At 48.9% G+C, this 197,514-nt stretch carries 153 protein-coding genes and 1 pseudogene (1 of these 154 only partly in view); 66 read left to right on the forward strand and 88 right to left on the reverse strand.

Annotated elements, in window-relative coordinates; all coding sequences use genetic code 11:
• The 4 genes in view from galA to IEY24_RS11340 are tightly spaced (at most 30 nt apart) and all read left to right on the forward strand, a layout consistent with a single transcriptional unit that may run on beyond the window.
• Positions 1 to 1,476, forward strand: the 3' portion of a protein-coding gene (galA, locus tag IEY24_RS11325) for a beta-galactosidase GalA (RefSeq protein ID WP_188931734.1). It extends 975 nt beyond the left edge of the window; 1,476 of the gene's 2,451 nt are visible here — the last part of the coding sequence; the start codon falls outside the window, past its left edge; it ends in the stop codon at positions 1,474 to 1,476.
• The gene (locus tag IEY24_RS11330) at positions 1,469 to 3,868 is read left to right on the forward strand and encodes a PDZ domain-containing protein (RefSeq protein ID WP_229221916.1); all 2,400 of its coding nucleotides are present in this window, start codon (positions 1,469 to 1,471) and stop codon (positions 3,866 to 3,868) included. Before galA ends, IEY24_RS11330 begins: the two co-directional genes overlap by 8 nt.
• Positions 3,869 to 3,886: 18 nt before the next feature.
• The gene (locus IEY24_RS11335; protein ID WP_229221918.1) at positions 3,887 to 4,240 is read left to right on the forward strand and encodes an L-rhamnose mutarotase; all 354 of its coding nucleotides are present in this window, start codon (positions 3,887 to 3,889) and stop codon (positions 4,238 to 4,240) included.
• 30 nt (positions 4,241 to 4,270) lie between these two features.
• Complete coding sequence (locus tag IEY24_RS11340) at positions 4,271 to 6,394, forward strand: alpha-L-fucosidase (protein ID WP_229221920.1); 2,124 nt, start codon at positions 4,271 to 4,273, stop codon at positions 6,392 to 6,394.
• 287 nt (positions 6,395 to 6,681) lie between these two features.
• Here IEY24_RS11340 and IEY24_RS11345 read toward each other — a convergent pair whose 3' ends face one another.
• From IEY24_RS11345 to IEY24_RS11495, 31 genes are all read right to left on the reverse strand, one after another.
• Positions 6,682 to 7,185 (reverse strand): heme-binding protein, encoded by a 504-nt coding sequence (locus IEY24_RS11345; RefSeq protein WP_188931736.1) that lies wholly within the window; start codon positions 7,183 to 7,185, stop codon positions 6,682 to 6,684.
• Between the two features lie 92 nt (positions 7,186 to 7,277).
• Positions 7,278 to 8,084 carry a luciferase domain-containing protein gene (locus IEY24_RS11350; RefSeq protein ID WP_188931737.1) on the reverse strand — a complete coding sequence of 269 codons (807 nt, stop codon included), beginning with the start codon at positions 8,082 to 8,084 and terminating at the stop codon, positions 7,278 to 7,280.
• A 125-nt stretch (positions 8,085 to 8,209) separates the two neighbouring features.
• Complete coding sequence (locus tag IEY24_RS11355; protein ID WP_188931738.1) at positions 8,210 to 9,139, reverse strand: helix-turn-helix domain-containing protein; 930 nt, start codon at positions 9,137 to 9,139, stop codon at positions 8,210 to 8,212.
• Positions 9,140 to 9,338: 199 nt separating this feature from the next.
• Positions 9,339 to 10,040 carry a hypothetical protein gene (locus tag IEY24_RS11360; protein WP_188931739.1) on the reverse strand — a complete coding sequence of 234 codons (702 nt, stop codon included), beginning with the start codon at positions 10,038 to 10,040 and terminating at the stop codon, positions 9,339 to 9,341.
• Positions 10,016 to 10,822: an urease accessory protein UreD gene (locus IEY24_RS11365; RefSeq protein WP_188931740.1), complete on the reverse strand. Its 807-nt coding sequence runs from the start codon at positions 10,820 to 10,822 to the stop codon at positions 10,016 to 10,018. Before IEY24_RS11365 ends, IEY24_RS11360 begins: the two co-directional genes overlap by 25 nt.
• Positions 10,819 to 11,454, reverse strand: coding sequence for an urease accessory protein UreG (gene ureG / locus IEY24_RS11370; RefSeq protein ID WP_188931742.1), 636 nt, complete (start codon positions 11,452 to 11,454; stop codon positions 10,819 to 10,821). Before ureG ends, IEY24_RS11365 begins: the two co-directional genes overlap by 4 nt.
• A gap of 1 nt (position 11,455) precedes the next feature.
• Positions 11,456 to 12,142, reverse strand: a complete 687-nt coding sequence (locus tag IEY24_RS11375; RefSeq protein WP_188931744.1) for an urease accessory protein UreF — start codon at positions 12,140 to 12,142, stop codon at positions 11,456 to 11,458.
• Position 12,143: 1 nt separating this feature from the next.
• Positions 12,144 to 12,644 carry an urease accessory protein UreE gene (locus IEY24_RS11380; protein WP_188931746.1) on the reverse strand — a complete coding sequence of 167 codons (501 nt, stop codon included), beginning with the start codon at positions 12,642 to 12,644 and terminating at the stop codon, positions 12,144 to 12,146.
• Positions 12,645 to 12,679: 35 nt separating this feature from the next.
• Complete coding sequence (gene ureC / locus IEY24_RS11385) at positions 12,680 to 14,416, reverse strand: urease subunit alpha (RefSeq protein WP_188931748.1); 1,737 nt, start codon at positions 14,414 to 14,416, stop codon at positions 12,680 to 12,682.
• Positions 14,413 to 14,781 carry an urease subunit beta gene (ureB, locus tag IEY24_RS11390; RefSeq protein WP_188931750.1) on the reverse strand — a complete coding sequence of 123 codons (369 nt, stop codon included), beginning with the start codon at positions 14,779 to 14,781 and terminating at the stop codon, positions 14,413 to 14,415. Before ureB ends, ureC begins: the two co-directional genes overlap by 4 nt.
• 11 nt (positions 14,782 to 14,792) lie before the next feature.
• A complete protein-coding gene (gene ureA / locus IEY24_RS11395) occupies positions 14,793 to 15,095 on the reverse strand; it encodes an urease subunit gamma (protein WP_188931752.1) in 303 nt (100 codons plus the stop codon).
• 81 nt (positions 15,096 to 15,176) lie between these two features.
• Positions 15,177 to 15,842 carry a response regulator gene (locus tag IEY24_RS11400; protein ID WP_188931754.1) on the reverse strand — a complete coding sequence of 222 codons (666 nt, stop codon included), beginning with the start codon at positions 15,840 to 15,842 and terminating at the stop codon, positions 15,177 to 15,179.
• Between the two features lie 35 nt (positions 15,843 to 15,877).
• Positions 15,878 to 17,707: a sensor histidine kinase gene (locus IEY24_RS11405; protein WP_188931756.1), complete on the reverse strand. Its 1,830-nt coding sequence runs from the start codon at positions 17,705 to 17,707 to the stop codon at positions 15,878 to 15,880.
• 83 nt (positions 17,708 to 17,790) lie between these two features.
• Positions 17,791 to 18,501 (reverse strand): urea ABC transporter ATP-binding subunit UrtE, encoded by a 711-nt coding sequence (urtE, locus tag IEY24_RS11410; protein WP_188931758.1) that lies wholly within the window; start codon positions 18,499 to 18,501, stop codon positions 17,791 to 17,793.
• Between the two features lie 2 nt (positions 18,502 to 18,503).
• The gene (gene urtD / locus IEY24_RS11415; RefSeq protein ID WP_188931760.1) at positions 18,504 to 19,259 is read right to left on the reverse strand and encodes an urea ABC transporter ATP-binding protein UrtD; all 756 of its coding nucleotides are present in this window, start codon (positions 19,257 to 19,259) and stop codon (positions 18,504 to 18,506) included.
• A gap of 50 nt (positions 19,260 to 19,309) precedes the next feature.
• Entirely contained in the window at positions 19,310 to 20,416 is a 1,107-nt protein-coding gene (gene urtC, locus IEY24_RS11420) for an urea ABC transporter permease subunit UrtC (protein ID WP_188931761.1), read from the reverse strand.
• Positions 20,417 to 20,467: 51 nt separating this feature from the next.
• Complete coding sequence (gene urtB, locus IEY24_RS11425) at positions 20,468 to 22,105, reverse strand: urea ABC transporter permease subunit UrtB (protein ID WP_229221929.1); 1,638 nt, start codon at positions 22,103 to 22,105, stop codon at positions 20,468 to 20,470.
• Positions 22,106 to 22,153: 48 nt separating this feature from the next.
• Positions 22,154 to 23,458 (reverse strand): urea ABC transporter substrate-binding protein, encoded by a 1,305-nt coding sequence (urtA, locus tag IEY24_RS11430; protein WP_229221939.1) that lies wholly within the window; start codon positions 23,456 to 23,458, stop codon positions 22,154 to 22,156.
• A gap of 71 nt (positions 23,459 to 23,529) precedes the next feature.
• Positions 23,530 to 24,816, reverse strand: a complete 1,287-nt coding sequence (locus IEY24_RS11435; protein WP_188931763.1) for a hypothetical protein — start codon at positions 24,814 to 24,816, stop codon at positions 23,530 to 23,532.
• A 348-nt stretch (positions 24,817 to 25,164) separates the two neighbouring features.
• Positions 25,165 to 25,725, reverse strand: coding sequence for a sigma-70 family RNA polymerase sigma factor (locus IEY24_RS11440; protein WP_188931765.1), 561 nt, complete (start codon positions 25,723 to 25,725; stop codon positions 25,165 to 25,167).
• A gap of 103 nt (positions 25,726 to 25,828) precedes the next feature.
• Positions 25,829 to 28,801: a DPP IV N-terminal domain-containing protein gene (locus IEY24_RS11445; protein WP_229221949.1), complete on the reverse strand. Its 2,973-nt coding sequence runs from the start codon at positions 28,799 to 28,801 to the stop codon at positions 25,829 to 25,831.
• A 38-nt stretch (positions 28,802 to 28,839) separates the two neighbouring features.
• Positions 28,840 to 30,354, reverse strand: a complete 1,515-nt coding sequence (locus IEY24_RS11450; protein ID WP_188931767.1) for a M20/M25/M40 family metallo-hydrolase — start codon at positions 30,352 to 30,354, stop codon at positions 28,840 to 28,842.
• Between the two features lie 14 nt (positions 30,355 to 30,368).
• Positions 30,369 to 33,404, reverse strand: a complete 3,036-nt coding sequence (locus tag IEY24_RS11455; RefSeq protein WP_229221964.1) for an amidohydrolase family protein — start codon at positions 33,402 to 33,404, stop codon at positions 30,369 to 30,371.
• A gap of 39 nt (positions 33,405 to 33,443) precedes the next feature.
• On the reverse strand, positions 33,444 to 34,898 hold the full coding sequence (locus IEY24_RS11460; protein ID WP_188931769.1) for a SusD/RagB family nutrient-binding outer membrane lipoprotein: 1,455 nt from the start codon (positions 34,896 to 34,898) through the stop codon (positions 33,444 to 33,446).
• A gap of 46 nt (positions 34,899 to 34,944) precedes the next feature.
• Positions 34,945 to 38,556, reverse strand: a complete 3,612-nt coding sequence (locus IEY24_RS11465; protein WP_229221974.1) for a SusC/RagA family TonB-linked outer membrane protein — start codon at positions 38,554 to 38,556, stop codon at positions 34,945 to 34,947.
• Between the two features lie 209 nt (positions 38,557 to 38,765).
• Positions 38,766 to 39,764 (reverse strand): FecR family protein, encoded by a 999-nt coding sequence (locus tag IEY24_RS11470; RefSeq protein WP_188931771.1) that lies wholly within the window; start codon positions 39,762 to 39,764, stop codon positions 38,766 to 38,768.
• 312 nt (positions 39,765 to 40,076) lie between these two features.
• Positions 40,077 to 40,970, reverse strand: coding sequence for a helix-turn-helix domain-containing protein (locus tag IEY24_RS11475; RefSeq protein WP_188931773.1), 894 nt, complete (start codon positions 40,968 to 40,970; stop codon positions 40,077 to 40,079).
• A gap of 49 nt (positions 40,971 to 41,019) precedes the next feature.
• Entirely contained in the window at positions 41,020 to 41,838 is an 819-nt protein-coding gene (locus IEY24_RS11480; protein WP_188931780.1) for an SDR family NAD(P)-dependent oxidoreductase, read from the reverse strand.
• Positions 41,839 to 42,208: 370 nt separating this feature from the next.
• Complete coding sequence (locus tag IEY24_RS11485) at positions 42,209 to 44,305, reverse strand: copper-translocating P-type ATPase (RefSeq protein WP_188931782.1); 2,097 nt, start codon at positions 44,303 to 44,305, stop codon at positions 42,209 to 42,211.
• A 35-nt stretch (positions 44,306 to 44,340) separates the two neighbouring features.
• Complete coding sequence (locus tag IEY24_RS11490; protein WP_188931784.1) at positions 44,341 to 46,638, reverse strand: multicopper oxidase family protein; 2,298 nt, start codon at positions 46,636 to 46,638, stop codon at positions 44,341 to 44,343.
• Between the two features lie 84 nt (positions 46,639 to 46,722).
• Positions 46,723 to 47,586, reverse strand: a complete 864-nt coding sequence (locus IEY24_RS11495) for a DUF3347 domain-containing protein (RefSeq protein WP_188931786.1) — start codon at positions 47,584 to 47,586, stop codon at positions 46,723 to 46,725.
• A gap of 272 nt (positions 47,587 to 47,858) precedes the next feature.
• Between IEY24_RS11495 and IEY24_RS11500 the strand changes: the two genes are divergently transcribed.
• Positions 47,859 to 48,128: a hypothetical protein gene (locus IEY24_RS11500; RefSeq protein WP_188931788.1), complete on the forward strand. Its 270-nt coding sequence runs from the start codon at positions 47,859 to 47,861 to the stop codon at positions 48,126 to 48,128.
• 86 nt (positions 48,129 to 48,214) lie between these two features.
• Positions 48,215 to 49,303, forward strand: coding sequence for an exo-alpha-sialidase (locus IEY24_RS11505; protein ID WP_188931790.1), 1,089 nt, complete (start codon positions 48,215 to 48,217; stop codon positions 49,301 to 49,303).
• A 9-nt stretch (positions 49,304 to 49,312) separates the two neighbouring features.
• Here IEY24_RS11505 and IEY24_RS11510 read toward each other — a convergent pair whose 3' ends face one another.
• On the reverse strand, positions 49,313 to 51,280 hold the full coding sequence (locus tag IEY24_RS11510; protein WP_229221975.1) for a KUP/HAK/KT family potassium transporter: 1,968 nt from the start codon (positions 51,278 to 51,280) through the stop codon (positions 49,313 to 49,315).
• Positions 51,281 to 51,508: 228 nt separating this feature from the next.
• Between IEY24_RS11510 and IEY24_RS11515 the strand changes: the two genes are divergently transcribed.
• Positions 51,509 to 52,438: a pentapeptide repeat-containing protein gene (locus IEY24_RS11515; RefSeq protein WP_188931792.1), complete on the forward strand. Its 930-nt coding sequence runs from the start codon at positions 51,509 to 51,511 to the stop codon at positions 52,436 to 52,438.
• A gap of 12 nt (positions 52,439 to 52,450) precedes the next feature.
• On the forward strand, positions 52,451 to 52,996 hold the full coding sequence (locus IEY24_RS11520) for an ABC transporter ATP-binding protein (RefSeq protein WP_308420574.1): 546 nt from the start codon (positions 52,451 to 52,453) through the stop codon (positions 52,994 to 52,996).
• A 259-nt stretch (positions 52,997 to 53,255) separates the two neighbouring features.
• On the opposite strand, the gene IEY24_RS11525 is transcribed toward IEY24_RS11520, so the two are convergent.
• The gene (locus tag IEY24_RS11525; RefSeq protein ID WP_188931799.1) at positions 53,256 to 56,273 is read right to left on the reverse strand and encodes a DUF6923 family protein; all 3,018 of its coding nucleotides are present in this window, start codon (positions 56,271 to 56,273) and stop codon (positions 53,256 to 53,258) included.
• Between the two features lie 206 nt (positions 56,274 to 56,479).
• Positions 56,480 to 62,770: a T9SS type A sorting domain-containing protein gene (locus IEY24_RS11530; RefSeq protein ID WP_188931801.1), complete on the reverse strand. Its 6,291-nt coding sequence runs from the start codon at positions 62,768 to 62,770 to the stop codon at positions 56,480 to 56,482.
• A 575-nt stretch (positions 62,771 to 63,345) separates the two neighbouring features.
• Here IEY24_RS11530 and IEY24_RS11535 point away from each other — a divergent pair.
• Entirely contained in the window at positions 63,346 to 67,347 is a 4,002-nt protein-coding gene (locus IEY24_RS11535) for a hybrid sensor histidine kinase/response regulator transcription factor (RefSeq protein ID WP_188931803.1), read from the forward strand.
• Between the two features lie 111 nt (positions 67,348 to 67,458).
• On the opposite strand, the gene IEY24_RS11540 is transcribed toward IEY24_RS11535, so the two are convergent.
• Entirely contained in the window at positions 67,459 to 68,211 is a 753-nt protein-coding gene (locus IEY24_RS11540; RefSeq protein ID WP_188931805.1) for a response regulator transcription factor, read from the reverse strand.
• Positions 68,212 to 68,917: 706 nt separating this feature from the next.
• Here IEY24_RS11540 and IEY24_RS11545 point away from each other — a divergent pair.
• Both IEY24_RS11545 and IEY24_RS11550 read left to right on the forward strand, forming a co-directional pair.
• On the forward strand, positions 68,918 to 69,250 hold the full coding sequence (locus IEY24_RS11545; RefSeq protein WP_188931807.1) for a hypothetical protein: 333 nt from the start codon (positions 68,918 to 68,920) through the stop codon (positions 69,248 to 69,250).
• A 672-nt stretch (positions 69,251 to 69,922) separates the two neighbouring features.
• Positions 69,923 to 73,156 (forward strand): T9SS type A sorting domain-containing protein, encoded by a 3,234-nt coding sequence (locus tag IEY24_RS11550; protein WP_188931813.1) that lies wholly within the window; start codon positions 69,923 to 69,925, stop codon positions 73,154 to 73,156.
• Between the two features lie 451 nt (positions 73,157 to 73,607).
• Here the strand turns inward: IEY24_RS11550 and IEY24_RS11555 are convergent, their stop codons facing one another.
• Positions 73,608 to 74,321 (reverse strand): LytR/AlgR family response regulator transcription factor, encoded by a 714-nt coding sequence (locus IEY24_RS11555; protein WP_188931815.1) that lies wholly within the window; start codon positions 74,319 to 74,321, stop codon positions 73,608 to 73,610.
• Positions 74,322 to 74,323: 2 nt separating this feature from the next.
• Positions 74,324 to 75,349 carry a sensor histidine kinase gene (locus tag IEY24_RS11560; protein ID WP_188931816.1) on the reverse strand — a complete coding sequence of 342 codons (1,026 nt, stop codon included), beginning with the start codon at positions 75,347 to 75,349 and terminating at the stop codon, positions 74,324 to 74,326.
• Between the two features lie 244 nt (positions 75,350 to 75,593).
• On the opposite strand from IEY24_RS11560, the gene IEY24_RS11565 reads away from it, so the two are divergent.
• From IEY24_RS11565 to IEY24_RS11610, 10 genes are all read left to right on the forward strand, one after another.
• Entirely contained in the window at positions 75,594 to 75,971 is a 378-nt protein-coding gene (locus IEY24_RS11565; RefSeq protein WP_188931818.1) for a hypothetical protein, read from the forward strand.
• A 6-nt stretch (positions 75,972 to 75,977) separates the two neighbouring features.
• Positions 75,978 to 77,027: a serine hydrolase domain-containing protein gene (locus IEY24_RS11570; RefSeq protein ID WP_188931820.1), complete on the forward strand. Its 1,050-nt coding sequence runs from the start codon at positions 75,978 to 75,980 to the stop codon at positions 77,025 to 77,027.
• Between the two features lie 131 nt (positions 77,028 to 77,158).
• Positions 77,159 to 77,827, forward strand: a complete 669-nt coding sequence (locus IEY24_RS11575) for a response regulator transcription factor (protein ID WP_188931822.1) — start codon at positions 77,159 to 77,161, stop codon at positions 77,825 to 77,827.
• An 11-nt stretch (positions 77,828 to 77,838) separates the two neighbouring features.
• On the forward strand, positions 77,839 to 79,230 hold the full coding sequence (locus tag IEY24_RS11580) for a sensor histidine kinase (protein ID WP_188931824.1): 1,392 nt from the start codon (positions 77,839 to 77,841) through the stop codon (positions 79,228 to 79,230).
• Positions 79,231 to 79,313: 83 nt separating this feature from the next.
• Positions 79,314 to 79,754, forward strand: coding sequence for a Rieske 2Fe-2S domain-containing protein (locus IEY24_RS11585; protein ID WP_188931830.1), 441 nt, complete (start codon positions 79,314 to 79,316; stop codon positions 79,752 to 79,754).
• A 3-nt stretch (positions 79,755 to 79,757) separates the two neighbouring features.
• Positions 79,758 to 80,678 (forward strand): DUF5777 family beta-barrel protein, encoded by a 921-nt coding sequence (locus IEY24_RS11590; protein ID WP_188931832.1) that lies wholly within the window; start codon positions 79,758 to 79,760, stop codon positions 80,676 to 80,678.
• Positions 80,668 to 81,231 (forward strand): YceI family protein, encoded by a 564-nt coding sequence (locus IEY24_RS11595; protein WP_229221993.1) that lies wholly within the window; start codon positions 80,668 to 80,670, stop codon positions 81,229 to 81,231. Before IEY24_RS11590 ends, IEY24_RS11595 begins: the two co-directional genes overlap by 11 nt.
• Before the next feature lie 8 nt (positions 81,232 to 81,239).
• Positions 81,240 to 85,583, forward strand: coding sequence for a CusA/CzcA family heavy metal efflux RND transporter (locus IEY24_RS11600; RefSeq protein ID WP_188931834.1), 4,344 nt, complete (start codon positions 81,240 to 81,242; stop codon positions 85,581 to 85,583).
• Between the two features lie 2 nt (positions 85,584 to 85,585).
• Complete coding sequence (locus IEY24_RS11605) at positions 85,586 to 86,722, forward strand: efflux RND transporter periplasmic adaptor subunit (RefSeq protein ID WP_188931835.1); 1,137 nt, start codon at positions 85,586 to 85,588, stop codon at positions 86,720 to 86,722.
• A 178-nt stretch (positions 86,723 to 86,900) separates the two neighbouring features.
• A complete protein-coding gene (locus IEY24_RS11610) occupies positions 86,901 to 87,569 on the forward strand; it encodes a BON domain-containing protein (RefSeq protein ID WP_188931837.1) in 669 nt (222 codons plus the stop codon).
• 39 nt (positions 87,570 to 87,608) lie between these two features.
• Here the strand turns inward: IEY24_RS11610 and IEY24_RS11615 are convergent, their stop codons facing one another.
• Positions 87,609 to 88,184, reverse strand: a complete 576-nt coding sequence (locus IEY24_RS11615) for a DUF4136 domain-containing protein (RefSeq protein ID WP_188931839.1) — start codon at positions 88,182 to 88,184, stop codon at positions 87,609 to 87,611.
• Positions 88,185 to 88,347: 163 nt separating this feature from the next.
• On the opposite strand from IEY24_RS11615, the gene IEY24_RS11620 reads away from it, so the two are divergent.
• The 5 genes from IEY24_RS11620 (at position 88,348) to IEY24_RS11640 (ending at position 94,885) form a co-directional block, all read left to right on the forward strand.
• Positions 88,348 to 89,193, forward strand: coding sequence for a universal stress protein (locus tag IEY24_RS11620; protein WP_188931840.1), 846 nt, complete (start codon positions 88,348 to 88,350; stop codon positions 89,191 to 89,193).
• Positions 89,194 to 89,379: 186 nt separating this feature from the next.
• Positions 89,380 to 91,905: a cation-translocating P-type ATPase gene (locus IEY24_RS11625; RefSeq protein ID WP_188931841.1), complete on the forward strand. Its 2,526-nt coding sequence runs from the start codon at positions 89,380 to 89,382 to the stop codon at positions 91,903 to 91,905.
• A gap of 109 nt (positions 91,906 to 92,014) precedes the next feature.
• Entirely contained in the window at positions 92,015 to 92,545 is a 531-nt protein-coding gene (locus IEY24_RS11630) for a hypothetical protein (protein WP_188931842.1), read from the forward strand.
• A complete protein-coding gene (scpC, locus tag IEY24_RS11635; protein WP_188931849.1) occupies positions 92,523 to 94,034 on the forward strand; it encodes a succinyl-CoA:acetate CoA-transferase ScpC in 1,512 nt (503 codons plus the stop codon). Before IEY24_RS11630 ends, scpC begins: the two co-directional genes overlap by 23 nt.
• Before the next feature lie 11 nt (positions 94,035 to 94,045).
• Positions 94,046 to 94,885, forward strand: coding sequence for a universal stress protein (locus IEY24_RS11640; RefSeq protein ID WP_188931851.1), 840 nt, complete (start codon positions 94,046 to 94,048; stop codon positions 94,883 to 94,885).
• A 71-nt stretch (positions 94,886 to 94,956) separates the two neighbouring features.
• On the opposite strand, the gene IEY24_RS11645 is transcribed toward IEY24_RS11640, so the two are convergent.
• From IEY24_RS11645 to adhP, 6 genes are all read right to left on the reverse strand, one after another.
• Entirely contained in the window at positions 94,957 to 95,199 is a 243-nt protein-coding gene (locus IEY24_RS11645) for a hypothetical protein (protein ID WP_188931853.1), read from the reverse strand.
• A gap of 11 nt (positions 95,200 to 95,210) precedes the next feature.
• On the reverse strand, positions 95,211 to 96,032 hold the full coding sequence (locus IEY24_RS11650; protein WP_188931855.1) for a universal stress protein: 822 nt from the start codon (positions 96,030 to 96,032) through the stop codon (positions 95,211 to 95,213).
• A gap of 3 nt (positions 96,033 to 96,035) precedes the next feature.
• On the reverse strand, positions 96,036 to 96,272 hold the full coding sequence (locus IEY24_RS11655; RefSeq protein WP_188931857.1) for a BON domain-containing protein: 237 nt from the start codon (positions 96,270 to 96,272) through the stop codon (positions 96,036 to 96,038).
• 30 nt (positions 96,273 to 96,302) lie between these two features.
• Positions 96,303 to 97,148, reverse strand: a complete 846-nt coding sequence (locus IEY24_RS11660; RefSeq protein WP_188931859.1) for a universal stress protein — start codon at positions 97,146 to 97,148, stop codon at positions 96,303 to 96,305.
• 115 nt (positions 97,149 to 97,263) lie between these two features.
• Positions 97,264 to 99,780 (reverse strand): magnesium-translocating P-type ATPase, encoded by a 2,517-nt coding sequence (gene mgtA / locus IEY24_RS11665; RefSeq protein WP_188931861.1) that lies wholly within the window; start codon positions 99,778 to 99,780, stop codon positions 97,264 to 97,266.
• Positions 99,781 to 99,811: 31 nt separating this feature from the next.
• On the reverse strand, positions 99,812 to 100,837 hold the full coding sequence (gene adhP / locus IEY24_RS11670) for an alcohol dehydrogenase AdhP (protein WP_188931863.1): 1,026 nt from the start codon (positions 100,835 to 100,837) through the stop codon (positions 99,812 to 99,814).
• A gap of 231 nt (positions 100,838 to 101,068) precedes the next feature.
• Between adhP and IEY24_RS11675 the strand changes: the two genes are divergently transcribed.
• Complete coding sequence (locus IEY24_RS11675; RefSeq protein ID WP_188931865.1) at positions 101,069 to 101,911, forward strand: universal stress protein; 843 nt, start codon at positions 101,069 to 101,071, stop codon at positions 101,909 to 101,911.
• On the opposite strand, the gene IEY24_RS11680 is transcribed toward IEY24_RS11675, so the two are convergent.
• Genes IEY24_RS11680 through IEY24_RS11720 form a run of 9 tightly spaced genes read right to left on the reverse strand, consistent with a single transcriptional unit; the run spans position 101,905 to position 108,659 of the window.
• Entirely contained in the window at positions 101,905 to 102,591 is a 687-nt protein-coding gene (locus IEY24_RS11680; RefSeq protein WP_188931867.1) for an ABC transporter ATP-binding protein, read from the reverse strand. The genes IEY24_RS11675 and IEY24_RS11680 overlap by 7 nt on opposite strands.
• On the reverse strand, positions 102,588 to 103,850 hold the full coding sequence (locus IEY24_RS11685) for an ABC transporter permease (protein ID WP_188931869.1): 1,263 nt from the start codon (positions 103,848 to 103,850) through the stop codon (positions 102,588 to 102,590). Before IEY24_RS11685 ends, IEY24_RS11680 begins: the two co-directional genes overlap by 4 nt.
• Complete coding sequence (locus IEY24_RS11690) at positions 103,847 to 105,019, reverse strand: efflux RND transporter periplasmic adaptor subunit (protein ID WP_188931871.1); 1,173 nt, start codon at positions 105,017 to 105,019, stop codon at positions 103,847 to 103,849. Before IEY24_RS11690 ends, IEY24_RS11685 begins: the two co-directional genes overlap by 4 nt.
• The gene (locus IEY24_RS11695) at positions 104,970 to 105,719 is read right to left on the reverse strand and encodes an SDR family NAD(P)-dependent oxidoreductase (RefSeq protein WP_188931873.1); all 750 of its coding nucleotides are present in this window, start codon (positions 105,717 to 105,719) and stop codon (positions 104,970 to 104,972) included. Before IEY24_RS11695 ends, IEY24_RS11690 begins: the two co-directional genes overlap by 50 nt.
• 46 nt (positions 105,720 to 105,765) lie before the next feature.
• A complete protein-coding gene (locus tag IEY24_RS11700) occupies positions 105,766 to 106,641 on the reverse strand; it encodes a DUF6920 family protein (RefSeq protein WP_188931875.1) in 876 nt (291 codons plus the stop codon).
• 5 nt (positions 106,642 to 106,646) lie between these two features.
• Positions 106,647 to 106,799 carry a hypothetical protein gene (locus IEY24_RS11705; protein ID WP_188931877.1) on the reverse strand — a complete coding sequence of 51 codons (153 nt, stop codon included), beginning with the start codon at positions 106,797 to 106,799 and terminating at the stop codon, positions 106,647 to 106,649.
• 59 nt (positions 106,800 to 106,858) lie between these two features.
• On the reverse strand, positions 106,859 to 107,737 hold the full coding sequence (locus IEY24_RS11710) for a hypothetical protein (protein WP_188931880.1): 879 nt from the start codon (positions 107,735 to 107,737) through the stop codon (positions 106,859 to 106,861).
• Positions 107,738 to 107,777: 40 nt separating this feature from the next.
• Positions 107,778 to 108,284: a DinB family protein gene (locus IEY24_RS11715; RefSeq protein ID WP_229221995.1), complete on the reverse strand. Its 507-nt coding sequence runs from the start codon at positions 108,282 to 108,284 to the stop codon at positions 107,778 to 107,780.
• Positions 108,285 to 108,320: 36 nt separating this feature from the next.
• Positions 108,321 to 108,659 carry a hypothetical protein gene (locus IEY24_RS11720; RefSeq protein WP_188931886.1) on the reverse strand — a complete coding sequence of 113 codons (339 nt, stop codon included), beginning with the start codon at positions 108,657 to 108,659 and terminating at the stop codon, positions 108,321 to 108,323.
• A gap of 355 nt (positions 108,660 to 109,014) precedes the next feature.
• On the opposite strand from IEY24_RS11720, the gene IEY24_RS11725 reads away from it, so the two are divergent.
• A complete protein-coding gene (locus tag IEY24_RS11725; RefSeq protein WP_188931889.1) occupies positions 109,015 to 109,473 on the forward strand; it encodes a 5-fold beta-flower protein in 459 nt (152 codons plus the stop codon).
• A 1,055-nt stretch (positions 109,474 to 110,528) separates the two neighbouring features.
• Here the strand turns inward: IEY24_RS11725 and IEY24_RS11730 are convergent.
• From IEY24_RS11730 to IEY24_RS11750, 5 genes are all read right to left on the reverse strand, one after another.
• Complete coding sequence (locus IEY24_RS11730) at positions 110,529 to 110,729, reverse strand: alkylphosphonate utilization protein (protein WP_229222004.1); 201 nt, start codon at positions 110,727 to 110,729, stop codon at positions 110,529 to 110,531.
• Positions 110,726 to 110,893: a hypothetical protein gene (locus tag IEY24_RS11735; RefSeq protein ID WP_188931891.1), complete on the reverse strand. Its 168-nt coding sequence runs from the start codon at positions 110,891 to 110,893 to the stop codon at positions 110,726 to 110,728. The genes IEY24_RS11730 and IEY24_RS11735 overlap by 4 nt, the downstream gene beginning before the upstream one ends.
• Before the next feature lie 155 nt (positions 110,894 to 111,048).
• The gene (locus tag IEY24_RS11740; RefSeq protein WP_188931893.1) at positions 111,049 to 112,917 is read right to left on the reverse strand and encodes a proton-conducting transporter transmembrane domain-containing protein; all 1,869 of its coding nucleotides are present in this window, start codon (positions 112,915 to 112,917) and stop codon (positions 111,049 to 111,051) included.
• Positions 112,914 to 115,439 carry a YbcC family protein gene (locus tag IEY24_RS11745; RefSeq protein ID WP_188931894.1) on the reverse strand — a complete coding sequence of 842 codons (2,526 nt, stop codon included), beginning with the start codon at positions 115,437 to 115,439 and terminating at the stop codon, positions 112,914 to 112,916. Before IEY24_RS11745 ends, IEY24_RS11740 begins: the two co-directional genes overlap by 4 nt.
• 73 nt (positions 115,440 to 115,512) lie before the next feature.
• Positions 115,513 to 115,848 carry an ArsR/SmtB family transcription factor gene (locus tag IEY24_RS11750; protein ID WP_188931896.1) on the reverse strand — a complete coding sequence of 112 codons (336 nt, stop codon included), beginning with the start codon at positions 115,846 to 115,848 and terminating at the stop codon, positions 115,513 to 115,515.
• A gap of 481 nt (positions 115,849 to 116,329) precedes the next feature.
• Between IEY24_RS11750 and IEY24_RS11755 the strand changes: the two genes are divergently transcribed.
• A complete protein-coding gene (locus IEY24_RS11755; RefSeq protein ID WP_188931897.1) occupies positions 116,330 to 118,099 on the forward strand; it encodes a response regulator in 1,770 nt (589 codons plus the stop codon).
• 137 nt (positions 118,100 to 118,236) lie between these two features.
• On the opposite strand, the gene IEY24_RS11760 is transcribed toward IEY24_RS11755, so the two are convergent.
• Positions 118,237 to 119,253 carry a hypothetical protein gene (locus IEY24_RS11760; RefSeq protein WP_188931899.1) on the reverse strand — a complete coding sequence of 339 codons (1,017 nt, stop codon included), beginning with the start codon at positions 119,251 to 119,253 and terminating at the stop codon, positions 118,237 to 118,239.
• Positions 119,240 to 119,746: a P-loop nucleotide/nucleoside kinase family protein gene (locus IEY24_RS11765; RefSeq protein ID WP_188931901.1), complete on the reverse strand. Its 507-nt coding sequence runs from the start codon at positions 119,744 to 119,746 to the stop codon at positions 119,240 to 119,242. Before IEY24_RS11765 ends, IEY24_RS11760 begins: the two co-directional genes overlap by 14 nt.
• A 203-nt stretch (positions 119,747 to 119,949) precedes the next feature.
• Here IEY24_RS11765 and IEY24_RS11770 point away from each other — a divergent pair, with 203 nt between their 5' ends.
• The 3 genes from IEY24_RS11770 to IEY24_RS11780 all read left to right on the forward strand — a co-directional run bounded on the left by IEY24_RS11770 (position 119,950) and on the right by IEY24_RS11780 (position 122,803).
• The gene (locus IEY24_RS11770) at positions 119,950 to 121,101 is read left to right on the forward strand and encodes a S1C family serine protease (protein WP_229222021.1); all 1,152 of its coding nucleotides are present in this window, start codon (positions 119,950 to 119,952) and stop codon (positions 121,099 to 121,101) included.
• Positions 121,102 to 121,273: 172 nt separating this feature from the next.
• Positions 121,274 to 122,110, forward strand: coding sequence for a universal stress protein (locus IEY24_RS11775; protein ID WP_188931903.1), 837 nt, complete (start codon positions 121,274 to 121,276; stop codon positions 122,108 to 122,110).
• 42 nt (positions 122,111 to 122,152) lie between these two features.
• Positions 122,153 to 122,803: a hypothetical protein gene (locus IEY24_RS11780; protein ID WP_188931904.1), complete on the forward strand. Its 651-nt coding sequence runs from the start codon at positions 122,153 to 122,155 to the stop codon at positions 122,801 to 122,803.
• A gap of 75 nt (positions 122,804 to 122,878) precedes the next feature.
• Here IEY24_RS11780 and IEY24_RS33090 read toward each other — a convergent pair whose 3' ends face one another.
• Positions 122,879 to 123,181, reverse strand: coding sequence for a BON domain-containing protein (locus tag IEY24_RS33090; protein WP_188931905.1), 303 nt, complete (start codon positions 123,179 to 123,181; stop codon positions 122,879 to 122,881).
• Between the two features lie 62 nt (positions 123,182 to 123,243).
• Positions 123,244 to 124,263: a zinc-dependent alcohol dehydrogenase family protein gene (locus IEY24_RS11790; protein WP_229222023.1), complete on the reverse strand. Its 1,020-nt coding sequence runs from the start codon at positions 124,261 to 124,263 to the stop codon at positions 123,244 to 123,246.
• Positions 124,264 to 124,501: 238 nt separating this feature from the next.
• Between IEY24_RS11790 and IEY24_RS11795 the strand changes: the two genes are divergently transcribed.
• Positions 124,502 to 124,789 carry a YtxH domain-containing protein gene (locus IEY24_RS11795; protein ID WP_188931906.1) on the forward strand — a complete coding sequence of 96 codons (288 nt, stop codon included), beginning with the start codon at positions 124,502 to 124,504 and terminating at the stop codon, positions 124,787 to 124,789.
• A gap of 63 nt (positions 124,790 to 124,852) precedes the next feature.
• Here the strand turns inward: IEY24_RS11795 and IEY24_RS11800 are convergent, their stop codons facing one another.
• From IEY24_RS11800 to IEY24_RS11815, 4 genes are all read right to left on the reverse strand, one after another.
• Positions 124,853 to 125,065 (reverse strand): cation-transporting P-type ATPase, encoded by a 213-nt coding sequence (locus tag IEY24_RS11800; RefSeq protein ID WP_188931907.1) that lies wholly within the window; start codon positions 125,063 to 125,065, stop codon positions 124,853 to 124,855.
• Between the two features lie 76 nt (positions 125,066 to 125,141).
• The gene (locus IEY24_RS11805) at positions 125,142 to 126,851 is read right to left on the reverse strand and encodes an alpha-amylase family glycosyl hydrolase (protein WP_229222025.1); all 1,710 of its coding nucleotides are present in this window, start codon (positions 126,849 to 126,851) and stop codon (positions 125,142 to 125,144) included.
• Between the two features lie 145 nt (positions 126,852 to 126,996).
• The gene (locus IEY24_RS11810; protein WP_188931909.1) at positions 126,997 to 128,073 is read right to left on the reverse strand and encodes a response regulator; all 1,077 of its coding nucleotides are present in this window, start codon (positions 128,071 to 128,073) and stop codon (positions 126,997 to 126,999) included.
• A gap of 22 nt (positions 128,074 to 128,095) precedes the next feature.
• The gene (locus tag IEY24_RS11815; protein ID WP_188931911.1) at positions 128,096 to 128,542 is read right to left on the reverse strand and encodes a histidine kinase dimerization/phospho-acceptor domain-containing protein; all 447 of its coding nucleotides are present in this window, start codon (positions 128,540 to 128,542) and stop codon (positions 128,096 to 128,098) included.
• A 179-nt stretch (positions 128,543 to 128,721) separates the two neighbouring features.
• On the opposite strand from IEY24_RS11815, the gene IEY24_RS11820 reads away from it, so the two are divergent.
• Positions 128,722 to 128,970, forward strand: coding sequence for a hypothetical protein (locus IEY24_RS11820; RefSeq protein ID WP_188931913.1), 249 nt, complete (start codon positions 128,722 to 128,724; stop codon positions 128,968 to 128,970).
• Positions 128,971 to 129,085: 115 nt separating this feature from the next.
• Here IEY24_RS11820 and IEY24_RS11825 read toward each other — a convergent pair whose 3' ends face one another.
• The 4 genes from IEY24_RS11825 to IEY24_RS11840 form a co-directional block, all read right to left on the reverse strand.
• Positions 129,086 to 129,772, reverse strand: a complete 687-nt coding sequence (locus IEY24_RS11825; protein WP_188931915.1) for a hypothetical protein — start codon at positions 129,770 to 129,772, stop codon at positions 129,086 to 129,088.
• A 581-nt stretch (positions 129,773 to 130,353) separates the two neighbouring features.
• A complete protein-coding gene (locus IEY24_RS11830; protein WP_188931917.1) occupies positions 130,354 to 130,929 on the reverse strand; it encodes a Crp/Fnr family transcriptional regulator in 576 nt (191 codons plus the stop codon).
• A gap of 41 nt (positions 130,930 to 130,970) precedes the next feature.
• Positions 130,971 to 131,984: an NAD-dependent epimerase/dehydratase family protein gene (locus IEY24_RS11835; RefSeq protein WP_188931919.1), complete on the reverse strand. Its 1,014-nt coding sequence runs from the start codon at positions 131,982 to 131,984 to the stop codon at positions 130,971 to 130,973.
• 349 nt (positions 131,985 to 132,333) lie between these two features.
• Entirely contained in the window at positions 132,334 to 134,937 is a 2,604-nt protein-coding gene (locus IEY24_RS11840) for a hypothetical protein (protein ID WP_188931921.1), read from the reverse strand.
• Positions 134,938 to 135,519: 582 nt separating this feature from the next.
• On the opposite strand from IEY24_RS11840, the gene IEY24_RS11845 reads away from it, so the two are divergent.
• A complete protein-coding gene (locus IEY24_RS11845; RefSeq protein ID WP_188931923.1) occupies positions 135,520 to 137,139 on the forward strand; it encodes a hypothetical protein in 1,620 nt (539 codons plus the stop codon).
• Between the two features lie 56 nt (positions 137,140 to 137,195).
• Positions 137,196 to 139,808 carry a chitobiase/beta-hexosaminidase C-terminal domain-containing protein gene (locus tag IEY24_RS11850; RefSeq protein ID WP_188931925.1) on the forward strand — a complete coding sequence of 871 codons (2,613 nt, stop codon included), beginning with the start codon at positions 137,196 to 137,198 and terminating at the stop codon, positions 139,806 to 139,808.
• 702 nt (positions 139,809 to 140,510) lie between these two features.
• Here the strand turns inward: IEY24_RS11850 and IEY24_RS11855 are convergent.
• The 8 genes from IEY24_RS11855 to IEY24_RS11890 form a co-directional block, all read right to left on the reverse strand.
• Positions 140,511 to 140,774: a GlsB/YeaQ/YmgE family stress response membrane protein gene (locus IEY24_RS11855; RefSeq protein WP_188931927.1), complete on the reverse strand. Its 264-nt coding sequence runs from the start codon at positions 140,772 to 140,774 to the stop codon at positions 140,511 to 140,513.
• A 60-nt stretch (positions 140,775 to 140,834) separates the two neighbouring features.
• Positions 140,835 to 141,650 (reverse strand): mechanosensitive ion channel family protein, encoded by an 816-nt coding sequence (locus IEY24_RS11860; protein WP_188931935.1) that lies wholly within the window; start codon positions 141,648 to 141,650, stop codon positions 140,835 to 140,837.
• Positions 141,632 to 141,892 (reverse strand): hypothetical protein, encoded by a 261-nt coding sequence (locus IEY24_RS11865; protein ID WP_188931937.1) that lies wholly within the window; start codon positions 141,890 to 141,892, stop codon positions 141,632 to 141,634. Before IEY24_RS11865 ends, IEY24_RS11860 begins: the two co-directional genes overlap by 19 nt.
• Before the next feature lie 46 nt (positions 141,893 to 141,938).
• A complete protein-coding gene (locus IEY24_RS11870; protein WP_188931939.1) occupies positions 141,939 to 142,529 on the reverse strand; it encodes a DUF6624 domain-containing protein in 591 nt (196 codons plus the stop codon).
• A gap of 74 nt (positions 142,530 to 142,603) precedes the next feature.
• Complete coding sequence (gene lysM / locus IEY24_RS11875; protein ID WP_188931941.1) at positions 142,604 to 143,062, reverse strand: peptidoglycan-binding protein LysM; 459 nt, start codon at positions 143,060 to 143,062, stop codon at positions 142,604 to 142,606.
• 96 nt (positions 143,063 to 143,158) lie between these two features.
• Complete coding sequence (locus IEY24_RS11880) at positions 143,159 to 146,482, reverse strand: SdrD B-like domain-containing protein (protein WP_188931944.1); 3,324 nt, start codon at positions 146,480 to 146,482, stop codon at positions 143,159 to 143,161.
• A 164-nt stretch (positions 146,483 to 146,646) separates the two neighbouring features.
• Positions 146,647 to 150,048, reverse strand: a complete 3,402-nt coding sequence (locus IEY24_RS11885) for a T9SS type A sorting domain-containing protein (RefSeq protein WP_229222027.1) — start codon at positions 150,046 to 150,048, stop codon at positions 146,647 to 146,649.
• A 48-nt stretch (positions 150,049 to 150,096) separates the two neighbouring features.
• A complete protein-coding gene (locus IEY24_RS11890) occupies positions 150,097 to 150,762 on the reverse strand; it encodes a DNA-binding response regulator (protein ID WP_188931947.1) in 666 nt (221 codons plus the stop codon).
• 210 nt (positions 150,763 to 150,972) lie between these two features.
• Here IEY24_RS11890 and IEY24_RS11895 point away from each other — a divergent pair, with 210 nt between their 5' ends.
• From IEY24_RS11895 to IEY24_RS11910, 4 genes are all read left to right on the forward strand, one after another.
• On the forward strand, positions 150,973 to 151,617 hold the full coding sequence (locus IEY24_RS11895) for a LuxR C-terminal-related transcriptional regulator (RefSeq protein WP_188931949.1): 645 nt from the start codon (positions 150,973 to 150,975) through the stop codon (positions 151,615 to 151,617).
• The gene (locus tag IEY24_RS11900; RefSeq protein ID WP_188931951.1) at positions 151,592 to 153,517 is read left to right on the forward strand and encodes a sensor histidine kinase; all 1,926 of its coding nucleotides are present in this window, start codon (positions 151,592 to 151,594) and stop codon (positions 153,515 to 153,517) included. The genes IEY24_RS11895 and IEY24_RS11900 overlap by 26 nt, the downstream gene beginning before the upstream one ends.
• A gap of 494 nt (positions 153,518 to 154,011) precedes the next feature.
• The gene (locus tag IEY24_RS11905) at positions 154,012 to 154,683 is read left to right on the forward strand and encodes a hypothetical protein (protein WP_188931952.1); all 672 of its coding nucleotides are present in this window, start codon (positions 154,012 to 154,014) and stop codon (positions 154,681 to 154,683) included.
• 1,344 nt (positions 154,684 to 156,027) lie between these two features.
• Positions 156,028 to 156,978, forward strand: coding sequence for a hypothetical protein (locus IEY24_RS11910; RefSeq protein ID WP_188931954.1), 951 nt, complete (start codon positions 156,028 to 156,030; stop codon positions 156,976 to 156,978).
• Between the two features lie 317 nt (positions 156,979 to 157,295).
• Here the strand turns inward: IEY24_RS11910 and IEY24_RS11915 are convergent, their stop codons facing one another.
• Entirely contained in the window at positions 157,296 to 158,087 is a 792-nt protein-coding gene (locus tag IEY24_RS11915) for an NUDIX hydrolase (RefSeq protein ID WP_188931955.1), read from the reverse strand.
• Between the two features lie 31 nt (positions 158,088 to 158,118).
• Complete coding sequence (locus tag IEY24_RS11920; RefSeq protein WP_188931957.1) at positions 158,119 to 159,150, reverse strand: GntR family transcriptional regulator; 1,032 nt, start codon at positions 159,148 to 159,150, stop codon at positions 158,119 to 158,121.
• A gap of 262 nt (positions 159,151 to 159,412) precedes the next feature.
• Here IEY24_RS11920 and IEY24_RS11925 point away from each other — a divergent pair, with 262 nt between their 5' ends.
• From IEY24_RS11925 to IEY24_RS11940, 4 genes are read left to right on the forward strand one after another with little or no spacing between them, the layout of a single operon-like run.
• Complete coding sequence (locus IEY24_RS11925) at positions 159,413 to 162,298, forward strand: TonB-dependent receptor (protein ID WP_188931959.1); 2,886 nt, start codon at positions 159,413 to 159,415, stop codon at positions 162,296 to 162,298.
• Between the two features lie 53 nt (positions 162,299 to 162,351).
• The gene (locus IEY24_RS11930; protein ID WP_188931961.1) at positions 162,352 to 162,735 is read left to right on the forward strand and encodes a hypothetical protein; all 384 of its coding nucleotides are present in this window, start codon (positions 162,352 to 162,354) and stop codon (positions 162,733 to 162,735) included.
• A 5-nt stretch (positions 162,736 to 162,740) separates the two neighbouring features.
• Entirely contained in the window at positions 162,741 to 165,614 is a 2,874-nt protein-coding gene (locus IEY24_RS11935) for a glycosyl hydrolase (protein WP_188931963.1), read from the forward strand.
• A 10-nt stretch (positions 165,615 to 165,624) separates the two neighbouring features.
• A complete protein-coding gene (locus IEY24_RS11940) occupies positions 165,625 to 167,061 on the forward strand; it encodes a glycoside hydrolase family 5 protein (protein ID WP_188931965.1) in 1,437 nt (478 codons plus the stop codon).
• Between the two features lie 268 nt (positions 167,062 to 167,329).
• Here IEY24_RS11940 and IEY24_RS11945 read toward each other — a convergent pair whose 3' ends face one another.
• The gene (locus IEY24_RS11945; RefSeq protein WP_188931966.1) at positions 167,330 to 169,453 is read right to left on the reverse strand and encodes a hypothetical protein; all 2,124 of its coding nucleotides are present in this window, start codon (positions 169,451 to 169,453) and stop codon (positions 167,330 to 167,332) included.
• A 533-nt stretch (positions 169,454 to 169,986) separates the two neighbouring features.
• Between IEY24_RS11945 and IEY24_RS11950 the strand changes: the two genes are divergently transcribed.
• Both IEY24_RS11950 and IEY24_RS11955 read left to right on the forward strand, forming a co-directional pair.
• Positions 169,987 to 170,325: a PadR family transcriptional regulator gene (locus IEY24_RS11950; protein ID WP_188931968.1), complete on the forward strand. Its 339-nt coding sequence runs from the start codon at positions 169,987 to 169,989 to the stop codon at positions 170,323 to 170,325.
• Positions 170,322 to 172,928 carry an ABC transporter permease gene (locus tag IEY24_RS11955; protein WP_229222035.1) on the forward strand — a complete coding sequence of 869 codons (2,607 nt, stop codon included), beginning with the start codon at positions 170,322 to 170,324 and terminating at the stop codon, positions 172,926 to 172,928. The genes IEY24_RS11950 and IEY24_RS11955 overlap by 4 nt, the downstream gene beginning before the upstream one ends.
• A 346-nt stretch (positions 172,929 to 173,274) precedes the next feature.
• Here IEY24_RS11955 and IEY24_RS33095 read toward each other — a convergent pair.
• A pseudogene (locus tag IEY24_RS33095) lies at positions 173,275 to 173,556 on the reverse strand (Arm DNA-binding domain-containing protein); the annotation flags it as partial.
• Between the two features lie 796 nt (positions 173,557 to 174,352).
• Entirely contained in the window at positions 174,353 to 174,772 is a 420-nt protein-coding gene (locus IEY24_RS11965) for a hypothetical protein (protein WP_188931972.1), read from the reverse strand.
• Between the two features lie 1,022 nt (positions 174,773 to 175,794).
• Here IEY24_RS11965 and IEY24_RS11970 point away from each other — a divergent pair.
• Together IEY24_RS11970 and IEY24_RS11975 are read left to right on the forward strand one after the other, a co-directional pair.
• Positions 175,795 to 176,037 (forward strand): GlsB/YeaQ/YmgE family stress response membrane protein, encoded by a 243-nt coding sequence (locus IEY24_RS11970; protein WP_090387141.1) that lies wholly within the window; start codon positions 175,795 to 175,797, stop codon positions 176,035 to 176,037.
• A 210-nt stretch (positions 176,038 to 176,247) separates the two neighbouring features.
• The gene (locus tag IEY24_RS11975; RefSeq protein ID WP_188931974.1) at positions 176,248 to 176,586 is read left to right on the forward strand and encodes a hypothetical protein; all 339 of its coding nucleotides are present in this window, start codon (positions 176,248 to 176,250) and stop codon (positions 176,584 to 176,586) included.
• 30 nt (positions 176,587 to 176,616) lie between these two features.
• Here IEY24_RS11975 and IEY24_RS11980 read toward each other — a convergent pair whose 3' ends face one another.
• Positions 176,617 to 176,916, reverse strand: coding sequence for a hypothetical protein (locus IEY24_RS11980; RefSeq protein WP_188931976.1), 300 nt, complete (start codon positions 176,914 to 176,916; stop codon positions 176,617 to 176,619).
• A 67-nt stretch (positions 176,917 to 176,983) separates the two neighbouring features.
• Positions 176,984 to 177,271: a hypothetical protein gene (locus tag IEY24_RS11985; protein ID WP_188931978.1), complete on the reverse strand. Its 288-nt coding sequence runs from the start codon at positions 177,269 to 177,271 to the stop codon at positions 176,984 to 176,986.
• Between the two features lie 662 nt (positions 177,272 to 177,933).
• On the opposite strand from IEY24_RS11985, the gene IEY24_RS11990 reads away from it, so the two are divergent.
• From IEY24_RS11990 to IEY24_RS12035, 10 genes are all read left to right on the forward strand, one after another.
• Positions 177,934 to 178,353 (forward strand): hypothetical protein, encoded by a 420-nt coding sequence (locus IEY24_RS11990; protein ID WP_188931980.1) that lies wholly within the window; start codon positions 177,934 to 177,936, stop codon positions 178,351 to 178,353.
• 48 nt (positions 178,354 to 178,401) lie between these two features.
• Positions 178,402 to 179,088, forward strand: coding sequence for an aquaporin Z (gene aqpZ / locus IEY24_RS11995; protein ID WP_188931982.1), 687 nt, complete (start codon positions 178,402 to 178,404; stop codon positions 179,086 to 179,088).
• A gap of 45 nt (positions 179,089 to 179,133) precedes the next feature.
• The gene (locus tag IEY24_RS12000; RefSeq protein ID WP_188931983.1) at positions 179,134 to 179,445 is read left to right on the forward strand and encodes an OmpA family protein; all 312 of its coding nucleotides are present in this window, start codon (positions 179,134 to 179,136) and stop codon (positions 179,443 to 179,445) included.
• A 23-nt stretch (positions 179,446 to 179,468) separates the two neighbouring features.
• Positions 179,469 to 179,918: a helix-hairpin-helix domain-containing protein gene (locus IEY24_RS12005; RefSeq protein WP_188931984.1), complete on the forward strand. Its 450-nt coding sequence runs from the start codon at positions 179,469 to 179,471 to the stop codon at positions 179,916 to 179,918.
• Between the two features lie 73 nt (positions 179,919 to 179,991).
• On the forward strand, positions 179,992 to 180,516 hold the full coding sequence (locus IEY24_RS12010; RefSeq protein WP_188931985.1) for a hypothetical protein: 525 nt from the start codon (positions 179,992 to 179,994) through the stop codon (positions 180,514 to 180,516).
• Between the two features lie 99 nt (positions 180,517 to 180,615).
• Positions 180,616 to 182,001 carry a sensor histidine kinase gene (locus IEY24_RS12015; protein ID WP_229222037.1) on the forward strand — a complete coding sequence of 462 codons (1,386 nt, stop codon included), beginning with the start codon at positions 180,616 to 180,618 and terminating at the stop codon, positions 181,999 to 182,001.
• A 1,696-nt stretch (positions 182,002 to 183,697) separates the two neighbouring features.
• Entirely contained in the window at positions 183,698 to 184,279 is a 582-nt protein-coding gene (locus tag IEY24_RS12020) for a Crp/Fnr family transcriptional regulator (RefSeq protein WP_188931987.1), read from the forward strand.
• A 180-nt stretch (positions 184,280 to 184,459) separates the two neighbouring features.
• Positions 184,460 to 185,035: a DUF416 family protein gene (locus IEY24_RS12025; protein WP_188931988.1), complete on the forward strand. Its 576-nt coding sequence runs from the start codon at positions 184,460 to 184,462 to the stop codon at positions 185,033 to 185,035.
• A gap of 260 nt (positions 185,036 to 185,295) precedes the next feature.
• Positions 185,296 to 185,616 (forward strand): BON domain-containing protein, encoded by a 321-nt coding sequence (locus IEY24_RS12030; protein WP_308420575.1) that lies wholly within the window; start codon positions 185,296 to 185,298, stop codon positions 185,614 to 185,616.
• A gap of 316 nt (positions 185,617 to 185,932) precedes the next feature.
• The gene (locus tag IEY24_RS12035) at positions 185,933 to 186,094 is read left to right on the forward strand and encodes a hypothetical protein (protein WP_188931990.1); all 162 of its coding nucleotides are present in this window, start codon (positions 185,933 to 185,935) and stop codon (positions 186,092 to 186,094) included.
• Between the two features lie 82 nt (positions 186,095 to 186,176).
• Here IEY24_RS12035 and IEY24_RS12040 read toward each other — a convergent pair whose 3' ends face one another.
• Entirely contained in the window at positions 186,177 to 186,623 is a 447-nt protein-coding gene (locus tag IEY24_RS12040) for a hypothetical protein (RefSeq protein ID WP_188931992.1), read from the reverse strand.
• Between the two features lie 482 nt (positions 186,624 to 187,105).
• On the opposite strand from IEY24_RS12040, the gene IEY24_RS12045 reads away from it, so the two are divergent.
• The gene (locus tag IEY24_RS12045) at positions 187,106 to 187,531 is read left to right on the forward strand and encodes a response regulator (RefSeq protein WP_188931994.1); all 426 of its coding nucleotides are present in this window, start codon (positions 187,106 to 187,108) and stop codon (positions 187,529 to 187,531) included.
• A gap of 80 nt (positions 187,532 to 187,611) precedes the next feature.
• On the opposite strand, the gene IEY24_RS12050 is transcribed toward IEY24_RS12045, so the two are convergent.
• A complete protein-coding gene (locus tag IEY24_RS12050) occupies positions 187,612 to 187,845 on the reverse strand; it encodes a helix-turn-helix domain-containing protein (RefSeq protein WP_229222039.1) in 234 nt (77 codons plus the stop codon).
• Positions 187,846 to 188,355: 510 nt separating this feature from the next.
• Between IEY24_RS12050 and IEY24_RS12055 the strand changes: the two genes are divergently transcribed.
• Positions 188,356 to 189,045, forward strand: coding sequence for a response regulator transcription factor (locus tag IEY24_RS12055; RefSeq protein ID WP_188931995.1), 690 nt, complete (start codon positions 188,356 to 188,358; stop codon positions 189,043 to 189,045).
• A gap of 66 nt (positions 189,046 to 189,111) precedes the next feature.
• Positions 189,112 to 192,354, forward strand: a complete 3,243-nt coding sequence (locus tag IEY24_RS12060) for a ligand-binding sensor domain-containing protein (protein ID WP_188931996.1) — start codon at positions 189,112 to 189,114, stop codon at positions 192,352 to 192,354.
• On the opposite strand, the gene IEY24_RS12065 is transcribed toward IEY24_RS12060, so the two are convergent.
• Positions 192,336 to 192,983, reverse strand: coding sequence for a response regulator transcription factor (locus IEY24_RS12065; protein WP_188931997.1), 648 nt, complete (start codon positions 192,981 to 192,983; stop codon positions 192,336 to 192,338). The two genes, IEY24_RS12060 and IEY24_RS12065, sit on opposite strands and share 19 nt — an antisense overlap.
• 788 nt (positions 192,984 to 193,771) lie before the next feature.
• Between IEY24_RS12065 and IEY24_RS12070 the strand changes: the two genes are divergently transcribed.
• From IEY24_RS12070 to IEY24_RS12090, 5 genes are all read left to right on the forward strand, one after another.
• Positions 193,772 to 194,164 (forward strand): helix-turn-helix domain-containing protein, encoded by a 393-nt coding sequence (locus IEY24_RS12070; RefSeq protein ID WP_188931998.1) that lies wholly within the window; start codon positions 193,772 to 193,774, stop codon positions 194,162 to 194,164.
• A gap of 41 nt (positions 194,165 to 194,205) precedes the next feature.
• Positions 194,206 to 194,589 (forward strand): helix-turn-helix domain-containing protein, encoded by a 384-nt coding sequence (locus tag IEY24_RS12075; protein WP_188931999.1) that lies wholly within the window; start codon positions 194,206 to 194,208, stop codon positions 194,587 to 194,589.
• Between the two features lie 608 nt (positions 194,590 to 195,197).
• Entirely contained in the window at positions 195,198 to 195,848 is a 651-nt protein-coding gene (locus tag IEY24_RS12080) for a hypothetical protein (protein WP_188932000.1), read from the forward strand.
• 44 nt (positions 195,849 to 195,892) lie between these two features.
• Entirely contained in the window at positions 195,893 to 197,269 is a 1,377-nt protein-coding gene (locus IEY24_RS12085) for a hypothetical protein (RefSeq protein ID WP_188932002.1), read from the forward strand.
• Between the two features lie 33 nt (positions 197,270 to 197,302).
• The coding region (locus tag IEY24_RS12090) for a hypothetical protein (RefSeq protein WP_188932003.1) at positions 197,303 to 197,514 on the forward strand (212 nt) is incomplete at its 3' end.

Below are 197,514 nucleotides of genomic sequence, written 5' to 3' on the forward strand. Positions count from 1 at the left end.
ATTGTCGACAATTTTGAAACAACATTTGGCGTCAGGACCATCGCGATCACGACCAAGGGCTTCTTCCTTAATGGTAAACTGTATCCGATAAAGGGCACTGCCAACCACCAGGATTTTGCAGGTGTGGGTGTGGCTCTGCCCGACAAGATAAACCAGTATAAGATCAAACTGCTCAAAGAGATGGGCAGCAATGGCTACCGCTCGGCACACAACCCTCCTACTCCGGAAGTTCTTGATATTTGTGATCGGGAAGGCATGCTGGTCCTGGACGAAAACCGGCTGCTGACCAGCACACCTGAGGGACTCGATGAACTGAAAACACTCATGCTGCGCGACCGCAACCACCCTTCCGTATTTATGTGGTGTCTGGAAAATGAGGAATCACTGGAAGGCCAGGTGACAGGAACACGAATACTTGAAAAAATGGTTGAAACGGCGCATCAGCTGGATCCTACCCGCCCCGTCACTGCGGCTATGAACCATGGCTGGAATGAGGGCGGATACAGTGATGTGCTCGACGTGGTAGGCTATAACTATGGACAGCGCGGCATGCAATACGTGAAAGACCACGAAAAATACCCCAACCGAAAAATGTTCGTCACCGAATCGACCAGTTATGTATCTACCCGGGGGGAATATGAAGACAATCATGAAAAGGGCTATGTCTCAAACTTCGGAAAAGGCGTCGGCTGGGGGTTGCAGCCGGGCCAGGACTGGAAACACGTGGTCTTGTATCCTTATCTGAGCGGAACATTTGTGTGGACAGGCTTCGACTACCGCGGTGAGCCAACACCGTACAGATGGCCTTGTGTGAGCTCGCATTTCGGTATTATGGATCTATGCGGATTCCCCAAGGACGGATATTACGGATACAAAGCAGCGTGGACCGACCAGCCGCTCGTGCACGTATTCCCGCATTGGAACTGGCCAGGAAAGGAAGGCAAACTGATTAAATTCAGGGGATACAGCAACTGCGAGGAAGTTGAAATACTTGTCAATGGCAAAAGTGTCGGCAAAAAGAAGCTTTCAGCCTTTGAGTATTTTGAGTGGGACCTTATTTACATGCCCGGAAAATTAGAAGTAAGGGGCTATAAAAATGGAAAGCAGGTAGCCCGGCAAATAAGGGAAACGACCGGTACTGCTTCACGGTTGACGGCCAAAGCAGACACCTTGTCGCTGAAAGCAGACGGTTGCGATGTCGCGATTATCAATATTGAGATCAAAGATGCCAAAGGCCGGGTGGTCCCTACCGCCGACAACCTTATCAAATTCTCGATTGAAGGCAACGGCCGCATCATCGGCACCGGCAATGGAAATCCCAGCAGCCACGAACCGGACAAAGCCGACCGCCGGAAAGCCTTCAATGGCCTCTGCCAGGTGCTGGTACAGTCCGACAGACAGGCAGGAAAAATTAAACTCAAAGCAACATCGGAGACACTGGAAGGTACGGAAGTAACGCTGACAGTCCATGAATAGATTTCTTAAACTGGTTATGTACAAGAAAAGCAAATTATCATCCTTCCTGCTCTTATCGCTCGCTTTTTTATCGGCGCTGCCGGCGTTTGCCCAAACTACTATTTACGTGTCTCTTAATGGAGACGACGCTAATTCCGGTACACGTCGTAAACCTTTCGCAACCATTAAACATGCGGTGCTGGCAGCCCGGTCAGTTTCCGGCCCAGTTAGCATCAAGCTTTATGGCGGCACGTATTACCTGAGCGAACCGCTCGTTTTTACCTCTTCCGATTCCAGAAAAAAAGATCAGCCGCTTGTTATTTCTAATTTCGAAAATGAAAAAGCGGTCGTCAGCGGGGCTGCACCACTTCGGAATCTTGAATGGAAGCAAGGAGAACAAGGCATCTGGGAATCGAAAGTCAGTAAAAATCTGATTTTTGACCAGTTAATTGTAAACGGGACTTTGCAGCGAATGGCACGTTATCCTAATTACGATACTTCGGCCAGGTTTCTGGGCGGAACGGCTGCCGATGCGGTCAGCGCTAAAACTGCCAGCAAATGGAAATCGCCCAAAGGAGCCTATGTGCACGCTTTGCATCGCGCGGAATGGGGTGATATTCATTACACCGTTACAGGGAAGAGTTCTGACGGTGAGCTAGCCCTGGAAGGTGGGTGGCAAAACAACCGCCGGGGGCCAATGCATCCGCAGCACCGCTTTATTGAAAACATTTTTGAAGAGCTGGACCATGAAAACGAATGGTTTTATGACCGGGATGCGGAAAAACTATACTTCATCCCTCCCTCGAATATCGACATTAAAAAAGCAACTTTTGAAAGCCCGCAAATTGCCCATTTGATTAAGTTTCAAGGGAGCGAGCAGTCTCCGGTGGAAAACATCCACATCAAGAACTTAACACTGTCTGGCACTACCCGCACTTTCATGGAGAATAAGGAACCGCTCCTAAGAAGCGACTGGACGATCTATCGGGGCGGAGGTGTCGTATTTGATGGTGCGACCGGCTGCATTCTGCAAAATTGCACGCTCACCAATTTGGGCGGCAATGCAGTCTTCTTCAATAATTTTAATAGGGCCTGTACCGTTTCAGGATGCCTCATTTACAACATCGGCGCGAGCGGTGTCAGTTTTGTAGGTGATCCGGCGGCAGTCCGGTCTCCCAGTTTTGAATACAATGAATTTATCCCGCTCGCAGACATTGATCGTACGCCAGGCCCCAAATCCAACAATTTTCCGGCCGACTGCAATGTCTATGATAATCTGCTTTTCAACCTGGGATATGTCGAAAAGCAATCTGCGGGAATTGAACTATCGATGTGCCAGGCGATAAATGTCAGCCACAACACCATTTACGATGTGCCCCGCGCAGGCATTAACGTCAGCGAGGGAACATGGGGCGGCCACGTGATCGAACATAATGATGTATTTGACACCGTCAAGGAAAGCGGCGACCATGGTTCATTCAATTCATGGGGCAGGGACCGTTACTGGCACCCTGATAAAAAAACGCTCGACTCGATCGTTGCCACTAATTTTGATTTGGCCCTGCTCGACGTGGTCAAACCCATTACGCTGAGAAACAACCGCTTTCGCTGTGACCATGGCTGGGATATCGACTTGGACGACGGATCGAGCAATTATTTGATATATGAGAATTTGTGTCTGAATGGTGGAATAAAGCTGCGGGAGGGTGTCAAACGTACCGTGGAGAACAACATCATGATCAACAATTCCTTTCATCCGCACGTCTGGTTTGACAATAGCGGCGACGTTTTCCGCCACAATATCGTCACCATGGCTTACAAGCCCATCAATATCCGGGTTTGGGGAACCCAGGTCGACTTCAATGTCTTGCCTGATTCGCTCTCTCTTCGTGAAGCGCAAAGCCGCGGGACAGACAAGAATTCTGTTGCAGGTAATCCTTTATTTGTCAATCCTTCCGTGGGTGATTTCCGCGTCAAAGATGGCTCCATTGCGCTCGCCGCCGGTTTTAAGAACTTCGCGATGGATAGCTTTGGGGTAGTTTCACCGCATTTGAAAAGGCTTGCCAAAAAAGTCGTCATTTCCGAAGTCATCGAGCTTTCACAGACGGGAGAAAGCGAAACCGCTAGTTTTATGGGAGCGAAAGTCAAAAACCTCTCTACGCTCGGAGAGCGGTCGGCCACGGGCATGGACGCTATCCGCGGCGTGCTCGTGGTGAGTACTTCATCAGCATCAACCCATAGGAATGCACTGCTTGCCAACGATGTCATCCTGAAATTCGGCGGTTACAATACAAATACGGTGCGTGACTTGATGGAAGCACGCATAGCGATAATCGGAACTAAGGCAGAAATAGTTGTTTTCAGAAACCAGCAGGAAATGAAGATTACAGTTGAATTGGACGGTAAAAGATAAGTTTAAGGTATGCAGCCAATGAATGTTAGAAGCTTCAAGCGTTTTTGTAAAACGATGGAGTTGCGCGAGGATATCGCATTGATAGAGGCTTATAAGATGGCTCACAAAAAAGGAGCCGCATGGCCGGAAATTACCCAGGGCATGAAAGAAGTCGGCATATTGGATATGGAGATTTATTTATCGGGGACAAAGCTATTCATGATCATGGACTGCACCGAAGATTTTAATCATGAACAGGCGATGATTGAACTTGCCCGAAAACCCAGGCAGAATGAATGGGAGCAATATATGTCTGAATTTCAAGCCACCACCCTAGAGGCTTCGGCTGACCAGAAATGGCATTTGATGGAACAAATTTACAAAATGGAATAGGCAGGCTAATTATAAAATCAATTGGGAATAATGAAAACATATACATCAAAAAATACCCCGGTAAATAGCCGGCACAATATGCTGAGAGGCTTATCAATTGTGTTGCTAGTCACGCAATTGTTTGGGAATTGTCTCGGGCAACCTATCCCACCTAAGCCATTTGGCCCGGTGCCCAACAAAAACCAGATCAGGTGGCAGCAAATGGAGTACTATGCCTTTATACACTTGTCTACCAATACATTCACCGACCAGGAATGGGGATATGGCGAAGACGACCCCAAGATTTTCAACCCCGAGAAGCTGGATTGTCGCCAGTGGGCGCGCGTATGTAAGGCAGCGGGGATGAAAGGCATCATCCTGACGGCCAAACACCACTCCGGATTCTGTCTGTGGCCTTCCAAGTACACGGAGTATTCCGTAAAAAATTCCAGCTGGAAAGCAGGAAAAGGTGACATAGTTCGGGAATTAGCTGACGCCTGCAAAGAATATGGCCTTAAACTGGGAATTTATCTATCGCCCTGGGACCGCAACTACTCGGATTACGGCAAGCCGGAATACATTACCTATTTCCGAAACCAGCTCACCGAACTACTGACGAATTACGGTGAGGTTTTTGAGATATGGTTTGATGGTGCGAACGGGGGCTCAGGATATTACGGCGGCGCTAATGAAACACGCCGCATTGATGCCAAAACCTACTACGACTGGCCGAATACCTACAAATTGATCCGAAAATTGCAACCCAACATTGTCATTTGGAACGATGGCGGCGACCGGGCGGACCTGCGCTGGGTGGGAACCGAGGATGGACATGTGGGTGAAAAAAATTGGAGCCTGTTGAATGCTACCGGCGAAGTCACCAGGGATATGCTTCGACATGGTCTTGAAAACGGAGATTCATGGGTGCCGGGTGAAGTCAATACGTCTATCCGTCCGGGATGGTTTTATCATGAATATGAAGATAGCAAGGTTAAAACATTGCCCCGGTTGCTGGAGACTTATTACAGCTCTTTTGGCCGGAACGGAACGCTACTGCTCAACTTCCCGGTCGACAAAAGAGGTTTAATCCATGAAAACGACGAAAAGGCGGTTTTGGAACTAGCCGAAACTGTCAGGAAAACCTTTGCCATAGATCTGGCCACAAACAAAAAAGTCAGTGCATCGAACGTCCGCGGCAACGCCAAAGTATTTGGTCCCGATAAAGCGCTGGACGGCAAGAAAGATACCTACTGGGCCACCGATGATAAGCTCAGGTCTGCTTCACTGACTATTGATTTTGGAAAACCAACTACCTTTAACCGCTTTCTGGTGCAGGAATATATTCCTCTTGGGCAGCGGGTGAAATCCTTTCAGCTTGAAGCGAAGGTAGGAAGCGAATGGAAACAGCTGGCTACCCAAAGCACGATCGGATACAAACGAATACTCGTTTTCCCGACGGTTCAGGCAACGCAGCTCCGCTTTACCATTACAGATGCCAAGAGCTCTCCCATCATTTCCAACATCGGTGTTTACAATGCGCCCCAGGTACTCACTGCGCCGGCTATCACCAGAAATAAGGACGGTGCCGTCACCATCGAAGCGGCTGATAAAGAATCGGATATTTACTATACACTCGACGGGAGTGCGCCAGGCAAGCATTCAACAAGGTACACCGCACCGGTTCAAACTGATGGAAAGATCGAAGTCCGCACGATCGCCGTCGATTCGAAATCGGGAGCAGGTAGCCCGGAGGCGCGGGAGAAATTTGATATAACTCGCAAAACCTGGAAGCTTTTAAACTTGGCAGACGAAAAAGCCAATGCGGTGATCGACGGAAACCCCAACACGGCCTGGTACCAGCCACGGGATCAAAAAATGCCGGTAGATATCGTCATTGATTTAGGTGAGCAGCAGACATTGACCGGTTTCAAATATCTTCCGGGCCAGGGAAGAATCGACGGTATCATCTCCCATTTCCAGTTTTACGTTTCAACCGATCGTCAGACATGGAAACTGGCAACTGAGGGAGAATTCTCCAACATCAAAAACAACCCATTAATCCAGATCAAACAATTCGACGCGGTTAAAGCATGGTATATCAAGCTTCGCGCGCTCCAAAACACCCAGGGAAATGGCGAAGTGGGTTATGGTGAAATTGATGTGATTACGCAATAGCTGATCGCTGACACACGTGCGGATATGCTCCATTATTTCCAAAATACCAGATGACGGATCAAGGGATCCTTTCGAAATAACGGACTGAGTTTCAACTCTTATTGCCATCCTGATAATGTTAAGTGCGGTGTCAAGAATAATATCATCTGGACGCCGCGTTGGGGTAGTCACTTCCCTTTGTATTATTTCTAACAGGGCAGCTACCGATGATAGGAATGCTAAAAATCGATACCGAATTCCTTGATTTGTTTCCAAAACGATTTTGGGGATACACCATTCAAGATTATTTACCGCAGGCTGTCTAACGCCTTTTGCGCAAATGTCTCGTCATTGGCTGGCGATGACCCGCCTACACCGATACCGCCAACTATTTTCCCGTCTTTTATAATCGGAAGCCCGCCCTGCTGAACAGCAATAGCGAAGGAACCTGCTCCGGATGGTATTATTTTAGCATTAAGCGGCGTTCCCGCCGCCGCCGCATCAGCGGCCGCTTTGGTAGGCATACCAAAAAGTATGGCGGCACGTGCTTTTCCCTGAGAACTGGTCACAGCCATACTGATGGCGCCGTCCATTCTTTCAAAAAATACAAGGTCGCCGTTGGCGTCCACGATACTGATGGCGACATTGGCGTTGGCAGCCTTGGCGGCTGCGCTAGCGGCCTCGGTTAGTGATTTGGCAGTCGCCAAATCCATCAGCGCAGGCGCGCCGCCACGCGGCGGGCCTTGGGCGAAAGCGATACCCGCGGCACAAATGCCGATCAGACAGAAGAATGCAAATGCTAGCTTTTTCATATTCGGATTGTTCTTTTGATTATTGAAATATTTGTTAGTTTCCTTCACCTTCCTTGATATCGGTGTTTGTAATACGCTTGGTTTATGCCGGTCTAATTTTGTTTGGCCGGATAGCTGCTGTATTGGATGGCTGCATCCAGTATTTGACTTGTTATGGCAAGTTCCTGTTGGTCGCGGGGAGAATAAATCAACATATAAGTCCTGGCTACCATGCCCTCTCCATTAGCCAGGCCGTGTAATTCCCCCCATCCTTTTTCGATCACTTCTTTGGTATCGCTCGGGCTGAGAATCAGATGCATAGATCCGTCAAATGCATGGATATGACCGATTTCAGCATGGGAAAGACTAACAACGGTCTGGTTCCCTTTGGTAGGGTCGGCCAAAAAAATCCCCGGGCTATGCTTTTCCAGATAGGAATTTCGATACATCAGCTGCCCATGTGAACCTTGTACCGCGGCATCAAATAGCTCAGTCTGTTTCTTTCTGATCTGCCCGGTATTATGCTGGTCAGTTTGACGGTGGGGTACGGCGAATGGGGCTATGGAAGGTTTTGTTCCCGGACGTTTTGGCAACGGTTGCAACGAAGCCAGGTCCCCGTTTTTACCTATGTATGGACTGACCCTGTCCACATCCAGTGGATCCTTCATTGCCATGCCCATCTTTTTCACCGTCCGGTAACCTTCCAGGGTGTGCGGTAAGCCTCCAATGCCTAAGGCAACCCAGGCGCGATAATCCTGAAATTCCTGCGTGGTTAGACTCTTTTGAATCACGGAATCAATCGACGCCTGTGATTTGACCGTGTCACCAACCTGCCTGCCGGTAGTAGTGTCCGATTTCTGAGCAGAAACGAGCAGGTTGAGAAGCAGGCAGAGAACTGTGATAATTAGAATCGTTTTCATAGCCGCAACAACTGTTGATTGGTTTCAAATGTTGTTGCAAAGTAAGCGCTGCCTGAAGGGTTACTGCTAGTACTTTTTACAGGTATAATAGTACTTTTCACAACAGGCCATACGCTTTTGACCAGCTACAAAATAATCGACTTGCGAAACTCGGACGGGGTGGTTTGGGTATGCTTCTTAAAGAAGCGGTTGAAGTACGAAAGATTCTCAAAGCCAAGCCGGTAGGCAATTTCAGCAACCTGCAGTGAGGTATGGATCAGGTATGCTTTGGCTTCCAGTAAAAGTTTTTCCTGGATCATCGCCGATGCCGTTTGTCCTGTCACTTTTTTAACTGAAGAATTCAGATAATTCGGATTCATGTTCATCATTTCAGCAAGCGCTGAGACGGATGGCATTATGGTGTGCTTGCCGGCCTGGAGCTGGACAATGTAAGATTCAAGCTGTTTCCTGAACAAATTATACAGTAAGCGGTTTTCTTTTGTTTTGCCCGTCAATTTGCCGGTATTCGTCTCGTAAATTCTTTTTATTTTATGTAGATAGACGGGAAGGAGGTTTTTGAGCATTTCTGTTTTGTCGGGGCGGTTCGAACCTGTTTCTTCAATCATTTCATCTGAAAGCAGTTTAAGGTTTGAAGCCTGCTGATCGCTGATCGCAAGCGGCAAAGCGCCGTCGGCAGTAAAATAGGGATACAAGCTTTCATATCCGGGACGGACAGGATCCAATGGCAAAAAGTCCTTTGAAAAATACACCACATTACCATAGAGCTTTCCCGACCGGCTCCATGACTCCAGTTTTCCTGGATAGCTGAAAATGAGGGTATTGGCTGCAATCTCTGTTTTTTTATTTTCGTATAGATGAAAAAGGTTTTCGGAGGTTAAATGAATGATCCGATAAAAGTTGGTCCGGCAAAGAGGCATGCTCATCAGCCTCTTGTCTGGCTGATCCTGCAAGCGCATACACATGATTTCATTGTTAACAGGCTCTCCAAGTCCGTAAACCCGGAAAAAATCTGCGATCGAGTTTAATACAGGTATATGTTCAGCAGTTTCTGGCATAAGGCCAAATTACTGGATTTCTGTGTGCCGATATTATTGAATGATACATTTTTAAGAGATCCGGCCATGAAGCAGCGTTCACGAAGGATTATCAACCTAAATGCCACTCTAAGCCACTCAGGCACCGTACTACCATCAACCCGATATTCCCAGAGTTTTCCTTCAACTGGAGTGTTCCGTCGTTTCGTCGTAGTTCAGCTTACCAGTCCAGAAACACCATTCCGGCGCCGCAGATGGTAATCGTAAGACCACCCAGGGCGTGCATATACTTTTCAAGTGAGGACAAACGAAAAATTGAAATACCAAAGAATCCCAGCAAAACCATCAGGAGCATCATAGCCAGCGTGCAAACCGTGTAGACTGCAATCATCGTTACCATCGTTGCCCAGGAGCTTTTCGCTGCCGGGAAATAGAGGAGCGGGATCATCGGCTCACAAGGCCCCAGCAGGAATATGATAAACATCACCCATGGCGTGACCTTATGGCGGTCGCCCGGCACAACTGACTGATTATGATTGTGTTCATATACATACAGCTCCCCGTTATCGCTGGCATCGAAATGCTTGTGTGAATACCCGCGCCGTATCTTCCATAATCCCCATATCCCGTAAACAATCCCGAAACCGAGTAACATCCAGCCCGCAATGCCTCCCCTTACGCCTTCCAGCCATTCTATCCTGCTCAGCGACCAGCCCGCAGCCGCGCCGCCAAGGCCCAGCAGTACCGAACTCCAAACATGCGCGCAGCCGCAAAGTACCGTCCAGCCAATGGTCCTGGGAAGCGACCAGTTTCTGCTTCGGGACAATGCAATGAATGGAACATAATGGTCGGGGCCGCTGAGCGTGTGCAGACAAGCGATGCTAATCGCCGCAGCCATTAATACCTGAAACTCGGTTTGCATAATATATTGTCGTTTGTAATAATTTCCGATACCATTTTGAGTGCCTGCATCAGTCGTTCGGAATGGTTGCCCAGCATTCGCAACGCGAACCCGTTGACCGGCAACCCGGTAATACCGAAATCGATACCCGGGATCGCCGCCAGCGCTTCCGCCAAATGCGGGACCAGACCCGGAACATCCAGTTGCTGATCAATACAGAGCAGCCCTCCCTGGTGTGTAAAACCTTCCAAATGCCCGATCCCCCGCGGATCGACGCGTTGCGGTACCAGACGCAGATTTTCCTTTATAATGAGCTTGTCTTCCAGAAACACTTCGGTTACCGAGCGGTAGTTGGAAAATTGGAACATCTCCCCGTTCAGCTTCCGCCCGCAGGTTATGATTTCACCCCATATCAGCCTACTGTCTGCAGAGAGAAATATTTGGTTATCAGCCCGGAAATCGGCTCCCACTTGTGGTACGCAAGGATGTGGCAGGTATGTCAATGCAGCCCTGGGAGCCAAATCCACCCGCACCTGCTGATGTGCCGCCGATGCCATACTGAACAGTCGCTGGTACGATTGTGTGTGCCAGTGTAGGGCCGCGCCTTCTTCCAGCTGAATGCCGATCTGGTAACAGTCCCCGGCCAGCACACCCGGCGATGCGCTCATTTGCATTAAATGCAAGGTGGGCCGCCGCCTGTCTTCGGTAACATCCGCTATTTTGAACGGAGGTTGCCAAAAGCTCTTTTTCAGGTAGGTGCGTCCGTCGCGCAGGGCGGCCGTAATGTCCAGGGAAGCGATCATCGGACCAGCTCGGGCTCGTCAATCTCTTCCATCAATGCGTACCGGCGTATCCATCCGATCACCTGGTCGAGGCCTTGGAGCGACATCAGGTTGGTGAAAACAAAAGGCGCGCCATTCCGCATCCTGCGCGCGTCACGCTCCATCACGCCCAGGTCGGCGTGCACGTAAGGCGCGAGGTCTATCTTGTTGATCACCAGCAAATCGCTGCGGGTGATACCTGGCCCACCCTTCCGCGGGATCTTATCCCCTTCGGCCACGTCGATCACAAAAATACTCAGGTCGGCAAGATCGGGACTGAATGTGGCCGACAGGTTATCGCCACCGCTTTCGATGAAAATGATTTCCAGATCGGGAAAGCGCTCCGCCATTTCTTCGACAGCTTCCAGGTTCATGCTCGCGTCCTCGCGGATGGCCGTGTGCGGGCAACCACCGGTTTCGACGCCAATGATCCGCTCCGGTGGCAAAAGGCTGTTGACGGTCAGGAACGCGGCATCTTCGCGGGTGTAAATATCGTTGGTAATAACGCCCACGCTGTAAATCGAAGCCATTTGCCGTGTAAGCCGCTCGATGAGGGCTGTTTTACCGGACCCCACGGGACCAGCCACGCCGATTTTAATATAGTTACGAGTCATGTTAGGACATATAAAGTCTTGAATACAAAGTTTCATGCTGCATGCAGCGGATATCAAAGCCGGTGCAGCAAAGTCCGAGCAGGTCGCGGTCCGGATTCATGGTATTTTCGACCAGCTCCGCTATCAATGGTTGTAATGAAAATAAAAGCTCCTGCCCCTCCTGCTGTCCCAGCGGGATCATCTTGACGCTATTGGTAACCATTCCCACACTCGCATTGTAATAAAATCCTGCAAGCATGTCATCCTTAGGAATGTCCATCGCAGCGGCGCACATCCCGAAAGCCAGACAGTAATGCCCCGAAGCGGTCTTTTTGCGGATAGCTTGGGCATACTGGTCCAGTACAGGATTTTGCAAGACAGGTTGGAATACTTTTAACAACCGGATCCCCAGTTTAGCGCTCGCTTCGCGGATTTCCCTGGGCAGTTTGAGCGCCGTACATTCGGTATCCAGACAAATGCATTCGTCGATATCGCTATGGCAAACCGCCTCATAAGCCAGCGAAGCAAATGCCGCGTCGCCATACCGGATATTTTCAGTGAGCATTTGTCGGATGTAGTCGCCGGCGCTATCACGGCTGCACACCTTCCCCGACTGTACGTAGGTTTCCAGCCCGCCCGAATGCGCATACCCGCCGATCGGCAGCGTCGGATCGCTTAGTTGCAGCAGGCTGAGCATACGCATTTCCATATCAGGAATTGGTTAATTGCATGATTTTCGAAAACAAACTGCCGCTATTTCCCGAAGGATGTGGCGAAACGGTCGTTCTGAGCGGTTGGAGCAGCTTCCGATTTTCCCGCAGCACAGCATACCCCTGCGCTACCAGCAAGCGATAGAGCGGCGCCTCGAACGGCACCAGCAATGCATTGTCTTCGAAAAAAAGCGGCAGGTGTTTGTTCCCGATTTCGTAGCAAAGTGAAGCCGTTTCAAACAGGCTGCCCGGTTTTACCACAATGCAATCGCAAGGAAGAATGCGGGCAACGATCAGCCGCTCCCCATCGGCATGCAACACATCACCTTCCGTAATTTCCGGCGATTCGGCCAGAAATTTCAGGGATACCGCCACTCCCTCACTGCTTTTCTTATGCAGGATCCGCTTTCTGGTCTCGAACCATTCCAGGTCCAGCCAGTCGGGCTCAATGCCCATGCCCTCGTACGCTTCGATTCGCCCGGCTTTTTCCCTGATGATCATTTTACAAATGCGTTGATAGTCAATCGGATATTTTATCAAAAAAGAAAATAGCGCTGGGCTAACGGCACTACCGAAACCGGCTCGCAGGTGATATGCGCTCCGTCTACTTTCACTTCGTAGTTCTCAGGGTTCACATCGATGTGCGGGGTCGCGTCGTTGTGGATCAGGTCTTTTTTGGAAATGTTGCGGCAATTCCGGACGGGCCGCAGCAGCTTTTCCAAACCATATTGCCGCACAACACCCTCATCCAATGAACATTGCGAAACAAAACTGATGCAGGTACCCGTCAGCGCCTTGCCATAAGCCCCGAACATATGCCGGTATATAACAGGCTGCGGAGTGGGAATAGACGCATTCGGATCGCCCATTCTGCTGCCAATGATCATACCACCCTTGATGATCATTTCCGGTTTTACCCCGAAAAACGCAGGTTTCCATAGCACCAGATCGGCCAGTTTCCCCGGTTCGATAGAGCCGACATATTCGGAAATACCGTGGGTAATGGCCGGGTTAATTGTGTATTTGGCCACATATCTTTTTGCCCGGAAATTGTCATTGCCCGCCTGGCCGTCTTCCGGCAGGAAACCACGCTGCTTTTTCATCTTATCGGCCGTCTGCCAGGTGCGCGTGATCACCTCCGCCACCCGGCCCATGGCCTGCGAATCGGAGCTCATCATACTGAAAACGCCCATATCGTGCAGAATATCCTCGGCGGCGATCGTCTCGGGACGGATACGAGAGTCGGCAAATGAAACATCCTCGGGCACCGATTTGTCCAAATGGTGGCATACCATGAGCATATCGAGATGTTCATCGATGGTGTTGACGGTAAAAGGTCGGGTCGGATTGGTGGATGACGGAAGGATATTGGGATACATCGCCGCCTTGATAATGTCGGGCGCATGCCCTCCGCCGGCCCCCTCCGTGTGGTAAGTATGGATCACGCGCCCGCCGATGGCCTCCATGGTACTCTCCAGAAAACCGGCCTCATTGAGCGTGTCGGTGTGTATAGCCACTTGAATGTCCAAACGATCGGCGACCCGGAGCGATGCGTGGATCACTGCCGGCGTGGCGCCCCAGTCTTCGTGGATCTTCAACCCGATTGCCCCTGCCCTCACCTGCTCTTCAAGAGGCGCTTCGGTGGCGCAGTTTCCTTTACCGGTAAATCCAAGGTTCATCGGAAAAGCCTCTGCGGCTTCCAGCATTTTACGGATATTCCAGGCGCCGGGCGTAACAGTAGTTGCATTGGTGCCATCCGCCGGCCCGGTACCACCGCCGATCATGGTGGTAATCCCGCTGAACAATGCGTGGTCGATTTGCTGGGGACAGATAAAATGAATATGTGTATCAATGCCACCCGCGGTTGCGATCAGCCCCGCACCGCCGTGTACTTCTGTGGCAGCGCCGATGACCATTCCGGGCGTAATACCGTCGGTGGTATCGGGGTTGCCCGCCTTGCCGACAGCCACAATATGCCCGTCGCGGATACCGACGTCGGCCTTGACAATGCCCCAGTGATCGATGATCATCACGCTGGTAATGACCATATCCAGTACGCCTTCGTCGCGCACAGCCGTGCCCGACTGCGCCATGCCGTCGCGGATCGTTTTGCCCCCTCCAAATTTCGATTCTTCACCATACCCTTCCGGCCCGCCCACTGATAGATCCCGCTCGATCTCGATGATCAGGTCAGTATCGCCCAGGCGCACCCGGTCGCCCGTGGTAGGGCCGTACATATTGGCGTATTTAATGCGGTTAATGCGCAGACTCATGGCAGTTCATTTTTAAAACCCCTGTTTAATGCTTCGGCCAGCGCCGCATCCTCGCCCCCTTCCAGCGGGCCGTCTACCAGGTTATTGAAGCCAAAAACATGGCCGCTGCCTGCTAACGCTACCAACCATACGTCTTTTTCCTCACCCGGCTCGAAACGCACCGCTGTACCCGCCGGGATGTTCAGGCGCATGCCATATGTCCTCCCCCGCTCGAATGCGAGCTGCTTGTTGGCTTCAAAAAAATGAAAATGCGAGCCTACCTGAACCGGCCTGTCGCCTGTATTGACGACCGTGAGCTGCTCGGTGCGACGGCCGGGATTGGCCATAATGTCGCCTTCCGCGAGAAAGTATTCACCTGGTACCATATCGTGACTTTTTAACGTATCGGATTGTGGACCGTCACCAGCTTGGTGCCATCCGGAAAGGTAGCTTCGATCTGAATATCATGGATCATTTCAGGAATGCCTTCCATGACATCCTCACGGGCCAGAATCGTAGCGCCAAACTGCATGAGTTGCGCCACCGAATGCCCGTCACGTGCCGCTTCCTGCAACCGGCTGCTGATCAGCGCGATCGATTCGGGGTAGTTCAGTCTCAACCCGCGGGCCTTTCGCTTTTCGGCCAGCTCGCCGGCCAGAAACAACATGAGCTTTTCCTGTTCTCTGGGAGATAAATGCATAGCGCTCGGAATTACTTAGGTAGTATTACGTACGTAAATATAAGTACCTATTCCAAGCGCTGCAAGTTTTTGAAGTATTTTTTAAACCAATAAGGAAGCTGCCCGCGCATTTTCCATCGCTTCCTCGATCGTACTGACCTGAAACTTGCGAAGGATATTCAAACGGTGTGCTTCGATGGTGCGGATACTGATACCGAGCGTCTCGGCGATATCCTTGTTGCTCACTCCTTGATGGATCATGCGAATAATCTGCTGCTCCCGTTTGGAAAGCGCGATTTCGGCCGCACCCGCAACAGCCGACGCCTCACCGGTAGCATTGCGCTGCTCGTGGTATTTCCGCACTACCGTGTCGGTCACATCGCCAATGAAATAGAAATGCCCGCCATGAACCGAGCGGATTGCATGCAGGAAAATCTTGTTGCTCGTATCTTTCAAAATGTAGCCGCTCGCGCCCATATCGAGTGCAGTGCTTACGTAATCTGGGTTATCAAAGAGACTAAAAAACAGTAGTTTCGCATTGGAATTGGCCTTAATGACCGATTTGCCGGTATCCAATCCGCTGATACCCTGCATGCGGATGTCCATGATGATCACGTCCGCGGGGATGTGCGCAAGTGCCGCGATCGCCTCCTCGCCCGAAGAGGCCTCGCCGGACACTTCCATATCCGGCTCGTTGTTGATGAGCTGCTTGAGACCGTGTCTGAATATTTCATGGTCGTCGACTAAAAATACAGCGATTTTTTTCATGTGATCGGGTCGTTTGACTGTCGTGAGAAGTTAGTTTAAAGGTGCAGCGGAAGTTCAAGCTGGACGGTAGTCCCTTTTCCGGGCTCCGAACTGATATTGAGCGTCCCTCTCAGCAGATCGGCACGTTCCTTCATCCCCCGCAACCCATGCGCCTTCGGAAACTTTTCCCGCGAATAAATATATTGGTTCTCAAAATAAAATCCTTTCCCGTTATCCTGAATGATCATGTTCAGGAACTCGCTGTCGCTATCCACGTGGATTTCGACCATCGTCGCGCCCGAATGCTTGATCACGTTGTTCAGCGCTTCCTGCAAGATCCTGAAAACCCCGACTTCCAGTTCGCGCGGCAATGCTTCGGTCTTGATGTTCTCTTCGAGGTGAAAAGTGAGCTGACCTGATGCTTCCCGGCACATTTTGACCAGCTCCCTGATCGCCGAGCGCAACCCGAAATCTTCCAGTACGCTAGGCAAGAGGTCTGCGCAAATGCGTTTGGTTTCAAATATGATCGCCGCCAGCAACTCGTTGACGCGGTGAATTTCCGGGTCCTTATGCTCCATCCGGTCGTCGACCTGTTCCAGTTTCATACGCAGGCTTGTGAGCATTTGCCCGATCCCGTCATGGATTTCGGCGGCGACGCGCTCGCGTTCCTTTTCCTGCCCGGTGATGATAGACAGCGACCGGATATGCTGCTCGGTTTCCTGCCGCCGCATTTTCTCGTCGGTAAGCAACCAGAGTTCCTTTTCGGTGTTTTTGCGCTTAGTAATGTCGGTACAAACGACCAGATACTGATACAGCTCGCCCTGATTATTGATGATCGGCATCAATGTCACGTCCAGCCAGAAACCCGAACCGTCGGAGGCTGTGTCGAATACTTCTCCCTGCCATACTTCCGTACGCCGACGCGGGTCGCGGATATGGCTGTAAATAATGCTCTCGTTTCCGCCCTGATTATTGTAAAAAAGCGGTCGATCGCGTAATTCGGAGCCGCTGTATTTGGTCACATGGCAGTACTTGTCATTGGCATAAATGATCCTGCCGTCCTGGTCTGTTTTGACCAGATAGGTTGCCTTTTCCAATGCATAATTGGTTTCCCGAAGCTCCTTATGCGATTTTTCATTGGAAATGCTGCTTTCCTGCAATTGCTTCGCGAGTTGCTTTGAACGGTTTTCCGAATCGATAAGCCCGGTCATCGTCTGCCGGATGCGGATCGAAAGTGGAAAGAAGATCAGCGCGGCTTCCAGGAGAAGCGTAAACAGCACAACGCCGAGCAGAATGTATTCGATCTCCTTCAACGTACGTACCTTCTGCCGCCAGAAACGGTCGTAGTCGAATACGATCAGTTCCATGCCGAGCAGGTACGATTTTTCGTATTCCAGTATTTTTTTCACATAAGGTCCGATGTTCAGCGAGTCCCCGGCCTTTTGATTGTCCATGACAGCCACCATTTTATTGGAGGCGGCCAGTATCTCCTGGTAAGGATCTTTCACCATGTCGTACATCATGGCGATCTCCTTACGGTTATTAGGGGGAAGGTTTAAAAAGGAGTTACCGCTGATAAGCGATACATGCGCCTTCTGCCATTGTTTAAGGGTGTTCACAAATTCCTTCTGGTTGGATTCCACGTCCCTTCCCGACTCGATGAGCAATGCTGTTTTACTCAGCGTCTGGCTGTAAGTACGTAAGCGACCGGCATAGTTGATAATATGCGAATCGTCTCGCTGGGCGGTGAGATACCGCTGGATCAGGATTTGGCTGAGGATCGAAATCACCGCCACAATCAGCAATGCCGACACATAGAGCCAGGTGAAGTACAGAAATGTCTTCCGCTCCTGGGTTTCGTCCTGGACAACTTGTTTTCTTAACATGGGCTGAAACTGGAAAATCTCACGTACCTACGCGTAAAGATACGTAGGTACATGAGCATATGCATTATGTAAACCTGTAAAACTTAAAGCGAAATGTGGCTTTGCAGCTCTTCCATACTCATTTCCTCCGCATTACCCTCCGAAACCACCAAGCCCCGGCTCATGAAATAGTAGTAGTCCGTGACCGGGCTGGCGAAGTCGATCTTTTGTTCTACCAGCAATACCGAAATGCCTCTTTCCCGCGCCAAAGTCTTCAATATCTGCCCGATCTCCTGCGAAATGGAAGGCTGAATGCCTTCGGTCGGTTCATCCAGGAGCAGTAACGACGGCCTTCCCGTGAGCGCGCGGGCAATGGCCAGCTGTTGCTGCTGGCCACCGCTGAGGTTACCGCCCAGCCGGTTTCGGAAATCTTTCAAGATCGGGAATAAGGTGTAAATCTCTTCCTCGGGAATTTTAGCATTCCGGTCGGAAACCGCTTCAAGGCCGAGTTTGAGGTTTTCATAAACCGTCAGTTTGGGAATAATTTCCCTTCCCTGCGGCACATAGGCAATGCCCATTCTCGATTTTTTGAATGCGGGCAACTTCGTTACGGGCTCGCCATTGTATTCGATGGTCCCGTCTTTCGGCGGCACAATGCCCATGATGGTTTTCAGCAAAGTGGTCTTACCCACCCCATTGCGGCCCATTACCGTGGTCACGGTTCCCTTTTTCACTTCCAGCGACGTGCCCCAGAGGATCGTGCTTTGCCCATAGGCGGATGTCAGCGAACTAACTTTCAAGATCGGCGTCCCCATTCTCAGAAATTTTCAAGTTGAACATTAGCCCGGCCCAGGTAACTGTCGATCACCCGCTGGTCATTACGTACGTCGTCGAAAGTGCCTTCCATGAGCAGCTTCCCGCGCACGAGCACGGTTACCAGGTCCTGCGCGATCTGCTCCACAAATTTCATGTCGTGCTCGATCACGATAATCGCGTGCTGGCGGGCAAGTTGCAGGAGCAGTTCACCGGTTTTCTCCGTTTCCTCATCCGACATCCCGGCCGCCGGCTCGTCGATCAGCATCAGTTTCGGGTCCTGTAACACGACAATGGCGATTTCCAGCCACTGTTTCTGTCCATGCGAGAGCTCTCCCGCAATTTTTCCCAGGCATTTCTGCAAACCGACTTTTAATGCTACCTCGTGAATACGGTCGTGTATCTCCTTGCTGGGTTTGAAAAAAAGCGAAGCGAAAATGCCCTTATTCATCTTGAAAGCGAGCAGCATATTGTCATAGACCGTCAGACTGGGAAAGACAGAAGGTTTCTGAAATTTCCGCCCAATGCCCATGTCGGCGATATGCACTTCACTTTTGCCCAATACCGAATGGCCGTCGAAACTGACTTCGCCTGCATCCGCTTTGGTTTTGCCGCACAGAATATCCAGGAATGTCGATTTACCTGCGCCATTCGGACCAATAATGACGCGAAGTTCGCGATCCAGCAAATTGAAATGGCTCAAATTCAGCGCATGGACGCCCCCGAAGGAGACGGATAGGTTTTTCACTGTCAATAGCATGATAATGGCAGTTTTGTGATTTGAAATAACAGATAACCAGCCATGCAGCGTTACGGCTGCATTACTTCCCGGCCTGTGGGTTCGGCCGCCGGTTTACGCATTCTTCCCAGTTTGGCCACCACCGTTTCCAGCATACCCAATAGTCCCTTATCAAAATACAAAACCGTGATAATGAACAGGAAGCCGAGTATAAACAGCCAGGAATCTGGAAAAAGACTGGTGCAAATGCTGTACAGGAAATTGACGATCAGTGAACCTAAGATAGCCCCCTTTAATTTCCCCCTGCCGCCTATCGCCACCCACATCACCATTTCAACCGACGCCCGTACGTCCATTCTTCCGGGCGTAATAATGCCCGTCTGAGGTGCATAAAGCATGCCGGCAACGGCGGCGAGCAATGCGGCTACGATGAATATGGCCAGTTTATAATGCATGACGCGATAGGCGGTGTAACTCGTCCTCGACTCGCTGTCACGGATGGCTTGGAGTACTTTGCCAAACTTGGAGTCGACGAGCTTCGTGCTCAGCCAGAATGCGATACCCAGCGTGAGCAGCGAAAGCAGATAGAGTCCCAGCTTCACACCCGGTGTTGACAGACTGAGCCCAAGCAGCGTTTTGAAGTCGGTCAGGCCGTTGGTACCACCGAGCATAGTTTCGTTCCGCAGGAAAATAAGCCACATTGCTAACGCCAGTGCCTGGGTGATAATGGCCATATAAACGCCCCGGATACGGCTTCGGAAAATAAAATACCCGAAAACCAGTGCAAATGCAGCCGGAATGAGCAGCCCCAGCACCACTGCCAGGCCAAACGACTGGAAGGGCACCCAGAAAAACGGTAACGATTCAACCTGGTTCCAGGCCATAAAGTCGGGCATTGGAATGCCGTTGATTCCCAAGGCTGTTGCGCCCCTAAGTACTATGTGCATGGCTACGCTGTACCCGCCCAGACAGAAGAAAAAGGCCTGGCACATGGAAAGAATGCCCGTATAGCCCCAGATGAGGTCAACGCCCAGCGCGACGATCGCAAAACAGAAGTAGCGTCCCCAGAGCGAGATCGTGTTACCGGATACAAAACCCAGCACATTTCCCAGCGGCAAAATAATCAGGAACAATGCAATGCAGCATGCATACCACCCGAAATCCTTTTTATTTCCCATAATCGATTGAGATAAGATTGGTTTCCCTTCAAAATTGACAATACCTTTCCGTCAATCCTCGGCGATCCGCCCCTTGTCGGGGAAGAGCCCCCGAGGTTTGAATTGCAGGAAGATCACGATCAGTGCCAGAATGAGCACTTTTCCATAAACAGCTTCATAGAACGATTCCAGGACCTTGGTCAGGAAGCCGATGCCCAGTCCGGAAACAATGGCCCCGGCAATCTTCCCTACGCCGCCTGTCACCACCACCAGGAAGGAATCGACAATGTAGGTTTGGCCCATATCGGGCACCACATTACCAATCAGCGTCATGGCACATCCGGCAAGCCCCGCCAGTCCCGAACCCAAAAAGAATGTGATCGCATCCACACGGCGCGTCTCTACGCCCAGGCATGCGCTCATCGTGCGGTTCTGGGTGACCGCGCGAATGCGGATTCCCAGGCGGCTGCGGTAGAGCATCAGGTAGGTGAGCGAGACTACGACGATCGTTAATCCAATGATAAACAACCTGTTAAACGGCAATACCAAATGCGGCATCAGCTGCCAGCCACCAGCCAGGAATGCGGGAGCTTTCACTGCTGTCAGATCTCCGAAAATACTCCTCGCGGTTTGCACCATAATCAGACTGACGCCCCAGGTTGCCAGCAGGCTTTCCAGCGGTCTGGCGTACAAATGCCTGATCACCAACTTTTCCAGCACCAATCCAAACACCCCGGCCACCACAAACGAGGCCGGCAGCGATACCCAGAAATACAAATCGGATTTCACGCCCAGCGTTTCTATCAAAAGCGATTGCATGCAATAGGTCGTGTAAGCGCCTATCATCAGGAATTCGCCATGAGCCATGTTGATGATCCCTGCCAGCCCGTACACAATCGCCAGGCCAAGCGCGATGAGGATCAGAATACTACCCAGGCTAATGCCGCTGAACAGATTTTGTGCCTTCTCGATACGCCCTTGCAGGCTTTCAAGCGACTTTACCTTTTCGGCAGCATATGCCCGCGCCGACACCACATTGCCTTTTTCCGCATAATTTTTCAGGATCAGCCCCACATTTTCACCCCAGTTCTGGTCAAGGCTGTCGATGTATGCCTTTGCCTGATGTTCGGAAGCGGTTTCATTCAGTTTCAACTGAAAAAGCACCTCCCTGCCTGCCGTCAGCGCGCCGGGATCGGTTTCTTGCTTCAATGCTTTTTCAAGAAGCGCGATTTTCCCGGTATCCTTCGCGTCCACGAGCTGACCGTACGCCATGATCCGCTTTTGGGGATCATGGCTGGTCAAATTCAGATAGGGCAAAACAACGTTGAGTATAAGCCTTTCAGATCTGCTGATCTCCACTTTTTGCAGTTGCTCGGCCGGCAGCTTTGTGGCTGCCGGCTTGTTTTGCGGATAGAGGTAAAAGACTGTAAAAACCTCTTTTCCGCCGGAAGTTTCGCCCTCGCCCGTCGTGACTGGCTTGCCATCCAGCGTATAAAGCTTCTTGTCATTGATTGCCGCGAGCAGCGGGAAGGTCGCGGGGTCTTTCTGCGCCGCCAGATACCGCAGCGCCTGGCTCCGGGCCGTGTCGTTGGGCGGGTTCAGGACGGCGGCAACCCGAATCGAAATGCTGTCTGCCTGCTGTGCAATCGCCCCGCGGCCCATTCCTATGGACAAAAGGATCACCAGCCACACCTTTTGAATGCAGTTCATAACCAGGGAAGTTAAATGCGGTCGCGATGACCGCGTTGGGACAGATGCCTACTTACTTGCGACTGTATACGTTCCGCCGTGCGCCACGTGATCGCAGTCTTTATCGGGGGAAGTCAGTTTCGACCATGGTTCAGGATTAACCAGGCCTGTCGATTGCCAGATGATATCGAATTGTCCGTCGGGCTTGATCTCGCCGATCATTACCGGCTTGGCCAGGTGGTGATTTTTGGTATCCATTTTCACCAGACCATCAGGAGATTCGAATTCGAGGCCGTACAATGCAGGGCGCACTTTGGATACCTCGAACGAGCCCGCTTTTTCGGCTGCCTTCGCCCACAGGTATACGCCCGTATAAGCCCAGCAGATCGGATCGTCGGTTACCCTTTTGTCGCCGCCGGGGAGGTTATTTTTCTTGCAGAATGCGCGGAAATCTTCGACAAATTTCTTGTTTTCAGCCGATTCTTTGGACTGGAAGTAATTCCATGCCGCCAGGTGGCCCACCAAAAATTCGGTATCCGTTGCACGCAGCTCGTCTTCCGCTACCGAGAACGCCATAATCGGGCAGGTAGCAGCGGAAAGCCCCTGATTTGCAAACTCTTTGTAGAACGGCACATTCGAATCACCGTTGATGGTCGAAAGCACACAGGCCTTACCACCAGCCGCGAATTGCTTCACTTTGGAAACGATCGTCTGGTAATCCTGATGGTGAAACGGCGTGTATTCTTCCACGATATTCTCTTTGGGAACGCCTTTCGAAAGCAAAAACGCTTTCAGTATCTTGTTGGCCGTCCTTGGAAAAACATAATCGGTCCCCAGCAGGTAAAACTTCTTGTAAGCTCCTCCCTCTTCACTCATCATGTATTCGGCGGCGGGGATCAACTGCTGGTTGGGTGTTGCACCCGTATAGATCACACTCGTTGAGCACTCCTCGCCTTCGTACTGCACAGGATAAAACAGCAAGCCATTGTTTTCCTCAAAAACCGGCAGTACCGATTTGCGGGAAACGGATGTCCAGCAACCAAAAACCGCAGCCACCTTTTTATCCAGCAATAATTCCTTCGATTTTTCCGCAAAAAGGTCCCAATCCGATGCCGGGTCGACGATCACCGGTTCGATCTGCTTGCCGAGCACACCGCCTTTCGCATTGATTTCGTCGATGGCCATTTGCACGACATCTTTTAGCGAAACTTCGGAAATCGCCATCGTTCCGCTCAGCGAATGCAGGATGCCAACTTTCACGGTTTCTTTTTTGCCCCCTTCGTTTCCTCCCGAACCCGAGCCGCCGCAAGCCGCCAGTGCGAGCACCAGCACAACCATCCATACTACCTGGTAAGACATTTTAAATGTTTTCATCGGTAAATTTTAATAGTGATATGAGTGAAAATTAAGATCAACAGAAACCTTCCGGACTGTGCCGGAGTGGATCAAAATAGGAAAAACTGCACTTGCAACCAAACCTGGCCGTACGTCTTCGAGCTATATCCGCCGCCCGCGTCGGCCACATTATGCTTGCGCGCTACATAGGAGAGACGAAGATTCGTGGCGCTTCCATTAAAAAAGTAGTTCAACCCGCCGCCGTAAACGCTGCTCGATTTGGCCTTGTCAAAATTATCGATCAGTTCCGAGCCCACCTGTTCTTTGCTGGCGGATATATGCTGGTTTTCGTAACGCAGCCAGGGCTGAATACGCGATTTCTTGAAATAGTAACCCAGTTCGAGGAACTGCACCGTTTGTTTGGGAATCTGACGTGCAAAGGAATATTTCGAATTGACATTCGTGCCGCCCGTCATGTATTGAAATGCAGCATTCAGGGTTACCGAACCGGCGTCACCGGCTTTTTTATCAATGAAAAGGTCCGTACCGACATTGTAATAGGAACCCTGTGTATCGAAACCCGCACCCCAGGCGATGGTATTGCCCGCGCCGAGTTTGGTACCGGCATAGTAATAATCTTTTTCGGGATCGAGGAAATTGTAAGCAACGCGACCCACTATACGTAACGGCGCCTGACCATCGAGGTTCCTTCCCGTGAATAAACCCAACCGGTATTCCAATTTGTCTTTCAACAAAAACCCGCGCGCATTCACACCCAGGTCGCGACCGAAGTTACCTTGCAACGGGCTGTTGGCAAACAGGTTGTAAGGATATTGAAAATAGGTGAAATCGTTGGCCATTAGCCCGGCAGCGCCCTGTAAGCCATTCCGGTTGCTGGAAACGAGCTGCATCCCTGCAATGAGCTGAAATGCATTGGAAAAGGCATATTCATATTGGCAATCGAGCAGGATCGGCGCCACTTTTACATTTTTGGTGCTATCTCCCAGCTGGATACCTATGGGCGACGGAAGGTCTGTCTCCATAAAAAAGCTACCCTTCCGGGAAAGCTGCCCGCCAACCAGCACGCGAGCCCTGTACAGCGAAAACCCTTTGTTCCAGTCACTTGCCTTGCTGGTAACATTACCACCGAACCCCGATTGCTCCGCGGAAGCGAACATGTGCACGATCGCACCTACGTGAATGGACGGCTTGAAGTCGTCCTCTGCTTTTTCTGCCGCCAGCGCAGAATCCGTCGGCGCCAGGTAACCGGGAAGTTCACGCAGCACACGCACTTTCCGGGCTGCCTTTCGATCTCTCGCATCTTGACTGCCATCGGCCAGTGCGACGCCCTGGCAAAGCAGCAGCAGCAATCCTGCATGTAGGAAAAGTCTTTTCATGATGGTCGTTGATTTGTTTACGTAAGTAATACAGTTCAAAAATATAAACAAATTACGTACGTACAAATAATTACCCTGTTTTCATGAAAAGTTTATAATTATCCTTTAAATAAGATTATTAACCTCCATTTCAGCGCATTATAGATCACAACCAGATCCTATAATTAACTATTCACGGATACCACAATATACCTAAGTAATTTACGACAGCGACTTTCCCACCATGTTTGCGGCTCCTCGGACAGTTACCTATTCCATGCCCTACAGAACTACATCTATTCATCAACTCTTATTCAGTGTTCTATCGTCCACTTCACGCGCGCCGGGGAAAAGCTGTTCGCAAGCGATTTAACGCAGATAAATGACCAGTTCCTGCCGTAAGAATGCGATCGTACGGGATATGTGGGCTTCGACAGTTTTAACGGAAATCCCCATTTTATCGGCTATTTTGCCGTATGTGAGTCCTTTGTGCCGGTTAAGGAGGTAGGCTTGCTGTGTCTTTTGAGGAAGCTTGGCCAGCGCAGCATCATGCATTAGTTGTAGTTCGGCTTCGTCCAGGCTTTCACAGAGGGTATTATCCGGGACATCACATCTTTCCATTTCCCGGATGAAAACCAACACTCCTCTTTTCTTTCTGGAAAGCACGCGCATCGCATAATTGCGCGCCATTACAATAAAATAGGCCTTAAAGTTGGCGATCTGGTAACCTTGAAGCTGCGCCCTGGTTTCCCAGAGCATAACGAAAATATCCTGGACCCAATCCTTGATCAGCTCGGGGTCATCCGAATAGCGCATCAGGATTCGGGCCAGCGTCGAATAATATTTGTCAAACAGTATTTTGAATGCCTCTGTATCGTCCGCCGCGATCAGATCAACAAGCTGATCGTCGGAAAATGTTGATTTATTCATATTTTTTATCGTTGAAATAGCAATATTATCAAAATATTATTCCGTAAAAATCATATTGTTAAATATAATAAATTGTATTGCAATTACCCGACAGAATAATGTATCATTTCGCTTCTTTAAGGTCTTTAATATCCAGGTATTGCCCGTTTTTGATGACCGCCTTTACATTCAGAAGATCTTTGATCTGCGTCAACGGATCTCCGTCGATGATCACTATGTCAGCAAGCTTGCCGGGTTGGATCGCACCCAGGTCGTCACCAGCCCCTGCTTGTCGGGCCGACCATTGGGTAGCAGCACGTAAAGTTTCAAACGGTGAAAGCCCGGCAGCCACCCAACTTTGGAGTTCTGCATGGTAGCTTAGTCCCGACGGTATGATCGGAGAGTCGGTCCCCGGCGTAAGCCTGGCCCCTGACCGCATAAGCCGGACCATCGTTTTTTCGATATTTTGGTAGGTCTTGTTCGATCCCCTGGCTCTTGCGGCAGCAGATCGGAGCTCTTGTTTTTGCTTCTCAGCATAAAATGCCTGAAACTGCCAATGGTCGAAAAATAAACTGTCGCCCGATATCAATGCATTCATTCCCCCGTGAAGTGAAATAGTAGGCGTCATGTAGATGCCCGATTGTGCCGTCAGGGCCAGGACATCCTGGTAACTCTTGTTCTGCGCCGACAATTTGGGAGAATACCCCCGCCGGCTCGTTGCCCCGATGTGCTCCACCCCGTCGACGCCCAGGCCCGCGGCGGGATATATCTCGTGCGATGATACCGGCAAGCCGTGTGCGTGGGCAAATTCAGTGACCCTTTTTTGTAAAATATCGGGCAGCCCCACATAGGTTTTGATCATGTCGTACCCTAATGTGGCCGCACGGCCAAGTTCGAGTTCCAGTTGGGCTCCTGCTACGTTGCTGGTGTTACGGTTATAATAGATCCGGTTGCCTTCCATATGACCACCTGTGAAAAAACTCCTTGGCCCCAGGCGCTTGCCACTGGTCCAGGACTCTTTCCGCTCCAATGCGTCGTAGGGATCGGTTCCGGGTTCCCGTATGGAAGTAATCCCATATGCCAACCACAACCGGCCGCCTTTTTCGCCTAATTGGGCATTTTGATGGGTATGCATTTCAAAGAGGCCCGGGATCACAGTTTGTCTCGAAGCGTCGATAACCCTTTCCTTCCGTCCGGGCTGATGCGGCACAATTTCCCTGATACGGTTTTGCTCGATGACGATGTCGGCATTCTCTGTGTATTTATCCGATACACCATCGAAAATTTTTCCTGCGTGGATCACCAGCCGGCCTTCAGGCCGTTGCGGCTCCCAGTTAAATTCCATATTGAGCGGCTCTATGCGTCCATCGGCGACATCGACCCTTTTGAGCTTATCAGTGGCCAGGAAAACAATGCTTTTCGAATCACCCGTCCAGCTGGGATTTTCCGCCAACTCGTGCGTAAGCTGAACCGGCCACCCGAGGATATTCAGCCGGGCATCCACCCGGACGATCCAGAGTACATTATCCAGAATGTAGGCGATCGCCTTGCCGTCGGGGGAAATCACCGGGCCATTTTTGCCTCGCGTAGCCAGCGAACGCCCCGGGACCGGGGATGCGAAACGTGCCCCGGACCGATCGGATGGAATGACGAGAAATTTACTGATTCCCTCACGAAAACGGCTGGAATACGGATCCAGTGAAGAAACCACCAGGTATTTGCCGTCATTCGACCAGCTGGGCTGCGAAGCTTCAAACAATCCGTCATACAGGGTCGTCACTTTTTGCGTTTTAACGTCGATCACCGTGAGGCTGCTACGACTGTAAGCATTCGGATCGGCCTGATAGAACGCGATCTGGCTGCCGTCGGCCGACCAGCTTGGAAATTTCAGGTTATCCGCCGCATCCAGCAGGCACACCTCTTTTCCGGTTTTTATTTCCCTGATCCACAAATCCATATTACCATTTCTGTCACTGGTAAAGGCCAGCCACCGGTCATCGGGAGACCATACCGGGTCGATATCGATGAACACGTCGTTGGTGATCTGCACCGGCCGGGATTTACCCGTTTCCAAAACCCAGATATCTCCCAGTGCAGCAAACGCTACGAATTTGCCGCTGTTGGAAACCACCGGCCCGCGGATACCTTGTACGGGCGTTGAAACGGCTGTGTCAAAGTCGCGTTTTTTAGGTGCATACCTGTCCCTGGCAAGCGTTACTTCGGCTGTAAAGGCGATTGTTTCCGCCGTGCTCGTTCCAATCCTTCCGAGCTTAATCTGCCCGTCGGCCGTATACAAGTATTCGGTGGGCGAAAGCCAGGCTGTTCTGAACGGAAATACGTCTTCCACGTCCCGCGACAGGGTCTGCCAATCACCGCCTCCCATTTTTACCATTTCAAGCTGACTTATCCCTGCTGCAAAACTATTGAAGATGATATGCTGTCCGTCGGGATGCCATACCGGGGAGGCCAACTTCTCTTTGCTGTGCACAAACAACAGATGCTTGCCTTCCGAATCTCCCATATAGATGCCCGCAGCCGTAGCGCGCTCGGATACATAAGCAATGCTTTTGCCGTCTGTACTGAAAACAGGGGAATAGTCACTACCGGGATGATCGGTCAGTTGCACCAGACTGTCGCTTTTTAAAACAATTTTCCAGATATCGTAATTGCCGCTGCGGTCGGAAGAGAATGCGATGCTGGCCCCGTCCGGTGACCAGTACGGCTCACGGTCATGATAGATTCCGCTGGTGAGTTGCCTGAGCCCGCTGCCGTCCCTATTGACTTTCCAGATGTGAAAATAACCGTCCCGGTAGGACTGAAAGGCAATCTGGGTCCCGTCGGGTGACCAGGTTGGCTGCCGGCAATCGCCGAGCGCGTCGGTAATGGCTCTCGCTTTGCCGCCCGTTACGGGCAGTACCCATATCGTCCCCTGAAGGTCCATTGCGATCGTTTGCTTGTCGGGCGAAAGCGCAACGGCCATATTGGTCCCTTCGGTAAGGGTAACCTTCACTGAATCGGCAGGTGGCTGTGTGGAAGCGTTGGCTGCCGGTGTTAAATGCAAAATGCCCGCCAGCATGATACTTGTGCTGGCAGACATTAATTTGAAAACGATTGCGCGTGTTTGCCGGTGACGGGTCATTGATCGATAGGTGTCGTTAAAATTGAATAGCAGGTTTTGATACCGGACCTGAGATTACCCAGCCGGAGGTTTTCATTGGGGCTATGCTGGTTATTGTCCATATTCACCAGCGGTACAATCACCGCTGGCACACCAAGGGTCTGTATAAAAGGCACTACCGGCACCGAGCCGCCCATGATCCGTATGATGACGGGCTCGGTCTGAAAAGCCGTTGTCACACATTTTTTCAGCCAGTTCCCTATCGGCGAGTCTATTTCGGTTCGAAACGCCGGGGAGCCTCCTCCCCCGCCGTCCATAAAAACCAGTTTGGAGTACCGTAGCCTTTCTGCTTTGGTCGGGACATGGTCGACGACCTGGTACCCCAAACCCTCAAGATGCGTTTTTACAAGCCCGGTCATTCTTTTTCCGTCGGTTTCAGGCACGAGCCTGATGCCAAATTCGGCGATGGCCTGCTCCGGTATGATCGAGCCGCCCCCCTTCCCTACCACCGCCGCCTTCAGGCCCCGGACGTTCAGGGACGGATACTGCATCGATTCCTGATAGTTTTTCCCTACTTTTTCTTCTGCCGCGATTTGCAGCCTGTCGTTAATGTCGGCCGTCACGTCGGGTACTGTCGCCATTACCTTCGCCGCCTGGTCGTCGAACTTGATGCCGTCATAAAAGCCTTTGATTAAAACCCTGCCGTCTTCATCTTTCATCGAGGCGATTATCCTGGAAAGGCTAAATGTCGGATCGGGCGAGTAATTCCCGAAATGCCCGCTGTGCTGCTGGGTAATGGCGCCATAGGTCGTCAGTGAAAAGCCTGTACCGCCCCGGCAGCCGAAAGTCAGGGTGGGAAGGTTCGACGAATGCATAGGGCCGTCCATGACGATCAGATAGTCGGCCGCCAGCTCGGTCTTGTAATTTGCCAACGCGCCTTTGAGCCCGGGGGAACCTTTTTCTTCCTCACAATCCAGAACCACTTTAATATTGAATGGTGGTTGCTGCTTCTGAGTGGCTAGCATATCCAGGGCCTGCAAAAACATGATAATAGGACCTTTGTCGTCGGATGTCGACCGTCCGAAAAGCCGCCATTCGTCGTTGATTTTTCCGTTACGCAGCATTGACCAATCGATTTCACTGAACGTACCAGCCCGGTCTCTTTCCTTCAACACGGCTGAGTAGGCATTTTGTTGAAACCATTCTGGCTGCCGCACGGCCTGACCATCGAGGTGAAAGTAAAAAAGCACCGTTTTACGACTACCCTGGAAAGCTTTTTTTGCCAGAAAGAGGGGCATTTTATCCGTTTTAAGCACCGAGATTTCAAAACCTCTTTTCACAAAAGCGTTTCGGGCCCAATCCACATTTTTGTCGATATCCTCAGCCACCAGCGCATCATTGGGGATCGCCACAAAATCTTTCAGTTCCTCAATGGCCGGCAGCATCCGTTCGCTCACAAGCTGATCGTTTTGAGCGGTTACCCTGGAAAGGAAAATCAGGGAAGAAAGGACTGTGATGAGTAGGATTTTCATCGTCATTGGAGCGCTTAGTTGCTTGAATGAAAACCCGGCAGTACCGTTTTGCCTTGTTCGACCCTGGCTTTCAGAATATCCTCAATGCCAAAGATTTCGCCGTTCCGGATGACCGTTTGCACATTAAGAACATCTTTGATATTTTTAAGCGGGTCTCCGTCGACGATCACCATATCGGCGAGCTTTCCCCTCTCCAAAGTGCCCAGGTCCTTGGCGACACCCAGTGCCTCAGCTGAATACAGCGTGGCTGACCGAAGCGTCTGAAAGGGCGAGATACCGCCGTCGACCCAGCTCTGCAACTCGGCATGGTAGCTGATCCCCGGATGTATAATCGGGGAATCAGTGCCGGGCGTGACGTGCCCTCCGCGCTCTACCATGGTTTTGACCGTTTTCTGGATATTTGAAAATGTCGTTAAAAAGGCCGGATTGCCCTTAGTCCGCAGGCTCGTTTGCGCTTTCATCTGCTCGACGACAGCCGGCCCATAAAAGGCAGCAAATTGTTTATGATCAAAAAAGGCGGGGTCCTTGTCAACCAGCATAGGCAGCCCGCCTTGCAGGGAAGCGGTCGGTGTGATGTTCATTCCCGACCGGATAAGCAGCTCGGTAACATCCTGATACGAATTATTCAGGGCCGTCAGCTTGGGCGAATACCCTCTCCGGCTTGTCGCGCCCATGTGTTCTACGGCATCCACACCATAGCGCGTTGCCGGATAAATTTCGTGGGAAGACACCGGTACGCCAATCGAATGCGCGAAAGCCGTAATGCGCTGCTGCATCAGGTCGGGCATCCGGACGTAGGTTTTGATCATATCGAAATCGAGCCGCTTTGCTTTTTCCAATTCCAGTTCCAGCTGTGCACCGGGAACATTGCCCACGTTCATTCCGTAATAGATCCGGCTGCCATCCAGAATCCCGCCGGTATAAAAGTCGCGGGGCCCGAGCCTCCGCCCGCTGATCCAGGATTCCTTCCGTTCAATGACGTCATAAGGATCGCCACCCGGCTCCCGGATCGTAGTAATGCCATAGCTCAGCCATAACCTCCCCAGAGGTTCACCCGCACTGGCTGACTGGTGTGTATGCATTTCGACCAGACCGGGGATCACAGTTCGGGAAGATGCATCGATCAATTTCCCTGTCCGCCCTGGTTTATGTGGCTCTATGCTGATGATACGGTTGCCTTCGACAACTACATCCACATTGCTCTGGTAACCATCCGTCTTGCCGTCAAAGAGTTTTCCGGCGTGAATGATATAACGCCCCGTGGGCTGACGTGCTTTGTAGTTAAGTGTAACCGAAATCGTCTCGGTAATGCCGCTTATTACGGAAACCTTCTTGAGAACATCTGTCGCCATGTATACAATACTTTTCGAATCGCCCGTCCAGCTCGGATTTTCAGCCAGTTCGTTGGTCAGCCTGCGAGGGGCGGCAAGCAGGTCGCCATTTGCGCCTACTGCGACTGTCCAGAGCACACCGTCCATCGAAAATGCGAATTTGCTACCGTCGGGCGACCAGTACGGCCCGTTTTTTCCACGGGTGGAAAGTGTCCTCTCATTGATAGGCGTCACGTAGCGATAACTTTTATCGGTGGTCGAAATAAGCAGGAATTTGCTGACACCCTCCCGATAGCGGGTTGAGTAGGGAACCAGCGAAGATATGACGATGTATTTGCCGTCCGGTGACCAGCTGGGCTGAGAGCCATCGAAAACCGGTTCGAAAACAGTTGTGGATTTGCCTGAAACAATATCAATGACCCGGAGCGAAGAACGCCCGAAAACCGATGGGTCTTTTTGATAATAGGCAATTTGTTTTCCATCGGCCGACCAGGCAGGCAGGGTAAGTGGCCCGTCAGCGTCCAGCAGCAGGGTTTCCTTACCTGTGGCCATTTCCCGCACATATAGGTCCATGTCGCCCTTACGGTCGCTCAGGTACGCGAGCCGTTTGCCGTCCGCCGACCATGCCGCATCGATTTCAATGAATTCATCGTTGGTCAGCTGCGTCGGTACAGCGCTGCCTTTTTTAAGCAAGTACATATCCCCCAATGCGGTAAAAGCGACATTGTTGCCGTCCGGTGAGACTACCGGCCCCCGAATACCTTTAACGGGGTGGCTGTTTGCTGAGTTGAAATCATATTTTTTGGATGGATAGGGTTTTCTGCCCAATGTCATTTGAGCGGCAAATGGTATCGAAAGCTTTTGCTGCTCGCCGAGCTTTCCGCGATTGATCTTTCCCCCTGACGTATAAAGGTATTCGGTATCGGAAATCCAGCTGGCTTTGAAAGGGAATACATCTTCGCCGTTTGCGGAAAGGGTTACCCATTCGCCTCCGCCGATCATGGCCATATCCAGCACCGTTTTACCCTCGATAAAATTATGGAAAACGATTTTGGGCTGGCTCGGATGCCAGGCAGGAGCACCGAGTTTGCCGGTGGTGGTCAGAAACAGTTTCTCCCGGCCTGCACTATCCATCATGTAAATCCCCGGGGCTGCACTTCGTTCCGAGACGTAGCTGATCTGCGAGCCGTCCGGAGAGAATGCAGGAAAGTAATCGTTTCCCGGATCACTGGTAAGCTGGGTGAGCTTGCCACTTGCCGGTTCGAGTTGCCAGATGTCGTAGTTGCCGCTTCTGTCAGACGAAAAAAGCAGACGGGTGCCGTCCGGCGACCAGCAGGGTTCGCGGTCATCGAAGCTGCCCAATGTGTGCTGCACGGGAATCCCGCCGTTTTTCCCGACCGAATAAATGTGAAAGTTTCCGTCCCAGAATGCCTGGAAAGTAATCTGGGAACCATCCGGAGTCCATACCGGTTGTCGGCAATCACCGAATTCGTCGGTCAAAGCGCGAGCCGCTCCACCAGTAACAGGAATGGTAAAAATGGTACCCTGCAAATCCATCGCAATGGTTTTTTTATCGGGCGAAAGGGCAATGGCCAGGTTGGTCCCTTCCGTGAGGGTAACCTTCACCGAGTCAGCCGGCGATGCCGCGGCTTTGACCGTAAACAGCACTGCCTGCATTAAAAGCAGCAGCCATATTTTTTGATTCTGAAAAAACATCATTCGGTTATGGATCGGTTTGGCAGATTACAAAACAATTTATTAAAGATTTACCGGTGTTTTTACAAATACCCCGGGGACCGGGCGCGGGGCGCTGGTGTTGGAATTTACTTCCGCTTCGCTGTAAATCATCCGTTCGGGCAAAGCGACACCTGCATTCGGAGATAATTGCACGGCCACGGCTTCTTTCCTGGTCCGTCTCAGGTCATTAAAGCCTAAGATCTGCCCGTTAAAAGTCAGGTATCTTTCCATCAGGATTTCCCGCAATAATGCCTGCTCCGCCTGAATGCCGTCTTTGTTGAGCATGCCGCCCGGCGCGATATCGCTGGCCGTGTAGGGTTCGTACCGGTAAGTGTACGTTTTGTAGGTCGGATCAAGATCCCCGCCGGCATTCAGGTAGGCGCGGAAAGCATTGAGCTTTTCCAGTCCGGTTGCCGCCCCGCCGCTTCTCAACCCTGCCTCCGCCAATGTGAGCAGATTCTCGGAAAAGGTAACCAATGGATAGGGTGCCGATTGACCGAAGAGCCCTCTGGAAGTTGTCGAGCTGTTGGTATTGGGAGAAACCGGGATCTGCGTACCACTGGCGTTTACGGTGATGAAATGATGGTTATAGCGCGCCGTTTCGTCTGTTCTGGCATTGCCACGATAATCCGGGCTGGCTGGGTTCAATAGTTTCGGTGCCAGCGACAACGCCGCATTGATATCTCCCACCCGGTTTCTGGCGATGAAAGCGTACATCAGGTTTTCATTCACGTTCAGCGTACTTCCGTGCGTAACCACAAGCGAGCGCGCCGCGCCGGTGATCCCCTTGCCTGCTGCGGCATAGGCCAGCTGGTACTCCCTCGTTTCCATATAGAACCGCGATTTAAGCGTATAGGCAGCTTCCTTCCATTTGCCTGCATCTCCCTGAAAGAAAATGTCGGCAGCCCCGGGAGAACTGCCAATGCCCGATTCCAGATCGGCAATAGCTTCGTCGAGCAACGCCTGCAGTTTTTGATAGACTTCGACCTGTGGCTCAAAAGCCGGATTGGGAAACCGGGCGATGTCAGCAGCCTCCGAAAAGGGAACATCACCCCAGCAGGCCGCAGCAGTACCCAGCGCATGGGCACGGGTGACCTTTGCGATACCTTGCACAAGCCGGTTATTGGTAGTCTGGGACTTGGTAATCACCAGCTTGGTTTGCTCTACGACCCCCTGGTATACAAACTGCCAGACGTCATTGAAGGACGCGCCGGTGACGTTGTAGCTGTAAATATCCTTGTACTGACGATCGGTGCCGGTAAAGTAACCAGACCACATCGCCGCCACGCGCGCCAGATGGCCTTCCTGCACGGAAACGTTCCCCAACTGGGCACCGGTCAGGATCAAAGATGCCGAGGCATCGGTGGGATTGTTCAGGTCGGTATTCATATTGTCGACCAGTGATTCGCAGGAGATGAGCCCGGCTCCCAGGACCATGCCTGCAATTATTATCAGTTTCCTTCTCGTCGTTTTCATCGTGATTTGTAAATGCTGTGAAATGGATGCTACGGGTTGCGGAGTACTAGTAGTTTACTTTAATGGTAAACAGGTAGGAACGTGTGCCGGGGGTATTAAAGTAATCCATATTGCGGCCAGCAGGTCCTCCCGAGAGGTTAGTGTCCGGATCGATGCCTACCACTTTCGTCCATAAAAAGAGGTTACGGCCGGTTACCGAAAACTCCACCGATTGCAGCTTCGTTGCCCTCCTGAATGCCTCGGTATCTAACCGGTAGGAAAGTGAAAGCTGCCGCAAACGCGTCCAGCTTCCGTCTTCCACAAACTGCTGCTTCAACGACCCAAATCCGCTACCAAGGGTGGTGTACCAACTTTCGTCCAGCAGCACAGGGCCTGCCCCAAAGTCCTTCAGATTACCGCGGACCGTGGTTCCAGCGGGGATGGTCTTGCCTGCGTAATTTTTGGTGTCGGTGGCCAGCGTGACTTCATTGCCAGTGTCGCGATGCGTGCCGAAATTGTACATAACACCCCGGGTACCGCTGAAATAGTCGCCGCCCTGCGAGGTTTCAAAGAGCACATCCAGGCTGAATTTCTTGTAGGACAATGTAGTCCCAAAGCCGCCTATCCAGTCCGGGTTCGGATCGCCCACTACCCCGGTAACCGGGTCTGCCACGGGAAATCCATTGGCATCCAGCATCATCGACCCATCTTCCCTCAGCAGGTAGCGGCTGCTCCAGAATACGCCTGTGGGCTGTCCCACGACCGCGCGGGCATCCAAAAAATTTTCGATACCACCTACCAGGTACAGCGACTGCGTACCGGCCAGATCGAGCACCTTGCTGCGGTTCCGGGTAAAATTCCCGCGAACGGCCCAGTTGAAGCCTCCTTTGCGGATCACATCATAGCTCAGGTCCATTTCCAGGCCCTTGTTCTGGAGTATTGCGGCGTTGGTGTACTTGGTGGCGAAGCCCGTGCTGGGCGCCAGGGTTACCGGCACCAACACGTCGCGTATCTTATTATTGTAGTAGGTCAAGCCCAATTTCAAACGGTTGTCGAGCAGGCGCATATCCAAACCGACTTCGTACTCGGTCTTTCGCTCCGGTTTCAGATACTGGTCGCCCATAGAGCTGCCCTGAGTATAGGCGCCATTGCCGAATTGGGAGCCCACCAGGTTATCTCCCCAGGGGTTGGCAGTGTAAATGGTGGAAGAAAAGATCGTATTGGAACGGTATGGGAGCGGTTGCACACCCACCACACCGTAGGATGCGCGCAGCTTGGCGAAATTGATAGCCCCTACCCGGTCCATCCATTTCAGCCTGGTAAAAACCCAGGCTAAGTCCGCCGAAGGATAGTAGAATGTTTTGTCGGAAAGCGCACCGAAAGACGAAGCCGATTCTGCGGCGCCCGACAGGTTCAGAAACAATGCGTCATAAGCCGAAAAACTTGCGGTAGCGTACGCCCGGACCGTACGCACCTCCGTTTTCAGGTTAACGGGCGTACGGTTGAGCGCAGTGGCATTGGCAAAGTTTGCCGGTGCGTCGGCCACCAGAAAATTGGAGATCGTCACACCCATGTTATTGTATTTGCGGTTATTAATGTTGATGCCCGCCACGTAGGTGGAGCTGAAATTGGGGCCAAAATCTTTGGTGGCCCGAGCCAGAAGGTCCGCATTCACCTGGGTTTCTTTGGTGACCTGCTCTCTGTATTGCCCGGTTCCCGCACCGGTGATGTCATTGACCGGAAAATAGTTGATTTGTTCGTCGGAATACGTATCCAGCCCGGCGCGGGCAACAATATCCAGCCATGCAGCGGGCTTGATCCCCAATTCGGCGCTGTTCATAAAACGGTCGACATCGGTAGAATTCTGCTGTTCGTACAGCGCCCATAGCGCGTTGTTGTTGGCCGGATTGATGACGCTTCCCAGGTAGCTGCGGTACCCACGCTGCCGGCCGGTAACCGCCGACGCCGTCGGACTGGTATAGTAGCTCCCTTTGTAATCGGAGATATCGAAGTCTGCCGGGTTGCGTAAAAGGCCCACCATGGCCCCTGCCAGGTTGTTGCCCCGCTGGATCCTGTCCGAAAAGCTCTTGGTGTAGGCGGCCGTGGCGGACATCCGCACCACTTCATTGAATTTACGCTCCACATTCAGTCGCAGCGTGGTGCGGTTGTAGGTGCTGTTACCGCGTTGTACACCTTTCTGTCGGATGTCGCCAATGCTGAAAAAGTAGGTAGTTTTCTGGTCTCCGCCGCTCAGACTCAACGCATTGTCCATAAAATGACCGTCGCGAAAAACCTTGTCATAGTTGGAAGTATTAAAAACATCCTGTGAATTCTTTTTAATAATGGGATAATACCTCGTACCATCAACAGCCTCAAAAAAGGCCCCTGCCGCATTGACTTCATCCGCACCGCCGGCACGGTTGGCAATCTTATCCCCCCAGGCGTTGGCCCCATTGGGATTGTAGACACCTCCGGCTCCTTGCCCGAATTTGTCTTGGAAAGGGTGAAAGCGGTTGATCTGGTCGATCGAAAATGTGGAGCTGAAACCGATATTGAGCTTGTTACTGTCGGCCCCTTTTTTAGTAGTAATCAAAATTACCCCGTTTGCAGCGCGGGAGCCCCATAGGGCGGCCGCAGAGGCGCCTTTCAGTATCTGCATAGAGGCGATATCATTCGGATTGATGTCGTTCAGGCGCGACTGGGGCACTACGCCGCCCGAGGTGCCTCCCTCGGTGGTATTGCTGATCGGGATACCGTCCACCACGATCAGCGGTTGCGTATTGCCTGTGAGCGTGTTCTGGCCGCGTATCTGGATAAACGCCGCAGCACCCGGATCGCCGGCAGCCCTGGATACCTGTACCCCCGCCGCTTTCCCGGCCAGGCCGTTGATCACGCTGGTCTCTCCCGACCTTGCCAGCGCTTCTCCGGCGACCTTACTGCTGGTGGAACCCAACCGGTCGGCTGCCTCCTTAAACCCCGACGCGGTCACGACTACCTCCGAAAGGGCTTGCACGTTTTCAGCCAGGACTACATTCACAACGGACTGGTTGGCAATGGGTATTTCCTGTGTAACATATCCGATGTAGGAGAATACCAGCACCCCCTCCGTCGATGGTACTTCAATTCTGAACCCACCCTGCTCATCGGTAACGGTGCCTATGTTGGCTCCTTTTAAAAGCACGTTAACCCCGGGAATTCCGCTTCCTGTCGTCTTTTCAGTCACTTTGCCGCTGATACCGAATGCCTTGTTGTCGTAGTCCGGGCTGGCGTCGACTTTCAACAGGACATTCGGGGAATCACCGTTGCCCTTAACCTGGGCTTTGGGTGTATTTTCCTCCTTGTAGAGCAGGTAGAACCCCTCGCGTGGCTTTCGGTAATGTATTTTCGAGCCTTTCAGTACCGTTTCGAGCATGCTTTCAATCGTCGCATCCTTGTTGGGCGATACCAGCAGCTTTCTGTCTATCTGAATCTGGTCGATAAGCCCCGTTTGGTAGGCGATCGATACATTGAATTTTCCTTCAAGCGCCATAAGCCCGTCTTTCAACTGAATGTATTGCGGTTGATGAGGCTGATCGGCCTCGCGATTTTCGCTCAAGTATGAGACCAGTTGTCCCTGAGCGCTCGCCGGGTAGCCGATCAGCCCTAAAAACATGCATAGTGTCCTGGAAATGTTTTTCATAGTGGTCATCCGTAGTTTAAGTAACGAAACAGGTTATACGTAACTGCAATGCACGGCCAGGTAGCGCCTTGTCAACGGTCTTTTCAAACAGCTGACTTACGCCGACAGGCTCTGGGTTAATGATGACTGGGTAAATTGGGGTTTACAATAGAGACTGCACCCCGTTTTGCGGCTATGGAGCACAATGTCTTTCCCCGGAAGCTGGCCGGTTACCGGGCCAGGATCAGCTTACTATCTTTCTTGACGAAATGTAATTCAAACAAATTGGCGATGTCCCCGATAACGGTTTCGGCGTTTGTTGAGCCCAGTGGAATAGAGCCGGAAGCTCTTCTGGTCAACAGTTCCCGGTTTTCGACCAGTACCGTCACGCCATAATTTTCCTCGATTTTTTGCAGCATTTCTTGTAGCGAAGTACCCTCAAGCCGCCAGCGGCCCCGGGTCCAGGACGAATAGTTTTCGGGATTGACAACCTCCTTTCCGGTTATTTCCGAGCCGTTCTCACTGATCCGCACCATATCGCCTGGCGTCATGTAAACCTGTTTTTTTGTTCCTGCCAGGCTTAGCCGGATACTTCCGGATCTGAGCACGATGCAACTCCTGGTTTGCCGGTCGATCACGTTGAATTGCGTTCCCAGCACCTGGATGTTTTTGTCCGCAGACAAATGGACTGTAAAAGCCGAATGTGTCCGAAGATGTTTCACGTCAAAGAAAGCTTCTCCTTCCAGCCATACCTCGCGCGGGCGCCCATCCCAGGATGCCGGGTACCGCAAGCTGCTGTTACCATTCAGAACTACTTCGGAGCTGTCGGGAAGGATGATGTGACGGGTTTGTCCGTAAGCGGCTGCGATATGGACTGTTTCCGGTTGTTTCAGCCGGAACCAGGCAAGCGTACAGATCAATATAAGGCTCGCGGCGATGGCCAGATATCTTTTCAGAGTCCGTTGACTCTCATAGGAGGTGAAGGGCTTTTTGCGATTGGCACGGGTATTCGGAAGTCGCTGCCGTGCATCGGCCCAGACTTGCCCTTTGGACATCATCAGATCTCCGAAAATTTCCTGATCCTTTTCCTGCGCTTCCTTGCTGAGCCATTCCAACGCCCTGGCGGCATTGTCCGGATGCAACGCAAGCCATTGCTCTACCACCTTATCCTCTTCGGAGGTGGTCTTTCCGGAAAAGTAATGCATGACAAGTTGTTTGGAGACTTCCATGGCAACACCAGTTAAGGAAAACATCAACGATCTGACTGCTAACTGTACAGAGACAATTTTGAGCGCGACACCCTATGGTTAATTAAAAAAATAACCCGTTGCGGGTAGATCCTACCAGCCGACAGTACCGGTTCTCGTGTCACAATCGAGGCTACCTATGAGTTTTTAAAACCCGGCACCTATTTCCCAACGTTCAGGGTTGCCTCCCAAGGGAGTGGAAACGCCAACATCCCATATACCCGCATCCAAAATCTGGATCGGGTGCGGGTGGTGGCTAAATAGGCGTTTAATTTAACCCATTGAAGGCGTTAACTAATTCAAACTTTGCTGCCGAAAAACATGTGGTGTAAGCCCGACTGTCCGCTTAAACAAGCGAGAGAAATAGTTGGAATTTTCAAAACCCAGTGCGGAAGAAATTTCATTGATGTTCAGGGCCGTTCCTTTGAGCAAATTTTTAGCTTCTGCTATTAAATAAAGGTGAATTAGCTCCAATGCCGTTTTACCCGTCTGCTGTCTGAGCAGATCACTCAGGTATCTTGGTGACAAATTCAGCCTCTCAGCAAGTGCGGTCACGGTTGGAAGACCGGATTTATGAGCTTCTTCTGCTGCAAAATAGGCAGCCAGCATTTCATTGAACCTGGTGGCAATTGCTCCTGTAATCTCCGCCCGGTTAATAAATTGTCTTTTGTAAAAACGCTCTGCATATTTCAAGAGTGTATTCAAATGACTCAGAATAATGGTTTTACTATATGCATCTGTGTTATTGTGAAGCTCCTTATTCATGGTTTGCATCAGCGTCCAGATTGTCTCCTCCTCACTTGGCGAAAGGTGCAGTGCTTCATTAATATCATAATCGAAGTAATGATATTTTTTTATTTCATTGTGCAGCGCCGAGCCTGCTAGATAATCCTCATGAACAAGAATAAGAAAACAAGCTTCTTCTAAGCGTATATCTCTGAACGTAACTTTTTGGCGCGGCTTAATGAATGACATTGTTCCAAGGTCATGATCATACTTTGTTTTTCCGTAAAGCACACTTCCCGAAGTCAGTTTTTTAAAACCAATAATGTAAAAGTTTGCAATAAACTCAACGTCACCGGGCCAATGGTCATCTTTATTGGCATACAGAATACTGAACATAGGGTGCTCCGGTGGTTTCACTCCGGTAGCCTGGTTGAATGCGCTGATACTCTCGAAATGCTTCATTTTGGGGGCCGGTTAAGTAGCCCCTTTTAAAGGGCTACAATTTAAAGTTCTATTTACCGTGTGCTGCAATGGAAACATCCTGCCATTCTTCCCACGTTTTCATGCGTTCTGCATAAGTGTATTTAATCCACTGCAGACCAGCCTTGCCCAATATCAATCTCAGAGGTGGTTTTTTTGAATTAATAAGTTTGAGCATGGCTTCGGCGGTGGCTTCCGGCACTCCCCAATCTTCGAGATGGTTTGATTCATTCAGCGAAGCCCTCACCCCATCGTACAAACTTATTGGCTCGCTTTGTACACCGGACGAAGTGCTGAACTCTGTCAGATAACCGTTAGGCTCGACGATAGTTACCTTTATCCCAAAGCCGCTCACTTCACTTGCAAGGCTTTCACTGATCGCTTCGACCGCAAACTTGGATGCGCTGTAAATACCAAGCGTTGGAAACGCTACTAACCCTAATGCGCTTGAAACCTGAATAATATGTCCTGAATTTTGTTCACGCATGATGGGTATTACTGCCTGAGTCAGCCATAACAAGCCAAAAACATTGGTTTCAAACTGCTCTCTGATCTCCTGCTCATTCAACTCCTCAATTGCGCCAACATGTCCGTACCCGGCATTGTTTATCAGAACATCGATCTTTCCAAAATGGGCTTTTGCTGCTGTGATGGCTTCAAAGCCAGCTTTTTTATCAGCTACATCTAATTTTAAAACAAGCAAATGGGATGGATATTTTTCAGCCAGCGCCTGCAATGAATCCGTATTTCTCACTGCTACAATTACCTGATCACCTTCACTTAAAAATGCCTCTGCCCAAATGCGCCCCAATCCACGGGATGCTCCTGTAATAAAAATTGTTTTTGCCATTGCTTTCTACTATGTTAAATACAAGGCAAAATTCCGCATAAACTGACTGACTCATAGGATACAAAAGTCGGTAAAAAGGAGACGTTTTTACTAAATCCTTTTAATCCTAATTTTGCGAACGCCGGTAAAATAGCGGCGTCACATTGGTTCTACTCTTGAATAGCCGACTGAACAATTGCGGAAAATTCAAAGCCTAGCTGAAAACCGATCTAGCTTACAGTCAGCCAGGTTCCCTGTGCCTTCGCCTTCATTTCACTATTGCTTCCGGACGCGATTTGCCGGATTCGCATGTTGCAAATAATTCCATCATAGTCATCTGATTATCAAACAGATAATGCAAGAATTATACTTACAACGGGCAACTAACTTTCTATTTGGTACTCATGTGCGGTTTTACCCGCAAAAGCTTTGCGTTAATGGCAACCACAATGGTCGATGCGCTCATCAACACGGCGCCCATTGCCGGGCTCAACATGAAAGACGGATACAAGACTCCAGCGGCAAGGGGGATGGCTAGTAGGTTGTATCCTATTGCCCAAGCCAGGTTCTGCACCATTTTCCGATAAGTGGCCCTGCCAAATGTTATCATTTGAACAACATCCATGGGATCGCTATTGACCAGGATAATGTCTGCCGTTTCCGCCGCGACGTCGGTTCCGGAACCCACAGCAATTCCTACGTCCGCCTGGGCAAGTGCCGGCGCGTCATTTACCCCGTCACCAGTCATTGCCACGATTTCTCCTTTATTTTGTAACTCTTTAACTTTTTCCTGTTTCTCATGGGGTAGCACGTTAGCCAGGTAGCCATCCATCTTTAACTTTTGGCTGACAGACTGGGCAATTTTTTCATTGTCTCCCGTCAGGAGAAATGATTTGATATTCATCTTTTTCAATTCCAAAATGGCCTGCGCGGCACTTTCGCGGATGCTGTCCGCAAAAGTGATCACACCAACTACTTCTCCATTTATCATAATGAAATTCACCGTGTCGGTTGCTTGATCGACTTCTTCCGGAATAGTTGGCACAGGCATGTTTTCCCTCGTGAAATAGTTAGGTCCCGCAGCGACAACCTTTTTACTGTTCACCACACCACTCACTCCAATACCTTGTTTGTAATTGAAATCCGTCGATGCCCACAGCTCCAAGCCCCGGCGTTTCAGCTCCCTGATTACTCCGTGCGCAAGGTGGTGCTCAGAATTCTGCTGCAAAGCCGCAGCATACTGCAATATTTGACTGGAAGAGAACTCGTTAGAAGTCGGAATAATTTGCTGTATCTCATGAGAGCCCGTGGTAAGCGTGCCTGTTTTATCAAAAATGATGGTAGTCAGCTTCCGGGCGTTCTCAAATGCGGTACGGTTTCTTATCAAAAGACCATGTGTTGCCGAAAGGGTTGTAGATATCGCGATGACCAGCGGGATGGCGACTCCGAGGGCGTGCGGGCAAGACGTTACCATTACAGTTACCATCCTTTCCAGGGCAAATGCCAGATTTTGACCGCTCGTATACCATAGGATAAAAGTAACAACGCCGACCGTGATTGAAATCAATGTCAACCAGCCTGCTACTTTATCTGCCAGGTTCTGGGTGTTTGACTTGGCACTTTGCGCTGTCTTCACCATATTAATCACCTTATTCAGGTAGCTGTCATCCCCCGCCCCGGTGACGCGGACTTTCAAAATGCCATCACCATTGATCGCGCCGCCAATCACCTTATCATCCTTTTGCTTTTGGGCAGGGATGCTTTCTCCGGTAAGCATGCTTTCGTTCACATGGGAAGAACCCTCAATGACAGATCCATCAGCGGCAACCTTTTCCCCCGGTTTAACCAACAGAATGTCGCCTTTCCGAAGGTCTTTCAACGGAATATCGGTTACCTGCTTATCCCTTTCGACATGAACGATAGAAGGAAGAAGAGCAATCAGCGATTCCAACGCTTGCGAGGCCGCCATTTGTGATTTCATTTCAAGCCAGTGGCCAATGAGCATGATATCGATTAATGTCGCCAGCTCCCAAAAAAAGTCCATGCCTTCAAGCCCAATCACGACAGCCACACTGTAAACATATGCCGTAGTAATCGCCACCGCCACCAGCGTCATCATGCCCGGAGTCTTGCTTTTCAGCTCACCAACCAAGCCATTCAGAAAAGGCCAACCTCCATAGAAATAGACGATGCTGCTAAGCGCCAAAAGAAGATATTGGTCACCCGGGAACCGCAAATCGATACCAGCCCACTCCTGGATCATGTGGGATAGCAATAGAATAGGGACTGTAATGACAAGAGATATCCAAAACCTCTTCAAAAAGTCAGTCGTGTGATGGCCAGCGTGCTTGTCATGCCCACTATGCCCACCGTGGTCGCCACGACTACCTCCGTGCTGGGAATGATCCGCGCTGCCATGCGACTTCATTGGATCATCGTGTTCCGTTTTTTTGTCTGAGTGATGACTGTGGTGATGGTGATGTTCCATAATCAGATCATTTTATCATGTGCTTACACTTATTTTCAATAGTTCAGTGTCAGTCCGAGCCCGAATCCCATGTCACTGTCGTAATGAGCCGTAGCCCCAATATACCGGGTGAATATGTATTTGACTGCCGCCATGTACTCCCTGTCAGTGTTGACCATCAAGTTCATTCTCAATCGTCTGGAGAGCGGGATGTCCATCCGTTCCAACTGAAACCTCACGTTTCCATCTGTAAAAATCTCCGCCTGCGCTGTTACCAGCATGGGTAAGACGTAGTTGACACCCACGCTCAACACTGATCGTTTGTCTTTTGTATTGCGCTGCCCGAACAGGTTCTTTTCGACTTCATCCATTCCCATCTTCCGGTATCGCCAGTCAAACCCGATGAATGGCATCAGCCACTGCATTCTGCCGATGTACCGGCCCAAATGGGTCTCTACTTCGTATCCGTGATGGTCGTTCCAGCCCAATCTCCACTCTGAGCCGATGCTCCAGCGCGTGTTTTGAACCATCGCTTCACCGTCGTTTCCATTGGTGGCAAAGTCGTTTTCGGCCATGAAATGGAATTCCCGGTCGTCGGCAAACAATTTGCGCTGCGCTAACCTGGGATTCGGGATCTCAGGATTTGCAGGCGAATTTTCGTACGAAAAAATCGCGCCCATCCCACTCATCATATGGTACAGGATATGACAATGGAAAAACCAGTCGCCACTTTCGGTAGCGGCAAATTCAAGCGTATCGGTTTCCATGGGCATGATGTCGATGATGTTTTTCATGGGCGCGTTCGCACCATTTCCGTTAAGCACCCTGAAATCGTGGCCATGAAGGTGCATAGGATGGCGCATCATGGAATTATTGTAGATGATCATACGAACGTTCTCTCCCTTTTTGATCAGGATCTTATCCCGTTCAGAGACAACTTTATTGTCCATACTCCACACGTACCGGTTCATATTACCCGTCAGCACAAATCGCAATTCCTTTACGGTTGAATTTTTAGGCAATGATGTATTTTCAGGCGATGCGAGCATGGCATAGTTCAAGGTCGTTATCGAAGACAATGCATTGCTATTGTACATATTGTGCTTTGCATGCTTGTCCTTTTCGGCGTCATCCTGATTTCCCATTTTCATGTTATCCTTTTCGTTCTTGCTCTCAGTACCTTGCTTTTGGGTTTTCAGCGGGCCTGTAATTTCGGGGTACATGACGACATTCATATCCATCTGATTCAGGCTCATATTCATTCCCATATCATCCAGATTACCATTCATTTTCATCATACCGTTCATCATCTTCATCCCTTCGAAATATTTGAGTCTTGGTAATGGCGATGCAAGTTGCTTCACCCCTGCGCCCAGGTATAATGATGCCGACTTGGTACGGTCCTCGGATGTAGCCAGGAATTCATAAGATACGGGCTCAGCACCCGCCGGTGTGGCCGGAATTGTAACGATCACATCGTAGGTCTCCGAGACGGCTATGATTAATCTGTCTACCTCAACCGGCTCCACATCATTGCCATCAGTGGCAACCACAGTCATTTTTCCTCCTGCATAAGTAAGCCAGAAATAGGTCGATGCCCCGCCATTTGAAATCCGCAGCCGTACCTTATCTCCCGGCTTGAATTGACTAAGCTGGCTTTCGTTTTTTCCATTGATCAGAAAACGGTCATAATAAACGTCGCTCACATCCATCGCCGTCATCCGTTTCCATTCATTGCCCAGTTTGGTTTTCAAATACCCCTGGCCAGCCGCTTCCGAATAGCTCTGGGTTGCCCCTTTTTGTATCGCAAACCAATCACTGGCATTATGAAGCATCCGGTGGACGTTTTTGGGATTCATATCTGTCCATTCGCTCAGGATAATGGGTACCGTGGGTATTTCGGGTTCTCTCTTCTTGTTAAGGATCATCGATCCGTACATGCCTATTTGTTCCTGCAACTCGGTGTGGCTGTGATACCAGTGCGTGCCGTGCTGGATAATCGGAAACCGGTACAAATGAGTAGAATGAGGCTCGATGGGCATCTGCGTGAGATTGGGCACCCCGTCATATTTGTTCGGCAGAAACAACCCGTGCCAATGCAGTGAGGTTTCTTCGTCGAGCTCATTATGAACATAAATCTCGGCTGTGTCTCCCTCTGTGAATGTCAAAGTCGGCATGGGAATCTGTCCATTTACTGCAATGGCACGTTTGGGCTTTCCCGTAAAGTTCACGGTTGTGTCTTTCACGTATAGATCATAGCGGACAACTTTCTGGCCATATATCAGCCCCGAACTTAGCATTAGGATAGCCAGCGATAGCGTAGCCTTAAAAATGAGGACTCTCAATAAATCCATCGTGTGTAGGTGGTTTAAGATAGTACCTTCATAGCGGAACGGCATTAATCGCCTGATTATGGCATTTCGCTATGAAGGCATCGATTATTTGATTGTTTCGGTTGTTTTGCCACAATTCAACATCTGCGCGCCATAGTAAGGATTTTTGATTGCAGATTCCTGGCTGAGCCAATTCGCACCTTTCCCTTCCTTGGCCATCGGGCAATGTTGATAATAAACCGGCTCGGTTGGTTTGGCCGATTTAATCAGCTTGTACATGTTATCAGACAGTGAAGTAAAATGATCCCTCTGATGCCCTACATCTTTCGTCTCGGCAATATGCTCGGCATCAAAATCCAGGTCTTTCACCACTTTCATCCAAACGGTATGCTGCTCGCTTCCGAGCTGATCCATTTTTACCGCTTTAAGCGTTTTCACCAGGTTGTCCGCTTTCGAGGCAGCTGCTGCTCCATCAGAAGCGATCAACGCATCCTTGACGGCGTAGTAAGCATTCAAAACCGGTTTCAGCGGATCGTCGGCTGACGGTACAACCTGTTCGTTTGGGCTGTTGGCAGCGTCATGTCCATGCTGATGAGCGTTCATTTTTTCCTGAGCGGTCACCGGGCGCTTCACTGCACGCTCATATCGGTTAGATTCGTCCAGGCGGGCATAGGTATCATCGGGCGCGAGGTAATTTTGGTTATCATACCCGGCCAGTGCGATCTTTTTCAATACCGCATCCAGCGAGGTTTTCTTACTGTCATAGCTGATAGCGGCTATTTTTGTGTCCTTGTTCCACGAGGCCTCGGATATATTTTTTTGAAATGCGGCAGCTTCGATGGCTTCCTTGCATTGAGCGCATGCGCCGGCAATTCTCACGTTTTCTGTTTGAAGGTTCTTGATGTCGGCGTATGACAAAAGGGTGGATAGCAATAGGATCATTGCCATCAATAGCTTTATTGATTTCATTGGAATAGAATTTCGGGTTGTTAAATACATGAAAAGCCTCTATCAGGCAACAGTCCCGACAGGGCGTACCTGTGGCTGCAGATAATTTAACAACCTATATTGGGAGGTGTCCAAAGGGAAAGGTAGACCGGCTTCGGCGCCGGCTGCTGGAAAAACCAACATGAAGTATTATCGATGGTGTCAAAAACGGTATTGACAAGCCCGGCCGGTTGCGTCTTCATTGCATAGGCACTGGCTGCGTGTGCGCAGTCACAGCCGGACTGGCTGCAATTATGATCACACTGTTTACTTCGATTGCACGACCCGTAGTACCGGTGCCTCGTGCAACAGGCCTTTTTTTGGACAACCCTGTGCGAAACAGAGCTGATTTTATTGACGTGCTTCTTACCGCATGCAAGGCCTTCGCCAGCTCCAAACAGCTGGCCCACCAAGATCAGTATAAAGAAAACACATCCTTTCATTCCGTTCCATATCTCGAAGGTGCAAATATTGCAGCCTATTCAACAGGTTTTTCTACACAATTTGTGCTGTGTGTTACATAATTATGGGATTTCTTACGCCCGGGGGTAAATCACCACCCGTTTTATCTTACCCATATTAAAGTGTCGAACGATCAGTTTCCAAAATCATGTTTGTACGCAAGCTATTAATTGTCCTCTTTATAGTTCCGCTTCTCTTAGCGACGATTAAAGAAAAAAGGCAGTCCGCTGGGGTAATATCCGAAAAAGAGTTGGCTGTGGGTGCTCAGCCTCAAATTGCTGTCGATTCAAAGGGTACCATACATATTGCCTATGGCTTAAAAAATGGCAATGACCGGCTGCTTTACTATATTTTTTCAAAAGACAGCGGAAAATCATTCTCCGAGCCATCGTTACTCGGAAAATTCCCCCAAATGGGTTTGGGAATGGGACGTGGGCCTCAAATTACCACCACCAAAGATTTCGTCACTGTCACAGTTGGTGATCATCACGGAAACTTGTATGCCCTCAGGTCTTCCGGCGGACCAGGAAGCTGGTCTGCTCCGGTAAAGATCAACGACAAAGACTCAACTGCAAAAGAAGCGCTATCGGAGATATGTGCAGGCAGCGGCAATCTGGTCTACACAGCATGGTTAGATACCCGCTTAGGCAACAACAACCTCTTTGGAGCTATTTCCAAAGATGGCGGAGCGACCTGGGGGAAAAACCAGCTCATTTATAAAGGAGAACAAAAAGGCGTTTGCGACTGCTGTAAACCTTCCGTGTTTATCGATAAGACGGAGGTGCTGCATATAATGTTTCGAAACAAACTGGATGGCGCTCGTAACATGTACATTGTCCAGTCAAAGGATTATGGGCAACATTTTAGTACTGCAAAAAAACTCGGATCAACGGATTTCATGATTGATGGCTGTCCCATGGATGGTGGAGATATCTCCGCCGACGGAAGCGGAATCGTTACTACTGTTTGGAGGCGTCAAACCGAAGTATTCGAGGCGAAACCCGGTAAGCAAGAAGTAAAAATTGGCACAGGCAATACCCCGACGGTAGTTGAAACACGGCATGGCCCGTTGATTGTATGGCACCAAAACGGCGAGATACTGTACAGAGGTTCACATGGAAGGGAGGGGCGACTTGCAAAAGGGCAGTTTCCGAAGCTCGCTGCTAGTTCAGTCCAAGACAAAATATTCTGTGTCTACGAACAAAACGATAAGATTGTCTTTACAACTTTTCAGTAATGTAGCACATTACTGGCTCCCCGCCGTCGGAATTCGTTTTATCACATATTCGTCCAGCGGCTGATAAACGAGCGGATATTTCTCGTAAACGACGTTACTTTCATCCAACCCGAAATTAGCCCCTTCCTGCACGCCGATCAGTTTCAGGTTATAATAGGATTTAATCAGAAGATTTTTCCAAAATGATAGAGCGTTGTCGTAGGACAGGTATGAACTGCCCACGATAAACCGGTAATCACCCATATCGCGCCTGTCGTATTTCTTTTCCTCAGCCTGTTCATATGCGAGTTCTCCGCTTGCTATCAGGTCCTGAACAATGCGGCGGAAGAACAAATCGACTTTGGGCTCGATGCGAAACCCGATGTGCATATTGATAAAGTAGGCATCGTTCCGTGAAATTGTTTTCACATCGTAATGTAGCGTGTAAGGCTCGTCGGCCACGTTAACATGGATGAACCAATAAATATCTGCCCGTTTGGCGGGGCTGTTAAAAATGGAATCCAGCGCCCGGGTTTCAATCAATTCATTCTTGTTGCTTGAAGTAAGGTATATCAGGTTAGTGGCATAACTCCTGATGGCGTAGTTCGTTGAAAGATCGCTCAACTTTTGCGCGACGATGGGTGTAATGGGCGAAAATGCGACCAGTTTTTCCTGCATCCGGCGGCCCTGCTGCCAGGTGAGCATCGTCAGGGAAAGAATAGCTCCAACCACTAGCATGATCCAGCCGCCTTCGTGCAGCTTTTGCAGGTTGGCGATCAAAAACGAGCATTCGACGGCGAGGAACACAGCGGTGATCAGCGCAACAAGCGCCGGATTTAAACGCCGGGTGATAAGGTACAGCGCCATCAGAAAGGTGGTGATAAGCATCGTCAATGTGACGGAAAGGCCAAAAGCCGCCTCCATGTTTTTGGATTCACGGAAATGCAGGACCATCAGAATGCAGGCGCACATCAAAAACCAGTTGAAGAATGGAATGTACATCTGTCCCCGGATTGTGCCCGGGAATATCACCCGGTTTCTGGGCCACACACCGAGCCGGATCGCCTCGTTCACCAATGTGAAACAGCCCGATATCAGCGCCTGACTGGCTATCACCGTCGCCATAGAGGCCAAAATGACCGTAGGAATGTAAATACCCTGCGGGATAATGTTGTAGAACGGGCTCAATGCATTGGCCTTTCCGACGCCCAGCAGCCAGGCCGTCTGTCCGGCGTAGCTTAAAATCAGACAGACCTTTACATAAATCCAGCTTATGCGAATGTTGTTTCGGCCGACGTGGCCCATGTCGCTATACAGTGCTTCCGCACCTGTGGTACACAAAAAGATACCTCCCAAAAGCCAGAAACCTTCCGGATAGTTAACCAAAAGCTCATAAGCATACCAGGGATTAATAGCCTTTAAAACAGCCCAGTTCGATGAAAGCGCCATCAAACCGATCACGCCGATAAACGAAAACCAAATGAGCATTACCGGGCCAAAAAACTTTCCGATCTGCTGTGTGCCTAGCTGTTGGATCAGGAATAAAACGATGATAATGGCAATCACGATAGGCACCGTATCCAGGTGCGGATCGAATTTTTGAAGCCCCTCAATGGCCGAAGCTACCGAGATGGGCGGGGTAATAATCCCGTCCGCAATCAAAAATGCCCCTCCCAGGATAGCAGGCACGATCAGCCATTTACCAAAATATCTTCTGATCAATGTGTACAACGAAAAGATTCCACCTTCGCCATGGTTATCCGCCTGCAAGGTGATCAGAATGTATTTTAAAGTGGTTTGAAGGGTAAGCGTCCAGATGATGCAGCTGAGAATCCCCAGTGCCTTGGTTTGCGAAACGATTTCTCCTTCATGGAAAAGAGCGTTCAGTGTGTAAAGCGGCGAGGTTCCAATATCCCCGAATACGATCCCGATGGCTATCAGAAGCCCTGCGGGTTTGATCTGTTTGTGAAATGCGTGATAGTCTGTACTGTGTTCCAAAGTAAAAGGAGTTTTCGATTTCTGCGAAATAAATCAACTTTCGCAGGAATCTGCAAAATTTAGGTGTCGGACCTCTCGAATCGTCGGGTTTTTCACAGAAACCACGCTTTGTAAGTAAATAACAACCAAGTGTAGCGTCGATACAACCAAGAGTAGTTGCTTTTTTGCAGGCCGGTCGGCGTCGCCAATATAGTTTTGCGATGTCGAAAAACAAAACACAAAACACGTATGGACAGTAAGGTAATCGGCGAGAAAATCGCCAAAGCAAGAAAAGAAAAAAACATGTCGCAGGCGCAGCTCGCCCAGCAAATATTCATAAGCCCGCAGGCAGTAGGAAAATGGGAGCGCGGAGAATCGATGCCTGACATCACCACATTTGACCGGCTGGCAGAGATTTTAGGGGTTGACCTCAATTATTTTTCTGAAAACGCGCCGTCTGTGACCGCCGAAATACCTCATGCGAGGGAGTCGACAAGCCAACCCGTTCCTGTAATGGAGAACGCTACCAATTCCAACGACCGTCAGGTTCTGATAAACCTCACGGCGGCCGATCTGCAAGAAAGCGATTTTGCAGGGGTTGTTTTGCATAAAGGAAAATTCAAAGCCAGCTCGTTACGCGGGGCCGACTTCTCCAATGCCGACCTGACCGGAAGCTTATTTGATGCCACCGACGCACGTGAAGCCAATTTTAATGGCGCAAATCTGACAGAATGCCACTTTTCGGCCACAGAACTTACCGGTGCAAGCTTTGACAAATCCGTTCTTGTCCGCACGACCTTGAACATGTCCGGCCAGGGCGCAAAGTTTGTGGACGCCAGCCTGGTGGATGTGAAATTGATTAAAACAGACCTTAGAAAAACAGTCTTCCAGAACTGCACCTTTACAGGCGTTGATTTCAGTTACTGCGACCTGCGCGGGATCGATTTCAATGGGCAGACCTTTGATGGTGTCCGGTTTGACAAGTCTGCCCTAAACGATGTGTCTTTCCGGGGCGCAGCCCTGAGGAATGTATCTTTTACGGTTCCCTTCTCCTTGACTAACAAATCACACCTGGCGCTGAAAACCATCGACTTCTATGGGGCTACCATGGACAAGCTCACCTACCTGGCGCTCAAAGGCCTGATGGCAGTCGATCTGTCAAACGTTACAATCCTCTAACCGAAAGTAATCATGCAAAACCTGGCAATACAAGTTGAAGGGCTGCAAAAGTCCTTCAAAGGGCTTTCTGTGCTCAAAGGAGTGGATTTCGAGGTAGAAAAGGGCAATATTTTCGCCCTGCTCGGCACCAATGGCTCCGGGAAAACGACGATCGTTAAAATCCTGACCACACTGCTTAAACCCGATAACGGAAAAGCGATCGTTGGTGGATTTGACGTCAATACAAATCCAGGCCATGTCCGTCAGGTGATCAGCCTGACCGGCCAGTTTGCCGCCGTGGATGAAATGCTTACCGGGCGGGAGAACCTGATACTGATCGCGCGGCTGCGGCATCTTCAAAACCCACGTCAAATCGCCGATGACTTGTTAAACCGCTTTGGCCTCACCGAAGCCGCCGGGCGAATGGCATCCACTTACTCAGGCGGTATGCGTCGAAGGCTCGACATTGCGATGAGTCTGGTTGGAAACACTCAGCTCGTATTTCTAGACGAACCTACGACCGGCCTGGATCCGGAGGCCCGTATCGAAGTTTGGAAGATCATTAAGGAACTTGCGTAGGGCTAACTGAACCTTAATTTCAAGAAATATAGTAGCTAGTCGGACGTCGATTGTCCTTATGTGGCGACTACCGCATTAAACTGACTTTAAGCATACTGATGTCCCTTAAAGCCCGCTTTAACACAAAAAAAGGAGCAGAAAACTGCCGTTTCCCACTCCTTTTTAGCCTTTTTGAAAAGGATTTTTTCATTGCCCCTCCTTTTTAGACGCCCTCTTTTTGCACCGGCGGCTCAATTTATAGCAAGCAAAATTTTACATACTATTTGCTTTTTATCAGCTTTTGGGAGACCATAGAACCGTCAGGCATTTGAATGTTGACCACATAGATTCCATTAGGGAGGGACTGAATGTCAAACGTATGCCTGTTTTGGCCTGTTCCGTTGTGGCCTTGGGTTATGATCCGTCCTGATACGTCCAGAATCCTGATCGTTTCCAACCCGCCTAATCCTTCAATAGTCAGCTCGTCCTGCACCGGATTGGGGTAGACCGAGATCCGCGCCGCGCCATTTTCAACAGACAGCATTCTGATAGAACTAAAAGCATATGTACCGTCCATATCGACCATTCTCAGGCGGTATAGATTTTGACCTTTTTCCGGTGAATTGTCGGTGTAAGAGTAATTTCTCAAAATACTGCTTTCCCCGTTTGACCGAACACTGCCTATTGAAACCCAAACTTTCCCATGGGTGCTGCGCTCTATTTCAAAGCGGTCCGAGTTCACTTCTTCGGTGGTAGACCAGGTAAGGTGCGCCAAATTTCCCTCTTTCCTGGCATCAAAGGCAACCAGTTTGACGGGCATTGGGCAATCGACAATGATGGTTAATGTGGCGATCGATTCGAGCCCGTTGCCGTCGGTTACAACGTAGTCAATAGAGACCGTATCACGCAAGCCGTTCAATGGAATAAAACTCACGGCCCCACTGACTGGGTCCACATTATATTGGCCCTGACCAGCGACAGTCAGGGTCGTTACCCGATCGGGCGAGCCTGGCGTCAGCAGTTTCACACTCGATGGTACCAACGGTACGCTTCCAGCGATGTCATTGGCCAGCACGTCGACCGTAGTAGCATTGCAAGTAGTCGTGCCATCATCGTCCACGGCCACTGGCGGATCATTGACAATTGCGCTTGGGCAGCGCGCGCCGTCACCTGGGGTTACTCCGGACGCTGTCGAGAACAGCGACGCCGTTAGGTTGGTAAGAGGAGCGCTGATCTTGAAAATGGCCCCGCTGCCGTTATTGCCTACATACATGTCCCCGTCTGTATCAAAGAAAGCAGTACCAAAAGCGCCGGTGTAGCCAGATGTTTCGATGCCTGCACCGGTTACAGGGCCTACTGTGGTGCGGTTACCAGTTGCCGGATCAAATTGATATAATACTTTGTCTGTACCGAATGCATAAATCAGACCGTTGGTAGGATTGAACGACCAATCGTTCAAGTTGGTCGGCGTAGTGGGCAATGTTACGGCAGTCAGGTAATTTGCTGAGCCGGGATTCAGGTCGACTTTGGTGATCTGGTTTGAATTGGCTGCGTACAGGTACAGAATACCACCCGGGCTCACATCTCCCGTTGCAAAGCCCGGAACCGGAGACGGGAAACCGGTCACATCATGGAATGTCACAGACCAATCACTGCCGATCCGGACGAGCTGATTAGTGCCGTAACGGAAACCCCAGATATAGTTGTCGACGGTGTTGTAGCCGATGGCGTTAACGAAAGCGTTGGGACCTGGGATCAGGGTCTGTTTGGCCAGGGTTGTATTACCGGTCGAAAGATCAAGTGTGTAACCGTCCGAAACGTTGGCACCATCTATATTCCGGTTGCCGATCACATAGCTCAGTTCCGAACATGGAAAAGCAGGCTGGGCGAGCCAGGAACCGGTTGCTTCCCGGAACGGGTGCGTGATGTCACCTTTGCTCAGGCCAATAAACCCTTGGAAATCGTCTAAACCAGTGCAAGGTTCATATACAATGAGATTCTTGACATTCCAGAAGTCCGGCTGATCGTATATGACCCGCAGGGTCGCGGTGGTGTTGACCGGGTTGGTAACCGAGACGGTCGCAGAAGCCGGTGAGGAAGGAAAAGTGATGGTTCCGTTGACGGCATCGTATGAAGCGCCTGTCACCGAATTGATCGTTATGCCGGCGGGAAGTTCCAGCTTGAAAATTCTCGGATGCCCACCGTCGTCCGTAAGGTCAACCGTGAAATTCTGAGCGGTTCCTGCTACGGCCGGCGATCCCGGACCGGTAATTGAAAACACCGGTTCAGCAGGACTTGGCAGGCCTGGAATAGCGTCGATAGCGTCCCCGTGGAGCCCGGAATAGTGCACTGCATAGTCAGCACCTGTGGTAGAATTCACCGCAGACTGGACAGCCATAAAATTGGCATATGTCGTTGCCGGCGCTGGAATATTATTCAATATGTAAACCAGCCGTGCCGCTTTCAGTTGATCGACCGCATCCGCACTTCCCGACTTATCCAGGTCCGGACGAACGCTGGGCGAGAATATAACTTCACCGATGTAGTTGCTGTTGGCCATGGAAGGAGCCGGCTTCCCGTAATCGATGCAAAAGGATATTTCAGAGGAAACAAGATTCTTGTTCCCATCAAAATAGGCGGTAGCAATTGGTGCAGCTTCCTCCGGATATGAATCCATCGCAATGTATGAATTCGGGGTTATAAACTTTTTCCAATATGCGACCTGAAAACCAAATGCCGATGTAGCTAACTGGTCGCCGGTAGTATAAGGAATAACAATTTTAAAATCGCCGCCCGACGAAGCAACGGGGCTTTCGAAAGTCACAGTGATCGGGCCCGTATATGTCCGCGTCTGCGACAAGTAGCCGGAAGCATTCGCTGGCGTGACGGTTTCTGTGGGAGTCCCGCTTGCCGAAGTCCCCAAATAGATTTTGATAACGGCCGAAGGTGCCATATCCAGAAAGTCAAACCGAAGGACAACTTTGCCCAATGTTCCGTCAGAAAGCTCAGGATAGATGGTGGCTGAACGAAGGGGGTATATGGCGTTCATCGTCGCTTCGAGATTGAATTTGCCGGAAGTCGACCTTCCACTCCCAATTTTTCCGGCAGGCACGGTTTCCGGGAAATAATTCCCCCCATCAAAGTCCTGGTCAAAAAAATACCATTGAGTTCCGCCCCCTGGGTCCGGGCATGACTGTGCATTCGCAAAGGATAATGCCTTTAATGTCAGAATCGCAGCAAAAATAAAGCTACTGAATCTTCGGGCCAGAAGGTCTGGTGATGTGTAAACATTTTTCATGGAATATATTGATTTAAGTAAGAATTCCTTTTTGGGTTCCTGAGGGGAGCCCATTGGGTATAAGGATTATCGCAGGCCAGGGAGTTGATCTGGTCCAATTGGTCTAGTGCGGTATAGCGTAGTTAAGGTATTTGGCTATCAAATGGTTGGTAAAAAACAGTATCCGAAAACTTCGGATACTGTTTTACTTACCCCAGCACACTTTGTTATTTCACTACAAATGTCTTGCTGTGGCTCTCGCCATTTGCGTACACGATCCTGACCACATACAGGCCTGCGCGTAGATTACGAATATCCAGGCTGTCACCCGACTGGTTGGCTTGCATCACTTCCACGCCGGCGACATTGTAGATCGATGCCTTATACGAGCCGGAATGCGGCAGATTGAGCGACAATCTTCCATTGACTACCGGGTTAGGGTATACGGACAATGCACCTTTCACAACGTCGAACCGGAGTGCTACGGCAGAACTATACATGTAAGTTCCGTCGAGATCGATTTGCTTCAGACGATAGTAGTTCGTACCTGTCATCGGCGACGCATCTTTGAAATCGTAGCTCAACGCACCTTTGCTGTTACCGCCTTCGGTTTGGTTTTCCACAAATCCGATGATGTTCCAGTTACGTGCATCGGCGCTCCGCTGGATCTCGAAGCCTTTGTTGTTCACCTCTTCGGCAGTAGCCCAGGCCAGATTGGCTATGCCACCTTCCTTAGCCGCCTTGAAGTAAGTAAGCGTTACAGGCATTGCCGATTCAGAGGTAGTCGATAGGTACACGAATGAAGAAAGTGAAGAAATGTTATGGAACTCCACATAATTGACCCCATCCTCCACGCCGCTCGCGTTAGGTGTCAGTTGAACGGCCTTGCTTGCGTCAAGCACTCCGGAACCGTACACATTCGCGATGACGTCTTCCGCTGATCCTTCATACTTGAACCATGCGTTCACCTGAGCGCCCGGAAGTTGCGTAGCAGTCAATTCGGAAGCGCTGTAATAGATACGTACTTTGGCCCCTGTGAATGCAGTAGCAGAGCCGTTGGTAACCGATGCGATCCGCGGCATCAGGCTGGTCGTTTTGGTACCATCTGTATAGGTCACGCCTTCCGGAGTAATCTTCACCGTGAGGTTATTGAGGACGTCCGCAGGTAGACCTGACGTTGCGAACAGTTTCAGCGAAGCGTCAGCGCTCTTACGGAAATACGTCCACTCGCCGGTAGCACAGTTATCGACGAATTGCGTGGTTTCTTCCGTTACAGCAGGCAGGTACACAGTACCCGTGGTAATCGGGGTCACTTTACCAAACGTGAAGTAACTGGCGCCATTCGGGAAGCTATGAGTGGCTTCGTAGTCTGTGCCATTCAAAGTCACCGGAACTGCCGTCACGTTGGACGAGAACGCAGCGTCGGACGCGAACAGGATCACATAACCTGCGCACGCATCGTTGGCTAGCGTGGTAGTCCCCACCGAAGCCTGCGGAAAGCGGATCAGGGTCTCTCCGGCCACATTGGTATTCTGAACTTTCCAGATACGGTTCATACGACGGCCGTTGTTGATGCTGCCTGAGTAAACAAACGGTGTATTGGCAGTGGTCATGTTTTGCGTATTGCCGTTGTCACCCCACACAAGGAACTGCCCATCGCTTAGTGAATTGGTATTGGCAGCATTGGTTGCAGCAATTCCACCTAAACCGATGATCACCTGATCGTTGGTGTTCGCATGCTGGCTGCGGCTTTGTTTCTGATGCAGGGCAGAAATAAAGTCATTACCTATACCGGCCACGTTGTTGTAATGGGCAATGTTTGCATCTTTATCCCAAACAACTACTCCACTGGAAGTGGTGTAATTGTTAGTATTATTCAACGTGACACCATATTTGATAGCAAGATAAGTATCTACCTTGTTTCTTTCGGTAGCAGTAACGCTACCATGTCCATAAACAACCAACTCGCCTATATGCCCGGTAAATCCCCAGTCATCTCCTCCGGGGGGATTTACTCCTCCATTTGCACCGAAAATGTGCCCACCGGTAACAGCGCCCGTCGCAGTATGATTTGTACCAGTTCCAATGGCAGCACCATTGAGGCCGTTACTTACATTCACATCAGAAAACTTGTGGTACATAATACTTGGTACAGTAGTAGAAGCTGCAATGCCGCCTGGAACAGCGTTGTACGTTATTAGTGCCCCGGTATTATTTCTTCGGCCAACCCCGCCATTAGGATAAAGAGATGGCTGATCCCAGTTGGTTCCATTAAATGTTGCATTATTCATACCAACATTAAATACCCTAGAACCCGCTGCCCCCTCCTTTGTAACCTTGAAGATATCAAAGTCCAAACTATGTAAGGTTTGCACATCTATATTACCTATCATTTGCTGGATAGCCGTAAAATTGATGCCTGGGTTGTAGTTAAAGTAAGTAGCACCTCCGTTTTTAAATTTAGGCAAAGGAGCTTCATTAATCTGCCCAACCGTTGTACCAGAAGTGAAATCTGTCCAATAAGCAACATCGCCATCTTCACCCGCAGCATCAACTAATTTATCAGCACGGTACCAGTAGCTCAGGTTGTTGGTTACTCCACCCGGTGCCTGAATAAAGGCTGCAAAGGTGAAATATTGTCCATTCGCTATTGTGACATCGGCATAGGCATATTCTATCCCGTTTACAACCTGGCTGTTTTCCATCGCTGTTATTACGTCCGATGCATCAATGGTTGCATCCCCACTTTGGATCAGTTTCAGGTTGGCATATCCCTTAGCCCATGCGACTCTTACCATACCAACAGCGTTGGTATTTTGAGCTTTCCAGATGGATGCAAAGCGGTAATTAACACCACTTATTCCTGCGATAGAAACCGTTGGCGCTTTTGCGAGATTGTTATCACCCCAAATCAGGTATTGACCGTTGGAGAGTACACCTGTGTTGCCAGCATTTGTATTGTCGAGACCCGTGGTACTGATCAAAACTTGCCTGCCTGGGTTGGTGCTCCATGACTGCTTCTGATACAAGGAACCCATATCGTCACGGGAAATACCTGCAATGTTGAAATGATAGCCATTGTTGGTAGCATTTGCCCACACAGTACCAGAAGATGAGTTTACATAGTCTTTTGTACCCGCGGCGTAGGTTGTACCATATTTGATCGCCATATAGGTTTCAACCCGATTCATTTCATCCTCGGTAAGTCGTTGTTCAAACACAACCACTTCATTCAACTGCCCATTCAACGCGCCATGGTTGTCATCCTGGCCAATTTGAAAATCCCGGGAAGCATTATTGATGACGGCATTCTGAATCTGGTTGGTACCCGAGAAAACGGTGCGGTTACCATTTAATGACACGGTAGCGCCCGCATAAGCCGCGGTACTGCCCTCGCCATTCTGCCATCCGGACCCTATGGTAAAGTAATTTTTATTCACAAAACTATTACCACTTAAACCCTGATAACCCGGCCCTCCTGTAAAGAACAACAGATTATAGTTACCACTTACCGAATAGGTATGTAACCCGGGATAATCCATGGAAGAATGAAAACCGGCAAAACCAACATTTTTTAGGCTGTTAAGATACCCTGCCGCATAAATTGACCCATTTGCCCGATCTATCACATTTACTCCTGTGGGAGCGGTGTATCGCATCCACTGGCTGCCGGGGAATGTAACTGTTGGATTGAAATTGGCCAGCGTTGTGGTGTTAGAGAAAGTAGGTCTGTTTCCTGCGCTCGCCTGCACAAGATTGTATCCGGTGCCTTTGTATTCATTCCATTGTTGCAGAGCCTGTCCATCTGTTGCCACCGTTGTGCCCGCGTCAGAAAACTGCTGACCTGCTGCATCTGCCCTATACCATGCCGCCGAAGCTACATTACCCGGTCCGGATACGAACCCTGCGAAAGTAAAGTATTGACCATCACTCAGGGTTACGTCAGCGTAATTATAAGAAACACCATTTACAGATGCTGAATTGGCAGTCATATCTGTTCTGGCGTCTGTATCATCAATGGTAGCGTCGGCGCTTTGAATAAGCGTAAGGCTTGGAATTCCGGACGGCCATGCCACACGCACTGTTCCTACATTTGCTGTATTTTGTACTTTCCAGATAGCCGCAAAGCGTAAATTCAATGTGGGGACACTGGCAAAATTAAACGATGCAGAAAGCGTTTTAGACAAACCATTATCGCCCCAAATCAAATACTGTCCATCAGAAAGTGAAGTTCCGTTTCCAGCATTAGTGTCTGTCAGGCCAGTGGTCGAAATTATAACCTGCTGCCCTTTATTGACGCTGATACTTTGCTTTTGACTCAATGCGGACGACTCATCACTGGCAATACCAGCCACGTTGTTATGATAGGCGCTGTTAGCAGCCGCATCCCACGCAACGCTTCCATTGGAGTTCAGATAATTTACACCTGCCGGCAATGTGATACCATATTTGATCGCCAGATAGCTATCTACCCTGTTTCTTTCAGCCGCAGTCAAATTTCCGCCACCATAAATAACCACTTCTCCAATATGACCGGTGAAGCCCCAGTCATCACCACCCGGAGGATTGGTACCTCCGTTAGCGCCAAAAATATGGCCGCCAGTCATCTGCCCTCTTGCCGAAACATCATATTGTGTACCCAGGCCTGCACCGTTCACACCCTTCCTGATAGATGTATTGGTGAAAGTGTGGTACATGATGCTTGGTATGGTGGTAGAAAAAGCAATGTTACCTGGATTTACTATGACTGCTCCTCCACCTGTACTATTTCTGGTAGCCATGTTGCCGCTGGCATAGAGTCCGGGCTGATCCCAGTTGGCACCACCCAATGAGGTATTATTCATGCCAATGTTAAAATACCTCGTTCCACTCATACCTTCTTTGGTCAATGTGAAAATATCGAAGGAAGTATTTTCTAAGGTCTGGGTGGTGATGTTGCCCAACATTTGTTGGATTGCAGTAAAATTCACACCCGGATTGAAATTGAAATAGTTTGTTGCACCTTGTTTATAAACCGGAACAGGCGCTGTTGCAATTTGACCGGAAACAGTACCTCTTGCAAAATCTGTCCAGGTCGTAACGTTACTACCATCCCCTCCAACTTTAACCAAGCCTTCATCCGCACGATACCATTGGGTTAAACCTGTGGTAACACCACCGGGCGCCGGTACTTTGGCCGCAAATGTAAAATACTGACCATCGGCCAGCGTCACATCCGCATAGTTGTAAACGACGCCATTGATTGTAGTCTCGGATGTCAAAGGTGTCAGCACATCTCCTGCACCGATAGTCTGATCGCTACTTTGGATCAGGCTCAGACTTTTAAGGCCTTTTGGCCAGGCCACACGAACGGTTCCCACAGCTCCTGAATTCTGCACCTTCCATATCGCCTGAAAATGATGGGATACCGACGGAAATGCAGTGGTAGATACGGTTGGCACTTTGGCCAGGCCATTGTCGCCCCATATCAGATACTGCCCTGCGTTCAGCGCTAATGAGTTACCTGCGTTCGTGTTCGTTAAGCCCGTAGTACCGATCAACACCTGACGCCCCGCGTTCGTGCTCCAAGATTGCTTCTGGTGCAACGCACCATTGTCGTCGCGGCCAATACCTGCAATGTTATTGTGAAAACCTGTATTAGCCGAAGCATTCCAAACAACATTGCCGGCAGAGCTCTTGTAGTCGCGCGTTCCGCCCGCGTACGTCGTCCCGTATTTGACAGCCAGGTACGTTTCGACCCGGTCCATCTGGTCTGTCGTCAGCTTATCTTCGAACACCATTACCTCATTCAGCTGGCCGCTGAAAGCACCGTAATTATTATCCGCACCGATACGGAAATCACGCGCGCCGGTGCTCAGGTTGGCATTATAGAGCTGGCTGCCGTTGTAGTCGGTACGTGTACCGTTGAGCGACACGGTCGCCGCTGCGTACGATGCATTCGTACCAGCGCCGTTCTGCCATCCCGAACCAGCCGAAAAGAACATGTCTGCTGTGTAGGCAGAGGCACTCAATCCCTGGTAACCAGGACCTCCTGTAAAAAACAGCAGTTTGTTATTGCTACCAAAAATATGCAGACCCGGATAATCCATCGATGCGTGAAACCCGGCAAATCCGCTTTGTTTCAGCGTGTTCACATAGCCGGCGGCATAGATACTGCCATTGGCCCTGTCGATCAGATTTACACCCGTACCCGCGGTGAATTGTAGAAAGTCGTTACTGCCGTCGAAGGTGACGGTGGGGTTAAAATTTGCCAACGCGGAGCTATTGGAAAAAACCGGCCGTGCGCTGGCCGTAGCCTGGATCAGGTTCCTGCCTGTCCCGCGCGCTTCGTTCCATTGCTGAACGGTGGCGTTATTCGACGCGGCCGTGGAGCCTGCGTCTGAAAATACGGAGCCAGGTGCGTCGGCCCGGTACCAGACCGCTGGGGAAACCCCACCGGGTGCCTGCGCACGTGCGCCAAAGCACGCAAGCATTGCAGAAGCAAGTGCGATGGCGGCAACTTGTACATTTCGTTTCATAAAATAGTTTTCAATTGTCCATAAATGGTTTACACTTCTCTTCTCTTTCTTTTATTTATTCATAATCAGTACATTAAGTATTAATAAATTGATTTTAGAATTTTTGGGCATGGCATGGCCAGCTAGGAGGATACGCTCCGCCCCGAAATGGGTTCTTTGCCCCGGTCCGATTCAGTTACAAGGCTTTATCTCACAGGTGCGAAACTGTTCTGCCTGGTGTCAGGAAATGAAAATGACATAGTGTGGCATAGCGCAGATTTCCAGGATCGTTTACCGCGGAATTAATTCTAATAGTGGAGGTATTCTGAAAATATTTCTACGACAAATGTCCAAACTTAATTCGATTGAGGTAGGGGAGAATCTTGGCTAAATAGTAGGTTTTTCTTGTCAGAAAGGCCCCATAATGACATTTCCCGCACTACTTCACGGATCTTAGCGGGGAAGTTTGGGCAAATCTTACGAGCACCTGTCGGAGCCCTGCCAGGCCACATTCAGTTTGGCTGTATACGTCGAGAGGTCGTAAGTTTGCGTGATTTCACAAAATCATCGTCTGTTTCCCTAGTGCATACCCGTTGATGAATAGCTACAAAAATTTACTGCTTACACTCATTGCCGTTTTTTCCTGCTTCGCTCCCGCGGCAGGACAGTCATTTAAGAATTTTTCGGAGGCGGAAGAATCGCCCATAAACGGAGTCCTTGCCATTACGCAGGATAAAGACGGGTTTATGTGGTTCGGTACGCTGAACGGGCTGATCCGTTACGACACCCGGACGCTGACGCCCTACCGGATGGATCCGGCCAGAAAGCCGCTCTTTTCGGACATCCGTGACATCATTTCCGACTCCCGGGGGCGCATTTGGGTGGGTACGGCTTCGGAGCTGACGCTCTATGACCCGAATACGGCCGATATCACCCATTTTAAATATGACTCCACCCGGGTTAACTCATTGTCCAACGAGTGGGTCAACTGCCTGATCGAAGACAGCAAAAAACAGATCTGGGCAGGGACGCAGCATGGGCTCACCCGGATCGTCACGGGCAATGGGTCGTTCAATGTTTCCCGCCATTTGCAAAACGAATTCAAAGGCCGGGCCCTGAATATCAAATGCATGGCGGAAGGTATGGACGGAACGCTTTGGCTGGGCACCGCCGACGGGCTGATCAGAATGCCGGCAAATGGCGGGAAACCGAAGCTGTATCAAATGCCGAAGACCATATCCCAAACGCAGCTGAACGAGTTTCTGACGGTCTTTACGAACGATAACGGGGCTATTTGGCTGGGAAACAGTCTCGGAGGACTGATCCGGTTCGACCCGGCGGCCGAAGCTTTCAGTACCATCACTGGTTTGAAAAACACCACGGGCGGCTTGCCGGTCGTAAGGGAAATCATCTCCGACAGACGAGGTAAGCTGCTGCTCGCCACGGATTCAGGGCTGGCGCACTTCGATCCATTAACCGGAGAGGCGGATTGGTATACCAACCAGCCCGGCAATCCGCAAAGCTTGCCCGAAAACGCGCTGCTTTCGGCATACCTTGATAACCAGGGCGGACTCTGGCTGGGATCTTACTATTCCGGGATTCACTATTTCCATTTCAATTCGCCGCGTTTCAGACGGTGGCCGTTCGAACCTAACGATCCGCGTGCCGGCTCGTTTGTGAATGCGTGGATCGGAAAAAGTAAAACGAATCGCATGTGGAGTATTTCGGACAAAGCGGACAAGCTCCTGCTTTTCGATGCCGACGGCAAAAATTCGATGACATTTCCACTAAAACTGGCTGCTGAGGGCGACTATTATACGTTTTATATCGATCAAAACGACGTGCTTTGGGCCGGCGGCAACACACTCCTCACCAGTTACGACTTCCGAAGGGGAATTTACAGGCATTACCCATTCGCTAAACCAGGGCAGATCGAACCTGCTAATGGACGCACCTACGCAATCACCGAAGACAGCTTCGGGCATTTCTGGGTCGGTGGGCGGTACGGCTTGCTTTTATTTGACAAAACGACCGGTACTTTCACAAAAGAACCTGTGGTCACCTACACCACAACTATTTTCGAAGACTCCCGGCGGAATATCTGGATCGGCGGAAAAGCCGGGTTGTACCGCATAAAAGCGGAAGCAGCCAGGTCGCCCAGGCCCGCGATTGAAAAAATTCGTTCGCAGGAAGAGTTCGTCATTTCCTGGCGGATCAATGAAGACCGGGCGGGAACCATATGGGCCGCTTGCCACACGCAGCTTTTAAAATATAATCCCGAAAAAAATCAATTTGAGCTGAACACGGACATCCCGAGGGAAGCCGCGCTGGATGTAGTACCCGACAGCAAAGGCTATATCTGGATCAATGCATCATCGAAATTGTACCGGTACCATCCAAAGGAAAGGACCCTGCAATCGTACAGCGCACACGATGGTTTGCCTTTGAAAGGGACCTTAATGCAGGGCGCGGGGACGGTCGACAGGAATGGCCATCTCTATTTCGTGACCGACAAGGGCATGTTTAGCTTCGACCCGGCCACCATCTCCATTCCTAACCGCACCGCCCCGATTGTCTTGAGCGCATTGAAATTGTATAACAAAACAGTGCGGGTAAGCGACAGTACCGGCATTCTCCCCCTGCCTGTCGGCAAGGTAAAGGAGATCACGTTCCGGCATGATCAGAGCATTTTTACCCTCGACTTTGCGCTGCTCGATTATGTGAGATCGGATGTCAACCGGTATGCCTACAAAATAGACGGCATTGACCGGGATTGGAATTACGTGCAAACCCCATCGGCCACCTACACGAACCTGCCCACCGGGAGCTATATTTTCCAGGTAAAAGCTGCTAATGGGGACGGCGTGTGGACAGAAGAGCCGCTGCAAGTCAGGATCAACATCCTGCCGCCCTGGTGGCGAACGTGGTACGCCTACGCTTTCTACCTGTTGCTGACCGCCGGTATCGTGTATATTATTACGCGCTTCTTCTGGATAAGGAGCTCTTTCAGAAGAGAAAATGCACTGAACCAGGTAAAACTCGATTTCTTCACCAACGTATCCCACGAAATCCGGACGCACCTTTCGTTGATCAGCGGGCCATTGGAAAAAGCCTACCATCAGGCGGTAGAGGGCAAGAACAACGAAAATTACCTCGGCTATGCCCGAACCAGTTCCGACAGGCTGATGCTGCTGGTGAACGAGCTGCTCGATTTCCGTAAGATCCAAAGCGGCGGTTCGCGCCTGCAGGTGCGCGAACACGACGTGGTCAGGATTATCAAAAGTGTGATTGCCGCATTTGAGCACATGGCGAAGGACAAAAGCATAGAAACCATGCTCATCGCTCCGGAAACGCCGGTACCCTTATGGTTCGATATCGACCAGATGCAAAAGGTATTCTACAACCTGCTGAGCAATGCCTATAAGTTCACGCCCGAAGGCGGCAAGGTAACCGTGCGCATTGCAGAAACCTCCAACGAAGTAAAAATCACCGTGGAAGACAACGGCAAGGGCATGTCCCGGGAGCATTTGCAGAAGCTTTTTACCTATTACTACCAGGCGGATTCGGAGAAGCCCGGTTACGGCATCGGACTGGCCTTGTCCAAGGCTATTGTAGAGCAGCACCGCGGCTACCTTACCGCCGAAAGCCGTCTGCACAATGGTCATGCACACGGCGAAGCGTCACCCGGAGGCACTACTTTGGCGATCAGGCTGCTGCGGGAAAAGCGGCATTTCGGGCCCGACGAGCTGGCGCTGAACGGAAATGGCTATATGGGCGATATGCTGGCTGAAATGGCGGCGATGCCGGCCAGTAACCAACTAGCTGATGCCAAACAGTCCAACACCATCCTCATCATCGAAGACAACGACCAGCTGCGGGTATTCATCCGGGACCTGTTTGAAGGCGAGTTCAATATCATTGAAGCGGAGAATGGCTTGCACGGCCTGGAACTGGCCAACGAGCATTTGCCTGACATTATCCTGTCGGATGTCATGATGCCCGAAATGAATGGACTGGAAGTCTGCAACAGACTGAAAACCAACATCGCCACCGCACACATTCCAGTGGTACTGCTCACCGCCCGAACCCAGAACGAACAAGTCATCGAAGGGCTCGAATCGGGTGCGGACGACTATCTGGCTAAACCCTTCGATCCGCGGATTCTTGAATTGAAAATCCGCAACCTCATCCGCGTACGAGATCAGTTGCGGGCGCGTTACCGGCAATCAGTGTTGACAGACGAGGACGGGAACACTATTGCCCAGGATGTGAACGAGGCATTTATTGCCAGGATCAGAACCATGGTAGCCGAAAACCTGGCCGACCCCGACTTCGGTGTAAACGAACTTGCGGCGCAGGCGGGGGTGAGCGTATCGGTGCTATACCGCAAGCTGAGGGCGCTCACAGGTATGACCGTAAACGAGTTTGTAAAAGCGATCCGGCTTAATGAAGCCAAAAAACTACTAATATCGGGGGTTTATAATGTAGCAGAGGTAGCCACGATGATCGGATTCGACGACAGCAAGTATTTCAGCAAAGAGTTCAGAAAGGTGTTCGGGAAAACCCCGAACGAGTTTAAAAAGAACACAATCAGCTAATTATACAAAATCAGGCCTCCCGCAAATCCGGGAGGCTGATTTACTTACTCAACGTCGGCCGGAATCCGGCTAAGATTTAGTGTGTATACCAGTGTAGTCATTACGTTTACTTCATTTAGTACGTCGTTTCACTTCCGTGGGAGTTTCTCCGAAAAATTTCCGGAATTCTTTGCTGAAATATTTGCTATCCTCATATCCGATCGCGGCGGCTACCTCCGCCACATTATAAATTCCTGTCTCCAATAGTTTCATGGCTCCCTTCATTCGAATTGTTTTAACAAATTCGTTTACAGTGGCACCTGTACGTAATCGGAGCTTACGATAAAGGACCGAAACGCTAATGCCTATTTGAAATGCCATTTCATGGACACCAAAATCCGGATCCGCGATATTTTCGAGGATGAGCTGTTCCAGTTTTTCAAGAAACTGGTCGTTTAATCCATTCGATTCGGATTGGGCCGACATTTCCTGTACGACTTTACCACGCATTGCATCGCGTGACCGAATCAGGTTTTCTATTTTCAATCCCAGCACCTGGCTATCGAATGGCAAAGAGATATAATCATCCGCACCAGCTCTAAGTCCGTCTATTTGCTGCGAAACGGGCCCCAATAAAATGACGGATGCGTGGCTTGTCGCGGCATCGGATTTCAATTCCGTACAGATCGACATCCCGCCAACCGACGAAGTGGAAATATCGCAGATAACCAAATCGGGTTTTAATTGACGTGCCAGGGAAAGCCCTTCTTCACCGCCATTGCTTTCTATTACACGGAAGCTATTCCTTGATATATTCCGCCCCAGATTGTACGGATTAATACTATTTTCAATAATTAATATCAGCCTCCCGTCTTCCGAATTCATAACACGATCAAGTGCAAATAATTTGTTATTTTAATAAAAAGGTGCTCGCTAAAATAAATGCCGGAATTACCTATTGCGGAGTTGAGTAAAGATCTGGGCCGACGATCTTGACTTCCCGTCGGATGCCCACAAACATACCTGACAGCTTATTCGCATTCAACGCATTACTGCCCAAAACAGGCCATAAACACAAAAATCCTACCAGATAGGCAAGATTTTCTACCATTCCGCCGGGGTTCGGATACCGGCAGGATAGCACTGTCGGGGCCTGTCACGAGATTTACCGGAAAGCATTTTTCCCTACACTTATTTTTTTATCCGACAAAAAAATAACCGCACTAAAATGACGATTATCTCCCCCCAGTGTCTGAAAATAAAGTGGCAATTTGAGCCTGATAAAATCGTCGGACATCCATCATTGATTTGATCGCCTCCGCATCATTCATATAAAGAATATTATACGAAAATGAGAATCCACCTCACCGAAGAAGATTATCGGGTAATCATTGTAGATAGCCGCCCCATGTTCCGAGCGGGAATCAAATCGGTTATGCAATCGATGATACCCCGATGCAGGTTTTCTGAATACAACTTGCTAACCGATCTGTCAATAGACAGCACGGTCGAATGCTGCACCTATTTTTTTTTCAGGGTGAGAAATATGTCCGATAAAGTAATTATAAGCGCTATTAAAAAGATAAGGTCGATGTATCTGAACTGCAAGATCATTCTTTTTGACTATCAGCATCAAATTGGCGACATCATCCATTTCTTCCGGGAAAAAATCGATGCATATTTACCCGATGATTTCGGCGACCACGATCTCAAAGATTGTGTCAAATCGTTGGTCTCAAACCGGATATATGTCAATATGCAAATTGCGATCGACCTGCTGATGACAACTCCACGGGTCTTTCAGCGAAAAAAACGCATTGACGCCGACAGAAATAAAGGTGGCCAATTAAATCAAGTTGACTGGGCCTCGCAAAACCAATGTGCGCTACACCCGCATCGAAAATCCGCAGGAGGTGAGTTATGATCCGTTCTTTGAGGGTGAAAACTTTTTCCCGGGCAGAAAGTGGACACCGTTGGTTTCGTTCGGAGTGAAGTTTGGCCTACTGGTTTGGCAGAAACGGGACTAAAGACAATGCAGAAAGCAGATTTCCCTACTGCACTTTTAAAATTCAGACCGATAGGAAAAGGGCCGATATTTAGCAGCAGCCTCGTATGTAGCGGTCTGGCAATGCAATACACTCCAAGCAGCAATCATAAGTATAACGGTGTCCTAAACAACTCGATGAAGTGAACTAATACGATTTCAAAATTAGAACTGTCCGCTCGTTCATTGTCATACGTATAGAGAAAAACGATAGCCTGATTTGACTAAACTTGTAGTTAAAATTTTTCGAGTGCCTGAATACATTTGATCAGCCAAAATTGTCTCCCCAAGAACCAAGATCTTCACCCCGAAAAGTTGGTTTTTGACCCCTTAAAGGACAGTCTTCGCACCAAAAACGTATATACTTGCCAAAGTAATCGGGCGGCGACATCACAAAAAAGAGTGTTACAAACCACGCTCAAAGTCCCAACAAATCTCTTTAAATATTTAAAGATGGACCGCTGCGAGCCTGCTCGCAGATGGCACTGTCTTGTTTTCCCATAGTAAAACCTCTATATCAGCATGCAATCAGAATTTACCCGTAGCTTTTCAATGAAAGAAATTTCCAGGTCGGCCGAGCCCGGCGCCCCCCTGATCAATCCTTTATCTCCCACAAAAAAGTTCACTCAAATGCTTATGGGCCTCGCAGTGCTCGCGATGGCGCTGCTTTGCGGGATAGACCGTGCTTCCGCCGAAGGTTCCTCCGCATGGGGCGTGACCGACAACAGGCAAGTTAATCTGTTTATCCCGTCAACAAGCAATTCGGGCGGTGGCAATACGGGATATGTCACCCGGGGCTTTATGATGCTGGCATCCAACACAGGGTCGGCAAGTAATCCCTATAATCCTGCACACCGTATGTATGTATGGGTTAAAGCAAACGAAACCGTCTTTTATGGTTTCAGGACTTCTTCCGGTACCGCTACGGTCAACTTCAACTGGTACCATGACAATTCTTCCACAGGCTTTTACCCGACAGCCACCACCGCTCCGAACAGAGTACTGGCTCATGCGCAAGGCATTACCCAAGGCTCCGGAGGGGCTACCGGCAGGCCTTCTAGCGCCACAGCCGCTAGCAGTGGGCCCAGCCAGGTAACGGGAAATGGATATACTGCTTATTCATTTAAAAACACCACTGGATCGGATAGAGCCTACTGGGTTGAAATCGAATCGAATAACCTGGAATTTAATTATTGGGATGTTACCGTAGCCTCGGGATCGCCCGGCAGCTACACGCGGCAAAACGGCCGTTTGTATTGCAAATATTGGAGTGTGGTAAATGACCTGCCAACTACCGCAGGCTCTTCCAGCTCCACTTCTTCGCCTGCAAACTTTGGCTTTTACATTCCGATCGACAATACCCTTACACCTGCCCAGGATTTTTATGTGAAATACGCCAACTTTGGGGGCAGCAGCTCTGGTTATGCCATATTTTTTGCAAACCTGGATGGTCCCAAAACCAATCTGACATTCGAACAAAACCGTCGTTCAATGAATGGCTCTTCGTCGAATGCGCATTTCCCATTGTTCGTAAGCAATCCAGACGCGAGTGTCTGGCCTTCGCCTCCGTTACCAATAGCAACATTTGAAGCCGTCTTTTCCAGAAGACCGGGTTCTAGTCCCGCCGCCGGCCAAGCGTCTTTCAAGGTCGAAATCGACAACCCGTCCATTGTAGATATTTTGATTGATCTGAATGGCAACGGGTATTACGACGGAAGCGACGTGATCATTTCAAACGAGTATGACGCCGCAGGTATCTACCAAATATACTGGAACGGAAAGGACCGCACCGGCACAGATGTACCCTCAGGAACGGCAATCCACTTCGTGTCCTCGCTCATGTTTTACCCGGTACACTTTCCGATCTATGATATGGAGCAAAGCCTGGGCATCTCTATCAAGCACGTCAGACCGCTCAGATCAGGTACCGAGCCTGTTAACGATAAGCTTTACTGGGATGACAGTGACATCGCAAGAGCCAATATCTCCGGCACCAGCACATTGAGTCCCAGGAGCGTTCCGGTTAATGTGACAGGCGTTTTAGGACCTGATCACAAATGGTGGGCCAACGGCGACAATGGTTTTAGTCAAAATAACACGATCAATACCTGGACAGGCGCTTACAACGACGAAATTGTTCGTGAGCTGCTTTTCAACTATACTTCCGACGTAGACCTGGCAGTAACCAAAACAGTGTCTGCGGCTACGCCCAGTGTCGGGCAAACTATAACCTTTACGATCGAGGCGACCAACATTCCGCTGCCTGAGAATGCGGGAAACCCGATGACCGCCACCGGCGTGATAGTGACAGATGAAATTCCGGATGGTTACACCGTTGAGAATGTGAGCGTTTCCAAAGGTTCCTGGAACCCGGCAACCGATACGTGGACGATCGGTACATTAGCCGAAAACGAAGTCGTTACGATGACTGTGACGGCCAAAGTCAATACAACAGGACCTTACCTGAACACGGCCATAGTACAGAGTAACGAAAACGACGACAACCAGGCCAACAATAAAGATAACGCGGAGGTAGTAACCCCACCTATCGCCGACGACGATCAAAGCCTGCGCAATGCACCAGCAACCGATGTTACCCTGAACATAATTAGTAATGACAAGCTTCATGGCGGAAGTGTGCCAACAGCCGCAGCCGTTGCCGTGGACCTGGATCCTTCGTTGGACGGCGTTCAAAATACACTTAGCGTACCAGGCCAGGGCATGTGGACCTACGCTCCCGCAACAGGTGAAGTTACTTTTGCACCCGAGACAGGTTTTAATGGAAATCCAACACCGATTGTTTATACACTGACGGAAATTGCGACCGGCCTCTCCGATCAGGCTGCCATTACTGTCACTTACCTGAATCTGCCAAATTCCAATAGCGTGAACGCTCCTATCGCCCGGCCGACAGTCGATCAGATGATCTCTTTGAATGGAACCGGCGCAAATCCTCCCCTCATGTCAGGTAACGACTCGGAAGATGGATTTTATTCGGGTAACACAGGTACTAATGCCAACCCGAAAGGTGTCATCATTACCTCGCTTCCTGACAATGGAGAATTGTATTATGACGGCTCTTTGGTAAGCACCAATGAAATTGTTACCGCAAGATTGTTTCCCAATCCCGCACTGTTCAGTCTAAAAATGACGGGTTCAGGTTATTCGAAAACCTCATTTGAATATGCCTATGTCGACGCAGACGGGCTTATCGACCCTAGCCCTGCCACCTACACCCTCACCTGGGAAGGCGCATTGCCAGTAACGCTGGTCAGCTTTGAGGCGGTTAAGGAAGCAGGCCTCGTACGTTTGTCTTGGAAAACGAGCGAAGAAATCAATGCATCCCACTTTGACGTGGAGCGTAGTAGCGACGCCAAGAACTGGAACAAAATCAAACAGACTGCTGCTGCCGGAGAGAGCCACGGATTAATAAGCTACTCATTGATCGATGAAGCACCGCTTTCCGGGACCAATTACTACCGACTAAAAACTGTTGACCTGGACGGTAGCTTTGCCTACTCGCGCACAGTGAGCGTCACAACAGCCGGTCTGGTGATAAGCATATATCCGAATCCTACTTCGCACCTACTGTATATCAAAGGTCTTGATGCGAGTGCGATTCGCTTGGTTTCGCTGGTTAATACCGGCGGCGTAACCGTTTTAAAATACAACTCTGTGCCAGAAAATGGTATCGATCTCGGCCAATTTCCCAACGGAATGTACCTGGTTAAAATCGTTACCAAAAATGGTGAGCAAACTATGAGAAAGATTGTGGTGAGCAAGTAGCCTCAGCACCCATTGCCACATTCTGGTGAGCACTTCGAAAACTTGCCTAAAAAAGGCGGTTTGCTCTCGATCTGCTCACCAGAATATTGAAAAAAATTGCACGTTTTGATTGTATACGCACAAAAATAAAACCCTGCAAATCAGTTATTTGCAGGGTTTTTCTGAATGTTGTTGTATTATATTATCGATCGTTTTGGAGCACGTACACCCTAAATCAAACTCCCTCAGACACATTTTAGCCGAATTTCGTTAGCTGGTCGAGTATCTCATAGTGAATTCCGAGCACAATCACTTACACTCCGTAGTCAAAATAAACAGGATTCAATGCTTACAATAGTCTTAGCTGCAAAGCACTCCGCCGTACCAAATTTACAATGCTCCTCCTAAGTTATTTTTCCCGAAACATAATGCTGTTATTAGGCTGTCCGTGCAGGCCCTGGGGTCAAGTCGGCTAATTCACATGCCGCAACTGAACCCGCTCCATCAGCATGTCGCGGTAGGTCCGGCTAACTGGAATTTCTTTTTTGCCGATCCAAATCGAATTACCCTGAATAGCTTCAATTTTGGAAAATTGAACGATGTAGGATCGGTGCACCCGTATGAAACGCGTAGCGGGCAATAGTTCTTCCAACTTGCCAAGCTGCAAAAGCGGCATCAGGCGGTCGGCCCCGCGGTGGATCAGTACATACTCGCCGTAAGCCTCTACATAGTCGATATCGCCAAGTGTAACGTTGTATATTTTAGAGTCCGCTTTGATGAATATTTGGTCCTGCTCATCATCGGCGGTGGCCGGTTGCTGTATGAGATTACGCCTGCTCAATTGGTCCGTTGCCTTGCCAACCGCCTGAAAGAATCTTTCGAAAGCAATGGGTTTAACCAGATAGTCGACTGCATTAAGCTCATAGCTTTTGACGGCATATTCAGTGTAGGCAGTCGTAAAAACCACCAACTGGTCTTTCCCAAGCGTCTGCATAAAGCTGATCCCATTGATGTCAGGCATTTGAATGTCCAGGAAGAGCAGGTCGAGGTGGCGGCTTTGCAGCACGGCCGCAGCTTCGATCGCGTTGGCACACGTGGCTACCAGATCGAGCGAAGGGATTTTGGAAACATAATCCGTGAGCAGTTTACGCGCCAGGGACTCGTCATCGACAATCATGCAGGTCATTTTCATAGGTTTACAGTCAGTCGGATTTCAAAGGTATCGGCATGATCGGCGATATCCAATGCATGTCGCCCGGGATATGCGAGTTCCAGTCGCTTTTGAACATTGGCCAGACCGATCCCGCCGGGCTCACTCTCCGCCGTCGATACAGCAGTTTTGGTGTTAATACATCGAAAGGACATTGTATTCCGGCCATCCACATGCAGCTTAATGCCTATGCGACCTTGCGGGTTCATATCCAGGTCCGAATGTTTGAAGCTGTTCTCTAAAAAGGTCAATAGCAATAACGGCGCGATCTGATGGTCACCGCTTACACCCGCCGCTTCGAATGTGACCTGGCGCTGATAAACTTCGGATTTCAATTTTTGCATTTCCACGACGTTGCGCAAAAAAGCGACCTCATCCTGCAATGACACCCATTGCGGGTGACATTGGTATAGCATGTACCTGAGCAAATCCGAAAGCTTCATGATCATCGGCGCGGCGCTATCGTCTTTCAGGTAAGCCAGGGTATAAATGTTGTTGAGTGTATTGAACAAAAAATGCGGATTGATCTGGTTTTTCAAAAATTGCAATTCACTTTCCAGTTGCTGTCTGGAAAGTTCGGTTTGCATTTGCAGGGTTTCGAAGCGGTCCGCCGCAAATTTCCGCGTGGTACTGATGATCAGCACAACCATAAACAACAGGTAGGCCCGCATAAACTGAAATGCCCTGGGATATTGAATATTGCGTTTCAGGATTATCTTCATGTCCGCGGGCACGAGCGATGTCTGAATTTTGGCGAACAGCACCAGCAACGCAAAGCATAGGACACCGTAAACGATATATCGCTTTTTTTCCAGAAAGGTCGGGATCAGCAGCAGCATATTGGTATATACGATCCCTGCCTGCAAACCTACATTGACAGTCGCCGCCCAAACGGCATCAGTGTCCCGACGGGCATTGGAAAACATCAGCACCCAGATCAGCCAGTAGCCCAGCCAGGCAAATATGGTCATCGCTGGGATCTTCTTGAACGCAGTCGTTTTCATTGTGAGACGGATTGGAGCTGCAATGGTAAGCCATATCGTCGAGAACCAAAACAATCTCCGTCGAATGGCGCAGTTTATCCTCTGAGCCCGCTGATTTTCCGGTTCAGATACATTTCTGCCGAAAATAATCCGTTCAAGGGAAAAAACCCGGATTCCACGCCGGATTTACCCGCGATCATTGAGTTAAATTTTTGATCCCACATTCCTGTATTTGTTTTGGCCGAGAAACAAAACGACACGTCCAATGAAGAACCTGACCACAACTATCTGTGCCATTGTATGGATACTCCTGCTGGCCGGCTCGGCACATGCACAGCAAACCCAGCTGGCCAATATGCCTGCTGATGAGCGGGCACAATGGCAAACGCAGCGAATGAAGGAAACGCTCCAACTCGATTCTGCGCAGGTAGTAAAAGTATCCTCCATCAATTTAAGTTATGCCCGGCAAACGGACCCGGTTATCGCTGGTAACGGCAGCAGGCTCACCAAACTCAAAGCGTTCAGGCAGATTAATGCGGCAAAGGAAAAGGAGCTGCAAGGTGTGCTCAGCCCGCAGCAATTCAGGCAGTTCAAAAAGCAACAGCAGGAAATGAAAGAGCAATTTAGAAAACGTAAATCATAAGCAGAGATGATCAAACTCCTGAAAGTACTGACCGCGTGCACACTCGTATTTTGCTCCTGTCGCACCGGCCAGGTTGAGCCGAAAGCGTCTGACGATTACGATTTTTCCGAGGTCGACAAATTCATTGAAGGGCATGCGGATGATTATAATAATCAGGTAATCGTGCTGGTGTCCCAAAACGGCCAACTGATTTACAGAAAAAGCATCGGGCTGGATGAGCATACCGCAAAGCCAATTGCCTCGGCGACGAAATGGCTTTCGGCCGCAGTCATGATGAGCCTGGTCGGCCAGGGTAAGCTATCGCTTTCGGACACGATCGGCAAGTACCTGCCGATTTTCACCGCACACCGGAAAGGCAGTATTACCATCAGGCAATTATTTGCCCATACGGCCGGATTCGGAGGCGACTCCCCGCAGAAATACGAGTACAAAAGGCTGATGACCCTTGCCCAGGCAGTCGATTCCATCGCGGTTTATACGCCGTTGATCGCCGACCCCGGTGCAGAATTCGATTACGGCAGCGCGGGTATGCAGATCGGCGGCAGAATCGCCGAAATCGTATCGGGTAAAAAATGGCAGGACCTGTTCGATGACCGCATTGCCGGGCCCTGCGGGATGACAGCCGACTACCGCTCCGTTCGCAACCCGATCATCGCAGGCGGCGTACACACGACCGCCGCCGATTATCTTCGGTTCCTAGAAATGCTCGTCAACCGGGGCACTTATAACGGGCACCGGGTACTAAGCGAAGAAGCGATCGATGCGATGCTGACCGACCAGACCGTAAATGCAAAGATTACGGGCACGCCCTACGCACACAATCCGTTCTCATCGACGCCCGAAAGGCCGGTCCGTTACGGTGTCGGCAACTGGCTGGACGTTTTCGATAGCGACGGAAAAGTAGTGGAAAGCAGCAGCCCTGGCTTATTTGGTACACACCCATGGCAGGATTCCAAACACAAAATTGCAGGCATTATTTTTACGCAGACCACCCCGAGGCAGAGCAGCATGGCGAGCCTTGAAATCCGTCAGATGATCAGGAAAATTCTGGATTAAAGCGCGTAAGACGTGGGAGACTGCCAAGGGTACTTTTGAGATTTAAGCATATCTTAAGAGTCTTCAACATAATTATTTCACAGCTTCTTACTTATTTCGTATGCCCTGATTATAGTACTATCACCAATCGTATGCGAATCCTGATCATCGAAGACGAATCCGGCATCTTAAACTTCCTCCGACAGGGGCTTGAAGAGGAGTCTTATTCGGTTGATACGGCTACCAATGGCCTGGACGGCCTTGAAATGGCACTCGCCGAAGCATACGATGTGATGCTGCTCGATTGGATGCTGCCGGGTAAAAGCGGAGTCGAAGTGTGCCGGGAAATCAGAAGAGCTGGTATCAAAACACCCATCATCTTTCTGACAGCCCGCGATACGGTGCAGGACACGGTCTTCGGCTTGCAGGCCGGCGCCAATGATTATATCAAAAAGCCATTCAGCTTTGAAGAACTTTTAGAGCGGATCAAGGTGCAATTGCGGCCGCATTCAGGTGAACAGATCGAATTTAGGCTGGGCCCTATTGTAGTAGATACCCAATCCCACCAGGTTTTCAGGGATTCGCAGGAAATTAAGCTGACGCAGAAAGAGTTTGGCCTGCTGGAATTTCTGCTTCGCAACAAAGGAAAGGTATGCCGCCGTACACGCATCATCGAAAGCGTTTGGGATATTCACTTCGAATATAATACCGGTGTGATCGACGTTTATATCAATTCGCTGCGCAAAAAGCTGGGGCTCACCAAAGAGGAAGACTACATCCAGACAATCCGGGGCGTGGGTTACATTGCAAAGGAAATATGAACAACACTGGCATGAGATCCTCCTACCGAAACCGGATCGCGCTTAACTTTACCCTCGGCACGGGGCTACTGATCGCCCTTATTTTTCTACTAATCTATTACATCGTCAGCGCCACAGTTTTCAACCGTCTGGAAAAAGACCTGGGCTATGAGTTGGAAAAGCATTTCTATGAGGTAGGCGTCCAGCGCGGACAGCCCTACTTTGCCGACAAGGCCGAATGGCTCGAACGCGAGCATAGCGAACTGGAAATCAACCCGGTGTTTGTCGCACTTACCAATCTTTCGGGGAAGGTAATCGACAAATCTCCCAATCTGAAAAATGACTCGCTAAAACTCCATTTCTCGCCGGCAGACCATGCTGTTTTCAAAACTACCCTGCATGGACTGGCCATCGAACAGGTCCAGCAGGTGATCAGGGAAAATGGCCGGCCGGTGGGCTACATCGTTGTCGCTATGCCCATCGATGAGTCGGAGAGAGTTCTTCTTAATTTAAAAGTGGTGCTTTTGATCGCGTTTCCGGCGGTGCTAGCCATCCTCTTTATTTTCACGCGCTACCTGGCCGGCAGGAGCATTCAACCGGTACTGACGGTGATCGAAACGGCCAGCAAGATGTCGAATAGCAACATGGGTAGCCGCATTCCGGTGCCATTTGTCCAGGACGAATTGTATTTGCTGGTCACGACCCTGAACGAGCTGATGACACGCGTCGAGCATGCCATCGACCGGGAAAAACGATTTACTTCCGACGCCTCACATGAGCTCAGGACTCCGTTGGCTGTGATTAAAGGCACCCTGGAAGTGCTGATCCGGAAGCCGCGGTCAGCCGATGAATACGTGGAAAAAATCTCGTTCTGCATCGGGGAAATGGACCGCATTAATCACCTGGTCGATCAACTGCTACTACTGGCGCGGTTTGAAAGCCAGCAAAAGGCCATGACCATGGGAATCGTTGACCTTTCCGAGCTCACCGCCAACATTCTGGTGCGGCACCAGCAGCAAATCGTAGAAAAGAATCTATCTGTCGATCTGGATACAGTTGGAATTGATACCGTATATAGTGATCCGTACATGGCCGATATCATGCTGGACAACATTATTTCCAATGCTGTGAAGTATTCATCCGGACCGGCCCGCATTGCTATCAGCATCGCTACTTCTGAGCAGATCACCTATTACACCGTGGCAGATAAGGGGATCGGAATCGACTCCAACGACATCAGTCGGATCCGCGATGCCTTCTATCGGTCCGCCCCCCTATCCCACCCTGAAGTGAAAGGCAGCGGCCTGGGGCTCTCTATTGTCAGCCGTATGTGCGAAATGCTGGGCGTAGGTTTCACGATTCAAAGCGAACTTGGCAAAGGCACCCAAGTGACGCTCTCTTTCCCAATTTTAAGCCAATCTTAAGAATTTCTTGAGAATCCCTTAAGAAAGGCAGGGATATCTTTGATTAAACAGAAAGTAATCACAGATAACCCAACTGATCATTTATGAACTCCACCGGACACGCTGAGAATCTAAGCCGCCATGCATTTCTGCGTAAGCTTGGTTTTGGCGGAACTGCCCTTGCCGCATTCTATTTTGGCAGCCATATGCAATCCTGCACCAACGACCGCGTCAATCCCGCGCCTACCAATATGACCCTGGATTTGAACGATCCGGCCTACGCAGCCCTGAAATCCAGTGGTGGTTACGTCGTAAAGGACGGCGTCGTCATCGCACGAAGCAATACAGGCACCTACATAGCAGCTACCCGCACATGCAGCCACGAGGGCCGCAACGAGGTGATCTACCAAACCGACCATTTCTATTGCACAGCCCATGGGGCCAAGTACGATAACGCCGGCAAGGGCCTCAATAGCGAAGGAAAAAAGGGCATAGCCGTCTACACGACAACCCTTGCCGACCAAATCCTGACCATAACCGCCTAAGCGATGCGCAAAACGACATTCACCCTACTGTTCAGCCTGTTGGCTTCTGTCGTATTCGCTCAGACGGATCTGATGAAAGAGCTCGAACAAGCAGACGATTCCACAGTGCATTATGCAGCGGCAAGTTTCAAAGGCACCCGCATTATCAACGGGCATTCGGTAGAAACAGTTGGCAAGAACAACATGGACTTTATTATTTCGCACCGGTTCGGGGCGATCAATTCCGGTGCGGGCAATTTTTTCGGTCTGGACGAATCCCAGATCCGGCTCGCGCTGGAATACGGCCTCACCGACCGTCTGATGGTGGGCCTAGGCCGCAGCAGCTATCAAAAAACGATCGACGTTTTTGTAAAATATCGCCTGCTTCGCCAATCGAGCGGCCTGCGCAACATGCCCGTATCGGTGACGCTTTTCGCAAGCGACGCACATAATGCAAGCACATCCACGCCGGATCTTCCGTTTTACACCATCACCCAACGGCAGACCTATACATTCCAGGCGCTGATTGCCCGGAAATTCAATGAAAAGCTATCCTTGCAGCTTACCCCAACGGTAATGCACCGCAATCTGGCAGAGAAGCCTCTGGATGCCAACAATGTGTACGCGCTGGGAATGGGAGGCCGCTACAAGCTCACCAAGCGGACCTCGTTCAATGTAGAATATTGGTATACACCCAAGACCATTGGCGGCACTACGCAGCGGGACCCGCAATACACCAATACACTCTCACTTGGCTTTGACATCGAGACCGGCGGACACGTTTTCCAGCTTCATCTGACCAACTCCCGCGGCATGATCGAAAAGCAGTTCCTAGGCCAAACTACTGGCAAATGGAGCAATGGGGATATCTTCTATGGTTTCAATGTGGCCAGGACTTTCAGTTTTGATAAAAGCAAAAAACGCGGCAAAAACGATGGATACTAAGCTTTTCAAATGGGCATTGCTGCTAATGGTCAGCCAGCTGCTGGCGATCTGCGCGAGCGCGCAGGTGTATATGACCAAAGCCGGACAAACCAGTTTTTTCTCGGAAACACCGCTCGAAAACATATCGGCTGTAAACCAACAAGTGTCGGTCCTGCTTAATAGTGTCAACGGAGAAATCGCAGTCCGGATGCAACACCGGGCATTTAACTTCCCCAACAAGCTAATGCAGGAGCATTACAATGAAAACTATATGGAGACCGATAAGTACCCGGCCGCCGGTTTTACTGGAAAAATCAACGAACAGGTTGATTTTTCCAGGGACGGCACCTACCCAGTCAGCGCGAGCGGCGTTCTGGACATACATGGCGTCAAGCAAAACCGGACGCTCAACGGTCAGCTTACTGTCAGCGGCGGACGGCTCACGCTCAGCTGCACATTTGATGTAAAACTGGCAGACCATCATATACAGGTACCTACCCTGGTGATCACCAAGATCGCAGAATCTATTTCGGTCAAAAACAGGTTTGAGCTGACATTGAAAAAGACATCGTAAACTTCCCAATGCTTAACAGGATCATCGCATTCTCGGTCGCCAACAAGCTCAAAGTGGGGCTGCTCGTGCTGGCCCTCATCGGTTACGGAAGCTATGAGCTCACTCGGCTGCCGATTGATGCGGTACCTGATATTACCAACAATCAGGTGCAGGTGATCACCATCGCACCCTCTTTCGGCGCGACCGATATCGAAAGACTCGTTACGTTTCCCATTGAGCAGGCCAACAACAACATTTCGGGACTCAAAGAGATACGTAGTTTCTCGCGCTTTGGCCTTTCCCTGGTCACAATTGTTTTTGAGGATGATGTGGATGTGTACTGGGCACGCCAACAGGTCTCCGAACGGCTCGCGAAAGTACAATCGCAAATTCCTCAGGGCATCGGCACGCCGGAGCTCGGGCCCATCAGCACCGGCCTCGGCGAAATTTATCAGTACGTAGTGCGTGCCAAGGAAGGTTACCGGCACCGCTACGATGAAACCGAACTTCGAACGATTCAGGATTGGATCGTCCGAAGACAGCTGCTTGGAGTCCAGGGGGTAGCTGAGGTGAGCAGTTTTGGTGGCAAGCTCAAACAATATTCGATAGAGGTAGAGCCTGCCAAACTGCTTTCTATGGGACTGAATATCAATGATGTATTTACCGCATTACAGGAAAACAACGCCAATACCGGGGGAGCTTATATCGAAAAGGGCCCGTCGGTGCTCTACATCCGCAGCGAGGGATTGGTGGAAAACCTGGAAGATATCGGCAGCATTGTTGTCAGGAACCTGCCCGACGGGCAGCCGGTTTTCATACGCGACGTTGCCGAAATCAAGACAGGCTTTGCAACCCGTTACGGAGCAATGTGCTACAACGATCAGGGCGAAGTCTCGGGAGCCGTGGTAATGATGTTAAAAGGCGCCAACAGCAGCGAGGTGATCCGCGCGGTGAAGCAGCGAGTGGCGCAGATCCAGAAAACACTGCCCGAGGGCGTGGTGATTGAGCCCTTTCTGGACCGTAGCAAAATGGTCAACAATGCGATCGGCACGGTTGAAAAAAACCTGCTGGAAGGTGCCCTGATCGTTGTTTTCGTACTCGTGATCTTTTTGGGCAATGTCAGGGCAGGCCTGCTGGTGGCGTCGGTGATTCCACTAGCCATGCTTTTCGCGGTAATCATGATGAACACCTTCGGCGTCAGCGGCAATCTGATGAGCCTTGGGGCCCTGGATTTTGGCCTCATTGTCGACGGCGCTGTGATCATTGTCGAAGCGGTAATGCATCAGATCGCTCAGAGCACCCATTTTTCAGGCACCGACCGGCTTACGCAAACCCAAATGGACGAGCAGGTCAACGAGTCGGCCGATCGCATGATGAATAGCGCTGTTTTCGGGCAGATGATCATTCTAGTTGTCTACCTACCCATATTCACCCTGCAAGGTATAGAAGGGAAAATGTTTAAACCGATGGCACAAACAGTAGCTTTTGCGCTGCTGGGGGCCTTTCTGCTTTCGATCACTTACATTCCCATGATGAGCGCGTTGTTTTTAAGCAAAAAAGTACGCCGCAAACTGACCTGGTCGGATAGGGCAATAAAAAAAGTCTCGGCCGGCTACCTGATCATGCTCGAAAAGCTGCTGCATATGCCCAGGCTAGTGATGATTTCTGCATTGCTGCTTTTCGCAGCGGCAGTTTTTACGCTCACCACACTGGGAGGTGAATTCATACCCGCGTTGGAAGAAGGAGATTTTGCCGTCGATACGCGTGTGCTCACAGGCAGCAGCCTGGCAACCACAATTGCCAACACCACCAAGGCGGCACATATCCTCAAAACCCGCTTCCCCGAAGTCGAAAAAGTGGTTACCAAGATTGGTAGCGGCGAAGTCCCTACCGACCCGATGCCGATGGAAGCGAGTGATATGATGGTAATCCTGAAAGACAAAAGCCAGTGGAGCTCAGCAAGCACATTCACCGAGCTTTCAGAAAAGATGGGCCGCGCATTGCAGGAAGTCCCCGGCATCACGGCCGGGTTTCAGTACCCGGTGCAAATGCGTTTCAATGAGCTGATGACCGGCGCGCGCCAGGATGTAGTTTGTAAAATATTCGGGGAAGACCTGGATACGCTGGCCTTATACGCGTCCCGCCTGGGCAGGCTCGTCAATCAGGTGGACGGTGCGCGTAACCTGTACATCGAAGCCGTATCGGGTCTGCCGCAGATTGTAATCCGGTACAACCGAAATACCATTGCCCAGTTCGGCCTGACCGTCGGTTCGGTCAACCGCATCGTGAACACGGCACTGGCCGGTCAAAGCGCCGGGATGGTTTTCGAGGGAGAAAAACGCTTTGACCTCGTCGTAAGGCTCAACGCGTCTCAAAAAAGGAATGAGGCCCAGATCCGCGATCTGCTGGTGCCGACCCCAAGTGGAGTTCAGCTCCCGCTTTCCCAACTGGCCGACATCCGCAGAGTCACAGGTCCCAATCAAATCCAGCGGGAGGACGCCAAACGGCGCATTGTGGTGGGCTTCAATGTGGCCGGCCGCGATGTGCAGAGCATTGTAAATGAGCTACAAATCAAAGCGGGCAAAAGCTTGCGCTTACCTGCCGGCTACTACATCACCTACGGCGGGGCTTTCGAGAATCTGAATGCCGCCAAAGCAAGGTTGATGATCGCCGTTCCGGTATCGCTCTTGCTGATCTTTTTGCTGCTTTATTTTGCATTCAATTCGGTGCGCGACGGGCTGCTGATTTACTCAGCCATACCACTATCGGCGATCGGAGGCATTTTCCTGCTTGCCTTGCGCGGAATGCCGTTCAGTATCAGTGCCGGGATCGGCTTTATCGCGTTATTTGGCGTGGCGGTACTGAATGGCATTGTACTCGTAGCCGAATTCAACCGGATTCGTAAAGCGGGTGGGAGCTCTGTTGAGAAGGCCATACTCGAAGGCGCCAGCCATCGGCTCCGCCCGGTCCTGATGACTGCATTTGTCGCTTCCCTGGGCTTTCTGCCAATGGCGGTGAGCAATGGTGCCGGAGCAGAAGTACAACGGCCACTGGCCACGGTTGTGATCGGCGGCCTTCTGGTCGCGACGGCGTTAACATTGTTCGTCTTACCGGTTCTTTATTTGGTATTTGAAAACAAGTTCCTTTTTAAAGCACGCGCAGGCATCCTGCTGATCTTGGCTTGTGCACTTGCTCCCGGCCAGTCGCAAGCACAAAAACAGATCGACCTTCAAACGGCCATTAACCTGGCTCTTAGAGACAATAATCAATTGAAAAGCCAAAAGTTACAGGCTGAATACCGCAAAGCACTTTTGAAAACTGCCGTCAACCTACCACAAACCAGCATAAGTATGGAGGCCGGGCAGATCAACAGCGCTTATACCGATACGCGGCTTACGCTATCCCAGTCGGTGTGTCTTCCTGTCGTGTACCGGCGTCAGCGATCGCTACTGGAACAGGAATTTGACGCGGGGCTGCTCCAAGCCTCAGTTAGTGCGGTCGATCTACGGCGCAATGTCGCTGATCAATTTTACACGCTGCTTTATCTAAGGCAAAAGGCGCACCTTCTCAGCTCGCTCGACAGCCTCTTCAATGCGGTTGCTACGCGCGCTGCCGAACGGTCGGCACAGGGAGAGGCCAATATACTCGAAAAGACAAGTGCTCAAATGCAACTGGGGCAGATCAGGCAACAGCTGGGACAGCTGGGTGCCGATCATAAACTGGCGCTTATGAAATTCAACCTACTGCTCAACGGGCCAGAATCATATGCTCCGCAAGATGGGGCACTTATCTTTTCTTCGGCCATATATGTAGATACTTCTAAATTATCATCGCATCCCCATATGCAGCTGGCCGACCGGCAACAGAACGTTGCCCGTGCGGCTATTGCTGTGGAGAAAGCCCGGCTTCTACCCGAATTAAGCCTGGCTTACAACAATATGAGCATGCGCGGCACTGGTGCTGACAATAAGCTGTACAATGGTTGGCCACGCTTTCAGGCTGCGCAGATCGGTATAAGCATTCCTGTTTTCGCAGGTGCGCAAAAGGCACGCATCCACGCAGCAAAGATAGCTGGGCAGGCTGCACAAGAACTGTATCAGAGCCAGTACCGACAGTTTGAAGCCCGGTACTTGGCGGCATTAACTGGCTACCGTCAGGCGCTCGAGCGCGCCAGCTATTATCAGAATTCCGCCGTGCCCAACGCCGAGCTCATTACCCTGACGGCAACCCGCCAGCTTCGGGAAGGTAATATCAACTACCTGGAATGGAGTCAGCTGATTGCGCAGGCCACCTCGGTCAGAAGCGAATACCTTGATGTGATCGCCATTCTGAACCAAAATGCGATAGAACTAGACTATTTCCTTAGCCAATAGTGATGATGGATATCAAATCTTTGCTTTATGTTGCCCTTGGCGTCTTGCTTAGCTCATGTGCTGCGAAAACGACTGATCAGCAGCCCGCCGCGAAAACATCGGCAAAAGAAAACATCGCCAAACTAACGCCCGACCAAATCCGCAACGCGGGTATTGCAACCGCATTTCCCCAGGCCAGATTGGTTTCGTCCGTATTACGACTTAATGGTAAGATCGATGTGCCGCCGCAAAATATGGTATCGATCAGCGCGCCAATGGGTGGGTATCTGAAGTCAACCAACCTATTGCCTGGAATGTTTATACAAAAAGGTCAAGTGCTGGCGGTACTGGAAGATCAGCAGTACATTCAGTTGCAACAGGATTATCTGTCTGTCAGTGCGCGCATCGAATACCTTGAGACCGAATACGAGCGTCAAAAGAGCCTGAACACCTCTAAATCTGTGAGCGACAAAACCTATCAGCAAGCGGAAGCCGACTTCCGGGCCCAACAGGTGGCAATGAGTGCTTTGGCCGAAAAGCTACGGTTGGTGGGAATCAATCCGCGCCAGCTAAGCGCCGAAAGAATATCGCGCAGCATCAACATCTATTCGCCCATTTCCGGCTATGTATCCCGCGTCAACGTCAACATCGGTAAATACCTGGCGCCCACCGAAGTGCTTTTTGATCTGATCAACCCCTCGGAGATCCATCTGGCTCTGAAAGTCTTTGAAAAAGACCTTGACAAGATCCGCAAGGGCCAGAGTGTACTTGCATTTACCAATTCCAGACCCGAGCGGAAAATTCCGTGCGAGGTGATACTGGTTGGCAAAGACCTATCGGCCGAGCGGACAGCCGAGATCCATTGTCACTTTCAGAAATATGAGCCAGGCCTGATGCCCGGCACATTCATGAACGCGGAGCTTGCACTCGAGTCACGCAATGCGACTGTTCTCCCTGACGAGGCCATCGTCAGCTTTGAAGGAAAGGAATTCATATTTACTTCCGGCACAGAAGGGTTTGTCATGACAGCAGTCCAGACGGGCAATAGCGAAAACGGCATGACCGAAATCCTGAGTCCTACCGGTCTGCAAGGGACGCTTTGCGTTACGAAAGGCGCCTATTCGCTGCTGATGTTTCTGAAAAACAAATCCGACCAATAAGATCCATCTATTTCCGGCATTACACCAGCGCCGCGCTCGGTGGAGCGGGGGAACAACCAACAATCACATTCCATATTGACGCTGATCATTATTGCCCACATCAGGACCGGCTAATTTCGAGGTAATAGTTTTCACAGGAAAACAGAAAAAACGTGATCAACTTAATATCAAAAAAATCATGAAAACCGATTTTGAGATCCAAAAAGATGTCATTGAACAACTTCGGTGGGAGCCGGCGTTGGCTGCCGCGGAGATCGGAGTGTCCGTTAAAGATGGGATTGTGACTTTGTCGGGGACTATTGATTCTTACCCTAAAAAGCTCGCCGCTGAAAAAGGTGCACGCAAGGTCAGCGCCGTCAAAGCAGTCATTGAAAATCTGGAAGTGCACCTTCCAACCAACAAGCAGAAGAGCGACCAGCAAATCGCTGACCAGATCCTGCAAGCCCTGCGCTGGCATACGGCGGTGGCCGACGAAAAATTGAAGGTCACCGTTGAGCACGGGTTTGTAACCCTGTCCGGCCAGGTCGATTGGGGCTATGAGAGAAATATGGCAAAAACGGCGATCGAAAACATTGAAGGTATCCGGCTTGTTGTGAATGAAATCACCGTCAGGCCTCACCCGGTCTACTCGGACGTCACTGAAAAAATCGGCGCGGCCTTTCAGCGTCATGCTTCAATTGACTCTTCAAAGATCAAAGTCTTTATCACCGGCAATCGTGTAACCCTGGAAGGCCGGGTCAGATCGTGGGCCGAAAGAGATGATGCCGAGGAGGCAGCCTGGTCGGCCAGGGGCGTCAATCAGGTAGTCAACAATCTGATTGTAGAGGAAGAAGAATTCGCATTCTGAACAGAATAAAACTAAAAAAGGCCGGTGTACCGGCCTTTTTTAGTTTTCTAAGCGATCTTTTGTCGCCACTGAGTCGACTGGGTCGACATGCGATGGGAATGCATCGAGAATTTTTGCTGCGACCGACCGAATAACGACTTCGGGCTTTTTCCCGTCATCGAAAACCACTTCGATGGCCGCAACCGCCCAGCCCCGCCATATCAGCTTTCTGCTGTGTGAATGCCAGACATCGATAACCAATGTCGCCTCCCGGTATCGGAACAAGTTATCGCGCGGCATCATCCAATAATCACCGTACATGTACCCATATGGATCCGGCAACAGTATGGATAGTTCTTCCACGCGGATATCATAGCGTAGTGTCAGAGCGGCGGTATCCCGACCAGGCAGATATCCCTTCGCGATCAGCAGATCATTGACAGCCTGCTGGATTCTACCATCATTTAATTCATTGAAATACAACGGATTCGTTTTCCATACGAGGCTATCCGCCTTTGCCCATTGGAAAGTCTTGTATTGATGAACGGGATTGCTCTTGTCAACCTCATGGTAGACTCTAATCTCGGGGCTGCACCCGACGAGCATCATCCCCAATATAGCAAGCGCTGTCCGCATAGGTCCGTGGAAAAGTTGGTATGGACATAAAATTAAAGCAGACAAAACCTGGCAGACATGAGCAAAGTCAGTTCACCGGGCGCTATTGATCATCTTTCAGGATATTGTCAGTCAATAACTTGCAACTGGTTTAAATGACCATTTCAACCTAAGCGAGCTGTATATGAAAAAGATCCTTGTCCCTTTTGACTTCTCTGCGCTTTCCATGTCCGCCCTCCGGTTCGCTATCGAGCTGGCAGAAGCAGCGAATGGTGAGGTAACAGCGCTGCATGTGGTAAATATGACACCGCTTTACCTGGAAAGTCTGGACCCGAACGGGTATCCGATCGGCTCTGCTTCGATACTCTCCGAATTAAGTCGCGAGGCAACTGAGCATTTTGCGCGGGTAAGAGGTGAGCTGAAAACGCGCATAGAACCTGGCTTTCGTGTCGAACAGGGGCTGCTGCATCAGATAGTGATTAAGACCATACATGAAACAGAAGCTGATCTGGTGGTGATGGGGACAAACGGGAGCAACGGGATCGCTGAGGTGATGATGGGTTCAAATACCGAAAAAGTCGTCAGGACCGCCCCCGTACCCGTTATTTCCATCCATAAGGGCCAAAAAATCAGTCAGATACGCAATATAGTTTTCCCCACGACCTTCGATCTGCAGCAGCATCGCTTTATATGGCAGATCCGGGCATTGCAATCATTTTTTGGCGCACACCTTCACCTGCTTTACGTGAAGACACCCGATACCAAAGACACTGATAAAACACTGACTGGCATGCTCGGCGATCTGGCCGCATATTATGACCTTTCCGAATATAGCGTTCATGTTACCCATGCTTCCACCGAGGAAAAAGGCGTGCTAAAATTCGCCGCCCGCATGCCAGGCTCGATGATCGCCATGGCCACGCACGGCTACACAGGTTTGACCCACCTGATGCTGGGAAGTGTGGCAGAAAATGTCATCAACCACACCAACGAGGCTGTCTGGACCTACAAACTTTCCGAGCATGCGTGAATGCAAAGTCGAATGCATAACTAATCTAAACTAAAACGAAAAGTGCCGTCGGTAATCCCGGCGGCACTTACTTTTAGCTGGAAACCTTACTTGATTGCTACTTGCCGTGCAGCTTCCGATAAACTGATTATAATCAGTAAAATAGAATCGAATTTCGGCAACCTTTATGACTTAATGTAATGGCCTGTGAAAGATCACCTGAAATACAGTGGCCTTACCTCTGACCAGGTAGAAGCCTCCCGCAAGCAGCATGGGCAGAACATGCTCAAAAAACAAAAGTCGTCCGGACTATGGTTTATCCTGAAAGCGGCAGCGGCTGAACCGATGCTGATGCTGCTGGTTGCTGCGGCGGTAATCTATTTTTTAATGGGCTCGACCCAAGAGGCGGTCATCATGCTGGTGGCAATCGGGCTGGTGGCAACGATCTCAATCATTCAGGAGAGCAGGACCCGCCGCGCATTGGTCAGTCTGGAAAACTTCACCAGCCCGGCATACCGCGTTCTTCGTGACCGGGTCTGGACCTTGCTTAAAAGTGAGGCATTGGTGGTGGGCGACACCGTTGAGCTCGGCGAAGGAACCCTCGTGCCGGCAGATGCGATCGTATTGTCGGCTGACGATTTCTCGGTCAATGAATCAATCCTGACCGGTGAATCCATGCCGGTCTACAAACTCGCGGGTAGCCCTCCCGACCCGCTATTTGCCGGAACGCAAGTCACTTCGGGCCAGGCTGTCTGCCGCATTACAGCGGTTGGCGGCGCTACCCGACTTGCCCGGATCGGCAGCAGCATTGCTTCCATTCCGGCTGCAAAATCAGTTTTACAAGTCCAGATCCGGCGCCTTGTCAGGGACATGGCCATCATCGGGGCGATTATATTCGTAGCCGTCTGGGCGATCCGGTTTGCGCGGTCGGGCGATCTGCCGGGAAGCCTTTTGGGCGCATTGACGCTGGCGATGAGCATTCTGCCCGAAGAGATCCCGGTTGCTTTCACCACCTTCATGGCGCTGGGCGCTTACCGGCTGATGAAAGAGGGCATTGTTGTCAAGCAGATGCAAACCGTGGAAGCGCTTGGTAGCGCGACTGTGATCTGTACTGACAAAACCGGAACACTTACCGAAAACAAAATGTCGCTTTGCGGGATGTTCGTGCTCGACGGGCGGGAGCTTGTTACAGACTTTTCCTCCCTTTCCGCGGGTGCCACTCAGCTACTCTACCATGCGGCGCTGGCCAGTGAAATAAGCCCGTTTGATCCCATGGAAGCAGAACTGCACCGCGTCTTTGGAAAGACCTCCCCTACCGGGCTGCCTGCATACGACGGGCTAACGATGCTGCTAGGCTACCCGCTGGAAGGCAAACCGCCGATGATGACCCATGTCTGGCAAGGCAAAGAAAATCAGCGTATCATCGCCGTCAAGGGCGCGCCGGAAGCCTTGATGAATGTGTGTGCGCTTTCTGCCAAAGACCGCGCTGCTTTGCTGGATGCCACTGGCAGCTTTACATCCAAAGGTTTTCGGGTGCTGGCCGTGGGAAAATCAGACTTCCAAGGCACGGATTTCCCCGAAAGCCAGCAAAACCTCCCGTTTCAACCCCTAGGCCTGGTTGCATTCTATGATCCTCCCAAAGCCGGGATAAAACAGGTCCTGGAAGCATTCTATCAAGCCGGCGTGCAAGTCAAAATCCTGACGGGGGATAACCCGGTAACGACCGCCTACATTGCCCGGCAAATTGGCTTGCGAGACGGTGAGCACATCGCGACAGGTGAGCAGATTATGGCCCTGGACGAACAGGCGTTACTGAAAGAGGTCGGCAGGATCACCGTGTTTGCCAGGATGTTCCCCGAGGCCAAATTAAGCGTGATCCGGGCTTTAAAAGCGCAAGGTGAGATCGTTGCGATGACCGGCGACGGTGTCAATGACGGCCCGGCCTTAAAAGCAGCGGACATCGGGATTGCCATGGGACGGAAAGGCACCGAGATCGCCCGGCAGGCTTCGGCCTTAATCCTGCTCAATGACGATCTGGGAGGAATGGTCACCGCCATCGAAAGCGGCAGGCGCATTTACGTCAATCTTCGCAATGCTATCCGGTACATCGTGGCGATACACACGCCACTGATTCTGCTTGTATTTCTACCTCTGGCGCTGAACTGGACCTATCCGGTCATCTTCGATCCGGTACACATCATATTTTTTGAGCTGATTATGGGCCCTACCTGCTCGATCGTCTACGAGAATGAGCCGGCCCGGGCGGGCCTTTTGAAGGAGAAACCCCGCCCGGCCACAAGCAGGCTTTTCGGTTTGCGCGAGCTGGCATTCAGCATCTTGCAGGGAGTTGTCATCGCGGCCGCCCTGATACTGATTTACCAAATCGCGTTAAGTGGCGGCCAGACGGAGGATGCCACCCGCGCCATGATTTTCATCGGGCTGATCTCGGCCAACATTGCCTTAACGACAACAAACCGCTCCTATCAGGGCAGCCTTGGTGAATCTCTCAAACCGGGCAACAAGCTGATATTTTATACGCTTGCTATCAACATCTGTTTAACCGTTCTGATATTTCTGATCCCGGCTGTTTCGGGCCTGTTCCGGCTTTCAATGCCTGATACGGGAAAAGTACTTTTCAGTATCGGATGCGGTATGGCCTCTGTTCTATGGTTTGGAATCTATAAACTGCTCATGGGCACTCTGAGAAAACCCGCTACGGCCAGCGCTTGCTAAAACCTGACGCAGATCATATTCCCAGATAAGCCCTGTCAAGTTTTTTAAGACCACATAACGCTTATTTTGAGGTAGTTAAATAAACCCAACCACCTTAACAGCCAGCACGATGGACTCACTCAAATTCTTTGACACGGTCTCCTGGATCTTCTACCTGAGCTGCAACGCGTTAGCCATCTTCATGATCTGGATTAGCAGAACCCGGCCGCCGCTGGCGCGCATGATCCTGCTGCTGCTTTTCTTGTTCGCTGCGGGGTTCAACGCCTACACCGCTCTGAATGCACCATGGAACTACCAGGATTTTGCCGATAGCGCTACGCCGTTCTACAAGCGGTTTATACTCGGCGCTTTCATTCCCATCATTACGCCGATGGTTCTCACCATAGCAGTATGCCAATTGCTAATTGCGCTAGCCATGACCACCAGGGGACAGTTATTTCAAGTGGGCTGCTGGGCGGGAATTATCTTCTTGATCGCTATTGCCCCTTTGGGACTGTACGCAGCCTTTCCAATGCCCTTGCTGCTCGCGTGGGCCATGCTACGCCTGTTGAGAACTGACAGCGGCCATGCCATCCTCTTTGAAGATCCGAAATCCGTCAAATTAAAAAACAAACACCATGCCCGACACATCCCGAATTAAACATACATCTCTGGCTTCCAAAATTATGCCTGCCCGGCAGGCCGCCGCGCTCATCGGTGATGGAATGGTCATTGGCGCCAGCGGGTTTACGCGCTCAGGAGACAGCAAAGCGGTACTGGCCGCGCTGGCCGAAAAGGCTGAACACGACCACACCCGCATTACGCTCATGACCGGGGCTTCGCTGGGCCATGGGACCGACGGCGCGCTGGCCACAGCTGGCGCAGTCCACACGCGGCTGCCATTCCAGTCCGATCCTGTGATGCGGACGATCATCAATGAGGGTAAACTCTCCTATATCGATGAAAATCTGAGCGAAACAGCGGCCCATATCCGCAACGGTTTTTTACCGCCGATTGACATTGCCATCATTGAGGCAGCAGCGATCGAAGCCGATGGCAGTATTGTACCCACCACTTCGCTGGGTAATTCGGCGATCTTTGTCCAGCAAGCCGGTCAGGTAATTATCGAGATCAATCAGGCGGTACCTGTTGGGATCCGGGGCATACACGATGTATTTCTGCCTGAGGATCCCACCGGCAGGGCTATTCTGCCGATTACCGAGGTATGGCAGCGCATAGGGCAGCAGGTCATTGCCTGCGATCCATCCAAGATTGCAGCCATCGTGTTTACCAACCAGAAGGACAGCCCTGCCGAAACCGCGGCTGGCAATGCTGTCGCCGAGGCCATTGCAGGGCATTTGCTGCATTTCTTTGAGCAGGAAATAGCTGCCGGGCGCCTGACACGCTCGCTGAGGCCCATGCAGGCGGGGATCGGCAAAATCGCCGATGCCGTACTGAGCGGGCTTGCAGGAGGCGACTTTGAGCATCTGACCATATACTCGGAGGTATTGCAAGACAGCACATTCAAGCTCATTGAGAGCGGGAAGATGGATTTTGCATCCGGAAGCTCGATGACCTTGTCCGAAGCCTGTTACCAGCGCGTGTTCGCCGATTTCGAGCGTTATCGTCACAAAATCCTGCTTCGCCCGCAAGACATTACCAATGCCGCCGAGATAATCCAGCGGCTGGGCATTATCGCCATTAATACAGCCCTTGAATGCGATATTTATGGCAATGTCAATTCTTCGCATATCTCCGGTAGTCACATTGTCAACGGCATCGGCGGTTCTGCCGATTTTGCCCAGAACAGCTACCTGAGCATTTTTGTAACCGAGTCGGTGACCAAAGGCTGCAAAATATCGCGCATAGTACCCATGGTTACGCACGTCGACCATTCCGAGCACGACGTGGATGTGATCGTTACCGAACAAGGACTTGCCGATCTGAGAGGACTAGCGCCAAGGCAAAAAGCAGAGGCTATTCTCAGAAATTGTGTCCATCCTGATTACTATCAGGAGCTCTCCGACTATTTCCTGCGTGCCTGCCGACGCGGGGGCCATACTCCGCACCTTCTCGAAGAAGCCTTCCAACTACATGCCAACCTGGCCGCAACCGGCTCAATGAAAGCCCGTATTCTACAATCCATATAATAGCATTCACTATGAAAAACATTCGCTTGGTGATCGACGCCGGTCACCTCAATACCCATCACGTACAGTTCGCCTGCTATCTGGCCTCGCTGACCCGGTCAAGGCTCACAGGAATCTTTCTGCAAAATGCGCCCTACGAACAAGTCCCTGAGATGAAAGTAGCATTAGGGACTGCTTTTGTAGAGACACTGACACTGAGCGACCTACCCGATTTCGCAGAAAAACAGGCACTGCTCCGCGAAAACGAAAGTACTTTCCGCGCGATCTGTGAACGGCAGGGTGTACACGTAAGCGTGCATGAGAACCCGCACGAACCGCTTGAACAGATTCTTGCCGAAAGCCGCTACGCGGATCTGATGATTATCGGCAGCGATCTGGCTTTCGAACCCTGGGATGAGAAAAAACCCAGCGCGTTTCTCAAAGATGTGCTATGCGCCATCGAATGCCCCGTGATGATAGCGCCCGATCTATTCGAAGGGATCGAAGAGATCGTATTTGCCTACGACGGCAATGCCGCGGCCGTTCATTCCATCAAGCAGTTTTCTTATCTTTTCCCCGAGCTGGAAGATTGCCGGCTGACAATCGTGCAGGTAGTGAATGAAGGCGCGCAGGAAGACCCTAACGAGGGGAAACTGGCCAGGCTTGTCAGCGCACACTACTCCAACGCGCATTTCAAAAAACTTTATGGTCAGCCCAATTCGGAGCTTTTCGCCTTTTTAATGAATAAGAAGAAGACGCTGGTTGTCATGGGTTCTTATGGCCGCAGCACGTTTTCAAGAATGCTCACACCGAGCACTGCCGATCCGCTGATCCGCAATCTGAACCTGCCGGTCTTCATTGCGCACCCATAACCTCGGTTTTGAAACAGAAGACAATAAAGAAGGGCTGCGATAACAGCCCTTCTTTATTGCTACATGTATCCTTATGCAATCTCAAACCAGCCTTCGCTGCAAAACCGCTCGCGCCCGACAGACCAGCTTAATCGGGCGAGCCAGAAGCCTTTTGCAAATTGACGCGTTGAAATGCTTACGCGGGGACCATTGCCCGGCGCAAGGGGAACAGTAAGCCCGTCGTCAGCCGACTGCCGGGTAAATGTGACTTCCGCTTTTAGAAAATACAAGGGAAGTACGAAAGTAACTTTTTCTTGATCTGCTTGGTAGGTCATAGTAGTAAGGTTTAAAATGATACCGATACCTGCCGGTGGCTAAGCTGGAAGGTAAGGACTGGTATTTTGGCATGATTGACGATATCGGCCGCAACGCTGGGCCGGAACATGTGTGCCGGATCCGGGCTCCCCGATGTTCCCAGCGCAATCAGGTCCGCACCGGCCTGCGTGGCATATCTGAGGATACCCCCGGCAACCGATTCGTTAAAAATCACCGAGCTGGTGCAATGCCCAAGCCTTAGATGCCGGCTGTATTCTCCCAGCAACTTCATGGCGGCCCGCTCGCTTCCAGCAGGGCTTGTTTGCACATGCAAGAGATGATACCGCCCGTTAAACAAACCTGGTATCTTCCTCATGCAAGCGCGCAGTTCGACAGGATCGCGATCGATATCGATGGGAAGGACAATATCCCGCAATCCGGTAAGGTGCGGGCGCTGTGGAATGGCAAGGACGGGAACAGGAGACACGCGAACGATTCTCTCGGCATGCGATCCCAGAAAAACTCCCTCCCATCCCCTGGCCCCTCTGGTACCTGCAATAACCAGGTCAATACCATGAATTGCGAGCGCTTCCAGGACGACATTGACAAACCGGCCTTTTGCCTGCAAGTTCCGGACGTTGATATCGGGGGAAAAAACTTTAACCCATTCTGCTAACAGGCGTTCATCCATCATCTCGCGCGCGCCGGCCTGCATAGGATCTTCGACGGTAAGAATGAATACTTCAACAGGCATTCGCCAATCGAGTGTCGCGCAAGCTTCCAGCGCTTGCTTGCACGCCAGCGAATAGTCGCAGGGAATCAAGATACGGAATCTGTCAGTAGAATGTCTCATGGGTCAATGACTTACCAGGCGTGGATAGGTCAGATTATTGGTGATCCGGCAAACGCCGGCAACGTTTTCAATCCGGGATTGGACCAGGTCGCGGTCGGTCTCAAAGTCCACGTGCCCGTCCAGAAATACCCAGCCGTCGTAAACGCTCACATGAATGTCATGCTCATCAATGCGGACATCTCGGTGAAGAATGCTGTTGATCTGCTCAGCGATAGCAAGATCGGGGATACAGGTTGTCATAATAGATCAGGCTATTGGGTTAATACTAACTTATTGCATTACATAGGTCCAGACAGGTTCTGCCAGATGGTTGACTACATCTTCGGCGAGACTCCCTTCGGTAATATGTGCCAGCCCCTTGTGACCGTGCGTACCCATGGCTATGATTGAATTGGGGATACGGCGGGCATATTTAAGGATACCTTCCTGGATATTGAGGCCCCTGCTGACATGGATGGTGTAGTCCTTCAATCCATAAAACAGGGCATAGTCTTCTAACTTACGTTCAGCCTCCTCATCGGATTCCAGTGTAAACGGAAACCCGTTCACATATAGCAAATGCACTACTGCTCCGAATAATGTTTGAAGTGACTTGACCTGTTCGACCAGCGGCTTCTGGTCAAGCTCCATGTTGGTCGGAAACACGATATTTTTGATCCATTCCAGATGCAGCGGGCCATGTACGGCCATAACCGGCACGGGGGAGGCCCGGACGATCTTTTCGGTATGCGAACCGATGAAGAATTCTTTGAACCCCGAAGCACCGTCAGTGCCCATGATGACCAGGTCGATCTTCTCTCTTGTGATCACGTCACAAATGACATCGTTTACGTATCCGGTTTCCAGCAGCAGCTCTACCGAGCCTGAAGGGCGACCGGTTTTAATTTTCATCTTTTCAAACTCTTTTTCACTGTAAGCGATCCACTCGTCGATCATCGGTATCGGGTCGATCGCCATGTAAGGCTGCCCCGGCATCCCGTTTGCGAAAACATGAGGGACCTGCATTACTTTTAGTACAAAAACATGACCGTTACAAGCGGCCGCCATTTCAACTGCAAACTGAAAGGCATGCTTTGCCGCTGCCGAAAAATCACAGGGAACAAGTATTCGTTTCATAGGCTTGATGTTAAAGGTTTGACCGCACTACCCTGTATGGTTATACGCCAGCCAGAAATTAGCCTTCGGCCGTTGGCGCACCGATGACACCACGCACCGCAGAATATGACATTGCTCAGCGTTGGCCGGCCTTTCTGCCGGCTCGAAAAAACCGCACTTTGAGCATATCGGCAGTGACGATGTAGAAAATCAGAATGCCGCCGATCCATGACGTTTCTTTGAGAGAAATTTCAGTAAAACCCAACTGGCTTGCCACTGGTGATACCGGAAGCAAAATCGTGACCAGTAATGCGATGACTGTAAGCCAAAGCAAAGGATTGGCTGGCCTGCTGCTCAGAAATGGCTGGCGTGTCCTGACCACCAGCAGAATCAACAGCTCTGTGACCACTGATTCTATAAACCAGCCCGTACGAAAAGCTGCTCCCGACAGGTGCAGTTTAAAATACAGGATGTAAAAAGTCAGAAAATCGAAGAATGAACTGTGAAGCCCGAAGACGACCATGAAGCGCCGGATCAGGCTCATGCTCCATTTCCCCGATCGTCTTGTCTGCTGCGAATCTACCTGGTCGGAGGCGATGGCCAGAGCAGGAAGGTCGGTAATGAAGTTGGTAAGCAGTATCTGTTTGGGCAGCATCGGAAGAAATGGCAACAACAACGAAGCACCCGCTACACTGAACATATTACCGAAAGTAGCGCCGGTCGTAATGAAAATATACTTCATCGAATTAACGAAAGACTTTCTGCCTTCCATGATACCATCGGCCAGCACGGAAAGGTCTTTTTCCATTAAAACGAAGTCGGCAGCCTGTTTGGCCACGTCGACCGCATTGTGTGTCGAAATACCCGCATCGGCCGCATTAATTGCCGCCACATCATTGATCCCGTCGCCGATATAGGCCGTTACCGCCCCCTGTTGCCGGAGCGCTTTGACCACCCTGACTTTCTGATGCGGCTCTATCTCTGCATAGACGGCTATCCCCATCGCGCGCTGGTGAAATGCCTCCGGGGAGAGCTCATCGAGCTCGGGGCCCGTCAGGACGCAGCCGGCTGCAACGCCGAGTTTTTGGGCAATGTGCATGGCGGCAAAACGATTATCACCCGTAATAATTTTCACTTCCACGCCCAATGCGCGCAGCTTTTGAATCGAGGCCAGGCTCGACGGCTTTAACGGGTCTTCAAGCAGCAAATACCCTGCAAATGACATTTCATCTTCGTCGGCCCTTGTGATATGGTCAAGCGGAGTCTGTTTGACTGCAATGCCTAACACCCGGTAACCTTGCTCGCAATAGGTCTGGTATTGACTCAGCAGCGACAGGCGGTGCGCTTCGTCCAGGGGTACATAAACCCCTTTATCAACCTCCAGACGTGAACATACTTCGAGGATACATTCGAGGGCGCCCTTGCTGATCATGAGGTTGCCATTCTGACCTTCCGCTAACACCGTCACCCGCTTTCTGATAAAATCGTATGGAACTTCATTGAGCCGCCGGTAGCCGTCCATGCCCAGTGCCAAATCGGCCAATGCCTGATCGATCGGGTTGGCAAAGCCCTGCTGCATGACGGCATTCAGATAAGCATACAGGCGAAGATGCTGCCGGGAATTCCCCGCCCCGTCGACCGCATCGCAAACCCGGACACTGCCCTCGGTGATGGTTCCGGTTTTATCGGTGCAGAGCACAGTCACTTCACCCAGATTGAAAATCGAAGAGAGCTTTTTGACGATCACCTTGCGCTCCATCATACGCGCGGCAGCTGTGGACATGGCCACCGTCATGATAGCAGGAAGCAGCTCGGGCGCCATCCCCACAGCCAAAGCCAGCGAGAAAAGCACCGAATCGATCAGCGGCTTTCCAAAATAAATATTGACCGCAAGTATCACCAGCGTCAAAACGGTGGTGATCTGCAAGAGAAAGTAGCCAAAACCACGAATTCCACGCTCAAAGGCTGTTTCGGAAGTTTCCGAAAGACTTTCCCGGAGTTTACCGAAAACGGTATCCGCGCCGGTGCGGACCACAAGCGCCTTGCCGGTCCCGCTGATCACATTGGTGCCTTGCCAAAGGCAATTGAAGCTCTCTGAAAGCGCGGTTTGTCTACTGATTTGTCCCGACATCTTTTCTACGGGAAAACTTTCCCCGGTCAGGCTGCTTTCGTTGACATGCAGTTCATTGCTATCGATGATCCGGCAGTCTGCGGGGATAATATCGCCGGCTTTCAGCAGAACCAAATCACCTGGGACCACATCCTGTGCATCGACAACCTGCTGGGTGTTGCCACGAAGCACGGTACTTTTTTGCGAAATCAGTTTTTGCAGCTTTTCGACGGCCTTACCTGCCTTGTAATCCTGCCAGAAGCTCAAAAGCCCGCTTGCCAGGATAATGCAGCCGATAATAAACGTATCGTAAACTTCCCCCAAAAAGGCGGACAAAACGACTGCGACCACCAATAGCAGCACCAGCGGGCTTCTGAATTGGTTAGCCATGATTGCCAATATCTTTCGCAGCCCGCTATCTGAGCGGCCTTTACCAGCGCGGCTGCGTTGCAGTCTCAGCGCAGCCTGCTCACGGTCAAGACCGCTTCCATCTGTTGCCAGGGCCTGATATAGCGCTGTTAGGGGCGGCTCCCCAAGCTGCATTTGTAAAATTGGTTCAGCAGGCGCCATACCACTATATGCTCATCACGACCCGACCTTCGATACGGCCCGCCTTCATATCGTCAAATATACTGTTGATGTCTTCGAGTCGCGCCGTGTGAACGGTTGCTTTCACCTTTCCGTCGAGGGCGAAGCCGACTGCTTCCTGCATATCCTTGCGCGTACCCACGATAGAGCCGCGGATGGTGTGCCGGTTAAGCACAGTCTGAAAAATGGGCAGATCGAAACTGCCGGGAGGCAGCCCGGTCAAGGCCATTGTGCCTTTTTTGCGGAGCGCGGAGATCCCTTGCTGAAAAGCCACGGGTGAAACCGCGGTAACCAGCACGCCATGCATCCCCCCGGTCTCCTTTTTCAGAAAATCGCCCGGATCATTCACAGTAGCATTTACGGTCAGATCAGCCCCAAGGCGCTTTGCCAGATCCAGCTTGTCCTCGCTCACATCGATGGCCGCTACGTGCATACCCATTGCTTTCGCATATTGTACGGCCAGGTGGCCAAGACCCCCGATGCCTGAAATGGCCACCCACTCCCCTGCCTTGGTATCAGTTTCCTTCAGGCCTTTGTAGACGGTCACGCCAGCGCATAAGATGGGCGCCATGCCGATCATATCTACTGATGCCGGCAAGTGCGCCACATAGCGCGCGTCGGCCAGCACGTATTCCGCGTAACTACCATCGACGCTATACCCTCCGTTCTGCTGGGCATCGCAGAGCGTTTCCCAGCCGGTAATGCAATACTCGCAGCAACCGCACGCGCTGTACAGCCAGGGCACCCCCACAATGTCGCCTTCTTTAACGCCAGTCACCTCAGGTCCCACCGCGGCTACATAGCCGATACCTTCATGGCCCGGGATGAGCGGTAATTGCGGTTTTACCGGCCAGTCGCCATCTGTTGCGTGAAGGTCTGTATGGCAAACGCCGCTGGCGACAACTTTGACTAAAACCTGATTATTGCCAGGGCGGCGCACGGCAACTTCCTGGATCCTGAGCGGCTGGCCGAACTGGTGGACAACCGCTGCTTTCATCGTTTGAGGTAACATAATTTTTAGTTTTCAAGTGGAATCTGCTGGTAAAGTTGGTTATTAAAAGCCCAGGTGATCATGACGGTTGTCAGTTTCAAAAATGACGGTAATGGCCCAAATCAATTATTTCCACTTCAAAACTTTAGTCAGAAAGCTGCATGACATAAATCATAAATGTATCCGGCAAGCAGCCGGAAATTTGAGCCTGCAGAACCACGATGGTCTGCCACATATACACTTGAAGAGCTCATGAAAAAAATCCTCGTACCCATCGATTTTTCAGAGAATGCCCACAAAGCGCTTTCTTTCGCCATTCGTATCGCAGACAAAACCAAGGCACGCCTGCTGATTCTTTATGTGTATCACCCCTATGTAAATGACATTGCTTTGCCGGAGTATATCGGCTCATTGGAAATTTACCGCGAGCTGGAAGAGTCATACCGCGAAAAACTCGACGAAGCCGTGGCGTTCGCTCGCCGGCAGGGAGTCCATGCGGAAGGTGTCTGGGAAACCGGCGGAACCCAGCCCGCGATCCTTGATCAAGCCCGAAGCAATCAAATCGATCTGATCGTGATGGGAAGAACAGGGCAAGGCGGCTTGCTGGACAAATTACTGGGTAGTAACAGCGCAGCCATCGCCTCAGATGCCGACTGTGCCGTGCTGATCATTCCGCCAATGGCTGTGGAGGCTGATTTTAAAAATATTGTCTATGCCACCCAACTGGAATTCGGCGAAAAACCGGTGCTCGCCCAAGCCATCGGACTCGCCCGGCAGCTGAAAGCACACATTACATTTCTAAAAATCAATTCCGACCAGCAGCTCAATATTCAGTCTGATACCCAATACATGCGGGAAATAAAGGAGTATTTTGGAATTCCACCCGAAGATATTGTTGTCCGCGACGCAGATAGCGTCCTGGAAGGTCTTCAAGCATACTGTCACCAGGCACATGCCGATCTGTTGATCCTTTGCAGGCGCGACAAGAATTTACTGCAACTGCTGCTGAATGGCCGGGGCCTTACCCGGAAGCTGGCGCTTGCGACTGATATTCCGCTGCTGGTATGCCATTTAAAAGAAAATGGTAGTCAGTAAAGTGGCTCAAGAATCCTTCCGTCCTCCATCTGAATAGTTCGCCCGGTCCTGCGGGCGAACTGCTGATCGTGGGTTACAATCAGCAGCGTCTGGCCCTGCTGCTGGGCCAGTTCGAGGAAAATCTCGAAAACAATTTCGCTATTGCGCTTGTCCAGATTGCCTGTCGGCTCGTCGCCCATGATGATCAGCGGATCGTTGATCATCGCCCGAGCGATGGCCACCCTTTGCTTTTGGCCGCCTGAAAGCTGATTGGGTTTCTTTTGCGCGTGCTCGGCCATGTCCAGTGCTACAAGTTTCTCATAGGCGCGCTGCCGGATCTCATCAGCCTCCCACCGGCCCAGTCTGAGCGCGGGCAACATGACATTTTGCAAGACAGAAAATTCATTGAGCAGATAATGGAATTGAAATACAAACCCTATCTTTTCATTGCGGATCCGGGCAACCTGCGGCTCACTTTTGCCCTTCATGCAAACACCGTCGATGTAAAGCTCTCCATCGTAGTCCGTATCCATAGTCGATAAAATGTAAAGCAGCGTGGATTTGCCACAGCCGGATTTGCCTGTTACCGACACAAATTCTCCCCTGGACAGCTGTAAATTGATGTCACTTAATACCGTTACATCAACCGGGTCACGAAACGACTTGCTAATGTGGCTGGTCTGCAAGATGAGCTCTTTCATTTTCCTCTGATGATAATAACCGGGTCGATCCGGCTGGCTTTTCGTGCGGGAAAATAGCCCGCAAAAAATGTAGTAGCGGCAGAAAAACCGAATCCTATCAGGTAAAAAACAGGATCGTAGTTAACAGGGTATGTCTTTATCGTTGGCAGTGAGGACGTCTCAAAAGGAACCTGGTCGATGAGCAACGAGGCACCAAAGCCGAGCAGCAGGCCGATCAATCCTCCCAAAATACCAATGCCAGCGGCAATGCCGGTGAAGATGAATTTAACGTCCCATCCTGAAAAGCCTGTCGCTTTCAGGATGGCGATGGAATCCATTTTTTCATAGATCATCATATTTAAAATGTTGTATATCCCAAAACCGGCCACGACCAGCAATGTAATGCCGACCGAATAGGAGATGAGGCTGCGGATGAAGCTGCCGGTTTCATATTGGGCGTTCTCGGTTTGAACATCGATGGCATCTACGCTGAAACGCTTGCTGAACTGACCGGCCAGCAGCGGCGCATTGCCGATGTCGCGCAACTTGACCTGGATATCGGTCATATAATTGGAAGGTTTTCCAAGCAGCTTTTGCGCGGTCGCCATTGAAACATAGCTGTTCACCTGGTCAATTTCCCTCAGGCCCGACTGAAAATAACCGACCACCTTCAGCGGCATCATTGCGCCTGTGATGGTGGTCACGTAGATCACCTCTCCGGGCGCGGCCATCATTTTATCGGCGATGTCCTTCCCAAGGATAATGCCGCCCGAGACCCTGTCCAGATCGCTGGCATCGCCCAGGGTGACATAGTCCTGAAATAGAAAAAGCCGTTTCTCCTGCTGGGGCTGTATCCCGTTAATGATCCCATTGATCCTGACAGCTCCGAGATTATAAAAAACCTGCGTAACGAGTTTGGGCGCCACGCCCAGTACCATCGGATCTTTTTGCAGGGCTTTGATAATAGCGCGGCTGTTTCGAATTTCGGGCCGCTCCGCTTTCGGCTTGACCGATCTGACAAAATGGTGGGAAGCCCCTTTGAAGTTAGCCGACAGGGCGACCGGCTGGACCGGTGAGGTCTTAATATCGTTGTAGAGCCTGACATGTGGCGTCCGGTTAATGATCAGCCCGTCTAAAAGCTGGTTGAGCCCGGACATAAAGCTTAGTAAAGCGATGAACATAGTGATGCTGAACGTAACGCCTATCGCAGCGACAAGCGTCTGCTTCCACCTGGCTAGCAGCAGCGCGCGGGATATCTGAATGAGCAATGCGTATTTCACTGTTCGGGCTGGATTATTTCGTCTCTTGCCGATAACCCTGACAGTATCTCGACCATTTCCAGATCACGCAGCCCTGGACGGACGCGGATCCGGTCGCCATTTTTACGCAACACGGTCGAATCGTCGACCATAAAGCGCCTGGGAATCAGCAAGGCATTTTTCTTATAGGCACAGACAATATTGGCTTCCAATGTCAGGTTCGGGTAAAGTCCCGGCGGGGGGTGTTTAAGCCGGGCCTGCACGGTAAAGGTCCTGGTCTGCGTGTTCATAATAGGATGAATTTCTTCTACAATGCCTTCAAAGACCTGACCCTGGTAACTATCCATTGTTACAAGGAGCTGTGCTCCAATACGAATCCTGGAAATATCGTATTCATCCACCTGCAATTCCAGCAGGTATTTAGTAGTATTTCCAAGGATTGCAAGGATGGTCTGCGGCGCGACACTTTCGCCTTTCTCACGCAATAAATCAAAAACTACACCATCGAGCTGGCTGACGATACTGAACTGCTCCTGCTGAGCGCGTGAGATTGCCCAGTTTAGCCGCGACTGCTTTTCATCCAGCGCCAGTTGCCTACGCAGGTCCGTCAGCTGCCTTAGCGAAGACTTGCATGCGGCAGCGGAAGCATCGTATTGCAACTGACGCTGCTCAACCTGCACCAAAGTGCCGATTTTCTGCTGCCAAAGCCGCTGCTGCCGGGCGAGCAGTAAGGAATCATTGCTAAACTTGTCGGCAGCCAGCTCCACATTGCGCTGCATTTCCTGCAAACGGTCCAGGTTGGCTGGCAGCGATGCATATTCGGCAGCCAGCAGCGCCCGCTCGCTGGCCAGCTTCTGCTGATCGCTCATGATAGTCAGCAACGTCTGCCCTCTGCTGACCTGCTGGCCCTCTCTGACATAGACGCTGTCGATAATGCCGGAAACCGCGGCAAAAGCCTGATACTGCCCTTTACTTTTAACAATACCGGAAGCATAAACAGATTCTGTGATGGCACCCTGGACCGGCCGGATCGGCTTCGACCGCTGCTGGCAACCGAAAATCATCCAGAAGCAAAGCACAACCACGCTTCGGAACACGGCTGGAATGCCGGTTAGCATTACACCGGTAGCGGGTGCCCTTTTATTGCGCCAGGTAACCACCGTCGACCGGGTAATAGGCGCCTGTGACAAATGAAGCCTTCGGACTGCTAAGCCACAGCACCAGTTCGGCCACTTCCTCCGGCTCGCCCATTCGCCCGATCGGATGCCGGCCGACCAGCCATTGCATTGTCTGTTCGTCCAGGTCTTTCAGCAGCGGCGTTTTGATAAATGCAGGGCCGACTGCATTAGCCCTTATTCCTTTCTGACCATATTCGAGGGCGATATTTTTGGTTAGCCCGACCAGGCCGTGCTTGGCGGCCACATACGCCGGACTGTTGGCAAAGCCGACGCTGCCCAAAATGGAGGCCATATTCACAATCGCTCCCCCACCCGAATTCAGCATGGCCGGAATCTGGTAGCGCACACCGTAGAATACGCCCGAAAGGTTTACAGCGATCACTTTGTCCCAGGCCTCGACCGGGTACATGCCCGTTGGCGCCATTGCGCCGCCTATCCCTGCATTATTACACGCAATGTGCAGTGCACCATATTTGTCAATGGTCGCCCAGACGAGCGCCTCATTATCCTGCGGCGATGAGACGTCACATTTGACAAAAAAGCCCTCGCCTCCCTGGTTAGTAATCAGACGAACGGTATGACGGCCTGAATCTTCGTCCATATCCGAAACAACAACTTTTGCTCCCTCCTGCGCGTAGGTGAGCGCAACACTGCGCCCGATACCCGAGCCTGCGCCAGTAACGATGGCGACCTTATCTTGTAAGATTTTCATGGTCCTCAGATTAATATTTAGTTCAAAATGATTCTTGTGACGCCATTTACAATGCCCGATTGTATTCGATCTCAGTGATCACGAAGCGTGCATAGGGGGAATAGCCTTCCGGCAAATCCCAGGCCGCTTCCAATACGGTCGGAATGCGGATACCGTCGCGAAGCTGATATTCGCTCAGGCGCGCAACCCATTTCTGTCTGGGCCCTTCACCCATATTTCTCATTGCTGTCATCTGTTCGATTTCATGGGCAGCATTAAACTTTACCATCAGGCTGATCAGCATACCCTGATAGCTATATTCCAGCCTGGCCGATTGGTCGTCTACCGGGTACCATTGCAGGTCCTTGGATGGCAGCAGGTTTGTCGGAAAACAAACGCTTTCGCCAAGCCAACGCATGAGCTCCCCCCGGTTGAATTGCGGCCCGTGGCTGTCCTGTATTTGAAAAAGAGAAAACAGGTGCACCACAAGCCGCCCTTTACCATCCACGAACATATCGCGTGCTGTGAAGGTGGGCGTCTTCCCTTTCCAGATAAATCCGGGGCGGTGAGCCGTAAAATATTCCTCTCCTGAAATTGCCACCCAGCCCTTTTTAAGCTCTGTTTTAAAGAGCCCGGTGTGCAGCAGGTGCACACTCGAAATATAGGACTGCCCGGGCCTGAGCACATGCGTGAAATACTGTTGCACTGGCTGCGGTAGCCCTTCCAGCTGCCGGTAGCTAAATTTACGGCCGGAAACATCCGAGCCGTTCGCCAGCAATCTGGCCACGTCCCCGCTGAACCGCAAATACAGGTTCAAGCGGCCACATAAGAAAACCAAGATCAGTAAAGTGATCAGGCCCAATGCCCATTTGGTCGCAGTAGTAACGTTACCGTCCCCGCTAACTGGCCGCTCCTTTTTGGAAAGTGGTCTAATTGTGTCCATAACAGCTAGCGCTTAAAACGGCCCGCGTTGGATTTGATCTTTGACATAAACGCGTGGAAATCCTGTGGGGAATGGGCTGCAGGCAAATGGCGTCCGGTCTGATCCGGCCGGATCACCCACGCAAACGCTTTAACCAGCGAATGGTAAATGCTATTCATAGCTCGTTTATTTTTAGGTTTAAAAATGAAACCAAATCTTACCGCTCACCTATATACGATCAATATGTTTCATACTCGAACAGCAAAGTTTCCGAGAGCACAGCTGGCAGATCCAGCATCGGCTTGACAAGTGTCGCCCTGCTTTCCGGTAGCCCAAGTGCATTGTATTGATAGCGATAAAGCGTCTGGGTATATCCCTTGATATTGGAAGAGGTAGGATTGTTCCGGCTCAGGTGGAGGAAGTTGTCGACGCCCCCGCAATAAGTATAGTGAGAGAAATTTCCACTGGTGGGTGCGGCAATCCCGACCGGGGCGGGAATTAAAGAAATACCATAAAACGGGTTAGGATGATCATCGTAAACAAAGTCCGTTGTTGACACTGATGTAGCTGGCACCCCCTTTTCGATTGTGGTGGTGGCAATCAACCGGCTTAAATTCCCACTGCTGAAAGTATATTGGTTCTGCTGCAGGTATGAAATAGCGCTGTAAAAATGAAATGATCGTGTGGTTTCTGTCAGATTTCCAGCGCCGTCGTAGGCGGGCACCAGATCGTAATAGTCATGGTCGCCTCCCGTGTATCTTATCGAAGAAATCTTTCCCGCCCCGTCATAGGTATACACATAACGCTCCGAGCCGCCAGTGCTAAGCGTCCTTTTCATCTGGGCCAGCCTGCCCTGATTATCGTACTGGAAGTTGCTGGTCTGAGTAGGTGAATGTGCACTGTCGGCAGTCTGGTAGCTGTAAACAGAGTCGAGTCTGCCCTGCCAGTCATAACCGAGTATGCTGACAACACTGTACCCATGCTGATACGGCAAGCTCCTGGTGAGCTTTTTGATGCGCAGCCGCTCCGTACCCGGCTCCTGGTGGTCTGTGCAGGCAACCAGTGATACGCATATCACCCAAACAGATAGCGAGGAAAATTTAAAAAGTGCTTTCATGAATTTTAGGGGTTAAAGGTCGTTGTCCGGAGCGGTACTGCTACGCCCCGGAATTGACTTTCGTTTCCGAGGCCACCGATGGCTGGGCAACAGCATATTTGAGAATCACGGCCATTTGACCACCATGATGAGCGGTATGCGAGATGATCCTGCCCAGCGATTCGGCCAATGTCTTTTTCCCAAATTCCCGCGTTTCAATTTCACGTTGCCAGTCCTGCTCACCCTGTCTGGAAATAACAGCTTCAAGTGCCTGGCCTGACCGGTGCAGAAAAGACAACAGCTCTTCCAGATCCGTCCATTCTCCGGTATCGTGCTGCGCTATAAGGGTTTTGGCCTTTACCTGGATAGGCTCACCAAAGACGTTCTTTGCAAAAAGCATTTCCACCTCGCCGATATGCCTGAGCAGAAAACCCACGCTATTTTGCGTACCGGGCAACCTTTTTGTCAAATCTTCTTCTGTCAACGCCGGCAGTTGATCCGAAAATCGTGTGCGGGCCTGGCGCCATAATGCCAAAAGTGTCTGAGTAGTAGTAAAGCAAGCCATCATATATTTCGAAGTAAGTGTTTGAAGTAAATCTAAAGGTCAGTCGCGAAACATTACAGGCGCCTCTCTGACAAATAGCGCCGCCAGGATCACCACCACGATCATAGCATTAAGTATCGTCCCAAAACGGGCCTGCTCCCAGGCCGATGCGATGAGCACCTGCGAACTGACAACGGCCAGAAGTGCTACCCAGGCCCAGTGCTTTTCATGCAAGATCAATAGCAGCGAGGTGAGCCCAAACAGGGCCGAACAGGCTGCCCAATAAATTCCGGGGGCTTTGTCCATCGCCATTACACGGCCAGCGACCGGGGTAAAGAAGCCTGCCAGATGAATAGCTCCATGAAGCATCAAAAGAGCGAAAAGCAGATAGCGTAGCATGTTTTCGTGTGGTTGTTACTACACAAAGTTGCTCGTTATCAGACTGTCAAATTATGACCCTAGTCATATACAAACCAATTGGTTATCAACCTGTATCCTGGTAAAACAGCAAACCATGACGCATCCTAATGCGCTGTTAGCCGGCCGGTATAACTTCTTAGGATATCCAGCTATTTCCTGCATAGCACTTCTACTGTCGTTTTAGCGGTCAATGCGGGATTGTTGAAAGTAAAATAGGCGCTTTGCTTTTGAATCAAGTTGTGACCAGGGTCATCTTTGATCATGCCCCAAATCAGACCTTCAACCCCGGTGCCAAGTTATCTTTGATCGCCAATAACAAAACCGATCAATGAAAATGAAAAATCTAACAATGATTGCCACCATGTTACTGATGGTGTTGACTGCGCCCGGAACGTACGCTCAGAACTACAAACAACCAGTCCCATCCATTGATGCAAATGGAAAAGTGATCGATGCAAAAGGGAAGCACATCGGCTGGGTAACCAGCGAGGGGATTATTAAGAATGCCGCCGGAAAAAAAATCGCCCACATTGACGATCAGGGTAATGCAGTTGATGCCGCAACGGGAAAAAAACTGGGAAAGGCATCGAAAAACGGTACATATCTGTATCATGTCCAAAGCGGTGCCAGTGACAGTCTAACTGTAACTGTCCCCATGAACGGGATTTGTGAAGTCAAAGATCAACACGGCAAAACGCTTCTTCTGGTCCATGAAAACTACAAGCAGTACGGTGCTTGCGCCATGCATTGTCTAAAGCTGAAAAATGAGCATAAGGATATGAAAATGAAATGAGACAGGAATTACTGCAGACGTACATCCAGCTTAGGTCTCTGGTCATTTTATGCTCTGATTGTTTGAATTAAAATCTTGCCCCGATCGGCAATTTGAACGGGCGAGAAAATCCCTGGCAGCAAAGAAAGAGTCCCTAAGAGCTGGCATGCGCTTAGCTTGTAGCGCCAGTGACTTGATTCGATTTCTTTGGTATTTGATCGGAAAGCCAGCAGGCCCAGTTTGTGGGCGAACTAATCACCGTTATGGGAAGCCTTGATATATCTACCACAACCGTTGCTAACCACGTGTTGGACGCTGTCAAAGAAGTTTCCTTTGAAAGAAGCACGAGGCTGAGCAAGGTAAAAAATGGCTCCGCTGGTCTGGGAAGGTATCCAAGAACCCGATATGCGCGCGGGCAGCGACAGCTATTTCAATGATTCTAACACCTTCAAGAATAGTGAACTTGCGAGTTGATGCTGTGTTGCACAAAGACCGCAAGGATCTCCGGTATGCTGTTCGTTTTATTGACAGCGTGAAACGAATCCATTTGATCGCACATCCGTTTGGCCAGAACCTCTGGGAAAAGTGCCCGATATAGCTGCTTTTTTTGTTCCAGGGTCATCTTGTAGGTGACTTAATGATTTTTAGTTATACCTGCTCGCTCTTCTTTACAATTATAACCAGGTCCACAGGACCCGGCCATAATGCTTCGAACTATCCTATGAGCAATTTCACCTCGATATTCTTTCGTGTCTCTTAATTTGGACTTTGGGAAGGCGTAAGTCAGGACGGGTCATGACACGCCCAACAGCCAGTTTGTTTACACTTCTTTCCAGCAGCTGTAACATTTTACCGATCAGGAGCCAGTGGCCAGGGAGCTGACCCTGAGGGGCCAGCAAAGGGTCTACTTTTTTACCGGTGTCAAGCGAAAACTAAAAAGAGCAGCAATAGGAACACAAGGATAAATAAATAGTAGAGCCCATCGACAAAGGGGTATTTTTGACGATCAAGTTGTTTGAAAAGCTGATTTAGTTTTTGGATCATTGCCACTTGTCGGGTAAAAATTAAGATTCTCTTTAAGCTTGTTTGCGGAGATATTTGGTCAAAATCACGATCAGCTGACCATCTATCTTGCCTTCAATTTGCTCTGCATTGTCTTCGACGACCCGGATGTTCTTCACGACGGTGCCCATTCTGGCGTTCAGCGAACTGCCCCTCACGGCCAGCGACCGGGTGAGTACGACCGTATCCCCGGTTTTTAAGATGTTGCAGTTCACATGCGTTGGAAGCTGGTCCACAGCGCGCCAATGTAGAATCCGGGCTCGATCTTGAAGTCCTGCCCGCAGACCGAACAGAAGTCGGGCATCTTAAGGCTATCTCTGAATGCATAGGGATTTTTCTTTACGAAAACATGGCCTTTCCGGCAGCGGGGGCACTTCATCACCAGGATGCTATTAATTAAGAGAGTGGGACTGCTCTTTAAAGACTGTTCCACTTTGCCATTCTCTTTCTTACTATCTTTCATTAAGCGGATTCAATGTTGTTTTAAGATTATCTGTTTCTGACCAGTCTGTTTTATGAGCGTAACCGAATTAGTCAGGATGAGCGGTAGTTTAATTCGTATTGTGAACGCATGCCTGGTCCCAGAAAGACCCGGGCATAAATGCGGATCAGGGATAAACCATTGATGATGCATCCCACCGACACAAAAAATGCAAACAGGACCTGATTTTGATGGATATGGGAGAATACAAGATCTTCGCCGATAAAAGTTGGCGTGATGGGAAATCCTGAAAGCCCCAGGCATGAAAGAAAGAATACAATACCAATCCGTTTGTGCCTTTGAATATGCCCGTGAAACTGGCCCAGCCCGATGTGGCGCTCCGTTTTCCGAAGCCGCAACAGACAACAGTAGCCAGCCAGGCCGGCAATGACGACCCCGCTTAAATACATCATAAGCTGACCGCCCGGAACACTTTCGTTGCAGGACACCGCCAATGCAACCCAGAGATGGTTCGTAATAACCAATATCCAGCTTAACCAGACATTTTTTCTTTCGGAAAAGGATTTAATAGCCATCATCAGGCCAAGGAGTGAAAACGCAATGGACAGCCATTCCCCTAGCTGCCGGGGAACATAGTGCCGGTTGAAGCAAAAGAAGATACCTGCCAGATAGACGGCTGTCAGGAACAGGCCGACGCGCCGGGTGGTAAGAAAACCAAGCGCCCCTCCAATTTTTTTAAATGGGTTCCACAGGTAACGGTACATGAACAGGTCCAGGCCCCACTCTTTGAGACTGAGCATGTATAAGCCGATCCATAGGCGCTCGGGAACAAACCTTTTAAGACTGATAGCAGAGGATTCTTCGACCCCTGGATACTGACCGATCCTCTGGCTCACTATGGAAGGAGATATTAACAGTTGAATAGCCCTCAAAAAAGCATTTCCTGCAAAATGTAGCAGCGCCAGGCTTTCCAAACCCGTGGCTATCTCCACAAAAATCAACCCGATCTGCGAAATGGATGCATAGGCAATCTGGCTCTTCACAGAGGACTGTACCCGCGCGATGCCAGTCGCGACCAGGCTCGTTGATAACCCGATCGTACCGATCAACAGGCGAATCCCTGGTTGGTGCTGCCAGAACGGCCATGTTCTCAGTAGCAAGAACACGCCCATATTGACCGAAAGAGCGCCGTAAAAGATCGCAGTCGAGGGGGTGGGCCCTTCCATTGCGCGTGGAAGCCAGGACGAAAATGGCAATTGGGCCGATTTGGCTGCCGCAGCAACGACTATCATGACAGAAAGGGCTGTACCAACCAGGTCGTGTGCCTGCAATTGCCGATCTACCAGCTGGTAGTCGGATATTTTTTCAAAAGTAATGTAGGTGCTCCAAAAGTGATGGCTCGCCCATATAGCCAGCAATATGCTCACATCCGCCAGACGATAAACTGAGAACACCTTGACCGCATTTTTGACAGGCAGATAGCGGTCCCGGTAAAACGAGATCAGCAGAAATGAGGTTATGCCAAGGATCTCCCAGCCGATAAAAAGCGTCTCAAAATTTCCTGAAAAAATGGTAATGTTGTACCCGGAAAAGAACAGGAGGATTGTGTAGAAGAAACGCTTATAGCCCTCCTCCCGGTGCAGGTACCGCCTGCTGTAAGTAGTGACCAGGAAAGTCAGGACAGCTCCTGTGAGAAGAAACACAAGGGTGATCCTGTCGAGGAATAAATCCAGGGCATATTCATAGCTTCCAGATTTGAAAATCACCATATTCTCCGAGGTTAGCACCTGGCTGCCGGTCTGTATCCAGAAAATTGTAAATACCAGGGAAGTAAACAGTTGAAGGCCTGTCGTAATGAATGCGACACCTGAGATCAGCCGTTCGTTTTGGGACGGAACAACCAGGCTTATCAGAAATCCGATCAACGGAATTAGTGGCAACAGTATGATAAAATATGTCATGGCTGCACCGGGAGTGTATGTTTTGAAAGATTATCCATGCGCTGCCCGTGGACTGGCCAGAGATTCTCCGCGGCTTTTTCATCGTAAGCAGATGGGTGATACGCCACAAACCGATCATCCTTAAATCTAAGGAATGTCCTGCTGCCTGGCTCCACCACCACCAAATGGACCCACTGGTTTACAAACCACTCACGAAGCTTTTCGGACCTGCCGATAACCATCGAGACGACATGGGGGAAGTGCTCGACGATCATCAAGAGGCGGACAGGGTCATGCAGTTCAGTCATCTGACAGGGCAGCCCGGTCCGCAAGTCCCCTTCCATGCCGTTTGCCACCCCTAAAAGTCCCATGACGTTGTGGGGTAGTTTACTACCCGCCCCAAGCCGGAGATTATCGGTCCGCGAGAAGAAGTATTCAAGATTAATGCCAGCACAAACCGGCGTTGCTGCGCTCAGAATATCGAATAGGGCCTTGCCATCGGGATCGCTGGCATAATTGTACGAATTCATAAAAAGCCGCCTGTCCCAAAAGAGTCCCCTGGACAAGTTCCGGTGCCCGACGATGCAAACCGCGTTGGTGGCATGGTTGAGCTCCGGGCGAGGTTCAAACAGGGACACAGACCGGGACCTTACTGCCTGGTGCGCCTTTTCAGGGGTCAGTTTTGGATCTACCGAAGCGAACCTTCCGGCTCTTTCCTTCGCATTCAGATCCAGGGCTTTCACAAAAACTTTATGATTGGCATCATGGTGCAGCCGATTTTCTTTGGACAGCATCTGGGTGTCATAGAAAGTGATATCGTCACGGGTGGTATCGTGAAAAGCTCCCACGAACTGAGTGTGGCCTGGTATCCGGACTCCTTTTTCATCAAGTAGCTCGCGTACCTTTTGGTGATTGGCCATCCAGGCCAAAACCCTGGCATTGATCCCGCCAGGATTACCCGAGCAGGCCCCGCAATCGTATGCGGCATAATGGGGGTTATTGACACTGCTCGCCCCATGCCCGATCACATATACAACCCGGGTAAAATCAGCTGTCAAGTCGATGCTTCGCAGCACGCTTTCGACGCAATCGGCCATTTCCCGCACTGTGTAGCCAACTTGCAAGCCCTTCTCCAACTGGTAGGAAGCGCTGTTTTCGATGCTAAGCCAAGGGGCGTTCTCATGTTCTTTGGCGGCTTCCGGCGCGAGCAGGCTTGATTGCGGCCTGAAAACGTTGAGCAATAATTTGAAGGTCGCCCAAAAACCAAGCGTCTGTGAGATCAACCAGCCCCGGAAAAGAGAATTGGAACCTAAGGGCAAGTCAAGGCTGCTCCTGTGGGTTTGACTTGCTCCGATTTGTTTGATCAGATGTGTGGGTTTGCTTTGGACCGGAGCTTGTTTGGTATAACTTCCGTTGGGCTGAGCCTGAAAAAAGAACGAAGCGCCAAAAAAGCCCGGCGTCCCAAATGTTTCGCATGCAGGGTCAGCCTGCTCGAGGTGGCGCCGGAGTGAGCCGGAACGGTCGTCCAAACAGAACAGACTCTGAGACGACCTGTTGTGGTACTGCTCATTTTTGCCTTTCTGGCGAGAAAGCATTAGCAGAACATGATCGTAGTAGCTCCATTCAAAAGCGTTTTGCCAGATTGCCAGTACCTGTTCCTGTTCGGTCTTTTCCGCGGGAGCGAAAATATCCCCGGACACTGCACCGACTCGCCTGCCCAATGGCAGCCAGGCGTATCCAAAACGGGAATCTAACGCATCGATTTCCAACAGCAATTCAAACTGAATGAGCTCACGAAGGGAAATTTTTCTTTCCAGCGAAAGGCTGCCGGGGTTGTTTTCGACCCAGGATGCCATTCCCGACCAGCCGGGATGGGCAAATTGCTGGTCAAAGAGATATTGACTGTATAAAGCGGGCCGGCCGACAAGGGTCTCTAAAAGATCCGTTATCTCGCAAGAGGTATCTAGTAACAGACGCGAAGCACGTTTACTGTGGAAGAAGCTCACCAAGCCGTTTTGCTCCATTTTACGAACAGAGCCGATAAACCCTGCCGGATCCACCGGAAACTGCCAGGTAGCGATTCCCTGGTCCAGATAACCGGATAGGATACGAAACAACACTGGATGTGTTTGCGAATCAAGGTCAATTTTATATAACCTCTTCCAATTGGAGCGCAGTGACCCGATGCGAGCGTGCTTGTGGGCTTTGTATTGTTTGGAAAAAAGCCTGTCTTGCCAGCTTTCAAAACCTTTGTCAGGATGTTTTTCTAACACCGCCTGTTCCAACGCGGTGCGACTGATGCGTCCCGAGCCATAAAGCGATCTGTATTCTTCCAATGGGAGATAAAGCTGGTAACCAAAAATCTTCGAGGCGCAGGCAAGTCCGTCTTCGAATTTTAACCTTTGAAAGCCATGCAGCGGGTTGTGGTGGATGAAATCTTTCAGCGGTGGTTGTGAAGGCAAAAAACGCCTCAGCAGTTCAAGCGTTTTCTGCTCGTTGTATAGGCCATTTTGGGCCGGACTATCGTTAATTGAGGCATTCATTACTTTTGCTGCTGTCTACCGCTAACATATCCGAGGGATATTCAGGTCATCTTCATCGGTTCTGCATAAACCATTAATCTATATCTGAAGGCATTAGCTCTTTGAGCATTTCCTGCGACTGTTGCAGCTGGCGCACGTATATATTTTTTGCCAAATCAAGGAACTGGTAAACTTCCCGATCATGGACATGGTAGTAGATGGTGGTTTTTTCCCTGCGGCTGCTCACAAACTTCATTGCACGCAGTTTAGCCAGATGCTGCGAGAGAATGGATTGCTCGGTTTGTATAATAACCTGCAATTCACTGACCGAAAGCGGGCCTTCTCTGAGCGCATCCAGGATCGCCAGCCGGACAGAATGTCCCAGCGTCTTGAAAAATTCCGCTTTATAAAGATGTAGTGGACTATCCATATACTATTATATTAGAACATTCAAATATATAAATTTTTGTTCATTTTAAAAACTACCTTACTTCTGAGTATTTGCCGGACACCTATTAACACGTGCACAAGGCGTCAGTCGTAAGTTTGCCACGAATGGATTCTGACAGCTAAACCAGTCGTAGTTGGTGCTGTGTAATACGGAAGCTGTTCTGATTTTAAAAGAGTGGTTTTCCCGGCGGTATAAAATCGAGCTATATGTCGGTTGTGCGGGAAACCCTCAGCTGGACTTTTCCGAACTTTTGTTGCCAAGGGGTATGTGTCGGAATAGTTCATTGGGTACCTTTCGCTCGCGTCCAAAAAAGCAATAAATGAGATCTTTCCCAATCGCATAACATTTATCTGCTATTTCAGGGTTTCAATATGGAATATGTGCTCCAAATTGCTACTTTGCGATGTTTTTATAGCGCGTCCTATCGGCATTGGCAACACTTAATTTCTACCAAAAGGTAATGGATAACCCACGCGGCTTGCAGGATCTTTGGGAAAAAGAGTTTGAAGCAAAGTCCATTTGGGGAAACAGGATATTTTGTTTCACGTTTGCGGTTTGTTACCCATCCACCTCGCTCCTCTATTACCTGAATGGCAATCCCAATTATCAGTCTATTTTCCTGATACAAATTACCTGTAGCAGCCTGGTAGCGCTGATCATTCTCCTGCATTTCAGAGAGAAGATAACTAGTCAGAACGCCTCTTTTTACAGCCGGATGTTAATGGTCATTTTCCATTCGTTTATCCTGGCCCGTTTTCAGACCCTTTATTACTATGATCTAAGTATTAATCTGACCCTACAACTTATTTTTTCGTTCTGGGTCCTGCGCTGGAAGTTTAATTATGCCCTGGCCAGTTCGGTAACCACAGTCTTGTTCTTTTCCCTTGCGCTGTATATCAATGGTGAGGATGTGCTGCTTCGTTTTTTGAAAGAGGGCGGTTTCTTCTACTTTCTGGGGCAAAGCGTTTTCCCTTTGGTTATGCAAATGCGCTATAACAAGCAGTACCGTGAATTTATTTATTTCCATAGCCTGCAAAGGCAAAACAAGGAACTCGAAAAGCAAAACCTGCTTGCTAAGGAGGCAATGCAGGCAAAATCCGACTTCCTTTCCACCATGAGCCATGAGATCAGGACGCCCCTGAACGGCATCGTGGGCGTTATCCATTTGCTTCTGCAAGAGGATCTGAGAACAGATTTTCAGAAGGAGCTGGTCGGCACATTAAAGTTTTCCTCCGATCACCTGATGGCGGTGGTGAATGATGTGCTGGATTTCAATAAAATCAACTCCAATCATGTCAAACTTGCCAGAGAGCCGTTTAACCTTTCCTTTTTTCTTGAAAATCTTGAAAAAACCTTCGTTCCGCGTGCTCAGGAGAAGGAACTGGATTTAATCTTTGAAATTGACCCGGCTTTGCCAGCACACCTGACCGGCGACCAGGTACGCCTGAACCAGATCATCACCAATTTGATCCATAATGCGATTAAATTTACTGAGAAAGGCTTTGTAAAGCTGACAGTTACAGAACTTAAAAGGGATGAAAGCCGGACATCGTTACACTTTGAAATCAGCGATTCAGGAATCGGCATTCCGCTGGAAGATCAATCTTCTATTTTCGACATCTTCGTACAAAGCAGTATGGAAGCCAAGAGAGGCAATCGCGGCACAGGGCTCGGACTGGCGATAACCAAAGAGCTTCTCCGACTTTTTGGGAGTGAAATAAGATTAGAAAGCGAGCAATGGCACGGATCGCGTTTTTCTTTTTGTATTGATTTCGAGTATTCCGATCAACAAGAGGTGGAAGAAAAACCGGTAGGCATAAAAGTTATCCTCCCGGAAGCAAGGGTTTTGGTCGTGGATGACAATGCTATTAATTTACTGTTTGCCACGAGTCTGCTTAAAAAAATAGGTTTGCAGTACGAGAAGGCCGAAAATGGCTGCGAAGCGGTTGAAAAATTCAATCACAATCACTACGATTTGGTGTTAATGGATCTTAAAATGCCGGTTATGGATGGTTTTGAGGCTACCCAGATCATCCGTGCCCAGGGCGCCCTTACACCCATCATCGCGCTGACGGCTTCAGCGTTTACCGACGAGCGTGACAAGGCATTATCGAACGGGTTTTCCGAATACCTGGTCAAGCCCTTTCTTCCGAACGAATTTTATGATGTTGTTTTTGCTTTTCTAAAAACGGAAGAGCAATCGCCAGCAAACGGCCTGCGACGGGAGTAAAGGAACCCGCCAGATGGGGAACTCCGTGAAGTATCAAAAGAGCGAAAAGCAGGTAGCGTGGCATATTTTCGTAGTCATTTAAGAATCAATTGGTTATCAACCATGCAATCCGATCATACAAAGAACACAGGGGCACCTTAATGCATCGCAAGCTGGCCGGAATAGGTGCTTAAAAGGTCCAGATATTTTTTACATAAACCCAGCGCCTTCTGCCTGCTTTTATCATTGGGTGCGGTCATGGCGGTCACTGCGAAAACCTTGGCCCTGATATTGGCCCTGAGGCATTTGTAGTAAACAAAAATCAGGTTGTCTGATTCGGTCTGAAAACAAGGAAAATCCTCGCAATAAAGCGAGAGAAACATTTCCGAAAGTGAATACTGCCCGAAGCATTCCAGATCCATGCAAAGGAATGCTATTTCATCGAGTACATCTATTTGCCGGAAGCGGTCGTTGTATTCGATGCAGTCGAACAGGATTGGCTTTTTATAAAGGAAGACATTCCCCGAATGCAAATCGCCGTGAAGGTCCCTTCGAAAACCCAGTCGAACCCTTTCGTTCATACGAGGTAAATAGGTGGTCAAAAACTGCGTACTTAGCGCTACCGCATGCTCGATAAGCTTGCCAAATGCAGTGCCCAGATGTTCTGCCACAAACCCGCTCACCGTGGTAATGTCATCAAAGGTTGCCACCATCTCACTGAGCTGCAATGGTAGTGAAACAACCTCAGCGCTCCGGTGAAATGATGCAACCAGTTTTGCCAGAGAGACAATATGGGTGCTTTCTACTTTTCCGGCGGCCAGCATCGCATCCATTTTCCGCGCAGACGAGAGCCGTCGCATCATCACCGCATAGTCAACAATTTCGCTTCCGGCCCCGCCGATACAAAAAGTATTACCTCCCCTTCCAACCGGAAGCACACCCTGATAAATAGGTGAAAAACGCCGGTTGACTTCCAGTTCCTTCTCACAGGCTAGTTTTCGAGCCTGAATTGTCGAAAAATCCAGGAATGAAAGTTTAACAGGCTTTTTGATCTTAAAGACCCTATTGCCACTAAGTAAAACCCAGGAGATATGCGTCTGCAACAGAGAAGCATTTAACGGCATTCCCTGAAAGCTGCCCTCCTGGGCGAGACTATTGATTTCAAGGCTTTCCATTAGTGACGGTTAAATAATCCACTGCCGCCGTCAGCATCTGTTCAATATTGTCGGCTTCAGATTGCAACCGAAGATGTGGCTGGGTAAACTTCTCAAACTGAGCCTTCATGGTCTGATACACCCCCAGATCAGCTTCGCTGTCGGTTCTTGGCCGTGACAGCCGCTCTTTCACGAGTGCCTCAGAAGCCACGATCACAATGAACCGGACCGGACACTGGTTTTGCAGGGCAGCCTGGGTAAATAGCTCGCGCATAGTATGATGATAAAATGTAGCGTCCAACACCACGTCTCTCCCCTGCCTGGCTAAGGTCACGGCCCTTTCAGCCATGTGCTGGTATATCCGAAGCTTATCTTCGAAAGAGTACCTGCCCGTAGCCAGCAACGCTTTACGAACCCGGTCACTATTGATGTACTCCGCATTCAGCTTCGCGGCAAGGCGGGAAGCAAAAAAACTCTTGCCTGATCCAGGCAATCCACAGACGAGAATCATCATAATTTCTTCCTTTACAACTCATTGATAAATATCGCGCAGCCCAATGCGAATCTGGCTGACAATGGTCATCTTTTGCACCAGCATTGATCAGAAAAATAATGCGGCCATATTAAAAACTTTACCACTAAAGAAGGCTTTTAAAAATGTGCCAGAATATGAACCCGGGTCGCATTAATCGAAAAACATTCAGGTGGCTTTATGCCATGATTCTTTGTGTGCTGCTATCTGCCTGCAAAGGCCAGGGCCAGCAAATAGAAAGGCCAGATGAGAAAATCCCGCTCCAATCATTTGCTTCAAAACAATTACTTGCAAGGGGCAAAACAACCCAGCGTACGAGGGAGGGCGGTATGCGCAGTTTCAATTTCAGGTACGCAGCCCAACGCGCCATACAATCAACTGTCCAGATTAAAACGAGCTACATAAAAGAGATCCCGAAAGCAATTCCGGATTTCTACTTTGATTTTTTCGATAAAGATGTGGTCGGGCCTTACAAACATCCCACCGCCGACCGCCTCGGGGACGGAAGTGGCTCTGCGTCAGGGGTCCTGATCAGTGAAGACGGCTACATTGTCACCAATTATCATGTCATTGAAGGAGCCGACAAAATTGAAGTCCTACTCAGCGATAGCCGGTGGTATGCCGCACGAATCATTGGGACAGACAAGGCAACCGATCTCGCTTTACTTAGCATCAATGAAAGCGGATTACCATTTCTGCAATTCGGCAATTCCGATTCTCTGATGACCGGTGACATAGCGCTTATTGCCGGGAACCCTTTGAACTTTACCTCCACCGTAACACAAGGCATCATTAGCTTCAAAGCGCGAAATATTGCTCAAAAAAGCGCTCATTGGGTATTGCAATCCTTCATTCAGACCGACGGCGTTGTCAATATAGGCAACAGCGGCGGAGCGCTCGTAGATCTGGACGGTAGATTAACAGGTATCATCACCGCTATTGCATCACCCAATGGCGTATACGCGGGCTACTCGTTCGCAATACCGGTTGAGGTGGTCAAAAAAACGGCCGACGATTTGCTGAATTATGGTAAGGCCAGACGGGGAAGCTTTGGCATTGGAACTTCTGAAATGGACCCAGCCAAAGCAGCCGAGCTCAATAATCAGCTTGTTGCAGGACTACTAATTGAAGATATTGAGAATGCCGGGCCAGCCCGCGCGGCTGGGTTGGAGCCCGGGGATATCATCATTGCGTTGGACAATGTTCAGATAGCATCTACGGCCCAGCTCAGCGAATGGATTGCCCGGTCACACCCCGGACAAAAAGTCACGATCACCTTCGTCAGGAACGGCACCAGACATCACACCAGGCTTCAACTGGAGAGTCAGGCCGACTGAATGACCGGGTAAGCACAGCCAGCTGCTTTCACACTCGAGCAGTACGCATACGCTCCCCGACACAAGACAAGGCACTGACGCTAATCATATCACGCATTGATCACCATCGCTAATCACCCAAAGTCAGCCCTGTATTTTTAATCAATATTGTTTCACAAACACGCATCCGACCATGAAGAAAATCATCGCCGCCATTGATGGGTTAAAGTACTCAGAAAGCACAGCTGAGTACGCCGCCCAACTGACCCGGGAGACCCACTCGCATTTGGTAGGGGTTTTTAACGAGGACAAAAATTATCATAGCTATTCTATTTACGATCTCTCACTGGAAGACGCAGTCGAGGAAAACATCACTCGCACGCTGGACGAACACGATAAAATGGTCCAGGACAATGCCGTCTCACAGTTCACGGAAACCTGTCAATCCGCCCGGATTAATTTCAATATCCATCATGGCAAGAGCGCAGCCATGCCGCAATTGTTACATGAAAGTCTGTATGCGGACCTGATGATCATCTGTAAAAAAGAAACATTTTCCCGCTTCGATCAGGATGTACCGACAAGCTTTGTGAGACACCTGCTGGAAAATGCGGAGTGCCCTGTGGTGGTCGTACCCCAGCAATTCGAAAATATCGAAAAAGTAGTGCTGCTTTACGACGGAGGCCCTGCCTCGGTACATGCGATCAAAATGTTCAGCTACTTACTTCCGACTCTTGGCAAAATGCCTGTTGAAGTGCTGACGGTTAAACCCTATCATCTTGATTTGCATTTACCCGAAAACCGGTTGATGAAAGAGTTCATGAAGCGGCATTTTCCGGAGGCATCCTACAAAGTAGTCCACGGCGAACCGGTTGCTGAAATTATAAAGCATCTCAAAAATAAACGCCAGGATGAACTTGTGGTCCTGGGCGCCTTCCAACGATCAATGGTTTCCCGCTGGCTTCGCGTCGATATGGCCGACCATTTGATGGCGCAGCTCAAGACACCCCTTTTCATCGCCCATCGCTAGCATGGAACAAGATCTGATTATGCACCATTAACCTATCTTCAAATGAAAAATATCCTGATTATCAATCCTGAAATCGGCGGCCAGCCGGCAAAGCCCGAATTCATACCGGACGCACCAGTCCGGCCGCAAATTCCCTATGAACCTGAGATAGTTCCCGAGACTGAGCCACGTCCGTTAACACAACCGGAAGAAATACCTCCACGCAAAGAAGGTAGATCCACGGTGGCTTCGGTTGGTGGCCTTGTGCGGAAATCATTCAACCAGGCGCCTTCAAAGGCACATCAACCGTCCTCTTATTTTGCATTCCTGGTTTTAGTAATGGCAATGCTTTCATCTTGCGTCAAAGATCACCAAATCCCGGCCTCTCAGATTGAAAGACGAACATTGCCGTTTAGTCCGGCAACGCAATCAACCGTTTTCAGAATGGAGGCCAGCCAACTTGGAGATCAGCCGATTATTGAGCACGGGGTGGTATTTACCGCCTATTTCCGAGGCGTGGGAAATCATAATCAGCTACCCACCATCAGCGACAACAAGGTTGTTTTTGACAAGAAGCTGACCCTGGGTACCAATGAATATTCTTACATGAAAGATATCATTGCGGGAAGGACTTTCTTCTATTACAGGGCATATGCAATTCTGGGAGATAATTCTGTCGTATACGCAAACCGGCTGAGCTATACTATTGAGTAGTCGTACAGGAGCAGCCAGCGAGCTTCGTCTAGCTGATGGCGATTGAAATCCGGGTTGTGTTATACCCGCAAAATTTCACATCCTATTTCCCCTCAAGTAGGGACACGGAAAGGTCAAATAGTTCACAACATTCCTGACGCCAAAAATATTTATGGTGTCCTGGTAAGCCATATTCCGCTCGTTTTCGGAATTGACAGCACCTTCAAGGTAAACAGTGCGATTCAAGACCCTGACGGATATTTTGGCGGTGTCGATCAGACAATCCCCATGCAGGATCTCAGACACCCTCTCGGCCAGTTCAGAATCAACCTCAGCATCCGCGCCGATCGATGAAACAGGGTCCTCGTTGTGCACAATATCTGTTTTGTCATTTCTCATCTTTCGCTTTACTATTCGATCTTCCCTACCACCAGCAAACAAGATTATGCATAAACTCGGTATCACTCTCCTTCCTGGTCCATAACCAAAACAGCCGCACCGTAAACCCTCCCTTCCCTGAGATCACCAAGGGCCTGATTGGCCTGTGAGAGTTTATAAAACTGGACCTGCGTTTTGAGAGGAATCCTCATTGCTAATTGGAAAAACTCCTGCCCGTCTCTGACCGTCAGATTAGCGACTGACCTGACCACTCGTTCCCCCCACAGCAGACGGTATTCAAATCCAGGGATATCACTCATATGTATCCCCCCGCAGACGACGGTGCCACCTTTTTCGATGTCTGAAAGTGCCTTGGGGATAAGCTCCCCCGTTGGCGCAAAGATGATCGCTCCGTCAAGCTCTTCGGGAGCGGGTTGAGAGGAATCACCAGCCCAGACTGCTCCCAATTTTTCTGCCAGCAATTGGGCGGCGGTATCCCCTTTTTTACTGAACGCATACACCTTTTTATTCTGAAAACCAGCAATCTGGATCAATATGTGAGCAGCAGCTCCAAAACCATAAATGCCGATTTTTTCACAATTCCTATCAAGCATTCGATAAGAGCGGTAGCCAATTAAGCCCGCACATAGGAGGGGCGCTGCCCACGGATGCTGATAATAACCGGGAAGCGGAATACAGTATTTTTCAAAAGCCACAGTGTACTGGCAATATCCGCCGTTGACTGTAAAGCCTGTGAACAGAGCCTGATCGCACAAATTCTCTCTGCCGGTTAAACAATACTTACATTTTCCGCAGGTACGAGCCAACCATGGAATCCCGACCATTGCAGCTATTTTCAGATTAGTCACCCCTTCCCCGAGCCCAACCACTGTACCCATTATCTCGTGTCCCGGGATCAAGGGGAGCCTGGCCCCTTTCAATTCCCCGTCTATGATATGAAGGTCGGTCCGGCAGACACCACAGGCGACAACCTTGATAAGCACTTGACCGGTCCCGGGTGTTGGAACGGGGACAGTGACCTCATTTAATGGCTCTCCGGGCTCGGACAGAACCATCGCACGCATCGTTGCTGGCAGATTCATACAACTATCTTGTTAAGACTCCGACGTTATCGTAATCATTGGTTAACGATAACCAATAGCTTACGTATAGAAAGTTACGATTTCTGAATACCAGTTAATATGAGCAAGGTCAGCATTGAACAACTCTGTGATCACAGATTAATTGATTTCAGGCCACTTACTTTATCCTGCAATTGTCGCTTCATTGCAGAAGGCGGCAACCTCGCAGAAACAATTTATTTAATTAACTATTCAAATCATGAAAAGTATCAGAATTGCACTCGCCATAACACTTGCCGCCGCGGCAGGTTTAGCGGCAGGTATTTTAATTGCTCCGGAAAAAGGTAAGCGTACCCGGCGCAAACTTACTGAGGCTGGGTTGGACTTGATCGAAGACCTTGAAGAGAGCTGCCAGGACACGCTGGAAGACCTCAAAGGCAAAGCTGAAAAAGAATACCACAAAATAGCGCAACGTTGCCAGTGCGGATCAGCATGCCAAAAGAGCGATCAACAAAAGGAGGCAACCCTGAGCGATGCAAACCTATAAGGTATGCAAGGTTCAGTTAACGCCAGCAAGGAAATATGCTTTTTACTACACTGAAAACTATCTTCATACTTGCAGCGCTGAGCACTTCCTACGTGAGCGCTCAGGAGCCGCAAATTGCATACTTTTCTCCCTTTTGTCTTCAACTACATTTTGACCATATTGTAATAACCTCAGGCTGGCTTGCTGATTTTCTAAACCATTTTCAGGGTCGGTGTTCAGAACCACAAGGGCCTGTTCTACGGTTAGAGTATAATATCTTTTATCCAGCTGCTGCATGGGTTAGTCGATTACGGATCATCAATTTGTATCGCAGTCGTAAGGTGGAAACGTTGGCTGGATTTGCGGACGGTATTTACATTGGTTTGTTACTTAAAATAACGAACTGCGCCGGCGCAAGCCGCAGCTTGATAAAATGCCGGCTTCCCTCCTCATTAGTCAATACATTCACGCTACCGGATTGTCCATAGATGAAGGTAAAGACGCTTCCCTGCGGATTGAGCGATGGGTCTACCCGCACATACTCCTGGTCTTCCTCAGTCAGAGAACTATTGTAGGCTATCACCATTTCATGATCATATAGCACCCGCGAGAAGGCCAGGAGACACTTCTCGAAGGTCGGCAAGGTAAAAATCTCTCCGTCCATGGATTGCTTGCGCATATACATCCTGCCGAATTTAAGCACCGGGCTATTCATCCTGATTTTGGCCAAAGCAGCGATCTGCTGGTAGATCCGGCCGGATTTACTTAGCGCGCTTACAGGCCTACCTTCGAGGCTAAACATCGATTCCCTGACATTATAGTCTTCGGTACCCGCGCCCTCAAAGCCCTGTTCGGTCCCATAATAAATACAGGGCGTTCCCAGCGCGCACAGTAAAAATCCGATTCCGGCGATGATCTGGTCTTCCGAAGCCTCATGGCCAAACCGCTTTTTAAATGTCTGCCCGACCTGATCGTGATTGTCAATAAAAGTAACGAGGAACTCGCCGAATTCTCCCCTGCTCATCGCATTTTCCCTTAGCGACTCATACCGCTCGATAAGCTTTTGCGGCCGTGATATCCCCCGAACCACATCCGCCAGAATGTGATAAAGCGGAAAATCAAGTACCGAATTGAGCCCGAAATAGATGGCTTTGTCTTCGACCACTACCGAAGTCTTCGGGCCGATGTAGCGGTTGTACATTTCTTCTGGCCCGACAAGCTCACCAAAAAGAAAAAAATCTTTTTTCCCTAACAAATAGGCGTATTCCCTCACGTGTGAACAGAACTGACTAACCATCTCTTCACCCATATGTTTGACGGCGTCAATTCGAAAGCCATCCACATCGGCTTCACGTATCCAGTAGCAATGTACTTTCGTCAATATCTGCTGAACCAGCAAGCCTTCCGGGGAAGCGTCGTTCTTAAAACTCTTTAAGCCTGCAAAGTCTCCCTCCCGGGTTTCCGGGTAAGCATCAAAATTACGGATACGACCTTTGCGCCAATACAATTCCGGATTACGAAGTTCAACCGGAACTGGAATTTCATCGGATCTCCATTCGCAGAACGGGAACACAGCACCCTGATAATAGTAGTAATCATAGTCGCCGGGATAGGACCAGTTATCGCCCGAGTGATGCAGGACAATATCCAGAAATACCTTAATACCAAATTCGTGAGCCTTTTCAACCAACTCGGCCAAATCCTGCTTGCTGCCAAACCTTGGATCAACATTGAGGTAATTCTCAATGGCATACCCATGATAGCAGGTATCGTTATTTTCAAATACCGGGCTCAGCCATAATGCTGTACAGCCTAGGTCCCTTATATAATCAAGGTGTCTTGTTATACCTCTCAGCGTTCCACCGCACCTCTTTCGCAGTTGCTCTGCATCCCCATAGCCCTTCTGTCTGCCGGGAACGGTGGTTGGCATACGGTCCAGGTCATCGTGAAAACGGTCGACCAGTAAGAAGTAGATAAATTCCTCACGCCATTCACGGCTGGCGTCTGCCCAGTAGGTTTTGCCTTGCTTAGGGCTCAGGTCGATTTCACGAACCGAAGAAATCTGTCTTTCCGTTATTGTCATGTTACCGCTTTTTTGCCAGCGTCAATCTACCAACAACAGCCAGTGTTGAACATGATGTCCGGCAATACAAATACTGATCGCTGTCAGTCCTAACCATTTAAACTTGTCAAGTGATTACCGGGATAAACATTGAAGAAAAAACGGTTCAGTTCCGCATTCTGAGCAGCTTGTCATATTCCAGGACGGTGATGGCGCTCCCTCTCATTTCGATCAAAAGTTCTTCCTTAAAATCGGAGAGCATACGGATCACCGTCTCGGTCGCCGTTCCGGACATTGATGCAATGTCTTCCCTGGAAATGGCCATCGAAAACGGTTTGGATTTATCCTCATGATAACGATTAGCCAGCGCGACAAGGGATTCAGCTACCCTTTTCCTCACTGAATTATAGGCAAGGTGCAAAAGTTTCTCTTCGCGGTCGCGAACATTGTCTGAGAGCATACGGATAAACTTGGATGCTACGGCCCGACTGCCCTGAAAAAGTTTGAGAAAATCGTCCTTGGGTATAACAGCAACTTCCGATGGTTCCAGACAAACAGCTGACTGCTGGTAGGAATCTGCCTGCAACAAATCCAGGTAGCCCACAAAATCGCCCTCCTTGTACAGATTAGTGATATATTCCTTTCCCTGGTCGTTTGAACGAAACTCTTTGATCTTACCCTTTTGCAGGAAATAAAGACTTGCCGGGTAGGTCCCTTCGGAGTAGAGCATTTCCTTCTTTTTTAAAGTCTTCACGCGTTTATTGGCGCAAAGATTCCCCATTCCGTTCAAACTGCTTGCCTCTACGAGAAAATCATCGATCCCTTCGCTTGATCTTTCGAAATTCCGCTTGATACGGTCGTTCTTGCTGAGCCGCGTTTCCACTGCGCTGAGCAGCTCGACATCATCGTAAGGCTTGGTCAGATAATCATCTGCACCGAGCACCATCCCTTTCCGGTAGTCGTTTTTCTCGGCGCGGGCGGTCAGAAATATGAACGGGATACTAGCTGTCTTTTCATCTTTCCCCAAAAGGTGCAACACCCCATACCCATCAAGCTCCGGCATCATAATATCACAAATAATCAAATCCGGTCTGGACTGGATAGCTTTTTGAACTCCCTCTTTACCATTCTCGGCGGTTAATATCCGGTAGTTCGCCAATTCGAGAATCTCGGCTGTATTCTCGCGCATCATCGGATTATCCTCTATCAAAAGAATCGTTTTAGCTTCCAAGTTATTGATCATTAAATGAGTGATTAAACAGATCCTAGCAACCTTTGAGAAGCATATTTTCCTCGACACGCACATCTAGTTTCCCAATGGATAAGAAGTCGTTTAGAATTTCTGTTAGATTGTTTACTGTGGACTTGATCCTTTGAATGTGCTTTTGCCTTTTTTCGTCGTCCTCAGCGGAGCTATATTTGCTGATCAGCGATGATGAAGAAAGGATTGTAGCGAGCGGGGTACGGAACTCATGGGAGGCAACTGTGACAAACTGGCTTTTCATCTGATTCAGCTCTCTTTCTTTTTCCAGCGCCTTGACAACCTCCCGTTGCGATTTTTCAACCGAGCGGATTGCATCGGCAAGCTCGGCCGTCCGCTGGCGCACCCGTTCTTCAAGCTCGGCATTGAGCATATGAATTTGCTCGTTGGCCTCCAATATCCTCTTCTCCTGCGTCTTTCTTTGGGTGATGTCAATGATAAATGTGCGCATGCTAAGTTAACAATCTGACAGACAATAATCAACTCCCTCAAATATCCTTCCCCGACAAGCTATTTCCTGGGCTTGTCCTGGCTGCCATTGGTGGCATTTCCCCCAGAACGTATTGAGCTTGAAGAATCTGTTTACATATCTTATGGACAACACCAGATGAAAACACGCAAAACCGCATAGTGAAAGACAGCATCCCCAACCCAATTGATCTTTGGAGCGACATCTTTTTTATGGCTGGTAGATTGGTACCTACCACATTAGATACGCTAGATCGCTGCGCAATCAGAATGACTGCGATGGTTGAAAAAAATACGATCAAAAAACAAGTGATGCAAAACGGTATAGACGGAGTCAATAAAGACAATTTGGTCGACCTGATGATTTCGGTGACTATGTTCTCATCAACAAAATTGATCTGCATACCGTAATAAAAGGACGATCTTAAAATGCAGGTCAGCAGCGGGAGGTCGATTTTTGCATTGAAAATGAAAATTTGCGCCGAAGACTCCTATAAAGCACCTTTTTCATACTTTTTTTGAGGCGTTACTCTACTAAGGTGGGATTGAGTGCTATATGACTTTCTGCAACATCCAAAATGGTCGGATAATTATTGGGAGCATTGGCCAAAACGTTAGCTGTCGTCATATTGTATATCAGGAAAAGGACATTGCCGGATATTTCTGAATACACAGGCTTATTCAGGGGTGGTAAAACCTGCTCGCGTGCGTGATAAGAAGCATCTGCAATGACGATGGACGTATCACCGACCGGCATATCCAGCCGGACCGGAAGCGGTGGGAAAACCGGAGGGAAACTACTAATGTCAAATGCATCGGGACTAACCGGCAATACACGTATAATTTTGGGCATTATATACTGATAAAATACGTCGAAGGCTGGATTCGAAATTCGCTTGACATGGATCTTGACTTTGAAAGTAGCATCTACGAAACCAGGCGAGGGATGAAAGCTGCTCCATGCCAGGCTTACAGGCAGGGTAATGTCGGGATGGCCCGGCATTACAGTTCCGAAAATATCATTGATATTTAACTTGTTACAAAATTCCACTTTCAGAATTTCAAATTCACAAGGATAAAGCCTGAGAGTACCATCGACCAATTTACACCCAGTCTGCGGGTCCGGTTCGGTGTGGTCCGTACAGGAAAGCGCTACTGCCATCACAAAGATGAAAGTCAACGATACCAGTTTTGGTAGGTAGGAATTTTTCATACGACACGGATTGGATGGTACGATGTACAATATTACCAAGTGATCAAAATTCAAATACATCTCAATATATGAGGTATATCCAGATCAAATCTAGTTAGACTGCGGATGCAAAATCATGAGCCCGGTCATAGCGGCAAACAATTTCAGTCATTAACTAGCCGTGTTGTCTGCTCGAATGTATGTTGCGTATGCTGTCAAATCAACTACTAGTCAATTCGACTCCCTATCAATGTCATTCTAATAGGGTGACCAGATCATAGCCGGCATATCCGAAGCGGACATCAGAAGATCTGGGAAACTGGATCGCGGAAGTATAAGTCGATCTGGGAGCGGTATATCCTGACTCCAGTGGAATTTCTCGAAACACAGGTCCTTAACCGGTATGTCTGGAAAATCGCCAAATCGACGCAGTTTTCGCGGACTATTCCTATTTAATGGAGAATTAAATCAAAAATACCCCTAAGGTATTCGAACCATCACTAAGCTTATAATCAACACCTTAACCACATAAAGTTTTTTAATCTCCGATCTATCAACATTCGTTCGAATCAATAAAAAACTCAACACTTCCCCTGCACCAGCTAATGCATCACTTTCTTTCTTATACGGCTCAAACTTTCGGGCTTCATTCCCAAAAAAGAAGCGATATACTGAATGGGCACGTTGTGCAGTATTTCTGGATATGAATCGATAAGCTTCCGGTACCGCTGCTCGGCGCTGAGTGTGGCTAGCTCATTCGACCTGTTTTCATTGTAAGCAATCGACTGCTGAAAAACCCTTATACTAAAATCCTTCATCACAGGGCTAGCGGCGATAAGCGCATCCATCTCAGGTTTCGTGATTCTTAGCAACTCACATGCGGTAATGCATTCGACGTTTGCTGAAGAGACAGTTTGCGAGGCAAAGTTTGAATAAGACGTAAAAAACCCCGGTGGGCAATTAATATGGGTCGTAACCTCATCGCCAACTTCGTTATAGTGGAATAGTCTCAGGTAACCCGATACGATGTAATACAGATATTTAGGCACCGTTCCCTGCTCTTCGATAACCCGGTTTTTCGGAATCAACACCGCATCAAAACTAGCCGTGATTAGGGCGGCCTCTTCGCTGGAAAGCGAATGGAATTGCTGAATGCATCCGATCAGTTTACTGTGCATGCGGTTGGTTTCCTACGTTAGGTCATTTATTGATAGCAAAACTACGAAAGCAGGTGCTTATGTTCCATCAAATAAGCCAACGCTGCTTTTAACGCCTGTTCGGGGGGAGTCGGGTCAAAACCAAGCTCCATCCGCGCTTTGCTGATATCGAAATTCTGTTGCAGACCAGAAAACATCGCAATATCCTTTCTCGTCAGCACTGGGGCCTTTCCGCGAATCCAGGCAGAAAACTCCATCATGCCCGCAATAGCCGTCAACATAAAGCCCGGCAAGGACTTAGGAACCGACAGTCTTAATTCAGGATATATACTCGCTGAAATCCTGGTAGACTCAGTGATAGACATGCACTTTTCATTGGCCAGAATATACCTTTCACCCGTCCTGCCTTTTCTGGCTGCAAGGTAGCAGCCTTCTGCCACGTCGTTGACATCGATCCAGTTCAAAGTAATTTTTGTATCAACCGGGATTTGCTTGTTCAAGATCAGTTTCAGAACGCCATAGGAAACGTTCAGAGGCAAGCTAGCCTCACCTCCTATCATTGCCGAGGGTAAAACTGCGACCAATTCGACTCCCAGCTCGGCCGCCAGGCGAAAAGCCAACTGCTCGCCATCATTTTTTGAATTGTAATACATATCTCCTCGTTCAGGATTGTAACCTGAGCTTTCCTTGGTCGGCAGATTTGTATAGTCAAGCGCGGCAACAGAGCTCACGTAAACAATTCGCCTGACGCCCATTTCGGCCGCCGCTTCAATCATATTGCGCGTCCCTTCCATGTTTACGTCATAGATTTCCCTTTTGGGATCCTTCGCCCATAGTTTGAACGCCGCTCCCACGGCATAAAAAACATCTACGCCATCAAGTGCCTTCAATAGCGATTGCCTATCAGTAATGTCCGCCTGATGTACTTCACAATCCAACCCTGAAAGAGAAGTAATATTGCCCAGGTTGCGAACCGTTGCCCTTACAGGAATACCCTTCTTTATTAATAGACGAACAAGGTTATTCCCTAAATGCCCGTTCGCGCCGGTAACCAGCGCCAGATTTCTTTGTCCCATTTTTGCTATCTTTTATTGATAGGACAAAGGTTATCATCGCCAATCCAGCAGCACTTGACATTTGTTAGTTAATTCAGATCTCATCCGAGAACCTTCCATTTATTTGGTAGGGCTAGAAAGCTGCCTAAGGAAAAAGGAACACCACCACCAGTCCAAAACGACGTTCGTTCTTTCGACAACAGAGCGCTCACTCATCAAAAAAGCCCTGATTGCTGAGGCCCAACCTTAAAATTGTTGGCGCCTGGATTGCGCGCAGCCGGGAAAGCTGGAGCTTCCGAAGGCTATGCAATTCAACCCGCGTAAACAGGAATATGCGGGGCAGTCAACTGCTTTGCATTCCAGTATTTTTTCAATTATTAAGGCCGCACGAGTCCCTCCGCTGGGCAGCTGCCGTAGCAGACAAACGCCTGATGGCAGCTTCGTTGATCATTACTTGGCTAATCGCCTGCTCATCAAGTGCTTTGATATGTTTCGTTGTCAGGGCCCTGGTGAGCGAAATTTTCGAAGTGTCGGCATCGGGATCGAATTCCAAAACCACCATATTTTCGTTAAACTTTTTGATCCCGTCTGACAGAAGCTGATTTGCATGACCTGTAAATGGTGCATTGATTACTCCAACAAGGGGTGCTAACAATTGAAGGCTACTTTTTTCAACCTTTGAGCGCTGCAGACTGTTCTTTATGAGTACAATTTTGAGCCGTTTCAAAACCGGGCTCTGGATAGATTCGAGATACCGTACAACGTCCAACGCCGTCGCAAGTCCGTAATTTTCAAAGTATCCACCATCAACGAATTGATATCTGTCATTTTCGCCGATCGTTGAAGCCGCGCTAAGGAAAGGGAACAATTCAGAAAGGTTAACTGCTTCGCGATAGGTAATATCGCGTTTGGCTATGGAGTCAGAGAATGAGATATCCTGAAGTGGTTGGATGGCGTTTGAAAATAACGTAGTGTCACCTGCAACAAATGGCGACAAAACAGTCCGTCTCCCTGAATTTACCTCAAAAGTATTTACAAGATGAATTGGAATCGTATCCTGATTCCGCAGATAAAATCCCTGAAAGTCATCGGGCTCACTAATATCGACACCGAATCGAAAAGTGTTTTTAAGAAATTTCTCATTGCCGGTTCCAGCCAGTGCCTCATTAAGTGCGAAATCATATTCCTGCCGGATCCGGACATTCCGATCGCGAAATGCGGTGTAAACTTTTGAAGGTGAAAATAGCGCCTTGATCCTGTTAATCAATCCCCCAAATGCGCCTTCAAATCCGTCACCAAGTAATAGGCCAAACATGCCGCTAGAATTAAAGTTCTGCCGGTAGATGTGCTGAAGGTAGCTCAATTCCTCCTTTTCCAAAGGAGCTGCGATCCTATGTTTCAGATAATGGTAGGTGCCAGGTGAGCTCCCAGACACGGTGCTGTATAGCAACGTATTACTCCAAAAGCCGTCTACTTTGTTATCAAGAAGCCCTAATACCCGAGCCGTAAAATAACCAGCCCTTGACCCTCCACCCATTCCGCAGACAATGTAAATATTGCTACTATCTGCCGCCTTACTATGAGATTCAATAAACTTAATGCGTCGTTCTATTGCATTCTCCAAGAGCCTTTTACTATCTACAGGTCCGAGACCTTTGCTAAACCTTTCGCAGGAAATCAGGTTCTGCGCCGAAGCTGTTTTCAATTCTCTTAAAGGCACGACGAACTGGCCAGGCGGGGTTATATTGGGAGCGACAAGAAATATGACAATGCCCAGATAGCCCAGTATTTTTTGCCATGGTTTTTCGGCCACAGCCAGGTGCCGGCAAAAATCAACGTAATTGATCAAAAAGGCGAAAACTGCCAACACGACAAACATCGTATTAATGGCAGTCATTGACGGCAGCAGAAAAAAAGTCAAATTGAAAATGCAAAGAAACCAGAAGAGCGTGTAGTAAAACTTCTTGCTCTCGGCTGCGGTTTTTGCACTGGTCAATTGGTCTACTCGTTTACGAATATCCTTTTGCTTCATATCAACACCATTCGTAAAGAAAATCAACCTAAAGACAGTGACGCCGCTCAAAACCATGAAGCCTCCAATTATACAACTAATATACGCATCCCTATCGCGGAGATTCTCGTCGATCAGAGACACTGCTAGGAGAACCAGCGCCGAGTAAAGTAGCTCGATCAATAAAAGACGTGTAAGTAGATTGAAATAGTAATTGGGAAATACTCGGCCAACCAGCTCGCGTAGAAGAACTGTCGCATTTTCCATGGGTGCTTTGACAGTTTTCCAATTTAGAATTAAAGCATCGAAAACAGCCAAGAACAACAAAATTGCCCCATTCACACCAATAACCTTAGAGTTTGCAACGTCCTCGTTAACGTACCTAAAAAAGAAAGCATTTGCCAGGATCAGGAAAGGGACAGTTGCCACAATGGAAAGGATCCTACATCCCACATAAAACCGCTGAATACTACGTCGGTCGAGATTAATTCTGTTCACCCTGTCGCCGGTAAATAGAAAAAAAGGTATCGCCCAAATTGCGAGAGCTGTCAACAAAGTCAAAAAAAACAAAAAATATATCGCCAGGAGTTTCCACCACCATTCTTCACCATCCTTAATTATGTAACCTACAAAACTGATAATCAAATCACTTCCTGCATCGATATAAAAGAACAGAATCCATAGAACCACTAACAATAAGACAGTGTACCAGTTTGATCTGAGAATTCTCCAAAACATAGGCACGAGGTATTGCCGACAGATTCGCGGCATTCCCCAATACCGCTGCATCAACTTGGTCAACCAAAAATAAAACCGAAAAAGCAGCTTCGTTTTGGCGCAAATGAGCAACACCAAACCTGCGATCAGGCACCAGAAAAGCAGTGAATTTTTCAGGGAGGACCAAAATCCGTAGCTATTGGCGAGAATTTGAGTGATGAGCTCAGCGTATCTTAGCTTATTCATTATCAGAGTTGGGTTGGTTTCTAGGCGAATAACCAAAAGTTACCGTTTTAGGCTCTGAAATATTACAAGGTTTCAAAAATTTGATTAAACGGCTGCACAAGAGCACATTGCACTTAAATACTACGCCTTCCAAATGACTAACCCAGTAATCATTTCGGCGGATTATCCAGATAGTCGTATCCGGTGTGGGTGACGATCAATATTATACGCCGTTTTTTGATACTTGGTGGAAAATAAGGCGTAGCTAACCGAATGAAAATCAATTATAAATACCATTAGCGATGGTAAAAATCTAACAATAGATTGCCATATATGTATTACGTAGAGCTTTTCGTGCAAAGCGTCTAATTATCACTATGGAATTGAACACAAGGGAAATCGATAAAGAAGGCTTGATATGTTCGCAAACTATTTATTGACTTCTTTTTACGATTGAGCAATATTTTGTCAAAAATCAAGTAATTAAAGAAATACCGCACCCATCTCTTCGATTCTTTTATCCTTATGTCACGCCAGTAGCACGTGAATATTGACTTTGTCATGGATTTCCTTTTTTAGTTTAAACCATATAAAAACACTTGTATGACTCCTTTTGAAGAGTATTTCACGGACAAAATTTTAACTAATCGATCAGATTTCTGGGGCGGCCCAATTGGAACACCAGCAGGACAAGCAGTGACTGGTGTGACGATCACTAATGGCAGTAAAACCATGACCATTTCTTCATCTGTAACTGGCAGTGGCGCGTACCTAAGTCGTGGTAATTTCAATACTACGATATTCCCTGACCGGACAGGTGGGGACGAAGTGTGGTTCAGGCTACTGATTTCGGACATGAACCTTGGTGTGTTTCAACAGAATTTTGCCGTTTCATTGTTTTCGGGAGGGACGAATGTGACTCCAATCGCCTCCTCAATCGTTTCCCGCACATTTTCGGCCAACCCTGCATTCATCGAGGTAATCGTTCCCTATACGCTGCAAGCGAACACGGAAAGCATGGAATTACGCCTGACAGTCCGATCGGATGCCCAGTCGGGTACCAACAGAACTATCACCTGGAGTGAACTGAATGCTTTTAATAAGACAGATGGATATACTGTTGCAATTGACAAAGTCGAGACAGGACTTAGAAATTCAGAATACATGTATACGTTCTTTGAACGGAGTTCGGTAATGTCCAAAGCAGTTGATAACAATTCTACAGACAACGCACCACGGATACAAGATGAGATTGACAACGCAATTCAAAACGGCGGAGAACTGATTTTTCTTCAAAAAAACGCTATTAGGGTAAATGCTGCCCTTACCGTTAACGGTCCGCTCGCCATTAAGGGCAAAAACACACAATTTCGAATTAGTAATCCCAACCCGAATAAAGAGCTGTTTACGATAACTACATCCGATAGGTTTGAGTGTAGAAGTATAGCCATTTCCCCAGTTGACACCAACGCGCAGATAACAAGTTTTCGGTTTACGGTCGCAAACTATGATAGCATCATCGATTCTGTTTCGTTCAAAGATTTTCTACATACAAACACAAGCGCCCTTTTCCTTGATAATGTTAACGACTTTGTTTTGCAAAATTGCAAGTTTCTTGGAGGCCCAACTGCCTTGGCTATTGGTCACGTAGCCCCAACGAACAATGTCACAGTTCGACGGTGTCGGTTCGAAAGCGCGTTCGATGGTATCTATGCAAAGTCGGCGAATAATTTGATTATAGCGGAAAACATTTTCAGGATCGCCCCACCGCTGACCCATTCTAATCGAAACATTATATTGGACCTTGCAAGCGGGACCCACGAAAATGTCAAAATTTGCGATAATCAACTTTTGTCGTTCATACAGTATTCGGTTCGAATATTTACATCAAATTCAGGACTGCTGAGAAACCTGGCAATTACCGGCAACTATTTTAAAGACCTATCAGGCTCCGGGTTTTCGGGCCCGATTAGGATAACTGGCATAGATTCTACAAACCTACCGGCTCCATTGTCTATTGATGGAGTACTGATACAAGCAAATCAAATCCTAAATAAACAAGCAGCATGCCAAATCAATGATGTTTCTAACTTAAATATTAACGGAAACAACATTATAAAGACCGGAACTTCCAGTGGCGTTGTAGCATATGCACTACTTCGCTGCCCAGACCCCAAAGTACTGTCAACCGACAATCTTATTTCAGGACAATCAGCAACTTAGATTGTGACCCTACCCCACATTTCTAGTGTATCACAGTCATTCTAAATTGATCGACAATGGCAGTTACAATCACAACAACCTCGTGTGAAACCGAGGACGACTATTTCTTAAATAAAGCAACCGCTATATATCCTGCATTTGTAGACAACCTGCCCTATGAAACCTGGACAGATTGGGTTTCTAACGCAACCATTGCGCAAACTAGCAAACCATACTTCCAATTTAAAGCAGCAGGAGGCACAACATATCAATGGGAAGTTGAACCAAATACGAACAGTGTTTTACCTCCGGGACTATCGCTATTACAAAATGGTCAGCTCTCTGGTACGCCCACCAAAGAAGGGCTTTTCGAGTTTACGCTACGCGCAACATCGGGAGCAGATTATGATACAAAACGTTTCAAATTTAAGGTTTATCCGGAACGCTCCCGGTGGCTGCGGGACGCCCGATTTGGGGTTACCACTCACTGGGGAAGATTTACTCATCCTGCCATCCAGAATAGCCCACCGCGTGACCCGCCATTAAACGGAACGGGAACGCAACAATTCGAAGGCCGTGTGACGCAATTAAACGCAGCAAACTGGGCCCAACAGATGGAAGCTTGGGGCGCCGGTTTTATCGAATTCTCCGCAATATGGCAAGATAGTTATCGCAACTGGATATCAACTACTCCAACAAGATATCAGCTTCATACGGAAAATCGCGACTTCGTCGATGAAATTGTCGCGGCATTCCATGCTCGTAACCTAAAGGTAATCAGCTATTTTTGTCCCGACTATCGTGGAAATCCGGCATGCGTTGATGGCACTCAAGGGTGCACTGATCCAGTAAAATTTTCATGGACTGACGCGGATTCCAACGGGAACTGGGGAACACCTAACCTTGGCTACATTACCGAACTTGTTGTAAATAAGAAAATTGACGGTCTATGGATGGACATCGGCGGAGCATCGGACATTTATGGAAATCCGCCAATCAATCCAGGATGGTTGTACTATGACAAAGTCATACCGGTAATTCGACATCATAACCCCTTTTTTATCTTCGGAGTCAATCCGGGCGTTCGTGGTAGCTTCAACACAGAGTTAAAATTTGGGGGTACCCAAGTGCTGTATCCTTACGCCGATTTTGTCATTTATGAAAGTACGCTAGACTCTTCGACAAACGCGATTATGAGCTCTGAGCAAGCTACACCATTGATGTCAAAAAAGAAAATGGCAATCTATGTCTCTAACAAAGTCACCCGCTCATGGGGTTGGGGCGCGACGACACATGAAGATCCTATTAAAGACCCTGTCTCTGTCAACGAAAACATCGGGCTAAATTGGAAGGCCGGTGCTACTGTATCTATGGGTTTACCCGTTCGGTGCGATGGACTGCTGCTAGACCCTCGGTTTCAACCAATAATGTCGGCTATTGGTAACTATGTAACTACAAACAAAGCATTTAGTGAGGACCCGCAGATTTCCCTTTTGAACAATACTGTTACAATTACGACGAGCTTGCCGGCTAGGATATTCTACACATTGGACGGGACCGATCCTGACGAGAACTCCTCAAATGTTTACCTGAATCCGATACCCATTACCCGAAACACCATCATTAAAGTGAGAACTTTGCAGACAGGCAAAAGTCTCGGGTTCATGAAGCAGCTAGTGATCGAAGGCTATTCGACAAGCGGACCAGTAAATTTATTGCTTGGAGAAAAACCGAACGACACATTATCCTATCAGGAAGTAACAAATCTATACAAAACTGTCGACAACAGTCGCTTCTACCGCGGCATGCAATTTACGGTTGGCAGCGCGCCGATTATCATCACAGGAATCGGACGTAGATCGGTGGGCACAAACGTAACGCGAAACGTTATCGTCAAGCGGTACTTTGACGAATACCCTGTCTATTCCGGTAATCTGTTGCCAGACATTTCTTCAACAGGGGATTACTATTTCACTGACGTTGCCGAGATCAGGCTAGAAGCGGGAATGACATATATAATTGCTATTCAGGAACTTTCCAACGAAAAAGGTATTCCCGATGCAGACCGCAAGAAATATTACGCCAATACCTTCACAGATATTCCGTACACGCGAGACTTACGCATTATCCAGGCGTTTAATCTAAGTCCTCTCGGCGACTTTTATCCATTTCCATTAGATCACAATAACAAAATGGATACAGTTGGTCAGATTGTAAATTTGAAATATCGAGTAGTGTCAGACGAAAGAAAGTATGATCTGGCATTGGGTAAACCAGTGCGTTTTCTCAGTGGAATTGGTGGAAGTCAATTAATCCCGTCGCAATACATTCGGTATGCGATTAATGCAACAGATGGCAACCCCAATTCCTATGCGATTGCCGGCGGAGTCTATGCAAATACCGTTCGGGTTAATTTGCTTTCCCTTAATAAAATAAACAGAATAGCTTTCAGGTTCACACCGTATAACTATGCAACGGAGTTTGAAATCTACTGCTCGACCGATGAAAACGGAAGTGACACGGTATTGATGAACCATTACGTCAATAACAAAAATTTGGACTTTCAGTTTAAATTCGACCCTGTTTTGACACAATATGTATTTTTCAAAAGTATCCTGCCAAATGCTCCCGGTCAGGAAGGTGGATCGATGGGCTTTGAAAGTATCGAAGTCTATTGCGATGGCTTATAGCGTCTAAGTATTCAATACTTCGTTTGCTCTTGATATGCATTGGGTAATTCGCAAAAACCAAGCCATTACCCGATAACACCCCTGTTTCCAGTTAACCTTGAACGGATCGACAGCCGTTTAAGGTTAACTGAACACGAATCGTAAACATAATGATCAACACCGCCACGGTTCTGAAGTGAGATTTTAACTGTAAGTACATCCACCAACGACGTTTAAGGATTTTGGAGTAATCATCCCTTAAATTGTCGATCGGATTAGCTGCCCCTGCCCTTACGGATTGAAACCCGAGGGTAAGGCCGGTTATTATAAGCGCTACTATCAGCTATCCCCGCTTTCGTCCCGGCGAAATGGACAAACGTGCAATTCGGCATTTCATAAACAACTGATTTTTCGAGCGCCTTATCTTCCTTTGCTGAATGCCAGACTGGGGATAAACTTCAATAGATAAATAGCGCGCAACAAAGGTGTGGCCCCTTAGGTACCAAGAAGACCTAGGGAAATATCCTGTGTCTATTTGTACTGTTGTTTAAAGCGCCTCAGAGGGCGCTTTTTCGTTTAAAAAACTTAATGCCATCAATTAGTCGTCTTTATTTACCGAATGCTAATCAATTCCTCCCGAAATATCGGGAGGATGAAACACTATATAAGTTACTCAACCTTACCTTGAATGGGGCACAGCCCTCTCCTTTGGGCCGCACCGGCTTACGAGACGTCCTTCCGTCTGATCAATGCAGCAATTCCCAGCACGATAGCAGCCCCTATAAATGAGGTAAGCACGCGCGAAACAAGGGATGGCAGTTTAAGAACGGTTTGCAGGTCATCGCCCAGCAGCCAGCCGCCTACAAAGCCACCCACGATCCCCAGAATTAACTGCAGCCATGATGACAATGAAAAGCGAGTAAAGAGTTTGTCTGCCAGCCAGCCAGCAAAGGCACCGATCAGGATTGAAATTAAAAGATTTGTCATGGGAGTAGTGTACATTAGTACTGAAAAAGAGCGTTTTTCTAAATAAGAATAGGGGTACATTTAAAGTTGCCGTAAGGCGACCCCAAGCTCGGCGGGTTTTGGTGGCTGGACGCTGTCCATTACGAATTGTCGGCTTACTCCCTCATGTACAAAGTAATAGGTATCCCAATAGGTATGACTGCAAGTCCAGACACGCACGTCAAAAAAGATGGCATTTTCTGTAAGCCTCGTAACCAAAATATCGTGTTGTCTGTCTTTCAGAGCAAAGGGACAGGTTTTTACAACAATGTCCAGCGCCTCCCTGATCTTGTCAACACCATTCTGACTGCCGGCAGCAAAGACCATGTCAACCCTGATCTCACCTTTGCCGGAAATATTGGTGATGGGAGAAGTTGAAAGTGAGCCGTTTGGCAGGACAATAGTCTTATTGTCGGGCGTTACCAAGACCGTATTGAATATTTGTACACCCTCAACAGTCCCTGTGAAGCCCTGCGCGCTGATCAAATCGCCAACGCGGTAAGGTTTAAAAATCAAAATAAGCACCCCACCCGCAAAATTGGCCAGACTGCCTTGCAGAGCCAGGCCAACAGCCAAACCCGCGGCACCTAGTACAGCAACAAAAGACGACGTCTCGATTCCAACGATGCCTGCAATCGACAGGAGGAGCATGACATTCAACAAAACCACCACCATTGAATTCAGAAAAGGTTGAACGTCCTTGTCGACCTTTCGTTTTTCCATAAAGTTGCTTAGTAACGTGCCCACTTTGCCAATGATCGCCCTTCCGATTATGAAGGCCACTATTGCCAACGCAATTTTGCCCCCATATGCCGTTGCCAACGCCCATACCTGGGCCTTTAAAATTTCGAGATCCATATTTGTAGCGTATTGAAGTTAAACTGGTGTACCGTGGTCGGCATTTTCTGCTGCGCCGGTCGAGCTTTATCCGGCCCGATACCTTTGTTAATGCCCCCATTACTGGCAGTGCGTCCTGCCGGAACAGGTTCCTTGGACTTTTGCCGCTCGATGTAACACATAATCAGCAACAGGCTGATGATTAAATACAGGATAGTTTTCACTAATAGATTTAAAATAGATGATGAGCGCTTTTCCAACATTTGAGCAGCGATTTGCGCGTTTATAGTTGAAATTGACTTTATACGGCTAAATCCAGCCAACCGTTTTCCGCCATTCGTTAAATGTGGGGTCCGTGTGCAAATCCCGCTTTGTCGCATTAATGTCAAATTCGCTGACAGCATTGATCTTATCGGCAAGGATAGGCGGTAGCTGCAAACCCGCCCTGAGCGTATTAACCGTGGTAGCGTCTTCCAGCGGATAGAGATATTCACCTTCATATTGGGTGCCGTAGCGCTGAGGATGCCCCGAGAAATAGCAGATTCGGTCGTGAAGACAGGCCAGGTTTGCCGGGTTAATGTCGGAGCAAACCAGTTGCATCAACGTGTAGCACCCTTTCATGAAAGCGGGTTCTGCAATTGAATGCTGGACAATCAGCCAGGCCGCGTCACTGGCTTGCTCCCCAACTTTTGAGCGGGTCGGCCAGCCAATTTCTGCGATGATCTCACGGAGCTGATTTGCATTTTGTCGATGAACAGCCTCCATGACCGGATTATAGCCAGGCGATAGTTTGTCTGCAGTTTGCAATTTTTCGCGAACGTCCAGATCGCGTGCGGCCATTTGAACCAGCTGGTGGGTTAACTGCTCCCTCCTCATGCTGTTGGCTAAATAGATGTCCATGGATACCGAGATTTACATTTGATTAAACCATCGGAAGTTTTTTTGCAATGCCTCCGATGGTTTTCCGAAATCCTTTACAAGGCCGGAATACGTAAGACCTGCCCGGGGTAAATTTTATCCGGATCGGAAAGCATTGGTTGGTTGGCTTCAAATATCAGTGGATACTTGTGCATGTCGCCGTAGACTTTTAGCGCGATTTTAGACAGCGTGTCGCCGGATTCAACAGTATGATACGTTGCTGCCGGAGCAGGAGTAGTCACTTTAAGGCGGCTATCGACGAGGCCAACACCTTCTACGTTACCAACTGCGAGTGCGATTTTCTCGGCATCCTCCTGCCTGGCTACTTCGCCTTCCAGTATTACGGTGTCCGCAGACACTTTTACTGCCAGGTTGTTGTAAGCGAGCCCCAGTGATTTTACGTGCGCGAGCAGCGCGCTGGCGCGAAGGGGTTCGACCTCATGCACCGGTACAGTCGCTTCCGGTTTGTTGAACACTTTCTGCCCTACTCCTTTAATAAATGATAGAAGACCCATGTTTGATTGGTATTTGTGTGAAAAATTGATTGTAATCCCGGGGTTTGGCTAACAGATCGCGTAGCCAGGCGATCTGTTAGCCAAATGCTGATCATGCTATTTTGAAACCATTACCTTGAATGCCCTCACCTTGCCATCCACCCCTTTTACCGTAACTGTATAAAGGCCGGCATGTAGGTGACTGACATCGATTCCTTGCGCAGTAACATGCGCTGATCTAAAAATCCGCTCGCCGCTGGCATTCAACACGGATAACTCCTTAACCTTTTCCAGGTCAATGCCCTTCACATACAGCATATCCGACACCGGGTTCGGGTAAACCGTCACAAGCTGGGTGGCCCCGTAAAAAACATGCCGGATACGGCTGTATGAGAATGTCAAGTCGGAATCAATCATGCGCAAGCGGTAAAAGCTATCACCGCTTAACGGAGCGGGATCAGTAAAATCATACGCTTTGATAGTAGTGCTCTCTCCATGTGAGCGCACGGCGCCTACCTCCGTCCAGGCCTTGCCATTGGCGCTCCGCTCGATCTCGAAACGATCGCTATTGGTCTCAGTGGCCGTAGACCAGGTCAGCAAAGCACCGTGATCCAGCGCCTTAGCCTCGAAGCTGATGAGCGTCACAGGCAGCGAGTAATAAATGCCGGCATCGATGTTCATATTGAATTCGTTGTCTGCCAGTGCAATAACCGGCGTTTTTCCGTTCGAAACATCCGCGTCACTATTGTTTGCATCATTTACGGTGCCTACAACAGAAGAAAACAGATAGCCCGATGGCAGGCTGCTAAAACCAACTACATAAGAACCGGCGGTCAGGTTGGGAAAGCTGTAATAGCCGTTGGCATCGGTGGACGTCGTAGCCAGCACACTGGTGCCGTCGGCGCCGTACAAGGTTACGGTGATCCCGCTCACTCCGGATTCTGCCGCATCCTGAATACCATTCTGGTTGGTATCGTTCCACACATAGTCGCCCAATCCCGATTTGGCCAGCGGCTGGCTGCAATTGACACTGTTCAGGTTGACCGTTACGATTTTGGTGATACAATCCCCTAGCGTGATCGTGCACTGATAAGTGCCATTGTTAGCCGCGACGTAAGAGCCAAAAACGATGTCCTTTGATGTCGCGATTACCGGGCCGCCATTGAAGGTCCACGAGTAGCTGGCGTTGGTGATTTCTTCGGCACTTAACGTATAAGGCTGGTCAAGGCAGGGCTGCGCAGAATTGGTCACATACACTGCTACCAGCGGTTTGACAGACACCTGCGTGACGGAGGTCTTGCCGCACTGGTCGGTAATCCTCACGTCGTAATCCGTATCGGCCGCCAAACCTTCCGCCGTATAGTTATTAGGGACTGCACTACCGATGACCGTGTAGGTGGTTTCGGTCACTTTCTTCATTTCCAGCAAAAAAGGCCCGAAGCCGGAGAATTCAAATACCGCTATGCCTGTTGCTGCGCTGGCAGTACAGTTGATGCCCAGTTTTTTCACCACGACGGGATCAGAACCTTCCGGCTGGATGGTCAGGTCCTTGGTCGCTTCCATGTTAGGCTTGCCGCAAGACGACATATCCACGATCGCCTTCAAAGTATAAGTCCCCGGCGCGAGGTTGGTAAAGCTTCCCGATGCGTTGGAGGCGATCACCGTGGTACCCTGCAAAAGCTGGAAGCTTACCTTCTGGTCGCCGTTGAAATTCAGCACCGCAGTAATTGTGCCAGCACCACCGCAGAGCTGGGTTGTACTGCCGTCCAGGGCAAAAACTAATACTTCGGAGTCGGCTGGTATCGTAAAAGGCGACTCAGACGGTGGGCATGACGAATTCGAGAAGACCACCTTATAATCACCCGGAGGAATGTTGTTGAAGTAAATAGCGCCATTGTGAAACTCGTAGCCGGCCGAATTGGCCACGAATGCATTGGTTGTGGCATTCACCAGCTTGATATTGGAATAATCCTGATTGGGGATATAGCCATTCACTTCCACGATAACGTTTACCGTACCGGCCGTATTCGCGCAGTCCAGGCGCGCGGTGTACCACGTTACGTGTGGCGCATCCGCAGGTGTAGGCGTGTAAATTGTCCGTGTGATGGTACGTCCGCACGCATCGGTCACCACATACGTATAATGATGGGCAGGCGCCACCGTGACCAGCGTTCCAACATCGAAAACAAACGTCGTGCTTGCCCCTGCAACAGGGTTACCTGCCACATCAAACCCTTCGACCGTGACATCGTAAGGCCAGGTGCCGCCGTAAATATCCAGTGCCAGATTGACATCGTCCGTCGGGGCGCATCCGATATGCACATTCCCGAAAGAGGACAGCACAGGTGTCCCGATGGGCAAGCATTCGATCGTCACTTCGCCGCACACCGAGGTTGTGCGGATCAGGACGGCCTGAACGGTGGTTGGCAAATTGAGCGTCTGCAAGTCGCTGGAACTGTTGATGATAATGGTCTGATCGGCCGCCGTTGCGGGTACTTCACAATTAGCCCCGGCTGCCATATACCACATCTCCAACTGATAACCTGCCCCGCTTGGATCTATTTGCGTACCATCCGCCTCCCGAACCAGTGTATTCCAAAGAATCTGCGTTTGAGCACATTGGTAATTGTAATACCCGAATTTCAGCTTTGCCGCCGGATAAACAGGCTGCACATCCACTGACTGGGTCACAAAATTATTGCACGCATCCTTCACGCGCACCTGGTAAACACCAAAAGACGGTGCGGTGAACGTATTGGAGCTGCTATAAGTAAAATTGGCATCCGGCTCGGCAGCGTTGTTCGATAACAGGAACGCATAGGAAAGCGGCGCTTTGCCACCCGTTGCGGTTGCCGTAATGATCGCTCCCGCGTTGGTGGTGGCGCTCATGCGTCCCCCCGGATCTCCCCCTGCCCCGCCACTGCCGCCGCTACCGCCACCGCTGGTTGCACACACATTGGTGACCGCGGGCGTCAGGTTCAAAGGGGTATATTCATCGGCGACAGTCGCTGTTACATCGGCCGTGACCGTGCCGCAGGTAATCCGGACCGTATAGTTGCCGGCTGGCAGGCCGGTGAAATTATTGGAGCTTTGAGCGGTGGTCTGATACCCGCCCGCGGCAGGGCCGGCGATAATCTGATAAGTTGCGGAAGGCTCCGTTTCAGCGCTCGAATGGATCAGTATCTGGCCCGACGACGGGCAACTGGCAGCCGTTACCACGGGTGCGCTGGTCGTGATCGTCGAAGGGCATTGACCGTAGCTTGTAATGCAGAAAAAAACCAGGTAAAACGCCAGGTCGCCCACGAGCTTGGCGCGTCGTTGAAAGAAGTGTTTCAGGTTTGAAAATCCAAAAAAAACTTTGAATTGCCGGTCACTACCATCGGGCCGGGTTGAACTTAGTCCTTTCGTTGTGTAGAAAGGGAGAGGGAAAAATTGAGCCATAAACGCGTCATGTAAAGGGTTACTAAAAAAACAAACTTCCAATTGCTTATGGGTGCACGGGCACCGCTGATGCCCGCTTCAATGTATGTATGAGTATGATACAGGGCTACCTGCCGTGTGCGGAAGGAAGCAGCGCCGGCGATGTTTCCCGGCGCTCCCCTCCATTAGTTTTTAATAATCGTCCGGGAGGCCTGGCTGCCGTCGTTGTAGATCAGCGTCACCACATAGCTCCCTGCCCGCAAGCCCGACAAATCGATTTCCGAAGGATTGGCTCCGGCTTTCGAATACACCATCACGCCGCTGTTGCTGTAAACCACGACCTTTCGGATGTTGGCCGCATTCACGTCGTCGATCCGGAGCGTGCGCCCCACAGGATTCGGGTAGAGATTTAGTTTAACATGGCCAATCGACATCGAACGGATTTGGCTATACGCGAATGTCTCATCCAAATCCACCATCTTCAAGCGGTAATAGACCGTCCCATAAGATGCCTGGCGATCGGTGAACTCGTAGGTGGTCCGTTTGTTGGAGGATTCCGCCGCCGCCACTTTGCCTACCGCTTGCCAATGACGCGCATCGACGCTGCGCTCGATGTCGAAATGGGAGCTGTTTGTCTCGCTGGTTGTAGCCCAGCTTATCAGCACGGCAGATTCGGACCTGGCTATTTCAAAACTCACCAAGGTGACCGGCATTGGGTCCTCCCACTTCAATTCGTAGACAGCTGGCGTAGGGTCTACAGCACCGCTGAGATCGGCATAGGCATATTCAAATTGTGTAATCGTATCACCTAAGGTCGCAGCCGTGAATTTGACCTGCAACTTCGAAGGATCGAAACCCGTGATCGTAAGGCCCGAAGTTACCAGCACATTATCATAGTACAGCTCCGAATTGGTCGGCACGGTGGTAATGGTAACTGTCTTACCCGTGAGCACCCCGCCCGCAGGCATATCTTCGGGATCTGAACCGGACAGCACCGGAGGGTTCGAGCCGCCGTTCATCGTGATTAGCTGACCAGCGTAGGGCTGGAAGATTTGAGTGGATTTCGGGTCGCTGTCAGGCAATTGCTGGATGCCGAAGTTGGCATTGTTTACATTGGAATTACCGACCACGATGGCGATCCCCCCATCCGGTGCTCCGTCATCCCCGGTATTATCGCAGCAATCCTCGCCGGTTGCTATCCAGCCATTACTACCACCTCCCTGGAACACCGATGTGATGTTTCCTGCCGGATTGGTTCCCAATACAGCCGTATAAGTCGTGTTAGGTGTTACATCAGCGAAACTATATGTCCCATCGGCGTCGACCGGAACAGTGCTTACCAAAGTGGAGCCATTGTACAAGCTCACATAGAGCTGCGTGGCCGATACCTGACCGATACCCGTTCCGTTAACGCTATTGTCTGTCAAGCCGTTGGCGTCGTGGAATACGTTTCCGCAAATAGCCGCCAGAACGGTTGCCTGTGTGGAGCTGTTCGTACAGTTAGCCGTGCCCGTAAAACGTACCGAAGCCGTGTAAGTTCCAGGTGCCACATTGGCGAAAACGGGAGACGCTTGCCAGTTGGTACCATCGATACTGTATTCATAGGCGCCGATCGGAGCTGTGATCGTGATCAAGCCCAGCCCACCGGCGCAATCGCTGTTTTGCAGTACCACAGTTGGTGTCGGCGGGGACAATGAAAAACTGATGTCGTCGATGGCCAGGTCGTTGCCATTTCCTCCAAGCCCGTTATTGCTAATCACCAGATCGATATCCGACGAAGTACCGGTAAAATCGAAGCCAAATTTCTGCCATGTTCCCGGCACGGCATCATTTGTCAGTTCTCCGGTACTGTAAGTGCCTAAAACCGTTTGCGTATTGTGATCAAAAACGGTGAATGAGACATTCGGGTTTACCTGTGCCGCCGCTGTCAGGTTCACGATCCATGCAGAAAAACTGTAATTGGCGCCCGCTATTACCCCTGTGAAACGACGGCGGAAAAATTCGCCTTTGTCAAAGCCTGCATTTACCGCGTACATGTAGCCCAAATCTCCGTCACCGGGAGTATGATCCACAATCCCGGCGGCACCCGACCACGTGTTAAAATCAGGGTTTGCCCGGTTTACAATTTTGTAGTAACCATCTTCGCCGGGAGCATTGCCAGTCAGGTAGTGATACGAGGTCTGCCCCGCAACTGGAAGTCCAAAAGAGCCGCTTGTCGTTGCCGTGCCTACGGCAGTACCGACTCCAAACGTTTCCAGATAAGCATTTGCACAGTCACTGGTCATATTAAATGGGTTAAGCTCCCCATTTTGATACACAACATGGACTACTTCACCGGCTGCTACATCGACGGTGGCAGTACCTGTTGCCTGATTGGAAGTAGAGTTCGCAGTCGGATCATAAATAAGGATTTTTTGCAAATCCCATCCTGCAATCGCGGACTCTGATATGGTATAAGTACCCGGCACAACAGGGATTAACTGAGAGTTTCCAATTGTTGTCCGTACCCTCTCATCATCAATATAGATGGGATTTGTCCCGTCAAAAGCACGCGTAAAAATGTTATAGAACGGATATGGGCCGCTCGACGGGGCCCAGCTGCCCGTAACACCCCAGCCTCCGCTGGCCATCGTAGACCATAGCAAATTAGATGGCCCGCCCGTAATTTTGAATGCGTCGAACGACCCTGTTTCCTTACTCCAAGTGGTGCCCGACAGAAATTTGTGAACATATGCTCCCGTCGGCGAGTTTACTACATCGGTTGCCACAGTGTACACCTCACCATTTTGGGTCACAGCGATGTCTTTATATGCGGCATAGTCCGACACAGGACTGCCCAAACTATTGACAACCGGTGCGGCCGCGGGAGTGATCTCGCGGATCGTCCTTACCGATCCGGCATTACCGCCCACATAGACATTTCCGTTGGTCGGGTTAACATCTATCCTGTATTGAGCGGTGCCTGAGATGTTTGCGTAAATATTCCATGCTGTACCCGAGCCGCTCCATTTATATATGGCTGAATTATCCCTTACAATATACACCGCCGGACCATTTACAAAACTGGAAGTCGGCGTACCTGTCCACCCGCTACCGATATCATTCCATCCAGCACTATTTGAGAACTGGGCTGTTAGCGATATCTGGACCTCCGGGCTCACGCCGTCGTAGCTATATACTGTACCCGCACTGTCAATAAAATAGCAAGTTCCACCGGGGCCGCCGTCAACCCGAGCGACACCTGTAATACCGGTTTGCACCCATGTGGTGCTGTTTGCGTCACGGTAATATAATACACCCGAGTTGGTCGCAGCCCAAAGACGGCCGTTTTCAGATGCCCCGATATCCTGGGATACACTGTTCTGTGTTGGGTCATCATTTAACGTGAAAGTGGGAACGGGTGTGCTCCCCCCACTCACCGTGATGTTGATATCCGGGCTACCGGTTTCATTCAAAGCTTTTGAATGCAAATAAATATAGCCGGTCTGCGCCAAAATGGATTCCGCAGTCGACCCAATCATCAGTAAGGCCAAAGCGATTCTTAGAACACCCCGCCTGGGCAAGGTACATTGTTTGGTATTCATCATTACATAGGTTAGTTATTGTATTTTCTGTCTGTTAATACGGATGCATTTTTACCGATCGTTAAGGAGGAGGCTGTTTTGACTCTCAAGGTGTTTTTGAAGCGACTCTTTCAAAGCTGCCATTCCTGTAATATTTAGCTTTTTAAATATCCGGGTTTTAGTACTTTGGACTGCCGCGTTCTTCTTCCCCATTTTCTTTGCGATAACGGGAATACTGTCGCCCATCACCAGCAGATTGGCCACATCATACTCGGTTGAGGAAAGCCAGGTTCGGTCCTTTCTGCGGCCGCCGGCTACCGAGCCATAGCTGGGAAGAATAAGCCCCAGCGCATCATGACAGATATAAATACGCCCTTCCCGCACCTTTGACACGCATTTGAAAAGCTCCTGCATGTCTGAAAACTTGGTCAGGTACCCCTTCGCCCCAGCCTTGAAGCTCCTGACGATCTTGATATGATCGGGGCTCTCATCAAAAATGATTATTTGAGAAGAATGGCTTATCTTTTTGATTTCGGCAATCGATTGGCAAACAGAGTTAAACAATTCAAGGGTATTTCCAACAATAAATAGATCGGGGACAGCGCCTGATTCGTTTCTTAAATATTGTGAAAGATTGTCCGACTCAATCAATTTGTCCGACTCAAAATACTGATCCACAAAGTGCCGCATGCCAACCCTTACAACCGGATGTTTATCAATAATTGCAATGGATTTCATTATTATTAAATAGAGGTGGTTTATAATAAGTTATGAATCGTCTCTCTTAATGTTCAGGTATTTAGTAATGCAAATATCCGTCGCGTCCGATACAGAAAAAATCATCCGGAATAAGCATTTTTCTCATTAAAACAGGTAGTTCCGTACTACGTTTATAGTAGATTAGAAACGAGAGATTTCACCTACCTTTGCCAAACTTTAATTCTTTTTATGTATAGCATAAGTGACATCGCGTCATCCCGGATTATGCTGGTGGATGACCATGTGTTGGTAGCCGAAGGTTTTCGTGAACTGTTGAAGCGAATGCTTCCGGCCGGAGCTGTTATCGATATCTTCTCGTCTGTCGAAACGGCAACTGCCGCTTTGAAAACAATGAGCTATGGCATCCTGATAACGGACCTGATCATGCCGGGACAGAATGTGATGAGCTTCATTACAGCTTGCCGGAAGCAATACGATGAGCTGATAATCTTGGTCGTGAGCAGTTCAATGGATTCCAATGGCATCAAGGCCTGTTTTGCGGCGGGCGCCAATGGCTATCTAAGCAAGGCGGTCAGCCCGAGCGAAATCAAGCTGGCATTGGAATACACAATGGCCGGAAAAAAATTTGTAAGCGCCGACCTGGCGGGGAAACTGGCCGACAATATCTTTTCAGCCGAAAACACAGTGCTTACCAGTAAAGAGCGGGAAGTGCTCGCATTGATCGGGGCAGGCAAAAGAACCAAGGAAATTGCCGAGACACTCTTTGTCAGTCCGATTACCATCATGACCCACAAGCGTAACATCATGCGAAAGCTTGATCTCCATTCTGTGTCTGAATTAGTGAGATATGTATTCAACAACAACCTGTTTTAAGCTGGCCTTTGCCCTGCTTTTCACCGTCTCCGTTAGATGCTTAGCCCAGGATACCTGGCCAACGGACTCGGCCTGGGAAGCAATCCGGATGAAGCACAAAACCGGGCGTATGCACGACACGGTGTACCTCGCATACGCACAGGCGCTCACAGAGCTATCTTTCAAAAATCCTTTGCTGAAAGAAAGGTTAGCAAATTATAAATCCGTCGCATGGAGTAATCCGGCCTATCAGGCGTTCAGGGTCAAATACTACGCATTCCTGGCCAACCATGCCTCTGCCGTGCATCAGGATGGGTATGCGATATACTATCTGCAAAAAATGGAGGAGGAGCTAAAAATGACTCGACCCTATATCGCCTCACTCAACGAACCTCGGCAGTTGCTGTCCATTTACGGGGACAAGGGTAACTACAATTATGAACGGCGCATGGCCATTATCGACAGCCTCACGCCATTTTTGAAAACACTGCCCGCCGCCCTGGCAAAAGGGCCGGTGAACATTAATACCTGCGTTAATGCTTTTACGATTTTAAAACATGCGGTTAGCCTCTACACAACCAATCACAACAATGCCAAGGCCATTGAACTCGCGGATGCTGCCAGGGCACTCTGGCTCCAACTGAAACGCAAACCCGTTACCAATAAGGGGAAGTTGGTGCAATGCCAATTATCGTTGTATCTGATTGAGGCCCACGCCGCAAAAGTGATGGGCCAAGTCCAAAAACAGGCCGATTACCTGAATGCGGCCTATGGGATCATTGTTTCCAATGACACGGAGATCGCCCCGTTGTTCAAGCAGCCCTTTTCCAGCACCATACTCACCAGGATAATCGACTATCACATTGAAAAGAAGCAGATAGACAGCGCTGCCTATTTCCTTAGATTATATCAGCTGGGAGTCAATAAACCGAACCAGGCAAAAAACCTGGATGGGACTAAAATATTACGGTACATTGCAAAAGTGGATGCCGCAAAAGGCAACTATCAATCAGCGTATGAAAACCTGACGAAGGGATATGCGATCAATGACTCGGTGATCGCGATCCGAGTGGCCGACATCCATAATAATATGTATGCGCATCTGGTATCAGAGCAAAGAAACGAGACGCTGCTGGCTCAGCAGATCAAAATAGCCCGCCGGAACAACCTCATTTTCGGCATTGTAACTATCCTGGTAGTTTCCGTGGCCGCATTTCTGTGGTTGTTGAAAATCAACCGTGAAAAGGCGGAACGGCAGACCAGAATGCTCAATGAATCGGCCCAGATACAGATCGCGCAGCTTGAATACCAGGCCCATGAAATCCAGAAACGGTTTGGCATGGAACTCCATGACGATGTTGCCGGCAAACTTGTTAATCTGGTAAATTACATTGAATCCGAAGAACTGCTTGAAGAAAATGACCGCATAAAGGATAAGCTGTCGGGTATGTCTAAAATGGCACGTGAGGCCTATTCGTCCATTCGCTTCAAAAGCCATGAATGGTATTTAAACAGCTCTGATTCAGACAAAAAGTCGTTTTCCGAGCGCGTAAGGCACATTGTAGCCATGGCCCTACCCGACAGAAGCTATGAAAAGCAGATCGAGATTGACGACCGGTGTCTGGAAAAGATAGATATCCGGACCCGGATTCAAATGTTGAAAATCATCCAGGAAGCGGTTGCTAACATCCTGAAACACGCCAAAGCCCGTAATTTCAAGCTATTTATCTACGAGGACGAGGACGCCGTTATATTGCAGATTGCCGATAACGGGCACGGCTTTGATCCGGCGGCTACCGGTAACAAAAAAGGAATGGGGCTGGCTTCCATGCGCGAACGTGCCCAGGGAATAGGTGGATCGATCGAAATTTCTTCCTCTTTAAAAGGAACGAAGCTTTTGCTTACGATTCCGTCATCGTAGGTAATATACTACGAAAAAAACTGCGTCGTCAAGGCCATCAGGCGCTGGCCGATGGGTTGCGTTTACACATCCCCGGTCGACAGGTATCAACTCATTCTACGATACCCGGCCTCCTTCCTACTCCATTTACAGTACAAAAATCCCACAGGTGCTGTATTTTTTTATTGGTGCCGCACCAATACTTTTACAGTGATCCCGGGAACGCGCTACAGTATCCAATTACTCCTCCCACGGTGGTGAGGGGCGCAAATGCAATCATTTTTACAGTTTAGACAAGTTGGCAAAACTTTCAATGGCTTCTAATCAATTAACGTTGAGTGTTTGATCATGATCCCGGCTTTGCCGGGTAAATGATTTTTGGGGTGAAAGTACATTGTGGAGGCGAGTTTGATCAGTCTATCAATGATTGATAGACTGATTTTTTACCAGAAATAGGCCTTATTTATTTATCGCACTTACTTTGACTCACGGCTCTACCACCAATAACCTGGATCATGTTTTTTCGGATTTTGCTGCTGATATTGGTTATCGAAGCGAGCGGGAATGTTACCGCAGACAGGCTTGTCGTACCAAAAATGCCCGATGAGGCGGCTTATGTGTACGGCCAGCCACTAAACCAAGTGAACATTTTAAACACACTTTCGATGCTATTGAAGGGAAAATATAGTACCCATGCCGACACTCGCCTTTTCTCCCCCGGGATGTCCCTTTGCATTTACATTCCTTATCGGGTACTACTGGCCGATTCTGCACGCAAGATTCTGATCACTGGTTACCAGGACCACGTTGAACTTTTTCGACGAGAAAAACCGCTGCTGCGGATTGGCTTGAAACTGCTTATCGAATCGCATTTTCCAAAATTCAGGCTTTTCGAAGCAAATTGCAGATACTCCCTTCCCGATTCATTTCCACGGAAAGCTATGTCTATTACAATGCTTGGTTTTGATCCCGAACACGAACAGATTGAACCTGCCGACATCACCAGAATTCGCGGTCAATCCCCCAAAAGTAAATTAATAATTTATGCTGGAAATCTACCGAAAAAAAGCGTCAGTCTCTTCCATGAGCTGGGTGTTTTCGTACATATATCGAAACAAGCCTCCATCGATGAGCTCATAAAATGCTTGGAGGCGGCTCAATGCGCAAGCAAATTGTCGTTGGCATAGAGCAAATCACCGGATGGTTCTGGCTTCCGAAGTGATGACAAGTAGCCCTCATTTTTCTGGTTAACTCCATAACATTATCTGACTCCATTTGGGCCGCCCGTTGATCATGAAACTAAGAATCTCGAGATCAAAACAAAGAGGATTACCATTTGGGGTAGTAGCAAAAAATTCACGTTAAACTGTAAGACAATTGGAGTAGAAAGCAATACCTCAGCGGATCGCGATAAACCTCAATCATGTGGCTGTCTCCACTCGGGACATTGCCGATGACCTCTTTTTGTACCTCAAGCCCTTGCTTGCTCCCTTCGCCGTACTCTTTCATTTTTCATATCTGTTGATGTTAAACCTAATACAATATCCTGCCGATCAAAACCGCTTTCGCTAACAGGGCAGCGAATTGTTTTTGCAGGCTGAAAACACTGGCAAAATACCTTTGATGGGTTTACTTTCCATGGTGATATCATTTAAGTGCAGAGGAGATAATGAAATACTGGCTGCTCATTCCGTGCCTAAGTTTAACAACCCGTGAACCGAAGGTTTTTAATCCTTCCCGGAAGATCAGCCCGTACATCAGTTTGACGTAAGGCAGATTGGAAATGCCTCAAAAATAACAACGAGGCATTTCACGATTTCAGATAGCAATTACTTAGGCATAGATACAAATTAAATTGTAAACAATTAACAATTGAACTTTCAAAAAGCCATTATATAAAATAGAAAACAAAACTTATTAAATCTAGTTTTGTATTTGTAGGTCAAATACGACAAACAGAAGTTTTAAATTATCGCCTTGTAGTATTTTATTTAATTTTAATATTGCTCACTTTCGGTTATAATTCACGGAGTAAATTTATATCTCTATTTACTGCGCTGTTTTGGAATAGTTTTCATAATTTTTAGGTAAATTCGTTTTCTACATTTAACGTTACTTGATTTTTCTAAATGAAGCACCAACTATGAAACAGAAAACTTCAGAGCTTTAACCTATCAAGTTTATGTAACAAGTCATTCAGAGTAGAAACCGAAAAAACATAGTCAATTTATCAATTGTAGACTCAATCAGATGCGAACAGGATAAGTTCAAGAATTACATTTTTTCTTCAATAATATTGTAATAGGTGACCGAGGTGGCCTCGTATTGGTTACAAGTTGGCCATATGACAACCCAGTCGATCGAGATATAGACTTTGATCGCCTTAGAAGAAAATTATTGAAAGGAAATATCAAATTTGAGGAACGTCATCAAGCTAATTTCTTCAGTATTAAAAATTTAGATTTAAGTTCAAAATGCAACGCTTTGTTTAAAAAACATGTCGTACAAGCCAATACTTTAAACCTCTAATTATGCAAACACTAAAACTAACATTCCTGGCGATTCTCGCCACATCACTATTTTCCGGGTGCAATAAAGACCACTCACCTGTCGAACCAGAGAACATCGAATCGCCTGAGCATGTTAAAACCATTGTTAGACCCGACTTCGAGGCCATCAAGAAAAACAGCAGAACGCCCTCCGGAGCATTAGACAAAATCGAAACTGTGGTTGAAGGCAACCAATACGCCAATCACATGCCTGGCACCCGACAATACCTATATGACAACGCCGGAAGAAATATCGGCTTCGCTGATATATTATCCCCTAAAGACAGCTCGCCTGGCGCTTGCGATGTGATCTACGAATATAAGGACGACCGCATTTACCGAATGTATCACACCGTCCGAGGTGAGGGGTATTGGGGTGAGCTGGAACCCAATCTGATTATGCGGGAGTTCGCTTACGATATTTCTGGAAAGGTTACTAGGGTTTATGTGTACTACGTTGATTTCAATAATGTCGCTACCCTTGACGAAGGGAACACTTTCACATTGAAATATGACGGCGGCGGGCACTTGACAGAGATGAGTACCTCGGGCAATATTCTCCAAAAGCAGGTGTTTAAGTATTCTGGCAACAACCTGGAATCAGCCACCTATTATTACAGCGATGTGACATCAAAAACTTCATCCGAATACACTTCTCAATTCGAGTACGACGATAAAGAGAACGGCTTAAAAAATCTTCCAGAGATACCCAAATTATTTCACCCTGGCCCCTCTTATTTTGATCAGATCTTCGGAGACAACAACTTAGTTTCGCTCAAGATATCAAGTACATTTTACCCCACAACGACATCAGGTAGCGAGACAAAAATCCAATACGCAAATAAATTTGATGATTCGGGCCGATTAGTTGAAAAAATCGAAGATTTCAAAGACGGCACCCCGCTTGTGAAGAAGATTTATATCTACAAATAACAACCAATTGCCATCTCGTAAGGGCGCTGATAATCCTCAGTGCCCCTCGATACCTTCAAGCTATGGGCACGATCCACCAAACCGCCCGTCATTGGCTGGAAATGGATACTGCTAAAAATCCCATGGAGCTAGCCTGATTTCCGCTGGATTATCAGTGGGTTTTCCGGGCCTGGGAAAGTCGAGCGTCACACCATTTGAATATGCACATAAATCCATTTCCTTCGAAAATATTTACTTTGAAATCAAGATACTTTTAAGCAAAAATCAATGAGCGTGTATTTTGTGATAGAGCAGTGAGAGCTGCATGCCAGTTTCTCTTAAATGACCAACACAATTCCCTCTTCTAATGCTTTTTCATAATTCGCTTTGTTGAATTCATATAAATAGGGGGAACGATGAGGCCCGATAAACCGCCGTTCGTCGAGTTTGTTGAGCAAGCCCAATGCAAATAGCTTCTTTGGGAAATTACGCCGGTCCAATGATTTTGCCAGCAGGCTTTCGTAGAGGAAATGAATTTCGGGCAGGGTAAACTTGGGTGGCAACAAGTTAGCCCCGATCGGTTGATGGTAAAGGTGCAGGCGGACCGTCTGCAGCGCCTTTGTAACCATGTCATTATGATCGAAGAGCAGCTCGGGAACCTGATCAATGTCCCACCAGCGATATTCTTCAACAAACAAGTTAGTTCGGACCGAAACCTGCTGGTAGTCAACCAGCGCATAGTAGCCGATTGTTATTTGGCGACCTAAAAGCCAGTTATCTTTCTTGATTTTAATCCCCAGCGCATCGGGCTGAATTAATCGTTCCAGATCCTGAACTGTTCGGTGGTGTACCCGGTAGGGACTATCCCCAAAGGTGTGAAACTGTTGAAGGAACAGACCGCTTATACCGGTGGTCTCCTCCGCTATCCGGTTTGCGGCTACGGAGATTGGTTCCTCATGACGGATCGGTCCACCAGGTAATCCCCACTGCTGATGGCCGTTGTATCGGATCAACAGAATTTTTACCTGTTGGTCATGATAGCCCAAAATGGCGCAATCCAGTGACAGATGAGCCATGAATTGCTGGTGACCATTAAGTATAAAAGCAATGGCAGCGTCAATTTCAGTCATAAAGCAAAAATAGGATTATGAATAAGACATATCAAAGTGACCGGCGGGTAATCAGCCGACATGGGTTTTCTACATGCCGGGGATGGTTGGCACGAACCAGGTCGGCAGCGGTTCGGCCCATCCGGTCAAAATCTGTCGATATCACCGTGATGCCATCCAACAGAATTTCTTTTAGGGGCGTCTCATTGTAGGCAATGATGCCGACCTGTTTCCCGATCTGATAGGAGGTGTCTTTGGTCTTTCCAATTACTGTAAACAAATCTTCCTCGCGTAAACAGATATAGGCACTACTACCCTCGATATTAAGGTTACCTACCTCGTAGATAGGTTTTGCCTGAAAGCCATACTCATAGCAGAAAGCAAAAAAGCCATTCACAATCGCATTAGACCGATTCGTGTCGGTGGGAAGGAGCATGTTCAGCGTTGCGTATTTGTTAAGGAGCGGTAAGGCCTCGGTCAACGATTGAATCAGGTCTTTTTCAAAATTCTGGACGACGGATGCATATTGGCCGCTAAGCCCTTCCACCCGCTTATCCAGCAGAATGAGCTTCTCCTTAGGTACCTGGTTGAGCAACTGTGCTGTTTTTTCCTGATGGCTGTCGAGATGAGGGATTATAACATAATGGCTATACTCCCCCAGGTGTTTCAGCAACAGGTCTTCGAAAATGCGATAGTTGTTGTTATAGGTAAACAAGTCTAACGCAACGGGATCGCCGCTCCAATCTGTTCCCATCTGGTCAACGAAGGCATCGTAGACAATTTTCTTGTGTGTGCTCAGTTCGTTGAACAGTAGTAAAACCTTCAGGCCCTGCCCCGGTTTCAAGGAGTTGATGTAATAGCCTTTACCATGGACCCCTCCGATGATATTCTGTTTTCTGAGGTGATCATAGGCTCGTTCGACAGTCCGTTTGCTGACGTTGAGTTCGGCACAGAGTTCATACAATGAAGGTAGTTTTTCACCCGGCCGGATTGCATTGAATTGAATGCCATCAACAATGTAATTGACAATCTGCAAATACTTTGGCGTGCTGGAGAAATCATTGATTGCTATCTGACCAACCATATATTACGTAGTTTTTACGCAATAAAGATAGGGCTAAAAAAATTATATTGTAAAAAATACGCAATAATAATTTCACCAAAACTTCTGAGAATATTAACAAAAACAGCCTCAGGCGTATAATCTGGCCTGTTTCTGCTCCCAATGGGCTGATCGAACGCAGGTTACTTATAAATGTCGGGGGACAGTTGAGGACAGTTTTTACTTTTCGGCTAGTAAACTTTGTGGGAGAAATAAAAACATTCTCAGTTATTAACGATCAGTTATGGGATCAACTCTCTACCTCTTTTCAGTTGGTTTGTCCGCGGCTCTCTGTCTCGGCCAAACCAACCAGAGCCTGCCAACAGGTTCAAGCGCAGACTTGTCCGTTGCCTCTCGAAGGCAACAGGACCTTGTGGTATCGGGCAAAGTCACCGATGAAAAAGGCGAGGCGCTGCCCGGTGTCAGTATCGTGGTGAAAGGAACTACCTGGGGTACCAAATCGGATGTCCAGGGCCTCTACCAGCTTGCAGTCCCGAATGCAGGAGCGGTATTAGTGTTCAGCTTTGTGGGCTATATGGCCAAAGAGATGACAGTGGGTACCGGCTTGACCCTTAATGTAGCGTTGGACGTCGACAGTAGAGCCCTGAATGAGGTTATCGTAACGGGGGTCTTCGACAAGCGCAGACGCATGGAGGCCTCGGTGGGTATCACCACGCTGTCTTCCAATCAGATTCAGCGTTTGCAGCCCAATAGTGCTGCTGATTTGCTGAAAAACGTTCCGGGGGTCTATGTCAATTCTTCACAGGGAGAAATCCGCAACACGGTCTATTCAAGGGGCGTCGGTGCCGGCACGAGCGGGTATTTTTATGTGTCGATGCAAGAGGATGGTTTACCGGTAACCAATGTGTCCGGCACTAGCTTGGGGCCCGACTACTTTCTGCGGGCCGACGCTACGATCAACCGTCTGGAGGCCGTTCGGGGAGGTTCGGCGGCCATTACCGGCCCTAACGCGCCTGGCGGCATCTTCAACTATGTCTCCAAAACGGGCGGAGCCGTCCTGGCAGGAGAAATGCGGGCGAAATTCGGCCTGGAAGGTAGTGCCAATCCATACTATCGTGCCGATTTGTCGCTGGGTGGTAAGCTGAATCGAAAGGGTGATCTTGCGTTTCACCTGGGAGGTTTTTATCGCTATAACAACGGCGTACGCTACGCGGGCTACCCCATGAATTATGGGGGTCAGTTGAAAGCAAATGTGGTGAAAACCTATCGGAAGGGTAGTGTGAAACTCTATGGCAAATTCCTCAACGACCACAACAGTTACCTTGACTTTTTACCGGCCCGGAACTTTGATAAACCAGGGACTGCACCTGGGATCCGGAACACCGACACCTTTGCCGGTCCCGGCAGTCAGGTTTTCGATTATAAGTACAGCAAGGCCGCTCCTGTTCGTCGTTTTGATCCGGAAAACCTGATCCATGCCCGGGATCGTGCCCTCGGGATCGACTGGCAGCATGAGCTGGGTGGAGGCTGGTCGGTCAGTAACAACATTAAATACACCAGCAAGGTACTTACTTGGAATTCGGTGTTACCGCTTGGCATTCTGTCGGCCAATGAACTGTTGACTTATTATTTCATGCAGTCGCTGGGCCGGTTTGGCACCTATAACTTTACCGACCTCACCACCGGACAACCAGCTTTGACGACCATGCAGCTGCCCCGGTTGGGGCCCAACAACGAGTTCCTGGGTTTTGATTTTCCAGTCATAAAGGGACAGTTGCCGAATTCGGTTATTCAACCTTACCCGGTTCTGCTGCAATTGGCCCGGTCCAATGACAATAAACTAAACGAAGTACTCGATCAGTTTTCGGTCAGCAAACGTGTTGGCAAGATGACCTTCACAGCGGGTCTGTACTATGGTGCCTCGCATATGGACTACCAGGAGAATGTGGCCGGACTCGCCCTTTCCACTGCTGAAAACCGGCCTCACCCGCTGGGCATAAGCATTACCGATTTTGCCGGTACCACCTACCAGGCTACCAACCCGCAGGGAATGCTCAACACCGGAGGATCCTTCAAATCCAGCGACCTGCGACAAAAACAACTGGCGTTCTTCTTTGGCCATAGCTGGCAGATCACTGACAAACTAAACCTCGATTACGGGTTTCGCTACGATCATACACGGGTAAAAGGCAGTAGCCTCGGCTCTGTTACGGACAGCTCGGCCTCAGCTGGTGGTTATGATGAAAATCCCCTGACGCTTTGGGATAATGCAGTCAATAAGGCTACGGCGCCCTGGTTTACGGACAATACCATCGCCACATTTTCATTCTCGGGAGCCCTGAATTACCAATTCCAGGATAATCTGGCGTTGTATGGGCGGTTTTCACAAGGTAACAAAGCGCCGGACCTCACCTTGTATACCAGTGCTTTCTCGCAGGACCAGGTCGATAAACAATTGTTTAAACCCGAATACGTCACCCAGGTTGAAATGGGGCTGAAAGTAAAGCGGGACAAGTTGACAGCATTTATTACCCCCTATTACAGCCGGATGACCAACCTGGCCACAAGTGCATATGTCTCCGACCAGAACAACAATTTTTATTATACCCCAAATGTATATAGCAGTCGGCAAAGTTATGGGTTGGAATTGGAAGGGACCTACTCGCCTGTCAGCCAGCTAAGTATCCGGGCCGTTGCAACGCTGCAGCGAACCCGCTCCATTCTCAGCCGGTCGTGGGTAACTGGTGATCCGGGCGCTCAGGATGATCGCGTGGAGGAGGTCCGGGGAGGCCGCATCGCTGGTACGCCAGACTTTATGGCCATGTTGACACCAACGTATACAGCTGGCCGGTTCAGTGCATTCGTCAACTATTACTACCTGGGAAAACGGGCCGCCAACAACCTGGAAACTTTCTACCTGCCTGGTTTTGGTCAGACCGATCTGGGCTTGGGATATCGGTTCACGAAGCGGTTGACACTTAATGGCAATATCAACAACCTGTTCAACAAGGTGGGTGTGATGGACTGGCAGGCGCCCGGTGGCTTTCCCAATAGCGGCAACACGGGTGGGTTTACACCGGCGCAACGGGAGGGGAACCCGAATGCGGTTTTCAGCATCCTCCCGATCCAACCTCGATCGTTATATCTGTCGGCCTCTTATCGATTCTGACAGACTCTTTTCCTGACCAAATCAAACAAAAACACAATTAACCAACCAACAAAATGAAAAAAGCAAATTTATTCATGTTCTTATTTCTGCTGGGTTTTTATTACAACGCGTCCTCTCAGTCGGCGCCTGCAGCTGATTTTTTTGCCGGTAAATGGGAAATCCTGATAGTGGGCACACCCGACGGCGACGCCAAAATGGGCGCCGTCCTGGTCCGGAAAGACGGTAAGCTCACGGGCGAACTGGTGAGTTTGGCGGCCGATGCGCCCAAAGAGCCCATTGTCATAACCCAGGTTGAGGAAGGAAGCGATAAAGTAAATCTCTTCTTCACCGCCCAGGGCTACGACGTAAACCTTGAACTGACGAAAGTTGACGAGGACCATTTAAAGGGACAACTGATGAACATGTTTGACGCGACAGCGGTACGGGTCAAAAACTAAAATTCATGAAAGTGATAGTCCCCCTTCTCCTCGCAACCACAGTCAGCATCGCACAGGTGCTCCCGGATTCGAGTAAAAATCAGGCATCTCATTGGTTAAATCCCTTCAATTTCAACTTAGCAAGCTTTCAGAAGCCTTCGCAATCATTTGCGCCCATGGCACGTTGGTGGTGGCCCGGCAATGATGTAGAACCGGAAGAATTGAAAAGGGAGATGAACCTGTTCGCCGATCACTTTTTTGGCGGGGTTGAAGTCCAGCCATTGAACATCGTAATTCCGATGAATGAGAAGACGAGGCCAAAAGTAACAAGTTGGGACACGCCTGCGTATTACAAGAACCTAACAGTCGTGATGGAGGAAGCACGGAAGCGGAAGCTGATTGTGGACGTGACAAATGGCAGCGGCTGGCCTCCCGGAGGTCCTTTTTTAGCCCCGGAGGATGGGTTTCTTTCCCTGGAATATGGTGCCGTCACCGTCAGTGGAGGCACCAAGCAATCCATCCCGCTGCCCCGGCTTCCAAACAAGACAATGGTTCCTTCCCGTTTGCAGGCTGTGGTTGTCGCTAAATTATCCAATGATACCGACACCGGCGAGCTTGTTCCACTGGATGTTGCTTCTACCCGGGTGGTCACCTCCTGGGTCCAAAATGATACACTCATTTGGAATTTTCCGGAAGGAAAGTGGAAAGTAATCGCCTTCTGGGCAGTTCCAAGTGGTGAGCAAACTAATATTGCCGCCACGCCGAAACAAGGTCCGGTCGTCGATCACCTGGATTCCACAAAAGTGCTCAAATTGTATAGCCATTTGTTTGGTTCCAGGACTGGTTTACAGCCCTATTTCGGCAATCCTTTTCGGGCAGTTTTCAATGACAGTTATGAATTCAAGGCCAACCGTCATTACTCACCTGATTTTATTGCTTATTTTAAAAAGAAACGGGGTTATGACATCACTCCCTACCTGCCTGCCAACATGCAGCGGAAATACAACTTCGTCGGTTATCTGAACCCGCATGCAAAACCCGATTTTACTTTTTCGAACCAGGACTGGCGTTTGCGTTATGACTACGACATTACGCTAGGTGAATTGCTGGGAGAGCATTTTTTTAAAACCAGTAAAAAGTGGATGGAGTCGCGGGGGTTACTGCACCGTACCCAGGCGTATGGTTTGAATATGGACATGCTCGCCATGGCTGGTCTTGCCTCGATTCCTGAAACGGAAAGCATGCTCGGGTCAGAAGCTGCCATGAAAGTCATGACTTCCGGTGCTCTTTTGTACAACCGGCCCCTCATGACGGCAGAATCGGTCGTGTTCGGTAACCGGGCCTATACGACCACCCCCTCAAAAATCAAATTTGCTGTCGATAAGCTATTTGCTGCTGGCGTCAATCAGGTCATTTATCACGGCGTACCTTACCGTTATAAACCCGAGAAGCTGGGGCCCGAAGGGTGGTATCCTTTTTCCTCTCCCTTCATTGCGGGTATCAATTTCTCCTCCAATCTGGGAGAAGCAAATATTTTCTGGAAGGATCAAAAGCAGGTTAATGAGTACGTAGGCAGGGTACAATATGCCCTTCGCTCAGGAAAGCCGCAAGCGGATGTACTTATCTACTTTCCCTTCCTCAGTGTGGAGGATATGCCCGCTAATCCGGAGGAGATCCTTTCCAATGGCTATTTACCGGATGTTGAAGGGCCCTTACCCAAAGGCGACGAACATGTAAATGCTGCCAAGGTGGAGTGGGCCGGGAAGATTTATCCTTTGATCAATGAACTGGAAGCAAGCGGTGTTAGCTGGGCATGGGTGAACGATGCCTCGATACAGGAAGCCCAACTACAAAAGGATGGCAGGTTGAATATCCGTGACAACCACATTTCCGCACTCATTCTGGCATATGATTCGACAATCCACCTCAAAACCGCTGAACGGATCAGGCGTTTGGCTTCTGGCGGCATGCGCTTACTGGCAGTAGGTAGCGTGCCCACCAAACAACCATCTTTCCTCAACTGGAAGCAGAACGATGAAAAAACCGCGCAATGCATTGCGGCGGCGCTCAAAGGAAAAAACAGTCTTCATACTAATGATATCGGTCAGCTTCGTGCATGGATAAAAGATTTGCCCCAGCCAATCCAATTTAAGGAGCCCAGTTCTTTCACCCGCCAGGCACGGCGGGAGATGAGTGACGGCAGCCGTATCCATTTTATCTGGAACAAAAGTGCCGCGTGGCAATCGCTTGATTTGGTCCTGGACAAGAGGTACAAGCACAGCTACTGGCTGGATGCAACAACAGGCGCCATTATAGCCAACAGTAGTTCAACGGTTTCCTATCAGTTGGCTCCGTTCAGTTCCGTTCTTTTTTATGCCTCTCAAAATAGCGACACCGCTGATAGTTCGGCAAAGGCATCCACAGCCCGTGTAAATCCAACAGAAGCTGTACTGTCGCTTAGCAATTGGGACATTAGGGTTGATAGCGTACTGCTTAAAAACACTGTGCTATTTGACTGGAAAAGCGATTCGCTATTAAGATTTTCTTCGGCAGATGGAATTTATAACTCCACTTTTCAATGGAAACAAGGGAGCGCCGACAAGCATTTTTTTCTGGATTTGGGAAAGGTCTGCTTTACAGCCGAAGTGTACATCAACAATGTATTTGTGGGCAAACGGATATTTCCGCCATACCTGCTTGATATCACCCGGTTTCTGAAATCCGGGAATAATACAATCCAGGTTCGCGTCACGCCGGGTCAACTGAATGAATTTATCGGCAAAGCGAAAAATGGCGATGCCAAGTACCGGCAATTTAAAGGAAAAGAAGACCAAATCATGCCCGCCGGACTACTAGGCCCTGTTCTGATCAGGCCGGAGAAAGTAGCAGACTCACATTAAAATTTAAAAAATGAAAACCGTAAAAAATCTATTGACATTATTGTTATGTCTCTTTTACTGCGTTTGCCATGCAAAGGCAATGCCGCCTTCCATCATTGGAAAATGGTACGGCATGAAAGATGGCAGTCCGGTGACCGTCGTGTTCAAAAACAACCAGACCATGTCCATCCACTCGGATGCTTTTTCAGGTCTTTCTTTCACTTGTCAATATAAGGTGGATTCCAGTTCCAGCCCGGTAGCTCTTGACCTGACTGCCATTCCGGGAGGAATGATTTGCGCTGCAATCGTCCATTTTTCAGATCTCGGTACGATAGAGTTCTTTGGTTTGTTTGGTGCACCCGGGTATACGCAACGTCCAGCTACAATCGATCCTGATTCAAAAAAACCTGAGGCCCTGTATTTGAAATTAAGCCGTGACGCAAAAGTCATTGCACAAAAACCGTTGGCCGTAACTCCACCTAATGCAGCTAAACTGGCGTTTGAACGGAACAAACGCCTGGGAAGGGGGCTAAACCTGAACGGACTTCTGGATAACAATTCCGGAGATTTGCATTTGTACAAGATAGCCGACCAACCCATCAAACCAGAATACATTAAAATGATTGCCGATGCAGGGTTCAACAGCGTACGCCTTCCTGTTACATGGTCTGTCCACAGCTCTAAAACGCCTCCTTACACCATTGAGCCTGCCTTCTTTGACAAAGTCGACAGCATTGTAAAAATGTGCCTGGATAATGGGTTGGCCGTATCGATTGACCTGCATTATTACCCATACATCAATATGTCGGAAGGCGAGAAAGGAGTTACTTTTGATGAAAACATCAACCGCTATTATGCGCTTTGGGAGCAAATAGCCGAGCATTACAAAGATTATCCTCCGGAAGTTTATTTTGATTTACTGAATGAACCCAATATTGAAATGGGCGCAAAACTCTGGAATGAGTTAATTGCGAAATCAATTAAGCTAATAAGGAAAACAAACCCGGGACGTACCATCATCATCGGCACACCAAACCTGGGACAGTCATGGACAATCGGATTACTGGATTTGCCTGAAAATGAATGGAACCTAATTGTGCAAATCCATTACTACCTGCCACACCTGTTTACACACCAGGGGCTGGCTTATGCGAGGGCAGAGTCGGGTGTGGGAACGAAATGGGCAGGCACGGACGAAGAGAAAAGGCCGCTGATCCGTGATTTCAATTATTGCACCAAATGGAGTAAGACGCAGTTCAGGCCTATCAACCTGGGGGAATTTGGCGTGAATGAAAAAGCCGATATAGTGTCCCGCGCCCGATATATCAAATTTATCCGGGAGCTGGCAGAAAAAAATGGCATGAGCTTCCATATATGGGGCTTCCGGGAAATTTTTCGCGTTTTCGACGAAGAAACCGGCAAATGGCATCAACCCGTGCTGAACGCCCTGGTACCAGAACAGCAGTGAAAAATTCCTAATTGAATCGTTTTATTTTCTCTCGGCTGGCTCAGAATACATGGCGGGTAGGCAACCGAGGAACGTCTCGCTAACCAATCGTTTAAAACGATTGGTTAGCTTCTCGATGAAACTCCATGTGTAACTCAGCCAAAATTATGGTACGATGATTAGCGTTTTGAGAAAATATTTAGATGGTAGATTTGGGTCAACACCAGCGTTTGGCACGCACTTTCCGAATGCTTTAAATGCGGTAAGCTGACCAGTCCAGTTTGGATCACTAGCGCGAAAGTAATCCGTGATAGTAGGCCATATAGTAGGGGAGCAGGAAAAAAGTCCCTTCGTGCTCATCGTGGCCATCACCTTCCGATGCCAGCAATGCAAAACCGTCGCGGTCTTGCCGGACGTGGCCCCGCTCATCAATAGGGAGGGCATAGCCATTGACGTGCCATCCGATGTTTTTTTCCTGCATCGGCGAAGTGTCAAACACCACATCGAGACGATGGGTGTTATCCATTGTGTAGCCGATCAGGTCCAACGGAATTTTTTGCAGGTTTTCCAGGATAAAGTCGACGCGGTAGTTTCCCTTATAATGCCCACTAACAACCTTAGAAGAATAAAGCCTGTTTTCTGGAAAAAGACCTTTATTCTCGAACATCTTGTGGTCTGCCTGCTGGGTGAAACGGTTAGCAAGTGATGCATAAATCGCGTCCCAGAATGCGTTTTTCTGTTTATGGATATGCTGCCAGGCCACTTCAAGCCCCTGGCGGTACATGAGTAGCAGTGAGGGGTCTGTTTCGTAATTGATAAGCCCGTAAAGGCTCATCAGGCAAAGGTTATTGTCCCAGGGAACTACGTTTTCCGGCGGGAAAAATTCCTTCGGGTGCATTGCATTGATGTGGTACCTGTATTTGTCGCGCAGGATTTTTGCCTCCTGCTCGTATTTTTTATCACCGGTAACATGTCTGGCTACATTCAGAAACGACAGCATCATCATGGAATTAAGCCCGCGCTGATCGTATCCATACACTGAATTGATATATTCCGGAGAGAAATCACCCCAGCGGGTCACTTTGCCATCGTGGTCTACCAGCTTATATCCATGGCGTACCAAATGATCAGTGATGTCGCCTACTACGTCCCGGACCGCCTGTTTTTCCTCTTCTGTTTTGGCGACCAGGTCATAGTAAACACCATAGAAGAAAAAATGTCCGGCCAGTTCGTCTGAACTCGTGTCGCATTTCCAATAATATTTACCGTCTTTGCTTTTTGGAAAACGCGGGTAGATATCCTTCCACATTGGATCACTTTGCTGGTGTCGCAGATTTGCTTCCCGGCTGTATATCTCGTTCACGGGCTCAGGCCAATCTACCGGAACGATTACCCGTGCCGGAAAACCTTTTTCATGAGAAATGTCGACCAACCATTTGCAGGATTTGAAGCTTCGGTCGGCCAGCACTTTTGCCTCGGGGTCACCCGTGGCGGCGTACCTGAATGCCTGCGCCGCTCCATACATGGCCGTGTACATCCCGTCGTTATCCGAAATCGCTACTTCCGAAGTGGCTACATTGAACTGTTCTTTCAAATGGCTTTGCGCGATAAAACCCATGCGGTTATGCCGCTGCTCCACCTGTTTTGTAAAAAGTCCTGCCTTTTCTTCCAGCGACAAAGAAACCCGGGCGATCTGACTGACGCCTTTGTCTGTGCCAATCCACGCGGTGCCGTTATCATTCTGGACTGCAATGGTATTTACCTGATCGTCCGGTAGCCAGCGGCGGCTGAAACGATATTTAAACTCGTCATTGTCTACTTCAATAGCTCCTTTCTTCGTGCCGAACCAGACAATGCCCTCCGGGCCGGCGGCAGCGCAGGTGAATTGGTTATAAGGTAAGCCTTCCTTTCCGGTGAACAGCTTCCATTTATTGCCGTCCAAATACCCCGCGCCTTCATCCGCACCAAACCAGAGCCGCCCTTTCGAGTCGGTTACCAGCGCCGCAACATTCCTGAGCACCCAGCTATATTGGTTATCCTTTGGAAAGATCCGTTCCGGTTTTTTGCCATGCTTGAAAAAATACAAACCCTCCTCACATCCAATCGCATACCCATCGCGATAGGGCACAGCGGTGAGTATTTTCGTTTGAGAAAAAACGGGTAGCCCCGCATAAGCCACCGGTTTTTCATTAGGAACCGACATCCATTTCCCCTCGTGGAACTGCACTGTTTTACCCGTCACCGTTGCGACGGGCTTATTATTCTTTAATGTTATCCGAGAGATTTTCCCTTCCGGCAACCCTTCTTTAGTTGAATGAATGGTTACCACTTCCTGCACGAATTTCTGGTCAGCGGCCGACTGGCCTAACGAGTAAAAAGGGGCGAGCAGGATGCAATGGAAAAATAGTTTCATGAAGCAAATGGGAAAAATTCAGACAAACCAATGCGCTTAATACTTTTCGGTGGCCTAAAAAGGCTACCGACATGATTGGGTTGCCAAACATTTTATCCAGATTACAGGACCATTATTTTTCACACACATTCGAAAATGGTGCATTTTGATACACCAGACTCTTTAATCAGCTATGGTAGTTTGGAGGCTAAAATAGATTACTGAATGAATTGAGCCATTGGATTCAAACAGGCAGGCATGCCGAATTCAATACGTTGGTCATTGAAAGTGTATCCTTAAATAGGGCCGCTGCCGGAGGAAACATCTGGGTGAGTACTGCAACGGACTTTCGATGCCAGCAGTATGATCATATTAATTCCCAACGTCCACTGACCTTCCTGTTATCTACTGTTCAATATCGGACACGGCTCCGTCCCCGCGTGAACAATAAATTTTTCCTCGATGATTCTGGAAGGCATTAATAGCCCTTTTTTGGGGCTTCCCAAACCTGGCATGCATTTATACTATAAAATATAAACTAATCATTTTCTTGAATGCGAAGGACCTATTTGGGTGAATTTGAAGAGCTCGTTCTATTGATGATCGTAATCCTGGATGGCGACGCTTATGGCGTAACGGTTTCTCATGAAATCGAGCAGCATACGGGCAGGGTCGTCACTTTCGGCGCGGTTCATAATACATTGATCCGCCTGGAAGAAAAAGGGTTTGTAACCTCCGAGCTCGGAGGGGCTACTACTGAGCGTGGAGGCAGGCGGAAACGACTTTTTAAGGTGACAACCCTCGGGAGAAGCGCGCTGGCCGATATCCAGCAGCTGCGCAACAAACTTTGGAAACTAATGCCCGATGCTACTTTAAAGCTAAGCGGGATATGAACACACCACAACCGCCGCGGTGGGCGAAAACGCTGCTTCGCTGGCTGCACCCTGAAAATACGATTGAAGAAGTGGAAGGCGACCTGGACGAGCTGTATGCGTATGCATGTAAACGTTCTGGAAAAACACATGCATTGCTGCGCTATCTGCTGAATGTTCTCACGGTGCTCCCACCATTTGTGCGCCGGCGTGGTGGCAAAACCCAATATGATCAACCATTTTCTCTTAGCCCTGATATGTTAAAAAATTATTTCAAAATCGCCTGGCGGAACATTGTCCGTCAAAAAGCTTATTCGTTACTGAACATTGCAGGCTTATCCATCGGCATGGCTTGCAGCATTCTGATCCTTTTGTGGGTGCAGAACGAGCTGAGTTACGACCGCTTCCACACCCGCGCCAACCAGCTGTTTCGCCTCACCTGCAGTGCAGGCGACTTCAAAGCGGCCGTCAGTCCGGCAGGAATGGCCAGGGGCTTGCAGGCGCAGTTGCCGCAGGTCAAAGGCGGGGTAAGAATGAGCAAACCCAGCCCGATGCTGTTTGAAGTGGGAGAAAAAAAGGTGGAAGAAAAGCGCGTCTTTTATGCCGATTCCAACTTCCTGGAAGTGTTCTCGTTCCCGCTGCTGGCCGGAAATACCGCTACGGCCCTGAGCGACCCGGGAGCGATATTGATCACCGAAGAAACGGCCAGAAAATATTACGGTACAGCCGACGCCGTAGGCAAGACGGTGCGCATCAACAACCACGACAACTTTACCATTGCCGGCGTGCTGGCCAATACGCCTTCCAATTCGCATTTGCAGTTCGACGCGATCATTCCCATGAAAACAATGGCCAGCTGGAACTGGGATTTAAAAAACGACACCTGGGGCAATTTCAACTTTTATACCTACCTCGAACTTGACGAAAAGACGGCCGCCTCTGGCCCCGCTCGGCAAAAACTCCTGCAACAAATAGGCAAAATGTTCAAAGCACATGGCGAGACGATCAAAATCGATTTCCAGCTGCAACCGTTAACGGATATCCACCTGCATTCCAACTTGCAGATCGACGTTCCGGGACATGGTAACATTCAGTATGTCAACGTTTTCTTTATCGTTGCGATCTTCATTCTGGCGGTGGCCTGCATTAATTTCATGAACCTGGCCACGGCGCGCTCCGAGCGCAGGGCCAAGGAAGTAGGCCTTCGTAAGGTGGTGGGTGCCAATCGGTACCAGCTTGTGTTCCAGTTCCTGGGCGAATCGCTCATGTTTTCGTTCCTCTCGCTGGTGATCGCGATCGGGATTGTGTACCTGTTGCTGCCCGTGTTCACCATGCTGACCGAGAAAACCCTCGCCATTCATTTGCTGGATGGAAAGCTGCTGATGAGCCTGCTAGGCATCGCGGTTTTGACGGGCCTGGTTTCCGGCAGCTATCCCGCATTGTTCCTGTCGGGGTTCGCGCCTGTAAAAGTGCTGAAAGGCAAGATGCGGGTAGCCGGAGGAAACCTGCTTTTTCGGAATGCGCTGGTGGTAACGCAGTTTGTGGTCGCTATTGTGCTGCTCGTTGGCACTGCGGTGGTCTACAAACAGCTCGATTTTATCAAAAAACGAAACCTGGGCTTCGACAAGTCCAACCTGTTGTACCTGCCCATGACCGGGGAGCTGGGCGGAAAACAACAAGCATTGAAAACATCACTGGCCCAAAATCCGCTGACGGAAAACTTCACCGTCATTTCAGATCTGCCCACAAAGCTGGAATCCGGGACCGTTGACGTCGTTTGGGACGGGCAGATTAGCCGTAACCAGGTCGTGTTCCCCTCGCTGGATGTGGATGAAAATTTCATCAAAGTCTTCAAATCGCAAGTGCTGGCAGGCCGTGGATTCGACAAAATGTTTTTGGGCGACAGTTCCAGCTATATGATCAATGAAAAGGCGATGCAGGTCATGGGGATGAACATCAACAATGCCGTAGGAAAGCCGCTCACTTTCGGAAATACCAAGGGAACGATCATTGGGGTCGTCAAGGATTTTCATTTCAAGTCGCTGCAATATGCTATGGAGCCGCTGATCCTGCGCCTTAACAAATGGGGCGGCGTGGTAATGGTCCGTACCACAGCGGGCAATAACGAGCAGACGATCAAAGCATTGGAAAAGATCAACCAACGACTCAACCCGGCCTTTCCTTTCACATTTGGTTTTTTGGATAAGGATCTGGATAATCTCTACCGTAGCGAGCAGCAAATGGGAGGCATTTTCAATTTGTTTGCGGGTCTGGCTATCTTCATCTCGTGCCTGGGCTTGTACGGCCTGTCCGCATTCATGGCCGAGCAGCGCACGAAGGAAATAGGCGTACGTAAAGTGCTCGGCGCCACCGTCGCGGGGGTTGTAGGGTTGCTTTCACAGGATTTTTTAAAACTGATCGTGATTGCCATCGTCATCGCATCACCGATCGCGTGGTATGCCATGAATAAATGGCTGCAAGGCTTCGCCTACCAAACCACCCTCGAATGGTGGGTCATCGGCCTGGCTGCCATACTGGCGACTGGCATCGCATTGTTCACGATCAGTTTTCAAAGTATCAAAGCAGCGCTCACAGACCCGGTCAAGAGTTTGCGGAGCGAGTAGAGCCAAAGCTGGCCCAACTTCGGCCGAATCCCTTTGTCAAACCATTGATGCGTATGGAAAAAGAACAAAACCCTGCTTAGGGGTGCTGTCAATTTTTCTCAGATCTTTCTCGCTTCAAGTTTGGGAATTCGACCTCAAGCCTCGGTAACCTGTTCCGGATAGAGTCTAATGTCGACCTGTTTTTCGAAAGATCGCCTCAGAGGTGATTCAAAGTGGAGAGTTCACCTACTAAAAAGCAGAAGAGAAAGATTTGCAGTTAAGGAAACTCTTGACGTTTCTGGAAGCTGCCTCATACCGATTATACGTTCCCCTCGCAAAATCTTTTCCCACCAAGCCCAACATTTCATCATTGTGCCTTTTGAAAAGACGATCCTGTAAGCTGGGATTTAAAATTTGCTGGGGTGATGTCCAGTTCATGATCCAATAAGTATCGATGAATCTCATACACCTTGTTCTGAACGGGATCCAGGTACAGATTTAGCTGCTTCACATCCTCCTTTTGACCATTTTTTCGGCCAGTCGACGCATTCCATTTCTCTGGTTCACAGGTTCGTTGGGTGGCGATTTCAAGTCTCCTACCTTCGATAGTGACTCTAATGTAGATTGGCAACTTCCCTTTTTTTGAGTTGCGGGGCTTTCTCGAGACATAAACTTAACGTGAAAATACAGCGAATTTAAAAAGATGGCAACCAATTAGACCAAAATCAACCTATGGAGATGCGGGGATGTCAATCGAACACTTAACACGACTTTTAACATTAATAGAGACTATTAAACTGGAAGACTAGACTGACTTTTTAGATTCTAATTGCATTATATAACAGGTCACTGGGCCGTATGGCTATTCCCAATATTTGGGTCACACGTTTGAATCCCGGCGGGACAACAGAGAACGCCCCAAAAGGCGCTGTTCCCAAAAAAGTTAGAACTTCTTGGGCGCAGGGCCTTTTTTTCGCTTAGTATGGCCTACCAGGTGTTGATGCAGATGCAGACGGCAATATTTTATCCTGATTGAGGCCATTGACGCCTTGTTGGCGCGGGCAGATGATCAGACGCGGTTCATTCCCAGTCATGAATAGTCAGCATTTTTCCTCTGGGTCAGCACCAACCCAAAGAATCGATCTGCGCTGCCATAACCTTAGTTTGAAAGTGCTAAGTGCTACGCTATCTTTGTCTTGGGGGGCTGGGGCAAAAAACAACATGTCTAACCATGGTGTCAGACCAGCCTATTCCGTGGCAAAGTGACCACCTGACTTATCTCGAGCACGTAGATAACTACCTGTTAATTTGGATGATATCATGGTCCATACCATCCGAAATAACATGGTGAGCCAAAAGCGGATTACCCTGGTCAGCAGTTCCGAATTCTCCAGTCAGGTCACTCATTTCGTCAGGGAACATTTTGGAGAAGCTGTTATCTCATTTCACCTGACATACAGCCCATGTACCGCAAACTTCTGCCTATCCCGCCCATGGCGAACAATCAAGGTGCCTTCGTATTCACTTGTCAGCTCATCAACCACTTTCTGCTCTTTGACAGATAATATTATGCTATAATCCGTCGCGGAGAAATACATATCAAATCCCCGGGCATTCTTTACGGTCATCGTGTAGCTCAATGGAATGGTCTGACCTGCACTAATGTAAGCGGCCCTTTTTAACGGATCTGCGGTGAAGATATACTCCTTTTTGCCCAAAGGGACCTGACGTAGCGCGAAAAAGTAACCTGACTCATGGTTGCCGCGCAATCGACTAACCCCAACGGTCGACGTGCTTTGACTGAGCAGATCTGTGCTGCAAAAGGGGGCTAAAAGGCTGAAACAAATTAGATAGATGTATAACATGCGCATGGAAGAACATGGTACCAAAAATAGCGTCCTACCAGGTAAGCTAAAATAGCTACTGTTCGAGTGATAGCTAGAATTCATACAGTGTCGCTTACACTAACAATAGCATACATCTAGAATTAATCGCACCGTCGCCTAGAAATGATTCAGTGTATTAGGAGCATTAAGAAAAAAGCGCTTTGGTTTGTCAAGGTTGTCGTTGCTTTGCGAACGATGACATCTCTTGCAAGCGACAGATTGACGCGAAAACCTTTTTTAAATTAAGTCTGCCGTAGACGTTCAATGTCTCACACTAAAACAGCCTTCGTTATGAGATCATCATGTTTTGTTATCGAAAAGGCCAATAAATATATCACCGAAATAGATCGCCTTACTGCTAGGTTATACCCCAGCTAGCTCGGTGCGTGAAAAGCCCGGACAACAAAAGCTTTCTGACGAGATTTCGGACTTGAAACTAAAAATAAAGCTGTTGTTTAACCGCATAAATATCACCAGATTCGTTTGCGGTTTAAACCATCTAATTTGTAACTGGCGTTATTTCATCACTCTTTTTCGAACAAGCACAATTAAATGCTACTAAAAAAGTAAAATAAAGAACAATACAATAAATGGACTTATCTTTCATAAATAATTAATTAAATAAGTTTGACCATAAAATGAGCAACAAAACCAATCATGGCGCGAAATTAAAAGGAACATTTAATATAAAAGAAACGTCTTTAATCGCATTCTTATTAGTCGACATAATCGAAAAGCAATTCACAAATTACTTCTATAATTAAATGTAGATTTTAACCATCCTCTCGAACAGCGGCTAACATTACTAGAATCAATTCTAGTATCCATTTTTTTACAAATAAAAATTTTACGTTTGCCAAAGCTATTATCAACCGTCGACTCAGAGTACCGGCAGGGTATATAATTGAGGTTTGCACAGCTACTGCCAGCAAGCTTGATAAAACATTGCAAATCCGAACTTCTTAACAGACAATTTCTTAACCAAACAAATCGAATTTATTATGGATTTCCTGTATTTCCTCCTGATCGGAGCCATTTCAGGCTGGCTAGCCGGCGTACTGTTCAAAGGATGGGGTTTCGGCTTAATTGGCAACATACTTGTTGGTATTGCCGGATCTATTCTGGGTGGCTGGCTTGCCGGTAAACTGGGCATTGGAGGACAAGGCCTGTTGGGGCACATCATCATTGCTGCACTTGGTGGATGGCTATTGCTCTTTCTGATCAGCCTGGTAAGCAGACGTTAAATAGCGACGTATGCTTTTAGGCGTTAGCACAGTTCCAATGCCGTGTGTTTCCGATACCCGGCATTGGACAATACTGTCTTTCGAAAATCAACTACCAACGGACAGCCATATAGGTAAAGCTTCCCTGCGAGCCAGCGTCCTGGACTACCGGTCTGCCGCATGCAGTCGTCTTGGCCGTGAATTACATCCAACAACTAATATCTTCAAACCATGAAAGTTACTACTTTGCTATTTTCGGCATTGCTTTTTTCAAAAGCAGCATTAGCTCAAACCGGCACGCTGCTCGTGTATGGCAACCTTGACATCGCCTCCTCGAAGGCTTCGACGGGTGTCAAGTCTAATGCATTTTCGCTGAGCCCCGGAGTTGGTTATCAATTCAATGACCATTGGACGGCGGGAGCTAACCTGCCCCTTTCAAGCACATTACCTGGTCTTTGCGCCAAAACAAAAGTCGCGGACGAGAAGCTCCACAATAAAAAAGCCAACACGACCGGTGATTGTGCACGGATCGAGCAGCGAAGTGATCTAAGAATCATGATGAGACGCTGAGCGAAGCTACTGCGCTGCGATCAAAGTGAATCATTGATTGTTGAAAAGCTTTTTAATGATGGGTAAAAGCCGTTTTCCAAAAACAATTGTCAAAAGGAATTTGATGGCTAGATCAACGGCGATCATACAGTTGTCTACAAGGGCAATTTCGAAGTGGTTATCGAAAATATTTGCCAACAGGATCAGCACCAACGTCACTGAAATATCTATGACAATATACAAGGCAAGTCCGATCAGAAACTGTACCACCAGATCCCCGGTGCTCAGCCCTGCATCGAGTCGGGCCGGATAGACATAGATCCGGCAGTAGTCGATAAACTTTTTGTGCATTACATCATTGATATTTGGGTTTTGCAATTCATATGAACCGGGTGCAGATCCCACGAGCTTGGTGTGTTCAGGGATGACAAATAAAGTAGGTACCCAAAAAAACAAGCGTCAGGCAAACCATCATCAGCCAGCCTTGCAAAAGCATCAGATGCTTTTTATACCATTCGGACAGCTTCTCACTGAGAACTACATACGCGTTGAAGATAATACCGGAAAGCACCAGCGAAAGTAGCAGTTCAGCGACGCCCCTTCCGGTCACAGGATCAAACTTGACTAGCGTCAGGTTAAGTGCTAAAATCAGCGTGCATAAAGTTAAAGCCCAGGAGCAGATCGGAGAAAGTCTTCCCTTTTGCATATCATTTATTCAACTCATCTGTTAAAACAAAAAATTCTCACTATCTGTCTACGATTCAGTTTAGAGGGGACTTCAAGGGTACTTACACTCATTTTCCGCAGGAACCAGGCCTTTTGAGGATCAACAATATTAACATGGAACAGGTCGCTGCTAGCGGCAGCTTTAATTGAAAAACAAATTTAGTTTTTAATTAGCGACTTGCGTATTGATTCAATATGAAATATATACCTAAATAAATTCTATGACATACTAGAATAATTGCTATTACAAATAATATTTGCACATTTTATCTTTGGTAAACTTAATCGCACCCATCACCCAGTCGGAGTCTGTTCAAAAGTTCAACGACAACTATTGTCATGAAAAAATTAAAGTTGCCAACAAATCAATTGGCAATTAGCTATTGTAAGGCTATTAAATATATTCAATACATTAAATTTATTTCGAATAACTTTTGGACACGAAATGCCGATAATCTCCCGGTTATACCGGGAGATATATTTTCATCTGTGCGTAAAAATCTACAAACAACCATTAACAAATCTACATTTCTTACGCGCTGATTAAAATATGTTTGCTCAATAAAATAAGAAATCTATTAGTCGCCCATTGACCAACCCACAATCGTTTGAAAACAACCTCCGTTCAACCCGATAGCGAAGATGCCTATGCAGCGACATTACAATTCTATTACCGACAGTCCACAGCGCTTCAATTTAACCGGACACTTTGTAATTTTTATCCTTGAGATCGTTTCATCATGGATGTATGTATCGTTTCTGTGCTATGAATCTGCAGGCCTGGATCGGCCCTCTGCATTCTTTTTAGGAGCACTCGCCAGCGTGCTCACCAGTACGCTTTGCTACGGCAATCATTTCTTCCGTGTGGTATTGGTGGTATTTTTTTCTGTTTCATGGGGATACCTCGCCCTGGCACTTACAGATCTGATGCCTGGCAGCTCCATTAACCGCTGGGTAGCATTTGGGATCGTTTCTCTGCTCCTGCTGCTTGCTCACAGACCTATTCTCAGGAAAAAACTACCCACCAGCGCGCAAACAAGATCCAGTGCCCACCTCTTTTGATTTCATTCAATATTCTTTTAACCAATTTTAATTCTTATCCGCTTTACAATGAAAAAAAAGTATTTAGCTGAGTTCTTGGGCACATTTTGGCTGGTATTCGGCGGATGCGGAAGCGCCATGTTATCAGCGGCATTTCCTGCGGTCGGTATCGGTCTTCTGGGCGTCTCTCTTGCGTTTGGTCTCACCGTTCTGAGCATGGCATATGCAGTGGGCTCTGTTTCAGGCGCACATTTAAACCCGGCTGTTTCGATAGGTCTGTGGGCCGGTGGCAGACTCGATGCCGACCAGCTGCCCGGATACATTATTTCCCAAATAGCAGGCGGGTTACTGGGTGCGGCAACGCTATTTGTTATTGTAACAGGTAATGGCAGCTCCATTGCCGATTTTGCCGCCAATGGTTATGGCACGCATTCCCCGGGCGGATACAATATGGTTTCCGCATTTGTAACCGAGCTTACCCTGACTTTCTTTTTTCTGCTGATCATTCTGGGCGCAACGCGTGTCGAAGCTCCATCCGGATTTGCCGGCATCGCTATCGGCCTAGCGCTCACGCTGATTCACCTGATCAGTATCCCGGTAACCAATACGTCAGTCAACCCTGCCCGAAGTATAAGCCAGGCCCTTTTTGTGGGCGGGTGGGCAATCCAGCAACTTTGGCTTTTTATTGCCGCCCCTATCGCAGGCGCAATACTGGCCGGGCTTGTCCATAAATTGTTGGCCGGTCAAAACCGGTGATTACGGTCTTCATCAAAGTCAGGCATTCCATGATTTATCCGTATTATGTCAAAAAGTAACGTTTTCTGGTGGCTTATCCTTGGTGGATGGATGGCCGCCTCCACCTGGTGGCATGTATGCAAGATCAAATTGTTATGCGATCCGGTTCTGTGTGAGCCTATCCGCTACCAGCGTCCCGACAGCCCGCTATCTATTCAGGACGGCGACCGCTTTTCGGTGAAACGGCAGTTAACCCTGGCGGGCCTACCGGCGCAGCAACTACTCACAGATGCCAAAGGGCAAAACGCCCCTAAAAAGAGCAATAGTACTGCTGATGGCAGAGCAGCAAACCGCCGTGTCGCCATCGTTGTCCAGTAGAGTCACCATTAACACGTATAAAAATGTTCCAACTCAATCCGTTAAACCTGCCTGACGCCTGGTGGCAACATACACTGATGCTACTTACCTCGGCTTTTTTAGGTTTCGTCATCGCATACCGGAAAGGGCAACTGCGGCTTTTCAAGCTAATCCAGCACATAGAAGCAGGCCAGGTGAGCCTTGCCAGATGTCAGCATCAGGACCTATCGGCCGCAGTGGCGATCCTGGGTGATGATCTTAAAAAGATCGAGGGCATTGGCCCTCAGATAGAAAAACTGCTTCAACAAGCGCATATCTGGACTTACCAGGAGCTTAGCCTTACCTCAGTCGAAGCTATACAACACATTCTTGACGCGGCGGGCCCGGGTTTCCAAATGCATGATCCTGCTACCTGGCCCAAGCAGGCTCAGCTCGCTCACCGGGGCTTATGGGATGAGCTGCTGGAATGGCAACTCAGGCTTAATGGAGGTTAAGTGTACCGGTGCAGCCTCTGCCCGTCACATCTAACCGAAAATCTTCACTTCAACAAACCATAATTTAGAAACAATGAAAAAATCGGTCAGCATTTTTATTTTAACGCTGCTGTGCGGGATTGCCCGAGGACAGGAAAACAACTGGGCTGTCGGCGTTAAACTTGGCGAGCCGACCGGGGTCGCTATTCGCAAATACTTTAATAACATCCAGGCCTTGGATGTTACAATTGGCACCTATGGCGGGATTCTCTCCGGAGAACGTGCGTATAGAGGTGATAATGGCAGGTATAAAAATACTGGAGTGTCCCTGCAAATCCACTACCTATGGCACACCCCGGTATTTAACTCGGAGGTCTTACGTGTTTACTATGGAATCGGTGGGCAGATCAATAACCGCCGGTCATATCCTAAACGGCTAAATGGTCAGTATGAAAAGGCGCTCACATTGGGCGGCTCTGCGATTGGGGGATTTGAATACTTTATACCCGACAACCGGGTCAGCGTATTCCTGGAAGCGGGAACTTATGTTGAAGTGCTCAGAAAGCCATTTTTTCTAAGCCCGAATTTGTCGGCGGGCATCCGCTTTTCTCCCTTTTGATACGAATCCCCAATCCGAAAAATAAATGGCAACAAAACCCGGCTAGACTTCAAGCGCTTGGCGATCCAAATTCGCCGGAAATTTGTAGCAGTTTGTTCGATGTCACTTACTTACAGTTTATTAGGTATCTGGCAAGCGATGATTTACTTAAAAATCACGTCGGTCAAAGTTGACTATATTTCCATACCGTCCATTAAAGGTATGGTTTGGTTTCAGCCCAGGAATGTGCAGCGTTACACGCCCGAAGGACGCATCATCTTGGACAGGTTTGAAGTTAACGGCAAGCAAATTCCGATCACAAATGAAGTAGTGGGCATCCCCGACAAGGCTGACAATATCGAACTGTTTTTCTCTACCGCCTATTTCGGCAACAGTGACAATCTAAAGGTGTTCTATTCACTTGTAAAAGAAGGTAAACCCATTTTGGAGTCTGATTGGGTTGCATTGCAAAACGACGATTTTAAAGTCCAAATTTCAGAAAAACACTCAGGAAGGTATACACTGACAATCCGCAAGCTCAACGGATTTGGCCCGGACAATTACACGACAACGCGTATTCTGCTAGATTTTCCTCAGAAATGGTATGAAAACCTGTGGATTATTTCAGGAGCAGTCTTGTTGATGGGTTTGATTATTTTTGGCTCGACGGCTGCATTTGATAGCTATAAGCTAAGGTCAATCATTGCTAAGAATGTCCAGTTGGAACAAATCGTTGCGCAGCGCACCGAGAAGCTCAACCGGACCCTGCATGGCCTTGAGTTGTCCAGAAGAGAAAAGGACAAACAGCTGCATGTACTATCCAGGATTGTAGCTTCAATCAGTCATGATGTACAATCCCCGCTAAAGTACATGTCATTTGCCTTAGATAAGATTGCCCCACTTGTTGAATCGGGCGACACTGATCAAATCCTCAGAATTGGCTCTTTGACATCAGGCATGTCGCACCGGATGGGTACAATGCTGGAACAATTGATTAATTTTTCAAAGGTGCAGGTGTATGGTAAACAACTAACACCCGAAGACATTGCGATCAGGGATCTTGTGGAGGAAAAAGTGGAACTTTTCCTTGGCACAATTCAGCGGAACGGCAGTCTGTTCTTTAATGACCTGCCGGTAGAAAAGCAAGTAAAATCAGATCACCTGCTGCTATCGATTATTTTGCATAACCTGCTGGATAATGCCGCAAAATTCACTCTAAATGGCCAGATAAGAGTGTATATGAGCGATATAGATCAGAATAGCGAAGAGTTGATTATTGCCAACACTGGAGCCAACATCCCCAACTATATCGTCGATATGGTAAATTCACCCTTCAAAGAGCGCAGTCTGGACGAGCTTGTAGACACTGGCAAAGTCAAAGGGCTGGGGCTTCTGATTGTCAAGGAGGTCGCCGCACTGGCTCAAATCTCAATCAACGTTAGTCAAGCCAACTTCACTTATTTCCGGCTTCAACTCAACAAATCAGAAACAGTCGCCGGACAATAACAGAACCGGTAATCATGCAACCGCTTTTGCCCAAACTGTATCGGGGTAAAAGCCCGCTGCCCGAATATTGCCCGCAGGCATTAAAGCCGAATTATTTCTATCCAAAGAGCGAATAAACGCCATTAATCACATGGCCTGGGATCGCTATTTTTGCCACATACATCCTTTTTGGCTGACAGATATCCGGACACCACTTTTGAAACATTTGTATCCTCTTGCTTTCTCAAATATGAACAAATATTCATCCGGACATTTAGCTATTGCCGAAACGGGCAAAACACCGTCACACATATCCGGCTTTGTGCGATCATCGACTAGGAAAGCAGCTTACAAATCAGAATTGCAAAAGCGGAGCGGAAAAATTCCAGCTCCGCTTTCAATACTACATTCTGCCCGGGTTGCAGTCACATGGAAAACAACTCTACTCCAAAATGTATAGAGCTGAATATTAACTTAACACACTATGATTAGCAGCTGTCTTAATACTTACCAAAAATGGTCTCTTGACTATGCACAGATTCCTACCGGTCACCTCCTCAAATCAAAAGGCAGTATAGAGCGGACATACCTATGAAGTCGCCATCTTTGCAAACTAACTGCCCCCTACCAGTACGTCTGTGTTCGAATCACAAAAATCCCGGCATCGGACCTGGCATTTTTGAATTCCTGTGACACCAAGCTTGGTCCACGCGCTTGGTTGCCATTTAAGATGATGTCATTGCCAATGTTTCGGTTCGCATGCAGTCAGGCTCTGCCTGAGATGGCCGACAAGTATACAAAGCTAGTAAGGTAGTAAACGGGAGCGAATCAAATCGAAATCACGTCTGGTGGCAGATGACTGCCTTAACCGGCTCGATTCGTAAAAATATTTCTACCTTATCCGGTATTGGGCGTTAAGTCAACGATCGCGACAACTTGGAAAAATACAAAGACCAGGCACCACCATGCTATAATGCTCGCTTGGGTAGGACCGCTCAGACGCGCCCTCTAAGATTTTGCAAAAAGCACTACCCTACCATTATGTATCCAAATTCAATTATGATTCGTCATATGCGAAATCAAAATCATTCGTCCCGGCCATTCAAAACAAGTCAAAGGCTGGATGAATGATATTAAAAATATACAACGACCTAATGAATTGTGAGCAATTTCCTAACGATCTGTGATTGACAAGTAACCGATGGTGCCCGTATGTTTGCAATATATCCCCTTTCCTGACCACAAATCTACTGTCCAACTACCCATGTCAACATCCAAGCGACACAGGTTTTCCTTGTTTCCCGTCACCGGTTCTGCCTGCAAGTCAAGCAGATCCATTCAAACCCGGAACCGGCCTGGTGGCTGCATTTGTGAAACCGGCCCCAAGCCAATCCATGAGGAATCAGGCTGATTCAAAGAATGCGGCCGATTGCCCGATCAAGCATTTAAGATAACCAGGGCCGGGCAGCCCGTATATTGTGAATAGTCAAGGCCAGTATGTTTCCAATCCGGCGAGTCTTCGGGCTGTGCATTTAAAAGAAAGTCAGTTCCGGTCAAAACCAGGTGGTAAACAAATCTGGCCATCAGATTTGTAAATAACTAACAACACGCATCCGTGCTTAACTCTTTGGCAATATTCCAGGTCACTCACTAGCAAAACACGGACCTTGACTACCTGGCTTTTTGATATCATTTTACTTTAGTGTACGTCAGTAAAATGACTGAATTTTTCGCGCTCCTATCAAATTCCGGTCAGGTAGAACAAGATTCAAAACTATGGGAGGATCTAACCAAGTCAACTCGACTAACCTACCTGAATGAGCATGAGACCATTCTGGTTGCGGACACCCACCAGGAGTATATCTATTTTATCGTGCAGGGTTGTATTAGAAGCTTTTTTAAACGGGCCGATGGGGCTGAAACAACTTGCTGGTTCTTTGGCAACGGGGATATGGTTTTCTCTGAAAGCAGCCTGCTCTACAAACAGCCCTCACAGCTGAGCATGCAGGCAACTTGCCCAACGAAAGCATATAGGATTAGTACGCAAAATTTTGAGCTGATCACGGGCGCGTATCCGGAGTTCAGAAACGTCTGCCTCAGGCTCCAGGCCAGCTATCATCAGAAGCATTTTGAGCATAACCAAGTGGTGCTCAGGCTTCCGCGAGCTTCTCGCTTTAATAAGTTTTTAAGTCAAAACCCCCGGATCATAGGACAGGCAAAGGAAAAGGACATTGCCAATTTCCTTCATATGCACCCTAATTCGTTTTCCGCCTTAAAGAGAGACTCGATGCAAAGGTGACAGCTTTGCAAGATCAGACCAGTAAAATGCTAGCGGACAGCCCAGTATAATGGCCAGAAAGCAACCGTAGACAGTACAACGTTGTATGCCAATGCCAATCATGCGCACAGAATGAATTGGAAAACCTATTTGCAAGAAAACGCGAACAAACTATACTAAACCAAAAAGCACTTTCGAAACATGTCCAGGTATCCGGCCAAAATAAGAAAAAGACTAAACGTATTATCCGACAAGGCAAGACTGCTCTTTGGCGCACTGACCTGCGAGCACCTGTATCCAAACTATGTTGCTTTTCAGCAAAAGGCTGAATGGGGTGATGCGCACATACTGTGCCTCGCAATAGATGCGATCCATTTACGACTGAGTGATGACATTTCCAGCTCGCCTGCTCAAATCGTGGGGTTAATGGACTGTGTAGAGTTGATAATGCCGGACATCAACCAATGCCCGGACTCTATCAGTCAACGGGCAAAAGATGCCTGCATCATCACATTAAGCAGTCTGGAATATATGATTACCAATGATATCGAGAGCATTGTCGCTGTTGCAACTTATGCCAGGGATGCGTTCAAAACATCCGAGCAAATACAGGACGGGGTCAGGTCCGATAATGTTAACAATCAAAGACCAAATACCACGAAATCAACGAGCATAATAAGGGAAATCCGGCGGCAAATCCATTTAATTCAAGAGCTATCCAAGCCGGATAATCAACAGATCACCGCAGCACTAATAGACTCGTTGCGAAGAAAATAGCCAATCATTAACAGCACCCATCTTTAAAATTAGCACCCATTTTACTTAAATAATTAAAAATAAAATTACACCAATACACCACAAATAGATGCGGTAAAAATCTAGTTATCCAGTCAGTTTTAGATATGACATAGATAATAGTCGATATTCATTTAGGAAATATATTCGACAACATATATCAAATACAAAACATTTAATTAAGGGAAGCTTAAATTCAAATTCATACTTTTCATTGTTTTTGAAGAATACATGGTTAATTATTGCAAAAAATAATCAACTATAAATTCAAAGCTATGGGCCTGTTATCTTTTATTAAAGGTGTTGGGATTAAAGTATTCAATAAAAATGAAACTATTGAAATAGTTCATCCCGAAGCCGCCGAACCACTACGCGCAGGCGCTTTGATGGCACATGTCAAGTCTCTGGGCCTCTCCTATCACAATCTGACTATTAAGACGTCCAATGAAACGGTAACCCTTGAAGGGGAAGTTGCCAAACAAGAAGATTCAGAAAAACTTGCATTGGCAATTGGCAACGTAGAGGGGGTTGAGTTGGTAGAATGTAGTTGTTTGAATTCATAGCATTTTACCTACCAATTTAAATAAAAAAAAACTTTCACCAAATACCTAATAAATCGTAAATCCAAACCTGAATATTCAGGATGGATATCGAAATAATATTGTTAGCTCAAATAACCATTCCTGTTACTGTAATAATCAATATGCAAGATGAAATCCTCCAATATTTTCGTCTACCTGGAACTCACCAAGTTTACCCAGAATTCGTCCCTAGAGGTGAGTTCAATTAAATCAGAGCTGATTGCCCAGCACGCCTATTTCAAAATCATTCCCTCCAATCTATTCTCGGATTATCTATCTACCGACTGGAATTCACTATGTGAAAAAGTCAACAGACTCGGGCCTGTGGTTGATTCGGGGGGGACGCGTGGTTGTCAACAACATTAAACATACGATTCAAAACATGACCGACACCGAATGCTTTGAGATAGCACTGAGCCTTCAGGCGCTTCAACAGAAAGTCGCCGACGAGTTTCGTTAAGCGATCGGATGCAAGTTTAAAACGAACGCCCCAAGCTTTCACAATGAAAACTTGGGGCGGGGCAAACCTGATAGCAAATGGATTAATTGGGAGTCAGTAAGGCTAATTTACCTTCATCTTCCTTAATTTTCTCCCTGAGCGAGTCCACATTGCGACGCAGCTTCGCGAGGTTATCCGCCGCTTTTCTTGCCCGCTTGGCATCACGACTGGCAGCGGATGCAGCTTTGCTGGCCTTTCTGGCCAATTGTTTGTCCTGAGGGTCGGTACTCAGTTCGCCGGCGGCCACCTTATTCTCCTCTGCTGATCGTTGGGCGCGTTCGGCTGTACTGGCTGTTTCATCGACCGCATGTGGGATTTGATTCTCAAGTTTGGCGAGTTCAATTTTGCTATCGTTCAACCGCTTGTTTAGCGCCAGAATCTTTTTTTGGTCATTTAATGCCTTCAATGAATCCTGCGAAACGACCTGGGCTGAAACCCCGCTATACGACAGTAGGGCCAGCAACACATAAAACACAAATGCAATTCTCATATAAAATTTGAAAAATATAATAAAAAGGATGCGCTACATCCCATCCCAGGAGATAGCCGGAAAACGATAAGAAATGTTAAAGAAACAACCCGGCGATCAACCGTGCCGGGCTGTAAAACCTCTATCACTATGTTTTATATACGTTATGCAAATTCTATTTCCTGACTTATACAAATCTTGCTGATTCAGGCGAATCCATCGCAGACAGATACCGCCTGTTACAGGACATTTCTAGGTATTTTAAAGGTGAATTCTGTCCGGTTGGTCGTAGATTAGAAACAGGATTGCCTTTCTACGCCTGATCAAGGTGGGGGAACGCTGCCTTTGGGAAGGTATGACTCCATGTATCAGACGGTTACAATTAACCCTTGCAAAAAGCGCAAAAAAGAATGCCTTTAACGGTTAGTACTTCCCCTATGATACCTATCTTAGGTATCATTTTGCGATGATCAATGAAACGGTGAGCAAATCAGAGATTAGGAGTGAACGTCCCAATAAATATTTTAATCATTGAAGATCACGACATTGTCGTTTGGGCTCTGGAAAGAATGCTCACAAAAGCGATCGAAGGCGCCGTGATTAAATCAGCCCCAAATTTTGACAGGGGCCTGCAAATTCTGTTGCAAAGCCCTGTCGACCTGGTCATTTTGGATATTGGTGTGCCGGGAGGAAATACTGTCGAGACAATTCAGTATCTGAGAAATGTGCAAGCAGAAGTAAAAGTATTGATTCACACCGGTTTGCCCGAAAAAGAATTTGCAGCTGCATATCTGATTGCCGGAGCGAATGGCTTTGTCTCAAAACACGCAGCATTTGAAGATGTCCTTGAGGCGTGCCAAACCGTGTTGAATAACGGAAAATATATCAGTAACTCTACTCGCGAAACGATCGAAGGTAACACAAAATAAAAGCCGGCAAAATCATAATGGTTACCTTATTCCGATGCAATGGCCTAGAACCCTGCTATTGACCAGATAGGTAAATAATTTTATACTCTTACTTTCGCTGCAAGGTCTTTCACATTTTTCACTTTCAACTTCCTGAAGATGTTTGCCCGGTAAGTGCACACAGTACTTTCCATGATATTCATCACCTGTGATATTTCCCTGGTATTCAACCCCTGCAAAACCAAATGCATAACCTCTTTTTCCCTGGGTACCAGTTTGGGCTCGTAGGGTAAAGCAACGGGGATGGCTGCCAATAACATACAAGCTGCTAACATGGGTTATCTCAGATTTGCCATCTAATTCCCGTATTATTTCACCCAAACTAAGTTGGTACAGAAATACATCGTCGATGATCAAAATCTTGCTCATTATTCTCAATAGTCAGTGATTTGAAGCATAGTCCTGGTGGATGGAGCTCGGCAGGCCTGTCCAGAGCTCTGGATGGGCCTGCATTATTCCGCGCTCCGCTAGTGTGTGCGAATAGTGCTGTATGCTTTCAGACAAACTTTATTTAACATCTTGCTTCAAACCAACCTTTCAAGCATTTTAACTCTGACTAACAAGTCGTTATCTAATAGTTAAAGTCACGCCACCTAGCACTTTTCCTGCTTCTGCTGTAAATGGGTTTGCAAAGTTAATTGCGACCAGCGCATTTCTGATTGGCTAAGATGCCAGTTCAAGTCGAAATGAATTCTAGTCAAATATCGAATTATAGCTTGTATAGATTTTAATCTACATACCATAGTTTTGTAGCGAAGCATCCGGAGGATCAAATACATTTACCTATGAATCAATTAACTAGAATACTTTTAGTAGACGATCACGAACTTGTTCTATGGGCTCTCGTAGCGATTATTAGAGAAAAGCTCCCGGACACCCAGGTACTTTCCGCGTCCACTTTTGATCAGGGTCTTGAGACGATTAAAAATACCCCCGTGGATCTAATCATCCTGGATATCGATGTGCCTGGTGGCAACAGTACCAAGATGATAGAAAAGCTCAAAAGTCTCCGCGCCGACATCCGGGTACTTATACACACTGCGATGGAAGAAGAAGATTATTCTATCAAATACCTCACAGCGGGTGCCGACGGCTTTCTATCAAAGGCCTCTCCACTACCCACCGTCGCAGAGGCAATACAGACTGTTCTCAGGGGAGAGAAATACATGAGTTCGAAAACCCAAAATTTGCTTGCCAACAGTTACCTCAAATCAGTCACTAATCCGACAAAACCCAAAGAAGCATCGACAATCACGCCACGGGAGGCAGAAATTATCACATTGCTCTTGCAAGGAAAGTGGACCAAAGAAATTGCATCCCAGCTTGGCATCAAATGGAGCACGGTCAGTACCCACAAGCTAAGCATCTTTGAAAAGTTTGGAGTCACCAACGTAATTCAACTCTACAAGAAAATTTTGCAAGACTATCCGGATCTGATTGATGTAAGTACGACTCAGGTCAAGCCGAAATCCTGACAACGTAGTACCCCTCGCTGTCTAAGTTGGGTACAGGTATGTACCCCCAAATGAAGTAAACTGCATATGAAAAAACTATTAATATTTTTGCTTGCCTTATGTGCTGGTTCCCCGAATACTTTATACGGGCAAGTTGGATATTCTGTCAGTCAGTTTACCGCAGACAACGGGTTACCACAAAATAGTGTAAAGGGGATCTCCTCGGATGATGATGGCTTTATCTGGTTGGCGACGGAAGATGGTCTGGTCCGTTTCGATGGTCACCATTTCGAAGTTTTCAATAGTTCCAATCTAAACATTTCCAGCAACCGTGTCGCCAGTATACGCAGTTCTGTACGGACTCACAAGTTAAAAGCATTGGACCGCCCTGAACGAGTCAAGGTCGCCTACGCAAGGTTTTGGCCACACTACTCGGTAAAGATTGAAGCGGGCCATGCTACCGCAGATTCAAACTATTACCCTAACCGCGATCGGCGCATGCTTTCGTTAGGGCTGGATATCAATGATCTGAACGACATCACCTACGTTGTCGGCCTTCCCGATCTGCTGTATTCGGATTCGACCGGCAATGACCACCACATGATTATGGCCGGCGGTGGTGAAGGTAATTTTTTCATGATTACTAAAAATAAAATCGCCTACTACCAGGATTGGAAAAAGCGCTACCAACGCCCGAGCGCTGGCAGTCAACTGTGGAATTACTTTTCGATTGGCAAAAAACTATATTACCGGATCGGTCAGGGGAATTATATCCAAATATCTCAGAGCAAGACCTCGCATTTCGCTTTTGCCCCAGCCGTAGAAGACCCGTCGAAAGACCACCAGCAAACCAAGCGACAGAAATTCTATTGGAATGGCAACTCCGAACAAGCCTTTCTTTTCTCCGGCAAGAACTTATACATGCTAGTCCAGCAGGGAAATGGCGATCTTTCCGCGAAATTGCTGGTGGAGGATTTTGACCTGCATGCATTGGGTGTCGATGTAATCTATTTGGATAATGTTTCTCAAAAAGTGTTTTTGGGCAGCCGGGTAAATGGACTTTTCGTGTTGAGCAAAACACAATTTACTCCCGTGGTAGTCAAAGGAGAGGTGGGAGAAAATGTGTTTTACGCGCAAGTCCCCTACTCTGCAAGTAGTGTGATCACGCCGACGGGCATTATTATCGGAAAGGGCCCAGTTCCCAGCCAAACCAATCATAAATTTGTCAGCCAGATCGCAAAGATCAATCCTTTCGAGAAGCGAATTATGCTTAAAAGTCGAAATGGCACAATCTGGACCAAACGTTATCAAACACTGCTTCGCATTGATCAAAAATCACTAAGACCCGATCAGGTGTGGACTTTTGAAAATGAAATCACGGCCCTATGTGAGGGCACGGATAATGATATCTGGATCGGTGTAATCAACAAAGGTTTGTACAGAGGCCAAACAGCAGCGGACAAGATTCGACCAAGGTTAATAAAAGGCCATGCTCTGACAGAAATCACTTGTCTGGAACCTGGCGGTGAAAGTGAAGTACTTGCGGGCACCTCGAAGGGACTTTACCGGGTAAATACGCTCACAGAAACGAGCTCGCTCATAGAAGGCACCCGTGGAATTCACATCAAAAGCATACATCCGTCAGATAACGGTCGGGTGTGGATAACGGGCCTGGAAACCGGGTTGATGCTCTTGACGGCTGACGGAAAGCTAACCCGCTTTCCCCTGGATCGGAAACGGTACCTGGCGAGTTCTCACTGCGTAGTTGAAGATGGGTTGGGATATCTATGGGTTACCACCAACAAGGGATTGTTTCAGGTCAAGAAAAACGATCTGCTTGTATACGCACAGAAATACTCGGGCAAAAGCAATATTACAAGTTATGGCACAACAAGGCGTTACACTGGTGGGCTTTACTACCATTATCACGCAAAAGATGAAGGATTTAACACCAATGAATTTAATGGGGAATGCCAACCCTGCGGAGTCAAGTTGGCCAGCGGATTTATATCGCTACCCTCACTAAATGGCCTGATTTGGTTTCAGCCAACTGAAATTCGTCGCCACCTGCCTGACGAAAGGATTATTCTGAGTGCAGTGGAAGCCAACGGAATCCCGGTTAGCTATTCCGGCGAGACGATCGATTTCCCGCAGAATGTGGAAGATGTGAGGCTATATTTCGCCACGGCCTATTTGGGTCATAAAGACAACCTGAATGTTTCTTATGCCGTCGTCAAACGCTCCGAGACCGTAGCTCCATCTGATTGGATACCTTTGGAAACCGACGAGCTTACTGTCAACCTGACCGGCCATTACTCGGGCGAATACTCGCTCTTTGTTAGAAAAAACAACGGTTTTGGCCTGGATAATTATGAGATTAAACACATCGGGCTGAATTTTTCCGAAAGATGGTATGAAAACATCTGGATTATCCTGGCTATCAGTGTTGCCATAATCGCGTTAGTCATCTTGGCTACTTTTGCCTATAACCGGCATAGGCTAAGATCCATGAGACAAAAGAATACCGAATTGGAAGAAGTGATAGCTGTCAGGACCGATAAATTGAGCAGAAGCTTGGAAGATCTGGAGGCCTCACGCAAAGACATGGATCAACAGATTTATTTACTTTCCCGAATTGTTGCCTCTATCAGTCATGACATACAATCTCCACTCAGATATGTTTCGTTTGCCTCCAAAAGAATTCCCGATCTGGCCGAGTCGGGCCAGATCGATGAAATTTCCAAAGTCGGTTTAATGGTTTCAAATATGTCCGACCGGATGGGTTCAATGCTCGAACAACTGGTCAGTTTCGCCAGAGCACAGCTTTACGGCAAAAAAATGACGTTCGAAACTGTTAACATCTATCAATTAATTCAGGAGAAGTATGAACTCTTCCGGGAAACAGTGCACACCAATGCAAGCGCGTTTTACAATGAAATTCCCGAAAACAAACATGTTGACGCAAGCTATCAGCTGCTTTCTATAATCATTCACAATTTGCTTGATAACGCTACAAAATATACCTTACGGGGAGAGATTCGCGTGTATCTGAACAATTCTCAACCTGACACCAAAGAGATTATTATAGCCAACACAGCTACAAATCTGCCCGAGGAAATACTTGAACTTCTTACGTTAGAAGACAACGATGCGGCTATCGAAAAGTTTTCTAATTCGAGCCAGCTAAAAGGCTTGGGATTGTTAATTGTTAAAGAAGTAGCTACCCTGGCCAACATTGCCGTTTGGGTTAGCCAAACTGATTACATTCGTTTCCATCTGCGTTTGCCCAGGCCCGGCACACTGGTCAAAAGTCAGACAGAGACTGAGTAAGATTGTGGAAAAAGCTTACTGATATCGACCTTTTCTGCTAATTCAAGAATGTTATTCACCTGCATTTTTCGAAAAATATTCGACTTGTAAAAATTGATACTGTTTACATGTATTTCCAGCATTTTCGAAATTTCCTTCGTGGTTCTGCCTTCCAGGATTAACGGCAATATCTGTCTTTCACGTTTTGTGAGTGCTTCTTTGACTTTGCTTTCCAGCTCGGTCCTTATCAGCAATCTATCATGTACCCTGTCACTGAGGTAACGGTTTCCCTTGATAACCGTTGAAATAGCAGTTAAAATTTCTTCCTTTTCGGCTGTCTTAACGACAAAGCCACTGGCTCCCCGCAGAATATAATGTTCGGCATACAGTAGCTCATCCCCCGTCGAGCAGATCAGCACCGCCGTGGAAGGAGCAATGCCGCGAATCATTTCCATTATCTTTATTCCCGAGTATTCATCCATCAAAACTTCCAGAATGACCAGATCAAACTGATCAGAAACCAGCAGTTTAAGTGCCTCCTTAAAATTCACGGCCTCAGTAACGCCAATTTCCCCGCTTAGTTCTCTAATTACCACCCTTAGGCTTAACCTCATCAAAAATTGGTTGTCTACAATTAAAACTTTTTTCATCTTCTGATTTTCTGTTCGCGATTGAATCCTGCTCGATTCAAGCAAAGTTAAATGGGCTCCAGGCAAAAATGTGCCGCTGAAATGCGGCGATGCGCAGGTAATTGATTCTAGATGATTCTCGAATAATAGCTATTCCCTTTCCTGGAATTCCGCAATAGCTTTGTGCCCAAATCCAGATGGCCTTTTCAAGGCCATGACGAGTTCACCAACCAGGGCCGCGACTCCCAGCTTGGTACACCTGCTGCCGTATGGCTCAGCTATTGACCGGCGACAGGGACTCGGAAGGTAAAGCTAGATAATACAGGACTGGTGTTTAATCCCGTGTAAAGCCATGTTTTAGACGGGATTGTTTAAGAACATCAGGCAATCACTATCAAAACCCCGGTCAGCAATACAAAATCAAACTTCGTATATACATATACGTTAAGTCATATCGTCGCCTTTGAAAGAACTTGTCTTAGTCTAGACGAGCACGTTGAGTATCACATTAGAATGACCTCCTCCCCTTGGCAGGAGGTCATCTTGTTTCTAGGCAAATCGAATTAGAAAAGGGATATCTTATCGTCTTAATTCTATTAATCCCTCGAACAGGTTCGAGACATACGGACCCTGGATTAATTTACCTTTGTCAACCTGCGTGATGGTTGAGTATATTCCGAGACCAAAGATCTGAGCGCTAGAAAGCCAATTATTGAAGTACATCCAAAAATTTTTTGCAACAAGCTAAGCCGTCGGGATACCCTCAATCCATATTGTACAATTAGTTTTATCAGCACTCTCAATAGCCTATGCACCCTGTACAAACCATTGTCGATCAAGTTAAGATATTGCGCCAGGCAGCGGGCATTTCCCAAAAAGAAATGGCCGGAAAGATCAATCTGGACGTTACCAACTACCGAAAATTGGAGGCCGGCAAGCGAAAACGGCTGGACCTTCATCAGTTACTGGTGATCGCGGATGCGTTGAAAACGGCGCCTGAACAAACCTTGGTACCAATTACGCAAAATCGTGCGTGGTCAGCCCAACCTGATATTGCATTAGCCGAATCGATGGATTTCACCAATGAGGAGTATCATTACCAGGAGGTGATCACCTTACTCCGGTCGATTATCGAAAAGCAGCATAACATCATTGCCGAGCTTAATAAGCTCTCCAACAATAGCCAAGGCTACAAGACTTGATTTTTATCAGCAAAGCCAATTTAAATCTTACCACCACAAAAATGTCCAGAGAAGACCTTATACGAAAACGTATCCGAAGCCTCCGGGAAGCAGCCGGAATGTCACAAGCCGATCTAGCTTTTAAGCTTGGAATCGACGAGAGAAGTTACGCAAGGCTCGAAAGAGGCGAACGTAAACAGCTCGACTTGCACTTGCTGATCGCTGTTGCAAGTGCTATGGATATGGACCTATTGAATCTATTAGCCCCGGTTCTTCAAACCCAACAACAAAGTCTTGAAAAGAGAATTGCCTCTGAGGAAAGAAGCAAGGATCAACCTCAAAAAAATCACTACGAGTATATCATTGCGCAGTTAATGGACATCATCGAAAGTCAAAAAAGGATCATTGAGGAGAAAAATGAAACGCTTCGAAAGGTCCCGGCCTGAGGCGGTACCGGGTTGGCAGTCAATCGGAAAACGACCAGGCAAGGCAGCAAGTAAACTTAAAGATATGGAAGCCATTCATGCTCGGCGAAGAGAGCAGGAATGGCTTAGCTTTTTTCTACCCATCCCCCGACAACAAGTCCCGGAGGTCGCAGATTCAAACAATGTGCACACTGACCAGGTATAATGCGTGTCAAGCATGATCCAGGCAGGCAAATAAGGTTACAGCAGGACACAATTTTGTCCTCGATAAACACTAATTCGACACCTGACCTGCATATTCAGACAAGAATATGGCATCTGCTCTATGACTTCCGGAGAAAAGCAGCCGATTTCCGTCCGACGGGCATGCCAATACTACCAAAACTCGTCTCAAACCTACCACAAAGTGTCTTCATCCGAACCGATTTCACCACCCATCTTTGTAATACAAACACGCACTGGTCATTGAGCTCATGATCTTCCCACGATAAGAAAAATTTCAGCGTATTGCCGGCAATCTCCGGTGATTAGTGCATTAGTCGACCATTGGTTTCCACCAAATCGCCTTTACAATTGCCTGTACTCCAACAGTTTTATCAATTTATTTCTTAATCTAATTTAAAATCCAGATGGAAAAAACAATCTACTCCCTAAGTCTATTGATGGGCCTTACCGCTTCTGCTGCCATGGCGCAAAATGTAGGGATCGGCACTACCACTCCTGCGGCCAAATTGCATGTAGTGGGCAATGTGGCTATCGAAGATGGCACCCAGGGTGCCGGAAAAGTATTGACTTCTGACGCGGCGGGTATCGCCAGCTGGCAGGCCCCTGCGGGATCGGGCGCTAGCACCGCTACTCAAACGGCCTCTTATGCAGTACCCATTGGAAACGGTGCGCAGGCAGATGCTTTTTTCGGTGTGACGGAAGGTTCTTATACAACGGTTTCAAATACGACCAATGTCATCAATTTCCCCAGTCAAAAAGCCGCATTTATCAACTACGTACTTGGTGTTGACGACGTGTCTGCATGGACAGGTTACAGCCCATTTAACCGCTTTGAGATATATATCGACGGAGTTGCCAGCGGCATCTTTATTATCATCCAGACTGAAGTGAGCGGTCACTTCGAATTGACTTTGTCCGGTGTTCGCACCCTGACTGCAGGAAACCACACGTTCGATGTAAGGGCAACCAGATGGTATAACAACGGTGCTCCTGCCAGCGCATACCAAATCTGTGGCACCATTTCTTCCAACCTGGATGTAACCTACTTGAACTAGTCGGAGAGTTGTAAGATACAGTCTTCATTTAAACAGCTTTCACGATGAAAAAAGAATACATCAGCCTGATGGCAGGTATGGCGTTACTGTTGGGGAACCAACTAGCCCACGCGCAGCTTGTCATCGACGGGGCTACTTTCAATAACTACGGCGCGGTAAGCAACCGCGAGAGCTACACGGCTGTAACGGCAACCGCTTCGGGCGCCTACACAGCTTCCTCGGGAGCAGTATTTGAGCACTATGAGACAGATGCCAACTCTCTGCGTGTCAATAACAGCTACAATGCCAACGGGTCCGGCGGGAGCACCGACAATTTCAATGGTCCGGCGGGAGCAGCCGGTGTGCAGGGAATCAGCGGTAGTGTTGCTCCTAATTTTTCCACACTTGCATTGAAGAACGGGGCGGCCAGTGCATTCAATATCACCAATACCGCTGGCGCGAACGTGTTTAATACGGCTAGCTTTGAAAACGGAATTACGACCACCGTACGAGCCAACGCGGCGACCGGCGCGCTCAGGTTCCAGGCAGGGGCTACTTACACGGGTGGGCTCACAGATGCGCAGCACGTAGACGGATACGTATCCAAAATCGGTAACACAGGTTTTGTCTTCCCGGTCGGAAGCAGCGCGGATCTGAGAACATTGGAGATTTCGGCTCCTGCCAATGCCGATGCCCATCTGAGTGTGGCATACGCGTCCGATCTGGGAGAAGCACCAAACACGCCATCGCCATCTATCAAGCGCGTATATACGGCAGGCAGTTGGGACTGGGTCGCAGTTACAGCGTCAACGATCGATCTGGATGTGACCGTATCCATCCCCAATGTGGCAGCCTTCGAATCCACGGCTTCTAACCTGAGGCTGGTCGGCTGGGACGGTTCCCAATGGCTCGATTTGAGCGGGTCAGCCAACGCGTCAGGCGTGGCCGAGAACAGTACACTCACGGGCGTAGTTCCTGCTGGCGCTGCAATTAGTCAGATCGGGATCGGTTCTATTCAGGACCTGGCAACCACCCCTGATCTGCGTCCTTTTACCATCATGCCCAATGTGACCTTTTCGACAACAGAGACCGTCAGGCCTTTCACGGTAAGGCTTCGTAACATGCGCACGGGAACTGTTGCCAGCGATCTGATCACTGTTCGTGTCTACAAGCCAACGCCTAGCTCGGTGATCGCTCTGACGGGCGCTTCGGCTGCCGAATGGACCATTACCAACTCGGGGACTTATTATACGCTGACAACTAACACAGATATCCCTGCATCACCGTTGGGCAACAGCATTACAGCTACTGTCTCGATTGCCTCTGCGACGCCTAGTGGAACTTATCCTCTGCGCGTGTTCATTCCTGACCTGTCAGGAGGAGAAGTAGTAGCCGACAATGTCAACAATAACCTGATCATACAGGTTTTCAAAAACATGTAGACGGACGCGAGTTCATACCAAAATTTTGCAATCATGAAAAGAACTAATTATTACCTAGGGTTGATTTTACTGGCGCTGTCCCTGCTCGCTCCGGGCATCGGATACAGTCAGCAAATCGACATCAACGCCGGGTACGGAAACTATGACCCGGGAACCTTTCCAGGCTATGGAAACCAGCCGGCAGCCCGCGGGATATTTTACTCCTCTGCTGGAAAAACATCCGGTGTAATTCCACCATACACCGC

It is taken from the genome of Dyadobacter endophyticus (genome assembly GCF_014641595.1).
Classification (GTDB): Bacteria; Bacteroidota; Bacteroidia; order Cytophagales; family Spirosomataceae; genus Dyadobacter; species Dyadobacter endophyticus.

Bases quoted from the DNA above. Each gene is read 5' to 3' on its own strand.
- IEY24_RS11360 (WP_188931739.1), bottom strand. From the start codon at position 10,040: ATGCAAACCGAGTTTCAGGTATTAATGGCTGCGGCGATTAGCATCGCT.
- IEY24_RS11575 (WP_188931822.1), top strand. From the start codon at position 77,159: ATGCGAATCCTGATCATCGAAGACGAATCCGGCATCTTAAACTTCCTC.
- IEY24_RS11930 (WP_188931961.1), top strand. From the start codon at position 162,352: ATGAAAAAAGCAAATTTATTCATGTTCTTATTTCTGCTGGGTTTTTAT.
- IEY24_RS12010 (WP_188931985.1), top strand. From the start codon at position 179,992: ATGAAAAAATCGGTCAGCATTTTTATTTTAACGCTGCTGTGCGGGATT.
- IEY24_RS11355 (WP_188931738.1), bottom strand. From the start codon at position 9,139: ATGCCAGAAACTGCTGAACATATACCTGTATTAAACTCGATCGCAGAT.
- IEY24_RS11955 (WP_229222035.1), top strand. From the start codon at position 170,322: ATGAACACACCACAACCGCCGCGGTGGGCGAAAACGCTGCTTCGCTGG.
- urtD (WP_188931760.1), bottom strand. From the start codon at position 19,259: ATGCTATTGACAGTGAAAAACCTATCCGTCTCCTTCGGGGGCGTCCAT.
- IEY24_RS11365 (WP_188931740.1), bottom strand. From the start codon at position 10,822: ATGATCGCTTCCCTGGACATTACGGCCGCCCTGCGCGACGGACGCACC.
- IEY24_RS11460 (WP_188931769.1), bottom strand. From the start codon at position 34,898: ATGAAAACGACGAGAAGGAAACTGATAATAATTGCAGGCATGGTCCTG.
- IEY24_RS11925 (WP_188931959.1), top strand. From the start codon at position 159,413: ATGGGATCAACTCTCTACCTCTTTTCAGTTGGTTTGTCCGCGGCTCTC.
- IEY24_RS11495 (WP_188931786.1), bottom strand. From the start codon at position 47,586: ATGAAATCAATAAAGCTATTGATGGCAATGATCCTATTGCTATCCACC.
- IEY24_RS11890 (WP_188931947.1), bottom strand. From the start codon at position 150,762: ATGAAATCCATTGCAATTATTGATAAACATCCGGTTGTAAGGGTTGGC.
- IEY24_RS11595 (WP_229221993.1), top strand. From the start codon at position 80,668: ATGGATACTAAGCTTTTCAAATGGGCATTGCTGCTAATGGTCAGCCAG.
- IEY24_RS11585 (WP_188931830.1), top strand. From the start codon at position 79,314: ATGAACTCCACCGGACACGCTGAGAATCTAAGCCGCCATGCATTTCTG.
- IEY24_RS12075 (WP_188931999.1), top strand. From the start codon at position 194,206: ATGTCCAGAGAAGACCTTATACGAAAACGTATCCGAAGCCTCCGGGAA.
- IEY24_RS11860 (WP_188931935.1), bottom strand. From the start codon at position 141,650: ATGGATCTCGAAATTTTAAAGGCCCAGGTATGGGCGTTGGCAACGGCA.
- IEY24_RS11335 (WP_229221918.1), top strand. From the start codon at position 3,887: ATGAATGTTAGAAGCTTCAAGCGTTTTTGTAAAACGATGGAGTTGCGC.
- IEY24_RS11720 (WP_188931886.1), bottom strand. From the start codon at position 108,659: ATGCTACGCTATCTGCTTTTCGCTCTTTTGATGCTTCATGGAGCTATT.
- IEY24_RS11605 (WP_188931835.1), top strand. From the start codon at position 85,586: ATGATGGATATCAAATCTTTGCTTTATGTTGCCCTTGGCGTCTTGCTT.
- IEY24_RS11945 (WP_188931966.1), bottom strand. From the start codon at position 169,453: ATGAAACTATTTTTCCATTGCATCCTGCTCGCCCCTTTTTACTCGTTA.
- IEY24_RS11455 (WP_229221964.1), bottom strand. From the start codon at position 33,404: ATGATGTTTTTTCAGAATCAAAAAATATGGCTGCTGCTTTTAATGCAG.
- IEY24_RS11565 (WP_188931818.1), top strand. From the start codon at position 75,594: ATGAAGAACCTGACCACAACTATCTGTGCCATTGTATGGATACTCCTG.
- IEY24_RS11505 (WP_188931790.1), top strand. From the start codon at position 48,215: ATGTTTGTACGCAAGCTATTAATTGTCCTCTTTATAGTTCCGCTTCTC.
- IEY24_RS11450 (WP_188931767.1), bottom strand. From the start codon at position 30,354: ATGAAAATCCTACTCATCACAGTCCTTTCTTCCCTGATTTTCCTTTCC.
- IEY24_RS12080 (WP_188932000.1), top strand. From the start codon at position 195,198: ATGGAAAAAACAATCTACTCCCTAAGTCTATTGATGGGCCTTACCGCT.
- IEY24_RS11520 (WP_308420574.1), top strand. From the start codon at position 52,451: ATGCAAAACCTGGCAATACAAGTTGAAGGGCTGCAAAAGTCCTTCAAA.
- IEY24_RS11580 (WP_188931824.1), top strand. From the start codon at position 77,839: ATGAGATCCTCCTACCGAAACCGGATCGCGCTTAACTTTACCCTCGGC.
- IEY24_RS11980 (WP_188931976.1), bottom strand. From the start codon at position 176,916: ATGCACAAAAAGTTTATCGACTACTGCCGGATCTATGTCTATCCGGCC.
- IEY24_RS11620 (WP_188931840.1), top strand. From the start codon at position 88,348: ATGAAAAAGATCCTTGTCCCTTTTGACTTCTCTGCGCTTTCCATGTCC.
- IEY24_RS11905 (WP_188931952.1), top strand. From the start codon at position 154,012: ATGTTTTTTCGGATTTTGCTGCTGATATTGGTTATCGAAGCGAGCGGG.
- IEY24_RS11485 (WP_188931782.1), bottom strand. From the start codon at position 44,305: ATGGAACATCACCATCACCACAGTCATCACTCAGACAAAAAAACGGAA.
- IEY24_RS11885 (WP_229222027.1), bottom strand. From the start codon at position 150,048: ATGATGAATACCAAACAATGTACCTTGCCCAGGCGGGGTGTTCTAAGA.
- IEY24_RS11745 (WP_188931894.1), bottom strand. From the start codon at position 115,439: ATGAATGCCTCAATTAACGATAGTCCGGCCCAAAATGGCCTATACAAC.
- IEY24_RS11400 (WP_188931754.1), bottom strand. From the start codon at position 15,842: ATGAAAAAAATCGCTGTATTTTTAGTCGACGACCATGAAATATTCAGA.
- IEY24_RS11815 (WP_188931911.1), bottom strand. From the start codon at position 128,542: ATGCGCACATTTATCATTGACATCACCCAAAGAAAGACGCAGGAGAAG.
- IEY24_RS11780 (WP_188931904.1), top strand. From the start codon at position 122,153: ATGAAAAATATCCTGATTATCAATCCTGAAATCGGCGGCCAGCCGGCA.
- IEY24_RS11840 (WP_188931921.1), bottom strand. From the start codon at position 134,937: ATGAATAAGCTAAGATACGCTGAGCTCATCACTCAAATTCTCGCCAAT.
- IEY24_RS11770 (WP_229222021.1), top strand. From the start codon at position 119,950: ATGATTCTTTGTGTGCTGCTATCTGCCTGCAAAGGCCAGGGCCAGCAA.
- IEY24_RS11350 (WP_188931737.1), bottom strand. From the start codon at position 8,084: ATGAAAACGATTCTAATTATCACAGTTCTCTGCCTGCTTCTCAACCTG.
- IEY24_RS11680 (WP_188931867.1), bottom strand. From the start codon at position 102,591: ATGAAAGAGCTCATCTTGCAGACCAGCCACATTAGCAAGTCGTTTCGT.
- IEY24_RS11750 (WP_188931896.1), bottom strand. From the start codon at position 115,848: ATGGATAGTCCACTACATCTTTATAAAGCGGAATTTTTCAAGACGCTG.
- IEY24_RS12055 (WP_188931995.1), top strand. From the start codon at position 188,356: ATGAATCAATTAACTAGAATACTTTTAGTAGACGATCACGAACTTGTT.
- IEY24_RS12015 (WP_229222037.1), top strand. From the start codon at position 180,616: ATGTCACTTACTTACAGTTTATTAGGTATCTGGCAAGCGATGATTTAC.
- IEY24_RS11855 (WP_188931927.1), bottom strand. From the start codon at position 140,774: ATGACAAATCTTTTAATTTCAATCCTGATCGGTGCCTTTGCTGGCTGG.
- IEY24_RS11735 (WP_188931891.1), bottom strand. From the start codon at position 110,893: ATGAAGTGCCCCCGCTGCCGGAAAGGCCATGTTTTCGTAAAGAAAAAT.
- IEY24_RS12065 (WP_188931997.1), bottom strand. From the start codon at position 192,983: ATGAAAAAAGTTTTAATTGTAGACAACCAATTTTTGATGAGGTTAAGC.
- IEY24_RS11675 (WP_188931865.1), top strand. From the start codon at position 101,069: ATGAAAAAAATCCTCGTACCCATCGATTTTTCAGAGAATGCCCACAAA.
- ureB (WP_188931750.1), bottom strand. From the start codon at position 14,781: ATGGTACCAGGTGAATACTTTCTCGCGGAAGGCGACATTATGGCCAAT.
- IEY24_RS11345 (WP_188931736.1), bottom strand. From the start codon at position 7,185: ATGAAAAAGCTAGCATTTGCATTCTTCTGTCTGATCGGCATTTGTGCC.
- IEY24_RS11740 (WP_188931893.1), bottom strand. From the start codon at position 112,917: ATGACATATTTTATCATACTGTTGCCACTAATTCCGTTGATCGGATTT.
- IEY24_RS11470 (WP_188931771.1), bottom strand. From the start codon at position 39,764: ATGGAAGTCTCCAAACAACTTGTCATGCATTACTTTTCCGGAAAGACC.
- IEY24_RS11985 (WP_188931978.1), bottom strand. From the start codon at position 177,271: ATGCAAAAGGGAAGACTTTCTCCGATCTGCTCCTGGGCTTTAACTTTA.
- IEY24_RS11835 (WP_188931919.1), bottom strand. From the start codon at position 131,984: ATGGGACAAAGAAATCTGGCGCTGGTTACCGGCGCGAACGGGCATTTA.
- IEY24_RS11710 (WP_188931880.1), bottom strand. From the start codon at position 107,737: ATGAAAGCACTTTTTAAATTTTCCTCGCTATCTGTTTGGGTGATATGC.
- urtA (WP_229221939.1), bottom strand. From the start codon at position 23,458: ATGAAAACATTTAAAATGTCTTACCAGGTAGTATGGATGGTTGTGCTG.
- IEY24_RS11940 (WP_188931965.1), top strand. From the start codon at position 165,625: ATGAAAACCGTAAAAAATCTATTGACATTATTGTTATGTCTCTTTTAC.
- IEY24_RS12020 (WP_188931987.1), top strand. From the start codon at position 183,698: ATGACTGAATTTTTCGCGCTCCTATCAAATTCCGGTCAGGTAGAACAA.
- IEY24_RS11465 (WP_229221974.1), bottom strand. From the start codon at position 38,556: ATGAAAAACATTTCCAGGACACTATGCATGTTTTTAGGGCTGATCGGC.
- IEY24_RS11705 (WP_188931877.1), bottom strand. From the start codon at position 106,799: ATGAATAGCATTTACCATTCGCTGGTTAAAGCGTTTGCGTGGGTGATC.
- IEY24_RS11615 (WP_188931839.1), bottom strand. From the start codon at position 88,184: ATGCGGACAGCGCTTGCTATATTGGGGATGATGCTCGTCGGGTGCAGC.
- urtB (WP_229221929.1), bottom strand. From the start codon at position 22,105: ATGAACTGCATTCAAAAGGTGTGGCTGGTGATCCTTTTGTCCATAGGA.
- IEY24_RS11870 (WP_188931939.1), bottom strand. From the start codon at position 142,529: ATGGACATCTATTTAGCCAACAGCATGAGGAGGGAGCAGTTAACCCAC.
- IEY24_RS11850 (WP_188931925.1), top strand. From the start codon at position 137,196: ATGGCAGTTACAATCACAACAACCTCGTGTGAAACCGAGGACGACTAT.
- IEY24_RS11880 (WP_188931944.1), bottom strand. From the start codon at position 146,482: ATGGCTCAATTTTTCCCTCTCCCTTTCTACACAACGAAAGGACTAAGT.
- IEY24_RS11475 (WP_188931773.1), bottom strand. From the start codon at position 40,970: ATGAAGCATTTCGAGAGTATCAGCGCATTCAACCAGGCTACCGGAGTG.
- IEY24_RS11550 (WP_188931813.1), top strand. From the start codon at position 69,923: ATGAAAGAAATTTCCAGGTCGGCCGAGCCCGGCGCCCCCCTGATCAAT.
- IEY24_RS11865 (WP_188931937.1), bottom strand. From the start codon at position 141,892: ATGTTGGAAAAGCGCTCATCATCTATTTTAAATCTATTAGTGAAAACT.
- IEY24_RS11540 (WP_188931805.1), bottom strand. From the start codon at position 68,211: ATGAATTCGGAAGACGGGAGGCTGATATTAATTATTGAAAATAGTATT.
- IEY24_RS11805 (WP_229222025.1), bottom strand. From the start codon at position 126,851: ATGACAATAACGGAAAGACAGATTTCTTCGGTTCGTGAAATCGACCTG.
- IEY24_RS11545 (WP_188931807.1), top strand. From the start codon at position 68,918: ATGTATCTGAACTGCAAGATCATTCTTTTTGACTATCAGCATCAAATT.
- IEY24_RS11790 (WP_229222023.1), bottom strand. From the start codon at position 124,263: ATGAATCTGCCAGCAACGATGCGTGCGATGGTTCTGTCCGAGCCCGGA.
- IEY24_RS11445 (WP_229221949.1), bottom strand. From the start codon at position 28,801: ATGTCTGCCAGCACAAGTATCATGCTGGCGGGCATTTTGCATTTAACA.
- adhP (WP_188931863.1), bottom strand. From the start codon at position 100,837: ATGTTACCTCAAACGATGAAAGCAGCGGTTGTCCACCAGTTCGGCCAG.
- IEY24_RS11910 (WP_188931954.1), top strand. From the start codon at position 156,028: ATGCAAACACTAAAACTAACATTCCTGGCGATTCTCGCCACATCACTA.
- IEY24_RS11700 (WP_188931875.1), bottom strand. From the start codon at position 106,641: ATGGACACAATTAGACCACTTTCCAAAAAGGAGCGGCCAGTTAGCGGG.
- IEY24_RS11845 (WP_188931923.1), top strand. From the start codon at position 135,520: ATGACTCCTTTTGAAGAGTATTTCACGGACAAAATTTTAACTAATCGA.
- lysM (WP_188931941.1), bottom strand. From the start codon at position 143,062: ATGGGTCTTCTATCATTTATTAAAGGAGTAGGGCAGAAAGTGTTCAAC.
- IEY24_RS11765 (WP_188931901.1), bottom strand. From the start codon at position 119,746: ATGATGATTCTCGTCTGTGGATTGCCTGGATCAGGCAAGAGTTTTTTT.
- IEY24_RS11645 (WP_188931853.1), bottom strand. From the start codon at position 95,199: ATGACCTACCAAGCAGATCAAGAAAAAGTTACTTTCGTACTTCCCTTG.
- IEY24_RS11600 (WP_188931834.1), top strand. From the start codon at position 81,240: ATGCTTAACAGGATCATCGCATTCTCGGTCGCCAACAAGCTCAAAGTG.
- IEY24_RS11895 (WP_188931949.1), top strand. From the start codon at position 150,973: ATGTATAGCATAAGTGACATCGCGTCATCCCGGATTATGCTGGTGGAT.
- ureC (WP_188931748.1), bottom strand. From the start codon at position 14,416: ATGAGTCTGCGCATTAACCGCATTAAATACGCCAATATGTACGGCCCT.
- IEY24_RS11525 (WP_188931799.1), bottom strand. From the start codon at position 56,273: ATGAAAAATGTTTACACATCACCAGACCTTCTGGCCCGAAGATTCAGT.
- IEY24_RS11950 (WP_188931968.1), top strand. From the start codon at position 169,987: ATGCGAAGGACCTATTTGGGTGAATTTGAAGAGCTCGTTCTATTGATG.
- IEY24_RS11935 (WP_188931963.1), top strand. From the start codon at position 162,741: ATGAAAGTGATAGTCCCCCTTCTCCTCGCAACCACAGTCAGCATCGCA.
- urtC (WP_188931761.1), bottom strand. From the start codon at position 20,416: ATGGGAAATAAAAAGGATTTCGGGTGGTATGCATGCTGCATTGCATTG.
- IEY24_RS11760 (WP_188931899.1), bottom strand. From the start codon at position 119,253: ATGGAAAGCCTTGAAATCAATAGTCTCGCCCAGGAGGGCAGCTTTCAG.
- IEY24_RS11535 (WP_188931803.1), top strand. From the start codon at position 63,346: ATGAATAGCTACAAAAATTTACTGCTTACACTCATTGCCGTTTTTTCC.
- ureG (WP_188931742.1), bottom strand. From the start codon at position 11,454: ATGACTCGTAACTATATTAAAATCGGCGTGGCTGGTCCCGTGGGGTCC.
- IEY24_RS12060 (WP_188931996.1), top strand. From the start codon at position 189,112: ATGAAAAAACTATTAATATTTTTGCTTGCCTTATGTGCTGGTTCCCCG.
- IEY24_RS11500 (WP_188931788.1), top strand. From the start codon at position 47,859: ATGATCACACTGTTTACTTCGATTGCACGACCCGTAGTACCGGTGCCT.
- IEY24_RS12050 (WP_229222039.1), bottom strand. From the start codon at position 187,845: ATGTTAGCAGCTTGTATGTTATTGGCAGCCATCCCCGTTGCTTTACCC.
- IEY24_RS11640 (WP_188931851.1), top strand. From the start codon at position 94,046: ATGAAAAACATTCGCTTGGTGATCGACGCCGGTCACCTCAATACCCAT.
- IEY24_RS11725 (WP_188931889.1), top strand. From the start codon at position 109,015: ATGAAAAATCTAACAATGATTGCCACCATGTTACTGATGGTGTTGACT.
- IEY24_RS11435 (WP_188931763.1), bottom strand. From the start codon at position 24,816: ATGAAAAGACTTTTCCTACATGCAGGATTGCTGCTGCTGCTTTGCCAG.
- IEY24_RS11630 (WP_188931842.1), top strand. From the start codon at position 92,015: ATGGACTCACTCAAATTCTTTGACACGGTCTCCTGGATCTTCTACCTG.
- IEY24_RS11555 (WP_188931815.1), bottom strand. From the start codon at position 74,321: ATGACCTGCATGATTGTCGATGACGAGTCCCTGGCGCGTAAACTGCTC.
- IEY24_RS11480 (WP_188931780.1), bottom strand. From the start codon at position 41,838: ATGGCAAAAACAATTTTTATTACAGGAGCATCCCGTGGATTGGGGCGC.
- IEY24_RS11695 (WP_188931873.1), bottom strand. From the start codon at position 105,719: ATGAAAATCTTACAAGATAAGGTCGCCATCGTTACTGGCGCAGGCTCG.
- IEY24_RS11715 (WP_229221995.1), bottom strand. From the start codon at position 108,284: ATGATGGCTTGCTTTACTACTACTCAGACACTTTTGGCATTATGGCGC.
- IEY24_RS11515 (WP_188931792.1), top strand. From the start codon at position 51,509: ATGGACAGTAAGGTAATCGGCGAGAAAATCGCCAAAGCAAGAAAAGAA.
- IEY24_RS11440 (WP_188931765.1), bottom strand. From the start codon at position 25,725: ATGAATAAATCAACATTTTCCGACGATCAGCTTGTTGATCTGATCGCG.
- IEY24_RS11775 (WP_188931903.1), top strand. From the start codon at position 121,274: ATGAAGAAAATCATCGCCGCCATTGATGGGTTAAAGTACTCAGAAAGC.
- IEY24_RS11965 (WP_188931972.1), bottom strand. From the start codon at position 174,772: ATGTTATACATCTATCTAATTTGTTTCAGCCTTTTAGCCCCCTTTTGC.
- scpC (WP_188931849.1), top strand. From the start codon at position 92,523: ATGCCCGACACATCCCGAATTAAACATACATCTCTGGCTTCCAAAATT.
- IEY24_RS11920 (WP_188931957.1), bottom strand. From the start codon at position 159,150: ATGGTTGGTCAGATAGCAATCAATGATTTCTCCAGCACGCCAAAGTAT.
- IEY24_RS11830 (WP_188931917.1), bottom strand. From the start codon at position 130,929: ATGCACAGTAAACTGATCGGATGCATTCAGCAATTCCATTCGCTTTCC.
- IEY24_RS11655 (WP_188931857.1), bottom strand. From the start codon at position 96,272: ATGACAACCTGTATCCCCGATCTTGCTATCGCTGAGCAGATCAACAGC.
- IEY24_RS11795 (WP_188931906.1), top strand. From the start codon at position 124,502: ATGAAAAGTATCAGAATTGCACTCGCCATAACACTTGCCGCCGCGGCA.
- IEY24_RS12070 (WP_188931998.1), top strand. From the start codon at position 193,772: ATGCACCCTGTACAAACCATTGTCGATCAAGTTAAGATATTGCGCCAG.
- IEY24_RS11490 (WP_188931784.1), bottom strand. From the start codon at position 46,638: ATGGATTTATTGAGAGTCCTCATTTTTAAGGCTACGCTATCGCTGGCT.
- IEY24_RS12000 (WP_188931983.1), top strand. From the start codon at position 179,134: ATGTCAAAAAGTAACGTTTTCTGGTGGCTTATCCTTGGTGGATGGATG.
- IEY24_RS11610 (WP_188931837.1), top strand. From the start codon at position 86,901: ATGAAAACCGATTTTGAGATCCAAAAAGATGTCATTGAACAACTTCGG.
- IEY24_RS11405 (WP_188931756.1), bottom strand. From the start codon at position 17,707: ATGTTAAGAAAACAAGTTGTCCAGGACGAAACCCAGGAGCGGAAGACA.
- IEY24_RS11975 (WP_188931974.1), top strand. From the start codon at position 176,248: ATGAAAGTTACTACTTTGCTATTTTCGGCATTGCTTTTTTCAAAAGCA.
- IEY24_RS11560 (WP_188931816.1), bottom strand. From the start codon at position 75,349: ATGAAAACGACTGCGTTCAAGAAGATCCCAGCGATGACCATATTTGCC.
- IEY24_RS11590 (WP_188931832.1), top strand. From the start codon at position 79,758: ATGCGCAAAACGACATTCACCCTACTGTTCAGCCTGTTGGCTTCTGTC.
- IEY24_RS11530 (WP_188931801.1), bottom strand. From the start codon at position 62,770: ATGAAACGAAATGTACAAGTTGCCGCCATCGCACTTGCTTCTGCAATG.
- mgtA (WP_188931861.1), bottom strand. From the start codon at position 99,780: ATGCAGCTTGGGGAGCCGCCCCTAACAGCGCTATATCAGGCCCTGGCA.
- IEY24_RS11380 (WP_188931746.1), bottom strand. From the start codon at position 12,644: ATGATCATCAGGGAAAAAGCCGGGCGAATCGAAGCGTACGAGGGCATG.
- IEY24_RS11340 (WP_229221920.1), top strand. From the start codon at position 4,271: ATGAAAACATATACATCAAAAAATACCCCGGTAAATAGCCGGCACAAT.
- IEY24_RS11570 (WP_188931820.1), top strand. From the start codon at position 75,978: ATGATCAAACTCCTGAAAGTACTGACCGCGTGCACACTCGTATTTTGC.
- IEY24_RS11800 (WP_188931907.1), bottom strand. From the start codon at position 125,065: ATGCAGCAGCTGGATAAAAGATATTATACTCTAACCGTAGAACAGGCC.
- IEY24_RS11660 (WP_188931859.1), bottom strand. From the start codon at position 97,148: ATGAAACGAATACTTGTTCCCTGTGATTTTTCGGCAGCGGCAAAGCAT.
- IEY24_RS12005 (WP_188931984.1), top strand. From the start codon at position 179,469: ATGTTCCAACTCAATCCGTTAAACCTGCCTGACGCCTGGTGGCAACAT.
- IEY24_RS11900 (WP_188931951.1), top strand. From the start codon at position 151,592: ATGTATTCAACAACAACCTGTTTTAAGCTGGCCTTTGCCCTGCTTTTC.
- IEY24_RS12040 (WP_188931992.1), bottom strand. From the start codon at position 186,623: ATGAGAATTGCATTTGTGTTTTATGTGTTGCTGGCCCTACTGTCGTAT.
- ureA (WP_188931752.1), bottom strand. From the start codon at position 15,095: ATGCATTTATCTCCCAGAGAACAGGAAAAGCTCATGTTGTTTCTGGCC.
- IEY24_RS12085 (WP_188932002.1), top strand. From the start codon at position 195,893: ATGAAAAAAGAATACATCAGCCTGATGGCAGGTATGGCGTTACTGTTG.
- IEY24_RS11970 (WP_090387141.1), top strand. From the start codon at position 175,795: ATGGATTTCCTGTATTTCCTCCTGATCGGAGCCATTTCAGGCTGGCTA.
- IEY24_RS11810 (WP_188931909.1), bottom strand. From the start codon at position 128,073: ATGATCAATAACTTGGAAGCTAAAACGATTCTTTTGATAGAGGATAAT.
- IEY24_RS11330 (WP_229221916.1), top strand. From the start codon at position 1,469: ATGAATAGATTTCTTAAACTGGTTATGTACAAGAAAAGCAAATTATCA.
- IEY24_RS33090 (WP_188931905.1), bottom strand. From the start codon at position 123,181: ATGAGAAATGACAAAACAGATATTGTGCACAACGAGGACCCTGTTTCA.
- IEY24_RS11755 (WP_188931897.1), top strand. From the start codon at position 116,330: ATGGATAACCCACGCGGCTTGCAGGATCTTTGGGAAAAAGAGTTTGAA.
- IEY24_RS11375 (WP_188931744.1), bottom strand. From the start codon at position 12,142: ATGGAAATGCGTATGCTCAGCCTGCTGCAACTAAGCGATCCGACGCTG.
- IEY24_RS11650 (WP_188931855.1), bottom strand. From the start codon at position 96,032: ATGAGACATTCTACTGACAGATTCCGTATCTTGATTCCCTGCGACTAT.
- IEY24_RS11915 (WP_188931955.1), bottom strand. From the start codon at position 158,087: ATGACTGAAATTGACGCTGCCATTGCTTTTATACTTAATGGTCACCAG.
- IEY24_RS12025 (WP_188931988.1), top strand. From the start codon at position 184,460: ATGTCCAGGTATCCGGCCAAAATAAGAAAAAGACTAAACGTATTATCC.
- IEY24_RS11825 (WP_188931915.1), bottom strand. From the start codon at position 129,772: ATGAAAAATTCCTACCTACCAAAACTGGTATCGTTGACTTTCATCTTT.
- aqpZ (WP_188931982.1), top strand. From the start codon at position 178,402: ATGAAAAAAAAGTATTTAGCTGAGTTCTTGGGCACATTTTGGCTGGTA.
- urtE (WP_188931758.1), bottom strand. From the start codon at position 18,501: ATGGGGACGCCGATCTTGAAAGTTAGTTCGCTGACATCCGCCTATGGG.
- IEY24_RS11990 (WP_188931980.1), top strand. From the start codon at position 177,934: ATGCCTATGCAGCGACATTACAATTCTATTACCGACAGTCCACAGCGC.